The following is a 224,251-nucleotide window of genomic DNA, read 5'->3' as shown; positions in this document are numbered from 1 at the left end:
GGCTTCCCATGCGGCTGAGGCTTGCGTGGCGATGTCATGCGCGCCGTCGTCGAGACCGGCAGCGTTGTCGGGAAGTACCAGGTCAAGGTCGGGGACGTCGACATGTGACTCATCCCAGTCGATCAATGCGACCCGATCTGCGGTCATGCGGACGTTGGCAGGGCTGTTCGGGTTGCCGTGGACAACGCATGTCTGACGTCCGATGAGCCGCGCCCATGCTGCTCGACATCGAACAACACCCTCGGGCGGCATCGCGGAAAGGTTGATCCTCGTTCGGGTTCCGGCGTGCAGGAGATCGGTCGACGATCGCCAGCCCGGGCGCTGCGGCCAGACCTGTGTCAACCGATGCAGCTCGCGGAGCGTGTCGGCCACGCGACGCCAGTCGGACTTGGTCTCGGGCGGTCCGCCCTCCATGTATTTCATCACCACCAGACCGTCCACGAACAGCCGGCCGTCAGTCGTCGGGATCGGCACTGGAACGTGCATGCCTTCACTGTCGAGGAATTGGATCAGCTCGGTTTCCCATGCGAGATCGGCGTCAGTCCTGCGGCCGAGGCGACCGACCGCGATCTGACCGTGGACGCGAACGCTCCACACGTCGTTGGCAACGCCGCCAGTAAGTCGTTCGATACGGACCGCGTCTTCACCCCAATGCCTGAGTGCGTTCCATCCCATTGGCAATATCCCCATCGAGCGACGAAGGTCGCAAGCATGTTTGACTAGTTTCGCGGCAGACACACAAGGCCGTGCCTTGAACGCGGCGAGATGTTCGTGGTGCCAATGCTCGAGCAGATTCGGTGATCGATGCTCTATTTACGGGCGGCGCCTATGCGGTCGGCCGTTTGTTCCGCCGGATAGGTGACCTTGTTTCGGCCGGCTCCTTTGGCTTGGTACAGAGCACGGTCCGCCTGGTGAAGCAGGCTCTCAGAGTCATCCGGATCGGTCCACCCGAGTGAGATTGCACCGATGCTCACCGTAACTCTCCTGAATGCGCTGCCACCGTGCTCGATCCCCAGCTCGAGGACAGCCTCACGGATCTGCTCAGCAACCATCATCGCTCCGGCAGCGTCGGTGTCGGGAAGGAGGACCACGAATTCTTCCCCGCCATACCGAGCCGCGAGATCATGAGGCCGTCTGGCAGCTTCCTTGATCACCGCGCCGACCCTTTTCAGGCATTCGTCGCCTGTTGGGTGACCGTAGAGATCGTTGAACGGCTTGAACCAGTCCACGTCGATCATCAGAAGGGCGAGAGGCCTTTTGTCCCGTCTGGCATGGGCGTGCTCACGCACCAGAACCGCGTCGAAGCATCGCCGGTTGGACAGGCCCGTCAGACCATCTTGTTCCGCCAGAGCCTGCAGGCGGGCATTTGCCTGGTGGAGCTGGTCTTCGATCGCTTTTCGCGAGGACACGTCTCTCAACGTTCCGATGATGCCCTCGGGTTCTCCCGATCGGTCGTTGCGCAGTGCCTTTAACTGGGCTTCTACCCATATCCAATGGCCGTCCCGATGCCGGATCCGGTTCGTGATCGATCGACGCTCCAGGCTGCCATCAAGGAGGGATTGAAAAGAGAGGGCGACGAAAGGTTCGTCTTCGGGATGGACCAGCTCCACCGGCGATCTCCCAACAAGGTCGGCAGGTTCATAACCAAGAACTTCCCGACAGGCAGGAGAGACGTACCGGCGCACACGATCTCGATCGAGCTGGAAAACCATGTCGGTGCTGTTGTCGGCCAATAGCCGATAGCGGGCCTCGCTTTCCTTCAGCCGTTCCTCGGCCATGACGCGCTCATGAATGTCGCGGCCGACCGAATGAATGGCTGTCACGTGACCATCAGCGTCTTTGAGGGCGCGATTTGTCCAGGCGAACCAGCGCATCTCGCCATCCGGCATCAGGATCCGGTTCTCGTTCTCGTTCTCGACGCTGTTTCCGTCATTGCAGACGGCGTTCAAGTGCCACGCGACCGCGGCGCGATCTTCGTCGGGCACGAAATCGAACAGGCTTGCGCCCACTATGTCTTCAGGCAGTTTCCCGTGGCGGCGGGCATACGCATGATTGACAAACACCAGCGTGCCGTCCTGGTGGGCCAGCGACACAAGTTCCGACTGGCTTTCCACCAGCTCGCGATAGCGGGTCTCGCTGGCGGTCAGCTGCCGCTTGGCGGCCTTGAGCGCCGTGACATCCGTGATCACGGCCAGCGAGATCGCCTCCTGGGTCGCCTCGTCATGCTCCAAAATCGCCGAGAGCTGGACGTCGACGACTCGGCCGTCCTTGCAGACCATCTGGTATTGCACGTCGTCGCAGCGCCCGGTCCGGAAGAAATCGGGCAGCACATTGCTGACGGCATGCAGGCGTGATTCCGGGGTAAGGAATTCGGACGAGCGCCTCCCAATGACCTCCTCGCGGGAATAGCCCAGTTTGGTGAGCCAGGCGTTGCTGACGGAGATGAGGCGGCCCTGGCCATCAATGGAGTGGAGCATCGCGGGGGTGACCCTCATGCGATGTTCAAGCTCTTCGCGGACGCCGGACGAAATGACGTCGATCTTCTTTTTAAGTGCTTTGGTCACGCGTTTGATCTCTTGAAAACTTGGCTACGATGGTGACAGGGAGGAAGGGCTGGAGCTTACCGAGCGGAGATGCCGATTTTTTCAACCTGCAGCTTTGATTCCAATATGCCACCAGGACAGAATTTAACATTCCCCGGCTTACCATTGTGTTAGCGGATGGCCGCCCGGGACTTAACCGATACGGTGCGCAAGTGGAAAGCCAGCCGCTTGAGCGGCTCGGGGCGCATGGAACACTGGCATAGATATGCCCAGCGAAATCGCCGCCGGAAGGTTCGAGAACCCGGAAGTCTGCCATTCTATAGCTCACCGTTCATGACGTCCTCCGTTCCGTCTTTGGATCGGCTTGACGCCGCTCCGCTGGCTCGGAACAACGCGCTTCCCAGGCGACGTCGACAGCCTTGACTGCAGCCACGTAAGTGCGCTGCAGTCGCCTAGAGGGTCTCGAACGACATTTGACGCAAAAATTCGTGAAGAGCGTCTGCCGACATCGGCGCGCCCAACAGGCGTCCTTGCAGCCGATCACACCGTTTTCTGCGAAGCCAAGAGGCTTGACCGACTGTCTCTACGCCCTCCGCGGTGACGTGCATTCCCAATCCATGAGCGAGGCCGATGATGAAGCGCACGATTGTCTGGCTCTTCGGGTTTGTCTCGACGTCCTTGATGAAGTGCTTATCGATCTTGATCGTGTCGAATGGGAAGTTCTGCAGGTAGCTCAGGGACGAATAGCGGGTACCAAAGTCGTCAAGGGCGATGCGGATGCCCAGGACCTCAAGGGTGTGGAGAGTGTCGAGATTGTCGGCCGTGCGCTCAAGCAGGACGCTCTCCGTTATTTCGTTCCAGTCTTTCAGCCGGAAACCCGATGACATCGAGGGTCTCGGTTATGCGATCGGTGAACCCGGCATTCAGAAACTCCGCAGGCGAAAGATTGACTGCGGCAATGAAATGCAATGGCCATGTCGCCGCCTCACGGCAAGCCTGTTCAAGCACCCATGCTCCAATATCGCCCATCAGCCCATCGGCTTCGGCCATCGGGATGAAAAGACTCGGTGGAACAACGCCAGCATAAGGGTGACGCCAGCGCAGCAGGGCTTCGAACCCTATGATCCCGCCTGCAATCTCGACCAGCGGCTGATACTCGATGAAGAACTGTTGTTCCTGCAGAGCCACCCGCAAACTGCGTCGCAGCATCTCACGCTGCTCCAGCATGATTAGCATCGAGCGGTTGAACGTTCTCGCCCGGCCGCGACCATCGTTCTTCGCCGCGTAGAGCGCAATGTCGGCGGCCTTCATCAACTGTTCGCCGTCGTTGCCATCAATCGGGGCAATGGCTATTCCGACGCTCGCGCCCACGAACACGGCGATCCCGTCGATGGTAAACGGATCCTTGAAAGCACGGACCAAGGCTTCGGCCAGCCGTTCTGCTGCAGCGGGCTGTTCGTCGGAGTATTGAATGACCGCAAATTCATCGACAGCCAGTCTGTAGGCTGTCGCCCCGTCGCCAAGCACGGCTTGGATCCGTTCGGCCGTGATCTTGAGTACGATATCGCCGGCGCCATGACCAAGGGTGTCGTTGACCGGCTTGAAGTCGTCGAGATCAATCTGCATGAGGGCAAGCTTATGTCCACCCGATAGGGGTAGGTTCGCCTCGAGGTCGCTGCTGAACTGGCGACGGTTCGCCAGCCCCGTCAACGCGTCATGCCGTGCCTGATGGAGAAGCAGAGCCCGATCTGAGTCGTCAATCGGCGTCTCCGAAGTGGTCGCCTCAGGCCGCGTCTCGACGACGCCCAATCCCCGTTCTGTGCTGAACAGAAGAAGATAGCGCGCCTGATCGGCCACACTAGATTTGAGTGCAGTGTTGACCGGAATGCCGTCGGCAAGCACGGCCTCGACCAGCAATCTGCCATCGGCCTCCATCAAATCCGGATATATCTGCCACAGGGTCGCATCTGTCGCCGCCACGATCCCGTAGGCCTGGGAAAACATTGCAGTGCATTCCACCAGCTGTAAGCTGTCTCCATAAAACGAAGCAAGTCTGTCGCGTTTACCGTGCATCGACCCAGCCATTGTAGATCGCACATTCCTGCCGCAGGTCGTGAGCCATTGCTAACATATTACGAGAAGCCTCTCAATCAGCTCTCCATATGGTTACCGAAGGACAACTAGGAGGGGTTGCGCGAAAGAAAAGTAATCGGAATCGACATCACGTGGTGAGCCAAGGCGGATCCATGAACGGGTGACTGCAGGCCTCTTTCTGCTGCCGCGCTTTGGCCTACCGCGCGACCGGATATTTCAATACCGCTCGCGGCCTCCTCGCGACACTGACCTCTGCACTTGCCGTCCTAGAGGAAGACTACGCAACGAGATCTGCGGGTGAAGATTACCCAGGCTCGTAGCGACAAGGGAATAGTCACCTTTAGTATCGGCGTGACCACCGTGGCAGCACCCAAAGCCTATTCGGCCCCGGCGGATCTGGTCGATAAGGCCGATGAAGCTCTCTATCTGGCGGGAAGGAGGGTCGAAATCGCGTGGTCCTGGCGACGTTTGCTTTATCGTGCACGAGGGTGGAGTTTGCCTGCTCAGCATTCGCTGCCTGGTCACCCGCTTAATCCATGCGTTGAACTGAGCCCGGTCTTGTTCCGGCCGCCCTCCTAAGGTAAGATTTGCTGTAATTCCTGTCTGTGCTGTTTCAAAAGGGGAAGCAAGACGAGATGTGCCACCCACCGTGGGCGGTGTACAGAATAAATACAGGCGAAGGACGTGACGAAGAAAAAGGCGCCGTTCAATCGGCAGCGTTTTGAAGCGATGTTTCCTGAAGGCACGCCTGAGATGACTGCCGAAGACGCATACCGGCACCAGGTTGCGAGTTGGAACAGGGCGATCTTTGAAGCAAACCGATTAAGCGGCTCGCTTCGCCGTCTCGGGCATGAAACGGCCGCCTTCTTTGTCGAGAAGGCGTGGCGATTGTTGCGCGAGTCTCCTCCTACCCCTCCAAAACCGGCAAAAGTGGAGCGACGTGGCAAGTCACCCGTCAAGCAGTTGATGAGGGCCCAACCGTCCCAGGCTCAAGTCCGCAAAGCGGCAGCCAGACTAAAAGGAGCTCCGCGCCCGTAATGCACGCGGCATCGACAAACCTCTGCGCTGTGGGGGTCGAGCAGGAAACGGGAGGTGTTCGATTGTCCTTGCTGGCGGCACGGGCATTGATGTCTGTGTTGGTAGTGCCGAGCACACTGTCTTGCCCCGTTCCATGCCCGCTTCTGGCGTGCGGTGCTGACCATTGTCGCTGCGAAATGTTCGTGGGCGTTCGGCTACGGCAAGCTGGAAACGCGCAGAGCGCCGGAACTGGATTAGAGTGCCGCCCGCTGGCGTGCACCTGACGCCTTAAATAGCAGCTTCACGTTGTTGGGGCGATGCCGAGCCGGTGCAGCCAGAGCTGGTTCCAGCAGAACCGGTGCCGGTGAACCTGCGCATAAAAAACTTACAACATGACGCTCGTCGTCAGCCCGCCCGCTTGAAAATCTCGATATCCATATGGGTTTTTATTGCCTCCGACAGCGCAATCGGCGATTTCTCCCCGGCAACCACGCGGCCGACTGCGAAGCGCATCGCCTCCCTGCCCAGGTCACATTCCGGCGGGACATGGTGAGCGTTACACCAATCGCGAACGACATTGGTGACCAAGTCGATGCCGTCATCGTCAAGCGTGAAGAGATATTCCGGATACATTCCCGTGGCCTCCAGGTGGCCGCGAGCATGTGTATCTCTCAAGCGGTCGCGGCCGAAAGTCTAGGACTGACGCGGTGTATGATATGCTCATTTCGTCTGTCCACAAAATAAAAATGCATTGGCCGAGACTGGCCTACAATGTGAAACTACCTCGCCGGAGCGACCTTCGCTCAAGGAGATTAAGCAACAACGACCGACAAACTGTCGACTTCCGGATGGTCCCGACGAGATTTAGGGCCGCGGATCGTCATCCGCCGTGTATCGCGGTGGGATCGTGCTTCCGGCGTCGCGATGGACGAATGATCGTATCGAGGTAAGTCTGGCCCACGCTATATTTATCCGTTGATCAATCGATCGTCTCCACGGGGATATAACGGCCAATGCGATGCAGGTAGGCCGCGATATCCGCCGTCAGATGATCGCGTGGCCCGAATCCTCGGAGAAAGTCATGAAGTTTAGCGGATGCCTGTGCTTCTTCCGGGTCAGCGAGAACGTAGAATTTGCCGATGGCGCAGACCTCGTATCCATCTTCAACTAGCCGCTCGACAAAGTCTTTGGCGGCTGATGCTTTCAACATCCGTCAACCTCCCCAGGTTGCCATCTCGCATCTTGCGACCGTAATCTTGAAAAAATCAAACAAGCAAGTTTATTAGAGTTGCGGCTACAGGTTTTGAGTCGCATGGCGACGGTCGGCGAACGCGGCGTCGGCCGAACGCCAAAGCGCTCGTGTATGGACCGAGAAAGAGAGAGGTCGCTTGGAAGCCAAGGCGAGGTACCTATACGACTGCGTGTCGGACAGGGCCATGTTTTCTGAAGCGGGCGAGTATTTGTATCCTCTCGCTTCGTCGGCCGCCGAGTACTGGATCGACGGCGACTACGTCTATTGCATGAAGACCGACGAAATTGCCTTCTGGATTCTCGGAAAACAACTGTACCAACATATCGGGCGAGGTGAACTTACCCGCGAGCCGGTCTACTACTATGGAGACTGACTGTCCCGGCTGAAGTGGCTGGTGGGTTAATTACGAGCAATCGTAGCCCTCAGCCACTTCCTCGTTGTCCGTCGGCGTCGCGCCATCCGGTCTTTTCAGGTATTCACCAAAAATGTCTTGGGTATCGGCAGGCAATGCGAACTCGCGGATCGAGCAAGATCCTCGAAACGGTTGGATAAACCGAGCCACCTCTGTCAGCCGCCACATTAAGCTCGAGTATTTGCGGAATTCTTCTCTGGGGCGCGATCTTGCCCGAGGAGCCGCTCACCGCACTCGCGCTGAAGCTCGGCGCCGATGCCTTGCGCCTAACGTATGATTTGGAGCAGCTCTTGTCCTAGCCCAGCCGGCGTCGAAACTGACGACTCGGGCGGGCGAACTTTCAGCGCCGCGGCGCGTTTTCGCCTGATCTACCAGCGCGTGGTTCGTCATGGCACGTTCATCGATCATTGCAATTGGCGCGTCTGCTGGCGGGGTGAGAGTGCTATGTTCGCTTGCTTCCGACCTGCCGGAAACGATTGGTGTTCCGATTCTGATCGTCTTGCACGTCGGCTCGCAGCAGAGCGTACTGCCCGCGCTACTGAACGCAGCCGGGCCGCTTCCGGCAAAGCACGCCGAAGACGGCGAGCCGATCCTTGCTGACCACATCTATGTCGCGCCGCCGGATCGCCACATGGTCATTGCAAATGGACGATTGCGCCTCTCGCGTGGACCGAAGGAGAACTGCGCGCGCCCAGCTATCGACCCGCTTTTTCGCAGCGTCGCCGAAAGTTATGGTCCCGCTGCTGTGGGTATTGTCCTGACGGGCAACCAGAACGATGGCACGGTCGGTCTCTTCGAAATCGCGCGGCGCGGCGGCATCGCGATCGCTCAGCACCCCGATGATGCGGCTTATCCGGACATGCCAAGAAGCGCTGCCGCGCATGTCCCGCTCGATTATACCGAGCCGCTCGCGGTCATGCCGAATCTGCTCGTTGAATTGGCCAGCGGAAAGGATGGAAAGAATAGAAAGGAGAAAGCCGTGCCAATCACACCTAAGCAACCGGAGATCGAAGAGGATCCGGAAATGATTGAAAGCGTACCGTTCGAACGACCAGTGGCGATTACCTGCCCGGAATGTGGCGGCGCCCTGCACAGCTCCGAAGTCGGCACGATAATCAAATTCGACTGTCACATCGGTCACAGCTATACCGCCGAAACCATGGCCGGTGCACAATTCGACAAAATGGAGCAAATGATGCGCGCTGCGGTGAGATTCCTGAACGAACGAGCTGAATTCTGCCTCCAGATGGCCGAACAAACTTATTCCGTCGAGCCCGCCCTGTGCGCCTCATGGCAGGCGGCCAGCCGGCAGGCGCTCGATCGTGCTTACAAATTGCGGGATTTGGTGGAGCAGGATTGGATCACGCCGGAAGCAACCGGAGCAAGAGCCGCAGACAAGCCGGATCCGCTCAGCTTCTAACCCGCGCGCATGCCTGTGCGATGGCTCGCTCCAGATCCAGAGGATCGTATGGCTTCCGCAATGCGAGTTCGTCGCGGAATTCATCTGCGAGGCCCTCGGTGCCGTAGCCCGTGGCGAATATGAAGGGTATTTTGCGACGGCGTAAAAGCGTTGCCACGGGAAAGGATTTTTCGCCGCCCAGGTTGATGTCGAGAATAGCGAAGTCGATGTCCGGCTGGTCGACGAACTTCATCGCTTCATCCACCCGGGCCACGCAAGCGACCACGTGATGTCCCATCCTCGATAGGAGGTCTTCAAGGAGCATCGCGATGAGAAATTCATCCTCGACGATCAGAATGCGCCTCGGGTCTGTGCCCACCCTGTCCTCCTGCACGCCCAGCGGGCAGCGGCGCGATGATCGTACACTCAAGGCCGGAGGGTTCATAGTCAACGCGCACTTCGCCGCCGAGTTCCGCTGCCAGGGCTCGCTCGATCAGGCGTGAGCCGAAGCCCTTCGTCTTCGGCTCGGCGACCGGCGGTCCGCCGCTTTCCTGCCAACGCAAGACGAGCCGTCGGGCTGGACCGCTACCGTCGATTTTCCAGAGGATCACGACCTGGCCGTTTTTTCGTTAGACAGTGCACCATATTTCGCGGCATTGGTGCTGAGTTCGTGCAGGGCCATGGACATCGCCAGAGCCGCGCTCGGGGAGAGCCGGACGCCGGGGCCCTCGATCTGGAAGCGAGTTTTTCCGTCTGCATGCGGCTTGACCGTATCGGAGACAATTTCGGCCAGATTCGCGCTCTCCCAGCTTTCGCGCGTCAGTAGGTCATGCGCCGTCGCCAGGTTGATCAGCCGTGAGCTAAATGCGGTACGCGCCTCCTCCAGCGTCGATGCGTGGCCAAGCGTCTGGGTAGCGATAGACTGGATGACCGCCATCATATTTTTGACGCGGTGATTGAGTTCGTCCATCAGCGTTTTCCGATGCTCATCAGCCCGCCGGCGCTCGGTCATGTCGCGCGCGATTGTGGACGCACCGATGATCTTTCCCGCCGCATCGCTCAGCGGGGATATGGTCAAGGAAACCCAGACCAGACTTCCGTCCTTGCGCTGGCGGAGCGTTTCGTAATGCTGGATGTGCTGGCCGCGACGAACCCGGTCGAGGATGTCCACCTCCTCGTCGCGGCGATCCGGAGACACCAAGGTCATGATGGACTTGCCGATGATCTCGTCGGTCCCATAGCCGAGCAGCCGTTCGGCCCCTTCGTTCCAACTGATGATAGTACCATCCAGGTTTTTGCTGATGATGGCATCGTCGGAGGATTGGACAATCGCGGCGAGGCGTTCCGCAAGTGCTTCGGCCCGCTTTCGCTCGGTGATGTCCACGAGCATATTGACTGCCCCCGTTACCTTGCCCGAGGCATCGCGAAGTGGCGTGGGATAGGCAAGGAAAGGCACCTTGACACCATCTGACCGTTCGGCAACGGCCTCCGCACCCTGAATCGGCCTTTTCTCTTTTAGCGCGATCGCCATCGGGCATTCATCATGCGGCAACGGAGTGTCGTCTGTTCGGTATAAGCGCCAGGAGCCGCACCATTCATCGGTGCCAAGTTTCGGGTGGCGGCCCCACAACTCAGCGGCAGCGGGGTTATAGGAGGTGAGACGGCCTTCCGCATCGGTGGTGTAGACCGCGCCCGGCAGCGCCGCGATAAGGTCCTTCAGACGCTGCTCGCTGGCTCGGATGGCATTCTCCCACTCCCGGCGTTCGGTGATATCCTCGATGGCGAGCAGGATCAACTCGTCAGGCCCGCCCCCCCCGGTCCAATTTGCGGGCATTGAGCAGCATGCAGCGCCGGCCGATGTTGCGAAATTCGTGCTCGACCTCGTAGTCGGCAACGTCCTGACTGTTCGACAGCACCTTGTCGAGAAGCGTTCGCAGGGCAGGAATATCCCACTGCCCGTTGCCGAGGTCGTAAAGCAGGCTGCGCTCGGTTTCCTTGGCGCTAACCTTAAACAACTCATAGAAGGCGGGATTCGCAGACTGGATTCGCAAGGCGGCGTCGAGGACGAGCAAGGGCTGCCGCACCGTGCTGACAATGGCCTCGGCATAGGTCCTCGCAGCGTTGACCGCTTGGGCGGCGGCTCGTCGGTCGGTGATATCGGTGAAGGTGACGACGACGCCTGCTATGTGGTTGTCGCGCGTGCGATAGGGCAGCATGCGTCGCAGATACCAGCGGCCGGCGTCGCTTCGGACCTCGGCCTCGATGGTGGTAAGTTTCCGCAACACAGTCTCTGCGTCCGAGAGCAGGTTCTCGTCGGAGAATTTCCGCGCGAAATGGGCAATCGGCCGGCCGATGTCCGTGGCCACCAGATCGAAAAGTTCTTTGGTTGCCGGTGCGAACCAGCTAATCGCCAGCTTGTTGTCAAGAAACAGCGTCGCGGTCTCCGCCCCCCGCCAGCAGGTTGTTCAGGTCATTGGTGCTGCGTTCGAGCTCGGAAATCTTCAGCTGAAGCTGGCTGTTGACGGTGTTTAGCTCCTCGTTGAAGGATTGTAACTCCTCCTTGGAGGTCTCCAGTTCTTCGTTGGTTGACTGAAGCTCCTCGTTCATTGAAGTTGCTTCCTCGTTGGAAGCCTTCAACTCCTCGTTAGCCGTCTCCAGATGCTCGATGGTGTTGCGAAGCTCGGCGCGCATCGAAGCCAGTTCCTCCTGAAGCGCGCGCTCGCCGGAGGTCGTTTCCCCCGCATCCTCGCGCACGGCGAGCTGGTCGGTCGTCTGGCCAGCCGGCGTCCCAGGCGCAAAGCTCACGAGAGTGAGTTTGCCGTTTTGGCGGGAGGCGGGGAGCGGCATCACCGTCATCGCCACGGTTCGCGATGCGTCGCCCAGCTGCACGCGACCATGGACGGTGATGCTTTTGTCGTTTTTCGAGGCTTCGCGTAAGGCTCCGCGAAGTTTGAGACCCAGTCCGTCGCGCGCCATGGCCAGCAGCTCCCGGGTTGGCTCGCCCGGCGGCTGCTCAAGATAGTCACGCGTCGTTCCATGGAAATAGACGACGCGGCCCTTCTGGTCGATCAGAACCGAGGCGGGGGCGTAGCGCTCCAGCAGCGCGCGCCGCGCGATATCGGCGATCGGCGCAGCATCTGCATCTGATAACACAGGCAACGACTCACCCGATGCCCGCGGTCCGGCGACCGATCCGCGCGCCGGGCGATAATCAATCAGGTCGTGCCGGGTGGGCCCGGTCCGGCGGTAGATCCGCCATTTCTTCGATATCGTTTCGAAGAGATCGTCATGCCGACCGATCGTCTCCGCATTGCCGAGAAAGAGATGCCCATCCGGGCGCAGGGCGAAATGGGATTGGACGATGACGCGCTGTTGCGCCTCCGGCTCGAGATAGATCAGGAAATTTCGGCATGAGACGATGTCGAGTCGCGAGAACGGCGGATCGCGGAGCAGATTCTGCGCCGCGAACACCACCATGTCGCGAAGCTCTTTGCTGACCTGGAATGAGCCGTCGAGCTTTTCGAAAAAACGCCTCGCGCGCTCGGGCGGAAACCCTGACAGGGCGGCGGCGGGATAGATGCCGTCCCGCGCCTTGCGCAGGTTGTCTTCCTGTGCATCCGTGGCAAAAACCTTGAGATCGAAGCGTTTTCCGATAGTCTCGGCATGGTCCGTCACCAGCATGGCAATGGAATAAGCTTCCTCGCCAGTGGCGCAGGCCGCAACCCAGACCCGAAGCGATCCACCGTTCTCACGCGCGGCAACAAGAGGTGCGATCACGAGTTCCCCAAGCGCCTTCCATGCTTCGGGGTCGCGGAAGAAACCGGTGACGCTGATCATCAGATCGGCGACCAGTGTAGACACCTCTTGCGGATTGGTCCGCAGGTCGTTGAGGTAGTCCGCGAGCGTCTCGATGTTCCTGAGCCCCATGCGACGATGGATGCGCCGCCGCAGCGTGTTGCGCTTATAGCTGCCGAAATCGTGTCCATCACGGGCCCGCAAGACGTCGAGAACCTGTTCGATGGTGACCTCGCCCTTCGGGGAGGCGGGCTCGACCTCGGTGGGGGCTGAGACATAGCCATGGTGGACATAAGCCATCAGGGTCTCAGGCATCTTATCGGGGGCAAGCACGTGGTCCGCAAGACCCCCGGCAATCGCGCTCCTCGGCATTCCGTCGAACTTTGCCGTCTCCGGTGCTTGCACCAGGCTCATACCGCCTTGCGCGCGAATCTCCTTTAAGCCTTCGGTGCCATTGCTGCCCGTTCCGGAAAGCACGATTGCGATCGAACGCTCGCGCTGTTCCATTGCGATCGAGGCAAACAACACATCGACCGGATGCCGCTGACCACGAGGTCCCGACGGTTTCGACACTTTCAAGCCGCCATCCGCAAGCTTGAGGTCGGTGTCGGGCGCGATGACATAGACATGGTCGGGGGCGATCACCATTCCATCCTCGACCTGCGCCACTGACATTTTGGTGCGGCTGCTCAGGATGCGAGCCATCTCGCTTTCGCGCTTTGGATCGAGATGCAGCACCACGACGAAGGCACAGCCGCTATCGGCCGGCATGGCATCGAAGAAGCTGCTTAGCGCTTCGATGCCGCCTGCCGAGGCGCCGATTCCGACGACGGGAATGGCGGTGGCGGCAATGGGATCGGCATCAACCGTCTCGTCGACGTGCTTGCCTCGCGCCCTGGCGGCATGCTCCCTATGGTCATCTGTTATTATTGGTTTCTTCGCCATGGATATGCCTGTTCGATCATGCAAGGCTGCGATCATAGCTTGCGAAACCTCAACGTCGCACAGATACTGTCCGATCGCAATCAAACGACGGTGCTGGAAACCGTGCTCATTCGTTTCGATATGTGCTGGAATTGAGCGGATGGGACCACGAGATTCGCGGACCGCTGGCCGGTCCATCCGGCGGCAGCTTCTTTCGTCCCGACAGGATTTGTCATCTACCTCAGCCCTCGTCCGGATCGCGCTGAATCACAGCAATCTTCGATCGCGATAGGCAAGGGTCTTGCAAATAAGCCTCGATAGACGCAGCCCAGAACGACCGTGATAAATTCGCGAACACCAGCCAAAGCTTGGTGGACATCCCCGACGATCCATCCATCCGGGTTCCTAAAGTGCGCAGTCATCGCCGAGTACTGGGACAGCCTAGGCACGGTGACAAGCTGTATCAGGACGACCTCCTTGACGGACGGCGAGCAAGCGAGAATCGGGTCTTTAGCATCGCGTGAAACTGAAGTTGGTAGGGGTTGTTGATGTCTAAAGGCTGATCGAAGAGTAACTCCGGAATCAGATCTTGCAGCGGAACGCGGGTCGGCCCGGACGGAACGAGGTCCTTAGCGAACATCTGAAACCATCAGTAATCTCAGGCCTGCATCAGCCTGGCAGACAGGAACTCGATGAAGCGCTGGGTCTTGGCCGGCGTCAGGCGCGTTTCGGTGACGGCATAGATGCTGACGGACGACCCTTGCCACCCCGACAAAACACGCCGAAGCCTGCCGGCGGCCAGATCATCAGCAACAATCTTTTCGGGGAGCATCGCTATTCCTTGATCGTTGACCGCAAGAGTGCGGATCATTCCGACACTATTGAGGGTGAACCGGCCGTGGACCCCTACTTCCGACTTGGTGCCGTCTTGATGCAAAATCCACGACGAGACCTTGGGCATGCAAATGCATTCATGCGCTGAAAGGTCCGCCGGAGCGACAGGCTCGCCCGAGGCTTCGATATAGGCCGGAGACGCATAGAGATAGCGCGCATGCTTCCCGATCAGGCGGGCGATCAGACCTGATTCTTCCAGTTGGCCCATGCGGATCGCCACGTCGAACGGCTCGGTCACCAGATCGACCCGGCGCGGCGTCAGGTCAAACTCGAAGGTGATTCCGGGGTACTGCTGCGCGAAGTCGACGACGATCGGCGCGAGATACAGGGTGGCGAAATCGACAGGCAGCGAGACGCGCAAAACTCCGCTCGGCTGCGCCAGCATCTCACCCAGCTGCTCGTGCGCGAGCCGGGCCTCGTCGACGATCCGCTTGCTCCGCGCGTAGTAAAGCTGGCCCGCTTCCGTGAGCTCGATCTTGCGCGTCGTGCGATGCAGGAGCCTCAGACCGATGGCTTTTTCCAACTCACTGATACGGCGTGACAGCGTGGAGTTGGGAATGCCGGCAGCCTCGGCTGCCTTGCGAAAACTCCTGGCTTTCGCGACCTCCACAAACAGCGCCATGTCATTCAGGTGGTTCATCAGATTGCCCCATACATGGAATTCTTATTTCAAGTATGACGGATTTATCCCGAAATCGGAATAGTGGATAGTTCGGGCAACTGAAGGAGAAATCAGATGAACCCACTGTTCACACCCGTCCATGTCGGCCGCTACTCCCTGTCCAACCGTCTCGTCATGGCACCGATGACCCGCAGCCGTGCCGCCTTTGACGGCACGCCCGGCGATTTGGCTGTCGAATATTATGCGCAGCGCGCCAGCGTCGGCCTGATCGTGAGCGAAGGCACCCAGCCGTCCGACGACGGCCAGGGCTATCTGATGACCCCCGGAATCTACACGCCTGCCCACATCGCCGGCTGGCAGAAGATCACGTCGGCCGTCCACGACGAGGGCGGCGCAATCTTCATTCAGCTCATGCATGCCGGTCGCATGAACCATCCGGACAACACGCCGCACCATCGCCAGGGCCTCGCGCCGTCCGCGATCGCGCCGGGGACGGGCATGTTCACGATGACCGGCATGAAGGACATTCCCACGCCGCGCGCACTGACCACCGAAGAGGTGCGCCAGACCGTCGCCGATTTCCGCAAGGCCGCCCGCGCTGCTATTGACGCAGGTGCCGACGGGATCGAAATCCACGGCGCGAACGCCTATCTCGTCCAGCAGTTCTTCGCCCTGAGCGCCAACACCCGCACGGACGAATATGGCGGCTCGATCGAGAACCGCGCTCGCTTTGCCATCGAGGTGGCTTCAGCAATCGCCGACGAAATCGGTGCGGACCGCACTGCGATCCGCCTGTCCCCCGGTACGACAATATGGGGCATCGACGAAGGCGCAGAAGGACCGGATCTCTACCGCTACCTGGTAGCCGAACTCGACAAGCTCGGCCTTGCCTACCTGCACATCATGCATCTGGGCAACGAGGCGTTGGCCGCCGATGTCCGCAAGCTCTGGCATCAGTCCCTGATCATCAATCGTCCGGGTCGCCCGCGCGATCAGATTGGAACCGACGTGGCCTCGGGGCTGGCCGACCTCGAAGCCAATGGTCAGCTGGTGCTGGCCAATCCCGACTTCGTCGAGCGGTTGAAGGCGAATGCCGCGATGAACGAGGCAGACCCGAAGACCTATTATGGTGGCAGCGCAGAGGGCTACACAGATTACCCTGCTCTCGACACTTCAGTCAGTGCCAGTGCGTGAGGGGAGGTTTGATATGACCCAATCACCGACACCAACAAGCCTCGGCCTCGGAAGTGCATCGAAGGGCTCGACCGCGGGGGCGAAACTGAAAATCCTCGTCGTTGGCGCGACCGGCTTTCTCGGAGCCAAGATCCTGCGCAATCTGGCGCAAGACGAGAATGCCACCGTTCTCGCCATGTCACGTAAGGGCGCTCCATCCGGCGACGTTGCCGGCGTCGAATGGGTGCGCGGCGACATGATGGACCCGGCATCGCTGGATCGTGCCTTGCAGGGCGTCGACGTCGTCGTCAGCTCGGCCAACAGCTATATGAAGGGCAGCCTCGACACCGACTTCCAGGGCAACAAGAACCTCATTGAGGCAGCGGCCCGGGCAAAGGTGTCCAGATTTGTCTTCCTCAGCATCGTGAGCTCTGAAGCCGCTTCGAAGGTTCCGCATTTCCACGCCAAGAAGGTCGCCGAAGATCTGATCAAGACGTCGGGCGTTCCCTATGTCATTGTTCGCGCACCCTCGTTTCTCGACCAGAGCACGGACTACATTGCTAAGGCCGTCAAGGGTGGCAAGTTCCAGGGCATGGGCGACAAGACCACACGGTGGTCTTATGTGCTAACGGATGATCTTGCCGCCTATCTTGCGAAGGCGGCAACATATCGAGGTAGCGAGATCGTCAACCAGACCATCGATGTCGGCTGGAGCGATGGACCGAAGAACCAGCAGGAACTGGCAGAGATCATCTCCAGCGTCATCAACAGGCGTCTGAAGATCCAGATCATCCCTTGGTGGATTCTTCGCGTGGCGGCGCGGCCGGTCAAGCTGTTCTCCGAGCTCGGCTACGATCTGATCCAGATGTTCCTGTTCTTCAAGACGGGGCTATATGTCTCGAACACGGCCAGGCAGGAGCGCTTCTTCGGACCGGCTCCGACAGCCCGCGACGCGATCACGCGGTGGGCACGCGGCCAGCAGCTCATTTCCTGAGACGCAGGCAGGATCATTCAATAATGGCGCGATGTCGCGCCATTTTCGAGAAAACAAGATGCGATAGCGGGGCCGCCCACTGCTGCGGTGCCTCGCCAGGAGAATATGGCTATGAACCAAACTGCAACGCCCGAGAGAGGCAATTCCAGCGAACAAACGACCAGTGGCCGTGCCTTGCGGCTGCAAGCCTATGGCGGACCGGAAACCCTCACGGTTGATCAGGTGCCCGCTGCCGATCCCGGTCCGGGTGAGGTGTTGGTATCTGTGAAGGCCGCGGCGGTAAACGGCATCGACTGGAAAATTCGTGAAGGCCATCTGCGCGAGCGCTTCAAGTTGACCCTGCCCGCAACGCTCGGCATCGAGATGGCTGGCATCGTGCTTCAAACCGGCCCCGGCGTTACCCACGTCAAGGCCGGAGATCGGGTCATGGCAGCCCTCGGTGGCGTGGGAGCCTACACCGACTTTCTGGTCATCAATGCCGAGAAGCTCGTCTTGACCCCGGATGGACTATCCGACGTCGAGGCTGCCGCAATCCCTGTAGCCGCAATGACGGCTTGGCATGTTATTCAGGCAGCGGACTTCGAGCTGTCTGGACGCCGGGTGCTGATCCAGGGTGCGGCTGGCGGCGTCGGCGGTTTTGCCGTTCAGTTCGCCAAGGCAGCCGGAGCATTCGTCTATGGCACGGCCTCGACCACAAGTCTTCAGCATGTGCGCGATTTGGGCGCTCACGAGGTCATAGATTACCGCACTCAAACCCTAGAGCATCTCACCGGTCAAATCGACTTGGTCGTCGATACGGTTGGCGGCAAGGCCTTGGACCAGCTCTGGCCGCTTTTGTCCCCTGACGGCCTCCTTTTGAGCATCGCCGCTCCGGACGTGGGGTCGCGCGCACCAGAGGGCCGCCGCGGGGTTTTTCTATCAAACAAGCCGGACACCGCTCGCCTGGCCGCGATTGCTCGCCAGATTTCAGCTGGAAGATTGCGATCAGCCGTCGCTGAAGTCGTCGGCTTCGGCGATCTCCGGGTAGCCATCGAGCGCAATCGCACAGGTCACGCTCCCGGCAAGATCGTTGTGGATCTGACCGGTTGATCACCACGTCTGGCTTTCGAGCGGTGGTAATGACGGCGATTTGGGATCCGGTCAGCACAGGCCGAGCCTATAGGGGCGCCACGCCTCTCGCGGGACCAGAACGCTTCGCGCCCCGCGCGGCTGCGGCTTACGGATCAAAGGCTTAGCGAAATAAAGTCAGTGGCCATCGGTTCGATTTCGTTCAAGAGCCAGGGCGTAACCTTACAGTGTACTGGCCCCGTAAATATCCGTACAGTCAGTCACACTAAGCTGCCGAACCAAATCATATTGCTAATGCAGGACCTTGGCTCTCTCTTGACTGCAAGTCCGTCATAAAATGAAGTTGCTGCGATTATAGATATGCACGAAACCCATTTTCGCTAAATTGGCGTTCGAGATGTTGGCCTTTTCGGCCGATGGCACTTCGGTCTCGACCACGAAAGTCGACACGCCACGGTCTGCGCCTTCTTCTAGGCGAGCTTGAATCAAGGCTTTCTGCGCACCCCGGTTTCGAAAGCTCGGCACGGTCGTTCCACCGCCGAGCCACGCAAAGGATCCTGAAGCGAACATTGCTCCTGTTCCCACTGGCATGTCTCCATCCAACGCGTAGAAACAAGACCATCCGTCGCGTCCCACGATTGCTGCCCATAGAGCAGTGAGGCTTTCCGGAAAGCCAAAACCGGCACACATCATGGCGCCGAATACCTCGGCTTCGTCGGGCCGAACTTTTCGTGTTTTCACGGTGCCGGGCGATGGAAGAGAAACCGGGTCCGTGGATCGCCGAAGCTTCGCCCATGCAGGTCCGTAGGCAACCAACCCCTTCGCCTCGATCCACTGTGTCAGGTCGTCCGATGCAGTGTCGGCATTGACCTGTAAGAACCGGTTCCCCGTCCTTCCCCTCATCCAGCTGTAGGCTTTGTCGAGATCTTCACGTGTGGTGAGGCCAAGGATACGGTTGAGGCCGATCGCAGGCGCGCTCGGTAGTGAGATCGTGCATCCGCCATTCATGGAAACGCATGCGAATCGCTCCTCGTCCGCCACTCGGCCGCGGGCGGCCTTGTGCAGATCAATGAAAGCTTTGGCCTCAATGGCGTCCTCCTGCGTAAGGCAGGGCTGATCAGAAGAACAAGAATCCAAGAGAGTACTCCAAAGGCAGACACTTCGCCGAAAGCAGATAACGGAACTGTCGGATTAAAAATAGAACAATTCCATCGGCGAATCCTGCACGTTCGTCTGGGCGAGAAATGCCGTTGACGAGGATTTTGGCCGACTTTGGCGTTGAGTGATTTTAAGCGAGCTAGACGATCTTCCAATACCATCGAAGATCTGCGAAGAGGCCTGGCAACCTTCATCTTGAGCCAGCCTGCGGTGCAACATGTCTCCATACGCTTTGAAAACTGGCCAGTGCGGTATATCGTTCAATTTTTTATGAATTGTGAGAGCAGGGTGTCACACGATCTCGGGTTCCAGACATTGTCGAAACAGACCGCTTTCCAGTTTGGAAATTTCCGTTTTCTGCCAGAAGCTCAATCCCTCCTGTACAAGGGGCAACCCGTCGGCCTCGGTGGGCGAGGTTTCGACATTCTGACCCTGCTCGTGGCGCGGGCGGGCGAGGTTGTCAGCAAAGCCGATCTGTTTGCGCATGTATGGCCAGATTATATCGTCCACGACCATAACCTGAAGGTCAATGTCGGCAACCTTCGACGCTCGCTGGCCGAACTTGATCCTTCGATGGAGTACATCGCAACCATTGCTGGGCGAGGTTACAAGTTCGTCGCCGCCTTGGAAAGCGATGGCCCGGCGCCAGCCCGGCAAGTGGTTGCCAGCACAAGCCATCATATCGCGGCACCCCAGGTTCGGCCGCTCCTCGGCCGCGACGACGCGACCCGGCAGATCTCGGAAAAGCTCGATCAAGCGGGTTACGTCACCATCGTCGGGCCAGGCGGCGCGGGAAAAACCTCTCTTGCGGTCACGGTTGCTGAGCAATCCTGCGGGGCAAACGAAGCCATCGCCTTTGCGGATCTCTCGACGCTGAGCGACCCGCGATTTGTGGTGCCAGCGATCGCGTCCGCCCTCGGCGTGTCGCTGGGGTTTGACGATCCCATCGCAGGCGTGATCGACGTCCTTCGCAGCAACCGGCTGCTTCTCATCATCGACAATTGCGAGCACGTTATCGCGATGGCCGCGACGATCGTTGAGCGGATATCCGCGGACGTTCCTTCGGCGCGGATCATTGCGACCAGCCGCGAGCCGTTACGGACGCGGCACGAGCAGATTCATTTTCTCTCAGGATTGGCTTATCCGCACCAGACGACGACACTGTCCATCAGCGACGCGCTACAGTTTCCGGCAATCCAGCTGTTCATTTCAAAGGCGTACGGTTCAGGCGATACAAAGCCTACTGATGAATATGTCCGCAGTGTTGTTTCGATCTGCTCACGGCTGGACGGCTTGGCACTTGCCATCGAACTGGCCGCCGGTACGGCCAGTGTTCTTGCACCCTCGGCGCTCGATGACCTCTTCAGGGATGGCTTTGATACGATGAACCGGGGAGCAAGGGATGCACCCTTGCGCCACCAATCCTTAGAAGCGACGCTCGACTGGAGCTATCGACTTCTTCCTGACCGTGAGGCGATCTTGCTCGGTCTGCTTTCGGTATTTTCCGGCCGTTTCAACGCCGACGACGTGGAGGCGATGTATTCCGCCGGCGCCTTGGAGCCGATGACCGGGCGGGACGCACTGTCGCAGCTAGTGGCAAAGTCGCTGGTATCAGCGGAATACGACGGCGGGACTGTGCATTACAGACTTGCCGAAAGCACGGGTGCCTATGCCGCGCGGCGTCTGTCAGGTTCCCTCTACAGAGAGAAGGCAAGACGGCATTTTGCCGTTCGAACAAAGGACAAGCTGCAGATCGCCGAACGGGAATGGTCGTCGCAGACGTCTCGCGAATGGCTCGGCAAATATCGGAGGCAGATCGACGACGTTCGCGCGGCCATCGGCTGGGCGTTTGATCCCGCAGGCGATGCGGCTTTGGGTGTCGAACTGGTGGTCGCTGCCTTGCCGCTGTGGCAAGAACTATCGGCGTTTAGGGAAATGCTGGAGGCCATCGACCTTGCCGGGTCAAACAGCGCTGCCCTCATGGGGCTCGCGCCACTGGGCCGAGCCAAGCTCTCCACGGCGCGGGCCTGGGCCATGACACTGGCGCGCCACATGCACCCGCAAACCGATGATGCTTGGCGCGAAAGCATCTTTCATGCGAACGGGTCGCGCGACGCGGAATTTCAAATACGATCGGTGTGCGGACAGGCCGTTTTTCTGGCCTATTCCGGCCGGCCCCGCACGGCATTGCGCAGCATGAACGAGTTTGCGGCAGCAAAGGCTCTGGACTGGACGACGGCGCCCGACGGCAAACGACTTTTAGCGCATATCAAGATCTATGCAGGCGAGTTTAATTCGGCATCGGCCCACCTGGAGGCGCTGATGGATGATTGGGGTCACCTGGAGGAGGGGCATGGCTTGTCCAGGTTCCAGGTCGATTTGCCTGCCGGTATTCGTTTCTCTCAGGCATTTCTGTCTTGGCTGCAGGGTGATTCGGATCGTGCCTCCCGGCTGGCCGGTCAGGCGATCGATCGTGCCGCCGATCTCGATCACATGATCTCCTTGGGCAATGCGATCTCGCTTGCGGCCCTTCCTATCGCTTTCGTGGAGGGTGATCTCGAAACTGCTTCGCGGCTTCAGCACCAACTGGCCGACGTCAGCCGGCGAGAAAGCGTCGGCATTTACGAGGGGACAGCCAAGTTTTTCGCGGGTGCTATCCAGTCCTCTCGAGGTGAGCAGGCAGGCTTTACCCTGATGCAAGACAGTATCAGCGGATTGCTTCGGGGGAACTGGCGTGTTCGCGTGCCCTTCTACCGGAGCCTGTTGGCGGAGGCATATCTTGCCGCAGGCGAACTGCAGCTTGCTGAGGATAGTCTGCGCGCCGTGCTTTCAGAAACTGGCATACGAGAAGAGCGTTGGTGGCATCCGGATCTTTGGCGCGTTGCGGGAATGATTGCAGCCGGAAACAGGCGGCCCGACAAGGCGATGCGCTATTTCCAGACGTCATTGGATTGCGCCCGCGCAATGGGTGCAGGTGCCGCTACCGAACGGACCCAGCTTGCCATCGATGCAACGGACTTTGGTTGACCTTGCTGCATTCATCCTGGGTTCGTGCTCAATCTTTTCGTCGCAAATCGAGGCGCTCCCGCAGTGACACATTTTCCTGCTCAAGCTGAGCGACCTTGTCCAGAAGATGTCGCGAGGCTGCCAAAAACTCGGCTTCGGTGTAACGCGGCACGATATGCTGCGGACAGTTCCAATCGAACGCCTCGAGCTTCAACCTGAAAATGCGTTCAGCCTTGGCTCCATAAGCACCATCGGTGATGGCCTCGGTAAGTACCGGATCGGCGTCAAGGGCCAGCTTCTCGGCACGGGCATAGATCTTCAGGCGGGTGCGCGCGGGGTAGTCGATCAGAAACAGGCATGTCCGATCGTTCTCTGCCAGATTGCCGGTGGTGATATATTGACGATTGCCGCGGTAATCGACGAAGGCGAGGGTGCGATCGTCGAGGACCTTGAGAAAGCCGGCAGGCCCGCCGCGATGCTGAACGTAAGGCCAGCCGGTTTCCGAAACGGAGGCTATGTAGAAGCTGTCGCGCTGTGCGATGAACGCGGTCTCCTGTGCCGTGAACCGGTCGAATTCGCGGTGTCCCTTGAAGTCGGACCAGAAATGATCCGCTCCCATTTCCACTTGCGCCCTGCGAACTGAAGGCGTGATCGCGATATCCATAAAACCGTAACTCATATCGTATCTCCCTAAAGTGTGGTCAGTTCGCAGGGCGTCGGATGCACAAGGTGCTAGATTGCGCGGCCTGTTGCGCGCGGGCATAGCTCTCGGCCACGGCGGCATAGTTTGGTGCGGCAAGTCCGTAGAGCTTGCCAAGCTCGGCAGCCTCGGGACGCGCCCAGGTGCGGTGAAGCTCAGACAGCAATGCATTGGTCGATGTCGGCTTGACGCCGCCCTGCACGAAGCGGGCGAGTGAAATCCGCGAGGCCATTTCGCTCGGATCCCCCGAGGCATCGAGCACCGCATAGACGTCGTAGCCGGCAGCGCGGGCGTCGAGTGCCGGAAACATCACGCAGACACTGGTCCAGACGCCTGCCATGATGAGAGTTTTGCGGCCGGTTGCGCGAACCGTTGCGACGAAATCGTCATTGTCCCACGCGTTTACTTCCCCCTTGCGTGGCACATAGACGGCGTGTGGAGCCAATTCATGGATTTCTGGCATCAGCGGACCATTGGTGCCGGCAGGTTCCGAAGCGGTGGTGATCACCGGGATGTTCAAGAGAGTGGCGAGCCTGGCGATCATCTCCACATTCCGGCGCAGATCAGACACGGATATGTCCTTGACCGTCTGGAACAATCCCGACTGATGATCGAGAAGCAGGATCAGCGGGTCGGAGGGGTCGATGAGGGCTGCGCCGCCACCGGTCGGAAGGACGCTCGGCTTGGATTTGCTGTTGTACATGGTCATTATCCTCTTTTGGGTTTCAGTTAGCGGGTCAGGTTTCGGGCGAGGAAGTCGCGCATGACAGGGATCATTTCGTCCGCCTTGTCCTCAAGGGCGAAATGTCCGGTATCGAAAAAATGAAGCTCGGCTTCGGGCAGGTCGCGGAGGAAGGCGCGTGCGCCTTCCGGCAGGAAAATGGGATCATTTTCGCCCCACAGGATCAGGGCCGGCGGCCTATGCGCGCGGAAATAGGCGTGGAAGTCGGGGTAGAGCGCGACATTGGTCCTATAGTCGTAGATGATGCCCAGCTGGATGTCCGTGCTGCCCGGGCGGTCGAGGAAGAGCTGATCGTATAACCATGCTGCCGGATCGATCCGCGTCTCATCTTTTGTGCCGGCGAGATATTGGAAACGTGTCCCGTCAAGCGATAGAAAAGGCCGCAGCGCGTCGCGGTTTACCGGGCCGTTGTCGGCCCAATAGGCCGTCACCCATGCCGTCTTCATAGGCATTGCCGTTCTGGACGATCAGGGCGGTCACCCGATCCGGATGCGCGACCGCCAGACGAAACCCGGTTGGCGCGCCATAATCCATGACATAGAGCGCGTAGCGTTCGGCGCCCAGCTGTTCGAGGAGACCGGCGATGACATCCGAGAAAGTGGCAAAGCTGTATTCGAATTCGCTGGAAGACGGCATTGCCGACAGACCGAACCCCGGAAGGTCGGGCGCGATCACATGATAGTGGTCGGCAAGCGCTGGGATGAGGTTGCGGTACATGTGCGAAGAGCTTGGAAAACCGTGCAGCAACACCACGACATGGGCGCCTTTCTCTCCAGCCTCGCGGTAGAATATTTCCACGCCTTCAACGCTGGTGGTTCGGTGATGGGTGACGGGCCGGGTCACCGTCCGGCACCTTCGGTCGGCGTTGCGGCCGAGGCGGCGGCTGCGATGAACGCCGCGACGTCCTGCGGGTGCGACAGCATCGCTGCGTGACTGCTGTCGATCCGGTGATCGCAGCACTCGCACGCTTGGCCATCCGGCGCTGCGCGCTGGGCGGCACCATCCTGTCGGCAGATGCGACGAGATAGAAGCTGGGTTTGGTCTCCCAGGCTGCATGGGTGAGGGGTGCTATGACCGCTGCAAGGCCCCAGGGCAGTTGCGCCGCCGCCATGAAGCGCGTGGTCGCAAGGTCGACATCAGCGGCAAATGCTTCCGGAAAGCGGGCCGGGTCGACAACGAGGTAGCCGTCCTGCGGCGGCAGCAACGGTGCCTTCGTTTCGCCGGGCTCTTCAGGAGCTTCGTTCAGGGCCGCGACGGATTCGCCGGCATCCGGCACAAAAGCCGCGATGTAGGCCAAAGCCTGGACTTTTGGGTTGACGCCAGCCTCGGTGATGACGGCTCCACCGTAGCTGTGGCCCACCAGGAGAACCGGGTGGCGAGCCGCGGCAATCAGGCTCTCGGTCACGGCAACGTCGCCTTCAAGCGAGGTCGTCGGGTGTTGAGCGACGAGAACTTCAAAGCCGCGGTCGACAAGTTCGCCATGGACCTGTTGCCATCCGGAGCCATCGACAAATGCGCCGTGCACGAGGACGATCGAGAGGGACGGGGCACCAGCTGTCTGGGTGCCCGAAACGGGATTGGTCATGATCTTTTCCTTTGACGGGGGAGTTGCGGGGCCGCTGGCCCCGCAGAACGGATTGGCTATCGATCAGTTGCAAACCTTGCGGTCGAGGAAATCCCGGATGAGCGGCGCCATCACATCGAGCTTGTCTTCGAGGGCAAAATGGCCGCTATCGAGAATGTGCATCTCGGCATTCGGGAGATCGCGAAGATAGGGGTGCGCGCCAGGTTCCGGAAAGATCTTGTCGTTCTTGCCCCAGACGATCAGCGTTGGCGGTTGGTTGTCGCGGAAGAAGGCCTGGAATTGCGGGTAAAGCGGTACATTGCTGCCGTAGTCGCCCAGGAGATCGAGCTGGATGTCCTTGTTGCCCGGCCGATCGAGCAAGGCCTGATCGACGACCCAGTTGTCGGGGCTGATATGTGAGACATCGCCCATTCCGTCGGTATACTGGAATTTCGTGGTTTCGAGGGTGACCAGACCGGCGAGCGCTTCCCGGCGTTCCGGCGTCTTCTCGGCCCAATAGGCCTTGATCGGATCCCAGAACGCGGCGAGGCCTTCGGTATAGGCGTTGCCATTCTGCACGATCAGGGTTTCAACCCGCTCGGGATGTTTGAGCGCGAGCCGGTATCCGATCGGTGCGCCGTAATCCATCACATACATGCTGTAGCGATCGGCGCCGACCTTTTCGGTCAGTTTTTCGACGATGTTGGTCAGGTTCTCGAATGTGTAGGAAAACTGGGTGTGGTCGGGGGCGTCACTCTGGCCATAGCCGGGATAGTCAGGCGCGATCACGCGGTAGCGGTCCGCAAGCAGTGGAATGAGGTTGCGGAACATATGGGACGAGGTCGGGAATCCGTGCAGAAGCAGTAGCACCGGTGCGTCCTTGGGGCCGGCTTCACGATAAAAGACTTTTACGCCATCGATCGTCGTGTTTTTGTACTGAATGACGGGAACGGCTTTCGCGGCGATGACTGCGGTGTTCGGCACGCAGCGGGCTTCAGCTGCAACGGGAGAGATGGCCATGAGAAGTGCGACAGTGGCGAGCAGATGCTTTTTCATGATGCTTTCCTTTTTCCAAATTGGGTGCCGATCCACATCAGCGCCTCTGGAAAAAGGACTAGCATCGCCGGTCTTCGGTCCTGGGATAAATAAGGGTAAAAAGTTGAACAGTTGGCCGTCGAAGGACTCACAATGAGCAGCGTGAATGGCTCGATCCAAACGAAAGCCGATCCATTGAAGCAGTCTCATGGGAAGCTCTCCACGTCTGCGGTTCTTTGAACGACCGATAGCTATGACGACCGGGCACTGTTTGCATTCCTCTACAACACTGGCGCACGGGTGTCCGAAGTCATAGATCTTCGTGTCGGTAGCGTCATTCTGGAGACAGCGCCGGTGGTCCACCTGCATGGGAAGGGGCGGAAGCGCCGGAGCGTGCCGCTCTGGAGTGAAACCGCACGAACGTTGAAGCGATGGATGCAGGATCTTCATGATCGCGGGGCGGATGCCTACCTCTTTCCCAACAGTTCAGGTGGGCGCCTATCGCGTTCCAGCGTAAGGCAACGCCTCGACCTCGCCGTCGATGCTGCCGGTAGAAACGTTCCATCGATCAGGGCAAAGGCGATATCGCCGCACACATTCCGGCACATCACGGCGATGCATCTACTGCAGTCCGGCGTCGATCTGACCGTGATCGCGCTTTGGCTCGGACACGAAGATATCAGCACGACGCACGTCTACATGGAGGCTGACCTTGTGATGAAGGAAGATGCCCTCAGTCGGCTTCAGCCCGTCAACGCGACAGGTGTTCGCTACCGGCCGCCCGACAAGCTGATGGCATTCCTTCAGGCGCTGTAGTCCCCTCGCTCCCGGCGTGGCGTCCGGGAGCGCACCAGATTGGGCGGCTCAAGCGCAGCACTTCGACGACGTGCTCGCCGGCCCACAGCAGGATGATTTGCCCTGCTCCTGCGCCAACCAGCGATCCCGCGGCTTGCAGCTTGCTGGTCGAGCGGCAAGGGAGACCTCGAAGGTGCCGGCGACGAGCCGCGGTGCAGACGCGCAGTAGAGGGCCATCGGCCGCTCTCCCTCACTGACCTCGAACGTGAGTTTTGCCGTCGGCTCAAGCTGCACATGGTCGGAGACTTTGCGGATGATCGCCGCGAACTTGCCGGCCGGCATGTGTGTGCGGCCATCCTCGTCGATATCCCAGAGCTGCACGAAGATCTCTGCCCAGGCTTCCGGGTTGGCACCGCAATCGAGCGCCGAAAACTGCCCAGCCTTCACCTCGGTGACGTGGTATCCAGGCCGGACGGGGTTGCCGTCATAGCTGAACACCAGCGGGGCATCGGGCGCCACCGCGAGCACATCGAGGAGGTGGCCGAGACTGATGTCGGTCGAAACGGTCTTGTCGATCGCGTTCATATGCGTTATCCCTCTATCCAATAGTTCAAGGATTATTGAAGTATGGATGAACGTCAAGCCCTTTCCTCGTTCGCGGCGCTCTCTCAGGAGACGCGCCTTGCCATCGTCCGGGCACTAGTCGTCGCCGGACCGGACGGCTTGGCGGCAGGTGTCATCGCCGAGCGGATGGGCGTCTCCGCCACGAATGTCTCCTTCCATCTGAAGGAATTGGAGCGGTCGGGATTGATCTCGCAGCGAAGGGAATCCCGCTCGATCATCTACAACGCCAGCTACGACGCGCTTGCCGATCTCGTCAAATTCCTGATGGAAGACTGCTGCGCCGGCCATCCGACGATCAGGCAGAACGTCCGAGCATGCCGACGACTGCTGCAGCCCGGTGGGCAAGGATGACGTCGTTGCATAGTTCGAAAATCCCGGCTGGGCTCGTCTCGGCCCTCGGCCTGACACAGATCATCGGTTACGGCACGCTCTATTACAGCTTCAGCATCCTGGCCCCCGGCATGGCGGCGGATCTCGGCTTGTCGCTGGCAGAGGTGTTCGGAGTATTCTCCGTGTCCCTGTTCATCGGTGGACTGTCGGCCACCTATATCGGCAGGCAGATGGACCGGATTGGCGCCGCGACGATCATGACAGCGGGCTCGGCCCTCGCAGCGCTGACGCTCGCCCTTTGCGCCTGGTCGCCCTCGGTCGCGGTGTTCGCCATCGCCATCATCTTGCTCGAAGTGTCGTCCGGCATGGTCCAGTATCAGGCGGCGTTCGCAGCGCTGGTCGAGAGCGACCCTCGCACAGCCTCCCGCAGCATCACCTATCTGACACTGATCGGCGGCTTTGCCTCGTCGATCTTCTGGCCGATCTCGGCAACGCTCACCGGCTATCTGTCCTGGCGCGAAATCTATCTCGTCTTTGCGGCGCTGAACCTGTTCCTCTGCATGCCGCTGCACTTCTGGATCCGAAGCCTCGGAAAGAAGGCAGGCGAAGCATCCATCCGGCCGCGCGAGACGGTCATCGGCGCGATCCCGCCGCACGCCCGGCGCCGCGCGATGGTGATCGTCTCCTTTGCCTTCGCGCTCCTCGGCTTCACGCTCGCCGCGATCCTTGCCCATATGGTGCCGATGCTCGGCTCGATCGGGCTGGGCGCTGCAGCCGTTGTGATCGGTTCGTTGTTCGGCCCGGCGCAAGTTCTGAGCCGTCTGATCAACATGGTTTTTGGGAAGAACCTGTCGCCGCCTGGGCTTGCGGTCCTATCGGCCGTGCTCATCGTCTTCGGCGTCCTGATCCTGCTGATGACAGGCAACTGGCTGCCGGGTGCGGTCGCCTTCGCCATTTGCCTCGGGCTCGGTTCCGGCATCAACAGCATCGCCCAGGGAAGCCTGCCGCTCCATCTGTTCGGATCGGACGGATATGGAGCGATCACCGGCAAGATGGCCGCCGCCCGTCTGGCGGTCGGCGCCGGCGCGCCCTTCGTGTTCGCGGCCACCATGGAGAATATCGGGCTGAGCTTCGCTCTCATCGCAAACGCCTGCCTCGGAGCGGTCAGTATTGCGGCATTTGTCGCGGTGGCCGCATCCTGCCGGCAACCTGCCGCCGCGACGGCCTGATCCGTCAGATCGACTTGAGCGAAACCCGCTTCTCCAGCTCGGCCGCCTCTTCCTTCCGCTCGCTATAGCGGTCGGTGAGGTAGGACGAGGCATCGCGGGTGAGGATCGTGAACTTCACCAGTTCCTCGCAGACATCGACGACGCGGTCATAGTAGGACGACGGCTTCATCCGGCCATCGGTGTCGAATTCCTGAAACGCCTTCGCAACGCTGCTCTGGTTGGGAATGGTGATCATCCGCATCCAGCGGCCGAGGATGCGCAGCTGGTTCACAGCGTTGAAGGACTGACTGCCGCCGGACACTTCCATCACCGCAAGCGTCTTGCCCTGGGTCGGGCGGACGGAGCCGAGCGACAGCGGGATCCAGTCGATTTGCAACTTCATGATCCCGGTCATGGCACCGTGGCGCTCCGGGCTGATCCAGACCTGGCCTTCCGACCATTGAGACAGCTCACGGAGTTCCTGCACCTTGGGATGGCTGACGGGTGCCTCGTCCGGGAGCGGTAATCCGGCCGGATCGAATATCCGCACCTCGCATCCGAGGCGTTCGAGCAGCCGACGGACTTCGAAGGCAAGGAGACGGCTATAAGACACTTCCCGAAGCGATCCATAGAGGATCAGGATTCTGGGCTTGTGCGTCGAGAATGCTGGCCGCAGCGATTCTGGCGCAATCGGCTGAAGATGGTCGTCGTGCAGTGCGGGGAATGTCTCAGACAATGGGCTTTCCTTCCTGGTCGATGACCTGTTCACCATCCTCCTTGGTGAAAGATCCTTTGAAGGCATCGGCCGGCAGGATGTCGAGCACGACCTCCGAGGGGCGAGCAAGCCTAGTGCCCAGCGACGTGACGACGAGTGGTCGGTTGATCAAGATCGGGGTGGCGATCATCGCGTTCAGCAACTGATCATCGGTGAGGTCCAGATTGTCGAGGCCCAGTTCCGCATAGGGCGTGCCCTTCTCACGGATCGCCTCGCGGACCGTCAGGCCGGCATCTGCGATCATCTTCGAGAGCTGCTCGCGCGATGGCGGGTTCTGCAGGTACTCGATGACGGTGGGTTCGATCCCAGCGGCGCGGATCAGCGCCAACGTATTGCGAGACGTGCCGCAGGCGGGATTGTGATAGATGGTGGCGTCCATGGTCAGGGCCTTTCGATGATGCTGTTGCGGGAAACGGCGGGCGATGCCTCGTACCAACCCTTCGAGCGGTTCACGATCCAGACGACCGAAAGCATTACGGGCACCTCGATCAGCACACCGACCACGGTGGCGAGCGCCGCGCCCGACTGAAACCCGAACAGGCTGATGGCGGCGGCAACCGCGAGCTCGAAGAAGTTGCTGGCGCCGATGAGGGCGGACGGCCCCGCGACGCAATGGCGCTCGCCTGCCATGCGGTTCAAGAGATAGGCCAACCCGGAGTTTAGATAGACCTGGATCAGGATCGGCACGGCCAGCAACGCTATGATGGCCGGCTGGGCGATGATCTGCTCGCCCTGGAAGGCGAAGAGAAGCACGAGCGTCGCGAGCAGCGCGACGAGCGATACCGGCTGCAGCTTCGCAAGCAAGCGATCGAGCGCGCCTGTTGTGCCATCGGCCGCCAAGTAGCTCCGCAGCACCTGGGCGATGATCACGGGATACACGATGTAGAGCGCGACCGACAGGGCAAGCGTCGCCCACGGCACGGTGATGGCCGAGAGACCGAGCAGGAGGCCGACGATCGGTGCGAATGCAACCACCATGATCGCGTCGTTCAAGGCGACCTGCGACAGGGTGAACAGCGGCTCGCCTCGCGTCAGGTTCGACCAGACAAAGACCATGGCCGTGCAGGGTGCTGCGGCAAGGATGATCAGCCCTGCGATATAAGAGTCGATCTGATCCGCGGGCAGATATGGCCGGAAGAGCCAGCCGACGAACAGCCATCCCAGCAATGCCATGGAAAACGGTTTGATCGCCCAGTTGATGATCAGGGTGACGCCGATCCCGCGCCAGTAGGAGCCGACCTGCGCCAACGACCGGAAATCGATCTTCAGCAGCATCGGGATGATCATCAGCCAAATAAGGATCGCGACCGGGATGTTGACCTTGGCGATCTCGGCGCCCCCGATGATCTGGAAGACGCCGGGCATCATGTGACCGAGCGCAACGCCGACTGCGATGCAGAGGAAGACCCAAACGGTCAGGTATCGTTCAAATGTTGACATCTTACTCGGCCTTTGGGGATTTGACCGATGCGCCTTCGAGTGAACCGATCTGTCGAACGTGCTGTTCGAGGGCCAGGTGGTCGATCGAGGCTAAGGGCAGGTTGATGAAGGCGGTGATCCGGTTCTTCAGAAACCGTGCAGCTTGGGCGAAAGCACGCTGAATCTCAACTTCAGTTCCGACGACGGCCGCGGGATCCTCGACGCCCCAATGGGCGGTCATCGGATGGCCAATCCATACAGGGCAGGCTTCTCCGGCTGCGCTGTCGCAGACGGTGAAGATGAAATCCATATCTGGGCTACCTGCCTCGGCGAACACGTCCCAACTCTTCGATGAGAAACCCGTCGATGGATAGCCGAGCGCATCCAGTTCCTTGAGCGCGTGCGGATTGACTTCGCCCTTCGGCTGGCTGCCGGCGGAATAGGCCTTGAACCGGCCGCCGCCCTCTTTGTTGAGGATGGACTCGGCGAGAATAGAGCGAGCGGAATTGCCCGTGCAGAGGAACAGCACGTTATAGGTCTTGTCAGTCATGGTCGTGGTCCGTTGTTAGGTCGGAGGCCTGTTGAGCTTCATGATGGTCGCCGAAGAGGGGCAAATGGAGGATAGTTGGCGGGTCGCAAGCACCGCGGCCGGCACTTCGGCTCGCGGCACCTCTGAAAACCCGATGATCGAGAAAAACGGCGCGGCGCTCGTCGTAGCGAGGAAGACATCGCCACCGACGCCTCGCAGCGCTGCCTCGACGATTGCCCGGCCGAACCCATGGCCCCGATGTTCCGGGAGCACGACAACAGAACGCAGCAGGTAATCGCCGGCGCATCGTTCGAGGCCGGCATATCCGATCGTTTGGCCGTCGCTGAAGACGGCTTCGAGGAAGGCGCGGCCTTCGTCTTCAATGTCATCGGTCGGGAGATCCGCCGCACGGAGCGCTTCGCGGAGACGAGCGTCGCTACCGGCCACTTCGTGCAATGCGATCGCGCTCAACATGGCTTCGCCGCCGGCGCGCAGCATGGCGTCAGTTCTGCGATCAGGGGAGCGCAAAGCTCCGTCGATCCGCCGCAGCAGTCCTTCAGCAGGAATAGTGTCAGGTCGCGCAGGCCGTCTAGGTCGGCCCGGTAGATGATTGATCGGCTCTGGCGTTCGCTCTTCACCAACCCTGCACGGGACAGCGTCGCAAGATGCGCCGACATCGTGTTCTGCGGGACATCGAGGAGCCGGGCGAGCTCGCCTGCCGGAATTCCATCCGGTTCGTGCCGTACGAGCAACCGAAACGTCTCGAGGCGGGTGTTTTGTGCCAAGGCCGCAAGGGCCGCTATTGCGTTGTTGCTTTCCATATATCCAGAATAATGGATATCTTGGAGAAGTCAACCGCCTCTGACCGGCTGCGGATTATGTGCACCTGAAAGTCGAGGATGCCCTGCAAAGCAGGGCGATCGAACCTGGGGTGACCATAAGTCACCACGGCTCATATTCATGTTTATGCTCACCTCCACATAAGCATGAGTTCTTCCCCTGGCCGGCTCACTGAGCCGGCAGTTGCCGTTCCGAGTGCCGCTGGCGACCTGTCGGCGGCAAGGGAAGCTTCGCCGCGGGCGGTGCAATTTTGCACCTTGTTTCCCGCGCCCTTGCCCCCTCTGCTCTTCGCGGCGGCCGGAAGATGTCCCGCGGTTGCCGGCGCGACGCCATCTTCCAATCCTGCGCGCTTCGCCCCGGATCGGCCGGGTTCACAGATAAAGTTCATTTAGCGCAAAGCCGGTCGTGCTTGCCGTTGATCAACCCCAGGTGATGAGTGCTTTAGGGAAGGGAGGTCAGTAGCCGAGAAGCCGGATGTTACTGAAGCGTTGACACAAGGGAGTCACGTCATGATCAAACCAAAGTTTTCATGCGTTGATTTCACACATTTTCTCGCGTGTAGAGATTGAAGGGCACGATTTTCGTGTAACTGTTATTTGCTTCCTTCGAGCCCGCCGCCTTGATCATCCCGGTGATTGCCTCGCTGGCAAGCTCTGCGAGCGGATGGGAGATCGACAAAGTCAGCGCGCCGTCAAGCAGGGCAGAGCGCACATTGTCCATTAGCTCATATCCGACAACGACAAGGGTTCCGGCTCGGCCTGTCGTACGCAGCGCTGCGAGCACTCCGCTGATGCCGCCACCCGCCACATAAAGACCCGCGAGATCAGGGTGCTCGCTCAAAAACCGCTCAGTCATTTCCTCAGCGACCGCGGAGGATTCGAACGTCGACAATGGTTCCAGCAGGGCGAAGTCGCTGGCGTGCTCTCGAAAATAGGATCGGAAACCGGTTTCGTTCATTTCCTGGTTTCGAAACCGCGGATTGCCCACCAAGAGTGCAATTTTTCCCGGCGATTTGCAGATGTTGTGGAACGCCCACCCAGCGGTCCGTCCTACTTTCCAGTGGTCGAGGCCGATGTAGTGAATCTGGCCTGTGGCGGCTAACTGCGAGATCAGCGCGAAGACGGGGATACGGCGTGCCTGGATCTCCTCGATAGCCTTGGTGACAACCGGGTGTACGGCGGTCGTCATGCATATGGCGTCGCATTCGTTCGCGAGTACCAAGGCGCGCTCCGCCGTGTTTTGTGGGGATAGGTCCTCCAGATGTTCGATTCGCAGTTCTATGTCGAACGCATCCTGCGCCTGCGCCGCTTCCATGAGCGCGCGTGCGACAAGCTGATAGAAAGGGCGGTGCGGTTGAAGCAGTATGACGCCGAAGCGATATCGTGGCCGCGCAGCATTGTTGCGCGCCGCAATCGCACCCAGGCCGTAGAAGCCGATCGCTTCGGCTGCTTCGCGCACCTTCTCGCGGGTCGCTGGCCTGACGCTGTCCGCTCCCGACAACACCCGGTTGGTCGTCGCAACTGAGACGCCGGCCTTTTCAGCAACGTCGCGGATTGTGGGTCTCTTCATCATGCCTCCATGATACACAACGTATCATATGTCGTTGTTGATGAGATGAATGATACGAACGCATTGCCAGAAAGAAATGCGCCTTGATTTAGACTGCGTCAAGTTGGCATTATACCTGTCACAGGAAGCGAGTGAGTTTTACAACGGTACGCTCGCTCTGGGAGGAAATGGTCTCGACAATTGGTTTGGTCGCTTTGGGCTCGTGCCTGAAGGCGGCGGAATATTGCCCAGATGTCAGGTGGCCTTCCCCCATGACGAACATTGGACAAGCGGCGTCCGGGAGGCATGACGATGGATGATCTCAAATATGGAAAGCGCAACAAGCGCGGCGACTGGGCGCCGAGCGCCCGCATCGAGGTAGCCCCCTTCTGGGCATGGCCACCGAAGATCCCGTCCATATTGAAATGGCTGCCGGAATACATCTGGCCATGGAACGCGTTCCACATGGCAACGGCACTCCTTTACTGGTTCTATGTCGTGCCCGACGTCGAAGTGATGAAGACCCTGAGTTGGGGCTGGGCGCTTTGGCTTTATGCCGTCAACGCAACCGCGATCTTCGTCTTCTATGGCTCCGTGGAGCTCTTCTTTTACGTCAAGCGCAAGCAAGGCAACCGGTTCAAGTACAACGCCAAATTTCCCGGCGAGCAGCCATCCGATGTCTTCTGGTTCAAGAGCCAGAACATCGACAATTTCCTGCGCTCATTCTTCCTGTCGATACCGCTCTGGACGGTCGTCGAGGTGACCTTCCTCTGGATTTTCGCCAATGGCTGGGTTCCTTGGCTGACCTGGGCCAACAACCCTTATTATCTCGCGTTTATTGTCGCCATCGCACCTGTGATCCATGAAGTGCATTTCTTCATCATCCACCGGCTGATTCATTGGGGGCCGCTCTATCGCTGTATCCATTCGGTCCACCACAACTCGGTGAATCCGTCGCCGTGGTCTTCTCTCTCTATGCATCCGGTCGAAGGCTTCCTCTATCACGCAGTAGCCTTGTGGCACCTCGTGATCCCGTCGAACCCGATTGTTGCGCTGTTTCAGCTGCACATTGCCGGCTTCGGAGCGGTCAACGGGCATATCGGCTTTGACAAGCTTGAGGTCACCGAGGACACGCCGATCGATACGCATGCCTATGCCCATTACCTGCACCACAAGTATTTCGAGGTGAACTATGGCGGCGACGGCCTGATCCCGCTCGATAAATGGTTCGGCACCTGGCACGACGGCACGAAGGACGGCGACACGCAGATGGAGGCCCGCTTCGAGAAGAAGAAGGCGCGCATGAACGCCAAGGCTGCCCGCGCCAGCTCCTAAGCTTTAGACCATCCCAAGGCGCTCGCGAGGAGGCGGGCACTCGAAGCACACGCATCACATCTTTGAACCCGCCATCCGGCGGAAACTGGGGGAGGAAAACCCGATGACAATACTGAGCAACATGACCAAGGCCCTCGCGACCACGGTCGTTATCTGTCTCACCGCAGGTGCAGCGCTCGCCGCCAATATCGCTGTGGTCGGCGGCAAGACGGACGACGCATTCTGGACCAAGATCAAGAAAGGCGTCGACGACAGCCGGTTCGTGATCGAGGCAAACGGCGGCAAGGTGACATACCTTCAACTGCAGACCTACGACAACCTCGGTCCGGACGCCGCGGGTCTCGTGCGCACCGCGATCAGCCAGGGCGTGACCGGGCTCGTCGTTCCGAACTGGGTTCCGGAGGCCGAGGACGAGGCAATAAAGGCCGCAGCCAGCGCCGGCATCAAGATCATCCTCATGAACGCGGGCTCCCTCGATAAAGCAAAGGAGCTCGGTGCGATCAATTATGTCGGCTCCGACGAGTATCTCGCCGGCGTCGCAGGCGGCGACTACTTTGGCAAGGGAGGACAGAAGAACGTCCTTTGCGTCAACACGCTCCCTGGCAGCGCCAATCAGGAAGCCCGTTGCAAGGGCGTGATCGACGGCATAACCAAGGCGGGTGGCACCGGAAAGCAGCTGCCGCTGCCGGCGACGAGCTTCGGAGACCCGACCGCCATTGCCGAAGCCGTCAAGGCGACGTTGACGCAGGACGGCGCGATCGACGGCGTCATCACCATCGGCGCCGGAGATGCGGATGCTGCCGCCAGCGGCATCCAGCAGGCTGGCAAGGCGGAGAACGTCAAGCTCGGCTCCTTCGACTTCAACGAGGCGGCGCTCGACCGCATCAAGAACAAGGCGCAGTTTTTCGCCATCGATCAGCAGCCGTACCTGCAGTCGCTCCTGTCAGTCACGTTGCTTGCCTCTCACATCGATTTCGGAACCGACCTTCCTGTGAAGCCGGTCCTGACCGGACCGGGCATCGTCGACGCCTCCAACATCGACTCGACGCTGCAGGGCGTATCGAAGGGCGCTCGCTAAGAACGCGCGCTCGTCGGCCGCCCCCTGCACCTCTCCAGGGGGCGGCCTTACGACAACCCGCAAGCCGGGAAGGGGAACCATCATGAGTTTGAAAACCGCAAGCCAACCAATCGCCGTGGCCCAAACACCGAAAGCAACCTCCGCCACCGGCTTCTCCGTTGGCGGCCTGTTCCGCAGGCCGGAGGCGGGGGCTTTCCTCGGTCTCGTCGGCGTCTTCGTATTTTTCCTCGTCTTCGGAAGCATGGACTTCCTAAAGCCGAACGGGGCCGCAAGCTGGCTGAACGTCGCAGCCAATCTCGGCATCGTCGCCTTTCCGATCGGACTGCTGATGATCGCCGGCGAACTCGATATCTCGATCGGTTCGATGATCCCCGCAGGCTCGATGACCGTCGCGATCATCTCGGGCTACTACGGAATGCCCATTTGGCTCGGGATCGCGGCGTCGTTGGGCCTGGGTGTGCTGGTCGGTCTGATCAACGGCTACCTGGTTATTCGCACCAATGTGCCGTCGCTGATCGTCACCCTCGGAACGCTCTTTGCGATCGCAGGCTGCGTGCTGGGTCTCTCCGTCCTGCTGACGGGCACCACGAGCGTTGCGCTCAAGGCGCCCGAATTGGCGAAGCTTGTGTTCGGGTCATTCGTGGGCAACACCTTCCAGGTCATCATCTTCTGGTGGCTCGCGCTCACCGCAATCTACGTGTTCTTCATTCACTTCTCGCCGTTTGGAAACTGGATTTTCGCCATGGGCGGTGACAGGATCAGTGCCCGCAACGCCGGAATACCGACAACCAAGCTTACGATCGCGCTCTTTGTACTGTCTTCCACCAGCGCGGCCTTCGTTGGCATGTGTCAGGCGATCTTGTTCAACTCGGCCCAAGTCTCCGCCGGCATGTCCTTCATCTTCAACTCGATCATCTCGGTTGTCGTAGGCGGCGTGCTTCTGACCGGCGGCTTCGGCTCCATTATCGGTATCTTCTTCGGCACCATAACCTTCGCCGTCGTCAACCAGGGCATCTACTTCACGTCCTTCGACCGCAACTGGTCGAGCCTGATCATCGGCGTGATGCTGCTACTCGCGGTGCTGATGAACAACACCTTCCGCAGCATGGCGCTGTCCTATTCGCCGAAGAAGAAGTGAGATCGATAATGTCCACACCCATTCTGACGCTCAGAAACATCTGCAAGTCCTTCGGCCCAATCGACGTCCTCAACGACATATCTTTAAACATCTGTCCCGGCGAAGTGCTCTGCCTGCTCGGCGACAATGGAGCCGGCAAATCGACTCTGATCAAAGTTCTGTCCGGCGTCTATCGTCCGAACTCCGGCACTATGGAAATAGACGGCAAGCCGATCGAGTTCGGCGGTCCGCGCGACGCGAGCACCCGCGGTATCGCAACGGTCCACCAATTCGGAGGAACGTTTCCGCTGATGTCGATCGGCCGCAGCTTCTTTGTCGGTGTCGAGCCAACCAAGGGCTGGGGACCGTTCAAGATCTTCGACCGCAAGAAAGCCAACGATGTCGCCGTCAAGGCTATCCGAGATTTCGGGATTACTCGTATCGATGACGGCGACCGGCTGGTGGGCGGTCTGTCGGGAGGCGAGCGGCAGTCGCTTGCGATTGCTCGCGCCGTCCATTTCGGCGCCAAGGTGCTGATCCTCGACGAGCCGACAGCGGCGCTCGGCGTCAAGCAGGCAACGCATGTTCTCAGGATCGTCAACGAGGCAAAACGCCGTGGCCTAGCGGTCGTCTTCATCACCCACCAAGTGATGCATGCCATGGCGGTGGGCGATCACTTCGCGGTGCTGATCCGCGGTGCGATCGCGGCGGACTTCCGCAAGGGTGAGAAGACACGCGAGGAGATCACCGACCTGATGGCCGGAGGCGAGACCATGGCCGAACTCGAGGCCCAGATCGACGGCTATCGGAACAACCATGAAGGCCACGCGCCGCAGCTCGCGGCCGGCTGATGTCGAACGTGTAAATTGAAATACCGAAGGATGAGATGATGGGGACCTGGACCCGCGCCTGCGCAACCGATGACGTCGAGCTCGAAGAGCAGATCCGTTTCGATCAGGGAGGGCGCACCTTTCTGGTCATTCGCAGCCCCGAGGACGAGTTCTTCTGCATCGACGGCATCTGCACGCACGAACGTGTGCATCTAGCCGACGGCCTGGTGATGGAGGGCACGATCGAGTGCCCGAAGCATGGGGCCCTTTTCAACTACAAGAATGGCGAGGCTAAGCGCGCGCCCGCCTGCATCAACCTGAAGACTTGGCCGGTAAAGGTCGAGAATGGCGACGTTTTCATAGAGATCTGACCATATGACACAATTTGCATTAGCGGCTTGCGCCGAAATGATATGGCGGGACCGACCCATCGAGTGGCGCGCGTCGCGTCTCAAGGAAATGGGGTTCGGCGTCGGCCTTTGGAACTGGCCCGAGCATGATCTCGCCAAGCTGGAAGCGACCGGCGCCTCTTTCACCATCATGAATGGCTATCTCACGGGGCGGCTGACGGACGATGAAGGAGCCGACGAACTTCTCCGCAGCGCGCGGGAAACCGCTCAGGTCGGCAAGCGGCTTGACGTTCAGCGTCTGAACCTGCACGGAACAGGGCTCGGGGAGGGCGGTCTGCCTGTTCAGCCGATCGAGGTCGTGACAGGCGCGATGTGGCTGAAGGCCAGCGAGACGCTGCGGCGGATCGCCGAGATGGCGGAAGAGGAAGGCGTGACCTTCACGCTCGAAAACCTCAACCTGCCGGTTGATCATCCTGGCGTCCCTTTCGGTCGCGCCGAGGATACGCTGGCGCTCGTTTCAAGCATCGATCACCCGCGCCTGCAGCTCAATCTTGACCTTTATCACGCCCAAATCGGCGAGGGGAACCTCATCGAGCTTTGCCGCAAATCCTTGCCCTGGATTGGCGAAATCCAGGTCGCCGACGTTCCCGGTCGCTGCGAGCCTGGCACGGGCGAGGTGAACTGGCATGGCGTTGCCAAGGCGCTGAACGCAATGGGCTATGCCGGCCCGGTAGGCATGGAGGCCTTCGCGTCCGGTGACCCGGAAGCCGCCCTCACAGCCTTCCGCAATGCATTTACGGTGTAGTCCAATGGTTCACAAGAATACCCGCCCGACTGTCGCCGATATCCGCGCCATGAAAGCGCGAGGCGAAAAGATCTCCATGCTCTACGTGACAACGCCGGAGGAGGCCGAGGCCGCCGATGCGGCGGGCATCCATATGTTGTCGATCGAAGGCCGCTTCTTCTCGCCGGAGATGCGCAAAGCTGCCGGCCGTTGCTTCGTCCAGGTAGGTCTTCCCTATGGCGGCTGGGGCAAGTTCGAGGGGAGGCCGCTGGCGACCGCCGAAGACTACCTGCGCGCCGCCTACCATTTCTCCGCAATGGGTGGAGACTGCTTCTACTGCGCGGCCTCGATCGACATCCAAAAAGTGCTCTGCGACAATCATGTCCCCATTGTCGCGCATGTCGGGCTTATCCCGTCCTACATCACCTGGACCGGCTTTCGTGCCGTCGGCAAGACCGCGCGGGAGGCCCTCGACCTCTTCCGCCACGTCAAGCAACTCGAGGCGATCGGCTGCTTCGGCGCGGAGCTGGAAGTCGTGCCTGATCGCGTCGGCGAATTGATCTCGAAGAACACTTCGATGATCATGCTCGGCATGGGCGCCGGACCGGGCGCCGACGCGCAGTATCTCTTCGCCGAAGACGTGCTTGGCCATACAGACGGCCATCGTCCTCGCCATGCCAAGACCTATCGCAACTTCGCCGCCGAGTTCGAGCGGCTGCAAAAGGAACGCGTCGCCGCTTTCCGCGAGTTTATCGTGGACGTGAACGACGGTGCCTATCCGCAGCCCCAGCACAACATCGCGATCGGCGACAAAGAGTTCGACGCATTCAAGACCGAGCTCGGTCTCCAACGAAAAGGAAAATTCGATGCTTAAAGTTGGCCTTCTCGGCGCCGGCCGTATTGCTGGCGTCCACGCTACTGCGATCTCCGGCAACCCCGGCAGCATGCTTGTCGCCGTCTCCGATATCAATGCGGCTGCCGCAGAAAAAATCGCGGCACAGTATGGTGCCGAAGCGCGCGATACGGCCGCCATCCTCGGCGACAGCACGATCGACGCCGTATTGATCGCGACATCGACGGATACCCATTCCGATCTTATCGAAAAGGCGACGGCCGCCGGCAAGGCGGTCCTGTGCGAAAAGCCGGTCGATCTTAGCCTGGCGAGAGCGCAGGCGTGCCAAAAAGCCGTCGCCGGAACGGGACGCCCCGTCATGATCGGTTTCAACAGGCGATTTGATCCGAATTTCTCCACGCTTAAGAAGGCTGTAGATGCCGGCGAAATCGGAAAGCCCGAATTGCTGTCGATCACCTCTTTCGATCCGGCGCCGCCTCCGGTTGCCTACATCAAGGTTTCGGGCGGTCTGTTCCGGGACATGATGATTCATGATTTCGACATGGCAAATTTCATCATGGGCGCGGCACCAGTCACGGTGACTGCGGTCGGTTCGTCGATCGTCGATCCTGAGATCGGTAACGCTGGCGATGTCGACACCGCCGTCGTGACGCTGACCTATTCTGACGGCTGCATTGCCGTCATTAAGAACAGCCGGCGCGCGGTCTATGGTTATGATCAGCGGCTGGAACTGCTCGGTTCCGATGGATTACTGCAGGCGCAGAACATGCTCGAGAACACCGTGGTGAAATCGACGACGCAGGGCGTGACCGGCGCCAGGCCGACCTACTTCTTCCTTGAGCGCTACATGCCCGCCTATGCAGCCGAATGGGCGGCCTTTGTCGACGCCGTCAATGGCGGCAAATCTTTGCCCGTCACCCTGGAGGATGGCGTTGCCGCGCTCGCCATGGCGGAGGCAGCGACGCTCTCTGTGAAGTCCGGCGCTCCGGCGTCCCTTTCAAGTGTGATTGGCTGACTTAGTCGGTCCTTCCGCACGGTTGGCAAACGGTGCGGAAGGGCCAATATCGCGGCCGGTAGTAGAGGTCCCAATGCTTTCATCTTCCGTCGCCCACCCAAGCGTAAACGATCTTAAACGATTGATCGTCGAAAGGCGTATCACCTACCCAGCCAGTCTGCAGCAAGCGATGCGTTTGCTGCTTGGCAACCCTGGGGTAATCGCGTTCGGTACGCTACGGTCGGTCGCTCAGACATGCAACGTGTCAGAAACTACTATCGCGCGGCTTGCGTCCCACAGCGGCTACTCCAGCTTCAAGGAAATGCAAGGCGCGTTCCGGCAGCACCTCGTTCTGATCGCCACGCCGCATGATCCGCCTTTCGAACAGCAAAGGCCCCTGTGATGATCTCTATCGTTATCATTGGCGCCGGCGAGTGCGGCGGAGGCGCCGCGCTGCAGCTGCGCGAGCGCAACTTCGACGGCACGATCACGCTTGTCGGCTTGGAAACACTTCACCCCTACGAGCGCCCGCCGCTGTCGAAGAACGGGATCCTTGAGGGCGCCGATCCGAAGTTCATCATGGGTGCCGATGGCTACAAGGAGCGAGGCATCGACGTCCGCCTGGGCGCCACCGCGACCGGGATCGACCGTTCAAGCAAGACCGTCGAACTCTCTGATGGGACCAAGCTCGCCTATGACAAGCTGCTGCTTGCAACCGGCGCGCGCCCACGTCCGCTCCCCGGCATCGCCGAACGATCCAAGCGCGTGTTGACGCTTCGCACGCATGCCGATGCGCTGGCGATCAAACGGCATCTGCACGAAGGCAGCCGGTTTGCCATCGTCGGCGGCGGCTTCATCGGCCTCGAACTTGCGGCCATCGCGCGCGGTCTTGGCGCCATTGTCACGTTGATCGAGGGCTTGCCGCGCATCCTGTCGCGCGGCGTGCCCGAGGAGATCGCGCATGCGGTCGCCTCACGCCACAAGGCAGCGGGCGTCGAAATTCTTTGCGAGAGGCGGATCGAGACCTTCGAGATCGCCGCCGATGGCGTTTCGATCGGCTTGGCCGGCGGCCGGACGATCGATGCCGATTTCGCGGTTATCGGCATCGGCTCGATCCCGAACGTCGAGCTCGCGGAAAAGGCCGGGCTTACGATCGAAAACGGCATCATGGTCGATGATCAGCTGCGGACCTCCGATCCCGACATTCTCGCAGCCGGCGACTGCTGCTCCTTCCCCATTCCCGTTTACGGCGGACGGCGCGTTCGGCTTGAATCCTGGCGCAGCGCGCAGGAGCACGCCATGCTCGCGGCGGCCAATCTCATGGGGGCCGAGGACCGGATCAGCGCCGTGCCGTGGTTCTGGTCGGATCAGTACGACCTGACGCTTCAGGTGGCCGGCCTTGCCGAAGGCGCCGTCACCTCGGTCCGGCGCGAGGTCGGCGAGGACGCTTTCATCATCTTCCAGATTGGTGCAGACGGGCGGCTGCTATCAGCGAGCGGCATAGGTCCGGGTAATGGAATTGCCCGCGACATCAGGCTGGCGGAAATGCTGATCGCCTCGGGCAAGACTGTCGATCCCGCCGCGCTTGCGCAAGCCGACGTCAAGCTGAAATCACTGCTGGCGGTCTGATTGCGGCCGGACCTTGTTTCAACCGCCGCCCTCGCGGGTCGGCCCGAATCGGATGTTTCCATGAAATCTCATGTTCTCACTGTCACCTGCCGGTCCACCCGCGGCGTCGTTGCGGCAATCGCGGGGTTCCTCGCCGAAAAGGGCTGCAACATCATCGATTCCTCGCAGTTCGATGACCTTGAGACCGGCCTCTTCTTCATGCGGCTGACCTTCGCGAGCGAGGCGGACACGCCGATCGAAGAGATCGTAACCGGCTTCGAGCCGATCAGGAAGAGCTTCGACATGACCTGCGAATTCCATGACAGCAAGGCCAAGATGAAGGTGCTCCTAATGGTCTCGCGCTTCGGCCATTGTCTCAACGACCTGCTTTATCGCTGGAAGATCGGCGCGCTGCCGATCGATATCGTCGGGGTCGTCTCCAATCATTTCGATTACCAGAAGGTGGTCGTCAATCACGACATCCCCTTCCATTACGTCAACGTGACGAAGGCCAACAAGCCGCAGGCCGAGGCTCGCCTGCTCGAAGTGGTCGAACAGTCCGGCGCGGAACTGATCGTTCTCGCCCGCTACATGCAGGTCCTGTCTGATGCCGTCTGCGAAAAGATGTCGGGGCGGATCATCAACATCCACCACTCCTTCCTACCGAGCTTCAAGGGCGCGAACCCCTACAAGCAGGCCTTCGAGCGCGGCGTGAAGCTGATCGGCGCCACCGCGCACTATGTTACCGCCGATCTCGACGAAGGTCCGATCATCGAACAGGACGTCGCCCGCATCACGCATGCGCAATCAGCATCGGACTATATCTCGATCGGCCGCGACGTCGAGAGCCAGGTTCTTGCCCGAGCTATCCACGCTCACATTCACCATCGGGTGTTCATGAACGGCAACAGGACGATCGTTTTTCCGGCGAGCCCCGGTTCCTACGCATCGGAACGAATGGGCTGAACGATGACCGCCAAGATTATCGATGGGAAGCAGGTCGCCTCTTCCGTGGTTGACGGCGTCAAGTCCGCAACCGAAAAATTGGAAAGGGACACTGGGATCAAGCTCGGTCTTGCCGTCGTGTTCGTCGGCGAGGATCCGGCCAGCCATACTTATGTGGCCGCGAAAAGCCGCATGGCTAAAGAATGTGGTTTCCGGTCCGTGCAGCACACAATGGTTGAGGCAACCACTCAGGAAGAGCTCGCAGCCCTGGTCAAGGCACTGAATGCAGACGACAACATCCATGGAATCCTCGTGCAACTGCCGCTTCCCAAGCACTTGAGCTCCGATCCGATCATTCAATCCATCAATCCTGAAAAGGACGTCGACGGCCTGCATATCGTCAATGCCGGCAAAGTAGCGACGGGCGATCTTCAAAGCGGTCTCCTCTCGTGCACCCCAGCTGGTGCCATGGTCCTTGTGCGTCGTGCCCACGGCGAGGATCTCTCCGGCCTGAGTGCCGTGGTTGTTGGCCGCTCGAACCTCTTCGGTAAGCCAATGTCAGCGCTATTGCTTGCGGCCAATGCGACAGTGACAACAGCGCATTCGCGCACAAAGGATCTCCGTTCGATCTGCCGCGAGGCCGACATCCTCGTAGCGGCCGTTGGCCGTCCAGAAATGGTGAAGGCCGATTGGATCAAACCTGGGGCAACAGTCATAGACGTCGGCATTAACCGCATCGCTTCCCCGGAAGGCAAGCCACGGCTTGTCGGCGATGTCGCCTTTGCCGAAGCGGCGAAGGTTGCCGCTATCATCACACCGGTCCCCGGAGGCGTTGGGCCAATGACGATTGCCATGCTGATGGCCAATACAGTCATCGCAGCCTATCGGAAAGCCGGCGAACACCTGCCGAGCGTTAATTGGCACCCCGAAGTATGAGAAATGAGTGCCTTAGTGCTGAAATGGGAATAACCACGAGCGGAATTGAAAGCAGTTCTCCATGCTAGAAGGGCAGTCTTCAATAAAGCACACGATGTTCTTTCAGTTTCCCAATCAAAGGGCTTCGCGGGCGTTAGTTCCATAAATACCTTTTGCGCCACTGAAACTGAAATAGCGGGTAAACGGGTCTGGCACTGCGAGGGTTTTTGAGGTGTCCGGCTTGTTGCCGTTGTGTTCACGTTCTGGGCGAAGAAGATCGCATAATGGATCGACTAGCGACGAAAACAACGCGTCATCGACATTGGCTCTGGCGATCAGCCCCCGGTCCGACCGGTTGGGGCGGGTTGAAAGCGGCAGCATGGGAAGCCGCCGGGATCGTCTCCGTGTCCATCTTACCAAGGCGGCGGGGCTGTAGTAGAAAGATCCCTCCTTTGCCCCTACAGCTTGGGCAGCGCTTTGAATGGATCGAGCACTCGAGCTCCTAGAGGTTCGAAATGGCGCAAGTTGCGGGTCAAAACGATCAAGCCATGCACCTGGGCTGTGGCGGCTATCGCAATGTCCTCGAAGCCCGGCTGGTGGGCGCGAGCGCCATAGAGAATCTGACCGGCAGCATGCGCGCATCTCAGATCGAACGGCAACAGCTTCTGTGCGTATAGATGTTCGACGCTCTCCCACCATTCTCTCAGCTGCCGCGCTTTCGTGGCTGCGCCTTCGCGCTCAGCCTTGACGATTCCGGATTTAACCTCTGCAGCAGAAATAACGGATAGGAACAGCTGCGGACTGGCTTCGTCAAGCCATTCAATAAGGGATCCATGACTCTGGCGTTTCGATGGAGCAAGTGCAGATATGACGTTCGTATCGATCAGAAACATCAGAGATCGATGGGCCGGCTTGGCTTAGTGCTCCGCGGCGGAATATCGCCTTCGTCGCCAGGAAAGGAAGCCAGCAGTCGTCCGAAACTCGGAACCTGCTTCAGCTTTTCATACTCCTCGAACGAAAGTACCACGGCTTCCTTTCTGCCATGTCGAGTGATGATCGCAGGATTGCCATGAACAGCCTGATCGACAACGGCAGAAAGCGTTGCCTTAGCATCCTTAAGCTGGATCTCTCTCATATAGGCCTCCAAGTCATGACTATAGTAGTCATATAGCGAAGGCTACTCGTTTGAGCAAGAGCCCGGAGAGCTCAGAGAGCTGCAGAAGGAGATCAGCCAAACTACTGGCCAAGGTCGAAAGCATATTCCGTGGAGTCATTGAGGGAGCTCGGCTATCGCGTTTTGGAAGCCAAAGACGGTCCGACGGCACTGCAGGTTCTAGCTGCTAACATGCCAGTGGATCTTATTTTCACCGACGGTCGTCTTGCCGGGAGGGATGAGTGGCGCGGATGTCATAACGAGGGCAAGTGAGCTCCAGCCTTCCGTGAAGGCGTTGTTTACGACAGGCTACTGACGGAAACGCGATCGTGCACCACGGCCGCCTGGACAAGGGAGTTCACTTCCTGCAGAAGCCGTTCTCACTGAAAGATCTTGCCGCTCGTATCAGAAGCGTTCTGGATCACTGAAATCGACGAGCTCCAAGGGTCTTCCGCAGCCGACCGGCTCTTTGTGGGATTTCCGCACATGTCATGCCAGGGCAACCATAGGGGCTCGGCATGGACGCGCTCGTCAACAGCTCTCAATTCTTCCGCACAGATCGATGGCAGGAATGCGCCAACACCGGACTTCCTATCTGTTCGAACGAAATCAGCGACTAAGCCTCCTGCTCCTTCGCATGCGCGAGCAAGTGCTCGATGAAACGGGTTAGCTTTGGGAGGGGCCGTCGATCCTGTCGATACACCACATGAACAGGGCGCGGTTCGGGCACATACGCTTGCAACAATGAAACAAGCGCCCCACTTGCCAGATCCTGGGCGACCAGAATTTCGGGCTGCATCAGCAATCCCGCACTGGCGAGGGCGGCCATGCGTAGGCCGTTACCATCATTGCATGTGAAAAACTGTTCGATCGGGGGCTGCACCTCCTCACAACCTCTGAGTCTCCAGGCATCGCGGCTGTTCCACACGGTGTGAGAAAGTAAGCGGTGATTGGCGAGATCGTGCGGGCTCTGCGGAGTTCCGTGGTGGGCGAGATAGTCCGGCGAGGCACAGATCGCCATACGATAAACCGTCAACGGCTTTGCGATCAGGTCGACGTCACCCAGCTCGCCGATGCGGATGGCCATATCAAATCCCTCGTCAATGAGATCGACAACACGATTACTCAATTCCAGTTCGATACGCACCAGCGGATGGGCCCGCTGGAACGTCGCAACCAGAGGAGCGACGACGCATGAGCCAAACGTGATTGGAGCACTGATACGCAAGGTGCCCGACGGCGATGCTCGCAGTCGCTCGATGGACGTTTCGGCCATGCGTACATATTCGAGTGCGCGCTTGGAATCTTCATAAAAGACGCGGCCGGCATCCGTCAGTCCCTGGCGGCGCGTGGTGCGCTCAAGCAGGCGCGCTCCCAGGAGCTCTTCGAGCTGGCGCACATATTTTCCAACCATGACGGCCGACATTTCAAGCCTCTGCGCTGACTCCGTGAAGTTGCCTGTCTCCACAACGGCAATGAAGGTTTCCATGGCCCTTAATCTATCCATATTGCTAACCGCCAGTTCGCAAACAAAGAAATTCTAGCGCATTTATCACCGTAGTGGTTCGGTGGATAGTAGCGACACTTCAGCCTGAATTGAAAAGGAATGTCCTATGAAGATCGTTGTAATTGGCGCCGGCGGCGATATTGGTCGCTTCGTGGTGGAGGAGCTGACGCGCGATGGGAGGCACAATGTCATTCGTGTCGGTCGCACCAAGGGTGATCATCAGGTCGACATCTCCAGTGATGGCAGCGTGGAGACGCTTTTCAAGAAAATCGGACGGATTGACGCCATAATCGTAGCTGCCGGCAATGTCATTCTGGCGCCAATCACAGAAATGACGGCGGCCAGCTTCCACAAGGGTTTGCAAGACAAGCTGCTTAGTCAGGTGCGCGTTGCTCTCGTTGGTCAGCACTCCCTGAATGATGGAGGGTCGATCACGCTGACGTCCGGCATCGCTGTGGATGATCCAATCGCGCAAGGTTCCAATGCCGCGACCTCCAATGCTGGGATCGAGGGGTTCGTGCGCGCGGCCGCCTGCGATTTTTCCCGAGGCATTCGTATCAATGCAGTCAGCCCGACGATGCTGACTGAATCAATGGACCGCTTTGGCCCGTTCTTCCCCGGTACCGAGAGCGTCGCGGGAACGCGCGTCGCAATGGCCTATAGACGGAGCGTTGAGGGCGTGCAGACCGGGCGTGTATACCGGGTAGGCCATTGAGCTAAGGCCTAAGACGTTCCCCGTCCAGTCAAAAGACCCGAGCTCGCGCGCCGATCTCCGATAATCGGGTCTTTCCTGAACGGTCGGCCAACCACATCGAGATGCTTGGTTGGTTTAGCAGTAGGAAATGTCTGCCCACATCAAGTAGGGCAGAAGTCGCAAACTCCTGAAGTGTTTGCCTTTCGTGCAACATGTTCATTCTACGACTGACGCCGCGCCGAAGCACTTTGACTTGAGCGCGGGGTGACCCGTGACGCCAAAGCTAGAGAACTGATCAAGAGTGTGCTCAGCATGTCCCACTGGGCCGGCCACAACCCGCCACGACCACTTCCACGAGCGACATACCAGACGGACTGGCTGCTGACGGATGAGAACCGCTCCGCTAAGGACGGTGCCGAGCGGAATCCTGCTCACGCCAATTATGGCGCTGGCGCGTGAGGGCTTTCGAGTCATTGCCCAGCATGTTGCTATGTTGTTCACGTTCCGGACGAAGAATATCGCATAAAGTATCGACTGGAAGTGGTTGTGTGCCGACTCTAAAATTGCAGAGTTTAGCCGTACCGTGAATTAAAATCAGCCGGACGCCTACTTTAAATTAGCCGAGAGATCGGTTACTGATAGCCGATGACAGATTCGCCATCGCCGAAAAAGCTGGTTGAACGCAAAGCCCGACCGATCGTGGAAACGGCGCTGGCCGACACGCGAGTCGTGCTCATCGCCGGCCCGCGGCAAGCCGGAAAGACGACCATTGCGCGACAGGTCTCTGGCTCCGATCGTCCATTTATCACCCTCGACGATGTCGGTACGCTGAATGCAGCAAGGACCGATCCAATCGGCTTTATCCGTGGCATCAAACGGGCCGTGATCGATGAGGTGCAACGGGCGCCCGAACTGATACTGGCGATCAAGGAAAGCGTTGATCGCGATGACGAGCCGGGACGGTTCTTGCTCACGGGCTCAGCCAATCTGGCCACCGTTCCGGCGATTGCAGATTCGCTCGCCGGCCGAATGGCCGTCGTCCCGTTATTGCCATTTGCCCAATCTGAAATCCGATCCACCCCCGGACGTCTTCTGGATCGGCTGTTTGCCGGAGATGAGCCTTCCGCCGGGGAAGACACCGTGGTTGGTGACGACCTGTTGTTGACGATACTACAGGGTGGCTATCCCGAAGCCTTGCGTCGGCCGACGCCCGGCCGGCGGACTGCTTGGCTTGAAGATTATGTGAAATTGATCCTCGACCGCGACGTGCGTGATATCGCCAACATCGACCAGTTGGACCGGCTTCCGCGGCTGCTCGAGGTCCTGGCGGAGCACGCCGGACAATTGGTCAATCACAGCAGTTTCGGTGCGGCGCTCGGATTGTCGAGCATCACCGCACAGAAATACGTTGCTATCCTTGAACGCCTTTTTCTGATCAGGACGCTTGTGCCGTGGTCCAACAACCGCTTGAGCCGGCTCGTCAAGACCCCAAAGCTTCACTTTCTGGACACAGGCCTGCTTGCCACCTTGCGAGCGGATGAAGCGGATGCGCTGCGCGACAACAAAGGTCGTTTTGGCGCTCTGCTTGAAAGCTTCGTGGTTTCAGAACTGCTGAAGCTGGCGTCATGGTCAGACCGGCGCTTTTCCTTCTCCCACTACCGGACGAGAGACCAAGATGAAGTCGATGTCATCATCGAGGATCGGCGCGGCCGGGTTGTTGGGATAGAAGTTAAGGCGTCAGCAACGGTGAAGTCTGATGATTTTCGCGGGTTGCGCCAGTTACAAGACGCGATCGGCGATCGTTTCGTGCGAGGACTCGTCTTACACGACCACGACCGCGTGACTCCATTTGGAGAAAAGCTCCAAGCTGCCCCGCTATCTCTTCTATGGACAATGTGAGCCACGGGCGACCAGCCTTGGGCGGTCAGGTGCCCGACTATTCGTACCGCCGCAGAGATGACCGATTGAAAGTCAAGACGTGACCAACTGAAAATTGACATGGCGCCACTGCGTTCGCGGGCGGTGGTGAGGGAGCTGCCTATGCAGCCGCAAACTATCAGTACAACTATCTGAACGATAGAGATCAGAAGGCCGCGATCGAAATAGAAAGCTGCTCGTCGCGTGTCGGAATAATCCGACCTGCACGCGAGAGCAGTTGAACAAGCTCGCTGCCATTAACGACGGCTTTATGAAAAAGTCGCAGCAACACGGTCACTTATCGATACCTGCTCAAATGAGCCGTCGTCCGCTCAATGCCGTGATATGATGAAGGATCTTCAGCAGTTGACCGGATGGCGGCACGAACTGACGATCATCTTCGCAAACGGGGCAGGCAGATGGCGGCTCGGTGCTTTCTTCAAACTGAGTGCCACAGGCGGTGCAGATATGACATGTCATTGCTGAGCTCCTATTGTTACCCGCTCGCCGCGATAGGTTTTCCCAGGTTGGTTGCGGCGGCCAAGAGCGGATCAGACGCCAATTCGTGAACAAAGGACTTGCAGTCGCAAGCACAAACCAAATTCTCATCTACTGAATATTTTCGCGGCAACCGGGGGTGGCACGCTCCCTCGCCAACGACGAGCACTTTTCGCCGCTTGGGACGAAGTTCAGGTCAACTGGGCGCAAGGCCCCCGATTCTGATAACAGCTGCCCGAGCAGTGTCCGTTATGATGGCGCAGACATCTTCAATGGGCCTCGCTCCGGAGAGCATTCGAAACATCCCGCAGCTGGTGAGCGCGAATATGAGGTCCACGGCATCTCGTTTCGCTGCGACTGTTGCCTGTTCCCCTGCTATTCGTGCGACCAGGTCTTCGATCATTTTTCTACGGCGTTCGTTACGCTGGAGCAGCGCCTCCGCGAATTCCTGATCGATCACCATGGCGTCGTGGAGCCGGACCACCGCTGGATCGCCACTCCAGAAGTCACAAAAGATCGAAATCAGAAGGTCGAGCCCCTTCGAGGGGTCAGCCTCGGCCATCGCGCTGTTCAGCCGGAGGAGCTGTCCTCGTCGAGCGATATCGTCGAAGACCGCCTCGAGCAGCCCGCGCCGCGAACCGAACTGATTATAGAGCGTAAGCCGGGTCACATCGGCGGCCTTCGCAATGGCGTCTAGCGAAAAAGCTGTGATGCTGTCCGCTTCGCGGAGGAAGCGGGTGGCCGCCTGAATCACCCGTTCCTTTTTTTCCGCGGCCGCCTCAGCCCGCGCTACGCTGACATAGGAACGCTTTGCCACCATCTTGCCTCTTGATTTAACTTAACGATATGTATAGTTAATTAGCCAGTCAAGAGGATCAATGCCATGCAACTGTCGCTGATTGTAGCCCTGTCGGTCCATATTCTTGCCGCCACCTTCTGGGCCGGATCCACATTCGCATTGGCACGGACGACGGGACGTGGAAGTGAGAAACTCTTCGTTTCGCAACTTTTCGCTGCCGCGATCGCCATAGCCGCCGGCCGTTATCTTTGGCACACGCTGCACGAGGGCTCCTTTGGAACCGCCGAACAACTGCTGGGGCTGGCGCCCTGGCGGCAATTCTTGCGCTTGGCGCCCAGGTGACAGTTGTGGGTGGTGCGCTGCGGCGGTTGAGCAAAGCTGGCAGCGACGATGACGCGAGCGTTCAGCCCGGTGTCGTGCTCGCTCAGCGAGGCGCGGCCATTCTGCTCGCCATCGCCGCTGTGACCATGGCCGCCGCCCGCGACGCATAGAGATGGATATTGCAGCGGCTTTTCTGGAGAAGTCTTCAATGTTGACAACACCTAACGCACCGTTCGAAACCTATGACGTAGTTGTGCTGGGAGCTGGCTACGCAGGATTGATGGCCAGCCTTCGGCTGGGGCGACGTCGGCTTGGACTGCGGGTCGCGTTGATCAACGCCGAGGATCAGTTCGTAGAACGTGTGCGCCTGCAGGAAGCGATGGTCGCTCCTGTTAGGCCGCGGATCGCGTCCCTTTCCGACTATCTAGCGAGGACGCCAATAAAGTTCATCGAGGCGCGTGCGCTTTCGCTGGATCCCGTGCGGTGCCGTATCCTCATCGAAGCCAAGGGATCTACGCGTGAGATCGGCTTTACCCAGCTCATTTATGCGCTTGGGTCACATGTCGATACGAGCAAAGCGCCTGGCGCGTCGCAATACGCTTATCGGCTCGACCTTGGTGGTGGTCTACATTCGACCGCGGCTTTACGAGTCGCCCTGCATCAGTCGCACGACGATCCGCTCGCGTGCTGGCCGTCGGCGGTGGGCCGCTTTCGATTGAGGCGGCGGGTGAGGTAAAATCAACTTGGCCCGAAATGGACGTCACGCTCGTGAGCGCAACGCGTGCCGGGGATTTCACCAGCGATAAGGTCCAAGCCGTACTCAGACGCGATTTGAGGAGACTGGGCGTCGCACTTGTCGACAATGAACGCGTCAGTGAGATCAAAGCGAGCGAGGTGGTCACTGCGAGCGGACGCCACTTTGCGTTCGATGTCTGCATTTGGGCGGCCGGTATGCGCGCGCCCCCGATAGCCAGGGAGGCTGGGCTCACGGTCGATGCGCGGGACCGGGTGGTTGTCGACACGGAGCTCCGATCTGTATCCCATCCTTGCATCCTGGCGGTTGGCGACAGCGCTCATCCCCGCGGTTCAACTGGTGCTCCATTTCGTCCATCTGCACTTACCGCCGCAGTCTCAGGCGTCTACGCCGCCGAGCAGGTTGCCGCTAAAGTTGCCGGGAAGACTATTTCCCCATTTACTTTCTCCACCTTCGCCCAGGCGATTGCGGTCGGCCGGTTCGCGGCCTTGTTTCCACTCGACGCCAACGACCACCCCATTCTGTTCGTGCCGGGCGGACGTACCGCTCGAAGACTGCGCGATATTCTCGTCCGGCTGGTGCTGCATTTCATTACCCTCGAGCGGCTCTTGCCAGGCGTTAAGGCATGGCCAGGCCGCAAGCGTGGGGCGTCCGACCCAGTCGCGGCCGCATGCAGTCACAGCCCGACACGCAAATCGTCCGCGGATATCGACGGCCGAGGGGGTGGCTGAGGTCCGCACGAGTTGGGGATCACATCCGGAGCAATCGTTGCGGCCAACAGTCAGGCAGGCTACCTCGATGTGCGATCCGTCGTCGGCTGCCGCGCTTGCAATTTTCTTCCTGCCCCAGGCGCGCGAGCAAACTCACGCGAGCTCCTGGGGCAAAAATTAGCTTGCTTTAGCTATACATATTGTATATCAAAAATAGGGCCTCACAAAGGAGGACCGGAAAAGGGATGTGATGTCTAAAATGATGATTGTGAACCTGCCTGTCCGTGACCTGTCGGCGTCGACGGCGTTCTACGTGGCCTTAGGCGGCACTGTTAATGCGCAGTTTTCCGGGGAGAACTCCACTTCGCTCATGTTCTCGAACTCGGTCGGGGTGATGCTGCTGACCCATGACCACTATAAAGAATTTACCAAACGCCCGATTGGCGACGCACGGCGCGACAGTCAGGCGATAATCGTCCTCACTGTCGGCGATCGCGACAGCGTCGACGCGACGCTGTCAAGCGCCGTCGCGGCAGGGGGGCGCGCCGACCCCAACCCCGCACAGGATTTGGGGTTCATGTATAATCGCCATGTTGAAGATCCAGATGGTTATGTCTGGGAAATTGTCTGGATGAACATGAAAGGATAGTGCACGCGCGAGACCAAGCGGCGGCATGCTATGTTTGCAAGTAAAGCTGGTCCCGAGAAGCAGCTTGCCGCCGGCGAGTGGGGTGGCAAGCGCCATCTAAACAAGAACGGGCCGGTTGAGAAGGCCCAATCCGACGGATGCTTGATCAGATGCTTTAATCGAAGTCATGCAAATCCCAGCGGTCGACGGCAAGAATGTCGCTATGCCCGAAGCCCAACACTTCTCACCGCTTTGACAAGCATGCTCTTTGCCCTTCGACACCAAGGTTGCCAATCAAAAAACCGGAGAGCCATCATGAATGATACAGCCGGAAATGAGCGGGTCGTCCGTCAGCTTTATGAATACATCCAGCGGAACGACGCCGGCGGCTTCGCGGCAGTCGTTTCGGAGAAACATACGGATCATTCGAACGGCAGGAATGGTCCGGCGGGATTTGCGCAAGCCGTCAATAACATCCACAAAGCGTATTCCGACCTCAAGAGCGAGTTACAGCTGATCGTAGCAAGCGGCGACCTGGTCGTTGCTCAATGGCGCGAGACGGGCGTGCACACGGGCCAGTTCTTCAATCTGACCCCACCAATAAACCGTTCGAGGCGACGGGTCTGAACATGTACCGCGTCGTCGACGGCAAGATCGTGGATTCCTGGATTTCCGTCGATCCCCGGACGATCCGCGCGCAGCAGGCTGCTCAAGCTGCGCTTGAGGGTTGATTCGCGCGCGACGACGCAGCTTGTCGAACAGAGCCCGAAGTTGATGGGCGCGGCGAAGATCGCGGACATGAAGTTGTGGAGTATCGGACGGAACAGGTATTGACCCGCTGCCTGTTCCGGGCCGAGCACCGAACTCGGCCCACCGCGTCAAATCCGTGCCGCGGCTCATCTCCTTTGTTTGCCAAGCCTTATTCGGCAAACTCGTTATCCGCTTTACCTCGTCCCACTCCTCATTCAACTTGATCGAGAACTCCTCCTATGCTCGACCATCTTTTCGCCGACCCGCACCTCGCAGCCGTTTATGATGCCTGGCATCCGAGGTCCGTAGTCCTCGCCCCACTGCGTGCCGGCAGCCTCCGCGTCGACCAGGTCCGGTCGGGTAGCGATTGAGTTGATGATCTATTTTACGAGCGACACGCATGTCGGCGATCCCACGCGTGCTTCGCATCGACCGACGCCCGTTTTCCAAGGGAGCTGGCAAATGCCGGATGATTCTGTTCCGGCGCCCATTCCAGTCTGTCTGGGCAGTTGTCTGTAGCGTCTATCTCGGGGAGGCGCGAATTCGGATTGTCAGCTGGAGCCAGTAAGGATGCCATCCAGCATCTTGGCGTTCTTGATCGCGTAGGCATTTCGGTCGTTGTTGAAGTAGGCCCATACCCGCTTCGCACCGCTTTCATGAATGCGTTCCGCCCAAGCCTGCAGCTCGCGTTGGCTGTAGTCGTGGCGATACCACTGCTCTACTCCGTGAAACCGTATATAAATATCGTCGGCTGTCTTGACGAGCTGGTCGGGCAGGCGCGGTCCGCTCGTGGAGCAGAAGATTGCCCCGGCGCTTTCGAATGCAGCAAAGACCTCGTCATTCCACCAGCTCTTGTGGCGGAATTCAACGACGTTGCGATGGCGTGGCTCCAATTGGCCCAGAATGGTGTCGAGCAGCACCGGATCAAACTTGGCGCTCGGGGGAAGCTGAAAGAGCAGACATCCCATACGCGGGCCCAGGGTGTCGGCGATAAATCCAAAATCTTTGATTAAGTCGGCCGTGCCATCGAACCGCTTGATGTGGGTGATGAGCTCGGAAACCTTCACCGTATAGACAAAGTCTTCGCGCGCCTGTCGGAGCCAGGTCCTGATCGTAGCCACTGTCGGCCAGTTGTAAAAGGGCGCGTTCAACTCGACGGTATCAAACTGGTCCTGGTAAATCGAGAACCACTCACTCCGCTCTGCCCCCTCCGGATAGAATTGGCCTTTCCAATGCCAGTAATACCACCCAGAGCAGCCTATGTTCACCGCCTTTGCCAGTGTCGTAGAGGGCTCTGGTGGCTCGATTGCGGACTTGATACGTACGTCGTGCATTTTCGCGGCCCTGGCAAGGTTTGTTTGCCTCTGCGCCTCGCGGCGTTCCGCGCGTCGAAGCCGCCGCTGTTCGATTTCTTCCGCAGATCTGGGCGTCGCCATGCATTCGCTCGCGCTGTGATACTAGCTGCTTAACCAAACGAGTAATCCTTCATCGTTGAAGGGAGACGAGAAACCGAATAGCCGTTGCCACCAAACCGCCGCTGATGGCCGGAATAGCGGGGGCGTCGCCCCTGCATCAATGTGCCAAGCGAAGAGGCGATTTTAGAGCCATTCCAATGGGACGCAACATTTGCAATCGCGAGATCTCATCGCAATCTCCCAGAACTCGTCCAGCCGCGCAAGGCAGTTGTCCCAATTGTTTCCGGCAATGATCGCCGCGACAATCGCGCCTACGGATGTCCCAGCGATCCGCACAGGACGGATACCACCTCGGTGGAGAACGCTGTAAGCTCCGGCATGGTACGCGCCAAGGGCATTCTCTCCCGAAAGACAAAAACCATATCTCGGCTGGTTCTTCCATTTGCAATCCTTCGTTGCCTGTTCCTACCACGCGCATGCTCGCTACTGTGGCACCGCCTTGAACAAGTCGCGCCCGTCCTTGTTCCGCGTTGAGATGCTTTCCTGTTCGCGGAAAGGACCAGCGCGCGTGATTTCGAAGATGCCTAGGCAGTCACGATTATCAGCTCAATATCGCGGGGTTTCTCTAGCGACCCCGGGGATGCTTGAGCGCTAGTCGGTTCACAGAGGTTCAGAAGCCTCACAGGCGATGAAGTTATACGATCATGGCGGGGCTCGCTCCGCTCCGGTGCCCATCTGCGCTATCATGATGGGCGGCGCTCTTGCGTCGCCTTTATGACAGCTTCGCACCTTCATTTCAGCCATTCGATCAACTCGGTCAGACGCCTGCAAGCAGCCCGTCCGCTTCTTGTGCTTGGACTTGTTATCGCACGGCAAAAGGCAGGTGACCGCGTCTCAATGACTCCCCTCCGCAGGCCAAATCTGGTAGCTTATCAAAAAGGGAGGCGCATGTCGGCAGTTCGTATCCTTTCAAGAGCAACCCGCTGATGCCTTCATGCATCCGGGACCCTCTGGCAGCCTTAACGGCCGGGTTGTTGCGCCGGCCGTGGGGACTCAAGTTGGGATCGTTGAAGCAGGATACTGTCGATCCCCGCAGTCTCTCATGCTCGAACGCGGATGATCGTCTTGCCCGTCCGCCGCTCCGGCGAGTTGAATGCGGCGACGGCATTATCGAGCATTGAGATGTTGCCGATGTTCGTCCGTACGCGTCCGTCACGTACCCGCTGAACGATCTCGCCAAGTTGAGCACGATCGGATTCGACGACGAAATCAATCGCCAGGCCATCGGTGGGACGCGCTTCAACCGGGCCAACGACGGAAACGAGCGTACCCCCGGGTCGGAGTAGCCCCGCCGACCGCTTCTGGATCTCGCCACCGATGACATCGATAACCAGATCAACGTGGCCGATATCTTCTAGTGTGTCGTTTGCGAGGTCAACGAACTCGCTCGCGCCGAATTCGAGCGACTTCTGCCGGTCTGCACTGCGTCCGGTCCCGATGACATAGGCTCCGAATTCGCGGCCCAGCTGTGTCACGATCGAACCGACCGCACCAGCGGCGCCGTGTACGAGCACACTCTGACCCGCTTGAAGACGGCCATGTTGGAACAGTGCCTGCCAGGCGGTCAGGCCGGAGATCGGCAGGCTGGCACCCACTGTGTATTCCACGTCACCCGCGAGCGGCGCAAGGTTGCGCGCCTCTACGGCCAGATATTCCGCTAGGGTGCCGTCGCGGTACCAGTCTGTCAGGCCGAACACACGCTGTCCCAAAGACAAGCCAGTCGTCCCATAGCCGAGAGCCGTAACCACGCCCGCAAACTCGTGGCCCGGGATCGATGGCGTTCTTCTTTGCCCGACGCGATCGGTCCAGGTCGACGGCCAGCTCAGTTCAGTCGGCACAAAGCCCGACGCGTACACTGCAACTATGACGTCGTTTATCGATGCGTGCGGCTGTGGCCGCTCCGTCAGCTTCATGCCGGCTGTGCCGGCGGCTTCGACGGATGCTATAATCGCTTTCATCGATTTGTCTCCCCAGATATTTGGTGGTGTGGTGATACAGCGTGAAAGACCGCTTCGATCTCCCTTGGGTAGCTGTGGGTAGATGCACTTTGTGGTTTGCTCGGTGTCGGCTCCTGAGCTGAACTATTGCAGATGACGGGATGTCCAGTGTAGCAGTGGCAGGACGCTTCATCGCCAAAAGCTCTGTTACATCCTACAGCTCATCTTTGTACGAGACTTGAAGTAACAGTCATTCCCGTCGATCTAGGTCTTTGGGTCATCGTAGGTTCTGGCCAATTGCGGCCGCTAAGAATAACGCCGTTCATCGAATTTCTCACGTTCCGCTCTGCCCATCACGACGATGGCGGAAAACCGCCGATATTCGGGCACCAACGTCGTGAGGGCCTTGGCCTTCTTGAAGCGTACGGACCAACCACGGGTCTTCCCGCCCTAAAGCCAGTCCGGTGTGAACGCTCCAGGGTAGGACGCGTCGATCCAGGCCGCAATTCGGTCCATTGGCCGTATGGCTCCGAGCCCAGCCATTAGCAGATAGTACCGTCATCGGGCGGCGTTGAGTTACCGGTGATCCTGTCACCGATCTTGGGAAGCGTAGACGTAGATAAATCATCTGAAGCCTCATGTTGATAGTCCGGCTGCGCCGGTGGGTTGATGTCAAAGGTTGGAAGCTTTTAGTCCACAGTGTGCGCTTGGCGATGCTCGCCGGGGCGGGGCGAAGTCGACGTGCATCGATCATTGCCGGTTGATCCTGGATTTCGGTCGGGCGCTCCACGGCGTTGAGGTCGAGAGAAGCAAGCTTCGTGTCCCCCGCTTCTACCGCCTGCTCCCAGGCAAGGAAGGCAGTTCTTGAAGCGGGAGAAACTGCCGGCTCTTCAGCCCGATGGCCCGATGGAGCTGAGCGTGACCGACAGATAGTGTGTCAGAAAATCCGGTTGGTGGCGCGCCCGCCGGTGAAGAATCCACCGGAAGCCACGCCGATAAAGACCGGGCGGTCTCGAAGCATTCCGACTTTCTCGGCCGGCGTTGATTTCATTGTTCGACCGACACGCAGGATCTGGTCGATCCAGGCAAGATCGGTGGCTTGTAATCCTTCATGACGGCGCGCAGAACAATCGCGGGGTTCGAAGCCATTCTCTGGCTGAGGAAAGGTTTCGGCTTTACCGGAGATTGGACTGTTAACGATCGGAATGGTCTGCTCGCGCCGCCTTTTCGAACATCAGGTTAACAAAGCTCGAAAATACAATCGCTTACCCGATCGTCCCGACCTGATAGTTTGCGACAGACCCGTGCCAACTAACCCAATCGAGGGCTCTATCCTCCGACTCTGCTCAGAGCACGCCTAATGGCAACAAGGAATAGGTCGACGTCTCCAGACTTGCAGATGAGCGGCGGGCGCACTTTGAGTGTATCTTCATTAGCCCCTGTCGTGCTGATCAGCACGCCATCATCCCGCATCGCATTGACGAGATCCAGAGCCATTGCGCGCCTATCCAGCGTTGGCATCTCCGCGGGTCCGATGTCGATGCCGAAGAAAAGGCCCGCATTACGGATGGCACGAATGCCGCCATGCCTCCTTGCTACCTCCTCCAGCCCGGCTCTCAGCCGCTCGCTCATGGCAAGCGCATTTCGAGGGACTTGGTCGCGTTGCAAGATCGTCAGCACGGCATCTGCAGCCGCAATCCCGACCGTGTTACCGGCGAACGTGTTCGAGTAGCGAGCGGTAGCGCCGAACAGGTCCATCGGCGCTTTGCGACCAACGACCGCGCCAATCGGAAAGCCGTTGCCCATTGGTTTGCCGAGACTTACAAGGTCCGGCAAGATTCCGTGCCGTTCAAAGCCCCACATATGAGCGCCAGTTCGTCCGAAACCCGGTTGAACTTCGTCGGCGATGACGAGGCCGCCTGCGTCCTGCACCGCCGCAACTCCGCCGGCAATGAACCCTGGAGGATCGACCCACACGCCATCGCTTGAAAAGATGCTGTCGATGAGCAGAGCGGCAACGCCTATGCCGCGGCGAGTTAGATCCTGTATTGCTGAACGAACCTGCGCCTCGAAAAAGTCGCGAGCTTGCGTTTCCGGGATGCCTGCCGGTCCGGGCAGCGAAACCATGCGCACAAATGGGCTGAGCTTGACGGCATCTCCCAAGTTCGGCGAAACCGCCGCCACAGCCGCGCTGGTGCCGTGATAGGCATGGGAGGAGACGATTACACCCTCGCCGCCACTCACCAGACGCGCGATCCGTAGGGCAAGATCGTTGGATTCACTGCCCGTGCAGGTGAAGACCACGCGGTCGAGCTCCTCCGGGAACGAATCAACCAGCCGCTCGGCATACTCAACAAGTCTTGGCTCGAGATAACGCGTGTTGGCGCTGATACGCGCCGCCTGTTCAGCCATTGCCGCATTCACCTCGGGGTGGCAATGACCCAGCGAAGGAACGTTGTTGTAGAAGTCAAGGTAAGCCTGGTCGTCGGGATCATAAAGCCACATGCCTTCGCCGCGAACGAATTGCACGGGCCGTCGATATTGCAGTCGATAAGATGCTCCCAGAACTGCATCACGGCGGGCAATTAGCTCGGCCTCGCGCGCTGGAAGGTCACACTCACCGGGTCTGTAGCGATTGGGCATAAGGTCTGTGGACATCTTTGCTGCCTGTCTGAGAGTTAGGGCGAAGGTCGTGCTGTCGCCGCGAGAACTGCCGCCTCGCCTGACGCTGTAGACAGAGGGGCCAAGATTGCCAACCCCCGCTCGGCACGAGCCACATTCTTCTTGATGTATTGCGCGTCGGCTGGAAAGAGAGAGGAGCGCCAGTAATTGATCAGTATCAGGGCACTCTGTCGTGCTCGAATGAGTCCGACTAGCAGCTTTGCTTCCAACGCGGAAAGTGGGGCAACCGCGGCGTAGCCCGAAATGAGGTGATCGGCTCCACCCAAAGGCAGCGTCGGATCTGTCACGACGTGACTTGCCGCGATCGCAAGATCCTGAATCCTCGGGCTGCAGCAGCCATCGCCGAAATCGATGAAGCCCAAGCTCTGGTCAGCAACGATTATGTTGAACGGGCTAGGGTCGTTATGCGTGACTTGCCAATCCAAGCTCTTGATCTGCGGCTCGACGAAACTCATGTATTCCGCCATGGCGGTTTTAACGCATTTGGCAACGCTTCCCGCCGGTAGGTATTCCTCCAGTTCCATCAAGCGCGACCAGCAGCCGACATGCCAGAGAATGGGGCGGTAGGCTGCAGGTGGCTTAACTTGCGCAAGTGCTAAATCCAGCCGGCCGAGCGCAATACCAGTTCGAAAAAGAAGATCGGGAGTGGGTATCTCCTTGTGCAGCGATACGCCCTCAAGTCGGGTCTGCAGGTACCCACTAATACCCTCTTCCTCAAACATTAACGCGCCGCCACTTGTGCGGATCACCTTGGGCGCAGCAAATCCTTGACCCTGTAGTGCCGCCAAAGCCGAGCTCTGGAAGCGGAAGCTGTTGATTGCCTCTCGACGCGCGGACGTCTTCAGGATCAACTGGCGGCCGTCCGACAGAGAAACCGCGGCAGTGCGTTCAACCTCGGAGGATAAGACGACGATTGATCCTTCCAATCCGTAATAGCGCTTGAGCAGCGTCGCCGAAATGTCTGGCTCCGCTGCGTCCGGCGGCGTGGAGAGAATCGCGACCGCGGCACGAAAATAGGCTTCGGTCGACACTTCAGCAAACGGCTGGTTAGATGAGCCCATAGCCGCCGAGCTGTTGTCACGACCTAATTCCCGATCAGAAACAGCATCGATACGATCGCCCAACTTGAGATCCTCGCGGTTCGTGTGCTTTTCGGGCTGCCAAGTTGTATGCTCTGACCTGGTCCGATCCGATTAGAGCAAACAAAGCACTACCTATTTGGCCGCGTTTTTGGCTTACTGCACCGTTGTTGCCGGAATTCAGGTTAAAGTCCGAAAACGCCGGGTAGCTGCGAAATATCGCGGATCTCGGTGTATTCGTAGTAGGGGTTGGCCGGCTCATGGCCACGGTTGACCCACACTTTGCTCTTGATACCAAGGTCATAGGCGGACATCAGGTCGTGACGGAAAGACGACGACACATGCGTAATGTCCTCTGGTCCGCATCCCAGCATGTCGAACATATATTCGAATGCCTGGAAATGTGGCTTATAGGCGCCGGCCTCCTCGGCAGTGTAGACGGCGCGAAACGGCGCACCGAGCTTTGCGACGTTTGACGGGATCTGCGCCACCATAGAATTTGTCAGAATGACCAGCGGGATTTCCTTGGCCAACTTGGCGAGGCCGTCGGCGACATCCGAATGCGGTCCCCAGGTTGGAACGAGGTTGTAGATGGTTTGGGCGTCTTCGGGCTGGAAAGCAACCTTATTGCGGCGGCACGTGCGCTCCAGTGCGTTGTGAACGACGTCGGCGTAGGGCTTCCAATCCTGCATCACCTCATCGATTCGATAAGCTTGGAAGTTCTTGATGAACTCGTTCATGCGCGGCCCATCCAGAAGATGACCGAACAGGTTTCGGGCGGCTTCCGCCATCTGGAAATTGATCAACGTGCCATGGCAATCGAATGTTACGTATTTTGGCTTGAAGAGACCCATGTCCATTACCCTCTTAATCTGAAGTTTGGCTAAGCATAGGCAGATTGTTTTGGCAGCGTGTGCCGTATTGCCGGGTCATTCAGCAGAGAGGTGCCTTCTGAACATCGAATTCGGCACGCGCTTTTCACATTCTGTGCGAAGAAGATCGCATAATGTATCGACTAGAAGTGACTTTATGCCGACGAACAGAAAGATTCCCGATCGCCAAACAAAATAGCTATTGCGAGGGATCTCCGGTTCGATTCCTTTCAACTGCCCGGATGCTGGATATGTAGGTTCGGCGCCTTTCAAGAGTGCTCGCAACAATCAGCGGGGCACGAGCTAATGCGCGTCCCCTTTTGATGGCAGCCCAGTGAGACGACAGAACGTTCTCGAACAAAAACTTGTAGTCTTCTTTTCGATCGTCTGATCGATCTTGAAGGCGCAATAGGTGACGGCCGTCGCGGCTTCTGCGCCGAACAACTCGATCGCAGCTATCGCGGCGCTATCCGGATCACTGATGCTTGCGAACATGCCCTTCATCCACGGTGGCTCCTCAGCTGATAGACCGCAGCATTATCCTGTTTTTCGCGCAGGCCTTTGTATGAGGCGTGCCGACGCTTCCCATCGTGCGTCCAACCCGGTATTCAATTTCAGCGATCGGAGTGTCGGTGAACTCAGATCGGCCCTTTGCGCTGGAGGTCCACGCGCGGCGTCGGTCGCCTGGATACCTGGTGTTTCGGACGCCTAGGGGTCACCATTTACGACTGCAGCACCCGTGTGATCACCGTTCATGCAGCTTGACCAAGCCGTGCATCAACTTCATCGCTGAACGACAGTCAGCGCAGCGATTCCGGCTTCATCGGCCGCACGCAGGAACGCGTCCCAAAATTGCTCCGGAGCGATCTGACCGCTGATCGCATCCACGCAAGCCTTCACAGCAGTGACATATTCTTCGCCGTCATCGGAAGGCCAGTCCTTGAGAAGCATATATGCCGCGTCGCCGAGGGTGCGGACGATCTTGTGAGCTGGCTGACCGCGCAGAGCCAGCCCGACGGGCGTGAATGAAGAGGTTGCGTTCCAGACCATTATCGTCGACCTCAGGGCGGGGATCGAAATCCCCAAGGGGTAATATAGGCGTGTATTCCAAATTCGTAATTGACGATTGGTTACCTGGAGTGACCGGGCGTGAAGGTATGCTCAAGAGAGGAGGGGACGCTCTACGATTTCGTATCGGAGATGGCGGCGATGGTTACTAACGGCGAATATTTGAGCGCTCGCCGGAATCGAATGCTGGCTGACGTACAGAGACCCAGAGGAGTACGGCTCCATTCGTTCTCTGTCACGATGCCGGCCGGATCAGCCGTTCGTTCTCCGAGCCTTTCTTGTCGCGCCCTCGTGTTCAATGTGAGAGGCCGCCAGCACAGGTAAGGGGGTGAATGTCATCTTGTTTCCGCAGGCGTCGAGCCTCATTCGTGCGAGCGACGAACTGGACGCACCCTTCCTGCTAAAGGGCGAAAATCGCCGTAAGGATTGCTCCTTCGTCGCGCCTTGATCAGCGAGACGGGGTTCGAGCGATGCTACATCGACCGCCCCGTCGCTCGCATCGAAGAATTCCGCCAGCGTTCGAGAAACTGATGCTTCTGAATGTCGGACTATTCATGCGGGAGATATGTGAGTTTTTACGAGGTCGTCAAGCAGTGTAACACCCGAGCGCGGCGAGTCAAAAGTGACGTTGTTTCCCGCTAGTCAATACGTGCGCGTGTCGCAGTTTCTTCCTGGGCTCACGTGGTGTCTCCGATCTCATCGGCATCTCGCATCCGGTCGTGCACGTTTTCGGGGCCGGCTATCGACGCGGCGATCGCCGTCGCCTTCTCCCGATCACCATAGCCGGCCACATAGCCCTCCAACAGGACGCTCCTGCCCATCATGCTTACACAGATGGACGAGCCTTCCAGTTCCGGTTCCGCGGATACCGCGGCCTGCACGCTCGCAAGCTGATCGTGGGCGAGGCTTTCCGGCTCAAAGGTCATGGGCAGTCCTCCTTCGCAATACGAAGTAAACAGCGCGAGGCCAATTTGGTTCGGAGTCGGGACTTAGGTCCCAGCAGCCATGACCGGAAGTCGTGCCGACATGAATGGAGGCTCCGACAGCTTCACGCTTGAACAGTCCGCTCGCGGCGCTCCGCTACCGTCATCCAGCCAAGGGCATGCGTCTAACCGAGATCGAGGTGCTGAGGCAGCCTGACGATAAATCGCAGTTCTTTCGATTGTATCGAATATGGTTGTCGCGGCAGGGATCCGAACCCCGCGTCACAGCTCGAAAGCTGGAAGCAACCTCGGACACCCGAGGGATGGGGAAAGCGCTGCGCTCCAATACACTTACGCCCGACTAACGCATTTAACCCGGCTTGCGATTGTTCGTAATGGATATTCTCCTGCAAAGATGATTTTAAGCTTCCCGCCCATATCGCCCCCGAGGACGAACGTACATCATTTGTTACTTCGCACCTGCGGCAATTGTCATACGATTTAAGGCGTTAAATACTTACAAAAATCAGTTGCTTACTTCAGATTTCTCGACTAGGTTTTTTTACACAATAGTTCCGAATATCCGACCCTCGCCGGCAATACTTGGCGGTCGGTTCACCTCGCTTGTGGGAGGATGATGCGTTGTTTGTCCGACTTCGTTTCTTCGCATTATTGCAGCGAATGCGTGACCTCGTCTCGATCCGATACCGACCTGCGACGACAATCTGACGCGTCGTAAACCCTTTGTTCCACATTTCTAAGATGGTGCTCCCATGTGGCGCGCCCGAGGTTTGTTATGCAAAAGCAAGCTGTCGTATTCAATGGTCAGGAAGTCGGGATCGCAGTCCCTGTCGAAAACCGCCTCAAATTCATCGCTGTCCGCTTCAATGTCATCGACCTGGACAACAGGCTCTTCGACACGGTTACCGAAATCCGGCGCGCCATTACAGAGCATCTCGCGTCGAGCGGTCCTGCGATCACCTCGCACTGAACGGGTTCACCGGCGCAGATGATAAAGGTCGACGTGCTTCGGCCCACCAACGGTTCTGGTAGCCTTTATCAGAAGCGTTTGGGTTATACGGACGTACGCCAAGAACTCAAAGGAAGAACATGCCGATGGCGCTCAAGCCCATGACGAGCGCGGTAAAGCCGCTGATATAGACCATCCAACGCGGGGCTTTGAGTTCTCCCATGATGGCCGGGTTTCTCGCCATCATGACCATCATGACGATGATTGGGGTCGCAAGCACACCGTTGACGACCGCGCTCCAAAACAAGGCCCTGACAGGATCGAGACCCAACATCGTGACTGCGACGCTTCCAAGCGTGGCGACGACGATTGTGGCGTAGAAGGCCTTCGCCTCTTTGGGCTTCTTGTCGAGTCCTTCCGACCAGCCAAAGCTCTCGGCAACGGCGTAGGCCGCCGAACCCGCAAGAACCGGAACCGCGAGGAGCCCGGTGCCGATAATTCCAACCGCGAAGACTGCGAAAGCGAACTCACCTGCGACCGGTTTGAGGGCTTCCGCCGCTTGGGCTGAGGTCTCGATCTTGTTGATGCCGCTGACGTGCAATGTCGCCGCGGCCGCGGCCATGATGCAGATTGCCACAAGATTGGAGAAGCCCATGCCGACGAGCGTATCGATACGGATACGGCCGAGTTCGGGCTCGGCCATTTCTGGAATCCGCCGAAGGCGCGTGAGCTTGCGGCGTCTCAATTCTTCGACTTCTTCCCCAGCTTGCCAGAAAAACAGATAGGGGCTGATCGTGGTGCCAAGGATAGCCACGAAGGCGGTGAAGTTGTCTCCGGTGAACTGGAACGTCGGCATGACGATGCCGCCCAGCGCCTGGCCCCAAGGCACGCCGACCACCAGAACGACAGCCACATAGGCGAAGAGCGACAATGTCAGCCATTTGAGGACGGAGACATAGGCGGAATAGGGGACGAAGACCTGAGCGGCCGCGCAAAGAATACCGAAAAGAACAGCGTACCCGACCTCCGGTCCGCCGAGGAGCAGTTTCAGCGCGGCTCCCATCGCGGCGAGATCGGCCCCGATGTTGATGAAGTTCGCAATAAACAGCAAGGCCATGGCAACGTATGCGAAGTGCCGATGGTAGTGGAGCTTCAGGTTCTTGGCGAGGCCTTTGCCCGACACCACGCCGATGCCTGCGCTCAATCCTTGGACCGCCGCCATGAGCGGATAGCTGAAGAGCATGGTCCAGCCAAGGGTGTACCCGAACTGCGCCCCCACTTGGCTGTAGGTCGCGATGCCGCTCGGATCGTCGTCCGCCGCACCCGTCACCAAACCGGGCCCGAGAGCCTTTAGAACGCTGAGGCTTTTCTGCCGCGAAGCCTGGAGACGAGGTGAGGAAGCATCCATTGCCGTTGAGCACTGTTTCGACTGAGACAAGAATGCGTGAGATCGCACTGAGTTCCGAGCGGCCTATACTAAGCCACCGTTAACAAAGGTGAACTCGCTTCTCGACCACCGATACGGCCGGAACACGCCGGATGGAACTCGTCGTCGGCAATGACGTAAATCGTGTTGGGGTCGCCTCTAGAGGAGTCATTTGTCTTCGGGCAAGAAAGGCCCTCCTGCGTAATCGAGCATCATCCCGGGGATTGTGTGTGTCGCCGACGGCGACATCTTGAAGCTATTCGAGGCCGAAGCAGCGCTGCGGACGCTATCGCGTTCATCGTTGTGAATCGTGACAAATCAGCGTAGCGTCGCGGGTAGGTGCGGTCGTCGCGCACTCACACCGGTCTGGACGACGTTCAGCGTGACTATGCCTGCCTCATCGGCCGCACGCAAAAAACTTCCCGGGATTGCTCTGGCGCGTCGACCAGGCTTTCACGGCGGCCGTATAGTCGATCGTTGCGAGGCCCGTCCCGAATAACCCTCATGACTGGGGTTTCTTCTGCCTAGTGTTGTATATCGGTCGAGTAGGGGATTTCGGCTTCCTTCAACGCCAATAAGAACGACCGCCGAGCGCTTTCGTCTGAAACATGTCTTTGATCAACGCCTTCACATGCTTCAAGCGCCGCGATGTAAGCCTTTCCGTCAGAGACTGGCCAACGGGCCGATAGAAGATCGAACGCCTGTTTTGCCGATCTCACGGTGATCGACGTTCGCAGGTGTGAAATAACGACACTTCTCCACAAGACATACGCTCCATCGCCAGCCAACAACCCGACCAACTTCAGTCTACGGCGAAAGTTCCTCACGCTTGTTTTCAGCGATCCTGAGGTCCAGTGCCTGTCGCAACTGGCACGCTGACAGGTCTGTGTTCGCACTCAAAAGATCAACCGCGGCAGCGTATGCGGCTTGCGCGCAATCCCCATCTGCGTCGATGGAGTTCGCGCCGCACCAGTCGGCAATTACCATCGCGAGCATCTCTATGTGCCGCTCGGAGAGCTCCGGAAGATTTAGGAGGTTTAGAGACATTGTCGTGGCTCCGCCTAAGGCAGGAGCACGTCCGATCTCCCAATCGGCCTCGCCCTGCCAAGATCGCCGACTGGAGTATTTTACGCTCTATAAGGGGCGATGGTATGGCGGTCCGCAAGGGGCTGGGTTCTACGGAGTGGCAGCGATCCAAGTGAGTAACACCGGTATCGGTCAGCCGGCTGCGCTCCTGCTGAAAACCAACTTCCCCCGAATATGACCGACAGTTCCCATTCCGCGTCGTCGGAGATCCGCAATTCCCAGTAAATACATCGCTGCGCTCTTCAAGAGGTCAGAATTTCTGAAAGGCTGATTACCGTGTCTGCGGCTTTCCAGAGAGCAGTTCCCAGATGCGACGCATCGTCTGGAGCCGAGATGAAATCCGCTCCGTTGCGGGAGGAACCAACATGCCATTGCGGAAATCGGCCCAGGCTTGGGCTTCCAGCCTCGTTTTTTCTGTCGAACCCTCCCGGTCGACGAGTGGACTGCCCGTCTGATGATCGATGACCGACCACATTCCGTTTTCGAGTGCTTGTATCTCGTAGCGCTGCATGACTGGAGCCATAGATTGGATACTCCACATCAGCCTGAGATCCCTGTGAAATCAACTCGAGAGATGCGTCCCTTTAGATATACTTTGGTGAGATGGTGAACCCTCAGTTACCGCGAGCATGGGACACGGGATACCTTCAGCAAACTTCACGACGGTAGAGCAGCTCCGCTAGCGGCGCCGTCACACGCGGCCTCGGCAGGGAGTACTTATCCGAAAAATGCGGTCCATACCTTCGCGGAGCATTTTTCGACCTCGAAACAACACCATGGAACGGACGATCGGTTTTAGTTGATCCAAGGGTAGTGGCGACAATCGTTCTACCACCGGATGCGGCGTGACAATTCTAAAGCGGCCTCCTCAAACGGCCCTTTTTGTCCGCAGACATTCTTAACCTGGCTGCCATAACATCGCCAAGTCGCCCTTACCCGCGAAAATGCACGATGCAGGTGCGGGCTGGGTCGGGACGGGGCATTGCTGGACTACCAGCGCGAAGGATTTTTCCGTAACTGGCAGAGGTGGCGGCGCAGCCAACGTGGCAGCTGCAGCGCTCGAAACTTCTGAGATTGGTGCTGGCTGAGAACGGATAGTGCGATGTTTACGCTTGCACAAGCGAGATCGAGACACCAGACGCGTGGGCGCATCTCGTCGCCGACCTGGATTTCAAAGCTTTTCCCAAGGACACATGGAAGTCGGTACTTCTTAGCGGGCGGCTGAAGCGCAAAATCCCACAAATTAACGATATGCCGCACGAGGGAAATCGCGTGGTCGATGGTTCTTATCTCTTCAAGAGCGTCAACGGAATCAAGGCGCTCTACCCATGGAGGCGCGCTCAACGTACTCCGTTTCTAAAACTATCTTGCGGGCCGTCCGACCTTTGCCATTTAATCGATCGACTAACAGTTCGGCTGCCTTCGCACCGAGATCGTAGACCGGCTGGCGCACGACGGTAACAGGGGGCGTCGTTACGGACGTCCAGTCCGCATCGTCGAACGAAATCAGCGACACGTCCTCCGGGATGCTGAGTCCCAGTTGACGATGAACCTTGAACACCTCCAGGGCAATTATACTATCCGATGCAATGATTGCCGTCGGACGCTGCGCCGATTGTAGCATTTCGCTGACGATGCGATGCGTCTTTTCCGGCGTCACGGCACCAACGTGGACCCATTTCTCCATGCCGGTCAAGCTAGCCTCGAGGCAGACGCCGAGATAGCCTTCGATGCGCCTCCGCACCGAGCCGGTATTGATGTCTTCTACCGCACGGAAGCTATGATCCGGCGTGTCGCAGGCGGTAAGATAGACGATGCGACGGTGGCCGAGCGCAATAAGCCGACGCGTAATGTTCTCGGCGGCATGCCGGTCGTCGGCAATAACGGTGTCGACATCGAGCGTGTCGCTTCCGCGGTCGAGCAACACGAGGGGCAGTCCGGAGCGGATAGCCTCATGCAGGTGCTCGACATCATGGTCCTTTGCAGGCGAGACGATGAGGCCATCGACACGCTTGGCAAGCAGAGTGCGTATGGCTGCCCTTTCCAGGTCAACGTCCTCACCAGAATTGATGAGAATGACAGTGAATCCCGCGCGTCGGGCGACATCGGAGATGCCGCGCACGGCGAGGCTGAAGAAGGGGTTCTCGATATCACCCACCACCACTCCGATCGTGCCGGAGCGACCCGTCGTCATGCTGCGGGCAAGCTCGTTGGGTCGATAATCGAGTAAGCGAGCCGCGGCTGTAACGGCCTCGCGCACCCGATCGCTGACCGTTCCGTAGCCGCCCAATACGCGTGCAGCCGTTGCCTTCGAGACGCCGGCCTTGAGCGCCACGTCGGCTACTGTGACGGAAACGGATTTTGGTCGGCTTTTGTCCATAACCGGTAGGCTTACAAGAGAACTTGACGAGTGGCAAATGCGAAGATAACAATTGCCAATAACAAAAGAGACCGGTCTCTTGCTGCCTGAGACCGGTCTCAAGATAAATGACCTACCCACATGCGAACTGCGTGGGCCGGGCGGGTGAGATCAAGCCGCCGTCCGGATGGGACCCATGCGCATTGACTTTATCGCAGACCAACACCGCCAGAGGAGACAAATGCAATGCAATTTACCGAAGCCTTCACATCCGCCTTTGCCAAAATTCGCGCGACCTCGATCGCGGTCGCGCTCGCTGTCCTTGCGAGCGCGGCGACGCCGGCACTTGCCGACAATCCGCTTGGCCTCATCGATTCCACCACGATCAGTGTCGGCACCATGGGTGATGCCAAGCCTTATGCCTTCACAACCGCTGACGGAAACTTTACCGGTTTTGACATCGAGCTTTTCCTCGACGTCGCCCAACGCCTCGGCTTTAAGAAGGAGCAGGTGGTCTTCACGGGCCAGGAATTCTCGGCCCTGATGCCCTCTGTCGCCAACGGCCGTTTCGATGTCGCAGCCGCCGCCATTGGCACGACGGCTAAGCGCAAGGAGACAGTCGATTTCTCCGATGGCTATCTCGCAGGTTTCCTGAGTGTCCTTACTTCTGAGGCCGGAATCACCGATGCGTCGGGCCTCAAGGGCAAGCGTCTCGGTGTGGTGCAGGGCACGCTTCAGGAGATTTATGCCGAGAAGAACTTTGCCGGCACCGACCTTGTAAAATTCCCGGACAATAACTCCGCCATTTCGGCGCTCAACAACGGCACCGTCGATGCCCATTTTCTTGATTTCGAGGCAGCGAAGGACTATTCCGCCCGCTATCCGGCGCTGAAGATTGCCGTCAACATTCCAAGCTTCGATGCGCCTGCCGGCTTTGTCATCCGCAAGGGCAACAACGCATTGCGCGAGGCGATTGACAAGGGTCTGAAAGAAGCGATGCAGGACGGCACCTGGAAAAAGCTGCACGAAAAGTGGTTCCCCGGCACACCGATGCCGCAGGCATATCTTCCCAAGCAGTAATGCCGCCTTCCGGTCCGGCCCTCACCGGTCGGATCGGCCTTTCAAGGGATATCCTGATGAACTGGCTTGAAAACCTGCGCCGCAGTTTCCTCGACTGGAATGCCATGGCCGAAGTGCTGCCGACGATGATTACGGTCGGCCTGAAGAATACGCTGATCCTGGCTGCGACGTCGACGGTGCTTGGCGTCGCCATCGGCATGGTGCTGGCGATCATGGGCATTTCCCGCTCGCCCTGGCTGCGCATTCCCGCTCGTCTTTATACCGATATTTTTCGCGGCCTCCCGGCCATTGTCACAATCCTCCTGATAGGCCAAGGCTTTGCCCGCATCGGCCGCGAACTCTTCGGTCCGTCGCCTTATCCGCTCGGCATTCTGGCGCTCAGCCTAATTGCAGGTGCCTATATCGGCGAAATTTTCCGCTCTGGTATCCAGAGCGTCGATCGCGGCCAGATGGAGGCGTGCCGCGCACTTTCAATGAGCTACGGCCAGGGCATGCGGCTTATCGTCGTGCCGCAGGGCGTGCGCCGCGTGCTGCCGGCCCTCGTCAACCAGTTCATCGGCAACGTTAAGGACTCGAGCCTTGTCTATTTTCTTGGGCTTCTGGCCTCCGAGCGTGAGATCTTTCGCGTAGGACAGGACCAGGCGGTGGTGACCGGCAATCTTTCGCCGCTCCTGCTGGCGGGCGTGTTTTATCTGGTTGTTACGGTGCCGCTCACCCATGTCGTCAACGCGATCGACAATCGTCTGAGGATTTGCAAGCCGCGCCCCTTTGTCGTCACCAGTGGGCTGGAGGAAGTCAGTGAACTCGACAGTGCCGCTCGCGCGACTGATGTCTCGTTTAAGGGCGGCAGCCTTGATGTGCGCCAACTCGGTATGGCCTACGGCGATCTTGACGTGCTGAAAGGTGTCGACCTTTCGGTAAAGCCGGGCAGCGTCACCTGCATCATCGGCCCGTCAGGTTCCGGAAAATCGACTTTGCTGCGAGGGCTCAACCGGCTGGTCGAGCCGAAGAGCGGTGATATCCTTATCGACTGTGAGAGCATCCTCTCAATGAAGCCCGAAACACTCCGCCGCCGGGTCGGCATGGTCTTCCAGCATTTCAATCTCTTTCCCGACCACACGGCACTTGAAAACGTCATGCTTTCGCTAACGAAGATCAAGGGCCTGCCGGCAGTCGAGGCCGAGCGCATCGCCAAGGCAAGGCTTGCCGATGTCGGCCTTGCCAGCCGCCTGCACCACCGTCCGGGCGGCCTGTCCGGCGGGCAGCAGCAGCGTGTCGCCATTGCCCGTGCGCTTGCCATGGAACCGGAGGTCATCCTCTTCGATGAGGTGACGAGTGCGCTCGATCCGGAATTGGTCAAGGGCGTGCTCAACCTCATGGCCGAGCTAGGCACGCGCGGCATGACCATGGTCGTGGTCACGCATGAAATGGGATTTGCCCGCCGGGTTGCCGATCAGGTCGTCTTCATGGACGAGGGTCGCGTGGTGGAGGCCGGTACGCCCCAGGAGATATTCGACAACCCGCAGAGCCCGCGTCTCCAGCGCTTCCTCGCGGAAGTGCTCTAAGCGCCCGGGGGAGGAAAAGATGACACAAGCAATACGATGGGGCGTGCTCGGTTGCGCGAGCATCGCTGCCAAAGCGGCCATCCCCGCCATCCAGTCCAGTCGCCTGGGGCGCGTCACGGGGATCGCCTCGCGCGGTGCCGCGAAGGCGAAGGAAATGGCAGGCAGCTTCGGGATCGCCAAGTCCTATGGTAGCTATGAGGATCTGCGCGCCGATCCGGAGATCGATGCGATCTACAACCCTTTGCCCAATCATCTGGGCGCGCCTCTGACGATCAAGGCGTTGGAGCAGGGAAAGGCCGCGTCGGTGGCGGAGGTGAGGAGATCGCCATCGCGCCGGTCGACCAAATTCGCGAACAGGTCGACGCATTTGCCGAGGCCTTCTCTCAGGCAAGCCGGTCGAGACGGGGCTCGCGATGCGATCGCGAACATGAAGGCGATCGACGCGCTTTTCCGCTCCGCTGCCAGCGGCCACTGGGAAGAGCCCTGACCGCTTCACCCCATCCGTAAAACAATTGATTTGAAAGCCAACCCATGACCCACAACACCATCTCTTCGGCCGTCATCATCGGTGCCGGTATCTTTGGCGTTTCGACTGGCGTGCAACTTGCGCGGCGCGGTATCAAGGTCACGATCCTCAATGACGGCCCGCCCGCCAACGGTGCCTCCGGCCGCTCGCTCTCGTGGTTGAACTCGGCGCGCAAGCGTTCTGAGCCGTATCATCGGCTGCGTATGGCCGGCATCGACCGTTATCGGACGCTCGCGGCGCAAAATCTCCATGCGGAATGGCTTCGTTTTGATGGTGGACTGACCTGGGACGCGGACGACGAACGCAACGAGATCGACGCAGCCTATCGCCATGAGGTTTCGCTTGCCTATGACGCGCAGCGGCTTTCGCCAGCTGAAGTCGCCCGTGTGGTGCCAGGTCTCGACGCGGGCCAAATCACCCCGCAGGGCGCAATCTTCAATCCCGGGGAAGGCTGGGTCGATCTGCCGACGCTGATTGGTGTACTTCTTGAGGAGTTTTTCGCGCTCGGGGGCGTCCTGGTGACGGATCAGGGTGCTGCGCGCGCCGTGATCGAGGGTGGTCGTGCGATTGGCGCGGAAACTGGAAACGGATTCCTCCATCAGGCGGATGCTGTCGTGCTCGCGACCGGTCCAGACGTGCCGAAGATGGCTGCGGAAAGCGGGCAGACCATCGGCGACGGGACACCGATCGCCCTTCTCGTGCAGACCAGGCCGCTCGTCCATCCCCTGCGCGCTGTTCTCAACACACCGCGCGTCGCTGTCCGCCCAGCGCCGGGAGGTACCTTCTCGCTTGATGCCGACTGGGCGGCCGACGAGGGTGTGAAAGTGCACGCAGACGGCAGTTATGATATCGACGACGGCGTCATTGCAGAGCTTGTGGCAGAAGCTTCGAAGGTAATGGAAGGCAATCCGCAGCTCGAGGTTGCTTCGATCGGCGTTGGTGGCAAGCCCATCCCAGGGGACGGCGAGCCAGTGGTTGGGGCTATCAAGTCTATCCAGGGATATTACGTGGCCTTCAGCCATAGCGGCGCAACACTCGGTCTCATCGTCGGTGAGTTGCTCGCATTCGAGGTTGTAACGGGTAGCGAGCATCCGATGCTCGCGACCTTTCGGCCTGAGCGCTTCTCCCTGAGTTGAAATTAAAGGCGCACATGAGAAGATCAGCCTGCCATACGGCGGTGGGCGTTCTTCCCCAGGATGGAGAATGCGTCTCTTTCAGTAACCCGTTTCCGGTGCATCTTACTGGATATCGTCCATCGAAGTGCCTGGGCCGGCTAGACTCCCGAGATGATCGGGTCGATCTGATCCAGCTCGTACCATCGATCTCGCAACAGGTGCCCAGAGGCCGCGGGATTGCGGTGCCCTCCGGCTTTATAACGAAGCGGCGCGATAGGTCTTCGTCTCGCCGCCCACCTCCTCAGTTTTGACGGCCGGCTTCACGTCGGGATTTCATACAGTCGCATGGACACCCGATGGACGCCGCGAAAAATCGCACAATGGTTTGCGAGCGCCATGACGATACCGCGTGCACACGATTGACTGAAAATCGCTTCGAATTTCGGCGAGGAGGCCCCGACGAAAAATCGCCCGGCTTGTACGCTTGTATCGACGTTTGTTGTCGGGGCAGGGATTCGAACCCCGCGTCACAGCTCGAAGGCTGGAAGCAACCTCGGATACCCGAGGGATAGGGAGAGCGCCACGCTCCGATTACGCTTACGCCCGACTGAACCATTAACTCGTAGGCCCTTGCGATTGTTCCTGATAGGTGACCTTGGGGATCGCAAACCGCACGTTGGCGAGTGCCTCCACAGATCTCGGACGCTTTCCAACGAACGTCCATGCCCCCGCGCTCGCTTGTGGCGCGGTCAGTGCACTGAGTCGGAAGATGGTGCGTTGATGCGAGTGGCCGCCAGCCCGACATAGGTCCCGATTAAAATCGTCGCCATCTCCTCGACCGATCGGCAGCCGTGGTCATAAAGTTCGATCGCCGCATCGCACAGGAATGACGAAGCCTGATCGTCCCACTCGACCTCGTAGTACCGATACCATTCCCGGACAGCTTTCGACATGATGCGATAGTCGTTTGGAGTGTCCCTTGTCATTGGAAGACCTCAGAAAGGCTCCTGCTTCGACGGGCGAGATAAGAGAGGCCGGGCGATCGGCCTTGAGAGCTGAAATTGGTAGCAGATCAGTGCCGGCCGATTTCCGCTTCAACCTTCTTTCGTGAGTTTCCGGCGCTCTTGACGGCTTTCTTGACGGTATCCTTGGAGACGCCTTCCTTCTTCGCTTCGTATTTCACCTCGTGATCCTGGCCGCCGGCGACGCGGGCGCGATCCTGTGTGCGGCCTCGAGATGTCTGTTTCTTTGCCATCGGGTTTCTCCTTGATGAAGGTCCGCGAGAGAAACTCGCCAAGATTTCTGTGGTTCCCCGGAAACACGCATGTCCGTTATGCTCGGCTTCAAGCGACGGCCGAACCTTCTATGCGTTGCCGGACGAAGGGGATCAGGGGCGATGCGGCACCCATGGACACTGGAGCGCGATGGGTGGGAACCACACGGTGATCTCGATACCGTCGACGCCTTGACCAAGGTCTTCAGCACTGGGGAACTGGGTCATGGCATAGGATTGGGCGGTGACGACGCTTCCGATCGATGAAGACGATGACGGCGTTGCCACTCATTCCCCATCGGGCGGAGGCTCCGCATGAAGCGGTTGGCCAGCTTTGCTCAACCACCAAGACCAGGTCTCCACCAGAATCAATTTCTGAACGTAATTCCGTAAGTTGTTGAAAAATGATTCGTTTCGAGTCGGAACGAATCACCCTGAGACGTCTTTGAGTCGCGACAAGGTGATTCGGAGAAGCGTCATGGCAACAGGGCATCGCGCGCAGTGGAAGGGCTTCATTAAATTCGGTGAAGTCTCCTGCGGAGTAGCGCTTTATACGGCGGCAAGCACGTCAGAGCGCATTACGTTCAACACGATCAACAAGGCATCCGGGAACAGGGTGAACCGCGTCTTCATCGACAGCGAGACTGAGGACCCGGTTCCGAAGGAGCAACAGACAAAGGGCTTCGAGATCGAGAATGGCCAGTACATCATTATCGATCCCGAAGAGGTCGCCGCGACAATCCCGGAAAGCAACAAGACGCTGGAGATCGAAGCCTTCATTCCCTGCTCAGATGTGGACGACGTCTACTTCGACAAGCCGTACTACCTGACCCCCGACAAGATGGGCGGCGACGCCTACGCAGCTCTGCGCGACGCCATGAAGAAGTCGGACGTCGTCGCCATAGCGCACACCGTTCTCTTCCGCCGGATGCGGACCGTGCTGATCAGGCCGCATGGCAAAGGCCTCATCGCGACGACAATGAACTATGACTACGAGGTGCGCTCGTCGAAGAAGGCCTTCGAGGAAATTCCCAAGCTGAAGATCGAGGGGGAGATGCTCGATCTCGCAAAGCACATCATCGGCACCAAGAAGGGAACCTTCGACCCCGCGACCTTCGACGATCGCTATGAAGCCGCTCTCGCCGACCTGGTCAAGGCAAAGATCGAGGGCAAGGCGTTGCCGAAGCCTAAGAAGGTCGAAGTGTCGAAGCCGAACGATCTTCTAGCCGCCCTCCGCGAAAGTGCAGGGCTGATGAAGGCGGCCGTGGACAAGCCGAAACGCACCGCCGCAAATGCCAATCAGGGCACCGGCCGACAGCGTGCCACACGCGGGCCAGCTTCGAAAGCCACCGCTTCTGGAACTGCACCACGTCGCAAGGCAAGCTGAGGAGATTGACCGATGGCACCGCGCTATTATTGGAAAGGCTACCTGAAGCTTTCGTTGGTCACGTGCCCGGTCGCAATGACCCCCGCGACCAGCGAGAGCGAAAAGGTTCGCTTCCACACCCTCAACCGCGACACTGGAAATCGGGTCGTTTCGCAATACGTCGATTCTGTCACCGGCAAGCCCGTGAAAGATGAAAATGAGGCGAAGGGCTACGCCCGCGGCGAGAACGACTACGTGATCTTGACCGAGGACGATCTGGATCGGGTGGCGCTCGACACTGTGAAAACCATCGACATCGAAAAGTTCGTCCCGGCCAATAGTATCGAGTGGATCTACCTCGAGAAACCCCACTATCTGATGCCAGACGACGCGGTCGGGAACGAGGCTTTCGCCGTCATCAGGGACGCAATGAAGGCCGATAAGGTCGTCGGCGTCTCGAAGCTGGTCATGGGCCGGCGCGAGCGTGCCGTCATCCTCGAACCCCGCGACGAAGGCATAGTCCTGTGGTCGCTCCGGTTCGGCGACGAAGTGCGTCCGGAGGAGAACTACTTCGAAGACATCGAGGCGGAAGCCGATCCAGATCTCGTGCCGCTCGTTCAGCAACTCATCAAGCAGAAGTCGGCCCGCTGGTCGACGAACATGGTCAGCGACCCGATCCAGGCCAGCCTGGTGAAGCTGATCGAGGAGAAGAAGAAGCTGCTGAAGCCTAGGAAGACGGCAAAAGGCAAAACAGCGCCAGCGCCCGCTTCGAACGTCGTCAATATCATGGACGCGTTGAAAAAGAGCATCCAGGCCGACCTCAAAGGCCGGAAGGCAGGGTAATCATGCATCTGACCGACACCAAGGTAGCCCATCAACAAACCGGCTGGCGGATCGACTTCGTCGGGGACGACGGAGACGCGGTCACGGTCCACGTTGCCGACGGAGCGTATCTGGACGAAGAAGCCGCGGTCGAGCGCGCTCGGGCGATATTGGTCGAGTTGACGGCGTTCGGGACGCGCGGCGGCGGCAGAAGCCTGAATGCCTACGATGCCGCCAGCAACGGCAACTTCGACGACGACCAGCCACTGATCGACACTCGTCATTAGTCCCGTCTCCGGAACTCGTCACTTGACCAGTTTTCGAACGGCTTCGATGAGACGGCCCATATCTGTTGGTTTTCCCAGGATGACTGCGCCGGCGAGGACTGGATCGTGGGCAGGACTTGCTGTCGCCAGGACGAACGGAACATTCACAGGCTACTCAGTGCATGGTTGGGACTACACAATTCCCGCACCGCCCGCGATTCTTACGATCTGCGCGGTTTCTTGTTCCCGACGGCGACTTTTTTGATAAAAAGAGCCCCGCAGTGCGCGGGGGGCTAAGTAGGGTGCCTGGAAAGGCGGTGCGCCGGTTTGGGAACGGACCTAGCGCATCCTCGCCTCTAACTTGCCCTTAGGATTAGAGTTCCTGGGAGATCAAACTTTTTTGGGGGGATTAGAAAGTAGCCGCAGCAATGCGTCCTCGTCCTTTACCCCGAGTTGGAAGGAGAAGGCAGTGGCCGGCTCAAAGCGCCGGGTTTTATTTCAGCGCGTGCTCGATCCGCTCGATGTTGTTGATCGGCACGTTGTCGCCACGCTCGGCCGCCTCGATTTCGTCGACCGTCAGGCCAGTCGTGATCGCCAGATCTTCCAGGCTGTAGCCCTTGGCGAGTCGACCTTCTTGCAACGCAGTAGTCGCCTCGATATTCCTCGAAAGGTGATCCATCGTCTTCTCCGATTTTTTGAAATTGAATTCTTGCACGAGGATCCATTCCTCGATGGCAGCCGGCGTTCACTTCTGCGGCGTCGCTTCCGAAGATGCAAGCCTGAGCTGACGCAGCCGCTCCCATCAAACGCCTCACTGCCGTCAACCGCTTCCCGGCCTGATGCAATCCGTTTGATGCCTCTCTGAAGCGACCCATGCTTTGAACGCATGGCCGACCTGAGACCTTGTGCCTTATCTATGGGCGTCCAAAGGCCTATATTCCAACCATCGAAACGACGTTGGAACCAAAGCATGGTTGCTGGCGTCAAGAGACCTCACGAAAGGGATCATCATGAACGTAGCACGCTCTTTCAACGCTTGGCGCAAGTATCGTCAGACCGTTACCGAACTCGGCCGCATGAGCTCGCGCGAACTGCAGGATCTCGGCATCAATCACGCCGACATCCACAGCGTTGCCCGCCAGTCGGTCGCTCGCTAAGCGGCTTTTGCTGCCCATCCTGAATGACGACACGCCCGCTGATAACGCGGGCGTTTCTGTATCTGGCCCACAGCGAGGCGCTGAACTGGAGATTTCTTTCATCAGGAAGAGGTCGTGCATCCTCCGCATAACTGCACTGCAGCAAAGTCTATCTCATGTGCGGCGGGAATGGGTATTCTGGTTTTCATCGAAGCGATGCACCTCCTCCCGCAGAGCTTCGATTTCAGACGGCCCACTCCTCCTCCCAAGGGACGTCTGTCGGAACAGCGGCGCTCCTCCTCCAAGTCGCTGTTCGGGTCTTTTTGAAAAGCCTGCCGCACCTCCTCCCGCGGCAGGCTTTTTCGTTTTCAGGAACGGCTGCTTCAAAGTCCGAGATCGAGTTGCGGTTCGCGCCCGCTCTCTTCGGTGTTGAGCGAGGAAAGGGTGACCCCTAAGAGCCGCACCGGACGTTTGAACGGGAATACCGTGGCGAGCAGGGTCTCTGCAATCTCTAGCATCTGGTCGAGGACGGAGACGACTCCCGACACGGTCTGGCTGCGCGTCGCCTGGCTGAAATCCGAATATTTGATTTTGACTGTTACGGTCTTTCCGGTGATGTCGCGCGTCTCGCCGTAGCGGCGGACTTTCTCGGCCAATGGCCGCAGCTCGGCTTTGGCGAGAGCGAAATTGTCAATATCCTCGACGAACTTTTGCGGATTCGGTCGGGCCTGACCTGCCGTTCGTCGATGCCGCGAGCAATGCCGTAGAAATACGGGCCGGACTTGCCAAAATGCTGCTGAAGGAAGGCAAGGGACTTCGATTTCAGATCAAGGCCTGTCCTGATCCCGTATTTGCGCATGCGTTCGGCTGTCGCTGGCCCGACCCCATGAAACTTTTTGACGGGAAGCGCCTTCGACGAAACCCCGGGCCGTTCTTCGGCGTGATGACAGCTTGTCCATTCGGCTTGTTCAAATCGCTCGCCATCTTGGCCAGGAACTTGTTGTAGGGAATGCCGGCCGAGGCATTGAGGCCGGTGACGCCCTTGATCGTCGCACGGATTTCCAGTGCTATCTCGGTGGCAATCTCCATGCCCTTCAGGTTCTCGGTAACATCGAGATAGGCTTCGTCCAGCGACAGCGGTTCGATCAACGGCGTATATTCGGCGAAGATTTCGCGGAATCTGCTGCGAAACCGCTTTGTAGACATCGAAGCGCGGCGGCACAAGGATCAGCTCCGGGCATTTGCGCTTGGCCTTGACCGACGGCATGGCCGAATGCACGCCGAAGGCTCTGGCCTCGTAACTTGCGGCGGCCACCACACCGCGTGCCGCCGATCCGCCAACGGCCAGTGGCAGCCCGCGAAGCGCCGGATTGTCGCGCTGCTCGACTGATGCATAAAATGCGTCCATGTCCACATGGATGATTTTGCGCACACCGCGGGCGCCTTTGGCACTGCGCTTCGGGCGGAGGTCGGCCGCAGGCTCGATCAGATGTTCGGACGCGTCGTCGAACCGATTGACCCCATTCGCACAGCGGACCTGATCGAAGTGGCGCGTTCGTTTTCCGAGCCGATCGGGGCGACCGAGACCATCGCCAACTATATCCGCAAGCTCGTGGTCGAACTCTGCGCTGCGTTGGAGAAGCGCGGGCAGGGCGTTCGCCGCGCCGACCTGATCATCTCCGCGTCGACAACACTCTGCAGTCGCTGCGTGCCGGCACAGCCAAACCGGTGCGCGATATCCAGCGTCTGACAAAGCTTCTCTGTTCCAGCATCGAGCAAATCGATCCCGGTTTCGGTGTCGAGAAACTGTCTCTTGCCGCGACGATGATCGAGCCGTTCGAAGAGAAGCAGTCCATCTCCTCACTGGTCGAGGAAACCGTCGTCGACGTCACGCCGCTGCTCGACAGGTTTGGAAATCGCGGCCAGCCCACATCCGAACCTGATTCGCGTTAATCCGCCACGAACAGTGCCGGAATAGTGCCGCCGTTACCCGTCCCATTTTCCGCCGATAGTATCCGGTAGCCCTCCTGCCTCACCTCTATTGTTGCTTCGCCCATAATTGCCAATTCTCTGATCGGCTCCGTCGTGGAGGCAAGGTGGCGGCTCTGGATGTGAGAAGCGTGCCCGCGTGCCGGGGGCTGTCGATCCCAGATCCCGGCGTTACCGTCGCTTCTCTGATCGGCGGGGTGAGGTCGAGCTCTTTTCGAGCTTTTTCCTGAGCGGGACGAAGCAAGTTCATCGTCCATAGTCGGCCCATTGTAGTCACGGCACGTGCCGCAAAGGCCGACCAGTCTTGCTAAATTCGGCTACTCGGAAAATCAACTCGCGAAGTAGCGGGCCGGTGTTGTTCCCAATGCCTTCTTGAACATAACGAGGCGGTGGCGAATTCGTATCCCAAGTCGCTCGACACCCTCTGGACCGTCGCGCCGCTGGCGAGTTTGCGCAACGCGATGACGAGGTGCAGTTGCCGCCGCCATCGGCCGTTTCCTGGACCATCAGCCGCTTCAAGGATCGCTCACTGATGGCAACGTGTGCCGCCCAAATCGACCAGGGTGCAACGGTCGCTCGGCTCCGCCATCAGGGCAGCAGTGATCGCGGCGATTTTGGGATGGCTGGACGCGGGTAAGTCCAGCCCCTGTATCGGCATTTGCGCGAGTTCATCCAGCAAGACCCGCACCATACGGCCGACATGATCGTCCGGAGCAGAATTGACGGGTACATCCGCCAGTCGGAGGATCATCTCCCGGAGCATCGGCGACACAGACAGAGTGCAGCACTCCTGCGGCAGCTTGGCCGCTTCGGGTTGAACGAACAGATAGGACAGGCGTGCGTTGGACGTGACCTGGTTGCTGTGGGGCACGCCGCCGGGTATCCAGACCCCGCAGTCCGGTGGGACAATCCAGATGAGATCGCAGTCGCGATGTGCGTCTTGACCGTGCCGGGTCCGCCGACCAGAACGATGTTGTTTGCATTGTCTAGGAAGTCGCAGCGATGAAGCTGTTGCACGAGCGCCTCGTTGATCTCGCTGCTGGCGAAGTCGAAGCCATTCAGATCACGATAAGCAGGAAAGCGAGCGGTCTTGAGCTGATAGGCAGTCGAACGAACTTCACGTTCCGCGGTCTCCGCTTTGAGGAGCTGGGACAGGATCGGAATGGCAGCCTCGAACGCCGGTGATCCCTGCTCGGTGAGCTCCCCGACTGCCTGGGCCATGCCGTGCATCTTCAATTGCCGCAGCATGATGACGATCGCACCGCTTGCTGGATTATGACGCATGGCGGGCCTCCGTCTTTCTCAGGGCATCATATCGCTCGACATTGGCCTTGGGCTCGTTGATGAGCGTCAAGGCTTGCGGAGCATCGATGGTCGGCGGCGTGAAGGATTTGCCATCGACAAGGCGATGCAGCAGGTGCAGCACATGCGTTTTGGTCGGAATGCCGGACTTCAGCGCCATGTCGACCGCTGACAGGACGGCCTGTTCATCGTGTTGAAGGACGAGAGCCAGGATATCGACCATCTCCCGATCGCCACCCGGCATCTTCAGCAGGTATTGCTGCAAGGTCCGGAATGCATCGTCCCGGCGTCCTTCGCCAATCGACTGGTAAGCCTCCGGGTTTACCCAGACCGTGTTGTTGTCGCCGCAGAAGGACAGATCGTTTGCGAGCATCGTCGCGTCATTGATCGCTCCCACGACCGGCCGGGCCAGACGATCTACGACTGGCGGCATTATCTGGCGGTCGTGCAGCGCAAGCCAGGTGCGCTTCGCAATGGCGCACCGTTCGCCGAACTGCCACATGGGCAGATGCGTGGCACCATCGCCGACATCTGGGCGGAGGAAGCACCCGCGCTCATGCCCATTACCCGGCCGTTCGATGGGTTTGTCGAATACACCAAGCGTGTTTCACCGACCTGCCTCGTGCATCTGGACCGCAATCGCTACAGCGGCATCCTGAACGTTCTTCTCGACTTGCCCCTTCTCCCAACCGGACGCGGGATTGCAGAACTCGGGCTCGAACAGCTAGTGGCTGGCCATCGCCATGAAGCGGACGTTGACGTCACGCTCCTTGCCTCGACCGGCCTTGTCGATCGCCGTGCGCATATTGTCATAGATGCCGCGGCCGGGGATGCCGCCGAAGACACGGAATGCGTGATTGTGGGCATCGAATAGCATCTCGTGCGTCTGCAGGAGATAGGCCCGCACGACGAAGGCGCGGCTGTAGCTCAGCTTCGTGTGCGCCACCTGCAGCTTGGTTCGCTCATTGCCGATGATGGCCCAGTCTTCCGACCAGTCGAACTGGAAGGCTTCGCCTGGTTCAATCGCCAAGGGCACAAATGTCCCGCGGCACGTCGTCTGCAATTCCCTCTGACGATCATCACGCCATTCCCGAGCGAACGCCGCCACACGATTGTAGGACCATTCATAGCCGAGGCCGACAAGATCAGCGTGTAGCTGCTTCATCGTCCGCTTCTGCTTGCGGCTCTTCTTGGATTCTGTCTTCAGCCAGGCCGACAACCGATCTGCAAACGGATCGAGCTAGCTCGGCCGCTCCGGAACCTTGAACTTCGGCTCCACGCCGTCCAAGCGCAGGTATTTGCGGATGGTATTCCGGGATAGGCCGGTCCTGCGGCAAATCTCCGGGATCGATAGATGCTCTCGAAAATGCCAGCGTCGGATCACGCTCAATAACGCCATGTCGATCACTCCATAGCCCCCGCTGAAAACATGCGAGGGAAGGTTGGAATATGGGTCAATTCTCAATGGAAATATCAGGCCACGCCGGGTCAGTTCCCAGTGGCAATCAACAATACAGAAGGTTTCATACCATGCTGGCGTTCTTTTCTGCTGCTCAGAGGAGGGCGCGCCGTGCGGCTCTCGCTTACTGGCGCCGAGCCAGTGATGTGTCGCTCAGCCATTCCTGGCCCGGCACTTACCTTTCAACAGGCAGCAGAAGCGTCCGCCGGCAGCCCGCTCAAAAGCACGTCAACATGACGTTTGATAAAAGCGTCGTCGGTTTTTGCCTCGTAATCAGCGACCGCGCATACAAAAGGCCCCTTCGCCAGATTCAAAATCATCCCTTCGTCCAAGCCGGCGCGAAGCCGCCTAATTGCCGCAGACTTGCTGCTGCCATGCATCGAGCGTTTGAAAGTCTGCACAACTAGGAGGCGCAAATGCGTCGATTTGAAAACTAAGCGTTGACGCAGCGCTTTTTATCCGGTAGTTCTGCGTCATCGATCTTTTGCTTGCCGAGCTTTGTCTACCGCGCGATTGGCACCGCGCTTTAAGCGAACTTCCCTTTCAAAAATAGTCGGTTTTCATCCGCGTTGCGTCTGCTTCGCGGCTCCTCACTCATGCTTTGAAGGGTTCATCATGACCACTGGCACAGTAAAATGGTTCAATTCCACCAAGGGCTTCGGATTCATCCAGCCTGACAACGGCGGCGCTGACGCCTTCGTTCACATCTCTGCCGTCGAGCGCGCCGGAATGCGCGAAATCGTCGAAGGCCAGAAGATTGGCTATGATCTCGAGCGCGACATGAAGTCGGGCAAGATGTCGGCCTGCAATCTGCAGTCCGCCTAAGCGATATCGGCTTCCCTTTGACCACGGATGTACTGGCACTGCCGGAAGCAATTTATCAGTTTGAGGCCAGGCAGTTCGCCTGGCCTTTTTCGTTTTGGCCTCATAACCAACATCGAGGATAATTCAATGACAGAGACATACAGCAAATCTCGGCAGCAGGCTGAGACCGCCTTCGGCAATCTGCAGACGGAGTTCTTTGCCAAGAACAATGCGGCGGAAGAGCTCGAATCCGTCGTCCAGGCTCGTGATGCCAAGACTCTGAGGCTGCGCGAGGCGCGCCTCGCCAAGGAGCAAGCAGCGCGCATGTCTGTAACATCTGCGCTGCTTGCGAAACGATCCAAGCCTTGCTGATCGACCCCAACTAACATCAGGATAAAATTTTGAGACACGCGAGAAACAACGAGCTCACCGATCGACGCTCCGCTGCTGCGGACGCCAAGGCATCTCTTCTCACGGCTTACAGAGCTGCAAAGAAGGCGGCCGAGCCGTTACAATCCGCCAAGCAGGCTGAGCGCATCTCGCTTGTTGAAGCGCGCGAGGCGCGCCGTGCGGAACGGGAACGACTGCAGAATGAGGAGCGCTCCCGGGTCGAGACCCTTGCGGCTCAAGAGCAGGCGGCCGTCGAGGCAGCAGCGGCAGCAGAGGTCGAGGCGCGAGAGTCGGCCAAAATGCCCGGATCTCGCGGGTTGTTGAAGACGAGGCCGCCCGCAAGGCTGAACGAGACCGACGCTGTGCCGCCCGAAAGGCCCGGCAGGCTTAGCCTCCGGCCGCCTATGCGTGGTCTGTGTGATAGATCAGGGCGTGACACCGCCATACCCGAACTTACTCATTCCCTAGGAGCCTTTCATGGCACCGGATACAAACGAACTACAGGCAATCAACACGTCCTGGCAAATTGCGATCCAGGAAATCCTGCGCATGATCATCAGAGACATGTATCACGCGGGCGGTGAGGCGGCGTTTAACACGCATATCAAGCGGATCGAAGAAGCCGCAGTGGACAGCATCTACACGGATTTGAGGCTTCGCGGCACCGACGAATGGACGGAGGTGCTGGTCAAGGAACGGGCCAGCAACTTCGTGACGACCCTCCTGACGTCCTTTACCTACGATCGAGCGTAACGTCCCACCTGGCCTCCGTCAGCCAGCCTGGCATTCATCCTCGCTGGAGGCGGTCGATAGGCACACGAGGCAGGGGCAGTATCACCGAAGAACAAATCGCGTTCGGCATCCGGTGGAGTCTCACCGTCGAATCTCCCCGTCTTCTCGTCCTGCAGCGCGTCGCGCATGCCCTTCTTGCTTGCTCTTTTAGCTTTTCTCGAGATTCGTCGGCGGTTTTTGGATCCGTTCGAGCCGCATCGCTCCTAGGGTCAGGCTTGTTATCGTTCATCATGGATCTCCTTGCGTGCTGGTGGGCAACATAGGAGACGAGCTAAGGTTCCGATCCTTCGTTCACCCAGTGGCCGCGAACGTCTTATGCACGCCCCAAAGGCGCAACGTCTAATTCCGCGAGCGACTTGAATAACGCGGCGTCTCCGACCGGATTTAGCAAAAACTTGGCGCTTTCGGGGAGCTGTCGGCACTGGGATTAAAGCGGCCGGAGATAACCACAATTTTGCAATCCAACCAGCCCTCGCAAACGCGCCGGGCAAGTTCCAACCCGTCCATCGAGCCGGGCATGTCGATATCGGTCACGAGGGCCGCGTTGACGATATAGTTGCCGCGTCCGCAATCGCGCGCCTCGTCGGATTGTAAGCGATCGAGAACGAGAGTGGTTTCCAAGGACGGTGGCGAGGAACGCTCGCGCCGGCCTCGTATTCAGGAGGGCAACGCCTGACTGGTCGTCCTCGAACGGACGATCCAGTGAATGGTCACCTGATCGTGGAAGGGATCGAACTTAACTCCTTCCGCCACCTGATGTTAGAAGATCGTGTGTGGTTTCAGGCATGGGCGTTGCTTTTTAGAATGTCGTCGATATGGGCCGTCCAGCCAACAATTGTGCCTTTCGCGCGGATCATCGCGATGGCTGCGGTCTTGAACTCGGGAAAATAGCTTTCCGTCGCCTCCTCTGCGAGCAGGCACACTCATAGCAGCGGTCGTGCGCCTCAACTATGCGCGGAGCTATGATCTGGCTGAGGAGAGCAGGCGAACGTCATCTGCCGCTATTCTCGTATCTCGACCACCTTGACCGACACGTCCAAATCCAGGAAATCATCCGGCATTCCCATATATCCGCCGGTAACAGGCATTATCTGTCCATTGTTGCGGGCAAACGCTACGGGAATAAGAAAGGCTTCTCCCACTCGTCGATGGGTGGGATCAAACGCAATCCAGCCGGCTCCCGGAAGATAGACCTCGGCCCAGGCATGTGTCGATCCGCCGTCGCCGACAGATGCCCGCGGGTCGTAGATGTAACCGGAGACAGCACGCGCACCAAACCCTAAGCAGCGAACAGCTTCGATGAAAAGCGCTGCGATGTCCCTGCATGAGCCACTGGCCTGCTCCAGTGTTTGTTGCGGCGACTGTGTGCCTTCCTCATCTCGGATGCGATAGCTGACACTTGTCAGAATGCCAGCATTGATGTCTTTCAGGAGCGAAAGCGTGTCGGTCGGGCGGCTGCCCACAAACGCTCGGGCCCAATCTGCCACATGATTACCAGGAGAGGTCGCGGCGGCAAACGCGCCAAGGTCGGTCGAGTCTTCGGTCGAGTAGGTGAAGGGGTAGGAATGCGCCGAGATGTCTATTTTGAAGACCGGCCACGGGTCGGCGGTCTGCTCGACAACAGCAGCACTGGAGATCGTCAGTTCGGAGGTCCGTTCAGGAAACGTTACCGTCGCGATCGCGTTGCCGAAAACGTCCTTCGCCCAGTCGATCGACCCGCTCGCTGAACAGTCAATGCTGAAAGACAAGGTCCGAAGCTGTTGGTCGGTCCTGGGGGAAAGGATCAGGCGGTGCGCAAGCAGCCCGACGGGCCGCAAGTAACGATAGGTCGTTCGATGCTTGATCTGAAGTTTCATATGATTTCCCGGCAGCCAGATTTCCAGTCTATCTCAGACGGCGCTCGCAAAGTGTTCCCGCCCTACGAACTCCATTGTGGCGAGGAGACTTCTTCTCGATGTTCGGATTCGATGAGCACCTTGAAGCATGTCATTAGGGGCTCGGTAGCGTACGGCTTCCTGACAAATCTAAAGCGGTGCGGTAGCAACGATTGTCGCAGTTTTACGACCCCGGATGTCATAACAATCGCTAGCTTTGGCCATATTGAATGAATGCGCACCGCGAGTTGCACACCATCTATAGCGCCTTTCATATTAACGGAGGTGAACACGAGACTGACGTCGTCTCGGTTTTCCAGGATTTCCAACGCATCTGCGCCACTGGACGCCTCGACTGTCCCGTAGCCAGATCCTTTGCACGCAACGACCGCTTCCGCGCGGAGTATCCGGTTCTCTTCAACAATCAGGATCACGTGTTTTTGAGCATGGCCGTCTAACAACTTGATTACCCAGCAAAGAGTTTAACGACGAGAAGGCATCAAATCATCAATGTTGCGGCGCAGCAACAAGATATTCGCTGTTAGCCACATACGATGTCTCGTTCCAGGCGAAGAGCAGTCGGCTTCGGCCGGATGTATGGCTGGTCTCAGAACGACGTTGAAGCTGCAATTCCTCCAGATGAAGCCATGAGAGAATAGATAGTTTTCATCCCCATTGTTGGGCGGGAAATTGGCTACTCTTTGGGAGTATTCTGAGGAAGCAATGCCTCCGGCGCATAGCTGCACCCGCAGCATGAATTTTGCGGCCGATCGCGGCCGAGTATGATGACCTCATCGAACCAATGCACTTTCTCCCGCAGAGCTTCGAGTCCAGGCGGCCCACTCAATCCGTCATGTGATCCCATTTTCCGGCGACCGCACGTCATTCCTCTGGCGAATCTCTATGCCGGCAATGTCGGCTCATCGTTTCGTCGTTGCCATTCGTCGAGAAGCGAAAGCAAACGTCTTCTATGACTGGCAGGGTTCCCTAGTCTGGATGGAGACAAGCCAAAGGCTCGACCCTCAACTCGTTCGGACGGAAATCGCCAAGGCCGGCGGCGGACACGCTGTTCTGATGAGGACGAGATCGCACTTGGATGGTCGTTTCGATCCTCAGCGCCCGCCTTTGCTGGCGCTCTCCCAACGGAATCCGCGCGCCCTGAAGGAGCTGGCGGCGTTCGGCTATCCGTCGATGGCGTTCTCGTCGAAGAGCTGGGATGTGTTCGCCGAACAAGGCGCGCCGCAGATGGACTTCATCTTCACCGTCTGCGACAGCGCAGCCGGCGAAGCTTGCCCGATCTGGATCGGGCATCCGATGACCGCACATTGGGGCGTCGAGGATCCCGCCGCCGTCGTCGGGACCGAAGTCGAGATCAAGCGTGCCTTCGCCCAGGCTGCCCGCTTCCTCAAGAGCCGGATCATGTCCTTCATCAGCCTGCCGCTGACCTCGCTCGACAAGCTTGCGCTGGAAACACACCTCCGTCAGATCAGCGCCATGGAAGGTGCCAGCATCACGCAGCCGAAGGCAAACTGATGGACGGGTTCGATCTACGGCGGCGGCTGGTTGCCGAGGGACTGGGGACCGCAATGCTGGTCGCGACTGTGGTCGGATCGGGCACAATGGCAACATCGCTGACGCAGGACGTTGACCTGGCGCTACTCGGCAATACGCTGGCGACAGGCGCTATCCTGGTGGTGCTGATCACGATCCTCGGGCCGATCTCTGGCGCTCACTTCAATCCGGCCGTGTCGATGGTCTTTGCGATGTCCCGGTCACTGCCGATGCGCGACATCGGGGGATATGTGCTGGCGCAGATCGCGGGCGGCGTGGTCGGGACAATCGTGGCGCACCTGATGTTCGGTCTGCCGCTGATCGAACTGTCGAGCAAGGTGCGGACGGGTGGCGCCCAGTGGTTCTCCGAGGGCGTTGCAACCTTCGGGCTGGTTGCAGTGATCCTTGCCGGAATCAAGTTCGAGCAGAGAGCAGTGCCGTGGCTCGTCGGGCTCTACATCACCGCAGCCTACTGGTTCACCGCGTCGACGTCCTTCGCCAACCCCGCCGTCGCGTTGGCCCGGTCACTGACAAACACCTTCTCAGGCATTCGCCCTATCGATCTGCCTGGTTTCTGGGTCGCCGAGATTGCCAGTGCGGTTCTCGCACTTGCGCTGTTCACCTGGCTCCTGCAGCCGTCCACCTCATCGACAGTCTCATCGGAGGCAAAACTATGAATGTCACCATCTACCACAATCCGTCCTGCGGGACGTCCCGCAACACGCTGGAGCTGATCCGCGCAGCCGGAATCGAGCCTGTTGTCATTGAGTATTTGCAGAACCCACCGACGCGTGAGCAGCTTGCGACGATGATCGCAGACGCCCACCTGACTGTTCGCGAGGCCATCCGCGACAAAGGCTCGCCATATGCGGATCTCGGTCTCGACAACCCAGACCTGACCGATGACCAGTTGCTCGATGCGATGATCACGACGCCGATCCTGATCAACCGACCGTTCGTCGTGACGCCCCTCGGCACAAGACTCGCTCGCCCGTCCGAAGCTGTGCTCGACATCCTGCCTGACACCTTCAAGGGACCGCTCTTCAAGGAGGATGGCGAGCAGGTCATCGACCAGGAAGGAAAGCGAATTGCCTGATACATTCCCCGCCCTGCACGGCGAGCACCTTCAGTCCGTCGACCTCGATGCCTTGCGGCCGGCATTCTCGACACACAAGCCTCGCATTTTGGTCCTCTATGGATCGCTTCGAGAAGGTGTCGTATAGCCGTCTCCTTGCGTTCGAGGTCCGTCGACTGCTCGAACGGCTCGGATGCGAGGTCCGCATCTTCGATCCGAAGGGCCTGCCGCTTCCCGACGAAGCACCGGCCAGCCATCCGAAGGTGCAGGAACTGCGCGAACTTTCGCAATGGTCGGAAGGACAGGTCTGGGTGAGCCCGGAACGCCATGGCGCGATGACCGGTATCATGAAGTCACAGATCGACTGGATTCCGCTTTCGGTCGGATCGGTCCGGCCAACCCAGGGAAAGACACTCGCCGTCATCGAGGTATCTGGGGTAGCCAGTCCTTCAATGCGGTGAACCAGATGCGGATTCTCGGTCGCTGGATGCGGATGATCACCATTCCTAACCAGTCCTCGGTCGCCAAGGCCTATCAGGAATTCGACGCCGATGGCCGCATGAAGCCCTCGTCCTATTACGACCGAGTCGTGGACGTCTGCGAGGAGCTGGTAAAGTTCACTCTACTGACCCGCGACGCTTCCACCTATCTGACCAACCGCTACAGCGAGCGAAAGGAGCAGGCGGCCGAGCTGGAGAAGCGCGTGTTGCTGGGGTCAATTTGATGGGCTTGGGGCGGCGACGAGAGTTCGCTTCGTCGCCATCGCAACCGCCGCAAATGCGGCAATACCGATGGAGCCGAGAGCTGCGCTCAGGACGAGCGACGCGCCTATGCCGAACTGCTCCATCGTCGCCGCAAAGACAAAGGGGGCCGCAGCACCGGCAGCCAGTCTCGCTGCCGCCATCTTGCCTGTGAGCGCACCGTATCCATCCGAGCCGAACAGGTAGAGGGGCAAGCTGCCCTGCGCGATGCTGTTGATGCCCGATCCGAGACCGAGGCAGATCGAGAAGGCGACCGCGCCGGGGATCCAGTTGCCGGATGACGCCAGAATGACGACGCTGAGGACCATGAAGGTCGCGGAGACGACCGCAAGGCCGGGTGGTGCGAGCCGTGCCCCGAAGATCATGTTGATCAGGCGGCTGAGCACCTGCGCCGGACCGAACAGGGAGCCGATGACGACGGCAGCACTTCCGAAGCCGAGCGTTCCAAGCATCGGCACCATATGCGCCAACATGGCCCCCAAGGTGAAGCCGAGCAGCGCAAATGCGGCCGACACGGCAACTACGGCGCCCCGTCGTCGCTCATGTGGGATTGCCCCGACGACGGGCTCGCGCATCAGTCTTTGCCCGCTTGTGGCGCCATTCTTTCCCTTCCGCATGATCAGATGTGCAACGGCATGCAGATGGCAAGGTTGAGCCCGGCATAAACCAGATAGATCTCGCGCCATGAGAGATCGCCAAGCAGAGCCGTGGCGATCGGCCAGAAGATCGTGGAGGCAAACCCGGCAATCAGCGTGAGATAGGTGATACTCCGCGACGCGGACCGGGGATCGGCCTCCACCAGCGCCGCGAAGGCGGCTTGGTACTGGACCATACCGGAAGAAATTTCCATGAGGACGACGGCAAGGGCGAAGATCGCCACCGACGGTGACCAAGCACAAAGGATCAAGGTCGGCGCCGATAGCGCCGAGCCGACCGCCATAACGGTCGATGCCCCGATGCCGTCCATCTGCCGGCCGATTTACGGCGCTGACAAACCGCCAACGAAGAGCGACGCGGAGAAGATAGCGAAGACGTGCGTGACGGTGATGGCGAGGTCCGCCGCCATGCGGGGTGCCAGGATGCTGAAGCTATAGTAGAGGGTGCCGTAACCGACGATTTGGGTCAGGCCGAGCGCGGCAATGATGCCGACCGGGACATTCGGATTACGCAACGACGTCCCCCTCGCTCCTGGCAGCATCGGTCGTGCAGCAGCCTTCGGACTGCTCGACACTTTCGCGGATGATGGGATGTCCGCCACAGCAGTCCTCCATGAGGAACTTACAGTTCTTCCGACATCACCCTCGGCCATCTCCTCGATGTCTTGGCGGTAGCACCGGATGCCCCGCTCGTATTCGCCTATAATGGCAAGTCCATCCGGTCCGGCTATCATGTCACCGAGGTCAAGGCCGGACAGTTCTCGGCGATGGATTGCGGTACTAATCCGGAGGCTCGGTCCAAGATTTTCGTCCAGCTCTGGGATATCGATGAGGACGACAGAACCAGAACCCACATGCCGGCAGGCAAGTTCTCCGCGATCATTCGCAAGGTTTCTGATCATGTCAACGCGAGCCATCGGCGAAGCTCACATTCGAAGTCAGCGATGGCGTGAAGCCAATGGCTCTCTATTGTGCATCTGTGCCGGAACTCACTTCCGGTGTGTTCGAGGTCGCTCTCGCCGCGAGACCCGCAAGCTGCAAGCTGGGGGATCGCTGGCTGGCCGAGGACAGGGCCAAGACTGGCTGCTGCGGCCCATCGACTAGCACCTCCAAGTGTTGCGCTTGAGGCGAGGCGACAAGGTTGCTCCCGGCCCGTCGTCTTCGCGCTTGCTGCGGCTCGCCCGACTCGCTTTGCAAGCCCTCAGCCCGAGCCGCCTCCTTCGATCCACGCGGCGAGTTTCATTCGCAGCACAGACCCGACTTCGGTTGCTGTCGACGCTCAAAATGTTTCGCAGAGCGAGGAACCCGTTCAAGCCTTTCGAGGTTTAGTGCGGCGCGGTTGGCGAGGCAGGTGAAGCCGGATGTGTTTTCGGAAATTAGTCTCGCTCGAAGCACTGTGATTAGAGGACCAGGGACGATGACCGGTAACGCTGACGAATGGATCGCAACGCGAGCTTATGCCTTGTGGGAACTGGCGGGCCGCCCGTTCGGGGGGGGATGAAGTACACTGGCAGCAGGCCGTGCTGGAGCGGCGACTCCTGGAGGAGACCAAGGCCTCTTGCGATGGGCAGGAAGTGATTGATCGCACGCGGGCCGAACCGTTGAAGGCCCAAAGCGGTTCAAACGTTCTGGTCGTTGAGGACGAACCTATACTTCGCTACGATACGGTCGATATTCTCGAGCGGGCTGGGCACCGGGTTCTCGAGGCTGCGAACGCGGACGAGGCTTTGGTCTTCCTCAGACGGAACGACATCGACACGCTGTTCACTGACATCGATATGCCAGGTTCCATGGATGGCCTAGGCCTTGTCAAGAAAGTCAGGGCGGACTGGCCGTCTACCAAGGTCATTGTCACTTCCGGCCTTATCGCGCTGTCTCATGACGACCTTGAAACGGGCGTCGCCTTTATCTCAAAACCCGCATCGCGGTTGGAGTTGTTGAGGCTTATCGCCTGAGGGACGCTGCTCGATAACTCGTTTGCGGCGTAGAGTAGGCCCGTTTGAAAGGTGTCCAGTCGACTCCGTACGGTGCAAGACCAACAGGAAACCTTATCGGGTATTTGAGGTTCGCTTACCAGGGAATGATCCCTGAGTAAGGAGAAATAGAATGGCAAACCAAAGTGGAAACCAGTCCGGCGGCGATACGTCCAAGCGCGGCTTCGCATCGATGGATGATGAAAAGCAGAAGGAGATTGCCAGCAAAGGCGGTCAAGCATCGGGCGGCAACTTCAAGAACGATCCGGAGCGCGCCTCCGAAGCCGGCAAAAAGGGCGGCGAAAACTCCAGTGGCGGCAATCGCTAATTAGCCTGTTCGTGGATATGCCACGATTCCAGGGCTTTGCCCGGCCCTTTTATAAGCGTCGGTAATGATCGCTCTTACCAATTTCAGTGCGGAGATGACGCAAGCGCCAGCCGAAGATTTTCGATGCATCGAGGGTTGTTGTTAGCGGATGTGGAACTATTGCCGTTTGCTCGGGTTGGCCATGTCGTCAAACACTGGAGCAGCAGGATGCAGAATGGCATTGACGACGAACGCATTTATAAGACGAAGTGAAGGACTGCGTGGTCATTGGAGGTGGTCCGGCTGGCCTCACCGCGGCGATTTATCTGGCCCGCTTCCATCTTTCGGTAACGGTCTTCCACGATCACTCCAGCCGAGCTTCCATGATCCCTATGTCGCACAACCACGCCGGATTCCCGGACGGCATCAGCGGCATCGAGCTGCTGGCGAGAATGAAGGCCCAGGCCAAGCGGTACGGGGCAGCCATTCGAAGCCGGACGATCACGACGCTGCGCAAAGTCGACAACATGTTTGCGGCGGAATTCTATAACGGCAGCATCCGCTCTCGGACAGTTCTTTTGGCTACCGGCGTCGTCAACCGCCGGTCCGCTATGCCAAAGGCAACCCATGATGACGCCGTGGCTCGCGGCCTTATACGTTACTGTCCCGTCTGTGACGGCTTTGAGGTCACCGACAAGTCCGTTGGCGTTATTGGAACTGGAGGAAAAGGGTTCAGGGAGGCCATTTTCCTGCGAAGTTACACAAGGGACCTGACGCTAGTATCGCCCAAGAGCGTACATGATTTGTCCGAAACCGAGGCGCTGTCGCTGGCCGAACATGGAATAATAGTTGTGGCAGGTCCCGTTGCCGCGATCGAGCCGGACAATGATACGATCCGCATTACTACGCCGACGGCAAGCTACTCATTCGCGTCCATATATCCGGCTCTCGGATCCGACACATGTTCGACCTTGGCATCCCGTATCGGAGCGAGGCTCTCAGACGAAGGATGTGTTCGCGTTGATGGTCATCAAGGAACCACGGTGTCTGGATTTTTCGCCGCTGGAGACGTCGTTGCCGGTCTTGACCAGATCAGCCATGCCATGGGGCAGGCAGGGGTTGCTGCCACGACAATTCGTAACGAACTTGGCGAGCGAGCGGTGCGTTGATGACCATCGGAACGTCGCTGCTCTAGCGGATTTAATCAACACAGACGGGACGGCGGCGATTTCGCGCCGCCGTCAGTCCGACTTTTAAATTGATGGGCGATCACTGTCCTGCATACCTGCCTTGAACGCGTCGACCTCAGCGACGACACGATCCTTAACGGCGTCGTGGGCGTCTGACGCGACTTCAGCGGCCTTTTCGTAGAACTCCGTCGCCGTCTCTTTGCCTTGGTCGATAAGGTCCAGCGCGCGAGCGCCGAGTTCGTCCGTGGTCGAATCGGAGACCTCGCCAAGCAACTCATCTTCGACGTCGGTATGCGGCAACGCTGCGCCGATAGCCGCGCCCACGGCAAAAGCCAGGGCACCCCCAACCAGTGGCTGATCGCGGAACTGCGTGAGGATCACCTGGTTGAGCCTGCTCGTTTGGTCTTGGAGACTGGTCGCCGCTGAAGACGATCGGGCAGAGAGCGAATTGGCGGCCGCCGACGCACGTGCACCTATATCGCTTGCCGCGCTTTTTGCCTGCTCCCATCTCTCCGCCGCCCACCCAGTTGCGGAGTCGAACATTGCGCCCGTTTCATCGGCGATTTGATCGACGTGTCTGCCGGTGGCATCCGCAAACCCGCGATAAGTCTTGCCTGCTTCATCGACGAAGTGCCCCGCGCGGTGCCCCGTCTCATTGGTCAGCGCCTTCAGCCTCTTGCCGGAGCTATCTGCAAAAAGACTGTAGCGGCTTCCGTTCTCGATCTCAGGAGGACCGAGACGGCGAACCGGGCCATTGGCGGGATACAGCGGGTATTCAGGTTCGGGCTCGTAGCCGGTAGGCGGGCTTGCCGGGGCTCCTTTGGCCATGAGCCAGGCAAGGCTCACGCCGATCAACGCGACGGGTAGTGGATTTGCCTTCAGTGCTTGGCTAAGGTTGCGGACATACTCTCCCCCGCCGCTGCCCTTAGCGTAAGCAAGGACCTCATCGACCAACTGGCCAGGCGACATCCGTTCCTGAAGAGCGTCGATGCGATCTCCGATGCGCTGGCGATCTTGATCGATCTCTCGCTGAAGGTCGGCGGATGTTTTTTCGGTTGAAGTTCCCATCAGATTTTTTCCTTCACAACGTCGACGTCGCGACGAAGCGAGGTCGCGGTCCGATCGAGTTTCATATTACTTCCACGAAGGGCAGCGAGGCCTCGCGAAACCATCGCCCATGCGATGAGAGCGATGACCACGCCGACGATAAGAGAGGCCAGCGCACCGGCGCCTGCCTCGGTGAACCCCTGAGTCACCAGGAAGGCCGCAAGCCCAGCAACCAGGGCGCTCAACAGGACCGCCACAGCGCCAATCGCGAGGACAAGCCCGAAAATAATTACTTCTACGCCGTTGAGCGCTTGCGAGACCTTTTCGGACACCTCGGTCTTCGCAAGATCAATTTCCTTCCGCAGCAGGCCGGTGACATCAGCCAAGAGACCGCCAACGAGCTCTGAGAGGGGAATGCTATCGGGAGATTTAGCCATTGGTGTAGCCTCCGGTCACAGAGGGCGCCGCAGGGGTAACCGGGAGCGTCCCCCTCGTTGCTTCCATGGGCGATCGCTTGGCTGACGCGGTCAGAAATCTGCTTGCGCTCAATCCTGCAAGTGCTGCAATGCCCAGAAATGCTAGCGGCTCCCGGCGGCCGAATTCCTCAGCCATCGCCGCGATTTGGCCGATGTCTTTGTTCTGCATCTGCTTCGCGACCCTTTGAACGCTCCGTCCGATCTGCCGGGCATAGCGTCCGACTTCCGGTTGGTCGGATGCTTCCAGTTCAGCGCCAACTTTTTCAAGGGCCGTTGCTACGCCCCCGACTTGGCGAGCCGCGAAGTTCGCTTGCTCGGAAACCACCTCGTTGACCTTCTCAAGTGTGGTATCGGCGCCCTCCTTTATGGTGTTCTTGGCGGCGGCCATGTCATCAGCCAGCTTGTCTTTCAAGCCCGCGAGTGACGCGGAAGTTTGGGGCGAGGACCGCGCGCCCGGTGACTGCGATGATGTCTCGGAGGACGGCCTTGCCCCGCCTCCCGTTTCTGCGAATTCGTTTGACATTGAAGCCTCCCATGGCTGAAGCGGCGGTCGCCGCACTCACGAACCTTGACTGGCCGGCTTTGTTCCCAGGTCCCGCGCGCTGTCGCCCCCGCGATGAAATCTCCGCGGCCCGGACGGTCGCATCGACTATCCCTACGGAAGGAGATGTCGTGCGGTTGCAATCTCGCATCAGCAGGCTGACGGCCGCGCAACGAAAGCCATCTTGCGCCTTCAGCCGCGTGATTTGGCCTTTTGTCGAAGCGTATAGAAGGAGCAACAAGCCGGCAGCGGTGAAACGCGTCCCGGCAAACAGCAGGGGCGGCACGGCTTCGATGCCCGCCTTGGTCCCGATCCAGGTGCTTCCCCAGATGGAGCACAGCATGAAAAAACGGAGCTGATTTTTGTTGAGCCCGATGTGCATGGGAGTCTCACTTCTGTAACGGTTAAAAATTGTTTATCCCGTTACAACTCGGCCTTGCCCAAATCGTTCCGCGGAGCGTTTTTCAAGTCATGAGCCCGCAAAAGTCGATCAATGACGTCGGCCTTCCAGGCGGTCACCCGGCGCTTGACTTCGTCAATACGGTCGACAGTCGCGGTGAACGATGGGGGCCGGATTTCCTGAATAGCTATGATGACTTGGTGGCTTGGGCTTGTCGTCTCGGTGTCATCGATGACGAGGAACGCCGCATCCTGCTCGTCAACGCTGGCAGATCGACATCTGACGCGGAACATGAACTTGGCCGGGCAAAGGAACTTCGGGAAGCTCTCTGCCGCTTGTTCCTGGCCGAGGTTGACGAAAGCTCGATCAGCGAGGACGATCTGGAGCTTGTCGCCGACATGGCCCGACATGCGCAGTCACAGCGATCACTGCGCCGCGTTGCAGGCAACATCGAGTGGCGTCGTGCGGACGCCAAAGACTTGGATGCGATCAGCAATCGTGTCGCCCACTTGGCTGCCGAACTGCTGACGTCGCGAGACCGAGGCCGTCCTGTGCGTGCCTGCCAGGGTCCCAATTGTGGCTGGCTTTTCCTGGACCGATCTCGCGGCGGTCACAGGCGATGGTGCTCTGACAAAACCTGCGGATCGCATGCGAGAGTGCGCAAGTTCCGGGCTGTCAAGGCCGACTGAGTTGAGTTGCATCATGGGAAAGCGACATGGTGGCGGCAAGCCGGTCTTCCAGGCGCGCGTTACCCAAGTCGTGGAAGTGTTTCCCACGCGGCGGGATACGAAATGATGTGCTTCGCCCGGGAACGGCGACGAGCAATCCCTGGACCGCGCCGATATTCCGTGGTGCCGGGTGAAAAGCTCACAAAGATGGCAAGGATAGAATCGAGAGGCGGTTGCCCGCCTCAAATCGGCATCATCGCGTCGATAACGTAGAGCCCATCGGCATTTGTCAATGAGAACTTGCAGAGCTTCTCTGCGATCTCGAACAATTCCTCCGGCGCGTTGTCCGGCGTGAGTGCTGAGGGGACGCCGACGAGCTGCCGGATCTTGCCGCCGTCCCACACGCCATCGACGACTTCGAGCTTATCCGGAGGATCACCTGGGCTGCAGCGCTGGCTGGGGACTGAAATGCCTGTCCGTTCGATAAGGAGCTTTCCCTTCATCTCAGGAAAGAAAAAATGACAATTTTATCAGCTCAAAGCCATGCGCCCAAAACCGGAAAGCCCCCTGCCGACCAAGCCGCGAGGATCGAAGCCGAGATCGTCGAGCTCACACCAAGGTTGCGCGCCTTCGCCCGAAGGTTTCTGCGCAGCGATGACGACATCGATGATCTCGTGCAGGAAACCTTGGTGAGGGCGTTGAATTCCCTTCACCTCTATCACCCCGGCACCTCCCTGAAATCCTGGCTGTTCACCATTCTCCGAAACACGTTCTGCACCGATTATCGTAGACGGAAACGGGAGCCGGTTGGAACGGAGGCTGCGATCGAACAGCTCTCGGTCGCGCCGGCCCAGGAGTGGGCGCTCAGGGAGCGCGAGGTACAACGGGCGTTGACGCGGCTTTCCGATGACATGCGCCGCGCCCTGACGCTAGTCGCAGCCGGAACGAGTTACGAAGACGCAGCGAGAATTTGCGGTTGCCGGCTAGGCACCTTGAAAAGCCGCGTCAACCGCGCCCGTCAGTCCTTGAGCTTATTGCTAGAAAACCGGTCGATCGACTGATTGTGCTTCTGGCGGGGCCTTCCATCGGTTCGCGCGAAGTCGCACCCTTCGACCGATAAATCGCGCCGGTTGGGTCGAAATGTTCGATGAACGGCCGCGGTCGGATGTTTCGGTGTTGCGGATCTAGAGCTTCGATTTCCTCAGAGGTCCGATCAGCCGCTCGTATTCCTCCTCGGCCTTTCCGTAGGCATCGGCTGCGAACTCCTCCAGGCCTGCGCGATCTCTGATAATCACCAGGCCGCGGACGGAGCGGATGAAAAGGTTGCCTTCAAGCACATGCAAGGCCGTGGTGACGCTCGGCCGCCTGACTGCAAGCATCACGGAGATGAACTCGTGCGTGAGGGCGAGCTTGTCGCCGTCGATCCTGTCGTGGCACATCAAAATCCAGCGCGCCAGCCGCTCATCAACCTCGTGGACCGCGTTGGAGAGGGCGGTAAATCCCGCTTGGACTGCCAGCACATGCACACTCTTGTGGAGCAGGCCGGCAAAGATAGGCTGAGTTTTCATCAGATCCAGCAATTTCCCTTGCGGCAGCCGGTAGGCGAAACCCGGCACCTGAACAGTGACCTCGGTGATGCTGATACCCGCACCGATCGCCGCCGCGGTCGGTGCAAATCCGTCGCGGCCGAACAATCCGCCCTCGACACGATTGCCCTCCGGCGAAATGTTGATGACCGAACCCACTCCCGAGCACGGAAAATATGCATGATCGATCGGCGCACAAGCCTGGACGATAATAAAGCCGTGAGGGGTTTCGCAGGGTTCAAGATGGGAGGCGACAGCCGCGTACTCGTTCTGCGGCAAGAGGGCCAGCAGATGGTTCTCGCTCGGCTGTATGGTTATCTCTGTCATCTGCACTCCGAACTGGGCGGCATGTCACAGCCCGGCTCATCAGCGCAACTCGCAAAACGCCCTTTGGTTCCCGCGCCCCGTCCGGCAGCAAAAGCGGACAGCTCAGTGAATATCGGGCCGGCCCGGGCCGAACAGTGTTGCCACGATGGGTTTCATATCGGAGGAAAGTCCGCTCAGCACAAAGCCGCCAGGCGCCGCTTGCGACCGTCGATTACGGGCAAAGATGAAAGGGATCCGCCGTGCCTCCAGCCATTCGTTCATCCAGAGCATGGCCTCGTCGGGGATTGTAACGTCGATGATTACGGCGTCGAACAACTGCTCCTCCGTCAAGCGTTGAATCGCGCTGGAGACAACGATTGGCCCGATCACCGCTGCCTTAAGCGCAGCGAGCGCATTTCTCGCGTCCGCGGGAAGGAAGTCAGCCTCACCGACAATTAGGATCGTTTTGCCGGCGATCCGGCTGAGCAAATTCATGAGGGCGCCTAAATAAGACTTGAAGGTGATCATGCTATCCTGGCAATTCGGTCGGGCGGCCCGCGCCTAGGCGGTGGGTATCATGGTTCAGGTACCGCGCGCGAGTGGGTTTCCTGTCGAACTGGAGCACGCTGGGTTGGTTCCCTTATCCATTCGATCGCCATCCTTTTCGGGGTTGGTACGCTTTCGCACCAGCCATTGAAATCGGAAACCCGAGGTTTAGGACCGGGCGCAGTAGGGGAGGAATGCCAATGATCCAGCATTCCGGAATCACGAAACCTGCGATCCGGCCTGTTGAAAAACCAGAGATATTTCATCGTCGTGCTCCCGACGTCTAACCCAACGAAGGAGGACCAGGAGAATTGCCAGCAAGAATCAGCGGCAAAATCAATAGTTCGTCTTCAACCACCAGGACGCATCTCCTGCCTTCGAGATCGATTTCCGCAGGATCGTCCATCTGTTCTCACACCGGGATTTTAATCATGGCTGCCAAACCACCCGGATCGTATTTAAGTCCACCTTTCCGCCGAGATGGGCGGAAGTACCCTCGATCAGCTCGGTGCCATAACCGCGGTACTTGGGCGGCGAGACCGAGAACCCGTTCTTCTCCCGCCAGTAAGACGCCGAACGCCGGGCTCGCTGACCGATTGCCGCAGCAGCATTTCAAAATCGGTGGTCTCGCCTGTGGATGCGATTTCCTGCGCGCGAAGCATGATTTCAAGCCGCGCGAGGAAGATGTCGCGATATTCGGTGGCAGTGCGATCCTCGGTTTTTGTCTGCATAGCGATCGAGCGTTTCACCGCAAACAGGTTCCTCAGGCGATGCCGTGTCTCCGCAATGATGAAGTCTTTCTCGGCGTCGTGGCGCCGGCGCTCCGTGACATCATCGAAGAGGATGAGGATGTTGGTGCTGTTATTATCGGGATGAATGAGACGGCGCGCATCGACAATAAACGTTCGCTGCCCGATCGCGGGAAAGTCATGTGTCACTTCAAAGCCGATGACGGCGGCGGCTTTTTGGGATAACCGACGCGATCAGGTGCCGGAGCTCGGCTATGTCCCATTGACCGTTGCCGAGAGCAAAGAAGCTTTGCCCCAGGATGTCGTCCCGCTCGACCTCAAAGGTCCGGACGAAAGCGTTATTGGCGCTCGTCACGCAGAGGTTATGATCTAGGACGACAGTCGGCTGGGTCATCGTATCGACGATAGTGATCGGATCAGCCGATGCTTTTCTTGACCGCTCATCACAAGCATAAGAGGGGCGAAATCTTCGCTTCCATGCCAATCCACGATACCAACCGTTTGCATTAATAGCCGCCCTTTATGCCCAAGAAGCGCCCGACATGGATCGACAACGCTTCATCAGGGAGGTTCTGACTGGAGTTCAGCAACATGGCTAAAACCTCCCTGATGTCCTTTCAACAAGGATCAGGAGAACCTAAGCCGGATGGCGCCGAAGGAAAGACGGACTTAAGTCGGGCTGGCGGCCTTGAGGCCGCTTCTCATATTAGATTTGAGGTAACATGACGATCCGTGGAGGGACGGAACAGGAGGACGATATGAAGTTCGGTTCCGACGACGCCAACCACGAAGAGCGCTGCTCCCAAGGCCATAGTTCGGCCTCGACCATCGCGACGATCAAAGCGGCGCTTTCCGCTGATCAGGATATCGGCAGCAGTGCCATCGAGATCAGGATGCTCGGCGCGGTGGTCCTGCTCGAAGGCTACATAACAAACGCCGCAGACCGCGAGAAAGCCATCTCGCTTGCAGCGATGATCGTTGGCCACGAGAACGTCCAGGATCGGATGCTGAGCCGCTTCCCCACGCAGTAATATATGCAAATGCGGTTAGGACCAAGGTCGGGCTGAGCCCCGGCATCAAGTCTTAGCTTTGGAACAGTTCCTCTATTCGACGGTTTGGCTCTGCAGCGGAACCAACCGCATCTAAAGAGGAAAACAAATGAATATCAAGGTTGTAGGTATTGCCGTCGGTATCCTGCTGGCATCGACATCTGCCTTTGCACAGTCATCGACGGTGACAGGCGCCGTTGGTGGGGCTGCAACGGGCGCGATCGTCGGCGGCCCGGTCGGTGCGGCTGTCGGCGGCATTGTTGGCGGCGTGGCAGGTAGCGTCATTGATCCGCCGCCTCAGCAGGTTGTGACCTATGTTCAGCAGGCTCCGACCCCGACCGAACGCGTCGTGGTGAAGGAGAAGGTCGTCGTCGGCCAGCCCCTGCCGGAGACCGTCGTCGTGACGCCAATTCCCGATGATCCGAAATATGCATATGCGATCGTCAACGATCAGCGTGTGATCGTCGAACCTTCCTCGCGGAAGGTCATCCAGGTCATCCAGTGACCGACGGGCGGCTCCAGCCGCCTCTTCCAACCATGAGGGCATGCTCGCACCGCATAGATGCGAGGGCGTCGTATGCCTAAACCTCGGAGATCGATCATGAAAAGCAACGAGCTCGCCATGCTCGTGGCAGCACTGTCACTGAGCGTATCCCCACTTGCAACATTGCCGGCGGCGGCCCAGCAGGACACAAAGAGCAGTGGGCAGGCCCAGTCCGGCGCTGACGCCGGCTCGCAGGCGGGCTCTGCCAAAACTGGCGCCGCCTGCACCCCCGACGCTTCGGGAGCCTGCCCAGGCAAGGGCCAGTCATCGCAGCAGAAATCCGGCCAGGGCTCGGACATGAAAAAGAGTGCAGAGCAGCCTTCGACCGATGGCGCGACGAGCGGTGCGTCCGGCAAGACTTCGACAGAAACCAAGCCTGCATCGAAGGACGTCAGCGGTGGCACCACGACAGAACCGAAACCCGCCGCCAAGTCCGGCACCACAGATAACAGCGGCTCGGCCACCACAGGCACGAAGAGCGCTACGGAAAGCGGCGATGCGTCCAAGCAGTCCACCGATCAAAATACGACGACCACAAACAAAAGTTCGTCCGAAACCAACAACAACAGCACGACGAACAACAAGACTAACACCAAGACCAACGTCAACATCTCGGTCGAGCAGCAGACCGAGATTCGAACGGTAGTGAAGGAGGTTCATGTTGCGCCCGTGAAGGAAGTCGACTTCACCGTCTCCGTCGGTACGACGATCCCGAAGAAGGTCCGGCTGGAACGGCTGCCGACGCGCATCGTGAAGATCGTTCCGCAGTATGAAGGCTACCGCTTCTTCATCCTTGCGGATGGCAGGATCGTCATCGTCGATCCCGATGCTCTCACGATTGTCTACATCATCGAGGCCTAACACGCGTTTCCCGGCGGCGTCCTATGCGTCGCCGGGCCGCAGGAGCAATCAATGATCTACCATGAAGATAAGCCGTCCGGCCTCGCCTTTCCCATCATCGTCATCCTGATTGCCATGGTCGCAATTGTCGGCAGCCTGGCACTGTCATCAGGCCATCAGGTATCAGCTCGGGTCTGGCTCCCTGCTACTTCGGCAGGGCCTTGATTCAACGCAGAGATCGCCCAGCTAGCTGGGGACGGGGCTTAGGCCGCGTTCGAAGGTGCTAAAACCGGTTCCTCTTTGCCTTGCTATCACTTTTGGAGATAGCCATGGCGGCACACGCACTTGTCCAAACACGCATTGATGCCGAAGTTCGGGATCGTGCTTCCGCCGTCTTTGAGAGGATGGGCCTGACGGTATCGAACGCGGTCCGCATCCTACTCACCCGGACTGCTAATGAAGGTGCGCTGCCTCTTGAGCTTTTTTCGGGAAGCGAGGCTCACGATGCTTGGTTTCGCACGAAGGTGCTCGAAGCGTCACTCGACCGGACGTTTCAGATGTTGATGTCGAGGCACACTTCGCGCAGCGCCGGGCGACGGCGTGCGTCAAAGCGGGTGCTCTCAAATCGTGAAGTTTACATGGTCTGCGTTTGCGCCGTCGGATCGCGACGCCATATTCACCTATCGAGGCAGATAATCCTTCGGCCGTTGTCGTGATCGACGAGCGGGGACTCGCGAACTGGTGATCAAAGGAACGCCATATATCGCTGCATATGCCGTTACCGAAACAGCAATTCGTGTCCTGCGCGTCCTCATGGCTCGCAAGAGAGTTTCCAGGCTACGCGCATACGCTACGTCTGAGACAATTGCCGGCTTCACCCAAACTGCAGTTGCGATCCAAGGAGACAGCACTGGGTCCGAGCTGGGTAGCCGTAGTCGCTAAGCTGTATTGAAAAATGAAGTTCGATGCTCGGAAAGCGACGGCATGCGATCGCGCAGGGTTGATATCCAACCGGCGATCCCGCTGCCGGACCTATGATAGGCGACGAGACATTTGAGCCTCAGCAACGGATAAACTCCAGGCTCGCGGCTTGCTAATGAGCTAATGCCTCGTGGGCCATTGAAGATACTGATCAGCCATGATATATATAGCCGATATCATATATCGGACCTTAGCTCATGAGAACGTTGGTAGATATCGGCGACCCAGAAATCAAAGCGCTGGACCGGCTGGCACAGCGAGAAAAAATGTCGAGAGCAGCGCTGATCCGAAATGCGATCAATGAGTTTCTGGCCAGGAACAATGCCGATATTGAAGCAGAAGCGTTCGGGCTCTGGGGCGATCGAAAGATCGATGGTTTGATGTATCAAGAAAACATGCGCAGCGAATGGTAAAGTCTCTGTTTGACACCAATGTGTTGATCGACTATCTCAACGCAGTTCCGCAGGCGCGAGACGAACTGAGAAGATATCGCGAAAAGTCGATTAGCATTATCACCTGGATGGAGGTTCTCGTCGGTGCCAAGCCTGAGGTGGCGATCGGAACGCGCGCTTTCCTGGCTGGCTTTGCGGTCATCGCTGTCGATAACGCCATAGCCGAACGAGCAGTATCTCTGCGACAACTCCATCGCATCAAACTTCCTGATGCCATCATCTGGGCAACGGCTAATGTTCACTCGATGTTGCTGATCACCCGAAACACGAAGGATTTCCCTCGCGAAATGCCGGACATACGAGTGCCATACGAAATCTGAAGGCAATGTCTGGGCTATAGCACGTTAGTAGGTAATCCCCAGGAGTTCTATTCCCTTCAAGGCGTGCAGGCCCTTCAATATTTTTTCTTGCGAACGATTTTGTTGCCACGTGGTCCGCTGATGACCGGTGTTCTATCGCGGTTTTCAGCAAGCAGGCTTCGCCAGCGTTCGAGACGGTCGGCAGCCAAGGTGCCGCTTTTGACAGCTGCCTGAACCAAGCAGTCCGGTTCATGCGCGTGGGTACAATCCCGAAATCTGCAAAGCGGTGCCAGTTCCGTGATGTCGGAAAAAAGCATATCGATCCCGTCGGTGACATCGCTGACGTGAAGTGTTCTTATTCCCGGCGTATCTATAACCCAACCGCCACCGGGAATGGCATGAAGCGATCGTGCGGTGGTGGTGTGTCGGCCCTGCGCGTCATATTCGCGGACAGGTCCGGTTTTCTGCGCTGAGCTAGATCGAAGTCCGGTCAGTGTGTTCACCAGCGTCGACTTTCCAACTCCGGAGGATCCCACCAGCGCGACCGTTTGGCCAACGCCGCACCAGGGCCTCAAACAAGAGCTTGCATCGGCAGAGCGCCCGTTCAGCGCAACGACAGGTAGGTCGCGCTGCAAGGCCTCGGCTTGGGCCTGAAATATGCCAATGTCGTCTGCGGTGTCAGCCTTCGTCAAGACGATCACCGCATTGCTGCCTGCTTGGTTGGCCATGATCAGATAACGTTCTAGCCGCTCAGTATTGAAATCGGCGTTGCATGATGTCACGATCAACAAAGTATCGATATTGGCAGCAATAAGTTGCTGGCCACGTCCACCCTCCGGGCGTCGCTGAAACACAGTTTTTCGGTCGAGACGGGTGACAAGCATGTCGGACCGGTGATCGGCAAGCACCTAATCGCCCACCGCGAAGTCAGCCGTATTGGCATTGGCTGGAAGCTCCAGCTTGACCGGGCCTGTGACGTCGATCGCCTCGATGCGTGCGCGGTGAACCGAAGCGACGCGCCTGGGCACGAGGTCCGCTTCGGTCGGCTGTACTTGATCCGCGAAGAAATCGGACCAACCAAGCAATTCTAACCTGGAGTGAAGATGGGAGTTGTTCAAATTTTGCTTCCCATTCGTTGACAGCTTCTGATTTCGAAAGTTTCCTGCCTAGTCGCGCTGATGATCTCGCTTTTGCAACGAGTTTGCGAAAGCAGCGGCTTCGCCAGAGTAAGGGAAATGCTCTCCCACCTGACGGTCGCCGTCGTAAACTATGAAGGCGGGGCCGTCGACTTCGACGATCCTATAACCATTCACATACTCGAACTTTGGCGTTTTCCAACCCATAAAAGCCCTCCAAAAATTTCCAAACTCAGAAGATGATCTCCGAGCGCCATACTCAGCAGCTATATCAGGTGCTTGACGAAAGACGAACTAGCTACCGCGCGCACAGTCTCGACCGAGCTGCAACTCAATGGGCTCGACAAATACCGGCCTGATACGAATCCCGCTGGCACTCTCAACGCAAGACTGCTAAGGTGAGTTATCGGGATTGGCCATTCGGCCGCGACCCCGTTGAGGAACCCCAAAATGATTAATACCATTTTCCGGCCGTTGCACGACCGCGTCGTCGTGCGCCGTATCGAGGCTGAAGCCAAGACCAAGGGCGGGATCATCATTCCCGACACCGCCAAAGAGAAGCCGCAGGAAGGCGAGATCGTCGCCGTCGGCACCGGCGCGCGCGACGAGAGCGGCAAGATCGTTCCCATCGATGTCAAGGCGGGCGATCGCATCCTGTTCGGCAAGTGGTCCGGCACCGAAGTCAAGATCGACGGCGATGACCTGCTGATCATGAAGGAAGCAGACGTCATGGGCGTCCTCGCCTGATCTTCGGCCGCTTCCTTATTTCCTTTTGACGAATACCATGTGGCCCATGGCCCGGGAGTTTTTCCATGTCTGCGAAACAGATCAAATTCGGCCGCGATGCACGCGAGAAGCTGCTGCGGGGCGTCGATATTCTTGCCGATGCAGTGAAGGTCACGCTCGGTCCGAAGGGCCGCAACGTCGTGATCGACAAGTCCTTCGGCGCACCGCGCATTACCAAGGACGGCGTCGCTGTCGCCAAGGAAATCGAACTGGACGACAAGTTCGAAAACATGGGCGCCCAGATGGTCCGCGAAGTCGCTTCGAAGACCAATGACGTCGCCGGCGACGGTACCACCACAGCCACCGTTCTCGCCCAAGCGATCGTTCGCGAAGGCGGCAAAGCCGTTGCAGCCGGCATGAACCCGATGGACCTGAAGCGCGGCATCGATCTCGCCGTTACCGCGGTCGTCAAAGACCTGCTGGCCAAGGCCAAGAAGATCAACACATCGGAAGAGATTGCCCAGGTCGGCACCATCTCCGCCAATGGCGAGAAGGAAATAGGCCAGTATATCGCCGACGCGATGCAGAAGGTCGGCAATGAGGGCGTGATTACCGTCGAAGAAGCCAAGACCGCCGAAACCGAGCTCGAAGTCGTCGAAGGCATGCAGTTCGATCGTGGTTATCTTAGCCCCTATTTTGTCACCAATGCCGAAAAGATGGTGGCTGAGCTAGAGGATGCCTATGTGCTGCTGCACGAAAAGAAGCTCTCCAACCTGCAGGCCATGCTTCCTATCCTGGAAGCAGTCGTTCAGAGTGGCAAGCCGCTGCTGATCATCGCTGAAGACGTCGAGGGCGAAGCTCTTGCGACGCTCGTCGTCAACAAGCTGCGTGGCGGCCTCAAGATCGCCGCCGTCAAGGCTCCAGGCTTCGGCGACCGCCGCAAGGCCATGCTGGAGGATCTGGCGATCCTGACCGGCGGCACTGTCATCTCCGAAGACCTCGGCATCAAGCTCGAAAACGTCACGCTCGAGATGCTCGGCCGCGCCAAAAAGGCTTCTATCACCAAGGAGAATACTACCGTCATTGATGGTGCCGGCACCAAGGCGGATATTGACGGCCGCATCGACCAGATCAAGGCTCTGATCGAGGAAACCACGTCCGACTACGACCGGGAGAAGCTGCAGGAACGTCTTGCCAAGCTCGCCGGCGGCGTTGCCGTGATCCGCGTCGGCGGCTCGACGGAAATCGAAGTCAAGGAAAGGAAGGACCGCATCGACGACGCGCTCAACTCCACACGGGCGGCTGTTGAAGAAGGCATCGTTCCGGGCGGAGGCACAGCCCTGCTGCGCGCCTCTATCCTTCTGGACATCAAGGGCGAGAACCAGGATCAGAATGCCGGAATCAGCATCATCCGCAAGGCGCTTCAGTCGCTGGTTCGCCAGATTGCCGAAAACGCCGGTGACGAAGGTTCGATCGTGGTGGGCAAGATCGTGGATAGCAATACCGACAATTTCGGCTACAACGCCCAGACGTCTGAATATGGCGACATGATCGCCATGGGTATTGTCGATCCGGTAAAGGTTGTGCGCACCGCCTTGCAGAATGCGGCTTCCGTTGCCGGCCTCCTGGTGACGACCGAAGCCATGATTGCTGACCTTCCCAAGAAGGATGCTGCCGGCGGTGGTATGCATGACATGGGTGGTATGGGCGGTATGATGTAACCTTCTTCCTTCGGGAAGCTCGCAAAAGAGTATATGACACAGGCTCCGACCGATCGGAGCCCTTCATGCCCTATGAGACGACACTGAAATTTGTGACCTGGGTTGCCGCGCACCTCAAGCCCATGCCCTTACGCCACACTCCGAACCAAAGAAGATGTCGGTCGATCAGCCTTGCTGTTCGCTGTCCGGCGCGATTCCGAAAGGATCTAAGCGATGATGTCTTATTCCGCCCCATGCCTTCAAACGCTTGTAGCTGGCGGAGCCAACGCATGATGGGTTATTGGTTCTCGTTCACCGCTATCCCGAACAATTCAAGCGCCTGTTCAGGGCGATCAGAACCACTACGCCGTAAACGTTGACAAGAACTCGGACACCGATCTCGAAGCCGAAATCGGAGACTTCCTGTGACCCTCTTCGAACGCAGATATGACTAGAAGCGAAAAGCCCATCTGGTCTGGCAGACGCAAAGCTGCGCGGCATGAAACGCCTGCTGGAGGTGGGGGAATTGAGTCATTTCATCAGTCTCACCGGTCAGAATTTCCGCTGAGGTCTCAAACGCAAAATATGGGGTATCTCGATGCTGATCGCGAATTCATCAAGGTGATGAACCAGGATCAGCATCGACCGGTATGATGTATCGCGGCAGCGAGTACGTCGTCGAACTGGAGGAGAGAATTCAGCGCACAGCACGTGTAAGGCCGTTTCTGACCGACGCCACACCCTATTCGGCAATCAGTGGATGATCGTGACGAGGGCGTTCTGCGAGTTCGTCCGCCATGAAGCGTTGACCGCTACCCCTTCGCCCAGGATGGAGCCGCAGCGTGAGATGAGGGCCATATGTTGATATCGAACGGGCCTCGGCGGGTCGGACCTTATCGCGACAGGGATGTCGTCTGCCAGGAAGCTCTACAGGACTTTCTCGATTTGGCCAAGGGATTGACGCCGAACAATATCGCGCGGGCGGCCGCGGCAATCTGGCGTCGGCCCCGGGGGGCTCGCAAAACGCGCCCAAAGCGTCGGCTGGACACTAGGAAGCAGAGGTCGCAATCAGCAAACTGTCACAGAAACTCCTGGATCAGATGTCGTCGATGTAGATCGGCAATGGCTCGCGGTGGGCCTATTGTTCAGTATTTTGCGTTGGACTAGCCTGCGTTTGTGTGAGCTAGTCCAACCGAGCACGTATCCTGCCACTCATTCGTCACCAAGCTAACAGTCGTTCCCGATAGAAAGCCTGTTGCTTAGAAGCGCTAGCTAACCGGGGGTGGTGGAAATACGCGACGCAAAAGTCTGGTGCTGCCGATCTCGAACCACTCATTTCTGATAGATATACGATCCTTCAATTTCCCGCCAAAGCCGGAGTCACGACGACGTGAAACGCAAAAGGCGAATAGTGGAGATGCGGAAGCGGATTACCTCAATGCGTTCGACAGGTCTCGCACGAAAAATCAGAAGGCGGCGTTCAGGGTCGACGAGCGCAATCGTCGATCCACTTACACGCTGACGGGACGTGATCTCAAATGACGGCTTCCGCATCCCTCTCTCCACCGACATTTCAATCCACAACCCGTTTCGGGCCATGAGGAAAATACGCTATGATCAAGTTCGAAGCCGCGCAGCCACCTTTGAACGGACCCCGAGCAGCCGTCTACGACTTCGCCGGGGAATACCGATTGAGTGACACGGAGGCCGAACGGCTCTTTCTCAAGCTGGGTGCCTCAGCGACGCAGGAGGCGACGCTTGTGGAAGCGCGATTTGCTGCTCCGGAGTTCAAGATTTCCTCTGACAAGAACAAGCAATCATGAAATCCACCGCACTGGAGGGCCCGGTTTTGAAACATATTTCTGAAGGTTCACACGCGGCTGAATCGCCTGTCACGGGCCTCCCCATCAAACCAGCCGAAAACATCTCGACGAATTTGAGAGCGCGCATTGCGGCGACGGTCAGAGAAGCTCGGGTTCAAAGAGAGCTTGAATTGCAAAAAGCATCCGACCGGGCAAAAGCGGAGCGGTGGGAAATACAGCAAAAGGCAAAGAACGCTTTGCTATCGCTTCTGGCGGATGACGTCATTGATTCCATCATCGGCAAGCACGCCGCTCTGGGGAAACTTCATATCGGAACGATAAAGATCATGAGAAACGGTGTCGAACTCACCAGAGACGGCGGAGCCGGGGCATTCCATACGGCCGGCGACCGGCTCGATATCAGATTTGACGGCGCCATTCTGCAGGCCGGCCAGCAATTGAAATCCCTTGAATTTCAGAATCGCGTGTTGGAACTTCAGGCTCAAGGCATCAAGATCGACAGTGTTTACGACACATCGTCGCAAGGCATCCTGATCACCTTCGACTATAGTGGCGCTCTAAACTGAGCGAGGGCCCAGGGTCACGGCAGCAGCCGCGCGGCGCAACGTTTTTGAACTCTTTGCGACGCCCTGCAGCGCGCATGATGTCTCCCTTGTCCTGTTTCTGTTTCGGAACCCTGGACATATCGTCCTCTGTTGGGCGAGGGTTTTCGCCCTCAAAGGCAGTGCCCGCGAGGCGAACTGCTTTCACTGATACATGTCGTAAAAGAACACTCAATTACAAATTGAATTGGGAGGTTGCGGCTTTGCCACCCTCTATGAAACGAGAGATTTGCGTTTCAGGCCCGCAAAGACCGCCAGGCTTTTGCGACTTATCGGAAGTGACGCCGATCCAGGTTAAATTGGCCCTAGGGCTGATGGGACCATTAGAACTTGTAATATTCTGAATTAGGCACATATACAGCTGAGGGGTGAACTAAGCATGCGATAGCGCGATATATCTCAAATCATCAATATAATAAATTGGGAAATTTCGTGTACGTCACCCATCTCAGGCGCGGAAATATTTCTGTTAAAGCCTTGAGGCGCCGCCGCTTCTAGGAAAGGCTACTCCGATCTCAGGTCATCCCGATCTTAGCGGTAAGATCCAGGAGGCCTCCATGACATTCGAGCACGCCGACGTGCGAACATCTTCCAAACCGTGGGGCAGCCACGATCTCAGACCTTGGAGCCGGTGCGGCAACACCGAAACCCCAATTGGCGAACTCAGGTTTGATCGCCCGGAGACCCAGACCCCTGATCCGGCCTTGCTTTTCAAATTGCTCTTCACAAAGCAGAGATTGTCGATTCAGGTTCACCCTCAGGACGCCTTTGCGCATTCTATGGGGATGGCCAACGGCAAGACCGAGGCATGGTATGTGCTGTCGGCGGAAGACAGCGCCCAGGTCGCCATAGGGTTGAAGCGGACGCTGACCCGGCCGGAGTTGCGAGGCGCGATTGCGGACGGATCGATTGCCGACCTTGTCAAATGGCAGACAGTGGCCGCTGGCGATGTGTTTTTCATTCCCGCCGGAACCATCCACGCCATTGGCCCCGGTCTCGTTATGGCCGAAATCCAGCAGAGAAGCGATACGACATTCCGCCTCTTCGACTACGGGCGGTCGCGCGAGCTTCACATAGACCAGGCGGTGGCCGTGGTTGATCTGGGGCCGGCGAAACCAGATAAGATCCCCACGTATCTTACCGTCGAACGGATGAAACTTGTATCCTGCGATTTTTTCGTCCTGGAAAGGATCGATCTTCCGCCAAACGCAAATTGGGAATTGCAGGCGCAGCGGGAGACCTGGGCCCTGGTCACAGCGGGTGACGCAACCATGGGTTCGCTGCGTGCCGGTGTTGGAGATGCATTCTTTGCCGAAGCGGATCGAGCCGTCATCAATGTCGGGCCCAGTGGACTGACGGTTCTGCTAGCCTATGCCGACAGCGCACCTCAGCCCGGACTGCTGCGCGATCTCGATGATCGTAAACCTGATTTTGCGATCCGCGATTCACCGCAGGTGGGCATCTCATCAAGAAAACCCGCCAGCGTGTCGCTCCGCTCCACGGAGGGTCACCTATGACCAGCTTCAAGAATACCCATCTCAAGAATATTGCCTTCATCGGCAATTCATTGCCCCGCCGCTGCGGGATCGCAACCTTCACGATCGACCTGCAGCAGGCCATTTCAAAATCACTTGCCGGTGTGGAGACCGCGATCGTCGCGATGACGGATCATGGTCACGCCTATGACTATCCCGCCAGCGTCTGGCTTCAGATCCCCGACGAAAATCCGCAGGATTATGTCCGTGCGGCGGAAGCTCTGAATGCCGCTCGGTTCGACGTCGTCTGCCTTCAGCATGAGTTCGGAATTTTTGGCGGCGAGGCCGGAAGCCATATCCTCGCGCTGCTTTCGCGGCTGGAGATGCCGATCGTGACCACGCTGCACACTGTGCTAGGGCAGCCCAGTCCGGCTCAACGCCGCGTCCTCACAGAGATCATCGACACATCTGCCAAAATCGTGGTGATGGCGGAAAAGGGCCGGGCGCTGTTGCGCGAGGTGTACGGTGTTCCCAACGACAAAATCGAAGTGATCGCTCATGGGATTCCGGACATTGCCTTCTGCGAGCCCGACCTGGCAAAGATGAAGCTCGGATTCGAGAGCCGGTCCGTCATCCTGACGTTCGGGCTGCTGTCGCCTAACAAAGGCATTGAGATCATGATCGATGCCATGCCGCTGATCCTGAAGAGCCGGCCCGACGCCGTCTACGTGGTGCTGGGCGCAACCCATCCCAATCTCGTCCGCGACGAGGGGGAAGCATACCGTGAAAGCCTAATTGCCCGCGCATTGGATCTCGGAATTGAGAACCACGTGGTATTCCTCGATCAGTTCGTCGACCAGGCAACGCTCCTGGACTTCATTTCCATGTGCGACGTCTACGCCACGCCTTATCTGAACGAGGCCCAAATGACGTCCGGTACTCTGGCCTACAGTTTTGGTCTGGGGAAAGCGGTCGTCTCGACACCCTATTGGCATGCGCGCGAACTTCTGGCGGATGGACGCGGGATCCTCGTTCCCTTTAGTGATGCGGAGACAATTGGCAGTGAGATCGCGACTTTGCTCACCGACAGTGCCCGGCGAAATGCCATGCGCGTGCGGGCCTATGCGAGTAGCCGGTCGATGACATGGCAAAGAACGGCGGAGCGGTATCTCTCGCTGTTGGGGGACGCCACCACCCAGCGCAGATCCCACATCAACGCACTCGTTTCGAGTGGTTTTGCCTCGGTGCGAGAGCCTCCTGCTTCTCCCGAGCCGCAACTGGCCTATCTTCTGTCGATGTGTGACGACACCGGGCTGTTCCAGCATGCCGTCCACTCGGTGCCCGACCGTTCGCACGGTTATTGTGTCGACGACAATGCGCGCGCTTTGCTTCTGGCGGTCGCTCTCAACACACCGGGCGAGAAGCTCCTGCCGGAGCCATTGACGACGCGCTTTGCGTCTTTCGTGCAGCACGCATGGAATCCCGACGAAAAGCATTTTCGCAATTTCATGAGTTTCGATCGTCGCTGGCTCGAAGACAGAGGTTCCGAAGACAGCCATGGCCGAACACTATGGGCTCTGGGAGAGTGCGCCCGCAGCGATATCAATCCCTCCCGGAGACGATGGGCGGCCGGCCTGTTTGCCGAAGCCCTGCCGACCGCGGAAGGCTTTCTTTCGCCGCGGGCCTGGGCCTTCACGCTGCTCGGGCTGGACGGCTATTGCGCGATACGCGGGGAAGACCTCTTCGCCAGACACATGCGACTGTTTTTTGCAGACCGTCTCATCGATCTGCTCGATCGCGTGGAGACCGAGGACTGGGTCTGGTTTGAGGAAAGTCTCTCCTATGACAATGCGCGCCTACCTCAGGCGCTGATCTTGAGCGGGCTTGCCAGTGAAACCCCGGCCTATGTCGCTGCCGGGCTGAAGGCCTTGCGCTGGCTCATGATCTTGCAGACTGGGCCTCTCGGCCATTTCAGGGCAGTCGGAACGGACGGTTTCCTCGACCGGCGAATGCCGCCGAAGAGTTTTGATCAACAGCCCGTCGAAGCCGCGGCCACCATCTCTGCCTGCCTGGCGGCGTGGCGCGCTGACCACGACAGCGAATGGAAAAACGATGCAGCACGCGCATTTGCCTGGTTCTTGGGCAGCAACGATCTGTCGCTGCCGCTTGTCGATCTCGACACAGGCAGCTGCCGAGATGGGCTGCACCGCACACGGGTCAACGAGAACAGAGGTGGTGAATCCGTCGTCTCCTATCTGCTGGGGCTGGTGGAAGTTCGCAAGCTCGCGCGCATAAGCGGTCACCCCGTAACATTCGTTCCGCCTCATGCCTTGAGTGCTTGAAGTTCAATCCAGATAAAATCGAGATCGCTTTGTCACATGCCACTTTTCTGAACCGTCAGGCGCTTTTCCTGCGTCCCGATCCCACGCGCGTCGTCGTGCGCCCGTTCAAGCCAGCGACCGAGCCACGGGATCTCAATCCGACGGATAAGACGCGAGCGAACCATATCGTCGATCGGATTTTGTCGCTCGATCACGAAACGACGGAGAGCCTGCTCGCCGACGTCCTGGAAAATTTCGAGGGTCGCCACCGGAACCTGCTTGCGACATTTGAAAATCGGGCGAGCGACATGGAGGAGGCATTCACGCCTCACGTCGAGTTCACCAAGGTGCAACGTCAGCTCGTCGGCGCCTATTTTCTGAATGAATATTCCTTCGAGGCATCGGCGTTGTTCAATCCAAGCATCGTTGTGCATCCGGATCAGTGTGGAGTCCCGCAGGGCCGTCGGCGGTTCATCCTCAGCCTGCGCGCGGTGGGCGAAGGACATGTGTCCTCGCTGACATTTCGAACCGGATTGATCGCGGCGGATGGAAGCGTGGAAATAGAGCCGACTGCGCGGCTCGCCTCCACTCCGACAGTGCATACACGGATATCGGACCCCCTCGGCGAGCCTGTCGAACTGAGCTTCAGCGCCCAGCAACATATCAGCGAACGAGTGATTTTTCCGATCACGCCAGCACAATCGAACGGCATCGAGGATGCCCGCTTCGTGGCCTTCGAGGATAACGGGCAGACAATGTTCTACGCGACCTATACAGCATATAGCGGCAAGGGCATCCGCTCCGAATTGCTCGAGACCAGCGATTTCATATCCTTTCGCATGACCCGGCTCGGAGGATCGGCGGCAAGAAACAAGGGAATGGCCCTGTTCCCTCGCAAAATAGATGACCGCTATGCGATGATCGGACGACAGGACAACGAGAACCTCTATCTCCTCTATTCCGGCGACCTCTATTCCTGGGATGGAGGGGAATTGATCTTGCAGCCCAAATTCCCGTGGGAGTTCGTTCAGATGGGAAACTGCGGCTCACCGATCGAGCTCGACGAAGGATGGCTCCTACTGACCCATGGTGTCGGCGCCGTCCGCAAATATGCGATTGGCGCAGCGCTGCTCGATAAACAGGATCCGTCGAAGGTCCTCGCCCGCTCGAGCGAACCGCTGGTGCGGCCGGAGCCCTCGGAGCGGGAAGGGTATGTGCCGAACGTCGTTTACACCTGCGGCGCCATGCGCCACAACGACCAGATCGTCCTGCCATACGCGGTATGCGACACGTTCTCGAATTTCTCGACGATCAAGATTGCAGATCTTCTGCGAACGCTCGACGGCTGAGCCATTTGGGTTCCGCCGCTGCGTTGAACTATATTCGTCCGCAGCTTTTTTGCTTTTCGAAGACGCTGAATTGACATATTTGGGTTGTTTTGTCCTCTTTCTGTCAATCGGCGTCCAAAATTGGGTCTGACTCATTCTCGATGATGTTTCGGATTCTACTGGCCTGGTTCTTGAAGGAGAATCAGCGCCATGGGAGCCTATTTTCAGCCTTCCGATTTAATCCCTGCCGAGTTGAACGTGGAGGCAGTGCATCACAGACCCGATGTGATCGTCGTCACCGCACATGGTCAGTCCCGAGGTTGCAGGTGTCCCGAATGCGGCACGACCTCCCATCGTGTTCATAGTCGCTATTCTCGGATTATTACCGATCTGCCGTGTGCGGGCCGAAGGATCAAATTGCACCTGACGGTCCGACGCTTCGTCTGCAATGTCGTCCATTGCCGCCGAAAGATTTTCGCCGAGCGTTTCGGTAATGGCGTGATCCGACCATGGCCCGCCGGACAGCGCGCCTGGAGATCTTGGTTCACCATCTCGCTTTGGCATTGGGTGGTCGGCCAGCAGCACGGTTCGCAGATCGTCTCGGGTTACCGGTTAGCAATGACACGCTGCTTCGAACCGTTCGCCGATATGATCGCCCACCACCGCCGCCGCCAGCCGTCATCGGCATTGATGACTGGGCGTGGCGTCGCAATCACCGATATGGCACTATCATCTGCGATCTGGAACGGCGAAAGACGATCGCGTTGTTGCCCGACCGAGAACCCTCGACCGCAAAGGCTTGGCTGGTCGAGCAGCCGCAGATCGAAATCGTCGCACGAGACCGCGGCGGCGGGTATGCGCAGGCCGCTGCACAAGCCCTGCCACACGCCGAACAGGTCGCCGACCGCTGGCATCTGATGGAAAACGCCAGCCACGCCTTTCTTGACGCCGTTCGCAAGTCGATGCGGCAGGTCCGCATTGCAATCGGCACAGCAACTGTAAATCCAAAGCTTCTGACAGCCGCCGAGCGACTGCAATATGAGGGATATCTGCGGCGTGAAGAGGCAAACGCCGTCATCCGTGGTCTCGTCAGCGAAGGCGTATCCATCAAGGAGATCGTGCGCAGAACCGGGCACAGCCGAAAGCTGGTTCGCAGTGTCGTCCGTGGTCAGCGGACCGACATCTTTCGGATCCGGCAAACTTCCCTGGAACCGCATCTCCCTTGGCTTGAAGCGCAATGGGACGCCGGATTGCGGAACGGCGCTGAACTTTGGCGGCAGCTTCGGTTGGCTGGCTTCGGCGGCGGTCTCCGTGTTGTCACCGAATGGGCAACGCGGCGAAGGCGTGCCGAAAAGGCCGAGAACGGACTCGGACATGCGCCGGCCGCACGCACTATCGTCCGCCTGATGACGCTTGAACGCAACAACCTGACCACGGCTCAAACGATGACAGTCGCCGCCATCGAAGAGAGGCTACCGGATCTTGTCGAGGCCAGGGATGTCGTCGAGAGCTTCCACAAAATGCTGCGCAGCAAGTCTAAAGATAATCTGGAACCTTGGATCGACCGCGCGGCAAGAAGCCTGGTCGCGTCATTCGCCAACGGCGTCATCAGCGACCGGGCAGCGGTCCAGAATGCAATAACTTCGATGTGGTCGAACGGCCAGACTGAGGGCCAGATCACCAAGCTCAAACTCATCAAGCGGCAGATGTACGGCCGCGGAAAGCTGGATCTGCTCGAAGCACGTATTGTCGGAGCGCCCTGATGTCATCGAGATTGCGTCAGACCCCAAAATTCACCCCTTATCGGCATCCAATTTCATATGTAGAACGGCCCGGTTGGCAAGGTTTTTCAGCGCAAATCGCCTCCGGACGGTGCAGTCATATGTCCGGCCTGTGAGCGCGGTCATTGACCGCTGGCCACGATGAGATCCGCGATGTCGATCGCCTAATCAGTTTTGCGCGCTTAAAGGCGCAGTGAGTCAGACGGTCTGATCGACATCGAGGTATCGCCCCTCGGGTTCATCACGCTTTCGTACCTTGCCGCTTTATCCCGACGCAGAAACGCCGGGAATTCTGTTCCTACACCTCTGCCATCGCTGGCGCTTGGTATGTGCCGCCCTTGACCAAAATCGCCCATATCGTGCGGGCCATCTTGTTAGCCAAGGCCACGGCTGCCACTTTGTAGGGGCGTCCTCCCATTATTGAAACGACCCAGCCAGGTAGCTTTGAACCTCTGCGAGCCTGTTTCAGAATCGATGTAGCACCGACAATCAGTAGAGTTCGTAACTGCTTATTGCCGCGCTTCGAGATCTTGCCAAGCCGCTCCTTCCCTCCGCTGGAGTTCGCTCTTGGCGTGATGCCGATCCAGGCGGCCAAATCCCGCCCTGTTCGAAAGGCTGCCGGATCCTGAACCGCGGCACGAACAGTCGCTGCAATAATAGGACCGACGCCGGGGATGGTTGTTAAACGACGTGCGGCATCATCAGCTTTCACTGCTGCGACAATCTTACTGTCGAGCACCTCAACCCTTTCTGTCAGCCGTTCGATCTGATCGGCCATCTCCAAAAGCGCAGCTCTGGCCGAGTTTGGTAGACGGCCGTCACGATCGTCGCGCAAAATGGCGACGAGCTTTGCAATACTGGTCATGCCGGCCGCGGCGACGATCCCGAGCTCGGCCATATGAGCACGCATCGCATTCGCCGTCTGGCTTCGCTGACGCACGAGTAACTCTCGGGTCTTCAAAACCATCCCGGCAGCCTGCTCCTCAGGTGATTTGATAGGCACGAAGCGCATTGTCGGGCGCGTCACCGCCTCGCAGATCGCCTCCGCATCCGCGGCGTCGGTCTTGTTACGTTTGACGTAGGGCTTCACGTACGCTGGCGGCATCAACCGCACCGTATGACCAAATTCGCCGATCGCGTTGGCCCAGTAGTGGGCACTCCCGCATGCTTCCATTTCGACAAGGCATGGTTCGATATGACGAAAGAACTCCAACACCTGTGATCGCCGCAAGGCACGTCGGACAGCGATATGTCCGTCTTCAGTGATGGCGTGGACTTGAAAGACTGACTTGGCCAAATCCAGTCCGATTGTAGTAATCTTCTCCATGGAACGGTTCCTTCTGTCTTGTGGCGATTGGCGTCACCACGATAGGCATCTTGGATGCCGGTGCGAAGGGCCGTTCCACACCATCAGTTTTGATGCTGATGCTGCCTTGCTGGTTTCCACAAAGGAATCAGCATGATGAGCCGCAAGTTTCGCCCCTCTGATTTGGTTCCGGCAGGCTTCATCGCCGAACGCATCACCCACATTGACGATGAAACCTGCATTTTGCTTTCCCCGAGCCGGCGCTACCGCGGCTTGTCCGGCATGCGGACGGATGTCGCGAACGGTTCGAAGTCGCTATTGCCGCCAGGTAGCGGACCTTCCCCTCTCTGGGAAACGCGTCAGGCTGCTCGTGCAGACACGAAGGTTCGCTTGTGATGCCGTGCTTTGCGGGAGGCAGATATTCGCTGAGCGGTTTGGCAATGTGCTACCGCCCTATGCCAGACGAACTGGACGTCTTGAGCATGTCATCCACCATTTGGCGCTTGCGCGTGGAGGACGCCCGGCGGCGCGTTTTGCCCAGCGGCTGATGCTTCCCGTCAGCAACGACACCTTGCTGCGCGTCATCCGCAGGCAAGGACTACCAACGTCGACCCTGCCCTCGGTGATTGGCATCGACGACTGGGCCTGGCGGCGCAATCATCGCTACGGCACGATCGTGTGTGACCTGGAGCGTCGGCGGCCGGTTCGTCTGTTGCCGGACCGTGAGCCGGCGACGGCGGAAGCTTGGCTGCGGCAGAACCCCCAAATCCAAATCATTGCCCGCGACCGCGGCGGTGCTTACGGGCTCGCGGCGGCAAAGGCGCTGCCGGATGCGTTGCAGGTCGCTGATCGACGGCATTTGATGGAGAATGCCAGCCGTGCGTTCCTGGACGCTGTCCGCAAATCGATGCGGCAAATCCGCAAGACACTCGGTGCAACACGCATCAATCCCAAGCTCCTGACCGCGGCCGAACGCCTTCAATACGAAGGCTATCTCCGGCGCGAACAGACGAACGCGACCATCATTGCGCTGGCGAAGGACGGTGTCACGATCAAGGAAATTGTGCGCCGTACCAGTCTTAGTCGCGGCTTGGTCCGCCAGGTGTTCAGAGGGCTACGAAACGATGTCTTTCGGTCCAGAGAAAGCTCGTTGGAGCCCTATCTCGAATGGCTCGACGCGGAATGGGCGGCCGGCAAGCGGAACGGCACTGAGCTATGGCGGCGACTGAGAACACAGGGCTTTCGTGGTTCGCGTCGGGTCGTGAGTGAATGGGCCACACGACGGAAGCGGGCCGACAAGGCGATGCGGACTCGTTGACCCGCATTCCCTCCGCCCGAACGATTGCCCGCCTTTTGACAACCGGCAGAGACAACCTGACGAAATCCGAGACCGTCGTCATCGCCGCTATCGAAAGTGGTGTTCCCTTGCTCGTTACGGCTCGCGATATCATCACCGACTTCCATCTTATGATCCGGTCCAAGGAGGAAAACCAGCTCGCGCCGTGGATCGACCGCGCTCGCAACAGTCTGCTTTCCTCCTTTGGCAATGGCGTGGCGAAAGACATGCAGGCAGTCCGGGCAGCGATCGTCTCACCATGGTCCAATGGACAAACCGAGGGGCAGATCACCAAGCTCAAGCTGGTAAAGCGCCAGATGTACGGACGCGGAAAGCTTGATCTTCTTCAAGCCCGCCTGATTGGCGCGACATGAGAGAAATTGCACCAAATCTGATGGTGTGGAACGGCCCTTCGCACCGGCATCCAAGATGCCTATCGTGGTGACGCCAATCGCCACAAGACAGAAGGAACCGTTCCATGGAGAAGATTACTACAATCGGACTGGATTTGGCCAAGTCAGTCTTTCAAGTCCACGCCATCACTGAAGACGGACATATCGCTGTCCGACGTGCCTTGCGGCGATCACAGGTGTTGGAGTTCTTTCGTCATATCGAACCATGCCTTGTCGGAATGGAAGCATGCGGGAGTGCCCACTACTGGGCCAACGCGATCGGCGAATTTGGTCATACGGTGCGGTTGATGCCGCCAGCGTACGTGAAGCCCTACGTCAAACGTAACAAGACCGACGCCGCGGATGCGGAGGCGATCTGCGAGGCGGTGACGCGCCCGACAATGCGCTTCGTGCCTATCAAATCACCTGAGGAGCAGGCTGCCGGGATGGTTTTGAAGACCCGAGAGTTACTCGTGCGTCAGCGAAGCCAGACGGCGAATGCGATGCGTGCTCATATGGCCGAGCTCGGGATCGTCGCCGCGGCCGGCATGACCAGTATTGCAAAGCTCGTCGCCATTTTGCGCGACGATCGTGACGGCCGTCTACCAAACTCGGCCAGAGCTGCGCTTTTGGAGATGGCCGATCAGATCGAACGGCTGACAGAAAGGGTTGAGGTGCTCGACAGTAAGATTGTCGCAGCAGTGAAAGCTGATGATGCCGCACGTCGTTTAACAACCATCCCCGGCGTCGGTCCTATTATTGCAGCGACTGTTCGTGCCGCGGTTCAGGATCCGGCAGCCTTTCGAACAGGGCGGGATTTGGCCGCCTGGATCGGCATCACGCCAAGAGCGAACTCCAGCGGAGGGAAGGAGCGGCTTGGCAAGATCTCGAAGCGCGGCAATAAGCAGTCACGAACTCTACTGATTGTCGGTGCTACATCGATTCTGAAACAGGCTCGCAGAGGTTCAAAGCTACCTGGCTGGGTCGTTTCAATAATGGGAGGACGCCCCTACAAAGTGGCAGCCGTGGCCTTGGCTAACAAGATGGCCCGCACGATATGGGCGATTTTGGTCAAGGGCGGCACATACCAAGCGCCAGCGATGGCAGAGGTGTAGGAACAGAATTCCCGGCGTTTCTGCGTCGGGATAAAGCGGCAAGGTACGAAAGCGTGATGAACCCGAGGGGCGATACCTCGATGTCGATCAGACCGTCTGACTCACTGCGCCTTTAAGCGCGCAAAACTGATTAGGCGATCGACATCGCGGATCTCATCGTGGCCAGCGGTCAATGACCGCGCTCACAGGCCGGACATATGACTGCACCGTCCGGAGGCGATTTGCGCTGAAAAACCTTGCCAACCGGGCCGTTCCACATATGCGTCAGAGCCAAATTTGCACGCCGAAACACATCTTTCAGCTAAATTACAAAATCGGCTGCGAAATCTCTTTCGTTTCGACCATTTCGGTCCTCGCAATGGAGGCCAATCACCAACATGTGTGGCGCCCGGCCTCCGAATGAAGTCGGTGCAAGGAAAAGCGTCCGTCAGCCTTTTCCCAAGCGGGAGCAACCATTGCCATCAGGATCTGATTTAAGCGTCGATCCGATTGCAGCGCTGAGCCAGCCGCTGCGCACGCGGGGACGATCTACGTGTTTGATCCCTCTTCACTCTCAGGCTTTTTCGTTACCTCCTCGGCACGCCTCCGGCTTCCCGGATGGCGATTCCTACTGTGATCAGTCCGAGCCTGCTCGAGTTCACCCATTGTGGGAAGATCCCGGACAACAGGACGCTTATCATCTGCCTCAGTGTTTCGGCGCTTTGTGACCCGATGCCGCGGGTTCTTTGCTTCATGGAATAGGTCAACTGCGCTCGCTTCCTCAGGCGGCGCGGCGAGGTCGGTGCGTGCTGCGATGGCATAGGCAATTAATTCCTTCGCGGAGGGATTGCCGTGCGGACGTTTGGCGTTGGCGCCGAAGTCGTGGCGGTCACTGCCAGTAGTGAGCTTGGCGTTGTCATGTCTCGACATTTCAAATGCCTCCTTTTTTCCATTATGAAGTCATAAGCCTGCCGTTCGCGGCGAGGCGCGGCAGGGCTCCTACTTGTCGAGCAGGCTAGAATCAAAGCCACTGCGCCGCTGCAAGCTATTTAATGGGTCCTGTGCCTAGCGTCGGTGGTGTATATTTCTGCAAAATCCGATATTGTTACTTGCCTATCTCGTATTTCAGGAGAGTGTCGCAATAAAAAGGCGGATTATACTTTATTGGATGGCCAGTTTAATTATCCGTCGTTAATATTCCAATTTGATCAAATTGAATCCGAATAAAACTTTTATTTCAGGATTTCGTCCCAGCCGTGACGCAATTGGGGCATAAGCGTTCCCTATCAAAGTTTGGCCCTGTGGCTCTCTCGCCGGTGTCAGAGACTTGAGGATCATCAACGCTCCGAATTCCGATCGCCGCGCCATGCCCTGTAGAGATATATTCGCTGAGGTTGGCCGCCTTTAACCGTTGCCATGTCCGACATATCATCCACGCACGACGAACACTATCGTCCACTTCTCCGCCCCTTTCGCGCTTCCCGATCTTGTTGGTAAGATGCATCCCGCCGGCGATTACAAGACAGCGCAAGATGAGGAGCGGATCGAAGGCCTGTCGTGGCTTGCCTACCGCTGCAGAAACCTACATCCATCTGCCGTCGATTGCGCAGCGCAGCCGCTTGCGCAGGATCGTCCGGATGGAGCCGACGGCGCTCGCTGATCTTGGCAGCGGCGAACGCGACGCAGGAGCCGCCCCAATGAACGCCATCGAAAACCGTGAGATAGCGGATACGATGCGGCCGCGCCATGGAGATAGTGCCGTTCTGACTTGCCTCATAAATCCGGCGACAGTTCATTGTGAACCTTGCGCACGCCGTGGGTCCTCAGTGTAATCTCCTCAGCCCGTGACACCTCCGCTTTCAAATGCACCCATCCGGCCAGTGTGATGTCGCGGCCGCGCGCGGTGACGAAGATATAGCTGGGGTCGAGATCGCCGGCATGGGCGAGCGCGCTATAGACGGTCGATTCAAGATCGCCCTGGTCGGGACAGTGGGTCGCCACGCGGCCTGCGACACTGAGATGTTTTCTATCGACTGACATTGGCTCCTGCACTGCCTTTCCGGGTGTAAAGTCTACCGGCGGATATCGTGCACCGTCAGGGTATATCGGTCTTTTCCGCCGCGGCCGTAGGCATGGGTGGCCGCTTCCAGAATGATCTCGCGCGCTGTGTCGAAGGCTCTCAGGCACTCGTTCTCGGAGCGGCCGGGCTGGCTCGCGATCCGCAAGGCATTAGCCTCGACTAGAAACCGCACTTCAAACACGCCGTCATAACCGGAAAAGCGGACCGCATTGCGGCTCTCATCAAAACTGCGGCTTTTATTCGGAAAGGTCAGTGTCACGCATTCTCTCCTGGAGGTTTAGTAATGCCCGACCCATTCTGACTGTCGCGGAACAGCTATTGGGGACGAAGTAGCCGGCTCGTCTGACAGGCTTTGTCGGCTGCCGGTTTGCTACTGATGCGGAAACACTAACATCCGCAAACGGTTGCACCTTCGCAGTTCCGCTCCGAATAGAAATATGGGGGCGCGGCATTCGAATTGCAATGTAGGGCAGAAGGAGACCGCGTGTCGGGTGGCCAGATCCGCCGTCTGCGCTTGGTGGTGACAATGGTCCCCGCTAATCGCGCTACCTAGGCTTAATTCTGTAGGATCGCTGAAGGCGATGATCCGGGGGCTTGACCGTCGCCGACATGCTGGAGATGATTGCATCGAACTTGCCGGCGATAAGCCCGTGGATCATGCCGCCGAGGGGCTGGATGACAGGAAATTTGGTCGTTCTGCGTCTGTAGTTCCTTCCGAGGCGTCTACTCTTTGCTTTCCGAAAGGAAAAAAGTGCAGGCTGAAAACATCATCAGCCGTTTTGAGAGCGAGGGAGGGCGCCGGACAGTGGACTTCTGCTGATCTTTAATCGCTCATGCAGGCACCATTGCGAAGCTGGTACGGACGATTGCAGTCCCAGCCGTTGCCTGTCGAGTTAAGATGTGCGTTTTCGGGAACCTTGACCGGCAGGCATTGATTGCTCGTCGTCTCGAAGCCTCGGTCGCATTTCCATTTCTGCCCGTAGGGCATGTCGACTAAGATGGCATTCTCCGGAACCTGGACGGCGACACATGCCTGATCCTTGTTTTCAAAGCCTCTATCGCACCTCCACTCATTTCCGCCGGTTGTCAGATAGGCGTGGGCGGGGAGTTCAAGCTTGAGGCATGCTTGTTGTGTCGCGCGAAAACCTCTTTCGCATTCCCAGCCGGACCCTGTGGTGGTATCGGACAGGAATGCATTCTCTGGGACTTTGATAAGGTCGCAACCCACATTTGTTTGGCGGTAACGACGGAGGCATCTCCAGCGGTCGCCGGAAGATGGGTCGAGATATGCATTGGTCGGAATTTGGACGGTGAGGCACTGGTCCCCCTTCTCGAGAAAGCCGTAATGGCAATTCCAGCCCTTGCCAAAGGAGGAGTTTGTCAGAAACGCGTTGGCTGGAAGCTTCACCTCGAAGCAGGCATCACCCTGCCTTCGAAAACCCCGATTGCATTCCCAGCCGGAGCCGTAGCGGCTTGCCTGGGCATTTTCAGGCGCCGGCCTTGCCGCCTGGCCGAACGCCGAGGAGCTGAGTCCCGATGAAGATAGCAGGAGGACGGTCATCGTCAGGGCTAGCGCCCTGTAATATGATTGACGCATGAATTGTCTCCAAAGGCCTGCATCTTCGATGCAGGTCCGATTTTCCAGATAAAATGCTGATAGGCAGTAAAGAGGGAAAGCAGATATGTGCGAGCTACCAAGGCCTTGGGTTTTCTCAGCTTTCTGAGTAAAGATGCGCGTCGGCCATATCTCAAGAACGACAGAGTGACGAGAATGAAGCTGCCCCTATGGATTTTTCGATTGCCTCGATGCATGCTTTCGCCGTTGGTGTTCATGAGCATTTCTAGATATAAGCAGGAAGTAAGCATATGAGGATCGGAACGTCATCGCGTCCTCCTCTTGTCGGGGCTAGGGCGCGCTCATGTCCCTCGGGCGGCAGCGCCCTGACCAGTTGCAGCCGACATCGCACCCTGGGCTCCATTTCCGCCTTTGGCAAGCAAGGTTTTTACTGTTCAATGTGGTGCCTTGAAAGAGGCTGAACAAATCTCATATATACTTCACGCTTTAGGCCTTTCGGCTACCTGATCCTCCCGGCTGCATCGGTCGCTTGGTAAACCCCGATTTTGCGAACATTGCGAATTTCGGCGTACTGGCTGGAGCGGTTCGTTCCGAATGTTTTCGTCCGGCAGCCAAGGGTACCTTAGTGACCAATACCACCCGCCGCAAGGATTAGGTTATGACCGTTTTCGACTATAGTGCCGGCGCGGGGCTTTACCCGTGCAAGACAATTAACAGAAAAAGCAGCCTCGGTTACAAAAGGTTTGATTCCGTGGCCGAAGCTCTTCGCTTTGCGATCGAGGACATGCCGGCCTCTCTCCTTCGGGGATCCGTGCTCGAAGTCGAGGAGGCGCGCTTTGATGGTTTGCAGATGCGCAAACTCTATGAAGCCAAGGCATATCCTCTGACGCGGCGGAAGTTGTGAGGCGGTATTTCGGGCCTTTCAAGACATTTTATCTGTGTGTCAACGCTTTAGCGCGTTCCACGGCAGCAGCGCATCGATTCTCTCTGCCTGTGACCGCTCACTAGAGGCGGTGATCGTTGCAATTAGGTGGACGAATGGATCGACGGAGGGGCGATGTCGGGATGAATACGCGGAGGATATAGCTTGACGATGCCGCCAAGCTGACTTTCGAAGTCAGTGACGGAGTGCAGCCGATGCAGCTCTATTGCGCCGCGATGCCAACGCTTCGTGCCAGGGCCGTCCATGTCGAGCTCTCACCGCGGCCCGCCAGCTGCAAGCCGCGCGATCGATGGCTCGCCGAGAGCAGGCATCATCATGCTGTGGTCCGTGACGGGAAAGAGCGGCTGCTGGGGCTAAGGCGCGCTGCGCGCCTCAAGACTTCGATCCCGTCAGCGGCTGCGAGGTCCGAACGGCGGACCCGTTCAGCGCTTCGCGCAAGCCGTCGAGGACATTCAGAGAAACTCGACGCAAGAACGAGCCTGTCCCGCACAGTGTTGACTCCGGAAGGAGAGGGCGATTGCAAAGTCTTCATAGTGCGGATTGCGCTACGCGGCCTCTCCGGCCTTCTCATGACGAAATCCTCGCGAGTCCCATCCAGTGTCTTTAAGGCGGAGAGAATGTCCCGACAGTGGATCGGAGACGCGACGCGGGAGGGTGACGGAGTTCGTGATTGGATTCGACCGCGTGCAGGTCAGACGCCCACGATGCCGAAAAACGGGTGAAGAAAATCTCCAGGTGCCAAAGAGATTGTTTCACTCTTTTCAGCATTCAAGAGGATAAGCGGGCAGCCCTGGCACCGACGCAAAACATAGCGCGATCGCGGTCGGCGCGCAGAGTTTTGGGGTGTCACAACAAACGGCTGAGCGGGGAAAGCCCGGTTTGGGTTCTCGACCAGCTTGCAGTCAGTCCTCAGCGTCGGAATAGTTTTTGTATTGTAGCTTCTCGAGCGACGCATCCAACCTAAGGATGAGCCCTGTCCGCGCGTAATCAACAGCGACTTCTCCGAAGGCTGAGAGACTGGAGGTAATGAGCCGGCACCCGAACCCCTTCTTTCTCGGAGCTTCCACCGCGGGGCCCTCCACCTCCTGCCAGCTGAAGTTCAGGCGCTTGTCGCCCAACTCGTCGCGCACCGACCATTCGATTTTGATAGTGCCGGAATCTTGCGATAGTGCACCATATTTGTTGGCGTTGGTGGCGAGTTCGTGCAGCACAAGGGAGAACGCAAGCGCCGCCTGGGGGCCCAATTCAATCGCAGGACCACTTGCTTTGAAACGTCCTGACGTCTCAAGTCCGAGATTAGTCGCGGTCGCTTCGACAATTGTCGCCAAGGCCGTGCCCAGCCAATTCTGCTGCAGCAAAATGTCGTGTGCTTTCGAATAGGCATTGATGCGGGCCGAGATCGCTTGTTCTGCCTCCTCCAAGGAGCTGGCGTTTCGGAAGGATTGAGTGGTGATGGCCTGAACGACCGCCAGCGTATTCTTGATGCGGTGAGAGAGTTCATGCATCAGAACCCGCTGTCGCTCCTCATTCTCTCTCTGCTCGGTCTGGTCCCTGAGTATCTTTACGAAACCCTCCACATGGCCCTCGTCCGAGGTCAACGCCATCATCTGACCCGAGGCCCAGAATAACGAGCCGTCCTTGCGAACGTGCCAGCGCTCATCGTTGCCATGACCTTCCGCCAAAGCGGCGGCCATCTCCCCTTCAAGGATACCCGCCTGCAGGTCTTCGTGCGTAAAGATTACTGCTGCGGGCCTGCCGATAATCTCAGTCTCATTCCATCCGAGGATCCGGCGCGCGCCCTCGTTCCACGTGGTCACAAGGCCATTCAAATCCGTCGAGATGATCGCATATTCGATCGCGCTTTGGAGGATGGCTTCCAGAAAACGCTCTCGGGAGCGGCTGGAATCGGAAAAGAGTTTCATGATCATGGGATGCGCCTGATCCCTTCAGGATCTGCAAGCCGACAGGGCCCTCATCCTATTTCTATACCAGCGCCGTCGCGTTGGCAAAGGGCTAGCCGTGACAGGCTGTCGGGCAAGCTGGGAGGGGCAGCGCGAAAGTGCAAACGGATAGCCTCTCGGAAACAAAGGGACGCGACCTGCGTTATCGGGCTACCTCATATGAAGCGCGAACATGAAAAGCCATTCAACAAAAAAACTGCACGGGGATTTGCCTTCGGCATCATCGAAGGCGGCGTCCGCCGATCGGAAAGAGTTGGCAGCGATCGCCTTTGAACGCACCAGAATGCCGATTGTCATCACCGACGCGCGTACGCCGGATCTCCCGATCCTGCTTGCAAACAAATCATTCCTCGAACTGTCAGGCTACACCGCCGAAGAGGTGCTTGGCCGCAACTGTCGTTTCCTGCAGGGGCCCGCTACGTCTCCCATTGCCGTCGCGGAAATTCGCGTCGGTATCGCTGCAGAGCGTGAAGTGAATGTCGAGATTCTCAATTACAAGAAAAACGCGGAGCCGTTCTGGAATCGTCTGCACCTAAGTCCGGTCCATGGCGATGACGGACAGATTTTGTATTTCTTTGGATCTCTGATCGACACGACAGAGTACCGTCGCGTCGAAGCACTGGAGGCTTCCGAGCACCGCTTGCTCGGGGAGGTCGATCACCGCGCCAAGAATGTCCTCGCGATCGTAGACAGCATCGTCCGCCTTAGCAATGCTGATGACCCGGCGCTTTATGCCGCCGCTATTCAACATCGCGTGCAGGCGCTTGCCCGTGCCCATGCCTTGCTTGCCGAGCGAAGATGGGCAAGCATTTCCGTTGAGGAGCTCCTTCGCCAACAAGTGACGCCATTTTCAACAGGCCGGGCTTCCTTGGGTGGGCCGGATATCAAGTTGCCGGCGTCAATTGTTCAGCCCCTCGCGCGGCGCTCTTGCCGTTGCGCAAGGCACACTTTCGGTCAGTTGGATGCCCGGACCATCGGGCGGCGGCCTTCACATCCGATGGCATGAAACGGGCGCAGACGCTCCGCCTAAACCGGCAAAACGAGGTTTTGGCACGGTAATTATCGGTTCGATGGTCGAAAAAGCTTAAAGGGCGCCTTGAAAGAAACTGGGAGGATGAAGGGCTAGTTATTGAGATTGAAATCCCGCCTGCTGAATCGACCGCCGTATAGTTGGCAGGGCGAAAGCAACGTCAAGAACTGCGTCGATCGAAGGCTTCGCGTTTCGCTCACGTCGGGCTCCAAAGACGCGATATCGCGCCGCTTAAGATTGCAGACGCCGCGGAACTGCCAATCGAAAAGGTTTGCTGACCCGACCCACACGCGTGGCAAGCGCTCGCTATGATAGATGCTGTCTGATCAGCTTGATCAGGGCCTCAGCGGAGTAGGGTTTCTGCAACCAACCGATCGGCAAGGCTCCCGAGGCTCTTTCGCGGGTTTGGGCATCAGCATGAGCGGAAGCAAAAATCGAACGGATACCAAGCCTGGTAAACAACTCGATCGCCGCCTGGACGCCATCTCCGCGGCCGGCCAGCCGAATGTCCATGACGGCAAGGTCCGGACCGGATGACGTCGCGATGGATATTGCCTCATCGGCCGTTAATGCGATCCCGACCACTTCAAAACCTGCGTCGACAAGACGATTTTCGATCTCGAGCGCTATAAAGTATTCGTCCTCGACAATGAGAATGCGGGCTGGTTTTCCGGTTCCCCCCTCTTGTTTGGCGCTGCCGGCGGATCCGGTAATGGGGTCATCAGTGCTTTTCGTCGGCGGTCCGAACGAGGTCATAACTCAAGGGTGCTTTCTTTCTGAGATTGGCCGGTGAAACGGACGGTGGATCGTGCCCCCGGCCCTGGAGCAACCGAAAACGAGCCTCGCAGCTGCCGGACCAGTCCAGTGACGAGACCGGTTCCGGACGAACGTCGGCCGGTGTCCTTGAAATCGAAGCCAGGCCCCCCGTCGCGCACCGTCAGCACGAAGTCGTCCTCCGACCGCTTGAGCGATATCCATATTTCGCAATTGCCGGCGGCGTTACAGCCGTGCTTCGCCGCATTTGTGAGAAGCTCGTTCAGAATGAGAGCGAGAGGCATTGTGGCGTCATTCGTCAAGTGTCCGACGTCCACGTCGATCTGGAGCGTGACGTTGTCGGAGAACGCTTGCCTGGCGCTGTCGCACACGGCATTGACAAAGTTGGAAGCATCCACCTCGGAGCGGTCATGCTCGGTGTAAAGAGCCTGTTGCGCGGCAGCCATCGCTCCAACACGCTGAGCAGCATCACCGAGAACCTCGCGTGCCTCACGGCTGTTGCTTTCGCGCTCCGCCGAACGAATCAAGGCGTAGAGCATCATCATGTTGTTTTTGACGCGATGATTGAGTTCGTCGAGGAAGACCTTCTGATTGGTCTCGGCCAGCTTGCGGTCGCTGATGTCGACCAACATGTTCACCGCCCCTGTCAGCTCACCGTCGTCATTGCGCATAGGCGTGGGGAAGGGAAGGAACGGAAACATTGAGCCGTCGGGCCGCTGTGCCATGGCTTCCACGCCCCGAACGGGACGATTTTCCTTGAGGGCGATCGCCATCGGGCATTCGTGATGCGGTAGTGCCTGCCCATCGGCTGTAAATAGCCGAAAGGTCACACACCATTCGTCCTCGCCGATGATCGGCTCCCTGCCGGCCAATTCGGCGGCCGCACGGTTGAAGTATGTGATCCTGCCGTCTGCATCCGTGGTGTAGACGGCAGCCGGGAGTGCTTCGAGAACCTGACGCATTTCTTCATCTTTGCGCGCGAGTTGCCGCCTTACCCCCACGATCTCGGTAACATCCATGGTGAAGCAGCGGGTGTGAATGAATTCGCCATTGCGTATCCTCGCACTGGAAGTGGTTTCGACGTGCTTGATCGAGCCGTCCTTGGCTCGCATCCGGGCCGGAAAGCGGACGAGCTTTTCCCCGGCCGCCAGGCGCGGCAGCATCTCGTCGATGATGTCCGCGTCTGCATGAAACTCGGAAATCTTCCGGCCGATATATTCGTCGGCGGTGTAGCCGAGGAGATCCAGCTCCGCCTGATTGGCGCGCAAGATGATGCCGTCCGCCCCAATCAGATGCAGGGCGAGAGCTCCGTTTTCAAAAAAGTCCTCGTAATCTTCAGGGAAAACATCGGTTTGAGAGACAATGGGACTGCCACTCACCAGCTCAACCTTGCCCATCCGCTCTCCTCGACTCCCTCGATTAACCCCAACTTAACTCTGCTAAACCCGCCGAGTGTACGTTTGTTCCGCCGAGGTCATGCCAATCAGCATGATGTGCGAAACTCATCCGACCGATTGCGCAGATTGCCTGGTCTCCAGACCGCGTCAGCTGTCGGATCACGGCCGGTTTGATAAGTTGAGCGAGCGCCGCCGATCACTCGCCGAATAAGTTATCCATGTTTTCATAATCTCGTCCGATATCGGCGCCGGGCGAGTCCGCGAGACCGATGCGCTCTCATGGAGGAAGCAAGCGCCGAGACTATCGTCGAGACATTGGCAGAATTCTCCGGTCTCGATCTCTTCACGAGAAAGGAGATGGCGCGTGCCGTGAGACGCGCGATCGAAGCGTGGATCAGGAGGAGGAGGCATTTGAATCCTATGTCTTGGCCTGTCATGATCGGCTTCGAAATCGGGAGGTGCCAGATGCCCCGCACTCTGGCTTCTAACGCTCTCGCTGGCTCGCAAAGCGTTGTCGCATGTCGACCGGTCCCAGAGCCCGGTCGCGCTAAGGGCTGGACCGATCTAGCTCTGGCAGAGACTCCTCGAGCAGCGAGTTTGATGACGACTGAAATTCCGGTTGACCTCCTCAATTTTGTTCAGCCGGATCCAGGTCCGAATTCGATGACTTCCGGCCGCCCTCCAGCGGACCGGCCCGTTTTCGTATTCGGGATGTTGTGGTGAGCTATTCTCATCTCGAAATGCCTTCGGCTTGTATGCCGCCTATGCACTCCTTTCTCGTTGAGCAGGACAAGAAAAGCCGCAGCGAATTGGCGTTCCTGGCTACGCGCGCGCCGGAGCAGACTGCGTTGACTGGCGAGTCGGTCGCACGGCAATCCGGCGCCGTGTCCACGGAGTTTCCTCCGACGCCTGCGCCGAGGGCAATGAGAAAGTTCGTCCAGCTGTTCGAACACTCCGGCATGCAGCCTCCATCCCGTTGGTGGATGAGTCGACTGAGCTTGACGATAGCTGTTTCAGGCGCCGATAGGCGACGTAACTTGAACGGGACGGATCCCCTGTATCCGCTTTCGGTTTATTTCGAACTCCGCGGATGATTTCGAGGACGGTGGTGTTTTTCCGAAGTGCCGGCCGAGTTCGATAGAGAGGGCGGCGGGCGAGGTCATTCCGTCGTAATAAAGCTTGAACAGCAGTCTGACGGCAATGTTGTAATTTTTCGGATCTGCGAGGCTACTTGTGCAATCGTATCCTGCCTCGTCAAGGACGCCCTGCAATACAGCAAGGTCAGAGGTCCGCACAGACATGTTGAATTTGGAAGACATGCTGTCCTCCTTCATTTGGGGCGAAGGCAACAACCGTCCTCCACGCAGTAGCGCCCTGAGAAACAGCTACTGAAGACCTACCATGCGCCCAATCGATACAGCTAGCAAACTGAATGTTCCGGGATGAGCAAAAAGCGGTCAGGCTTGTGCGTTTCACAGTCATTTTGCAGTCATCGTTTTCCCAGCGCTTCGATAATCGCCAGGGCCAGAAGGATGTCAAACCTTCTACGCGAGATGTCTGTCTTGTTTGTTCGTCGCCTCTTCCAGCCGGCGAAATCGCTGCGATGCGAGGCTACCACCTCATGCCGTCCGGGGACTCTGAATGAAGTCGTGTTGCTCCAGCGCGGGAAAAGCTGATCGAGCGATTTCCGGTGCTGCTGCCCGACAGCATGCGGGCGATCACGCCTGCGATGGCGTGATCGCTGCAGGTCTTCGCAACGAGCCACCGGGCGGAATCTCAGCATCACCAAAGCCTAAGATGCGATGGACTTTCAAGGAGCGAGCCCTGATCGCCAATTCGGCATTCCTTACTCAACTGCCTCGCGGGGTCATCAATTCTTCTTGTCCGCAGGCGCGTCCACAGCTCGCGTGGCGCCCCCTTCGTTTTCCCATGATGCCAAAGCCTCAGGGTCGGCATGCAGTTTCCGCCGTCTCGAAGAGGGGTAGGCGTGCGCGGTAATCGTCGCCGCCTTGATGCGCCTTATCACCATCACCTCTTCGTGTTGGTCGCCATGTTCTGAAGCAACGAGATCTGCTGTCGCGTAGTCCGCGCGCTTGAGGATGGACCGGAGCCGCCAATTTTCGTCGCGTTTCGTCGGAATTCCGGTTGTGATGATTACTACCATAACCAGCCTCTCAAGATTAAACTTATGATGACGGCGAAGCTCGCCAAGATGGACGCCCTGAATAACAAGTCGCCGTAAGCCTCGATATGGGAAGAGCGCTTGAAGGTGGAAGACATCTTGTCCTCCTTTGATTGGGGCGAAGGGAGCCACCCCTTGATCGGCAGCGCCCGTTTCATCGGCTGCCGATATGCAAACATGCGCCTCTATTGCGCTTTATCCAAGGCAAATGCGACGAACGCAAGCCAAGCTACCATATAATTTTGTTGCGGAACCACTCGGTCACGGGACTAGAGGCACGGGCTCTGTCTCGACTTTCAGCGATGACAACCAAAGTGGCGGCCGCGACAGTACCGAGGCGGCCCCGAATTGAATCCTGCTTTCGCCCGCCTGTATGAGATAGTCTCTCATGACCTATTCCCCAAAGGACCAGGAACTCGCGCGCCGGCAAGTGATCATCGGCAGATGATTTGCGATTAGCAGAGCCTGATCGACGGAATGTTGACGCGAGGTCAGCCCGCTAGGCTGGCGCGCGAAAGGCAAAGGATTTGCGCAGCCATTGCTTCCATCAGGATCTGATTCAGGCGTCGATCCAATGGAGCGCTGAGCCTAAGCCGTGGGGCGGTCGAGGGGTTTGGCCCTTGTTCACTCCCCGGCTTTTTCGTCAGGCTCCTCAGCACGCCTCTCAGCTTCCCGGCTGGCGATCTTCCTGCTGTGATCGGTGCGAGCCTGCTCGAGTTCTTTCATTGTAGGTAGATTCCGGACACCCAGACTCTTTTCATCGGCCTCAGTGTTTCGGCGCTTTGTGAACCCATGCCGCGGCTTCTTTGCTTCATGGGGTTCCTCAGTTGCGCGAGCTCCCACAGCCGGCACGGCGATGTGGGTGCGTGCGGCGACGGCATGGGCGACCAATTCCTTGGCCGAGGGATTGCCCTCCGGGCGCTGGCCGTTGGCGCCGAAGTCGTGGCGATCGCGGGCAGCAAAGCGCTTGGCGTTATTTTGGTTCGACATTTGAATGCCTCCCTTATTTTTGGAGTCGCGAGCCTTCTTCGCGCAGCGACGCGCTTCGTGGCCTGCTTGTCGAGCAGGCTGGCCAAGGTGGCATATATTTTCGCAACATCCGATTTTCGAATTGCAGTATCTTGTATTTCAGGAAAATAGCACAATAAAAAGGCGGGAAGGTCTTAATTGACGATCAGTTAAATTTAGTTATTCAGCCAAAATATTATAAATATTCCAGAATTTGTCCAATCGAGTTTGAATAAGACCTTCAGTTTAAATTTCATCCCAGTTGCGACGCAATTGGGGCGTAGGAGTCCTCTATCGTCGTTTGGCCGTGTGGCTCTCGCAGGTGTCAGAGACGTGCCGCTATCATCGCCCCGAATTCCAATCGCCATAGCAATGCCCTGTCGGAAGTATTCAACGGGGCTTTACTGACCGTATTCAACTGGAGCCTGTCACCATGTCCATGGACATCTCATCCGCACGCACGACGGACACCATCGTGCACTTCTCCGCACCTTTCGCGCTGCCCGATATTATTGGCGAGATGCATCCGGCCGGCGACTACAAGATCGCGCAGGATGAGGAACTGATTGAAGGTCTGTCGTGGCTCGCCTACCGCAGTGTCGCAACGTACATCCATCTGCCGTCAATTGCTCAGGGAAACCGCTTGCGCAGGATCGTTCGGATCGAGCCGACAGCGCTCGCTGATCTCTTGGCAGCGACGAATGCGGCTGAGGAGCCGTCTCGATGAACGCCATCGAAGACCGTGAGAAAGCGCTGGAGCAGATCTATTTCCGGAACTCGGAAATGGCCTTCAAGGTGCGATCGCGCCGCGACCGTCTGTTGGCGGTCTGGATCTGCGGCATGACGGGCGCTGCCGAAGCCTTGCGGGAGCGCATGGAGGCTTCGAACGCTGCTGCCACGCAGGATATCGCCCGGCAACCCTCTCCCTGATTGGGAGAGATCCATCTGCGGTAACGGAAACCGGCAGTGTGCAGACTTCTCGCTCCGGTCAGGGCCGGAATAGGGCGCGCAGCCGCGCCGATGGAAATAGTGCCGGACGGGTTTGCCTCATAAGTCCGCCGACAGCTCATTATGAACCTTGTGCACCTCCTTCATTGTCAGCGTAATCTGCTTGGCCAACAACACCTCCGCTTGCTTATGCACCCATCCGGCCAGCGTGATATCGCTGCCGCGCGCGGTGACGAAGATATAGCTGGGGTCGAGATCGCCGGAATGGGCAAGCGCGCTGTAGACGGCCGATTCAAGATCGTCCAGGTCGGGATGGCCGGTTGCTACGCGGCTCGCGACGCTGAGATGTCTGTCGACTGACATCGTTTCGCCTCCAGGCCGGCCCTTCCGGGTATATGGCCTATCGGTGGATATCCTGCGCCGTCAGGGTGTGTCGGTCCTTGCCGCCGCGGCCGTAGGCATGGGTGGCCGCATCCAGAATGGCCTCGCCCGCGATGTCAAAGGCTCTCAAGCACTCGTCCTCGGAGCGGGCGCCCTGACTAACGGTCCGCAAGGCGTTGGTTTCGATCAAAAACCGCACCTCGAACATGCCGTCATATACGGAGAAGCGAACGGCATTCCGGCTCCCGTCGAAACTGCAACTTCTATTGAGAAAGATCAGTGTCACGCATTCTCTCCCGGAGGGGTTGGTCATGCCAAGTCCAACTGGACTGTAGCAAATCATGCCATAGAGGACATTATAGCCGGAATGCCCAGCCTTCCGCCGGCTCGGCTGGGGCGCGGCAGGGCTGCTCAGATTGCCGCTGAGCACGGAGACCTTCTTCCTCCTCTCGGGGTGCCGGAATCCCGGAGCGGACGGCTGCTGCTTCGCCGTTGCGCTCCCATGGAAAATGTGGGCGGGCATTCGAATTGCAATGTAGGGCCAGAAGAGTGGCCATGGTTGACTGGAATCTGTCGTCACTTGTTGGTCGCGATGTGGCCGGCGCCCATTCCCATGCAGCTGGCGTCTCATAGCCACAAAGAAAGCGGTGTCCCCGTTACACCTGGACGGGTATAAGCCGAATTCATTCGCTAAAGCTGGCGATCTGTGGCCAGGTGCTAGTTGCTCGCCGTAGTCGTTTCCGGGGACCGTTCCGACTGCAATCTGAGCTTTTTGGAGCCCGCAAAGCACACACCCTTTGCGGGCTCCATCTGTTGCGGAGGAAGGGGGGCGACTTTCTGCGAATTCTATAAAGCGGAGGCTGTTGATGTCTGCGAAGAAGAGATGTGAACTGCGGAAGGTGGTACTGCGGCAAGGACGCAAATCATTGCGCTCCTCAATCATCTGAGCGATCGAACATTCCGGTTTCCGCCCCAAACGTTGTGTTGATGATCATGATCCGGGCAGAATCCGGATTCGTTGCGGTAGAGCCCGGGTCCGGAGCCGTTCTCCGTCCCCGCTGCAAGATCAATGTCGAGGGAAAGCGCTATCGGCGCAACAATTGCCTCCCGGCAGGATGATCGGAACGGGTGGCGCGTGTCTGCGTTGTTGTCATTCGGCGTCCAAAATTTGCACGCCGAAGCACATGCGTTGGCTCCAGATGCTCGAATCCATTTGCTATGTGACCTGACAGAGAGCATGATTTCTTTCTCGGTAGCCGCTGAACGGGCACTGCCGATTGAGGGCTTTCAGTAGTCCTCGCCCCCAATAGAAGGAGGGCATGATGTCTTCCGAACAGGAAATTTTCTATCTTACGTCAGCCGATTTGCGCCTGCTGCAAGACGTTTTGCACGAAGCGGGGTATTCCGGAAATGTCTTACCACCGCCGCGGCCCCACAACATCGCTGCAAGGCTTCTCATTACCCTCTTTCGGACGGGAACGCGAAATCCTGAGGAACTGAAAAAAGCCCTGGAAATGGCCTTCGGTCGCCCGCAAATGCCGGCTCCGCTTTACTCTCGCCCATTGTTCAACCAGTTCTCGATCCAAGGCATTCCACTCCGGGCACCGTCCCATCCCGCCCCTAACCTTGGATCCGCAGAGCCGGCGGATGTTTCACACTTAGAGGCGGCCACAGAACAGGCTAGTCGCAGCCTCGCGGTATTCAAATCGGATTGGGCTGCGAAGGACCTGGATGACGATCAGCGAACAAGCGCGATATCGAAAGCAATCACCCGCCTGGCCCACACCCATCGAATAATTAAGACCGCCCACCTTAAACGACAGCGAAAAGAACGAGAACAGCATGGTGGGCGTGAGCAGAAACATTGAGACGCTCATCAGATTTGATAACGCACCAACATCGGCTCACGCCGGGCACTTGCTGGCTCGTTGAGAAGGAAGAATTACTGGAGGACGTGTCGTCCTGGCCTATAAGGCTACCGCCGCTCGTATTGAAATTCCTTCCATCGCGACGCAGACACCCTGACGACAGCAGATGCCTTTACCCGAGGCGAGATTGACGACACTCTGTTCAGAGACCGCCGGTTACAGAACGAGCCGGCAGGAGGGCAGGGCAGCGAATGAGCAGTCCAAAATCGATCGGCATGCTACCGCTAAGCAATCGACGCCGCGCGAGGCGTTCGAACCAAGGCAATCTCAGTCACAGGCCTCGTTCGCCTAAAGTGATTACGAATGGAAAGTTGCCCCTGAGGGCCAACCCGCGTATAACACGCTATCGAAGCCAACCTGTCACGGGCGCCTTCGACGGGAAGTGACCCAGCTTCCGCCCCAACCTGAAAGGACGAACCATGTTTGGCTACGTCCGCAAGCGCCATCGAAAACCGTTAGGACTGTCGATCGTCGAAGGGAATTTCGACGGCTCGGTAGCAAAGCGCGATCACGGTCACCAAATCCTGCCCAGCCTTCGCTTCGCGATGTACGGCCAGGGAATTGGAAGCGACCGAGATCTCCTCAAGATAGTTCGTTCCAACTGACAACACGGCGTTAAGCTTTGTCGTGAACGACCAAGTTTCGACGGCGGTCGAAAGCGGCGTGGGCTCTGAGTACAGCTCACGCTGCAGCACCGCTGTTGAATGCACGGCTCATCAATCGCCCAATGTCGGCGCGCCTTGACCTCGTCCGGCCAATGACGATGAGCCTCACGTCGAGACGAAGACGATCGAATCCCATTTATCCGCCGGTTTATTCGGCAACGACCGGCGTGATGGGTTCTGTGGAGGCGCTTGACTGGATTACGCTTAGCGAAGTGATCAATTGGTCGCATCCAAGGCTGGGCCTATCCGCGGACTTTGCGTCCGTACTGGGTGTCAACCGGCGAGATCGGGCGCCCGTTGCTCCTGAGGGCGTTCGCGATGGTCTGCAATTCGCTGAACAGCTGACAGGTGATCCCAACGTTCTGCAAGCCCGTGCGTGCTTCTGGCCTGTACGCCTTCGTTGATGAGGGCATTCAGATAAGGGCCGATATCAGCGGCCCAAAGGCGGTCGAGGCGATGTTTGGTGCCATCGACGACGACAGCTTAAACCAAATAATTCCGTGCGATAACGTACCATTGCTGGCTTAACTCAATGCATTCTATCAGTTCATGTTGCTTGGCGTAGTTTCTGGTCACAGAAACTTCATTTAGAATATTAGCAAATGAAATTATAGATCGGTCGGAGCGAGCTATCAGTATCTTTGGGAGGCGGAATGTGCTGGAACACATCGGCGGCATTCGAACCAGTCGGTCTTGCTTTGCGCGGCTACGCAGCGCGAAAGATCGTACGCACCGTCGGCGATGCAGCATATATCCTGCTCAAGGACTGGCCGTTCGATGACGGGGAGGAATATGTCGCAGCTGTTAGCCTGTGTTGACGCAATCAGCGGTCAAATAGCTCCTGAGCAACCCGAGGAGGACCCGAGAGGGAATGCCGGGGCGGCGGGCGAAGCAGAAGCAACCCCGACGAGCGGGTTGCTGAGGCGGGCCTTCTGTTGCAACTGCGCAAACCGATCCAACAGCCCGGCAACGTTGCCGCCGTCTACCGGATGCTTTGACATCTTCTCGCCGTTGCCCGGCGACAACGAAGTCACCAGCCAGGTCGATCTGCTCAGTTCCAAAGCACAAAAATTGCGCCAAGATCAGTGCGGACAGTGGTCTGCGTTTCTGATTGAACGGGTGCGGTTTCCATAACCTACTCCTTCCGAGCGAGTGCTTTAATGCAGCCTCACTCTGCCAGAGCGCCGGCCGCTGTTCACTCCTCATGCGATCTAAAGCCGAAGGGGAGCGTCATCACCCGTCCCCGCTCCTCCCTTGCGAGCCGGCCCAGCCGCTCGGATCGGGGCTGACGTCAGTGCTAGGACAGCCAGAGCGTCGCATTCTGGCCAGCGGCGGCGCATCTCTAATCAGCTTTGACAAAGTGGGAATACCGTGGATCGATGGTTCAAATCCTTTCAAGGCTTCCAGCGCGTATCTCAACTAGCAGAGGCCGTTGAGCTTTAGGATTTTATGAGCGTCAATCGTCGCCTGAAGAGCCGACTCGGCCGTGCGGTCTCCATCGTTTGCGTCGGGATGGTGCATCTTCAGTCTCTGCTTGTAACGGCTTCTGATTTCGTCCGGCGTAGCGTTTGGCGAAAGATCAAGCGTTTCGAAGGCTTTTGCTTCCAGCACTTTAAGTTTGGGGGATTGAAAGGCAGCTTTGGCTGCTTGGCTTTGTGCAGCGCTTTTTCGCGCATTGAGCGTCTTCGCGGTCCCGGAGCGAATTGAGGAGGGAAGGGGAGTTTCAGAAGAGTGATCGACTCTAACGCCCCAGCTGGGGCGGCTGCCACTTGCCGCTTCCCTCTGATAGCGGGCCGTGACGGGGGTCGACAGTTTCGTCACATAATTGTAGCCTTCGTCGTATTCTTTTGCGTGGTTACGACAAAACAGCAGATACAGCCCCTCGGCATCCGCTCCCACTGGGGCGCGATGGACGCCTTGTTTGTCGCATCCATCCCATTGGCATCTCGGGCCGTTTGTGTCCCGATGTTCGGCCGGCTTGTTTCGCGTTGGTCTCAGGCCAACGAAAATCTTTGAATCAGACGTCATCGCGCCTTATATGGCCATGCTGCCGGCCACGGCAAGATCGCTGTAGCCCGAGCGTCCGTGTATCGGTCATCTGATTTCTACAATCACCATCCCGTTCTATAATCATTCTTAATTGGAGCATGCTTCACTCGTCGAAGGTCGGGGGATAGCATTCATGCCGTCACTTTTTAGAATTTTAATCGCAGCGATGATTTTGCTGCCGACAGCCTTCGTTGCTGCTGCGGACGATTGGCAGGTCGTCAAGGCGACGGATTAAGTGAAGTATACCGTCGACAGGACGAACTGGCAGGACCTGCGCGCTGGCGAAGTGGTGCCCAACCGGGCATGGGTCTCGACAGGCCCGCGTGGGCGAGTTCAGCTTGCAAGGGGTGTGAGAGCATCACCTTCCAGCCAAACACGCTTGCCGCCATCACCACCAATGAATCGGCTGCGATGAAGACGCAGATCTTCCAGCAGGTCGGTTCGCTTGACCTTGAAATCGAAAAGCGGAGCCAGCCGCATACGACGGTGCATGCGGTGCTCGACCCGAGCTTTGGCATGACCCTGCCGCATGTGCAGTTTTATGACCCCGCCCTCTCTTGGCTCGCCACCTTCGTCAACGGCTCTCTTTGGACGATCGAGCAGGAAATCTTCTGCTACGTGATCGTCGCGGGATTAATAGCAATCGGGTGTCTGCGAGCCCCGCTCATGGCACTTGCTCTCGCCGTGGGGGTGGCCTGGCAGCTTTTCTTCGATCATCCGTGGCCAAAGATACGATTTCTGACGGATTTCACTTTTATCGCTCCCTACTTCTTTTGCGGTTCGCTTCTCTGGTTCGTGGCGGAAAAGCGGCAGCCCAATATATTCCTTGCGCTGATGGCGCTCGGTATGCTCTGCCTCGTCTTTTGGCCCGGCTATCTTTACGGACCCATGTTGTTCGCCTATCCGCTTCTATACATCGCGACCTCGCCGGTGATACGCCTGCCGACTCTCGAACGCTTGGGCGACGCCTCCTACGGGACCCATCTCTATGGCTGGCCAGTGGAGCAGATGGTGAATCATGCCCTCGGCCAGTTCAGCACGTGGTGGGCGGTCTTTGCGCTCTCCCTGCCGACAGCGTGGTTGCTCGGCTGGCTTTCGTGGCATCTTCTGGAAAAGCGTGCGCTGCGGTTAAAGCGGATCGCGCTCCTCCGGCGACAGCCCGTCAGTCCTTTAGAAAAGCTGACTTCGACCCACACATCGAAGCGACTGCGAGATGAAAACGTTCCATAAATCAACGATATGCCGCACGAGTTTGTAGCGGCTATTTAGTAATGCGACAGTTGGGCCAGTTAGAGATGCGACAGTCTCGCCTCTCGACGCACTGGTCAAAGCCAATGTTGGGAGCAAGGATGACGACCTTCAGCCTGGTCGAGACCATGAGCGGTCGGAGTCGTCATGTCCTGTTTGATCACCATGTCGCAGAAAGAATTGCATCGCCTCGCACGATGACGCTGAGACGCACAGAGTAGCCGCTCAGCTTGCCATTAGTGCGCGAGGTAGCGCCCAAGATCGGCACATTCAAATCATTCGCCGAACAGGATGGCGCCATAGTCGGTGGCGCCATGCAAGATATGGATGATGACTACCTTCGCGGTTTCGACGCGGTAGAAGATCAGGTAGTTGCCATGAACACGACGACGAATACCGTGGCGCTCGTAGCGAGGAACGAGTGCGAAGCTGTTCGGACTATCCACGAGATCCACACATTTGCTCCGCAGCTCCCGGATAAATGACAGGGCGCGCCGCAAATTGTGCTCGGCGATATAATCGGCGATCTGCTCAAGGTCGTTTTCCGCCTCGCTTGAGAACTCAAGGATCATGCCGATTTTTCGGCCTTGTCAGCCATCGCACGGTATTTGGCGTCGAGACGGTCGAAGACATCGCCCGCCGGCTTCGTCCGACCAGCGTCCGCATCGGCAATGCCGCGCATGATGGAGGCGTCCAGCGCGGCGAGCCGGGTCTCGCGGTCCTGGATCAGTCGCACACCTTCACGCAGGACTTCGCTTTTCGAGCCATAGCGACCAGTATCCACGAGTTGCTGGATATAGCTTTCGAGCTGTTTTCCCAGTTCGGCGCTGATCATGCGGTTCTCCATCTGATTTGTTGTAGGATAGGCTCTTTATCAACTATTATCAACGGTCACTATACCTTTTCCCGCTGTTCAGCGCCGGCCATTCCTGCCTCAGCGATACCATCGCCTTGGCCTGTGCATTACCCAGTTCTGTCGACCGGGATCTTGGCAGCAAGACCAATCTGGTTGACAAAAAGCACAGGATCCTATGCTTGGATGTCCTTCCGATACATAAAGGTAGCGGAACGCTGGGTCGTAGGTTTCCTTCAACTGCAAATACCGTGTGATGGAGCACCAAATTCGGTGATTGGGGCCCCGCTACAGCCGGACGACTTTCATTTGGTCAGCCCGAGCGCGGTCATCCAAGCGTGTACCTGACCGAAAGCATCAGTCTGCCACTGCTCCGGTGTGCGTTCGCCGATGGGGCGTTCCCTCGACGAACTGGCGCACCCATACCGGTCCGATCATATCATCTTTTGTGAATTTCTCCGCGATCCCCATGGCGCTCGCGGCATATTCTTCAGGCCTGCTGTCTCAATATAATCATCCAGGGAGTTTTCGAGCATGTGGTGGCAGGGTGTTTCATCTGATTGCCACCTTTTTCGTTGCAGGCACACCCAGAGACGGCGGTTCTGCTGGTACACATCCTTCACCTCAATGCTCGAAGCGGCGCCAATCCGGGCAAAAGTGTAGGTCATCAGGCCGATCAGCGCAGGATCGCTTTGATAATATTTATTCTCGGCCTTCCCATAGCGTCACACGGTTCGGCTTCGAATCCGTCATGTCTCACGCCGGGAGCCCGCGCAGAAGGAGTTGGAGAAGGAGATGACCATCCCTCTGCGCGGCCCGAACCCCGTGGAGGGGTGGATCGCGAATAGCGCAGGGCAACGCTAGCTAACGATCCGAGGAGTTAACTACCAATGCGAGGCGGTGGTTCCTATACAGTTGCGCACCAGCCGTTTTCACCGCCTTGGGACGGCCGACTGCGGACCGCACAGACGCTGCGAAAGAGTTGCTGGCGCAGCAGTACAAGATACTGAAGCCGTGCGGCCCGTCGTCATTATTTCCCGATCTGGGATCATTTGTTCGGCACCTATTACGAGGGCGATGCAGTCGGTGCAAAACTCGGTCTGGAACGCGCCTACTTCAACCAAACCGAGCCGTTCCGCGAAAGCATCGCCACAGAAATCCGTTTCTTCCAACGCGCGTGGCAAGCTGCCAAGGCCAAGTGCGGCATAAGCGGAAAACCTGCCTCGCAGGGGCTGTCGGGCTCGGAACAGCGCCGTAGCGCGAAGCCGGCATCGCTATGTTATGATGACGTCTCCAAGGTCTGAATCAGCCTACTCTTCGTATTCCAGCTCGGCTGTGTCATCGGCCAAGGTGACTACGTGCTCGCTTAGAAACTCAGCAACATTGTCCAGCAGCTGGGCCAATTCGGGGTCGCTGTCTTGCTTAAGGCCGATTGCAGTAGGTGCATTGTTGCCTTAGCATTTTGATATCTTCTTAATTTGGATTCACCGAGCGATGCCGGAAGTGATCACAACGTGTCGACTCACGCGAGATACCGCTGGGCTGCTTGAGAATATCGCGAAAGAGGTCTTCGACGAGGAAATTAGCCCCCAGCGGCTTGCGACCTTTTTGGAGTCGCCGGGGCACTTGATGATTATTGCGGTTTGCGGAAAGCAGGTTATCGGCCAGGTCGCGGCTTACGTTCACTGCCACCCCGATCAAGCGTCGGATGTCTACATCGACAATCTTGGCGTGGCTCCGCCTTTCCAGCGACGCGGTGTTGCGCGACGCCTCGTCGACGAGGTCTTCGCGTGGGGCAAAACGCTTGGGTGTCACCAGGTGTGGATCATTACTGACACCGAGAACAATGCCGCTCGCGCCCTCTACGAAGGTCGAGACGCCGCAGCGGAGCCGGTTGTGATGTTTTCCTATAAACTTTGACCTGCTCATCATCGCGAGAGCAGTCGGGTGTCGCCAAACGGAATCATGCTGTGGGACTACCAAATCAAGTTGACGTGGGAGAGCCTTAGCAAAGGGTCCCGTTCTGGTGGAGGCAGTAGGCAGGGTAACCGCCTGAAGAACTTGGCCAAGCTTTGCGAGAAATGATCGGCGGATCACCACCATTCGACAGAGTTGCGGACTGACGTCGTCAAAAAGTGTCTTCAGCCTTTGGCAACGGACACAAGAGAAATCTCGATAATCGTTCAATCGGCTGCAGCAGAACCTAGTTTAGAAAGCCAGTTGATCGAGCATGTGCAACGGCTCTCTCGTTGGGAGCAAGTTTTCGGCCCGGCGACCGCGCTGAGGTCGTTCTGTCGTCTGTCTACACTACCATCGCTCGTCGGCCTGGTTGGTTCCCGGCCAGGTGAAGCAGTGCTTCCGCAATGCGACCGCGTTCGCTCTTGTCCGCGATGACGTCACTTATGTGGAAATTGCTACGTGACACTGCAACGTTTAGCGGCGCAGTAGACAAGGCCGGCCACGTCGGCATCGCACTGCAGCAACCAGCGCCGCCGTAGCCAATCCAGGCCGAAGCTCCAATTCGCGACGGTGTGCGGGAAAGGATGAATCCCGGGCACTTCCTTCAGTGTGCCTCGCAGGACCCACGAGTGCTGCGCGAGGCACATTGATCATAATACTGGACGGATTGGCCTTGTGTGCATTCAAATGAACAGACCTTGACTGCACGTAGAGCGCTTGACACAATGCCGAAAATTCTGAACGTGATTGGTATTAGCGTACAAAAAATTGAACAGGAGGGTGACGCACGTGCCGCGCCAAAGAAGCTATTCAAGAGTGACGCGACAAGCCCTCGCCATGCTTGGCAAGCTGATCCGCGTCGGCCGGGCTGAGCGCGGCCTTACCGCCCAGGAGCTGGCCGACCGCGCTGGCATCAGCCGGACAACACTGTCCAGTATCGAAAAAGGGGCTCCGGGGCCCGAGATCGGCACCGTCTTCGAAGTTTGCGCACTCGTCGGTTTGCGCCTGTTCGACTATGAGGAGCGCAGCCTGCAAATGCACAACACCCGCCTTGACGAAAAACTCGCCCTGCTGCCCAAGAGTGTCCGCCACACGATGAAGGAGGTCGATGATGACTTCTAGGGTAGACGCTACAGAGGCCTTTGTCTGGATGTGGCTGCCAGACGCAACGGAACCGGCGGTGGCGGGCCGCCTCGACCAGGATGGCGAGCGCCTGTTCTTCACCTACGGCGCCAGCTACCGGCGCCGCAAGAACGCCATTCCCATCTATGAGCCGGAACTCCCCATTCAGGAAGGCGTCATTGTGCCCATCAACGGCTTGTCCATGGCAAGCTCTATCCGCGACGGCTCACCCGATGCCTGGGGTCGCCGCGTCATCATCAACAGGTTGACAGGCAGAGCGCCCGACGCCGCTGGCGTTCCCGAGATCAGCGAGCTGACCTTCCTGCTCCAATCAGGGTCCGACCGGATTGGCGCCCTCGACTTCCAGGCGTCGGCCACGGAGTACGTTCCCCGCATTGCCGCGCAAGCCTCACTCGACGAACTCCTCGACGCCGCCGCCTTGATCGAAAGAGGCGTTCCCCTAACGCCAGCGCTCGACCAGGCCCTCAATCACGGCACGTCGATCGGCGGCGCGCGCCCCAAGGTGCTGATCGAAGACGGCACTAAGAAGTTCATCGCCAAGTTCGCGGCCAGCAACGACACGTACAGCGTCGTGAAGGCCGAATTCATCGCCATGAAGCTGGCGACAGCCTGCGGCCTCAGCGCCGCAACAGTCTCGATGACCCGCGCCGCCCAGAAGGACGTCCTCCTGATCGATCGCTTCGACCGCACGCACACCAGGGACGGCTGGACGAGACACGCCATGGTCTCCGCCCTCACCATGCTTGGCCTTGATGAGATGATGGCTCGCTACGCTTCCTATGAGGATCTCGCGGAGCTCATTCGCCATCGTTTCACCGATCCGAAGGTCACGCTCAGGGAACTCTACGGCCGGATTTGCTTCAACGTGCTGTCCGGCAACACTGACGACCATGCGCGCAACCATGCAGCGTTCTGGGACGGCAAGATGCTTTCTCTGACGCCGGCCTATGACATCTGCCCGCAGGGCCGTGCTGGCACCGAGGCCACACAGGCTATGCTCATCAAAGGCGAGGGCCGCGCCAGCACGCTCGCCACCTGCCTCGCGGCCGCGGCGGACTATCATCTGAAAGAAGCGGAAGCCGCCGCACTGATCGAACACCAGGTCGCGACCATCGCCGAACGGTGGCACTCCATCTGCGATGAATGCGAACTGAGCCCGGTCGATCGCAAGCTGTTTGCCGGGCGTCAGTTTCTCAACAGTTACGCCCTTGAGGGGCTGAATGGTCAGGCCGCGCTGCACGACACGTTTCGCGCCGCACAGGAGGCGCTGATCGCAAGCGCGGGCGCTTGACCGCGCGGCATCCCATCGACGGCTGGCGCAGAATGGCGTTGACTTTCCGGCAATCCTGGTTCGCGCCTGGGTTATCGGGAGGGGCAGGCATATGCATGTGACTAGGCCCCGAAAATATGTGTTCTTGCGGCATCTGCAGTCTATATCCTGTCAATCGGCGTCCAAAATTCACCTCTTATCGGCATCCAATTTTGGGTCTGACGCAATCTCGATGACATCAGGGCGCTCCGACAATACGTGCTTCGAGCAGATCCAGCTTTCCGCGGCCGTACATCTGCCGCTTGATGAGTTTGAGCTTGGTGATCTGGCCCTCAGTCTGGCCGTTCGACCACATCGAAGCTATTGCATTCTGGACCGCTGCCCGGTCGCGGATGACGCCGTTGGCGAATGACGCGACCAGGCTTCTTGCCGCGCGGTCGATCCAAGCTTCCAGATTATCTTTAGACTTGCTGCGCAGCATTTTGTGGAAGCTCTCGACGACATCCCTGGCCTCGACAAGATCCGGTAGCCTCTCTTCGATGGCGGCGACTGTCATCGTTTGAGCCGTGGTCAGGTTGTTGCGTTCAAGCGTCATCAGGCGGACGATAGTGCGTGCGGCCGGCGCATGTCCGAGTCCGTTCTCGGCCTTTTCGGCACGCCTTCGCCGCGTTGCCCATTCGGTGACAACACGGAGACCGCCGCCGAAGCCAGCCAACCGAAGCTGCCGCCAAAGTTCAGCGCCGTTCCGCAATCCGGCGTCCCATTGCGCTTCAAGCCAAGGGAGATGCGGTTCCAGGGGAAGTTTGCCGGATCCGAAAGATGTCGGTCCGCTGACCACGGACGACACTGCGAACCAGCTTTCGGCTGTGCCCGGTTCTGCGCACGATCTCCTTGATGGATACGCCTTCGCTGACGAGACCACGGATGACGGCGTTTGCCTCTTCACGCCGCAGATATCCCTCATATTGCAGTCGCTCGGCGGCTGTCAGAAGCTTTGGATTTACAGTTGCTGTGCCGATTGCAATGCGGACCTGCCGCATCGACTTGCGAACGGCGTCAAGAAAGGCGTGGCTGGCGTTTTCCATCAGATGCCAGCGGTCGGCGACCTGTTCGGCGTGTGGCAGGGCTTGTGCAGCGGCCTGCGCATACCCGCCGCCGCGGTCTCGTGCGACGATTTCGATCTGCGGCTGCTCGACCAGCCAAGCCTTTGCGGTCGAGGGTTCTCGGTCGGGCAACAACGCGATCGTCTTTCGCCGTTCCAGATCGCAGATGATAGTGCCATATCGGTGATTGCGACGCCACGCCCAGTCATCAATGCCGATGACGGCTGGCGGCGGCGGTGGTGGGCGATCATATCGGCGAACGGTTCGAAGCAGCGTGTCATTGCTAACCGGTAACCCGAGACGATCTGCGAACCGTGCTGCTGGCCGACCACCCAATGCCAAAGCGAGATGGTGAACCAAGGTCTCCAGGCGCGCTGTCCGGCGGGCCATGGGTCGGATCACGCCATTACCGAAACGCTCGGCGAAAATCTTTCGGCGGCAATGGACGACATTGCAGACGAAGCGTCGGACCGTCAGGTGCAATTTGATCCTTCGGCCCGCACACGGCAGATCGGTAATAATCCGAGAATAGCGACTATGAACACGATGGGAGGTCGTGCCGCATTCGGGACACCTGCAACCTCGGGACTGACCATGTGCGGTGACGACGATCACATCGGGTCTGTGATGCACTGCCTCCACGTTCAACTCGGCAGGGATTAAATCGGAAGGCTGAAAATAGGCTCCCATGGCGCTGATTCTCCTTCAAGAACCAGGCCAGTAGAATCCGAAACATCATCGAGAATGAGTCAGACCCCAATTTTGCCCCCCTGATAATGTAGATCAGCGGTGGCCCGCCCGGCGCTGGCCGGGGTTGCAGAGGTAGGCCAGTGCGGCTGATGTCGTTTTGAGAGCGGTCCTTGAAGCGCCAGGACTTGTTTCCGGTTTCGACAATCTGGCAATGATGGGTCAGACGGTCGAGAAGCGCCGTCGTTGCAGCTGCGCGTTTCCGTTTCCAGGCGATTGACCAGATCGAAAGCAAGGGCGGACGCGCCGACTACCTCGATCGGCGCGGCCGCATAATCGGGGTCGAAGTCAAAGCATCAGCTAACGGTCAAATCAGATGACTTCAGCGAACGCTCAAATTCTGATAAGTCTCGACGAGGAGGCGTTAAGGCTCGTCATCGAGGACAACGGGATCGGTATGAGCCACGACGAAATGATCGATGCGCTGGGCACGATTGTGCGATCGGGAACGCTGGCGTTCATGGAACGGCTCGAGGCCGCCAAGGGCGGTGAGAAAGCCGAATTGATCGGCCAGTTTGGTGTCGGGTTCTACTCTTCCTTTATTGTCGCCGAGAAGGTCGACGTCATCTCCCGCCGGGCCGGAAGTGACTCTGCTTGGAAATGGTCCTCAAATGGAAAGGGCAGCTATGAAGTGGTTGCCGTCAATCTTGCCGATGCCCCGGCCCGAGGTACCCGCATCGTTCTGCATCTCATGGACGATGCCAAAAAATATACCAACAAATGGACCGTCGAAAAGATCATCCGCGACCAGTCCGGCCATGTCCCCGTGCCGATCAAGTTGATCGAGACGTCCGGCGCCGATCCGGTTCAGGTGACGGATGGCGCAGCACTCTGGACAAAACCGAAGGCCGAGATATCGAAACAGGATTACGACGATTTCTATCGCAGCGTCTCCGGTCAACATGACGAGCCGCTGACCAATGTGCATTTCCGCGCCGAAGGTCGGCACGAATATACAGCGCTTGTATTTGTGCCGGGCTCAGCCTTTCGATCTCCTCGACGTCGAGCGTCGTGGTCGCATGAAGCTTTATGTAAAGCGGGTCTTCATTACCGATGAAGCTGAATTGCTGCCACGTTATCTGCGGTTCGTGCGTGGCATCGTCGACACATCGGACCTGCCTCTTAACATTTCTCGCGAAATGATCCAGGAAAGTCCGGTTCTTGCCGCGATCCGCAAAGGCGTGACGAGCCGTATCCTTGTAGCGTTGGAAAAGTTGGCGGAAGGCGAACCCGAAACCTTCAAAAAATTCTGGGGGCTATTCGGCGTGATCGTCAAGGAAGGCATCTACGAGGATTACGAGCGCCGAGAACAGTTACTCAAGCTGGCGCGCTTTCGCACGACCGTGTCTGGCGAGGCGACACGCAGCCTTGCCGATTACGTCGGCGACATGAAGGACGGTCAGTCAGCCATTTACTACCTCAGCGGTTCCAGTTCGGAGCAGCTGAATGCGTCTCCGCATCTTGAAGGCTTCCGTGCCAAAGGCATTGAAGTTCTTCTACTGACGGACTCAGTCGACAGCTTCTGGCCGACGAACGCCGCGGAATTTGAAGGCAAGTCCTTCCGGTCCGTGACACAGGGGCAAGCCGATCTTGATGCGATATCGAATGATGAAGGCGCTGGGGAGGACAAGCCCTCAACATCGCCGGACGTGGCAGCCTTCATTGACTTCGCGCGAGGACTGCTTGGAGAAGAGGTGGCTGATGTACGCGTTTCCGGTCGACTGACAGAGAGCGCCGTGTGCCTTGTCGCGTCCGATCACGGGCCTGACCGGCAGCTGGAGAAATTCCTTCAGGGGGCAGGGCGGCTTCAGACGGCGTCCAAGCCGATCCTCGAGATCAACGCCCAGAGCAGGGTGGTGCAGAACATCGCATCGGTTGCTGACGACGCGTTTCGAGAAGACGCGGCCCGTCTGCTGCTCGACGAGGCCCGGATACTCGACGGCGACAGGCCGGCCGACCCCCGTGCGTTTGCCATCAGGCAGGCTAGATTGTTCGAGCGGGCGATCGCGTCGGGGAACTAGCTGGCAATTCCACCGAACTGAACTACCCTACAGCAGTGGCGGCCTGGCGCGAAGCGCGCCGGGTGTGCTCGGCACCGTCTAGGCGGCGGTCAATCGCTCATATGATCTCGAATGCCTGATCCTCCTCCACGAACTGATGGGTCCTTTTGCGGCCATTGTTCGAGGATCGGGCTGCGTGCGCTTCGTTCCAGGTCGTGAAGGTGAACTTATCTCCGCCTCCACCAGGCGCGCCGGCGACCATAGTGGAAGGCTCCATCGGCATTGCCTTCCGCTTGTTCTCTCCCTGGCTCAACTTGCGATCTTCTGCCAGACGGAGACATGTCGTTGGCTGACGCTTGTAAACGGCTCCTTTTTCCAGCCGCCCCATCGGTCTTTAAGTTTCAGGCCGGCCAGCAGCGCCATAAGGTCGAATTCCGCTGGCCATGCATAACGAAACGGGACCGAGAACTGCCTGGAGTTTCCGTCCCGGAGCCGGATGTGATGGGACGTGAAGTTCTGGCTTACCACTACTCGTCGACGCCCCAATGCGTCTCGCTGCGGTCGAACGCCAGGATCGTCTCGCCGAGCGGGAGCCGCTGAAGCGGAGGGACGCCCACCTCGATCAGGAAGCGCCCGCCAGGTTCGAGGTGCGCGGCCGCGTTCAGAAAGCAGGCGACCTGGGCCTCCTGCGACGTCAGATAGTTGATGGTGTCGAAAGCCAGGTAGACGAGGAGAAGCGCCTCTCGACACGGGTTGTCGCCATGTCGCCGATCACCACCGGAATGTCCGCGCCGCCTTCTTTGGCGCGAAGGCGAGACACCATCGCTCGCGACAGCTTGATGCCTTTCTACCTCCACCCCTTTGCGCACGAGAGGAAGCGCCAGGCGCCCGGTCCCGATCGCGAATCCCAGCACGCGCCCGCCGCCTGCGAACTCGGCCAGGAGATTGACCGCCGGATCGACGACCTCAGGGGCCGAGATCCCGTCAGCGTCATCGTAGGTTGCCGCGACCTCGTCGTCAAAAAAACCATCATCATGCATCTTGCTTACCTCTTTGATAGCGGTTGCCTGGGGACCAGTGGTGCCATCACCTTGCCCGCCGCTTCGGGCAACGCGTCAATTGGTCCTAGCGATCGCGCCAGCTCGTGAATCTCATGGCGGGCGACGCCGATGTCTTCCAGATCGCGGTCCGACAGCCACTGCAGTGCCTGTTTCGTTTCGCGCCGTTGCCACCAGCGGAGGAGGGCGGGCGCTGCAAACCGCAAAGCTGCCACCTTCGTCAGAAGGCTGGGAGCAAAACCATCCGAAATTTCAATGTGCCGGAGTTCGAATGTCATAACCTACGTCCAAGTTGTGTTGCGGTGATACCAATCTAGCGAAATGCCATCCGACGTGTTATCGGCAGTCTGTCAAATTATGTCTGTGAGACGCCATGATTGCCCGCGACAACCTGACCAATGTTCATCTGCCGGAAGACGCATTTGGAGATTATCCCCACACCGCCGTCGCTCAGGGTGGAGCAGAGCCCGCCGGGCGGACCTATGCTTTCCACGTTCACCACCGCGCTCAGCTTTTCCAGATCGTGCGCGGCTCGCTGAGGCTGGAGACCGAGCGAGGCTACTTCATCGTTCCGCCTGAACGCGCCGTATTCGTGCCCTCCGGCGTCCTGCACGAAGTGACATACCTGCAGGAGACGGAGCGCAGCTACCTCTTCTTCCGGCCCAACGCGGTCGTGAACCTGCCCTCCCAGGTCTCGGTGATCGGTACGACGCCGCTCCTGCGCGAACTGATCCTAGCCTTCCTGGAAATACCGCGCGCGGATGCCGGCAGTGCCCCTGCCGAACGGCTCGTCGCCGTCATCCTCGACCAGCTTCAGACGAGTACGGTCGCGCCGCTGTCGCTTCCCTCGCCGGCATCCGAACGCCTCCGCAGCATCGCTTCGGACATCCGCAACGAACCGGGTGCCGGTTGGCCACTCGATGAACTTGCCTCGCGTGCGGCAATGTCCCCGCGCAGCTTTCAGCGCCATTTCCAATTTGAGACCGGCATGAGTTTCCGCGCCTGGCGTCAGCAGGCGAAACTCCTCAAAGCAGTGGAGTGGCTAGCCGCCGGCCGAAGCGTCGGCGATATCGCCTTCTCGCTCGGTTACTCGGGCCCCAGCGCCTTCATTGCGGTGTTCAGGGCGGCCTTCGGCGTCTCTCCCGGACAATATTTCGAGGGTCCGTTCCGGGCTATGGTGTCGGGTTCGACGCTCGGCTGACGCAATCAGGCGTCCTATGGTGCAACGGGTCCTGGATCATCCGCATCGACCAAAGTCAGGTACCGACCCATTTGGGTTAACTTAGGAGTTCGCGGGATTCCAATGCTGGGTGTCGTATCGCAGTTGAACGAGGGAGGCGATCAGCGCGGCAGCCAACGGTGCATGAATCCACGACATTTTTTCCGAAGCGACGATCAGAGGAAACGACAACAATGGCGAGGAGCAGGTTCGCCAATGGATCTGTTACCCTTCGCCCGCGACTTCATCAGGGCTAGCGGTATTACGCCGCGCTCGAAGGCCGTACATATGACCGCAGCCTTTCCTAAGGAAAGTTGACGAAGCCCCTTGCGTTGACCCAACGGATAACCACATGCCGGGCAAGCGAAAGCCTTGTCGGACCTTGTCTTCGCATTCGGGGCAAACCGTCATGGCATCTCAATCGTCTCCGCGATTCAACTGTCGGCCCTTTTCATCATCCAACCGTCCGCCGTATGATTGGGCGCAACAGGAAATCGCTCACCTTTTCCCTCTGCCGTCATTTCTTGACGCTTGCCGTACCAAACTTCGAGGCGTTCAATCAGAATGGTGTCCTCGAAAGCACCGGGATCGGGTTAACAAAGCGCAAGATTGACGAGTGTCTCCACATATCTCGGATCCTTTCCAACGAACGTTCATGCCCCGGCGCACGCTTGCGGCGAGGGCAGTGCACTGAGTCGGAAGATGGGGCGTGATGCGAGTAGCGGCGAGCCCGACATACCTCCCGATTTATCGTCGCCATCTCCTCGACCGATTGGCCGCCGTGGTCATAAAGTTCGATCGCCGCATCGCACAGGAATGACGAAGCCTGATCGTCCCACTCGACCTCCTAGTACCGATGCCATTCCCGGACAGCTTTCGACATGATGCGATAGCCGTTTGGAGTGTCCCTTGTCCCGGACATTCCATCTGGTTCCCTATCATCTCTCTGGTTATACCGTTTTTGAAAAACAGTATGATGCCGAAGCCAGGGGCGTCTGCGGTGAATGCAGCCGCAGGGAAACAACTGCTTCTTCGAAGGCTTGATCCGTGGCCGGATATAGGCGTTGGCAGAAAATGTACGGTTCGGGAGATCCATTCTGCCAGTGATAGCCGTTGTCAGAGCTCAGATAATCGTTATCCCAGCTCGCCGCCCGTATCCTCGAATTTCCAAAAGAAGGTTTGGATCCGAACTGACATCGATGCAGTCCACAACGTCAAAGTCGGCTTCGTGAACGCGGTCGCCGAAAAAGATCACGCAGCTGTTCGGATCGCATTGCCGTGAGGTCCAGACGAGGCCATCCACGTCGGGGTATGCGTTGTGGATCGCACTCGCCCACAACACCGTCTTCCTATATGTCGACTTCGGCGTCTCGATCAGATTCACGCGCGAAATGCGCCACGCCTTGAGGTCGGGCGCGTAGAGGCTAACGACCCTCAGGTCCCTCTTCGGCCGGATCCGGCTGGTACTGCGGGCCAGGACGGTCGCCAGCCGAACTGTCTTGAAACGGGCGCTCGGGGCGATGTCGTGAAAAATGCTCTCAAAAGCGGCGGCCTCGCGCGTCGTGGCCGCGTAGAGCGACGGCACGCACAGGCCGGCAGCATCGTCGAACGGTGCAAACCGCGTGGGCTGCCCTCGGCACGGATTGAACTCGCCTGCACGGAATGCGGTCGCATGGGTGCGATGGAGCGTGTCTCCAGCTGCAACTGTTTTGACATTGATCGACGCGAAGGTGGAAGGCGGCGGCGGAACCTTCGTTCCCATCAGCCGACTACCTCCTCATGCTCATGCCTCGCAGCCGTTTCGAGCGCTTCAAGGTCATCGAGCCGGTCGATGGGCTCATCGTCATCCAGCCATCCGTTGGCAGTGACAAACCAAAGCGCCCTTTGCCAATTGGTCATGGATGCAGGAAGTGTCTGAAGCACTCGCTTAATTGCCGGATGCGGTCGACCGTCCTCAAACTGAAAGGCGGGAAACAACTCGCTTCCGCGGTATGAAAGCGAGAATATATCCCCGTTCTTCTTCCAGCGCGCCGCCGTGGCATAGCTGTTCTTTGCGTTGGATCCCGCAAGTTTATTGACGTCGGTGCTGCTTAAGTGAGGGATTTCAGCCACAAACCGATCGCGCAAATCGACGTTGTCGGCGGCCAGGATCCCGCGTGCCCTTTCCAGGTCATCGGGCAGCAGGACTTCCGCCAACTTCCCGATTGCCGCTTCGAGGCGTGCCTCATCGACCGTCTCGGTCACCCGCACTAGTGTTTCCGTGAATGTTCTCACGGATTGACGCTCAGCGTCCGAGAGTTCCGGCTGGAGCCGAAGGACGACGGAGCGGCCAAGCGCGGTCGCAGCCATGGCGTTGGCAAGCTCCGTCAATCTTGGGCCAAGGTCGCCGAAGGGGAGGCGGCCGGCAACCATCGTCGAGGCCATGATGTTGGCAATCTCCTTCGACAACTGGGAAAACAGGGCCTTCTCGTCCTTTTCCGACAAGCCGACGGAGCGCATTTGATCTGGCAGGAGCGACTCTTCAAAGCGGAACAGCATGGAAGCCTCGTGATACAAGTGACAAGGGCAGGTATATAACTAATATCACGTGATGTCGAGTTGAAGCCTAGGCCTAGCCGAATTCCGAATTCCGGTCTCCTCCGAGCCTGTTGGCGGCCTGGGACGGCCGCCCATGTCCGGCGCGGCAGAAATCTGGTCGGCTTCGAAAGGCTGTAAGCCGCTTCCGATTCCTGACCCTAACGCAACGCGGCAACTCGTTTGCTCGCCTCATCGGGTGATACCGATCGAAAGATCGCATGGATGCTATAGCAGCTACTCCTGGCCGACTTGTGTCTCTGGAGGCGGTCTAAGAGAGTTGCTGCGGACAAAATCCACGAAGGCACGCAGCGGCGGCGGCATTTGACGCCGGCTGGGATAATAAAGGTGAAAGCCGGGGAAGGGAGGTGTCCAGTCGTCAAGCATGCTGACCAGCCGGCCCGCGACGAGATATTCCGCCACATGATGATCGAAGAGATAACCGATGCCGATGCCATCAAGTACGGCCCGCAGCATAAGGTCGTTGTCGGTGGTGCTGAGTGGCCCCGAGACGGCCACTTCGAGCTTCTCGTCGCCGCGTTCGAATTCCCAGTGATAGAGGCTGCCATCCGTCGGCCAGCGGGAGGCGACGCAAGAGTGCTCGCGCAGGTCGCGCGGCGTTTGCGGCATGCCGTGGCGCGCGATGTAGTCGGGCGAGGCGATGACGACGAGCCGCATCTCACCGCCGAGCTTTACGCTTACCATGTCTTTTTCCACCATCTCGCCCAGTCGGATGCCGGCATCGAAACGACCGGCGACGATATCGGAAAGTTTGTCATCCACGATAATGTCCATCATGATCTCGGGATAGACTGCATTGAAGGGAGCAATCAAAGGCGCCAACGTGTGGACGATCGCGACCCTAGGTGCGTTGATGCGCAGGAGACCGGCAGGCTTGTCGCGCAGCGCCGACACATCCGCTACCGCTCGGTCGAGATCGGCAAGCGCCGGCAATAGCCGGGAAAGCAACCGCTGCCCAGCCTCGCTCGGCGCCACACTACGCGTCGTGCGGTTGAGCAGCCGGATACCCATCCGTTCTTCGAGCGTGCGGATCGTCTGGCTGAGTGCGGAGGCCGACATGCCGAGCCTTGCGGCCGCGCGGGCAAAATTGCCGTGTTCGGCAACTGCCGCAAAGGCCCTGAGTTCTGCATAGTCGCTGCCGCGCATTATGTTCTCTTTTCTAAATAACCCATGCCGATAATGTAGCATTGTGGTGAATATCGACAAGGCGCATCTTCTGGCTGCAACACAGGAGATCTATCCATGTCAGATAAAACAACCAATACACCGTCTCTTGACCGCTATCGTCTCCTCGGCCGTTCCGGCTTGCGCGTATCGCCGCTTTCGCTCGGCGCAATGACCTTCGGAACCGACTGGGGCTGGGGCGCCGATGAGCAGGAATCGCGTCGCATGTTCGACGCCTATGTCGATCGCGGCGGCAATTTCATCGATACTGCCAACCAGTACACGGGCGGCACGTCGGAAAGACTCGTCGGTCGCTTTGCCGAGGGCCGCCGCGACGAGCTTGTCATCGCCACCAAATATACTATCACCTCGCGCCCGAAGGATCCCAACTCCGGCGGCAATCACCGCCGCAGCATGGTTCGCTCCGTAGAAGACAGCCTGAAGCGGCTGAACACCGATTATATCGATCTCTTCTATCTGCACGCTTGGGATTTCACGACCTCCGTCGAGGAGGTCATGAGGGGGATGGACGATCTCGTCCGTGCCGGCAAGATCGTCTATGCTGGCATTTCCGACACGCCGGCCTGGCAGGTAGCGCGCATGCAGACGCTGGCCGACCTGCGCGGCTGGGCGCCGCTGGTAGCACTGCAGATCGAATACAGCCTGATCGAGCGCACGGTTGAGCGTGAGCTAATCCCGATGGCGCTTGAACTCGGCCTCGGCGTTATCCCCTGGTCACCGCTCGGCATGGGCGTCCTTACAGGGAAATATAGCCGCTCCGATCTTGACATCGGTGCCGGCACAGCAAGTGCGGTAGGCACCCGCAAGAATGTAGCTGCCGGCAACGGCTCGCTGACCGAGCGCAGTCTCGGCATCGCCGATGTCGTGAAGCAGGTTGCGGATGAAATCGGCAAGACGCCGGCGCAGGTGGCGATCGCCTGGACGCTTACCAACCCGGCCGTGATTTCGCCGATCATGGGTGTGAAGACGATAGCCCAGCTCGAAGAAAATCTCGGTGCGCTCGATGTCGTATTGTCTGATGAGCATCGCACTCGCCTCGCCGAGGCCAGCGACATCGTTCTCGGCTTCCCGCATGATTTCCTCGCCAAGCCACTGACGCGCGGTGTCATGTTCGGCGAAGTGATTATCGAGCCCCGACCCTGAGGACAACCAGTCGACGCATCGAGACGCAGCGGCGGTCGAACAATCGAACGCCGCCGCAGTTCCAGTTGAGCATCGACGCGCAAATCGGAGCGGCTCGAGCGGTGGTTTCAAACCATCCCAGGTGCGCGGCGAGCTGCGCACCTGTGAGCCCGAGTGCATCGCTTAACGGGCGCACCCATCCGTTCGGCAGCGCCTTTGATCCGGTCGATTGGCTGGAGGACCCGACGTCTTTCATCGAGCCGCAGCGGCATCTTGTGCGCTGGGCACCTGAATGCCGAGCTGGGGGATTTTGCGCGCAGGCCAAGATCGTGCGCCGACCTTGGTGTCGAAATTCGTTCCCTTTGTTTCAATTCCAGCCACCGGGACTGCCGCTCGAGCGCCAGCCGGTTCGCCGTACGCCTGGACCTCCCTGCTATGGTCAAAAGTGGCATGTCAGGTTGCAGGGTCAGCGAGCTTTGTTTGCAGCTTACCATTGTCCGCAGCGCCTTTAGGGTGTCAGCTCCCTCCATCGTCCTCTGTCACGGTCAGGACGAGCGGTCGGCTAGACGGCGATCGAAGAGTTACTGTTGTCTTCGATCGCGGTGCTCCCACTGGGAAGGTGCAAGGATAGCATGGGATTCTGCACGGTTCAGCGTGTTGACCAATTCTTCGGCTTCATCGACGGTAAGCATGTCCATAACGAAGCCATCGACGAGAGCTTTCCGGTCTGAAACCGTATCGATTACCGTCCAGTAGATGTTGAGGTTCTTCTGCAGGGCGTATCTCTGGTTTTGCATGGATGATTACCTTTCTTCGATCTTTCAGTTACTCGCATTGCGTCAACATCGATGAGCGTCCATCCCATGGTAGGTGCACGGACCCGACGCAGATTCTTGCACCGAGGCGCAACGTCCGTCCTGTCTCTGCATGTTTTTTCAGCTGGGAAGAGGATAAAGCCGGCGGCCCTCGGAACGTATTGCCGAATGAGATACGCGACCAGCCGAATTGGCGCCCCGACTATCCACCCGTGCCAGACGCCCGATACTTTGGTCTAGATGAGCGAGCCTACTTGACCCACGCCGGCTTCGTCGTTAATCCGAGGCTGTCCGCCATCCGGACCAGATCAACGAGGGATCTCGCCTGCATCTTCTGCATGACGTGGCCACGATGAACCTTGACGGTCACCTCGCTCAGGCCAATCTGAGCAGCGATTTGCTTGTTGACGCTGCCCGCGACCACCAGGTTCATGATCTCGCGCTCGCGCGGCGTCAAGGAATCATAGCGCGACTGAAGCTCGGCAATGAGCGCGACTTGCTGCCTGCGAGCGCAATCGCGCTCGATCCCGGCATAGGCGGCATCGAGCAATTCCTGCTCGCGCAGCGGCTTCGTCAAGAATTCGATAGCGCCGGCTTTCATCGCCCGCACAGAGATCGGAATGTCGCTGTGGGCACTGATAAAAATGACCGGAAGCTCAATTCCAAGGGACGTGAGCATGCTCTGAAATTCCAGGCCGCTCCGCCCCGGCAGCCTGACATCGAGAATGATGCAGCCCGGAACGTCAGGGCGCTTGCTATCCAAAAAATCCTGGCTGGAAGCGAATGTCAGTACCTCAAGTCCGACCGAGCGCAGGAGATCGCCGAGGCCTTCGCGGACAGACGCGTCATCATCAATGATGTAGACAATCTCCTTCATCCATGTCCCCAAGTTCTGCGCCGGTCAGGCGGCGCCCCGGACATGGATCCATTATTTCTCCTCGGTTGGTAATGTAAACTGAAAAATGGCACCGTGGGGCGCGTTTGGCGTGGCCCAGAGCTGGCCTTTGTGAGCCTCTATGATCGAACGACTGATCGTCAGTCCCATGCCCATACCCTTGGGCTTGGTACTGTAGAACGCCTCGAATATATCGCCGATCTTCGCCAGGTCGAGGACAGGTCCGCTATCGCGGACTGCCACTAAAACGGTATTGGGTGCTGCCTTTTCAGTGCTTACGATGAGTTCGCGCGTTCCTTTTGGCATCGCCGCCATCGCGTCGTTGGCGTTCATGATAAGGTTCAGGATCACCTGCTGGATTTGCACTTGGTCCCCAACGATCGGGGGCAAGCCGTCGGAGAGGTTCGTACGAAGCGACACCGCACTGCGTTCGAGGTCCGTCGACACCAGCCCAATCGTCTCGGACACGATATCGTTGACGTTCAGCCGGTCCCTGCGTTCGGGTGATTTCTTCGCCATTGCCCGAATCCGGTCGATGACCTCGGATGCGCGAAAGGCGTCGCTGATCATGCGCTCGATGGCGCGACGGGCGGAGACGATGTCACGGGGATCCGCGTAGAGGTAGCGAAGGCAGGCATTGCCGCTGCTGACTAGCCCGGTGAGCGGCTGTCTGACCTCGTGGGCGATGGAAGCTACAAGTTCTCCCATAGTGGTCAGCCTGCTGACATGGGCGAGTTCTGCTCGCGCAAGCTGAATAGCATCCTCGGCTTGCCTGCGGTCGGTGATGTCACGCGCCAGCGAAAGACGAAACCATTGCTCGTCCTGTCGGAATTTACCGACGCGAACCTCGACCGGAAACGTTGTTCCGTTCTTACGCCGGTGGAGCGTTTCGAAAGTCATTGGCTGTCCCGCGTCGACGCGATCCACCAATGTCGCGAGCGCCTTTTCGTCGATCGCTCCGTCAAAGTCGCGCGGGTGCATGCCAATCAATTCCTCCCGGCTGTAACCGAGGCTTTCACAGGCTTGGCGGTTGACGTCTATGACGGTCAGATCGTCGGTATGGAGGAAAAAGGCATCGGTGGCATGGTCGACGAAGGTCCGAAAGCGAGTTTCGCTCGCTCGCTGCCTTTCCTCGGCTCGCTTGCTCTCGGACAGGTCGAGCACGAAGGCCACGGCCTGGCGCCCGGCCCCCTCGAAACTTGCCTGACCGATCATCACCGGTACGTGACCGCCGTCCTTTCGCCGGTACACCTTTTCAAAGGGGCGGACGCTGCCGGTCACTCTCAGCTCGGTCTCGGTTTCGGCGTCACGCTCGCGCCATTCCGGCGGTGTCAGCTCTTTCTCGAGCAACTGACCCGCCAAGAGTTCGTCACGGCTGTAGCCCACCATTTGCAGGAACGCCTCGTTGGCCTCGATAATCCGACCGCCGATATCTCGGATAAAAATTCCGATGATGTTCGCTTCGACAAGCCGGCCTATTCGCGCTTCACGTTCTGCCAGATCGCGGTAAAGTCCGGTAATTTCGAGCGTGCTGGCAGCTTGCGAGGCGATCAACTTCAACACCGGAATGCGCCCCGGCGCGAAGACACGGCCCGCCAGAGTGTTTTCCAGATACAGCGCACCGATCAGCTTGGCGTGATTGATCAGCGGCAAACAAAGAATGGATCTGGCCGCGCGATGGCGGATATAGGGATCGGCCGCAAAGGCGCTTTGAGCCGAGGCATCATCGAGACTGACGATTTCGCGCATACGCAGGACGTAGTTGAGAACTGATTCCGGCATCACGCCGGCGATGGCCTCATTGCGCAACTCTATGTGGACCGCTTCGCCGCGGATCGTCGCCTCAGCGGCAACCCGCGGTTCGCCGCCACGCGACAGGATCAGAAGACCACGTTCGGCTCCGGCCTGCTCGACGGCCATTCGCAGGACCGTATCGATCAGCTTCTCGACGACGATTTCGCTGGAGACTGCTTGCGACACCTTGATGACGGTGGCGAGGTCGAGCTGCTCGATCGGCGCTTCGATCGTGCTTGTTGCAGCCGGTGCCGATTGTCCATCCCGCAGTTGGGGATAGGCTTCTTCGAGCTGCCGCACCTTGCCGTCGGCTCCCCAACTGAGATAACAGCGACGGGCGTTTTGAAGATAGAGGCGAGCAATCTGATCGAAGCCGCGCGCCCGGTAAAAGGCGGAAGCGCGCTCATAGGCGATCGCTTCATCCTGTGGGAGCGCGTGCGCATGCGCCAACTGGATCGCCTGTTCATAGAGGCGCTCGGCATGCAACTCACGGCTTCCCAAGCGGGCGATCTCTGCGCCAAGCAATGTTGCGCGGCTTGCGAAATTCTCCGGGCAGTGCGCGGCCCAAGTGTCGAGCTGCTGGCGGTGAGCGCGTATGGCCTTGCGATAAAGAGCTGTTTCAGGGCTCGATCCCTGCAAAGCAGAGGCCAATGAAAGGCCGGTGTAGAAGTGATATTCCGCCCGCTCGAAAATTGCGGGAGTCATCCAGAGGAGGCCTTCTGCTTTCGCCGCTGCCGAAAGTGCTGTGAGGGTATCCCCGGCAAATACACATGCCTGTAGCTTGCGGATCCAGTACAGGCAACTGCCCGGCTTGCCGTCGGTCTTAAGTTGGAATTGCTGCTCGTCGAACCCTTCATCGTTGAAGCATCCGAAGATTGGCGTCAGCCCGCGAAGCGTTCGGATGAGTTGGAGCTGCCCGCTGATGAAACCGACTGCTACTCCGAAGCCGGCCTGACGCGCGAAGTCCAGGCCGGCCTCCGCATCGCGCTGAACCTGCGAGAGGGGCTCGCCGGCGGCCAGAAGATAAGTCACAAGGTTATTCCGGCTTAAGACGGCGTAAGTGAGATCGCCGACCTGCTGTGCCGTTTCGAAGACGCGCTGCGCAAGCGCACGGCCGGTGCGGACATGACGCGACGACGATTTCGCAAGGTTACCGAAGGCAAGGTAGACACGTGCCTTCAGGCGTTCCATTCCAGGCTGTTCCGTCAGGTCCAGTCCGAGCACGCCGAACCGAAAGCCGGCTTCATAGTCGCCAAAATAGGGCCCGAGCACCGTGCCCACAGCAGTGAAGGCATAAGGCGATGTGTCGCTGTTGCCGTGCTTGAGGCTGATGTTGCCCATTCGCCCGATAACGAGGCAGCGCAGATTCTCGTTGGTAAAAAGGGCGGGAGTAACAAGTGAAGTCAGAACGTCCATGGTCGCGAGCGCGACCGGGTCCGCCATTGGGGGCGAGTTAAGCAACTCTTCGATAGGGCGGCCCCCGAGTTGTCGCCAAAGTCGCGCGTATTCCTGGCGCACCTGGCTCCTGGTCGGGTGGGACGACCACGAAATGCCGACCCGGTGCAGATAGTCGAGGCCGAATATGATGGCCTGATCGCTCCGACCGAGGCTCATGAAAAGGTCGACGCGCAGTCGCGTGACGCGGGCCAGATCGGCGAGGCTGGTGGCTCGGCTTGCCAATTCTGCGAGGCGGGCCTGCGCCTCCGCCGGTGCCCCGGTCAAGAATTCGCATTCGGCCCTGTGGAGTTCGAGGGCGAAAGCGAGTTCGTATCGGCGCTCCCAGGCATCGTTCGGCAGGTAAGCCGAACCCATGCCGGCATAGGCCAACGCCGCTTCGTACGCAGCCGACGCCTTGGCGCGGCGAGTGGCAAGCAGGTTCAAGTCCGCGAGACGCTCGCGCTCTTCGCCGGGCGCGATGAGCGCGCCGCCGCAGTTGAGTTGGCCGACAATCTCGAAAATATTCTGCTCGAGTGCCTCCGGCGGCGTATGCATCAGCAGGAGGCGGCCAATGGAAAGATGGGCTGCCGCCCGCTCATCTTCAGGGATCAGCCCATAGGCGGCCTCCTGGACACGATCGTGCAGGAAGCGGTATGACGACCCTTCTTCAAGCAGCACGAGTCCGGCCCGTGCCGCGGCCCAAAAGGCTGCATGAACCGCGTCGTGATTTTCGCTCCTGATCAGAGCCAGGGTATCAACCGCCGCGTGATTTCCGAGACACGCTAGCATGCTCAGGGCAGCCTGGGTGGTATCGGGCAGTCGCCGCAGCTTGCTTAGCATAAGATCCACGACGTTATCGGTATAGCCTTTGGCTCCGATGCGATCGAGATCCCAATCCCAGTGCGTCTGTTCGCGATTGAATTCGAGCAGGCCTTCGTCCGGCAGCGTGCTCAGGAACTGGAGCGCAAAGAAGGGATTGCCTCCGCTCTTTTTGTGCACTAGCCGCGCAAGCGGCTGGACACGCTTGCTTCCGCAATGAAGAGCGTCGGCCAGCATCCGGGTCAGATCTTCCAGCCTAAGCGGTGTCAGTACGATTTCATGGACTTGGCCACCGGCCTCCCGGATCGCTGTCAGCCGGCGGATCAGCGGATGGGTGGACGATACTTCGTTGTCGCGATAGGCGCCAATGAGCAGCAGGTGATGCATATCCTGCTGAGTGCACAAATCTTCAAGCAGATCGAGCGTTGCTGCGTCCAACCATTGGAGATCGTCCAGAAAGAGCGTGAGCGGATGTTCTGCTGTGGCAAACACTCGAAGTAGGCGCCTGATGTTCAATTGGAAGCGGCGCTTGGCGTCCTGAGGCGGCAGATCCGCAACCGCCGGAAGCCGGCCGATGAGAGATTCAAGTTCCGGAATAAGCGTTACCATCAGCCGACCGCTCGCGCCCAGTTCTTCGGTTAAAGCAGCCCGCCAGGGCGCCAGTTCCGCTTCACTCTTGCCCAGCAGCACTCGGACGAGTCCTTGCAGGGCCTGCGCAACGCTCGCATAAGGAATGTGACGCTGTTTCTGGTCGAATTTGCCGGAGGCAAACAGCCCACGCGGCACGAGCGCGCGGTGGAGCTCATTCACGACCATGGATTTGCCCACGCCGGCATGACCCGAAACCAGCACCAGCGTCGGCCCGGCGCCCGCGACGACCCGGTCGAATGCGGAGGTCAGGGCGGCGATCTCGCGTTCGCGACCGTAGGGCCGCTCGGAAATCACCAGTCTGTCCGGCACATCGCGTGTCCCGAGCGGAAATTCTGCGATCCGCCCATACTTCTCGCTCTCGACGAGGGCACGTCGCAGATCCGCCTCTAGCCCGGCGGCGGTCTGGTAGCGTTCCTCTGCGTTCTTGGCGAGCAGCTTCATCACGATTGCCGAGATAACGCCTGGTAGCTCTTTTACACGCTCGGACGGCGGCACCGGTCGCCTGGCAACGTGGCAGTGCACCCATTCCATCGGCTCCGAAGCAGTGAACGGCAGCTGGCCGGTGATCATTTCGTAGAGCGTGATGCCGACGGCGTAGAGGTCACTGCGCGAATCCACCGATCGGTTCATGCGGCCCGTCTGTTCGGGCGCCATGTATGCGAGGCTGCCAGCAATGACCTCAGGGGGCGCGGCGGCCTGACGCTCGCGAGAAAGATGCGACGCCACTCCGAAGCCCGTGAGACGGACCCGCCCTTCCGCCTCGTCCGCCATTATATTCGCCGGCTTGATGTCCCTGTGAATGAGGCCGCATCCGTGAGCCATGCCGACTGCCGCCGCAATGCCCTTGGCAAGACGCAAAAAGACCTTGAGTTCGGCGGGCGTGCCATGGCTGTGCCGTCCCATCAACTGCGGCAGGGGCACGCCGCCACAATCTTCGAGGACGAGTACGATACGACCATTTTCCGTTGTGAAATCGAGCGGTTTGGCTGCCCACTCCCGGTCGAGTTCGTCTCTCAGGCGATATTCGTGGGCCAGTCTGTCGAGGCTGGTTCGACTGGGATGTTCGGCTGCAAGCTGCACCTTCAGAACGGCTTTTGATGCGCCGTTGCCGCTCCGGATCAGTTCTCGTGTAAAGATGCGATCGCCGTCACTCCAGGACGATTGTGGCTCGTGGTACCGAAGGTCAGTTGAAGTCTGCTGGCCGATCGACGCGAGGGCGCGCTTCCGTCCGAACATGTTCTTCCTGGTCTTCTGCGCATCCTTGACCGTGTCGTCCATGGCACACCGCTCGCTTCGATGCCGCCCGCATATCATCGGAGGTGCAGGCATCGCAGATCCAATCAAGCTTCACCGACTTTCCTCTCATGTCAACGAGCCTATGCTTCGGATTGTTGAGGCGGTCGCATCTCTGCTGATCTTCCCCCGACGCGGGTTCCAGGGATGCTGTTAAGGCAGTTCCGCGAATAGCAAAGCTGCGGCGATGCGGTTGCATGCTTTAAGAGGCGCCGCGCCGGCAAGGGTGAAGGTCTTGCGGTCAAGCAAAACGCCGGCGCGGCAAAGTCGGCCCGTGATGGGAGGGCGTTTCTTTTAGGGCCGCTGCAACATTAACTCTGCCTGGAGCATCCTCGCTATTATGCCGAAGTATATTTTTTTAGCCCTTTCGCCCGATTTCCTAAACCAGCCCGATTCTTCTCTGCCGACCCCCTCGTGCAGAAGTCATGCGATTTGCTGGCGGAGCGCGTCGATCAACGGACCGCTCTCAGCGAACTGGTGCGCACGGTCGACGGCACGCTGCCGAGTAGATGAAGGGCTTTGAGGCAAATCGTCGGGAGCGCCTGCTGCAAAGGTAAAGCGCTTCCGAATTTCTCCGAAACACAGTTCGAAGTAGCCCCTGCAGCGTAGCACTGCGACAGCATCCCGTTCCTCGCGCATACGTAATGCCGAAAGGGATGTTCGAGTATCGCAAATGTAGGACCAAACAACTGGACCTGCCAGTGGCATAGGCCTAGTTTGCGGCCTGTATCGGAGGCCCCTTCATGCTCCAGGGGTCAACACGAAACGAAGCTCTCGCTGACGACATCGGCCTCGCATTAAAAGAAGGTTGAACCCGATCCTGCCGAAACACCGCCTCATCTTTCTGCGCCACGCGAAGTCCGTCTGGCCCGACGGTGTAGCCGACCGTGAACGGCCATTGGCGGATCGCGGGCGCAAGGCAGCCCCCGTCATCGGCGCTTATATGGTGCGCGAAAAGCTTATCCCAGATCTCGCCCTCGTCTCGCCGGCCCGCCGGGCGCAGGAAACCTGGAAGCTCGTCCGCAGGACCCTTTCGAAAAAGGTCTCGGAAGTCGAGGCGGCGGATATCTACGAGGTGTCGGCCGAGCGCATCCTCGATGTGATCCGGGCCGTCGAACCTGGCATCCGCACGCTGCTCATCGTCGGCCACAATCCCGGCATTGAGAATGCGGCCTCGCTTATCGTGGCGGACGGGAATGTCGATGCCATGGGGCGCATGCGGGAGAAATTCCCAACGGCGGGACTCGCCGTTATCGACCTCGATCTCGACGGATGGGACAAGATTGCGGTGCGTACCGGTTATCTCGAGCGGTTCGTAACCCCGCGATCCCTGGGATAATAAGGCCACTCTCCGGTTAGAATTTGGGGACATGGTGTACGGCCCTGGTTCTACCCCGCGCCGGCCGCTCGCGGTTTCACAACGCCGGATTGGCCAAAGAATCTATTCTCGTCAATGAAGCGGTTTTGACCATCGAAGCAACCGCCATATATCACCACAAATTGGCGGCCTTATTTCCAGTGATCCTCTCTCTTCTTTCCACACTTTCCGAAAGGAAGAGCTTCCTCTCTGAGGTTCCTCTCTCGAGCTTCCCAACATTGGTATGGTTTACACGGAACCAACCGGATGACCGGGCGTTTTTGGGTCGCGGGATTGGAGGTCGAAATGGCAAAGAAAAATAGCATTCCGAAGAAAATCGCTGGTTACAAGGTGCCGAAAGCTCTTCGCAAGTCGTCCCTGATTAACGGATTGCTCGGCAGCGATGTTGGAAGAGGCATCCTCGCCAATGCTCTGACGGCAGCTGCGGGTGCCGCCGCGGCGGTATTGGTTGAAGAGCACGACGAAGTTGCAGATGCAGCCGACCGAAACATGAGAAAGGGAAGGCGGGCGCTCGGAACCGCGGGGACCGCAATGAGCCGGGCTGCCGAGGCCGCGATCGAAGCGGTTAGGTCATCCACACGTGATGCGCTCCCCAAGAGCGTGCGAAAGGACATGAAGAACCGCCCTTCGGAAGGCGCGGTGCACTAGCAGCCGCGCCCGAAGATGCGGGTTTTCTGGAACGCTACGCCGTTCAACGCTTCGCGCGCTCCGGGGTCGAAAAGGCCGCGGTGTCGGGTGTCGCACGGATGTTTGTGCGCTTGGTCAAACGACATCCGCTTGTAGCAGCGGAGCTTCTGATCGCAGGGGCTGGCCGCGCAGGCAAGGTCGGTTGGGACGAGCTGGAACAGCGGCTCACTGGCCGACGCAACGGCGATGTCGAGCCGATTACGCACTCCGTCCCACTTATTGGATCATCGAACCAGGGAAGCGATGAGGCAGAATAGTCTCAACCGCGGCGCTCCACGATCGCGCTACCCAGCCGCCATGTCGTGTCGGAGCCAGCAAGGTCACTAGCGGCAAGGCTGATCCCAAGGTGGCGGGTAGTCTCAAACCGAAAGCCGAAGGGGGCGTCATAGCACCAAATGGGCGGAATTCGATTGCCGCGAGTCTTTCTAGCAACACCTATGTGAGAAGTGGAATCATGGAAAGATTTGGCTGGCCTAAATCGTTTTAGTTGCGGTACTCTTAGAACTGCAAAAGCGATTTGCACTGGCGGGACAGCTGGAGAAACCACGTCCCCATCTCCTAGAGCAGGACCTTGATGAACGCGGATATGATAGCCGACTGGGCGGTGGAAAACGGATTCCATGCGATTGATTCGCGGAGTTATCGTCGCCATGATAATGCAGGGGTGATCACGATTGAAATAAAGAGGATGTCATTCCTCCTCATCGATGAGAGGCAAGGACTGCGACCGCGCCTGATATCGCGGTTGTTCAAAGACATTCCCCTTAATGGCGGGCGTGGCCGTTTGCACGGTTTTCTTTGACCGCTATCCAAATCGCTGCGTCCTGACGCGATCTAACAGCCCAGCCAATTTACCAAGGCGGCGGACCGGCAGTATCGAGTTGCCATGTCAATCAGCAAGGCGATAGTGACCCTTCAGGAGGCGTGGGCATTTGCACGATCCGGCCGTATCGAAGATCTGGAGCGAGCACTTACCGGGCCGAAGCGTCATTGTATTGGGATTTTTCGCAATCGGTCGGCGCCATTCTGGTCGCCGGCATCGTCCAAACGTCGACCGTCAATCACGCTTTGCCGCATCCCTCCAGGCGCGCTCGAACGGTAGGCGCCATGCGTGTGGGGCAATGAGTTGGTGGATCGACTTCGGCCCCCAGCCGCCCTGGTCGTAGAGGCGTACGGGCGGCGGGTTATCGAGGAGAGGTTGCGAAATCTCCCAGAGCCGCTCAATACCCTCGGCCCTAGTGAACAGCGTGTGGTCACCGCGCATGGCGTCGAGGATCAGACGCTCATAGGCCTCCAGAACTTCGCCAATCAGGCCAGTTTCGCTCATGGCGAATTGCAACGAGAGCTTGTCGAGCCGGAAGCCCGGTCCAGGGCGCTTGCCATAGAAGGAAAGCGAGACCTTGGAGGCATCAGCAAGGTCGAAGGTGAGGTGGTCTGGGCCCTGTGCCCCCACGCCAGAGCCCGCAGGAAACATCGATTTAGGGGGCTCGCGGAATGCGATCGAAATAATTCGCTGCCCCTCGGCCATCCGCTTGCCGGTACGCAGGTAGAAGGGGACGCCAGCCCAGCGCCAGTTGTCGATGGCGCATTTCAGGGCGATGAAGGTGTCAGTGTCGCTTTCGGGGTCGACGCCAGGCTCATTACGGTAGCCAATGTATTGACCGCGCACCACGTCGCGCGGCTCAATCGGCAACATGGAGCGGAACACCTTGTTCTTCTCTTCCGAGATTGGCGCAGGCTCAAGGGCAGTGGGCGGCTCCATCGCCATGAAGGCGAGGATTTGGAAGAGGTGGGTCACCACCATGTCACGATAGGCGCCGGTGGTCTCGTAAAAGGCGGCGCGGGTGGAAAGGCCAAGCGTCTCCGGAACGTCGATCTGCACATGGTCGATGAAGTTGCGGTTCCAGATTGGTTCGAACAGGCCATTGGCAAATCGGAAGGCCAGGATGTTTTGCGCCGGCTCCTTGCCGAGGAAATGGTCGATGCGGAATATCTGCTTCTCGTCGAACACTTCGTGCAGCTTCTTGTTCAGTGCAACGGCACTGGCAAGGTCCGTGCCGAAGGGCTTTTCCATGATGATACGGGAGCGTTCAGTCAGCTCCGCCTGGGCGAGGAGTTGCACGGCCAGAAGGGCGGCGCTTGGTGGCACGGATAAATAATGCACGCGCCGCGTTTCGGCGCCGAGTGCTTCTTCGGCCCTGTCGACCGCCTCCTTGAGAGCATTGGCGCCAGCAGCGAGCGGGACGTAGTCGAGCGACGCGGCAAACGCTTCCCATTCGGACTGCGAGAACTTGCGTGTCAAGAACTTGTCCAGCGAGTCACGGGCGATGGTGCGGAACGCATCCGCATCGATGTCGTCGAGCGAGACGCCGATAATGCGACATCCTGGGATAAAGCCCGCATTGGTGAGGTGGAACAGCCCGGTCAGTAGCTTGCGCCTTGAGAGATCACCCGTTGCGCCGACAAGAACAACGACCTGTGGATAGCCGGGACCAACCCGAGTTGAATTCTTGCGCAAAACACTCATCCTCAAGTCTTTCGTTGTCCCTTGGGATGGAGGTCGACCCCGCTCCGCGCCGCGAAGCGGCTATCTTCGTGCGGAATGCCATGGCGTTGAAGCTCACCCCTCTAAGGTTGCATAGAGGCATGGATTGCCCAGCGGAGCAAGGGGGCGGCAATATGGTGCCTAAGTGCCGCGTCTTAGAGACTTCGGTCGCCGCATGTCGACTTTCTTTGATAGCAACGTCTTGGCACCGCATGATGACCCAGCTCAGAGGCGCAGGGCGCGTTTATTGACAGCACCGGCTACCGGCGGCGAACCCCAGACGAAGCGCAATGCAAGATAGTCCGGCGGATTGCCCCAGTCAGTTTCCGCGGTGTGGAATTTGTTCGGCTGAACGCGCCGGTTTTTACTTCAGCGCGTGCTCGATCCGCTCGATGTTGTGGGCCGGCACGTTGTCGCCACGCTCGGCCGCCTCGATTTCGTCGACCGTCAGGCCAGTCGTGATCGCCAGATCTTCCAAGCTGTAGCCCTTGGCGAGTCGACCTTCTTGCAATGCAGTAGTCGCCTCGATATTCCTCGAAAGGTGATCCATCGTCTTCTCCGATTTTTTGAAATTGAATTCTTGCACGAGGATCCATTCCTCGATGGCAGCCGGCGTTCACTTCTGCGGCGTCGCTTCCGAAGATGCAAGCCTGAGCTGACGCAGCCGCTCGGTCTTTTCTTCGCGACGCTGGCGTTCTTCGGCGGCTGATTCCTGCGCAATCATGTTCGTCCGCTCGACCGCGGCCGCGCGTTGGCCGACGGTCAAGGTTCTTTTGATCCTCGATACCATGTTATATCCATCTAAGAGAGTTTACCGATATATGGTGGTCAGATCCCAGATCCCCAATACATAGCTGCTCTTCGCTAGGCGCGTGGGTCAGCCTGGTGACTGTCGGGAGCCGTGCTCGTTTATCGGTCGCCGTATCGATGGTCCTTGTCGTAACGGGCGTAACAAAGGCAGCGATGCCAAGCAGGATCGCAAATATGCCCCGCAGCGCCCATGAGGCCAGCATGGCCCGGATGATCAAAATGCATGGCCGAGCGCAACAGATGCGCGGCGCTGATTGTTGCTACGGCACGCTCGGCTGCAGAATTGCTGTCAGTTCCCTTTCTCATGTTCCGACTCCACGAATATAGACCAATGGACTTTGTCGACGCTCCTATGGTCACGCTGCCTGGGCAGGCTGCTTTTCGAGCAGTCCGCGCGCGCCCTGAACCATGGTCTTCAGGTGCTCGGGATTGTGAACACCCTGTCGATAAAGCTCCACCACGATCGCCGCGATGCGTTCGGCTTCTTCAGAATTGCGAGGCACGTCCGCCATCGTACTGAGGTCATCGAAGACGTGCTGGCAGATTTCGAGATCGCGGGAATCGAACGGCACTTGCGACCTCTTGATGATCGTTTGAACCATTTGTTCCTCCACTGCTGGAGGCCCGCCCTTGAAGGAAGGGCGGGCCGGCGTCGATTGCCTTAGAAGTCCATGCCGGCACCGGTGGGGATCGCCGGAGCGGCTTCCTTTTTCGGTTTTTCGGCGATCATGGCTTCCGTCGTCACCAGCAGGCCGGCAACCGATGCTGCATCCTGGAGCGCGGTGCGCACGACCTTGGCCGGGTCAATGACGCCCTGCGTATAAAGGTCGCCATATTCGCCGGTTTGGGCGTTCCAGCCGTAGGAGAAGTCGGACTTCTCGCGCAGCTTGCCGACGATGACGGAGCCTTCGGCGCCGGCGTTTTCGGCGATCTGACGGACAGGGGCCTCTATCGCACGTCGGACGATGTCGACGCCGACACGCTGGTCCTGGTTGGCCGTAGTGAGATTGTCGAGCGCCCTGACGGCCCGCAGCAACGCCACACCGCCGCCAGGGAGAATGCCTTCCTCGACGGCCGCCCGGGTCGCATGCAGCGCGTCGTCGACTCGGTCCTTCTTCTCCTTTACCTCGACTTCAGTCGAGCCGCCGACACGGATGACGGCAACGCCGCCGGCGAGCTTGGCCAGGCGTTCCTGCAGCTTCTCGCGGTCGTAGTCGGATGTCGTTTCCTCGATCTGCGCGCGAATCTGGGCAACGCGGCCATCGATCTCCGATTTAGAGCCGACGCCGTCGATGATCGTCGTGTTTTCTTTCTCGATCGTAAACTTCTTGGCGCGACCGAGCATGTTGAGCGTGACATTCTCCAGCTTGATGCCGAGGTCTTCGGAGATGACCGTGCCGCCTGTGAGGATGGCAATGTCTTCCAGCATCGCCTTACGGCGATCACCGAAGCCCGGAGCCTTGACAGCAGCGATCTTAAGGCCACCGCGCAGCTTGTTGACGACGAGGGTCGCAAGAGCTTCGCCTTCCACATCCTCGGCGATGATGAGGAGCGGCTTGCCGGACTGCACAACAGCTTCGAGGACCGGCAGCATCGACTGTAGGTTGGAAAGCTTCTTCTCGTGGATGAGAATATAAGGATCCTCGAACTCGACGCGCATCTTCTCGGCGTTGGTTACGAAATAGGGGCTGAGATAGCCACGGTCGAACTGCATGCCTTCGACGACTTCAAGCTCGGTTTCGGCCGTCTTGGCTTCCTCGACCGTAATGACCCCCTCATTGCCAACCTTTTCCATTGCCTCGGCAAGATACCGACCGATCTCATCGTCGCCATTGGCTGAAATCATGCCGACCTGGGCGATCTCCGAATTGTTGGAAATCTTGCGCGCGTTGGTCTTCAGTTCCTTGACGAGAGCGTCGACAGCAAGGTCGATGCCGCGCTTCAGGTCCATCGGGTTCATGCCCGACGCCACCGCCTTGGCGCCTTCCTTGACGATCGCCTGTGCGAGAACCGTCGCGGTGGTCGTGCCGTCGCCGGCGACATCATTGGTCTTGGAGGCGACTTCGCGCAGCATCTGGGCGCCCATGTTCTCGAACTTGTCTTCGAGTTCGATTTCCTTGGCGACCGAAACCCCATCCTTCGTTATGCGGGGTGCGCCGAAGGACTTGTCGATAACGACGTTGCGGCCTTTCGGGCCAAGCGTCACCTTCACAGCGTTGGCAAGCACGTCGACCCCACGCAGCATGCGTTCACGGGCATCGGTGTGGAACTTGACTTCTTTCGCAGCCATTTCTTTAACTCCTAATAGGCAGCTAGCTTAACGAATGGGTCGGTCTCAGGCGGCCCGCTTCTGCGCCGCCGGGGCTTCAATGATTCCCATGACATCGCTTTCCTTCATGATCAGCAGGTCCTCGCCGTTGATCTTGATCTCGGTGCCGGACCATTTGCCAAACAGGATGCGATCGCCAGTCTTGACGTCGAGCGCCTGGACCTGGCCGGTGTCGTTGCGTGCACCCGGGCCGACGGCGATGACCTCGCCTTCCTGAGGTTTTTCCTTGGCTGCATCGGGAATGATAATTCCGCCCTTGGTTTTCTCTTCGGACTCAACCCGGCGGACAAGAATGCGATCATGAAGCGGTCGGAACGACATGTTTTCCTCCGATGGACAAACAATGATGACGTTGTTCCCCTGGCCGGACCGGATGACCAATCCGGGCGGGTGCAAAACCTCAGTCGAGCGTCCTGCGCGAGATGATTTGGTTTGGCGGTTTTTTGATTTCAAGACGTCAAAACAAAAAAATTAGCACTCTTCATTGGCGGCTGCTACCGCACTGGAAAGGAAACAATAACGTGGCGTCGAGCATTCGAGAAATCGTTGATGGCTGCAAAAAATTGCGCCACCTTCAGATTGCTACGACACGGAGATCGAGCATGCGATATTCATCGGATCTGGGAGCGTCAGCTCACTGGTTATGGCCTTATCACCGCGCATATTCTCTATTGCATTCCCCTCCAATCCCTCCCGCAGACTCATGTCTGGCAGGATTACGATCTGGCTCCCGATTTCCCCGAGATGCAGAAGCTCCTCAACTACTGGCAGGCCTTGACGGGCCTGGGTTCCGTGCGTTCGCATCTTGATCGGACCGGACGACTGGCGCACGCGTTGAAGGGCGAGTTCAAGCTGCACTGAGACGTGAATCCGGATTTCGCGTCTCTTTTTTTCAAAGAGCGAGTTGGGATCGCGCAAACGAGTTGCTCGCAGTGACGAAAAAAGAGCCTCGACGGGGCGATGGAGGATTTCAATGGCTATGGGTATCCGCGCACCAGAGATGATCTGAAAACCAGATCGCTGATTGTTCCGATTGCACGAACCTCACGTCTTTTTCTGGCATTTCCCTGACGGGGGCTCGCAGACCAGCGGTGCTCACGGTGGCAGGCACATTGCCGGCGAGACCGGCTCCGCCGACCGTGACACCCAGATCGAAAATTTCGCCGGTCTGCCGCATGAAACGCGCGCCCACCGCTGGGCGCGCGGATCCATAGAGGTTAAAGGCGGTAACGACTACGTTCGCGTTCGATCTGTTCCGGGCCATAGGGGTCGAGCGTGTCGTCGAACCTGGTCCAACCCTCTTTGGTGTAGGCGGCACGGCGTGCAGCCGGGTCGACCCAGTTGGAGCGCTTGAGGATTGCTTCTGCTTCTGGGACAAGCGCGTCCTCAACCCTCGCAGTGACCAACGAGCCGCCCCGGCGGACACCTTCAGCATAAACATTTGCATCCTCGTCAGACACACCGGAACTCGTCATTGCGCCGATGATGCCGCCTGTCGCACCGCCGGCGACCGCACCGGCGGCAGCGCCGGCAGCGGTTGCCGCCAGCCAGCCGGCTGCGACGACCGGGCCAACACCAGGAATGGCCATCAGGCCAAGGCCCGTCAGAAGGCCGCCGGCGCCGCCCACAACTGCGCCGATGCCGGCACCTGCGCCCGCACCCTCGCCTGCATTCGAATGCTCGCCGTGGCGGTTGTCGGCATTGTTGGAAACGATGCTGATGTCGCTAGAAGGAACGCCGGCGGCTTCAAGCGCGCTGACTGCAGAACTGGCGTCGGTATAATCATCAAAAAGTCCAGTTACGGTTCTCATGGTTATTCTCCGGAAGGATTTGTTGCGTTACTTGGCGACGATGTTGCCCTGGTAGTCGAGAGCGATCACGACGGCCTTGCCGTCCTTCATGCCCGACGCCATCCAGATGCCCTTGTCATCCTTCTTGAGGTCCTTGACCTCAGTATAGCCGGCCTTTTCAATACGGTCCTTGGCCTGACCCTCGGTGAAGCTGTTGGCGCCTTCCACCGGGGCGGTCGGGTTGTTTGAGTCAGGAGTTGCGACGGCCGGCGTCTTGCCGTCACTTGTCGTTGCGGGCGCCGTCTGGGCCACGGCTGACAATGCCGAAGCGCCCAGAAGCGCTGCGGCGAAAATAAACGTTTTCATGGGATTTCCTCTCGTGCCGAATTATCAGATTCGCGAGTTAGAAACCCCAGATGAGCTTCTTCGTTCCACCGTCCGAAAATAAAGCGCGAATGCTTTTCCTTGCCTGATTTGCAGTGAACTCGAATGTCCGGCGCGCGGACTCGCACAGCAAACGCGACGGGATCGAGGGCGGTGCCAAGATTGCGCAACCAAGTCGCGTTGTGAATGCTGCGGTGGGATGGCGACGAGGGGCAGAGCGAATCCGCCCGATACCGAACGAAGCCCCTTAGGATCGCGCTCTCATCGCAGCTGATCCAATGGCTTGTGCACTAAACTAGCTCTGAGAGTTGGAACAATTTTGATCCTGCAGGCTCTGGAGCGATGCGTCGAGGCTCAGTACCAGGCCCGACGGGGCATAATCAACAGCGACCTTTCCGAAAGCAGACAGGCTGGAATAGATGAGCCGGGAGCCGAAGCCCCTCCTTTTCGGAGCTTCCACAGCCGGGCCGCCGCGCTCTCGCCAACGCACGTCGAGGCGATTGTCGCCCGCTTCTCGACGCAGGGACCACTCGATTTCGACCACCCCGGTATCCGCTGACAGGGCCCCATACTTCGTCGCGTTCGTGACAAGCTCGTGCAGCACAAGAGAAAACGCTAACGCAGCCTGGGGGTTCAGTTCGACGGTGGGACCACGTGCTTTGAAACGTTCCGATCCAAGTCCGAGATTGCTCGCGGTCGCCTCGACAATCGCGTCCATTGTCGCAGACAGCCAGTTCTTCTGCAGCAGAATGTCATGAGCGTGGGCATAGGCGTTGATGCGCGCCAATATCGACTGCTCGGCGTCCTCCATGCTGATGGCGCTTCTGAAGGACTGGCTGATAATAGCCTGAACGACGGACAGAGTATTCTTTATCCGATGCGAGAGCTCGTGCATTAGTACGCGCTGTCGTTGCTCATTTTCTCGCTGCTCGGTTCGATCCCTGAGTATCTTCAGGAAACCTTCGAGTTCGCCGTCATCCGACCTCAGCGCCATCAACTGGCCCGATGCCCAGAATAACGAACCGTCCTTTCGAATGTGCCATCTTTCGTCATCTGCATGGCCCTCGGCCAAAGCCGCGGTCATCTCTCGCAGAGGTACCCCCGTCTCCCGGTCCGCCGGCGTAAAGATTACGCCGATGGGCTCGCCGATGACTTCGGCCTCGTCCCATCCGAGGATCCGGCGCGCACCTTCATTCCATGTGGTCACCCTGTGATCGAGATCGACGGAGATGATCGCATATTCGATGGCACTCTGGAGGATAGCTTCGAGAAAGCGTTCTCGTGCGCGACTGGAATTGAAATAGGGGTTCATGATCATGTTACACGCCTGATCCACCAGGTCACGAGCTGATGACTTTCTCAACACTATACCGGACATCGCCGTATTACCATCGAAGCTGCAATCTTTCCGTACGGAGGCCGATCGATGTGAGCTGAAAAGATGATCAGCCTGGGAAACAAAGCATCGCGCCTGACGTTGTTTGTCGACGTCTTATAAGCGTGGAAGCATCGCGAGCCTTTTAACAAAAAAATTGCAAGGAGAATCAGTTTGGCATCGTCAAAAGCAGCCTTGGATGATCGGAAGGAGCTAGCAGCCATCGCATTTGAACGAACAAGGATGCCGATAGTCATCGCTGAGCACGTTCAGGATCTGCGATCGTGCTGGCAAACAAATCGTCCTAGAGCTGATGGGATACTCCGCAGAAGAGGTGCTGCCGCAATCCGTCTCCTTCATGGGGCAAGCGACATCTCCTATCGCCGTCGCCGAAATTAGAGCGAGCATCGCCGACGAACGCCAGGCCAGCGTGCTTTGCCAATGAAGGAGCAGCTAGAGAAAATTCCACCAACGGCAACACTCTTGTCGACTCGCATTGAATCTCCCGGAACTGCGAAGCCTTGGCAAGGTTGGGGGTGCCGGGTTTTTAAGAGGAAATCAATCGATGACGAACACGCTCGCAGAGCTGGATGCCCTCGTGATTGGGGCCGGGCCGGGTGGGATGTCAGCCGCCCTCTATCTTGGGAGGTTGAACCGCAGCGTTCTCGTCGTCGACTCTGGTCGCAGCCGCGCGCTGCTTATTCCGCTCTCGCGAAATCATCCGGCTTTCCCCGAAGGTATTGAGGGTGCTGAATTGTCGAGACGCATGAGAAGGCAGCTGCAGAACCTCGGTATAGCGATCGTGGCAGAGGCGGTATCGCAGGTGCGAAACGACGCTACTGCGGGCTTCATCGTTGACTACGCAGGCTGCCAAGTACACGCCAAAAATGTGATCGTCGCGACCGGCGTTGAAGATAATCTGCCGCCGATTGAGGACGCGGAGCTTCTCACCCGCTCGGGACATCTGCGCTTCTGCCCGATTTGCGATGGCTACGAAATCGCTGGGCGACCAGTCGTCATCATCGGCACGACAGAGGGTGCCGCTTCGGAGGCCGGGTTTCACCGATCGTTCTCGCGCGAGATAACAATTGTGACGCTCGGCGAAAGAACGGACTTCAGCGCCGCAACCATGTCTCGCCTTATCGCTGACGGTATCGCCCTACGTCGCGAGGAGTTGACAGGCTGCGTACGTCGCGAGAAAGGCACCGTTGACCTCGTCATGAATGCCTCAGCCACCCTAACAGGGGTGGTGCTCTATTCCGCATTGGGAATTCGCCCGCGCTCGGAGTTGGCGAACCAAATGGGGGCTGATCTCGAGGAAGATCGTCGGATAAAAGTTGATGCACATCAGGCAACACGGGTGCCGGGACTATATGCGGTCGGCGACGTCGTCACAGGTCTGAATCAGCTTGGGGTGTCGATGGCCCAAGGCGAAATAGCAGCCGTCGCGGTGCATAACCGCCTCCGGCAAATGCAGGAAAGTTGAGCTCGCATTTCCGAGGAACCGCTCGACCCGCCTCAGGCCCGCTTTTTAGCTGGAGAAGCCTCGATGCGACCATAAATGGGGCCGAGGGGCCGTGGTCCCGGAACTTCCATCATCATCGTTATCGGACTGCTTGTGCAACTATTTACCGCCTTCTTGGCAGGTGGGAGGGCTATGGTTGGCCCCGCAACCGCAAACCTCCATCGCGAGCCGGGGGTGACGAATAGAACCGTTGAAGCGCCGCTGAGGTCCGCGGGCAGATACAGTCAGGGGCGACGTCGGATGGGGCTTCGACCCCGCAGCTGCGCCGCTCGAAACGGACGCCGAGGCCGCCCCCGGACAGCAAGGGTGGCGGACCGCCAACGGAGCGGCGAACACCGGAACGATTGGCGCACGCAGAAGTTAGGCGCTTTTGATCGCGAAGGCCGCAAGCATGAAAATTTTAGTCATCGGCGCAACGGGACTGGTTGGCAGCGCCGTCTGCGCCCGGCTGGCGACAGGTGGGTATGATGTCATCCGCGCGCTTCGCCCTGGAAAGCAGCCGGCTGCAGACCCCGGCGCTTGGGTCGAAGTCGACGTGGCAAGGGCCGGAGGTCCCGCAGACTGGCTGCGTCAGCTCGAAGGCATAGATGCAGTCGTCAACTGTTCGGGCGCAATGCAAGACGGAATGGGTCATGGTATGACGGGCGTCCACGCTCGCGGCCCACGCGCCTTGTTTCGTGCATGCGAGCAATCTGGTGTGCGTCGAATGCTTCATTTCTCGGCGATTGGAGTGGATCGACAGCAGCCGTCGGCATTCTCGCGCACCAAGCTTTCCGGCGACATGGCTTTGATGGAAACCGATCTCGACTGGGTAATACTGCGTCCCGCGGTGATCCTTGGCGACGCGGCCTTTGGCTCGAGTGCATTGTTTCGCGGGCTTGCCGCGCTGCCGTTTCTGCCATTGATGCCGGCCACGGGAAAACTTCAAGTGGTGCAGCTGGAGGACGTCGCCGAAACCGTCCTTCGCCTTATCGACAAAACAGCGCCATCGAAACTCTCGCTCGATATCGTTGGCCCGCAACAGCTTGAGTTTCACGAGATCGTAGCGCGATACCGGAGGTGGCTCGGCTGGCCTCCCGCCAAGCGCTATCTGGTGCCCCGCGCGCTCGCGAGCCTTCTCTATCGAATCGGCGACATTGCCGCGTTGCTGGGATGGAGGCCGCCGGTCGGAACCATTGCCGCAAGGGAAATCGCCCGCGGCGCCGTGGGTGATCCGACGGATTGGATTGGCGCAACGGGCATCCAGCCGTTATCCATGGACGATATGTTGTCGCGTCGCCCCGTTTCGGTCCAGGAGCGCTGGTTTGCTAAACTCTACTTTCTGAAACCCGTCATTTTTGTGCTGCTGCCACTCTTTTGGATATCGACTGGGGTAATTTCCCTCACGTGGGGCTTTGAGAAGGGTGTCGAACTGATGTTGGCGGGCGGCGCAGGTGGTTTCGCAACACCAAGCGTGATCGAGGGAGCTCTCGCAGATATCGTGGTGGGAGGTGCCATCGCTCTGCGCCGCACTGCACGATGGGGCCTCAGCGCAGCGATCCTGCTGTCGCTCTTCTATTCGGCGGCCGGCACGGCAATATTACCGGAGCTATGGAGTGAGCCGCTCGGGCCGCTGACCAAGGTATGGCCGATCCTCGTGCTGCACCTCGTTGCTCTCGCAGTTCTGGAGGAGCGATGATCTATTTCGTGCTCAAGTTCCTGCATATCGTCGGCGCTACCGTTCTTCTCGGTACCGGCGCGGGCATCGCTTTCTTCATGTTGGTCGCGCATCGCACCGGCAATGCCACGACCGTGGCCGCCGTCGCTCGGATCGTAGTGATTGCGGATTTCGTGTTCACCACAACGGCCGTGATCACTCAGCCAATCACCGGCGTAGCGCTTGCTTGGTATGTCGGGTATTCCCTCTGGGATCGGTGGATCGTCTGGTCGATCGTTCTCTATCTTGTGACGGGCGTTTTCTGGTTGCCAGTCGTCTGGATGCAGATGGAAATGCGCAAGATTGCGACCGATGCAGCGGTGAATGATGAGCCGCTCCCGCCGCGATATCACACGCTGTTTTGGACCTGGTTCTATTGCGGCTTTCCGGCCTTCGCTGCTGTGCTAGGAATAATCTGGCTGATGATCACGCGCCCGGTTTGATGAGCGCCGGTCTGGTTGTGCCTTCGTGTGTCGAATTGAGATCCGGTCAGATTGGCTCCCTGCGAGGGTCGAATGCACGAGAAAGCTCAGGTCAGTGGCAGCACCGGTGCGCGGACCAGCGAGTTGGAAGAGGCTGCGCGGGTAAATATTCCGCCGCCTCCAACCATAGGAAGCTGTGACCGGCGGCCAGCAAGGCGGTCACGAAATCCGTGGGGGTGTCGCCGATGCCCGGCCGGATTGCGGTACCAAGCTAGGTGCGACTGACGAGTGCGCCGCCCGCTGTCACTCCGAACCCACCCAATGGTCTGTTCGAGTACATAGTTACGTTTCCGCCCGATTGCCGGAAGAGACGAGTGCAGGTCGCCGGCCTACTAAATCACCGACAAGGAGTATTGGGCGTTCGACTGTGTCCTCGCATGGACCTGCGACAGCTGTTCATTAACCGCCGGCGCCGCCTGATTTTGTCAAGCTACTTGCAGTGCCAGACAGGGCCTGTTGGTCTTCAACTTGTTTTCGTGCCATGCCGCGTGCCGCCTGGAGCCCTTGCGGAAAGCCGCTGCGCTCGCCATAGCTGCGGCCATGACCTTTTTGAACATAACGCCGCGCTGTCGTGGCGCCCGTGGCTATGATGTCGAGAAAGGTGACTCCCGCAACCATGAGCAATGCAAACGCAGCATTGTCCCGCTTGTGATTGTCGGACCGCATTGCCGTTGCCAAAGTGGCGATATCCAGCGCGTCGCCCGCGATGCGACTTGCAAGTCCGGCCCTCTTGTCGACAGACAGCGTCATGAAACCGGACGTGATCTCGCGCACCCCAAAAGCGCGAACGTGATTTTCTTTGCCATGCATGCCAAGAGCACCGGTAATCCTGTCGGCGGCGAATATCTCGACGAGCCCGAGTCCGATGCTGAACCAACCGAGATTGCGCGCCAGCCGATCGGAAGAACTGAGCGAACTTGGTCCAGATGTGATGACTTTCGGATCGCCTTGTGAACGGGTGATGTTGGTGAGAAACGTCATTTCGGAACCTCCTTACGGTTTCAGAACAACCTTGATGCAGCTGTCCTGTTTATCGCGAAATACCTTGTACATTCCGGGGCCCTCTTCGAGCCCGGCTGTATGGGTGATCACAAAGGACGGGTCGATCTGACCTTCTTCGATGCGGCGCAGCAGATCGTCAGTCCACCGACGTACATGGGTCTGCCCCATGCGGAAGGTGAGGCCCTTGTTCATGGCCTGGCCCATTGGGATCTTGTCGACAAGTCCGCTATAGACGCCCGGGATGGAGATGACCCCTCCCGGTCTGCAGACATAGATCATCTCCCGCAGCACATGCGGTCGGTCGTTCTCCAACATAATCATCTGCTTGGCTCGATCTAGCAGCGTGTCCGGTTGCCCCATCGACACGTGGCTCTCAAGACCAACCGCATCGATACACTTTTCCGGTCCCTTGCCATCGGTCAGCTCATTGAGCCGCTCGATGACGCTTTCCTCTTGAAAATTGATTGTGATCGCGCCACCGGCTTCAGCCATGGAAAGACGTTCCGGAATGCAGTCGATGGCGACCACCTGCCTCCCTCCGAGAAGTACAGCACTGCGGATCGTCATCTGGCCCACCGGCCCGCAACCCCACACCGCGACCGTATCGGTCGGCTCGATGTCGCACTGCACAGCCGCTTGCCAGCCGGTCGGGAAGATATCGCCAAGGAAGAGCACCTGCTCGTCAGTAAGACTGTCTGGAACCTTGATGTGGGTTTCGTCCGCGAAGGGGACCCTCAAGTACTCTGCCTGACCACCCGGGTAGCCGCCAGTCAAATGGGTGTAGCCAAATAGGCCTGCCGTAGCGTGGCCAAACGCTTTGTCGGCCATGTCCTTGTTGCGGTTCGTGCGCTCGCAGACGGAGAAGTTGCCGCGATTGCATTGGTCACATTCACCGCAGTTGATGGTGAACGGCACGACAATCCGGTCGCCCTTCTTCAGACGCCCGTTCATCTGCGAGCCGGTTTCGACGACCTCTCCCATCATCTCGTGACCCATCACATCTCCTGGCATCATTGCGGGAATGAAATTGTGGAATAGGTGAAGGTCGGAGCCGCAGATCGCGCAGCTCGTGACCTTGATAATCGCGTCACGGGGATGCTCGATCTCCGGGTCCGATACGGTGTCGCATCGAATGTCTTCCTTGCCATGCCAGACGAGCGCGCGCATCACTGTCTCCTGCCGCTGTTGCATCGATAGCTGGCTGGCTTGCCATGCCCCGTGTCGAGCATGCATTGCCGGCCAGGCCCACGAACAACGGCGTGTTGTGGAAGTTCCCGGCTGCATCTGATTTGAACGAACTGATGCAGGGGATCGGACACCCACCCCCGAACCGCACTGCAGCCCCTTGGGCATGCAAGCAAAGGGAAACAGTGGGCACAATGGACTCGCGAGGTCCATAACCGCCGATCCCGTGAGCGGTTCGTTTCCCGGCGGTGGGAACTTTGAAGGCGCGCAAGGTTCGAGGGCCCAACAGAGACCCTATGCACAAATAAGCTTTTCGAACCGCGTTCTGTCGCAGCCCCCATGGCGACCCTGTCATCGCCAATCCTCGCCGATGCCCAGGGCCATGGAAAGGCTCCACCAATAAGGCGAAGGAGCTTGCGGCGCCGATCGCTGGAAAACGGATGACCGTCTGGAAGGTCGTGACGGTAGACGATCAAGTTACCGTCTCGGAGGATAACCTGATCTTTTGCCGCTTCCCCCGCTGGTGCCTCGCCGCCGACGGTAAAGGCTCGCTTTGGGTTGTCGACCCGGCTGCGCCCGAAAAGACCGTCAATCACTGCGTTTTTGTTCGGCAGCGTACGGGAACGGCAAGAGGACAGTAAGGGTTAATGCATTGGATCGCGGGAGAGAGATAGCACTTCCGGATCGCGCGCCTTTTCACCTAGCGATCCACCCTATCCCTGCGTTGGGTCGTGCGGAGGTTAATTTTCGGTCTGCTCCCAAAGCGACGCTCCGTGCGGCCCGACACCTTGCAGGCGGAACGCCGTGAACTCTGGGATCATGATCATCAGCCCATGCCGGAGCCATGCACACAGCACCGTCGTTTGCCCAGGTGACGACAGCGCCAGTCCTGCAAGAGCGATTGCCCGCCGGTTTTGCGGAATTATCACAGGTCGGCATTCAATTCCGCGTTAAGCTTGCCGAGGGTGGAACCCAGCCATATGGAAAATACCTGCAGCCCGGCGGCGGAAACTTGAGCACTACTGAAAAGAGATTGAAAAGGGTGCTCCGGATCAGGGGCATGCACCCTTTTCGTGCTGAGTTTTGATTATCAGCAAGGAAGAAAAATAACAGACCAATTTCGGCCTGCAATCGGACGGAAGTCTGAGTTGGAGGAGAATGGTCGATTGATTTACACGTGGAAGAGGATATCGCACGATACTCTCTTGCGATTGTGAGAACTGAACGTCGGTCGCTGACCGATATGCCTGCTCCCGCTTCGGCAGGAACAGCTCTTGAGCGCAATCTTATCGCGACCGGCACAGCGGTAGGCGCTCTTCGGCTGCATCTAAAGGGACCGGGCAGGATTGCCGATTCCGAGCGACAATCTCCTACACGCGGAGAACGGCGCTTCTCGCGGCTCTTCAACGGGATAGAGACGATCGCGGCGACTTCCTTCCGGTTACTGGTGCGCGGACCGCCACATCTGAAAGGTAGCTCAAACCTCGATCCTTTCGAGGCGATGGCATCGGCTTGTCCGGCTTGCCGGAAGCTGCGAGAAGGCCAATCCGAGAATGAAGCCGGTCAATAACGACGAAACGACATCATCGCCAACCGGTTTACCTATGGCGAGTGACGACCCCGCAATCTGACGGGACGTGGAATCGGGGCCATATAAGTGAGGTTCGTGAGGCTGTTATCCGGGTTGATGCACACGAAGGCGAGCGTGAGATTGGGGATTGTGCTTGCCACCCAGCGCTGCTGCAAACCTATTTGCCTTTCATCCGGGATCGGAAGCGTTTGATGCGGGCGTGGCTGCCGCAGGTCGCGTCTGAACACCACATTCGTCGTCCGCTTTTGGAATGATCGAGAAATAGCCACCCACAATTGCTGCCCTTGCATTCTCGCACCGCTCGCCGCCAATTCCGCTCCGCCACCAGATCGACCGCCTTGATCGCGAAGAGCTGAGCTAGTTGCGGAAGGTCGTCAAAAGGGAACGCCCACCCATAACCCCCTTCATGTTCTTCGAGGCGCTGACTGGCTCGGCCGCGACGTGCAAGATCCTCCACCAGGCGCAGGTCTTCGATCGGGTAGGGCTGTCCAGCGTCCTCAGAAAGAAAGAGCCGATGGATCGATTCACGCAGCGTAAGAGCGTCCGCATGTGCCGCAGCCGCCAGCGGCGGATCACTTTCCGCCTGGCTGCGAAGCCGCGACACCGCTTGCCGGTCGATGAGGTTTAGTCGGTCTGCCAAGACAAGAAGATCATCGAACGACCGCAGAAGATCTGGCCCCCAACGGCCACGCCTACTGTCGACGGTGTTGGCGAGGTCAAGGGCAGAATGACCGCCGCTCAGGCGCATGTCAGCTGTCGAGGTGGCCATGCCTGGAACAACTCCCGAGGAACAAGGTTGTAACGGGATAAATAGTCTTTAACCGTTACAACCACAAGGTCGCGCCATGTTGTCTCCCCGTAATCTCTTTAAATTTACTGTTTTGTGCTTCGTCTGGGGGCTGACCTGGATTGCCGTAAAGCTTGGCGTTGAATACGTGCCCCCGATGATGTTTGCCGCAACGCGATTCGTGGCGGCAGGTGCTGTGTTCATCGCATGGGCTTGGGCGAGAGGACAGAGAGGTGCCTTCGCCAAGGCGCATAAGACACGCCTTCTCATTGTCAGCCTGCTGATGATCACGCTTTGCTATGGCCCGTTGTTCTGGGGCATGCAGTTCGTACCTTCAGGAACCGCTGCGGTTCTGGAGATGTCGCTGACGCCACTTGCGCTGCTCGCATTCGGCATCGCCCTGGGAGAGGAGCATTGGAACGGCCTGCGTGCTTTCGCGATGCTACTTGGAGCTGGTGGCATTTGCCTTCTTTTCGCGCCCTCCGTAGATCTGGCTGGGCTTGAGGAGACAGGTTTGTCGATGCTCGGGCTAGTCGCCATCGCTTGGGCAGCCATTTCGTCGGCCTGGGGGTCTGTGCTGGCAAAACCACTGATATCGAATTACGGCAGCGCGCGCCTTTGTGGTTTGACGACGCTGATCGGCGGGAGCCTATTGCTGATTGCCTCGCTGGCAATAGAGCCTCGCTCGGCTGCAAGCCTTGCCTCACCCTGGGAGTGGCAGGCGGTCGCAGGGTGGCTGTTTCTGGTCGTCTTCGGTTCGCTGCTCGGGTACAGCATCTATATCCAGCTCCTGCGTGACATCGGCCCCGCAAGAGCAGGCAGCTTTGCTTTCGTGTCTCCGGCCATCGCGGTCTCAGTCGGCGTGGTCTTCGCCAACGAACCCGCTGAACCGCAGAGATTTATCGGAATGGTCCTGATGATCCTCGCCGCGGCGATCTGCCTATCCGCCGACCGCCTTTCACGCTTTTACGAGAGGAGTGCGACGGACCTTCAGCGCCAAATTGTGCCAACCGGGGAGGGCATCCCGGCTAAGGACGGCAACGGCGGCGTCCGTTCGGTAGCGTACAGCAACGAATAGATTGTCAGAAACTTTCCTCTCATCCCAGGAGAGAACAATGACATCGTTGTCTACAATACATCCCGCGCCGAACTGGAAAAAAATAGCAACCAAACAGGAATCTGCGACTGAAGCAGAAATCGTTGCGCTGACGCCCGCTTTGCGGGCCTTCGCCCGCAGGTTCCTGCGCAGCGACGACGACATTGACGATCTTGTACAGGAGACCCTGGTGAAGGCGCTCAACTCCCTTCATCATTATCATCCAGGTACCTCCCTCAAATCATGGCTTTTTACCATTCTTCGAAACACGTTCTGCACCAATTATCGGCGGCAAAAACGCGAGCCGGTCGCAATGGACCTGCTACTGGAACATGCTTCTGTCGCGCCGACGCAGGAGTGGGCCCTGCGCGAGCGCGAGCTGCAAAAGGCGCTGACGCTTCTATCCGACGACAGGCGCCGTGCCCTGGTTCTGGTGGCAGCCGGGACGAGCTACGAGGACGCCGCCAAGATCTGCGGGTGTCGGATCGGAACTTTAAAGAGCCGTGTCAACCGTGCCCGTGAGTCCCTGCTGTTGCTACTCGGCAACCACCTTATAGATTAACGTGTGCCGCCTCGACACACCAAACCAGGACGTCCTGTCCAAGCGCTGGATCACAGGCCCAGTCCAAGCGGGCATTAACCAACCGCCGACTTATCGGGCCAGAGTTGACCAAGCAACGACTGGACAAAGACGACGCTGACGATCGACATCGTTCATCAGGCGAGGTCGGCTGCTACAGCGCTGGCGCCGTCCCCAGTTCCTTTGCGGGCGCAAGGGCGGTCTTGGCTACAGAAATTTGGTGACTCATGTCGACCCTAAACCTTTGCTGTCTCTCCAACTTGACGCAAGGCGAGGAATTTCGACGTCAGGGCCACCACATTGTCGTTGAGCCATTCCGCCATCGCCAGCTCCTCGGCCAGATTTGCCTGGAGGCCGGTCATGGCTGCGACATACCCACCTGCTTCGGCAACCCTCAGTAGCGACTTGTAGGCTGCGGCTTCGAAATTTTCGAAGGCGAAATTGGCGAAGGAATTTTTCAGAATCTCATCATCGGCAACCGTATGGCCAAGTGCTGCCATCGATCCGGTAAACGAGAGCGCCAGGTCCTTTAGCGTCGACTTATCCTCGTTCAAACCGTCCAGAATGTCTTCGAGGCGCACGATCTGCGCATCGGTCTCGCGGATGTGCTGATCGAGCTTTTCGGCCACCTCAGGGTAATTCTCGATCCGCTTCAATTGCGGCTTCATGATGCTAAGAGCCTGGTTTTCCATGGCGTGTGCGTTTCTCAAACCTGTGACGAAGACGTCACGAATTTCGGTCGCGGGCATTTTCGGTCCTCCTTGTTGGCGGGGCCTAACTGCAAACGGCCATCTGGGTTCCCGCAAGTTCAGTCTCGTAATGGGAAACAAACTGACGGATCTCTCCGGGCGACGGGAACCGTCTCGCGGTTTCATTGTTGGGGCGGCGTCTGACGTGCTTGTGGTGTCGGTGCCGACCCCGCGAAGAAAGCTCAATAGGAGAGATCAATGTTTTACACGGACGGAAAGCTGCAATTCCCGGTACGAGTGGAGGCCCCCGATCCCCAGTTTGCTCGTGCGTTGCAACAAGCCATCGGCGGTGTCGAAGGTGAAATCCGCGTTGCCATGCAATATTTCTTTCAAGCCTGCGGGGCCCGCGGCAACCCAAAATTTCGTGACCTGCTGATGAACACGGCCGCGGAGGAACTCGGGCATATCGAGATGCTGGCGACCGCAGTGGCGCTCAATCTCGAAGGCGCGCCCGTCTCGGTCAAGGACGAGGTTGCACGCGATCCAGTGGCGAGCGCCGTCTTTGGCGGGATGAATATGAAAAACCTTCTTTCGGCGGGGCTATCGGCGATGCCGGTGGATTCTGACGGCGTTCCCTTCGACATGTCTCACATCTATGCCAGCGGCAATATCGCAGCCGACATGACTGCCAACGTCGCGGCAGAATCCACTGGACGTGTCCTGGCGACGCGATTGTTCAACCTGACCAACGATCCCGGCATGAAACAGATGCTCTCCTACCTCATCGCCCGCGATACAATGCACCAAAACCAATGGATGGCGGCGCTAGAGGAGCTCGGCGGGCCTTCAAAGGTCTTCCCCATCCCTAACAGTTTTCCGCAGGAGCAGGAGTTGCAGGAATTCAGCTACGCCTATCTCGGATTCCAGCAGGACGGCAGCGAGCCGGCATCCGGACGCTGGTCCGAAGGCCGGTCGATCGACGGCAAGGGGAGTTTCAAGACCATCGTACCCCAGCCCATGGGGCAAAAGCACGTTCTCGCACCCGCAAAGCCCGACAGCGGCGCGCAAGCCGAGCAAATCTGAGCCGATGCCGGCGGACGATACCCTTTCGTCCGCCTTCTACCCTAAGCACCGGGAGAACGACAATGAGGCTGATATTCCATGCTTGCCTGATTTGCAGCATTGCAGCACCCGCCTTGGCTGACGATGGAGCCGCACGTCATAAGGCGACCGATTTCGCAACCCGCGCGGCAACGGCCAACACGTTCGAGCTCAAGGCCGCGGAGATAGAAGTTGCCAAAGGTGCGGCCGAAGATGCAAAGCAGTTCGCCACGGACATGCTGAAAGATCACGGCCGCGCCGGTCCGATGTTAGCAGATGCCGCCAAGGAGGATGGCGTTGAACTGCCGTCGGCTCTTGACGACGAGCATCAAAAGAAGCTCGACGCACTGCAGCAAAGTGATCGGGAAAATTTCGATCAAGCCTATCTCTCGACGCAAGTAACAGCGCACGAGGAGGCCGTCGCCCTCTTCACAGACTATTCGCAGAACGGGCCTGATGGTGCCTTGAAACGAGCCTCACAGAAAATTCTTCCTGATCTCAGAATGCATCTGACGAGGATCCAGGGGCTGACATCGAAATGACAAGGGATGCCAGCAAGAGGGCGACGGGCACAAGGCTGATGTCGCTCACCAGCCATGATCTCCGCGGCGCTCGACGGCTCAACGCGCTCCTTAGTCTCCTTCCTCGGTACCATACCGACCATCGCTGGAATGCCAAAACGGTTCAGGCGCTGGTTCGGGCAGCACAGATGCTAGTTCCTGACCCATCGCCACGCCACACCGAATTTGCCGGGTTCGCCGCCACTGACCGGCGGGTTGGATTGAGATCCATTGTTTCAAATGGCCGCGTGCGTGGCCTTTACGTTCATTTCCATGGCGGTGCCTGGGTGATGGGAAACGCCCGCCTCGATGACGGCATCACCCGCCCGATCGCAAGGCATTGCAGGATGATGGTGGTGAGTGTCGATTTCCACAACGCGGTCGATGACCGGCTTGATATGACCCTTCGGGACTGTACGGCTACGGTCGAGTGGCTGATCGAACATCTGGCGGAGTTGCAGATTAGGCACGTCATCCTCGGCGGCGAGTCGTCCGGCGCGCATCTCGCTGCCGAGGCGCTTCTTCATTTGCGTGAGCGTGGCAAGGCAGCTGCGGTTGCCGGCTTCGTTTCAGTGTGTGGTTGCTTTGATCTGACAGGATCGGAAAGCCTGCATTGTTCGAGCCACAAAAGCCTTGTGATCAGTGGGCCGTCTGCGTTGCGCAATCTTCAGCGGCTGACGCCGAGCCTGTCGGGGCGCTGGGCCAAAGGCCCGCTATTTGCTGATCTCTCAGGGTTACCGCCCGCCCTACTGATCGGCGGAGCGCTTGACCCAATCGTCGACGACAGCATTTCGATGGGCCGGAAATGGCAACAACAAAGCAGCAACGCCGACTGCATCATCTTTCCGGAGGCACCACATGGCTTCAACCGCTTGCCGACAAAGCTCGCGGCAAGGGCAAACGACCTTGTCCGCCAATGGATTTGCGGGACGATGGAGAAGGCCACGTAATCGTGCCAGCGTTCTGGAGGACTCAACGTTTCGCGTTCCGCTTTGCTTCGCACGTGTGCCACTCGGTATCGATTTTGCCCTCTTCCGCCTTATGAAAAAACTGCGAGCAGACCAGCCATCCCTTGAGCGGACGCAGGAGAAGCACGCAGGCAACCCCCGTCAGGGGGAGAGTGATAAGCAGGTGCACCCAAATCGGCGGATCGAAGGTGAGCTGGATCCAAAGCGCAAAGGCGAGGGCAGGCACGGCGGCGATACTCATCGCGAAAAATGCCGGCCCATCGGCCGGATCGGCAAAGCCGTAGTCCAACTCACAGACATCACAGCGGGGGGCAAGCTTCAGATAGGTCTCAAAAAGATGGCCACGCTGGCATCGCGGGCAACGTCCTAGCAAGCCTGTGAGTGCCGGATTTGTCGTTATCTGAAATTTTTCGGTATCGTCATTGGGTTCCATCCAATCAAACCTCGGCCTCGGCATCCGGTTCCAGCGCTTCTGCAGTTTTCTCCGCGCTCCTAGCCAAACTTTTTGCTGTCCTTCCGCGGTATGGATACCGGCGCGGAGACCGTACTTGTGTGTCGTCTTTAACTAGGATCGCTATTCCGCCTCAAGCTGCCTCACAGAGTCGGAAACGGAGGACGTTGTGTTGTCGATCTGCCGCTGCGCCAATGCGAGACGGCTGACGGATAGTAATTTGTCCTCGTCGGTCACCCCGTGACGATAAAGGCTGATGAGCAGCGCCGCGATCTCTTGCGTCGCAGGAGCGCGTAGTGGCTGGCCGGATTCGCGGCAGATCAAATTCAGAACGCCCTGCAGACGGTCGAGGTCGGCTGAATCAAGCGCTTTTAGATGAATGGTCTGAGCATCGAACATGGCATCTTCCCCTGGTCCTGAGGCTTCAATCATGTCTTCCGATAATGTAACTCATTATCGGCGGACACAACTCTGCCACAGCAACTGTACGAAAGCGGACATCTCAGTGGTAAAAGGGCCGCTCCTGGCCAAAAAGCGCAAAGACTATTGCGTCGATATCGGCAGGGCGTCCGCTGAGGACAAAGCCGCCGGAGAGGCCTGCTGACTGCTGGTCACGCGCAAAGATGAAGGGGATCTTTCGTGGCTCCAGCCAATCGTTCATCCAGAGCATGGCATCATCCGAGATAGCGACGTCGATGATCACGGCATCGAACATAAGGCCTTCACTCAAACAAACCATCGCACCTGAGGCGACGATCGGACCGGTGACTGATGCCTCGTATGCAATCAAGGCGCCTCTGGCGTCGTAGGAAAGAAAGTCGGCTTCACCTATGATAAGGATCGTCTTACCAGCTAGGGGGCCGAGCGGTTTCATGCGGACGCCTATGGTTTTGGGGTGATCACGCCGTCGCGGCGATTGCCGGGCGGTCGCGCGCCTATCCCTTCGCGGACCATTCCAAGCTCGCTCGCATTCGACTTCAGTTCGCACCTCCCGCCGAACCGGATTGGGACCGATTAGTTCCTCCAGCACCCAACTCATCGCGCCCTTGACCTATCCGTACGCTTTCGCACGCTTGATTGAAAACGAAAATTTTAAGATTAGGATCCGATCATGTACGCGGAGGGGATGGCAAATGATCCACCATTCTGGAATCACGAAACCGGCGCTGCAGCCTGAGGACGTAGCGATGTTGAAGGCTGTGCTAGAGGGATGGTGTAAGGAGAAATCGTGTGAGATCGCCAGTCCGGCGGCAATGCATGTTGCCACGGAACTGGTATCCTGGTTCGAATGCGGCATCAGGGAGAAACACAGGCTGACTGGTCTGATGCGGCATATGCACCTGGATTTGAAAGGCATGACGATCTCGACGGATGCGGCGCTGCTCGCCGACCCGCGGCCGGGCGGTAACTGGTGACAGCGACGATCGGTAGGGGCCGCAGCTTTCCTTCGATCGCCGCAGATTTGCGGGACCTTACCTTCGCAGATCGCCAGATTGTTCTACACCAGATCGTCGACGAACTTCAGGAGATCTGCGAAGGCGCACGGAGCGGCGTTTTGTTGCACCCGGTCCTCGAATTTCTGCTTCGTACTGTGGGCACTTCGATAGGCCCGATCGCCGGAGCCGACGACGAATGCTGGGAGGGCATTATGAAGGAACTCCTTCGGCTCCGCGCGACGATGCTGGGGCTTAAAACCGGCACGGCCCGTGCCCCACATTAATTGGGCTCCCTCAACAATGTGACTTGCGTCCTTCCAACCGGACGCCGCTGTCAGGAGTTTCGTGGCAGGCGGATCAGAAACCCCGTACCGGGCCGTCGATCCGCGATTTGAAGTTCGGCCTTCAGTTGCTGCACGAGGGCACGGACGATCCTCATTCCGAGGCTCTTTCCGTCACTCTCATAGGGCGACAATTCCCCTTGGAGACCCTTTCCTCGATCGGAGATCTCAAGGCAGATCTCGTCGTCGCCGGTCCGTGCAGTGACGGTAACCGCTCCGGAGATATCCGGATAAGCGTGCTTGAAGGCGTTCGTCACCAGCTCGTTTACAAGCAGCGCAATTTGAATGGCGCGGTCGGCATCCATGACGCATGCATCTGCGTCAACCGATACCGTGTGGCCGGCGGTCGATTGCTGTAGGCGTTGGCAAAGACTAGACAAGAAATCGGCAAGATCCACCGTTTCGATGTGCGGTTGCCGCCATAACTGATCGTGTATCTCGGCGATGGTCCCAACACGTGCTTCGGCATCACGAAGCGCCTGCCCGACCTCCGGCTGTTTGGCCGAGCGGGCCTGCATCGCCAGCATGGCCGCGACGAGCGCGAGACTGTTTTTGACCCGATGGCTCATCTCGCGCAGGATGATTTGCTGATGCTCGTCGGCGAAATGACGCTCTGTATCGTCCCGGAGAACTTTGAGATAACCGGCGCGGGGATGATGAGCCCGCAGCGGCATCGTCAACCCGCTGCCCCAAAATGTCGAGCCGTCTTTGCGTAAGTGGAAGCGCTCGTTTTCGGCGCGGCCGCGCTCCAGCGCTCTCTCCATTTCGCGTTTCGCCCTCTCCTTCGGCACGGTCCTCGGGTACGAACAGGATTCGAGCGTCGCGACCCAGAATGTCGGCTTCCTCATAGCCGAAGATCCGGCAGGCGCCGGTGTTCCAGCTGATGATCCGTCCATCACGATTGAAAGCGAAAATTGCATAATCGATCGCACTTTGAAGAATGAGCTGGAGTCGTTCCTGACTGGCTCGCAGCGCTTCATCGTCATGAAGCGCTTCTGTTCGGTCCGGACGATTTTCGTCAGGCCGTAGACTTTGCCGGCATCATCGCGAAGCGGCATCATCAGCCCCGATGCCCAAAACAGGCTGCCACTTTTCCGGACATGCCACCGGTTGTCGTCGGCGCGGCCGGTAGTCAAGGCAAGCCTGATCTCCTTTAGCGCCGCCCCTGCGAGTTGATCCTCGAAAGAAAAGAGGATCCCACTGTTCTGACCGATTATTTCAGAAGCGGAATATTCGAATAGTTTTTCCGCACCAGCGCTCCACGTCACCACCGTGCCATCTGGGTCCATCGCAAAAATCGCGTAATCCTGGGCGCTCTCGACCATGTGCCGATAGATTTCCGTTTCTTTTCCCGGAACAGAGGACTGATCCATACCAGCGCGCTCCCGAAACAGCTGCCTCGTCCTATATTAGCACATGCGAATGCTATACGCCCCGTACGCTTGCGTACAGACCATGGCAGCAGCCGGTGCGAACGCGGCTCGGTCAGACAGGAAATCGCGATTGCATAGCCTGAGCAGAAATGTGGCTGGCGACCGTACGCCAGTCTCACGCACAATCCCGGTGCATAAGGCGGAGTTGCCACGCCTTGTAAGGCTTCAACATTTGCCCAGGGAACCGCCTTTCGATGGCGCTTTCGACGAGGACAATTTTTGCGAAGTCCTCGTTGGCGGGCGAGCATGAAGCAAAAGTCGGACTTCGGATCTCCAACTCAGCCATCAGTTCGAAAAGCTCTTCATCGGACATCCCCTCGAGAACCGCAGCAAACTTGCGTTCCGAAACGACTGCAGAATTTGTCAATTTCCACCTCCTGTCGACGGCGGCACTGTGCCCTCTACATCGGATAGGGACCGAGGCATTCATGCGTTACTTCCCCGGCAGGTCCTTTTCGGTTGTCGGGGCCGCCGGCAGCCTGTTCTGCGATCCCTCCCTGTCCGACGCGCGGAGAGGTGCCGTCGGTGCGCTGGCGACGTAGAGGCCCAATCCTAATGCTCCAATGGCGACGACGGAGGCACCGGCGATCGCCGCAATTGAGCGCCGACCATCCTGTTTGATCATTCCAAATGCGAGCGCAATTCCTAAAAGCGCTGCTCCGCCTGCCACTACAAAAAACCAGAGGTAATTCATTGTCGTGCTCCCGATATCGAGCTCCAAACCTTGGCGGGCCATGAAGGTTCCGAGGGGCCAGCTGGCGTGCGCAACGATTTGCCCCATGAAATGACCATGCTCCCGTTAATGTGCGGTATCGGACAGAAACCAAAGCATTTCCAGCGCTGTTAGCGGTCAACCTGAGCAACAGTTTCCGTTACGGAAGTGCATCTGCGAAAGGAGCAGAATAATGGACACAGCAACGCAGTGGGCACTTTTTCTCGGTGCGCTGGCTTTGGCGAGTTGGATGGCAGGTGGGCTGGCGGCTGTGCTGGCAAACATGCAGTTCAGCCAACATCGGCAAAGGGCCGCCGAATATCTGACACTCGGATTGAGTGCTGCGGGATTTATCTCGGCAGTCGCCATGGCTGTGATTCTGGTAACCCGATGACGTCGCTCGGCAGGTTGGCCATAGGTCGGAACTTCCCACGAGCATCAGGTATCCTGTTTGGCCTCGGGCTGGGCGGTTTTTTTGATGGCATCGTCTTCCACCAGCTTTTGCAATGGCATCACATGTTCAGCTCGTTCTACCCGATCGCCAGCATCGAGAACCTCGAGTTCAACACGTTCTGGGACGGCGTTTTCCACTCCGCGACATACCTGTTTTTCCTCGCCGGCCTCTTTATTCTATGGCGGGCGGGGCGCCGGCCGCACCTTTCCTGGTCGACGAAGGATTTGATCGGCACAGGGCTCATAGGCTTCGGGAACCTCATCGAAGGACTTATTGATCACCAACTGCTGGGTATTCACCATGTGAGCGAGACAGTCGAACGGTCGGCATGGCCCTATTGGGACGTTGCTTTCTTGGTTTGGGGCGCTGCTATGCTCGCGGGCGGTTGTATCATGGTCAGGAGAAAACATGCCTGATCGATGCCGCCAACTGCTCCAGGAACTCCGGGCCCGCCATTCCCTGGGCTGCCTTCTGTCTCGGACTACTCTTGGCCACGCAACCTGTTTGGGCTTCCGTGCTGTTTGGAGTGCAGCTTTCGGCCGACGATCTCCTGTCCATTCGCTGTTTCAGCTTCCCACCATGAGGCATACCCGCAGCGTCAACATCAACTCCAGATTTGGGAACCCGAGCCACTGCCGGTTGTTCGTAGGCGCTTTCGTTGTTCGATGAGGAAGAGAAGTTGAACGTCAGTAGGCTCCTGTTTGGTCGGCGCCTCGCCAATCGCGAGCACGAAGACAAGAAAATCGGCTGGGTGGAAGCGGTGCCCGCAATGGGCCTGGATGGCCTCGGCTCGTCATCCTATGGACCAGAAGCAGCGCTTACCATTCTCATACCACTCGGCACGCTCGGCCTGGTCTATATAGGCCCGGTGATGGGTTGTATCGTCGCGCTGCTGGCGATCCTCTATTTTTCATACCGGCAGACACTCGCTGCTTATCCGACAAACGGCGGCGCCTACGTCGTGGCGAAAGAGAACCTAGGAGAATATCCGAGCCTGCTTGCCGCCTCGGCTTTGATGATCGATTACGTCCTCAATGTCGCGGTTGGGGTTTCGGCGGGAGTTGGAGCCCTTGTTTCCGCGATACCGAGCCTTTATCCATACATCGTGCCACTGTGCCTTGGTATAGTCCTTCTCGTCATGCTGGCCAACCTGCGGGGCACCGGAGAGGCTGCCTGGCTGTTTGCGCTGCCGACCTACGTCTTCATCATCTGCTTCCTAGGCGCCATCGGCTACGGACTGATCGAGAATTTGGTTGGAGACAATCCGGCTCCGATCATTCCACCGCCACCGCTTGGCCCTGTGGCTCAGGGAGCAACGATTTGGATGCTTATGCATGCATTTGCCAGCGGTTGCACAGCCATGACAGGGGTGGAAGCAGTATCAAACGGTATGGGGTCGTTCAGGCAGCCCGTGATGCGCAACGCCTACATCACCCTCACTGTCATCGTCGTCATTCTCGCTCTGTTGCTCGGTGGTATCGCTGCCATCGTCACCGCCTTTGAGATCGGCGCGATGGATCAGGCGAAAGAAGGCTATCAGAGTGTGTTGTCGCAATTGATTGCTGCCGTCGGCGGCCATGGTGCCTTTTACTATATAGCGATGACGAGCCTTCTCAGCGTCCTTTGCTTGTCCGCCAACACGAGCTTTGTCGGTTTTCCACGCCTTTGCCAGATGGTGGCCGCGGACGGCTATCTGCCCAAAGCCTTTGCCCAGCCAGGCCGCCGGCTGATGTTTACCGTCGGAATTCTATTTCTTTCTGGCTTTGCCGGGCTTCTTCTGATCGTTTTCGGAGGGATCACCGACAATCTCATACCGCTGTTTGCAATCGGCGCCTTTTTGACCTTCACCATATCTCAAGCGGGCATGACCTTGCATTGGCGCCGCCAGTCCAGGCGACACGCGGCTAAGCTGACAATGAACGCAATCGGGGCGATTTCCACAGGGGCGGCGCTCATTATCATTCTGGTGGCAAAATTTGCAGAGGGAGCGTGGATTACCTTGATTACCGTTCCGGTGACGATCGTCATCCTGAAATCGATCAAGCATTACTACACTTCACTCCAGCGCGAACTGCGGAAGCCCGGTCCGATCACTCTAGAAGATATCGAGCCGCCAACGGTTCTCGTCATCATGGAAACGTGGAACAGATTGAGCGAACGCGCGATCAAGTTTGCCCTGACGATCTCGCCGGACGTGGTTGCTGTCCATTTCATTCGCCTGGGCGGACCGGACCGCGACGAACGGGAAAACGCGCTTCGCGAGGAATGGCAGGTCGAGGTGGAGGAGCCGATTGCCGCACGTGGACTGAAGCCACCGAGGCTTATGCTCATCCCAGCTCCTTTCCGACAATTGCATGAGCCGATGTTGCGGCTGATCGAAAAGCTTGACGCCGACAGCCCGGAGAGGCGCGTGGCGGTTCTCATTCCTGAAACGGTCAAAGACAAATGGTGGCAAAAGCTGCTGCACATGAACCGGGCAGGGCGGCTGAGGGCAAAACTGGTCAAGCTTGGCGGTCCTCGTCTGACGGTGGCGACGGTTCCTTGGAGGCTATACAGGGAAGACCAATCGGCGCCATGAGCGATAGCGGCGGCTTTTGATAGTGCCTAAGCCTCGGCATTGAAGGCATGACTGACGATGAGCTCGCGGGACTGCGCGCAGATAACATTCGTTGGTGAAGCGGGCATGGCGCCGAGTTCGGAACATCCGCTACTGCCGATTGTTTGATACGCGGCGCGGGTCGCGCTCTCGAGAAGACCTTTTCGAGGGGCAGTTTAGAGGATGTCATGGACAAAAGAGCAAAAATACAATCCGGCACAATCCAGCCGCCTGAAAATGACGCAAGAGCGGGAAGCGACGCCGGCATCCGCGATGACGGTCGCCGTGTGGCGGATGCCGGAACCACGCGGAAAAAAGCCGCGCCAGCACGCAATCGACACGACGAGCTCAAAGACGAGCTTGATCAGGAGATCAATCTTCCGCAGAGGGGTGCGCCGTCACGGAGGTGAGGAAAGGCGGGCCCTCAAGCTCGGGAACGGGCCATGACAATTCAAAAATGGCGCATCCCGGCGAACCGGACGAAAAAGCACCCATGCCGGCAAAGGAGCAGATCCGATGAGGAAGAGGGATAAAGATCCGATCCAGCGACAATCGTCATCATCTTCAGGAAAGCGCACCAGGCTCAATGCCGGCAGGGTCGCCCTGGTCCTGATCTGTATCGTGGGTGTCGTCGCATTCATTCTTTATGCGACAATTGTCATTTATGGACTCATGAAAGGGACCTAGCGTTCCAATTCGACTGGCCCGCGACACGATCATCCGTCGCTTATGAATTTCATCGGCTTGCGCGGTATATCTCATCAATTGCCGCCGCGACCGCGACGAACTGTTCACACCCGGCATCGAAGCGCTGGCCTTGAGCGAGTTTTCTTGCCCAATCCACCGCGGCCCGTCCACCCCAGTCGTCCGGCGGCAGGGCCAGGGTCTCACGCGATGTGCCGGATAGTCTTGTGGCGGTAAAATCATAGAAGGACGCGTCGACATTCCTGAAGGAGGCGCCTCCTTCAGTTCCGAAGAAGTCAGCGCCGATCACTGCGTCACAGCCAGCCTGAAGTCGCCAGGAACATGTCAACCGCAGGACTTCGCCACCGGAGAGCGTAAGCGTCGCCGTCGCGAAATCCTCGACCTCAGCGTTTTCGCCAAGTCTTTTCCCGCCTGCCCGCAACTCGCTGGACACCGCGACGACGGATGGAAAGTCGAGGCACCATAAGGCTAGATCGATGAGATGGACCCCGAGGTCGATGACGCATCCGCCGCCGGACAAAGTCTTGTCGTAGAACCATGGTTTGTCAGGACCATAGGCGTTATGGAAGGTCAGGTCCGCGGCAAATATTTTCCCAAGGGTGTTCGAGCGCACAAGCTGACGGATCTGCTGCATGGCCTGGGAATGGCGGTAGGAAAAATCGACCCCGAGCAACCTGTCCGCCGCCTTGGAGGCGTCGACAACGGCCCTTACTTCGGATGCGGTTCGACCAAGCGGCTTTTGGCAGAAGACGGCCACCCCGGCTTCTAACGCGTGGATGGACTGCGCGGCATGGCTGGCGCTCGGTGTCGCGATCACGATGCCATCGAGCTCATCGTCGAGCAAATCGTCGAGACCCGCGGCGATCCTCGCATCGGGAGCGAGCGCCTGAGCCTCCCGCACCATCTCCGCCGACGGATCGACGACCGCGATGGCCTGCGCCAGGCCGCTGTCGAGGATGGCTTTCATCCGGTGTCGGCCGATCCATCCCACGCCGAGAAAGCCGAGCCTCAATTGCTTGACGGCAGTGGTCTGATGTAGCGAAATCAACTTGTTCATAAATATTGCACCAAGGCCTTGAGGAAACCGTCAGGACGATCCCGCGTGGTATTCAACGCTTCGTCCAGCCCTTCCAGTGGGTAGACGTGCGTATAGAGGGGCTCCGGATCGATCCGCCCTTGACCTATGGCTTCTATGGCGTCGCGAATGCCCTTCATATAGATGCCAGGGTCGCGCTCATGGGCGTTGATGACATCGAGCCCGCGCCAGTTCCAAAGCTGCATGTTGACCTGGCGGGGGCCATCTTGGTGATAGCCGGCGACGATCAACCGCCCCCGTTCTTTCGTCAGCTCGCCCGCAAGGTCGAGCGGCCATTGTTTTCCGACCGCCTCGATGACGCAGTCGCAGAATTTTCCTTCGGTCAATTCTCTGACGCTCTCGATGATGCGCCAATGATCGTCCATGGCGATGGTCTCGGCCGCCCCCATCCTTCTTGCAACTTCGAGGGAATAGGCCCGCCGGGAAATGGCAATCACGCGCGCGCCCGCTGTTGCTGAAAGCCGGGTGAGGAGGGCGCCGAGAAAACCGATGCCGATGATGGCGATGGTCTGGCCGCGTTCGATATTGCTGCGGCCGAAGATATTCATTGCGCATCCGAGCGGTTCGCCCGGAAACGGCTTGCCATCCAATTCTTCTGGCAACATCGCGACCGTCGAGGCATCGGCTATGTCGTGCGTGGCGTAGGCATGATAGGAAAGAGCCGCAACCCGGTCCCCGACCTCAAGGCCCGCAACGCCGCTGCCCATGGCATCGATGACGCCCCAGCCCTCGTGGCCCAGTCCACCCGGTTCGGTGGGAAACGTCATCCAATCAGGCCCCGCCCAGGGCGTGAGGTTCGAGGCGCAGACGCCGCAGCCTTCCAGTTTCACCCTGACCTGGCCGGGACCAGGGGTCGGCAAAGGCCTCGTCTCGATCGATACGCGTCCGGCACCACGTATGATGACGGCCCTCATCAGTTCGGTTGTGGATGTTGCCGCAGTGTCCATCAGATGTCCTCCAGTGTGGCATCCTCGAACTGCGGGCCCTCCCCAGAGTTCCGAGGGAAGTCAAAGAAGTCATAGATGATGAAGTCAATAAAGATGTCATTGATGAAGGAACTTTTCCATCTACGCTCGGTTCGGCCGCCGTCTCCGAAATGTTTTGTTCAACCGAGCGGATGCAATAATGACAATTTTGATAACAGGCGGGTGCGGCTTCATCGGCCGCCACGTTGCTGAAGAGCTTCTGAAAAACGGCTACGATGTGCGCATTCTCGATGCGATGATCGACCAGGTGCATGCCGACGCCGACGCCAGCGTGCCGGAAGGGGCGCAAGTCGTGCGGGGCGACGTCAGAGACAAGGATGGCGTCCGCGCAGCCCTGAGGGATGTGGCGGGCGTCATTCATCTTGCAGCTGAGGTTGGTGTCGGCCAATCGATGTACGAAATTGCTCGCTATGTCGGCGCCAACGATCTCGGAACGGCTGTTCTGTTGGAAGCCATGATCGGCTTGCCCGTGAGAAAGATCGTCGTCGCTTCTTCGATGAGCGTCTATGGGGAAGGACTTTATTCGACGGCGAGCGGCCTGCGGCTCGGATATGTTCGGCGGCGGGCGGATCACATCAAAGGCGGCCTTTGGGATCCGCTTGGGCCCGACGATCAGCCATTGACACCGGTCGCCACCGACGAGGAGAAACCGGTCGATCTCGCTTCAATCTACGCTTTGACGAAATACGCTCAGGAGAAGCAGGTTCTGATCTATGGTGAAGCCTATGGCCTCGATGCCGTTGCGCTTCGTCTTTTCAATGTCTTCGGCGCCGGCCAGGCGCTTTCCAATCCCTATACCGGCGTGCTTGCAAATTTCGGCTCCCGCCTCGCCAACGGCCAGCCGCCGATGATCTTCGAGGATGGCAGGCAGCGACGTGACTTCGTCCATGTGCGCGATGTGGCTGTTGCCTTTCGTCTGGCTCTGGAAAAGCCGGCAGCCTCCGGCCACGTGATCAATATCGGCAGCGGCCAGGCCTACTCGATTGCCGATGTTGCGATGCTTCTCGCTGACGCCATGGGCACACCCGACATTGGCCCTGAGATCATGCACAAGGCACGCTCGGGAGACATTCGGAATTGCTTTGCCGATATTTCCAAGGCGCGGGAACTCCTCGGCTTCGAACCGAAATATCGCCTGGAAAATGCTCTCGCTCCATTCGCTGAATGGGTCCGTCAGACAGGGGCAGTCGATCGCGGCGCCGAGATGAAGCGGCAACTGGAAGAGCGGGGACTGGTTTCATGAGGAACGCCGGTTCTAGACAAGTCCGCCGACAGGAGAGGCCGTTCGGTTTCGTCGAGTGGTTCCGTCCCGGAGAGCATCAACGCACGGAGGCAGTGCTTCCCGACATTTTGGCAAGTGGTGCAAGCTATCTACGCACGCATTTATCCTGGGCCGAATATCTCGCGCCCGGCGGCGAGGAATGGTTCGACTGGCTGATCCCTCGCGTCGGCAAAGAAATCGACCTCCTTCCGTGTATACATTATACGCCGCCTTCACTGTCGCGGACGGGAAAATCCTCCGGTCCGCCGGTCGACCTCAAAGCATACGCCGATTTCGTCGACCACATCCTCACGCGCTATGGTCGCTATTTCCGATATATCGAGCTCTGGAACGAACCGAACAACCTGCTCGACTGGGACTGGCGCCACGACAGTGATTTCCTGCTCTTCTGCGAGATGGTGGGCGGTGCGGCTTACTGGGCAAAGCAGCGAGGTTATAAGCCGGTGCTCGGCGGCCCATGCCCCTTCGATCCCTACTGGCTCAATCTGATGGGCGCGCGCGGTGTGCTCGGTGTCGTCGATGCTGTCGGTTTTCATGGCTTTCCCGGAACCTGGGACAGCGAGGAAGCCACCTGGGGCGGCTGGGACATGCATCTTGGCGAGATGCGAGGGATTATCGGCCGCTATAATCCAGATGCCGAGATATGGATTACCGAAGCCGGCTACTCGACCTGGCGCAGCGACGAGATCGAACAGGCGCGACGCTTCATCAAGGCACTCAACGTGCCGGCCGACCGCATGTACTGGTATTCCTGGTGCGATGTGCCGCCGGATGTGCCGGTTCAGGAAGGTCTGTGGTTCGATCCGCGGCACTATCACCTCGGGGCAGTGACCCACGACAACAAGCCGAAGCTTCTGGCCCGTCTTCTGATGGAAGGAGGCGTCAACCGACTGCAGGACGTTGCCGCCCTCGCTGCCCCGCATGTCGCCTCGGATGCGGCCCCTGTGGTCGTGACCGGCGGCAGCGGTTTCGTCGGATCCAACCTTGCCGACAGTCTGCTGAACGACGGCGAAGACGTCATTATCCTGGATAATCTCGAACGATCGGGAGTCGATCAAAACCTCTCATGGCTGATCGAACGTCATGGCGCGCGGGTGCATCCGGTGCTTGCCGACGTTCGCGACCTGATGGGTATCGAAGCCGCCTTCAAGGATGCCAAGGCTGTCTACCATTTTGCCGCGCAAACGGCGGTGACCACGAGCATTGCCGATCCGCTTGGCGATTTCGAGACCAATGCGCGCGGCACCCTCAATGTGCTGGAAGCGGTGCGCAAGGCAGGCAGACAGGCGCCGGTCATCTTCGCAAGCACCAACAAGGTTTATGGCGCGCTCGACGATCTCGGGATGGTCGAACTCGATGATCGTTTCATCCCCGAAGACGAGTTCCTGCGGGCACAAGGCATCGCCGAGGATCGGCCACTCGATTTCTGCACGCCTTATGGCTGCTCGAAAGGTGTCGCAGACCAATATGTCCTGGATTACGCCAAGTCCTATGGCATTCCGGCTGCCGTCCTTCGGATGAGCTGCATTTACGGTCCGCGCCAGTTCGGCACCGAAGACCAGGGCTGGGTGGCGCATTTCCTGATCCGAGCGCTCGGCGGCGACGCGATTTCCGTGTACGGCAGCGGCAAGCAGGTGCGGGATATCCTGCATGTGGACGATGCCGTCGCTGCCTACCGGTTGTTGCATGCCAATATGGGCAGGCTCTCTGGACAGGCCTTCAACCTTGGCGGCGGACCGCGCAATGCCGTCAGCGTGCTTTCAGTGCTGTGCGAGATTGAACATCTTGCCGGACGTCCGGTCGAGACGAGTTTTGGCCCGTGGCGGGCCGGCGACCAGTTCTATTTCGTCGCCAATACCCGAAAACTTCAAGGCGAAACCGGCTGGATGGTCGGCATCGGATGGAAGAAGGGGCTCCGGCATCTGGCCGAATGGCTGATCGCCAATCGTTTCGGCGGCCAGCAGCGTCGTAGCGAGAAGCGGAAGGCATCGGCATGACCGGACGGGGACGAAGCAACAGCCGCCGCGTGGTGATGACGGTCGACGCGGTAGGCGGTGTCTGGCGTTACGCCATGGATTTGGCGTCGGCCTTGAAGCCAAGCGGCATCGAGGTCGTCTTCGCGGGCCTTGGTCCGGTCCCGGCCAAGGAGAAGATCGCGGAGGCGAACCGGCTTGGCACGCTCGTCTGGCTGGACGCGCCGCTCGATTGGATGGAGCAGGACGAGAAGGCGGTTGCAGGGGTGCCACGCCTGATCGCCGATCTCGCCCGTCGTGAAGGGGCCGATCTTCTACATCTCAATCTGCCGTCGCAGGCCGCAGGCATTGAAACGGACCTGCCGGTGATGGTGGTTTGCCACTCGTGTGTCGTGACCTGGTTTGCGGCCGTGCGCAGTAGCGATGTGCCGCGGGATTGGCAATGGCAATACCGGCTGAACAGCGCAGGTTTTGCACGTGCGGACAGCGTGATCGCGCCAAGCGGCAGCCATGCCGCAGCGATGGAATTGGCCTATGGGCCGATCCCGAACCTCAATATCGTTTATAATTCGAGCGGGCTCGATCCGTCCAACCAGCCCAAATTGGATATCGTCGTAGCAGCGGGCCGCTGGTGGGACGAGGGGAAAAACGGCGCCGCGCTGGATACGGCGGCAAAGATGACGCGCTGGCCGGTGGTTGCGGCTGGTGCAAACTATGGCCCCAAAGGCCAATATTTGCAGTTTCGCAATGCCGACTATCGCGGTGAGTTGCCGCATGGGCGAATGATGGCCCTGGCGCGGAAGGCGGCCATCGTAGCTTCACCATCCATCTACGAGCCTTTCGGTCTGGCGGCTCTCGAAGCGGCGAGGGCGGGCGCGGCGTTGGTGCTTTCAGATATCCCCACCTATCGGGAGATCTGGGAGGATGCCGCTCTGTTTGCCGATCCTCATCAGCCGAAAGCTTTCGCCGATGCCTTCAACCGCCTTGCCAATGACCCGCAACAGCGCATTGCGCTGGGGCTGAAGGCGCAAGAGCGATCGGCTCGGTTCAGCCTGCAAGCCCAGGCGGCGGCGATGTGCAGGATCTATTCCGGCGCGCCTGGCCACGTCTTTTCAACAGCAGCGGAGTAATCATGAAATTCGTTTTCTATACCCATTCGCTGATTTCCGACTGGAACCATGGCAACGCACATTTTCTCCGCGGAGTCGTGCGCGACCTTCAGCGCCGAGGTCATGAGGCGCTCGCATTGGAACCGCAAGATGCCTGGAGCCGTGCCAACCTTGTGAGGGAGCAGGGATCGGCGGCGATCGAGAGGTTTCACCAGACTTTTCCGCAGCACCGGTCGCAAATCTACGGCAAGGACTTCGATCACGACGCGGCGCTTGCCGATGCTGATGTCGTGATCGTTCACGAGTGGACGCAACCGGATCTGGTTGCGCGCCTCGGCCGTATCAGGCGCGATGGCGCCACATTCACGCTGCTTTTTCACGACACGCATCATCGGGCGGTCTCGGCAGAGGGCGACACTGCGGGACTGGCCCTCGACGATTACGACGGGGTGCTGGCATTCGGCGAGACGTTACGGGAACGTTATCTTCGCGCCGGCTGGGGAAAGTCGGTGTTTACATGGCATGAAGCAGCCGACGACGCTCTGTTTCGACCGATACCGGACGCGGAAAGAACCGGAGATCTCATTTGGATCGGCAATTGGGGCGACGATGAAAGGTCCGCCGAACTTCTCGAGTTCCTCGTCCGACCGGTGAAATCGCTCGGTCTGAACACGACGGTTCGCGGCGTCCGCTATCCCGATCATGCGCTTGACGCCCTGAGCGAGGCCGGTATCGTCTACGGCGGATGGATCGCCAATGCGGATGTTCCCCTCGCCTTCGCCCGACACAAGGTCACGGTGCACATTCCGCGACGACCTTATGTCGAGCGTCTGCCGGGCATTCCAACGATCCGCGTCTTTGAGGCGCTCGCCTGCGGAATACCCTTGATTTCAGCGCCTTGGGACGACGCCGAGAACCTCTTCACGCCAGCCCAGGACTATCTTCTCGCTGGTGATGGCGAGGAGATGAAGCGAAATCTGCGGGACGTGCTCTTGGACCCCGGTTGGGCTGCAAGTCTGGCAGCATCCGGCCTTAAGACGATCAAGGCGCGCCATACCTGCCGGCACCGCGTCGACGAGCTTTTCGCGGTCCTGGCACGGTGCGGCACGAGCCGGGTGACCATGTGCCTTCACTCTCAGGAGGCTGCCGAATGAAGATCGCTTTTTATGGTTCGAGCCTCCTCTCCGCCTATTGGAATGGTGCGGCCACCTATTATCGGGGACTGCTGCGGGCGCTGGCGGAGAAGGGGCATGATATCACCTTCTACGAGCCTGATGTCTACGACCGGCAGAAGAACCGCGACATCGATCCGCCGGACTGGTGTCGGGTCGTTGTCTACGAGGGCACGATCGAGGCATTGAAGGCTGTCTGCAGAAAGGCGGCCGATGCCGATATCGTCGTCAAGGCAAGCGGCGTCGGTTTTGAGGACGACCTGCTGCTCGAACAGCTGCTTGGCAACGCCCGGCCGCGAGCCTTGAAGATCTTCTGGGATGTCGACGCACCTGCCACGCTCGCCGAGCTTCGGGACAATCCCGATCATCCGCTGCGCCGAGCGCTTCCCCGGATAGGCCTGGTACTCACCTACGGTGGCGGCGACCCGGTTGTTAGCGCATATCGCTCCGTCGGAGCGGCGGATTGCGTGCCGGTTTACAATGCCTTGGACCCGCAAACGCATCATCCGGTACCGCTCGACAGCCGTTTCTCCGCCGATCTCGCTTTCCTCGGCAATCGTCTGCCGGATCGGGAGGCGCGCGTCGAGCATTTCTTCCTGGACCCCGCCTCACATCTGCCGGACCGGACGTTTCTGCTGGGAGGCTCGGGCTGGCAGGACAAGCTGATATCGCCAAATATCCGTTATATCGGCCATGTGCCGACCCGGGATCACAACGCCTTCAACGTAACCCCGATGGCAGTTCTCAACATATCGCGCGCCAGCATGGCGGAGAACGGGTTTTCGCCCGCAACGCGGGTCTTCGAAGCCGCCGGCGCCGGTGCCTGTCTCATCACTGACCATTGGGAAGGCATCGAACACTTCCTTGCGCCCGGCAAAGAAGTCCTGGTCGCCCGCGATGGACAGGATGTGGCCGACCTGATCGCAGATCTGTCTCGCCACTCCGCGCGTGAGATTGGGGAGAGGGCGCGCCAGCGCGTGCTGACAGAACACACTTATACCAATCGTGCCGAAGCGGTGGATAGACTTCTCCGCGCTCGCCTTGGGGCGCAGATGGAGGCAGCCGAATGACGCGATCGCTCGACATCGTCTTCCTCGGACTTTCGCTTTCCTCGTCCTGGGGAAACGGCCACGCCACAACCTACCGGGCCCTGATCCAGGGCCTGCGCCAGGATGGCCACCGGGTTCTGTTCCTCGAGCGGGACGTGCCCTGGTATGCCAGCCAACGTGATCTCGCTTCGCCCGATTTCTGTGAACTCGGTTATTATTCTGACATCGACGCCATGCTGCAACTCCATCGAGACAGGCTGCGCCTGGCCGACGCAGTGATCGTCGGATCCTATGTTCCCGATGGTGTGGCCCTTGTCGACAAACTTTGCACGCTCGAGCCAAAAACTCTGTGCTTCTACGATATCGACACGCCCGTCACGCTGGCAAAACTGGACCGCGGTGATGAGGAATATCTGGCGCTGAGGCAGGTTCCGCGCTTCGACGCCTATCTCTCCTTTTCCGGAGGGGAGGTGCTGGCGCTGCTGGAGCGGAGATATGGCGCAAGGAAAGCGGCCGCCCTCTATTGCTCCGTCGACGAGCTCCGCTATGCCAACACCGGCGAGCCTCATTCCTGGGACCTCGGCTATCTCGGAACATACAGCCCCGACCGGCAGCCGACATTGGAGCGGCTTCTTCTGGGGCCTGCCCGTCAACTGCCCTCCATGCGCTTTGTTGTCGCCGGACCGCAATATCCCGCCGAGATCGACTGGCCGGCCAATATCGAGCGTATCGAGCACTTGGCACCTGCTGATCATGCAAGCTTCTACAGCCGGCAACGGTTTACCTTGAATGTGACACGCAGCGACATGATCGTCGCCGGCTGGTCACCGAGCGTGCGCCTGTTCGAAGCCGCGGCCTGCGGAACGCCGGTTATCAGCGATTTTTGGCGAGGGCTCGATGAATTGTTCCCGAACGGCGAGGCAGCGATCATTGCACAAGGACCAGCCGATGTCATGGCGGTGTTGACCGAACTTGACGACACCAGCCGAACCGCCATCGCGACGGCTGCAAGACGACGGGTGTTGAACGGCCACACCGGCGCGGCGCGCGCCGGGCAACTCGCCCAGATCATTTCGGAACTGCCGGCAAGCCGAGCTTATGAGCGTATATCAGCCTGAGGAGAGCACCGATGCTGCAAGTCAATCGTCGCGGAAAAGGCAAGACTGTTCTGGTGGCAGGGGGAGCCGGCTTTGTCGGTTCGCATCTCTGCGATGCGCTCCTCGCCCGTGGGGATTCCGTCATTTGCGTCGACAGCTATATCACCGGCTCGCCCGAAAATGTGCGGCCCTTAACGAACCATCCGAGTTTCCGGCTGATGAAACACGACATTTGTCAGGTCCTGGAAATTGAGGAGCCGCTAGACCAGATCTATAACCTGGCCTGCGCGGCGTCGCCGCCGCAATATCAGGCGGATCCTGTCCACACCATGATGACCTGTGTCGCCGGCACGGGCAATCTGCTTGCGCTTGCTGAACGGCATGGGGCCTCTTTCCTCCAGGCCTCGACGAGTGAGGTTTACGGCGATCCGGCCGAACATCCCCAGCAGGAGGACTATCGCGGCAATGTCAGCTGCACGGGACCGCGCGCCTGCTATGACGAAGGAAAGCGTGCGGCCGAAGCGCTCTGCTTCGACATGCTGCGTGCCGGCCGAGTCGATGCCCGGGTTCCCCGTATTTTCAACACTTATGGACCCCGCATGCAGGCAAATGACGGCCGCATCGTCTCCAACCTGATCGTGCAGGCCCTGTCGGGAAAACCACTCACCATCTATGGAAGCGGAATGCAGACGCGGTCGTTCTGCTTTGTCAGTGATCTGGTCGGTGGTCTAATGGCTCTGATGGACGTAAGACCCAACCCCGGTATGCCGGTCAATCTTGGCAATCCCGGCGAGTTCACCATCAGCGAGCTTGCCTCAATGATCCGCTCGATGGTACCGGTCCGGACTGGGATCGTTTACAAGCCGCTGCCGAAGGATGATCCGCAGCGCCGCCGTCCGGATATCTCCCGCGCGACGGAACTTCTCGATTGGCAGCCGACCGTGCCGCTCGCCGAAGGGCTCGGCTATACCGTCGAATGGTTTACCAACAGTCTCGGAGGCCTTGCACGCCAGCAGTCAACAGCGCCTCGCCGCCCTCGGCGGGAAGTTGAGACGCAGGCCGCCACCGAGCAGGGCTGAGGAAAATCGATGCAAGCGATGATGAACCTGAAACGCCGCGTAACCGAACTTGGTCCATGGTTCCAGAATATCCGGCTTGGAGAAATCGAGACCGCGCCAGACCATTTTCTCGGCGACTATCCCACTTTTAAATGGGAGAGCTTCAAACATGTCGTGCCGGAAGACCTGGGCGGGCGCAGCGTGCTCGATATCGGTTGCAATGCGGGCTTTTATGCGCTGGAGATGAAGCGCCGCAACGCCGGGCGGGTGCTCGGCATCGATACCGATCCACGCTATCTCGAACAGGCCCGCTTCGCCGCCGCTCATTTCAGCCTCGAGGTCGAATTCAGGCAGATGTCGGTTTACGAGGTGCCGACGCTGGGCGAAACCTTCGATCTGGTGCTCTTCATGGGCGTATTTTACCATTTGCGCCATCCTTTGCTGGCGCTCGATCTGCTATACGAACATGCAGTGGGCGACTTGATGTTGTTCCAATGCCTGCAACGCGGCGACGAGCGGACCAATCTGCTGGAGGAGGATTATGATTTTGCGGAATGGGCAGTGTTTGATAAGCCGGACTTTCCGAAATTGTTCTTCGTCGAAAACCGCTATGCTAATGATCCAACCAACTGGTTTATTCCGAATAAGGCGGCGGTCGAAGCGATGTTGCGAAGCTCCGGCTTTACCATGGAGGCCAATCCCGAGCGGGAAGTCTATCTTTGCCGCCGACACCGTCGGCCCTACATGGTAGAGCCGCCGCCGCTATGAGGTGACCGGCTCGACTCTTAACGTTGTCTTGTCCGGCTATTTTCGATCGCTCTCGCACTTGATTGCTGATCAGGGCCGCCCGCGTCTTTCGCCCCTTTTGCTCGCGCGCTGAGGTCGGAGTCCGGGCGTGACCGGCGCCAGGCGCCAGCGAAGCCGGCATGGCAACGGACCTTCCATGCCATCACGTTGCATTGCCCGCTGCTGCGATTGCGGCGTGGAACAGGGCGGTGTCACGAACGTTTCCAACGCAAACAGACAAATGTCACGAGGAAAAGCCGGAATGAATACGGCTTTTGACAGACCCACGCCGAAGTTTGTCCTGGTGATCGAGGACGACTACGCGCTAGCGAGCAATCTCGGTTCAAGTCTGGCCGAGATGGGATTGAAGGTTGTGGGGCCGGCGGCGAGCGTGGAAACGGCGCTGAAATACATTGAAGATTTCCCTCAGATAGAGGTTGCTATCCTGGACATTAACTTGGGCGGCACGATGGTGTTTCCTGTCGCCGACGAGCTCTCGAGGCGCAACGTTCCTTTCTTCTTTGCTACCGGCTACAGTCGAGAGGTTGTTCCTCCGCGCTTTGCGGATAGAATCTTCGTTGATAAGCCCTTGGACAGGGGCGCGATTTCCATTGCGCTTTCCGAGTGCCAACGCCCGGCCGAGAAGGCGCCGGTGCTCCAAAAGAACCTCATTCTTTCCGCACTTTCTGCTCGTGAATCTGATGTCATCCAGCCACATCTGAAACCGGTTCGGCTGGTCCAAGGCGAGGTTCTTGAACGGCAGTTTGGAGAAATAACAGCGCTCTCTTTTATCGAAACAGGAATTGTTTCGCTTGTTGCATTGTCTCTGGATGGCTCACAGGTAGAGGCCGGCCTGATCGGACGTGAAGGCGCAACCGGAACCGGATTATTAGAGGGGGATTGGCACACTTCCTATAAAATGATGGTTCAGATCGAAGGAACTGCTCAGCGCATCGAGATCGATAGTTTCCTCCGTCTTACGAAAAAGGCGCCGCGGTTGCGATCGCTCTTAACATCATTTTCGAGGTCGCTCGCGATTCAGATCAGCTATACGGCCCTGGCTAACGGCCGATATTCAATAGAGCAGAGGCTGGCGCGCTGGTTGCTTATGCTGAATGACCGGGTCGATGTTCAAGCTCTTAGTCTTACTCACGAATACATGGCTTTCATGCTTGGTGTCCGGCGCCCAGGAGTGACCGGGGCGCTTCACGTTCTTGAAGGCGAGAAGCTCATCAGGTCCATACGAGGAAAGGTGATTGTCGTGGATCGGGACGGCCTTATTCGAAAGGCTCATGGCTCTTATGGCATTCCGGAAAAGGAATACGAGCGGTTGATGGGGTTTCCACTAAGGGGCTGTGATAGCGTTGCAAGAAACATCCCCACTCCAGGTGCTATCTCGGCCCAAGAATTGAAAAGATGCCCAGGGAAGCTGAGACCTCGCTAATCCATTTTTGCCGCATACTTTTGAGCTCGCGCGGACGAACTGGATGCGGCGAGTCTGGATATCAACTTACTCGGCGTGACGGTCTGCCGCGTGGCATGGAAGTTTGCCGAACTCCCGATTCCGCTCGTTTTGGTCACCGGCTACGAGTGCGATTCCTTGCCGGTATCGTTCAAAACCACGCGAGATGTCTGACCCAAAAGGACATGCTCTCGTGCCTGCTGCAAATGTCTCTCCACCATACCTCAGCCATATCGACACCTGGTCCCCCACGCGCTCGTTGTCCAGAACAGTGGCGTTGCCGGGCAGCAACAAAGGAAAGAATAATCCTTATTTCGGAACAAGTGGCACTCGATCAAGTTCGAGCCCGTTGTCACTGAAGGAGGATGCCATGGATATTGAACACATCAGGCGCCGCGCGCAGGAGATATGGGAAGCCGAAGGTAAGCCGGAAGGCGAGCACGTGCGACATTGGCTGCAAGCCGAGCGCGAACAAGGAGGAGATGGCGAGCTTCCACAGACGTCGTCTTCTGCTCATCACAGCGCAACCACTATTCCAGACGGTGGAGGAACGAGTTCAAAGGTAATGACTGAGCGGGATCGCGAGCCTGGAAGCTTCAAACCAGGCAATCTTGCCTCCGAAAACAAGTAGTTACCCATCTCACGACGTTCGGCGCGCCGGGCACGGCGCGCCTCCAAGTCAGATGAGACGCTTGCGCGCCTAAGGATTCGAAGGTCATAAGAGTATTCTGCCAATGAGGCCGTAGCTCAGAGCTTCTTGCGCGCTCATGTAGCAATTCGTGCGGGCGCGTTGAAAGAGTTCATCAGACGACATTTTGCATCCCCTCACCAACTCGTCAAAGCCCTCCTTCTCAAGCCACTGAGCTGTTTCCAGCATAGCGAGCTTTTCTTGGACCATTTGGATGCATGCCGTCACCGGACCGGACAGTTCGAAGCTCCCGCTTATTCTCCTTTCGTGGATCAGGAGAAAGGTGTCCGCCGTCAGGTATCGGTTGGATGTGTTGAAAGCGGCCAGGATCGTGACGCCGGCGGAATAGACGTAAGATTTCCCCACGCAGTAGGCTAGCCTTTCGGCATGCCGCGAGAACAGCTTGACCTCAAGCGCGATCCTGCGAGCGGCATCGGCATCGCCTCCGGCCCGTTTATCGAGACATTCGGCTCGAAGAGGAGGCGATTAAGATCGTCCTCCTGCGCGTCTTCCGCATCCATCATTAGGCAATCCTTCCAGGATTTGCTAAAGGCCTCCCAACCACGCTACGCCCGAAGAGTTCCGCTGCCGGACACAAGACAGGTCGACGTCAGATGCGGCAAAGGCTGAAACAGCCTCTGCCTACTCCTGCATTCGACTACAAGACCGTTTTCTTGGCGCGAGTGGGAAACTGTCGGGAGGGAACTCGTTACTTTCCCGGAAGCGGCGACTAAACGAATCTCAGCTGATCGAGAACGCCACACGGACGGTTCTCGCCAACTGGACTCCGGAAAAATCTTCAGCAGGCCTCTACCCAGTTCGTACCGCGAGTCCGGCCCGCTCGGGCGCGGTGTCAACCGAACGCAAATGCCCACCAGCCATGCGCGGACGCCGCTGCGTTCAAAATGAGTGCACCGGCCGCTGCCCAGCGGGTCGGGTGAATGAAGACCAATGCCGCCGATAGCAGCGCTACTGCCGAAATCGCACCATTCATCTTTTCGCTCCATGGTGAGCCGCTAACCGCCCTAGGAAGGTTGAGTTCCTGTCGCCGGTGGAATTGTCTCCGACCCTACCGTCTCCCGCGGAAGGGAACTTCCTATGGAGACCACGGTTGGCCTGCAGAATGACGGAGGTTGTGATGGACGGATCGCACTGGGCGATTCTCCTCGGCACACTTGCTCTCGCATCATGGATGCTAGCTGGTCTAATCGCCGTGCTTGGAACCCGCCAGGAGACCCGGAGCGGTGGAAGCGAGGTTTTTTCGCTCGCGCTGGCCGGCGCGGGCGCCGTCTTAGCGGTCATTATGGCCGCCAGCATAGTGCTTTCGTGACGACCAAAGAACGGAGGACCGGCATGGACAAAGTCATCGATGTCGACTTTCGCGTGATATGGCAGGCACCGGTATGACCGGTACTTGTGTTCGTGAGCGGATCGACGGGCCAGATGCAGCTCTTCAATCGGTGGCGAACCGCTGGCCGGCATCCGACACCGAGCTCTACCGGCAAAAGTGAAATGCCTGCACACGCTTGCGCGGCACGGCAGCGTCGAGGCGGCACGGAGTCGATTCGTAAATGCAGCCGTCGCGGCCGGGATCATTGCCTGAGGCATTTTAAACGTGCGCCGCGGTAGCACCCGCCGCGCTCGCAAGCCCGTTTTGGTGTGGGCGGACCGGCAATTTTAAAGACGCCGATCTGGACCTTTGAGGAACAGGCAGCGGCGAGGGGCACGTCACCATAGGTTACCATGGGCAGTGACTAAGGTAGTGTCGCCCATCATGGAACGGTGGCCTGATAAAACATCGCCGCCTTGTGGAGGTTTTTCCCCTTCCTGACGCCGAAAGCAAAGTCCACGGGAACAACTATCGTCGCACGTGGTTACCTCCCTGCGGATCAGCCCGGGCCTCGCTCGGACTGAGGCAGTATCGCTGATCGGCCTCTGTTCCTTGGCCGGAATGAGACGGCGCTCCGGAGACGGAGCGCCGGCACTTTGGTGAGGGGACAGCCAAAACCACGCGACGGTTGCGTCCACGCAAGCCCATAAGGAGGATTATCCATGGCAACTACCACGACCAAGACACTAGATGACCTTTTCCTTGACACGCTCAAGGATATCTATTTTGCTGAAAAACAGATCCTGAAGGCGCTGCCAAAGATGGCTCGTGCCGCCCAATCGGAAGAAGGTAAGGCGGGGTTCCTGCAGCATCGCGACGAAACTCAGGGGCAGATCGAACGCCTGGAGCAGGTTTTCGAGATTCTCGGCAAGCCCGCGCGAGGGAAGACCTGCGAAGCAATTCAAGGTATCATCGCGGAAGGTGAAGAGATTACGGAAGAATTCAAGGGCTCGCCCGCACTGGATGCCGGTCTCATCTCTTCGGCCCAAGCCGTCGAACACTACGAGATTGCCCGTTACGGCACTCTCATCGCCTGGGCAACCCAGCTCGGTCTCAAGGATGCCGTTCCGCTGCTCCAGGCAAACCTCGCCGAAGAAGTAGCCACCGACAAGAAACTGACCCAGCTTGCGCAGGCATCCGCAAACCCAAAGGGCAAAAGGGCCGCCTAGTCGACGGTTTATGATGGAAGGCCGCCCTCGATGGCGGCCTTCCGCCTGATGTGACGTCACCGGAACAAGCGGGGCGTCGAAACCGGGTCGGTAGCGAGCGGTTGCTACCGTTCCCGCGCGCCGAATATTCCCGAGCAAGCGCCATAAGTTGAAAGAACTTCCTTCATCGATGCCGTTTGGTGCATCCCAGATTAGGCGAAGCCCCGGGTTGGAAGATTCAATGCCTGTCTCTTTGAAACGGCTTGGAACAAAAGCCAACGTCTCAGGTTCTGGGAAGCGGAGGGCCTAGAAATGTCTGCAAATCCGAAATCTCCGCCAAAAATCAAACGCTACTTGGGACCTGCCGGAGGTTGGGGCTCGGCCAAATCGGTTGCCGCAATCCTTAGGCGCGAACACAAAACCCTGGGTGGCGCGGGAGTTCTCTCACAGCAAAACAAACCCGAGGGCTTCATGTGCGTGAGCTGCGCCTGGGCCAAGCCTGCAAAGACGCATCCGCTCGAATTCTGCGAAAATGGCGCGAAGGCAACTGCATGGGAAGTGACAAGCCGGAGAGCCGATAGGCCCTTCTTCGCCAACCACAGCCTAAAGGATTTGGAGCAGTGGCGGGATCACGACTTGGAAGAGCAGGGTCGGTTGACGCATCCGATGCGATGGGATCCGACCACGGACAGGTATGTCCCCGTTTCCTGGCAAGCTGCGTTTGACGAGATTGGCAGAGAACTTCGGTCGCTGAAGCCGCAGGAAGTTGATTTTTATACTTCGGGGCGCGCTTCGCTCGAGACCAGCTACATGTATCAGCTATTCGCGCGCATGTATGGCAGCAACAATCTGCCGGACAGTTCAAACATGTGTCACGAAAGCTCCTCAGTCGCACTTCCTGAAAGTATCGGAGCGTCTGTCGGCACGGCAGTCCTTTCGGATTTCGAGAATACCGACTGCATTTTCTATATCGGACAGAACGTCGGTACATCTTCCCCGCGTCTTCTTCACGACCTTCAAGATGCCGTCGACCGTGGGGTCAGGATCGTCACTTTCAATATGCTGCGCGAGCGGGGGCTTGAGCGTTTTGTCAATCCTCAAAAGCCGTCTCAAATGCTCACCGGATCGGAGACCCTGATCTCGTCTCAGTACTATCAGGTCCGAAACGGCGGCGACATCGCGGCTTTGTTTGGAATTTGCAAGGCACTGATCGAGGCGGATGACGCTATGAAGGCGACTGGCCATTCAAGGGTTGCCGGAAACGATGGCCGCCCTGCCGACCCTTCGAATGCTGCGATGGTCGCCTTTGCGGCATCCATGGCATCGGCCGACAAGACGCATGTGCTCGATCACGACTTCATCAAAGACCATACCGCAGGCTTTGAAACCTTCGCCGCCGCGGCGCGCCAGCACGCGTGGCCGGAGCTTGAACGGATTTCCGGCCTGACGCGCGAGCAGATGGTGCAAGCAGCGGAAATCTATGCCAATTCGAATGCCGTCCTAATGGTTTATGGGATGGGTCTGACCCAACATTTGATGGGCGTGCAGACTGTGCATATGGTGGTCAACCTTGCCCTGCTTCGCGGTAACATCGGAAAGCCCGGCGCAAACATTTGCGCCGTTAGAGGGCACTCGAACGTGCAGGGGCAGCGAACAGTGGGGATCACAGAGAAACCGGGTCTGGCACCGCTCGACAAGTTGTCCGAACTTTACGGTTTCGAACCGCCGCGCTGGACGGGGCGTTCCACGGTCGAGACGTGCAAGGCGATCATGAACGGAGAAGCACGTGCGTTCGTCAGCCTTGGCGGGAATTTTCTCAAGGCCGTCCCGGAAACCGGTGCAATGGAGGCCGCATGGCGGAAGCTACGCTTGACCGTGCACATCGCCACCAAGCTCAATCGCAGCCACGTCATTCATGGCGAGATCGCATATCTATTGCCGTGCCTCGGGCGGATCGAAATCGATCAACAGGCGACTGGGCCGCAGGCGGTTTCGATGGAAAGTTCGATTGCCCACTTCCACGGCTCCAGGGGCAAGGTCAAGCCGGCCAGCGACGAACTGCTCTCCGAGCCGGCGATCGTGGCTGGCATTGCCAAGGCCACCTTAGGTGAGGGCAAGGTGCCATGGGACGAGTGGGTCGGCAATTATGCCAGGATCCGAGATGCGATCGAGGCTACTTATCCGGAAACGTTTAAGGACTTCAACAATCGGATGTTTCAGCCCGGGGGCTTTCCCCGACCGCTGCCAGCACGCGAGCGGAAATGGGCCACCTCGAACGGCAAGGCCAATTTCATCACGCCGGAAAGGCTGTTTCCAGAGCTTCCCACTGCGGCCAGGTCCGATGTCCTTCATCTCGCGACGCTGCGCTCGAACGATCAGTTCAATACGACGATCTACGGATACGGCGACCGATTTCGTGGCGTCGAGGGGACGCGAAAGGTGGTGTTCATGAACGCCGGCGATATCGCGGCTCTTAACCTCGAAAACGGGGCATCCGTCGATCTGACGACGGCTGTTGATGAAGCGACCGTTCGAAAAGTCACCGCGCTGCGGGTCGTGGAATACGATATTCCCAGGGGCTCCTGTGCGGCGTACTATCCCGAAACGAACCCGCTATTTCCACTTGATCACCATGACGCCAAGTCCAAGACGCCTTCATACAAACTATTGCCGGTTGTGGTGACACGATCGGCCGAAAACCCTTGCGACTGACCGCTGATGGGATTGACAATGTTGTTCGATGGTTCTGCAGGAGCATCGGATCGTTGCAAGAGGCTGGCTGCATGGACAGCCTGCCTAACATTGACGGCTTTGTTCGTCTGGAAGGCGACGTCATCTGGATCGGCCGGCCGGTTGGCGCCGACTTCCGCCCACAAGTCCCTTGCTCAGGAATCAAAGGAGGGGCCGTACAAATACAGGGTCCTGGCTTGGGGCTCTCTGCTAGTGGGAGGGGTCATGGTATTGGCGCTGCTTGGCTGGATCGACCAACCGCGAAAATTCAGGGTCGATCCGGCAATCACCGCGGAACTCGATCAAATCCGACTGATGCCCAATGGCATCGGCGGAGCGCCGCCGGAGATCGATTTCGCTCTGGGTCAACCTTATGAAAACGACTCATACAATCTGAGCCAAGGCAAACGTCTCTACACCTGGTTCGGCTGCTCATCCTGTCACGGTGACGGGCGCGGCGCGGCCGGTCCTTCTTTTCTCGATGGATGGTGGCTCTATGGACCCGAGATGGTTTCAATCGTTGCTTCCATTCGGGATGGAAGACCGCATGGCATGCCGGCATTTCAAAACCGCATGACCATAGAACAGATCTGGCAGCTCGCAGGCTACGTGCAAACGATCGGTGCTTACAGCGCCAAGGTATCAGCGCCGAGCCGCAATGATGCAAAACACACGCGCCCTTCCGAAAACCGCGCGCCGGCGGCAATCATTTTCGACGAAGGACCGGTTGGTGTTGATCCTGAGCAGGGACCGAACCCGTGATCGCAAGGCTCATTTTAATGGGGTTGTTTGCGGTTTGCCTGTCCGGATGCACCGGCATCCAGTCGGCGCTCGACGTGCACGGCGCCTCAGCAATCCACCTGAAACACTTGATGCTCTTGGTGATATGGGTTTGCGCACTCGTATGGCTCGCCGTGATGGTAGTGCTCGCATATGCGCTGTTGCGCAAACGTCGCGTTGCGGCCGAGGTGAACGCGGGTGCCGACAATCGAGCGACCGTCATCGTTTCTGCCGCCGTCGGAGCAACAGCTCTAATCATTGCAGGGCTCACCGTCGCAAGCTTTTATACCACCCGGCTGATCGATGGGGACGGTGACGCGGCAATGGCGATTGCCGTCAAGGGCGAACAGTGGTGGTGGCGCGTCACCTATATGCGGGATGGCACACCCGACTTCGAGACGGCAAACGAGATTCATATTCCGGTCGGAAGGACGGTTTTGCTTCGGCTCGAAAGCGCGGATGTCGTCCACTCGTTCTGGGTGCCAAGTCTTGCCGGCAAGCAGGATCTCGTTCCAGGAAGAACGAATACGCTTGCCCTTCGCGCCGAGACGCCGGGCGTCTACCGCGGACAGTGCGCGGAGTTCTGCGGCATCCAGCATAGCCACATGGCGATGTCGGTCATCGCCGACGATGCGGTTTCCTTTGAGCGATGGTTGGCCGATCAAAGGGCGGAAAGTCTCAAACCTGCCGAGCCGGAGGCGACCGCCGGGCAAGCTGTGTTTCTGGGAAAACCCTGTGCCGCCTGTCATAGAGTGCGTGGAACTCCATCCGCTGGTACCACCGGTCCTGACCTTACTCATGTGGGAAGCCGGGACACGATCGGAGCCGGTCTCATGGAGCGAACCAGAGGCTCGTTGGCAGCCTGGATTGCCGATCCTCAGACGATCAAGCCCGGCAACAACATGCCGATGGTGCCGCTCACCAGCGACGAATTGCGTGCAGTCTCCGCATATATGGAAAGCTTGAAATAATGGCGGATGATGCTCCCAGGAAAGACCTTCGCGATACCGCGCTCGACAGAGCCGAGCTGGACCGGCATCTAACGTCGATTTGGCACACTCGCGGCGGTCTATGGGCCGCGGTATCGACCGTCGACCACAAGATCATTGGCCGCCGCTATATTATTACTGCTTTCGTCTTCCTGTTCATGGGCGGCGTGCTCTCGCTGCTCATGCGGCTTCAATTGTCGCAACCGGAGGCCCGGTTCATCGGGCCAGACCGCTACAATCAGATCTTCACCATGCACGGCACGAACATGATGTTCCTTTTTGCCGTTCCTGTCATGGAAGCGATGGCGGTCTATCTCGTGCCATTGATGGTCGGCACTCGCAATATTGCATTCCCCCGCCTCAATGCATTTTCCTACTGGATGTTTCTTGCAGGGGGAATCTTGCTGTGGGTGGCGTTTGCGATCGACACCGGTCCTGATGTTGGCTGGTTCGCCTATGTGCCGCTTGCAGGACCGCAATACGGCACCGGCAAGCGCGCTGATATCTGGGCCCAGATGATCACGTTCACCGAGATATCGGCGCTTTGTGTCGCCGTGGAGCTGGTGGTGACGATCTTCAAGCAGCGTGCGCCCGGCATGTCACTGGACCGCATTCCGCTTTTCGTATGGTCGATGCTGGTGACGTCGTTTATGGTGATTTTGGCAATGCCGGCCATCATGATTGCCAGCTCTTCGCTTATCCTCGACCGGCTGGTCGGAACCCACTTCTTCAATGCGGCCGAGGGCGGTGATGTTTTGTTGTGGCAACACCTCTTCTGGTTCTTCGGCCATCCTGAGGTCTATATCATCTTCTTGCCGGCGGTCGGGATGGCATCGACCATCGTCGCGACATTCACCGGACGGCCGGTGTTCGGCTATCTGGCGATGGTGATGGCCTTGATTTCGACGGGCGTTCTGGCGTTCGGTCTCTGGGTGCATCACATGTTTGTTGCGGGCCTGCCCCGGTTGGGTGAGAGCTTTTTCACCGCGTCCAGCATGGCGATCGCTGTGCCTGCCGGTCTGCAGATCTTCTGCTGGCTGGCAACGCTTTGGATGGGTCGGCCCGTGTTCAAGACGCCCCTTTTGTTCGTCGTCGGGTTCATCATCACATTCGTCGTCGGCGGGATGACGGGGGTAATGGTAGCTTCCGTGCCATTCGATACGCAGGTTCACGATACTTACTTCGTCGTCGCTCATTTTCATTATGTGCTGATCGGTGGCGCCGTATTTCCGTTGCTTGGTGCCATCTATTACTGGTTTCCGAAAATCACTGGCCGAATGATGAGCGAAACGCTCGGACGGTGGGTATTTGCGTTGATCTTCGCAGGTTTTCACCTCACCTTTTTCCCGATGCACATTCTCGGGCTCGCAGGAATGCCGCGCCGCGTCTACACCTACCAGCCCGAGTTGCCCTGGAGTGGTCTGAATATGATGGTCAGCCTGAGCGCACTCGTTCTGGCGTCGGGCTTTCTGCTATTTGCCATCGACATATTTCGAAGCGCGAGAAACGGTCCTGCGGCCGGCTCCAATCCGTGGGGGGCGGCAACGCTCGAATGGGCGACTGCATCGCCGCCGCGTTGTTATAATTTCCGTCGAATGCCCGTTGTGCACTCCGGGGAGCCGCTCTGGACCGAGGATGAACTCCAGGTGGCTTCGGGCCTTCGCGTCGATCGGCGCGAGCTGCTTGTGACCGCTGTTGTCGCAGCGACGCCGCAAGGGCGGGAATCATCGGTCCCGCACTCCATCTGGCCGCTTTGGGCGGCGGTGGCGACGTCCATTGTCCTGATCTGGTCGATCTTTACGCCCTGGGCAGTCGTCTGGGGATCGATCCCTGTTGCCGTCGCCCTGACAGGCTGGTTCTGGCCAAAGGGCGCTCCAGAGGAAGAGTCATGAGAGAACGCGTCGTCCTCGATCTTTCGGACGTGACATCACACGCAAGCGGCAGTGCGAGCCCGACATGGTGGGGAACGCTCGCCTTCATGCTGATCGAAGGCACGGGTTTTGCGCTCGCAATCGTGATCTATCTTTATCTGATGAGCCTTGCGCCCAAATGGCCGATCGCCACCCCAGTCCCGGCACTGACGGCGGGCACGCTGATGACGATCGTGCTTGTCGCGAGCCTCGCTCCAAACATGCTGGTTACGCACTGGGCGAAAAAGCATGACTTGCCAAAGGTTCGCTTCGGGTTGGTTATCATGTCGCTGCTCGGGATCGTGCCGTTGATTATTCGCGTTTTCGAGTTTCCGGCTATGCATGTGAGTTGGGATCGGAACGCTTATGGATCGATCGTCTGGCTGATGTTGGGTCTGCATACGACCCACATTCTGACGGACCTGATCGAAACGCTCGTGCTCACCTGCCTCATGTTCACACGCCACGCCGACAACGCACGCCGATACGGCGATGTTGCGGATAACGCAATGTACTGGAACTTCGTCGTTGCCACGTGGTTGCCTATATACGCCTGCATTTACTGGGTCCCACGCCTATGACAACACAACCCGCTCGATTTGCCGGCTTTGCCATCGCCCCCGTGGCATGGGCCTTGACCACCCAACTCGGGCAGATACTTCCCTACGCTGACTGTAGCGCTCGCACGAACTGGACACTTGCGGTTTGCACCGCTGCTGCCGGTGGCAGCATCGGAGGCGCCCTTTTTGCCGCCAATCGCTGGCGGAGTTGGAGCGATTCCCAAAGAAAATTCGGCCAGACCGCTCTAGCCATCACGGCAGTCTTTGTTTTCGCCCTCTTTTTGCAGGGGGCGGCTCCCCTGCTGCTCAGCCCATGCGCACGCTGATTGCCCTCGTCGTGACGATCACCAATGCGGGCACGGCCTTTGCGCACGGCGCGGAAGCGCATCCGGTCTCTTACGGGTGGACCTTCGATCCGTGGGTCGTTGTCCCTCTGTGCACGCTAGCCGCGATGTTTGCGATAGGCGCTTGCAGATTACTGTGCCGCGTTTCTCCGGGGAGGCCGAAGCCGCTTCTC

Annotated in this window: 205 protein-coding genes and 46 pseudogenes (2 of these 251 cut by a window edge); 128 read left to right on the top strand and 123 right to left on the bottom strand. The window is 58.6% G+C overall.

Going from position 1 to position 224,251, the window contains the following annotated elements:
- From FFM81_RS27215 to FFM81_RS27205, 3 genes and pseudogenes are all read right to left on the bottom strand, one after another.
- Positions 1–675: the 5' portion of a phosphotransferase enzyme family protein gene (locus FFM81_RS27215; RefSeq protein ID WP_138385586.1), read on the bottom strand. 60 nt of this gene lie to the left of the window's left edge; only the first 675 of its 735 coding nucleotides appear in the window; it begins with the start codon at positions 673–675; its stop codon lies off the left edge, out of view.
- Between the two features lie 134 nt (positions 676–809).
- The gene (locus FFM81_RS27210) at positions 810–2,564 is read right to left on the bottom strand and encodes a sensor domain-containing diguanylate cyclase (protein ID WP_138385587.1); all 1,755 of its coding nucleotides are present in this window, start codon (positions 2,562–2,564) and stop codon (positions 810–812) included.
- Positions 2,565–2,995: 431 nt separating this feature from the next.
- Positions 2,996–4,616 (bottom strand): annotated as a pseudogene (locus FFM81_RS27205) (putative bifunctional diguanylate cyclase/phosphodiesterase).
- 705 nt (positions 4,617–5,321) lie between these two features.
- On the opposite strand from FFM81_RS27205, the gene FFM81_RS27200 reads away from it, so the two are divergent.
- Positions 5,322–5,675 carry a hypothetical protein gene (locus tag FFM81_RS27200; RefSeq protein WP_138385588.1) on the top strand — a complete coding sequence of 118 codons (354 nt, stop codon included), beginning with the start codon at positions 5,322–5,324 and terminating at the stop codon, positions 5,673–5,675.
- Between the two features lie 384 nt (positions 5,676–6,059).
- Here FFM81_RS27200 and FFM81_RS27195 read toward each other — a convergent pair whose 3' ends face one another.
- Positions 6,060–6,287 (bottom strand): hypothetical protein, encoded by a 228-nt coding sequence (locus FFM81_RS27195; protein ID WP_138385589.1) that lies wholly within the window; start codon positions 6,285–6,287, stop codon positions 6,060–6,062.
- A 346-nt stretch (positions 6,288–6,633) separates the two neighbouring features.
- The gene (locus FFM81_RS27190; protein WP_138385590.1) at positions 6,634–6,864 is read right to left on the bottom strand and encodes a hypothetical protein; all 231 of its coding nucleotides are present in this window, start codon (positions 6,862–6,864) and stop codon (positions 6,634–6,636) included.
- Between the two features lie 226 nt (positions 6,865–7,090).
- Here FFM81_RS27190 and FFM81_RS27185 point away from each other — a divergent pair, with 226 nt between their 5' ends.
- Positions 7,091–7,279, top strand: a complete 189-nt coding sequence (locus FFM81_RS27185) for a hypothetical protein (protein ID WP_138385591.1) — start codon at positions 7,091–7,093, stop codon at positions 7,277–7,279.
- A gap of 427 nt (positions 7,280–7,706) precedes the next feature.
- On the top strand, positions 7,707–8,738 hold the full coding sequence (locus FFM81_RS27180; RefSeq protein WP_138385592.1) for a chemotaxis protein CheB: 1,032 nt from the start codon (positions 7,707–7,709) through the stop codon (positions 8,736–8,738).
- On the opposite strand, the gene FFM81_RS27175 is transcribed toward FFM81_RS27180, so the two are convergent.
- The 5 genes from FFM81_RS27175 to FFM81_RS27155 form a co-directional block, all read right to left on the bottom strand.
- A complete protein-coding gene (locus FFM81_RS27175; protein ID WP_246401299.1) occupies positions 8,728–9,096 on the bottom strand; it encodes a response regulator in 369 nt (122 codons plus the stop codon). The two genes, FFM81_RS27180 and FFM81_RS27175, sit on opposite strands and share 11 nt — an antisense overlap.
- A 228-nt stretch (positions 9,097–9,324) precedes the next feature.
- Positions 9,325–10,512: a PAS domain S-box protein gene (locus FFM81_RS27170; RefSeq protein ID WP_173883864.1), complete on the bottom strand. Its 1,188-nt coding sequence runs from the start codon at positions 10,510–10,512 to the stop codon at positions 9,325–9,327.
- Positions 10,513–10,516: 4 nt separating this feature from the next.
- Positions 10,517–11,125: a PAS domain-containing protein gene (locus FFM81_RS27165; protein ID WP_246401360.1), complete on the bottom strand. Its 609-nt coding sequence runs from the start codon at positions 11,123–11,125 to the stop codon at positions 10,517–10,519.
- Positions 11,126–11,138: 13 nt separating this feature from the next.
- A complete protein-coding gene (locus FFM81_RS27160) occupies positions 11,139–13,634 on the bottom strand; it encodes a chemotaxis protein CheB (protein ID WP_138385595.1) in 2,496 nt (831 codons plus the stop codon).
- A gap of 460 nt (positions 13,635–14,094) precedes the next feature.
- Positions 14,095–14,970: a LysR family transcriptional regulator gene (locus FFM81_RS27155; RefSeq protein WP_138385596.1), complete on the bottom strand. Its 876-nt coding sequence runs from the start codon at positions 14,968–14,970 to the stop codon at positions 14,095–14,097.
- Between the two features lie 96 nt (positions 14,971–15,066).
- On the opposite strand from FFM81_RS27155, the gene FFM81_RS27150 reads away from it, so the two are divergent.
- From FFM81_RS27150 to FFM81_RS27140, 3 genes are all read left to right on the top strand, one after another.
- A complete protein-coding gene (locus FFM81_RS27150) occupies positions 15,067–16,146 on the top strand; it encodes an alkene reductase (RefSeq protein WP_138385597.1) in 1,080 nt (359 codons plus the stop codon).
- Between the two features lie 13 nt (positions 16,147–16,159).
- On the top strand, positions 16,160–17,119 hold the full coding sequence (locus FFM81_RS27145; protein ID WP_138385598.1) for an SDR family oxidoreductase: 960 nt from the start codon (positions 16,160–16,162) through the stop codon (positions 17,117–17,119).
- Between the two features lie 111 nt (positions 17,120–17,230).
- On the top strand, positions 17,231–18,208 hold the full coding sequence (locus FFM81_RS27140; protein WP_138385599.1) for an NADP-dependent oxidoreductase: 978 nt from the start codon (positions 17,231–17,233) through the stop codon (positions 18,206–18,208).
- A gap of 309 nt (positions 18,209–18,517) precedes the next feature.
- Here the strand turns inward: FFM81_RS27140 and FFM81_RS27135 are convergent, their stop codons facing one another.
- Positions 18,518–19,324, bottom strand: coding sequence for a GNAT family N-acetyltransferase (locus FFM81_RS27135; RefSeq protein ID WP_138385600.1), 807 nt, complete (start codon positions 19,322–19,324; stop codon positions 18,518–18,520).
- 291 nt (positions 19,325–19,615) lie between these two features.
- Between FFM81_RS27135 and FFM81_RS27130 the strand changes: the two genes are divergently transcribed.
- Positions 19,616–22,372 (top strand): ATP-binding protein, encoded by a 2,757-nt coding sequence (locus FFM81_RS27130; protein ID WP_173883886.1) that lies wholly within the window; start codon positions 19,616–19,618, stop codon positions 22,370–22,372.
- Positions 22,373–22,400: 28 nt separating this feature from the next.
- On the opposite strand, the gene FFM81_RS27125 is transcribed toward FFM81_RS27130, so the two are convergent.
- From FFM81_RS27125 to FFM81_RS27105, 5 genes and pseudogenes are all read right to left on the bottom strand, one after another.
- Complete coding sequence (locus FFM81_RS27125; RefSeq protein WP_138385601.1) at positions 22,401–23,030, bottom strand: pyridoxamine 5'-phosphate oxidase family protein; 630 nt, start codon at positions 23,028–23,030, stop codon at positions 22,401–22,403.
- A 22-nt stretch (positions 23,031–23,052) separates the two neighbouring features.
- The gene (locus FFM81_RS27120; protein ID WP_138385602.1) at positions 23,053–23,754 is read right to left on the bottom strand and encodes an isochorismatase family protein; all 702 of its coding nucleotides are present in this window, start codon (positions 23,752–23,754) and stop codon (positions 23,053–23,055) included.
- A 26-nt stretch (positions 23,755–23,780) separates the two neighbouring features.
- A pseudogene (locus tag FFM81_RS27115) lies at positions 23,781–24,636 on the bottom strand (alpha/beta fold hydrolase).
- Positions 24,633–25,378: pseudogene (locus FFM81_RS27110) on the bottom strand (alpha/beta fold hydrolase). The pseudogenes FFM81_RS27115 and FFM81_RS27110 overlap by 4 nt, the downstream one beginning before the upstream one ends.
- A 63-nt stretch (positions 25,379–25,441) precedes the next feature.
- Positions 25,442–26,413: an alpha/beta fold hydrolase gene (locus FFM81_RS27105; protein WP_138385603.1), complete on the bottom strand. Its 972-nt coding sequence runs from the start codon at positions 26,411–26,413 to the stop codon at positions 25,442–25,444.
- A 237-nt stretch (positions 26,414–26,650) separates the two neighbouring features.
- Between FFM81_RS27105 and FFM81_RS27100 the strand changes: the two are divergent.
- Positions 26,651–27,208, top strand: a pseudogene (locus FFM81_RS27100) (tyrosine-type recombinase/integrase); the annotation flags it as partial.
- A gap of 48 nt (positions 27,209–27,256) precedes the next feature.
- On the opposite strand, the gene FFM81_RS27095 reads toward FFM81_RS27100, so the two are convergent.
- Positions 27,257–27,772: a DUF6428 family protein gene (locus FFM81_RS27095; RefSeq protein ID WP_138385605.1), complete on the bottom strand. Its 516-nt coding sequence runs from the start codon at positions 27,770–27,772 to the stop codon at positions 27,257–27,259.
- Positions 27,773–27,814: 42 nt separating this feature from the next.
- Between FFM81_RS27095 and FFM81_RS27090 the strand changes: the two genes are divergently transcribed.
- Positions 27,815–28,162 carry an ArsR/SmtB family transcription factor gene (locus FFM81_RS27090; RefSeq protein WP_138385606.1) on the top strand — a complete coding sequence of 116 codons (348 nt, stop codon included), beginning with the start codon at positions 27,815–27,817 and terminating at the stop codon, positions 28,160–28,162.
- Complete coding sequence (gene arsK, locus FFM81_RS27085; protein ID WP_138385607.1) at positions 28,159–29,370, top strand: arsenite efflux MFS transporter ArsK; 1,212 nt, start codon at positions 28,159–28,161, stop codon at positions 29,368–29,370. The genes FFM81_RS27090 and arsK (FFM81_RS27085) overlap by 4 nt, the downstream gene beginning before the upstream one ends.
- A 4-nt stretch (positions 29,371–29,374) precedes the next feature.
- Here arsK (FFM81_RS27085) and arsH (FFM81_RS27080) read toward each other — a convergent pair whose 3' ends face one another.
- The 7 genes from arsH (FFM81_RS27080) to FFM81_RS27050 all read right to left on the bottom strand — a co-directional run bounded on the left by arsH (FFM81_RS27080) (position 29,375) and on the right by FFM81_RS27050 (position 34,484).
- The gene (gene arsH, locus FFM81_RS27080; RefSeq protein WP_173883863.1) at positions 29,375–30,121 is read right to left on the bottom strand and encodes an arsenical resistance protein ArsH; all 747 of its coding nucleotides are present in this window, start codon (positions 30,119–30,121) and stop codon (positions 29,375–29,377) included.
- A complete protein-coding gene (gene arsC / locus FFM81_RS27075) occupies positions 30,078–30,503 on the bottom strand; it encodes an arsenate reductase (glutaredoxin) (RefSeq protein WP_138385608.1) in 426 nt (141 codons plus the stop codon). Before arsC (FFM81_RS27075) ends, arsH (FFM81_RS27080) begins: the two co-directional genes overlap by 44 nt.
- Positions 30,504–30,505: 2 nt before the next feature.
- Entirely contained in the window at positions 30,506–31,564 is a 1,059-nt protein-coding gene (gene arsB, locus FFM81_RS27070; protein WP_138385609.1) for an ACR3 family arsenite efflux transporter, read from the bottom strand.
- A 1-nt stretch (position 31,565) separates the two neighbouring features.
- Complete coding sequence (locus FFM81_RS27065; RefSeq protein ID WP_138385610.1) at positions 31,566–32,093, bottom strand: arsenate reductase ArsC; 528 nt, start codon at positions 32,091–32,093, stop codon at positions 31,566–31,568.
- Between the two features lie 15 nt (positions 32,094–32,108).
- Positions 32,109–32,546: an arsenic resistance N-acetyltransferase ArsN2 gene (arsN2, locus tag FFM81_RS27060; protein ID WP_138385611.1), complete on the bottom strand. Its 438-nt coding sequence runs from the start codon at positions 32,544–32,546 to the stop codon at positions 32,109–32,111.
- Positions 32,540–32,893 carry an ArsR/SmtB family transcription factor gene (locus FFM81_RS27055; RefSeq protein ID WP_138385612.1) on the bottom strand — a complete coding sequence of 118 codons (354 nt, stop codon included), beginning with the start codon at positions 32,891–32,893 and terminating at the stop codon, positions 32,540–32,542. Before FFM81_RS27055 ends, arsN2 begins: the two co-directional genes overlap by 7 nt.
- Positions 32,894–33,452: 559 nt before the next feature.
- Positions 33,453–34,484 (bottom strand): LacI family DNA-binding transcriptional regulator, encoded by a 1,032-nt coding sequence (locus tag FFM81_RS27050; RefSeq protein ID WP_138385613.1) that lies wholly within the window; start codon positions 34,482–34,484, stop codon positions 33,453–33,455.
- 288 nt (positions 34,485–34,772) lie between these two features.
- Here FFM81_RS27050 and FFM81_RS27045 point away from each other — a divergent pair, with 288 nt between their 5' ends.
- The 12 genes from FFM81_RS27045 (at position 34,773) to folD (ending at position 45,290) form a co-directional block, all read left to right on the top strand.
- Positions 34,773–35,795, top strand: a complete 1,023-nt coding sequence (locus FFM81_RS27045; protein ID WP_138385614.1) for a sterol desaturase family protein — start codon at positions 34,773–34,775, stop codon at positions 35,793–35,795.
- A 103-nt stretch (positions 35,796–35,898) separates the two neighbouring features.
- A complete protein-coding gene (locus tag FFM81_RS27040) occupies positions 35,899–36,873 on the top strand; it encodes a substrate-binding domain-containing protein (protein WP_138385615.1) in 975 nt (324 codons plus the stop codon).
- An 82-nt stretch (positions 36,874–36,955) separates the two neighbouring features.
- Positions 36,956–38,011, top strand: a complete 1,056-nt coding sequence (locus tag FFM81_RS27035; protein ID WP_138385616.1) for an ABC transporter permease — start codon at positions 36,956–36,958, stop codon at positions 38,009–38,011.
- A gap of 8 nt (positions 38,012–38,019) precedes the next feature.
- On the top strand, positions 38,020–38,841 hold the full coding sequence (locus tag FFM81_RS27030; protein ID WP_138385617.1) for an ATP-binding cassette domain-containing protein: 822 nt from the start codon (positions 38,020–38,022) through the stop codon (positions 38,839–38,841).
- A gap of 38 nt (positions 38,842–38,879) precedes the next feature.
- The gene (locus FFM81_RS27025) at positions 38,880–39,191 is read left to right on the top strand and encodes a MocE family 2Fe-2S type ferredoxin (RefSeq protein ID WP_138385686.1); all 312 of its coding nucleotides are present in this window, start codon (positions 38,880–38,882) and stop codon (positions 39,189–39,191) included.
- Positions 39,192–39,195: 4 nt separating this feature from the next.
- Positions 39,196–39,975: a TIM barrel protein gene (locus FFM81_RS27020; protein WP_138385618.1), complete on the top strand. Its 780-nt coding sequence runs from the start codon at positions 39,196–39,198 to the stop codon at positions 39,973–39,975.
- A 4-nt stretch (positions 39,976–39,979) separates the two neighbouring features.
- On the top strand, positions 39,980–40,828 hold the full coding sequence (locus tag FFM81_RS27015) for a 3-methyl-2-oxobutanoate hydroxymethyltransferase (protein ID WP_138385619.1): 849 nt from the start codon (positions 39,980–39,982) through the stop codon (positions 40,826–40,828).
- Positions 40,821–41,822, top strand: a complete 1,002-nt coding sequence (iolG, locus tag FFM81_RS27010) for an inositol 2-dehydrogenase (protein ID WP_138385620.1) — start codon at positions 40,821–40,823, stop codon at positions 41,820–41,822. Before FFM81_RS27015 ends, iolG begins: the two co-directional genes overlap by 8 nt.
- Before the next feature lie 73 nt (positions 41,823–41,895).
- Positions 41,896–42,204 carry a MurR/RpiR family transcriptional regulator gene (locus FFM81_RS27005; protein WP_138385621.1) on the top strand — a complete coding sequence of 103 codons (309 nt, stop codon included), beginning with the start codon at positions 41,896–41,898 and terminating at the stop codon, positions 42,202–42,204.
- Positions 42,204–43,430, top strand: a complete 1,227-nt coding sequence (locus FFM81_RS27000) for an NAD(P)/FAD-dependent oxidoreductase (protein ID WP_138385622.1) — start codon at positions 42,204–42,206, stop codon at positions 43,428–43,430. Before FFM81_RS27005 ends, FFM81_RS27000 begins: the two co-directional genes overlap by 1 nt.
- A 60-nt stretch (positions 43,431–43,490) precedes the next feature.
- Complete coding sequence (purU, locus tag FFM81_RS26995; protein ID WP_138385623.1) at positions 43,491–44,375, top strand: formyltetrahydrofolate deformylase; 885 nt, start codon at positions 43,491–43,493, stop codon at positions 44,373–44,375.
- 3 nt (positions 44,376–44,378) lie between these two features.
- The gene (gene folD / locus FFM81_RS26990; protein ID WP_138385624.1) at positions 44,379–45,290 is read left to right on the top strand and encodes a bifunctional methylenetetrahydrofolate dehydrogenase/methenyltetrahydrofolate cyclohydrolase FolD; all 912 of its coding nucleotides are present in this window, start codon (positions 44,379–44,381) and stop codon (positions 45,288–45,290) included.
- A 114-nt stretch (positions 45,291–45,404) separates the two neighbouring features.
- Here the strand turns inward: folD and FFM81_RS26985 are convergent, their stop codons facing one another.
- The 3 genes from FFM81_RS26985 to FFM81_RS26975 all read right to left on the bottom strand — a co-directional run bounded on the left by FFM81_RS26985 (position 45,405) and on the right by FFM81_RS26975 (position 46,404).
- Positions 45,405–45,650 (bottom strand): hypothetical protein, encoded by a 246-nt coding sequence (locus tag FFM81_RS26985; protein ID WP_138385625.1) that lies wholly within the window; start codon positions 45,648–45,650, stop codon positions 45,405–45,407.
- Between the two features lie 77 nt (positions 45,651–45,727).
- Positions 45,728–46,162, bottom strand: coding sequence for a type II toxin-antitoxin system VapC family toxin (locus FFM81_RS26980; RefSeq protein ID WP_138385626.1), 435 nt, complete (start codon positions 46,160–46,162; stop codon positions 45,728–45,730).
- Positions 46,162–46,404, bottom strand: a complete 243-nt coding sequence (locus FFM81_RS26975; RefSeq protein WP_003567966.1) for a type II toxin-antitoxin system Phd/YefM family antitoxin — start codon at positions 46,402–46,404, stop codon at positions 46,162–46,164. The genes FFM81_RS26980 and FFM81_RS26975 overlap by 1 nt, the downstream gene beginning before the upstream one ends.
- 108 nt (positions 46,405–46,512) lie before the next feature.
- Between FFM81_RS26975 and FFM81_RS32980 the strand changes: the two are divergent.
- Positions 46,513–46,850, top strand: a pseudogene (locus FFM81_RS32980) (response regulator); the annotation flags it as partial.
- Between the two features lie 188 nt (positions 46,851–47,038).
- Here FFM81_RS32980 and FFM81_RS26970 read toward each other — a convergent pair.
- Positions 47,039–47,929 carry a LysR family transcriptional regulator gene (locus tag FFM81_RS26970; protein WP_138385627.1) on the bottom strand — a complete coding sequence of 297 codons (891 nt, stop codon included), beginning with the start codon at positions 47,927–47,929 and terminating at the stop codon, positions 47,039–47,041.
- Between the two features lie 106 nt (positions 47,930–48,035).
- Between FFM81_RS26970 and FFM81_RS26965 the strand changes: the two genes are divergently transcribed.
- Both FFM81_RS26965 and FFM81_RS26960 read left to right on the top strand, forming a co-directional pair.
- Complete coding sequence (locus tag FFM81_RS26965; protein WP_138385628.1) at positions 48,036–48,644, top strand: short chain dehydrogenase; 609 nt, start codon at positions 48,036–48,038, stop codon at positions 48,642–48,644.
- A 624-nt stretch (positions 48,645–49,268) separates the two neighbouring features.
- A complete protein-coding gene (locus FFM81_RS26960; protein WP_138385629.1) occupies positions 49,269–50,522 on the top strand; it encodes an ATP-binding protein in 1,254 nt (417 codons plus the stop codon).
- A gap of 384 nt (positions 50,523–50,906) precedes the next feature.
- Here FFM81_RS26960 and FFM81_RS32975 read toward each other — a convergent pair.
- Both FFM81_RS32975 and FFM81_RS26955 read right to left on the bottom strand, forming a co-directional pair.
- A pseudogene (locus FFM81_RS32975) lies at positions 50,907–51,020 on the bottom strand (MBL fold metallo-hydrolase); the annotation flags it as partial.
- Positions 51,021–51,234: 214 nt separating this feature from the next.
- Positions 51,235–51,858 carry a TetR/AcrR family transcriptional regulator gene (locus FFM81_RS26955; RefSeq protein WP_138385630.1) on the bottom strand — a complete coding sequence of 208 codons (624 nt, stop codon included), beginning with the start codon at positions 51,856–51,858 and terminating at the stop codon, positions 51,235–51,237.
- 63 nt (positions 51,859–51,921) lie between these two features.
- On the opposite strand from FFM81_RS26955, the gene FFM81_RS32970 reads away from it, so the two are divergent.
- The 6 genes and pseudogenes from FFM81_RS32970 (at position 51,922) to FFM81_RS33375 (ending at position 54,981) form a co-directional block, all read left to right on the top strand.
- Positions 51,922–52,179, top strand: coding sequence for a hypothetical protein (locus tag FFM81_RS32970; protein WP_246401290.1), 258 nt, complete (start codon positions 51,922–51,924; stop codon positions 52,177–52,179).
- Entirely contained in the window at positions 52,176–52,328 is a 153-nt protein-coding gene (locus tag FFM81_RS32965; protein ID WP_246401288.1) for a hypothetical protein, read from the top strand. Before FFM81_RS32970 ends, FFM81_RS32965 begins: the two co-directional genes overlap by 4 nt.
- A gap of 2 nt (positions 52,329–52,330) precedes the next feature.
- The gene (locus FFM81_RS33170) at positions 52,331–52,894 is read left to right on the top strand and encodes an FAD-dependent oxidoreductase (RefSeq protein ID WP_138385631.1); all 564 of its coding nucleotides are present in this window, start codon (positions 52,331–52,333) and stop codon (positions 52,892–52,894) included.
- Positions 52,843–53,643: an FAD-dependent oxidoreductase gene (locus FFM81_RS26940; RefSeq protein WP_173883862.1), complete on the top strand. Its 801-nt coding sequence runs from the start codon at positions 52,843–52,845 to the stop codon at positions 53,641–53,643. Before FFM81_RS33170 ends, FFM81_RS26940 begins: the two co-directional genes overlap by 52 nt.
- A 229-nt stretch (positions 53,644–53,872) precedes the next feature.
- Positions 53,873–54,271 carry a VOC family protein gene (locus FFM81_RS26935; protein ID WP_138385633.1) on the top strand — a complete coding sequence of 133 codons (399 nt, stop codon included), beginning with the start codon at positions 53,873–53,875 and terminating at the stop codon, positions 54,269–54,271.
- 30 nt (positions 54,272–54,301) lie between these two features.
- Positions 54,302–54,981 (top strand): annotated as a pseudogene (locus FFM81_RS33375) (ester cyclase).
- Positions 54,982–55,551: 570 nt separating this feature from the next.
- On the opposite strand, the gene FFM81_RS26925 reads toward FFM81_RS33375, so the two are convergent.
- The 5 genes and pseudogenes from FFM81_RS26925 to FFM81_RS32955 form a co-directional block, all read right to left on the bottom strand.
- Entirely contained in the window at positions 55,552–56,436 is an 885-nt protein-coding gene (locus FFM81_RS26925) for a DUF72 domain-containing protein (protein WP_246401281.1), read from the bottom strand.
- Positions 56,437–56,598: 162 nt separating this feature from the next.
- Positions 56,599–56,769 (bottom strand): annotated as a pseudogene (locus FFM81_RS26920) (hypothetical protein); the annotation flags it as partial.
- Between the two features lie 746 nt (positions 56,770–57,515).
- Positions 57,516–58,433, bottom strand: coding sequence for an NADP-dependent oxidoreductase (locus FFM81_RS26915; RefSeq protein WP_138385634.1), 918 nt, complete (start codon positions 58,431–58,433; stop codon positions 57,516–57,518).
- Positions 58,434–58,626: 193 nt separating this feature from the next.
- Positions 58,627–59,011, bottom strand: a pseudogene (locus tag FFM81_RS26910) (DUF3788 family protein).
- Between the two features lie 152 nt (positions 59,012–59,163).
- Positions 59,164–59,499 (bottom strand): annotated as a pseudogene (locus FFM81_RS32955) (NAD(P)H-dependent oxidoreductase); the annotation flags it as partial.
- A gap of 18 nt (positions 59,500–59,517) precedes the next feature.
- Between FFM81_RS32955 and FFM81_RS26905 the strand changes: the two are divergent.
- Positions 59,518–59,662: pseudogene (locus FFM81_RS26905) on the top strand (IS6 family transposase); the annotation flags it as partial.
- A gap of 79 nt (positions 59,663–59,741) precedes the next feature.
- Here FFM81_RS26905 and FFM81_RS26900 read toward each other — a convergent pair.
- From FFM81_RS26900 to FFM81_RS26875, 7 genes and pseudogenes are all read right to left on the bottom strand, one after another.
- Positions 59,742–61,070, bottom strand: a complete 1,329-nt coding sequence (locus tag FFM81_RS26900) for an aspartate aminotransferase family protein (RefSeq protein ID WP_138385635.1) — start codon at positions 61,068–61,070, stop codon at positions 59,742–59,744.
- A gap of 20 nt (positions 61,071–61,090) precedes the next feature.
- Positions 61,091–62,218 carry a phosphotransferase enzyme family protein gene (locus FFM81_RS26895; RefSeq protein WP_343073722.1) on the bottom strand — a complete coding sequence of 376 codons (1,128 nt, stop codon included), beginning with the start codon at positions 62,216–62,218 and terminating at the stop codon, positions 61,091–61,093.
- 140 nt (positions 62,219–62,358) lie between these two features.
- Positions 62,359–63,027 (bottom strand): haloacid dehalogenase type II, encoded by a 669-nt coding sequence (locus tag FFM81_RS26890; protein ID WP_138385636.1) that lies wholly within the window; start codon positions 63,025–63,027, stop codon positions 62,359–62,361.
- A 321-nt stretch (positions 63,028–63,348) separates the two neighbouring features.
- Positions 63,349–63,549, bottom strand: coding sequence for a hypothetical protein (locus tag FFM81_RS26885; RefSeq protein WP_138385637.1), 201 nt, complete (start codon positions 63,547–63,549; stop codon positions 63,349–63,351).
- Positions 63,546–63,673, bottom strand: a pseudogene (locus tag FFM81_RS33370) (non-homologous end-joining DNA ligase); the annotation flags it as partial. The pseudogene FFM81_RS33370 and the gene FFM81_RS26885, both read right to left, overlap by 4 nt.
- Before the next feature lie 155 nt (positions 63,674–63,828).
- Entirely contained in the window at positions 63,829–64,095 is a 267-nt protein-coding gene (locus FFM81_RS26880; protein ID WP_138385638.1) for a DUF982 domain-containing protein, read from the bottom strand.
- A gap of 695 nt (positions 64,096–64,790) precedes the next feature.
- Entirely contained in the window at positions 64,791–65,039 is a 249-nt protein-coding gene (locus FFM81_RS26875; RefSeq protein WP_138385639.1) for a BON domain-containing protein, read from the bottom strand.
- Between the two features lie 793 nt (positions 65,040–65,832).
- Between FFM81_RS26875 and FFM81_RS26870 the strand changes: the two genes are divergently transcribed.
- Complete coding sequence (locus FFM81_RS26870) at positions 65,833–66,027, top strand: hypothetical protein (RefSeq protein WP_025418407.1); 195 nt, start codon at positions 65,833–65,835, stop codon at positions 66,025–66,027.
- Positions 66,028–66,133: 106 nt separating this feature from the next.
- On the opposite strand, the gene FFM81_RS26865 is transcribed toward FFM81_RS26870, so the two are convergent.
- From FFM81_RS26865 to FFM81_RS26850, 5 genes and pseudogenes are all read right to left on the bottom strand, one after another.
- Entirely contained in the window at positions 66,134–67,414 is a 1,281-nt protein-coding gene (locus tag FFM81_RS26865; protein ID WP_138385640.1) for an NRAMP family divalent metal transporter, read from the bottom strand.
- Between the two features lie 336 nt (positions 67,415–67,750).
- Positions 67,751–67,872, bottom strand: a pseudogene (locus FFM81_RS32950) (DUF982 domain-containing protein); the annotation flags it as partial.
- 84 nt (positions 67,873–67,956) lie between these two features.
- Complete coding sequence (locus tag FFM81_RS33365; RefSeq protein ID WP_425504981.1) at positions 67,957–68,259, bottom strand: DUF982 domain-containing protein; 303 nt, start codon at positions 68,257–68,259, stop codon at positions 67,957–67,959.
- Between the two features lie 530 nt (positions 68,260–68,789).
- Positions 68,790–69,029: a hypothetical protein gene (locus tag FFM81_RS26855; protein ID WP_138385642.1), complete on the bottom strand. Its 240-nt coding sequence runs from the start codon at positions 69,027–69,029 to the stop codon at positions 68,790–68,792.
- 801 nt (positions 69,030–69,830) lie between these two features.
- Positions 69,831–70,898, bottom strand: a complete 1,068-nt coding sequence (locus FFM81_RS26850; protein WP_138385643.1) for a LacI family DNA-binding transcriptional regulator — start codon at positions 70,896–70,898, stop codon at positions 69,831–69,833.
- Positions 70,899–71,123: 225 nt separating this feature from the next.
- Here FFM81_RS26850 and FFM81_RS26845 point away from each other — a divergent pair, with 225 nt between their 5' ends.
- From FFM81_RS26845 to FFM81_RS26830, 4 genes are read left to right on the top strand one after another with little or no spacing between them, the layout of a single operon-like run.
- Positions 71,124–71,957 (top strand): ABC transporter substrate-binding protein, encoded by an 834-nt coding sequence (locus FFM81_RS26845; RefSeq protein WP_138385644.1) that lies wholly within the window; start codon positions 71,124–71,126, stop codon positions 71,955–71,957.
- Positions 71,958–72,013: 56 nt separating this feature from the next.
- The gene (locus FFM81_RS33165; RefSeq protein WP_138385645.1) at positions 72,014–73,522 is read left to right on the top strand and encodes an amino acid ABC transporter permease/ATP-binding protein; all 1,509 of its coding nucleotides are present in this window, start codon (positions 72,014–72,016) and stop codon (positions 73,520–73,522) included.
- Positions 73,523–73,541: 19 nt separating this feature from the next.
- Positions 73,542–74,009, top strand: coding sequence for a Gfo/Idh/MocA family oxidoreductase (locus tag FFM81_RS26835; protein WP_246401279.1), 468 nt, complete (start codon positions 73,542–73,544; stop codon positions 74,007–74,009).
- Between the two features lie 44 nt (positions 74,010–74,053).
- On the top strand, positions 74,054–75,184 hold the full coding sequence (locus FFM81_RS26830) for an NAD(P)/FAD-dependent oxidoreductase (protein ID WP_138385646.1): 1,131 nt from the start codon (positions 74,054–74,056) through the stop codon (positions 75,182–75,184).
- 728 nt (positions 75,185–75,912) lie between these two features.
- Here FFM81_RS26830 and FFM81_RS26825 read toward each other — a convergent pair.
- Both FFM81_RS26825 and FFM81_RS26820 read right to left on the bottom strand, forming a co-directional pair.
- Positions 75,913–76,149 carry a hypothetical protein gene (locus FFM81_RS26825; RefSeq protein WP_025418416.1) on the bottom strand — a complete coding sequence of 79 codons (237 nt, stop codon included), beginning with the start codon at positions 76,147–76,149 and terminating at the stop codon, positions 75,913–75,915.
- An 86-nt stretch (positions 76,150–76,235) separates the two neighbouring features.
- Positions 76,236–76,418, bottom strand: a complete 183-nt coding sequence (locus FFM81_RS26820) for a DUF3606 domain-containing protein (RefSeq protein WP_138385647.1) — start codon at positions 76,416–76,418, stop codon at positions 76,236–76,238.
- A 496-nt stretch (positions 76,419–76,914) separates the two neighbouring features.
- Here FFM81_RS26820 and ku (FFM81_RS26815) point away from each other — a divergent pair, with 496 nt between their 5' ends.
- Genes ku (FFM81_RS26815) through FFM81_RS26805 form a run of 3 tightly spaced genes read left to right on the top strand, consistent with a single transcriptional unit; the run spans position 76,915 to position 78,911 of the window.
- Positions 76,915–77,823, top strand: coding sequence for a non-homologous end joining protein Ku (gene ku / locus FFM81_RS26815; protein WP_138385648.1), 909 nt, complete (start codon positions 76,915–76,917; stop codon positions 77,821–77,823).
- Between the two features lie 12 nt (positions 77,824–77,835).
- Positions 77,836–78,645, top strand: a complete 810-nt coding sequence (ku, locus tag FFM81_RS26810; RefSeq protein WP_138385649.1) for a non-homologous end joining protein Ku — start codon at positions 77,836–77,838, stop codon at positions 78,643–78,645.
- Positions 78,646–78,647: 2 nt separating this feature from the next.
- A complete protein-coding gene (locus FFM81_RS26805) occupies positions 78,648–78,911 on the top strand; it encodes a hypothetical protein (RefSeq protein WP_138385650.1) in 264 nt (87 codons plus the stop codon).
- Positions 78,912–79,383: 472 nt separating this feature from the next.
- On the opposite strand, the gene FFM81_RS26800 is transcribed toward FFM81_RS26805, so the two are convergent.
- Entirely contained in the window at positions 79,384–79,569 is a 186-nt protein-coding gene (locus FFM81_RS26800) for a helix-turn-helix domain-containing protein (protein WP_138385651.1), read from the bottom strand.
- Between the two features lie 331 nt (positions 79,570–79,900).
- Here FFM81_RS26800 and FFM81_RS26795 point away from each other — a divergent pair, with 331 nt between their 5' ends.
- Entirely contained in the window at positions 79,901–80,047 is a 147-nt protein-coding gene (locus FFM81_RS26795; RefSeq protein ID WP_138385652.1) for a DUF1127 domain-containing protein, read from the top strand.
- Between the two features lie 362 nt (positions 80,048–80,409).
- On the opposite strand, the pseudogene dinB reads toward FFM81_RS26795, so the two are convergent.
- Positions 80,410–81,434 (bottom strand): annotated as a pseudogene (gene dinB, locus FFM81_RS26790) (DNA polymerase IV).
- 22 nt (positions 81,435–81,456) lie between these two features.
- Here dinB and FFM81_RS26785 point away from each other — a divergent pair.
- Positions 81,457–81,952: pseudogene (locus FFM81_RS26785) on the top strand (DinB/UmuC family translesion DNA polymerase); the annotation flags it as partial.
- 392 nt (positions 81,953–82,344) lie between these two features.
- On the opposite strand, the pseudogene FFM81_RS26780 reads toward FFM81_RS26785, so the two are convergent.
- The 3 pseudogenes from FFM81_RS26780 to FFM81_RS26770 all read right to left on the bottom strand — a co-directional run.
- Positions 82,345–82,937: pseudogene (locus FFM81_RS26780) on the bottom strand (AraC family transcriptional regulator); the annotation flags it as partial.
- Positions 82,934–83,299, bottom strand: a pseudogene (locus FFM81_RS26775) (ATP-binding protein); the annotation flags it as partial. The pseudogenes FFM81_RS26775 and FFM81_RS26780, both read right to left, overlap by 4 nt.
- Positions 83,289–83,597 (bottom strand): annotated as a pseudogene (locus FFM81_RS26770) (IS21 family transposase); the annotation flags it as partial. The pseudogenes FFM81_RS26770 and FFM81_RS26775, both read right to left, overlap by 11 nt.
- Here FFM81_RS26770 and FFM81_RS26765 point away from each other — a divergent pair.
- Positions 83,598–83,840 (top strand): annotated as a pseudogene (locus tag FFM81_RS26765) (Mu transposase domain-containing protein); the annotation flags it as partial. It abuts the pseudogene before it with no gap.
- Positions 83,841–83,959: 119 nt separating this feature from the next.
- Here FFM81_RS26765 and istA read toward each other — a convergent pair.
- Positions 83,960–84,716: pseudogene (istA, locus tag FFM81_RS26760) on the bottom strand (IS21 family transposase); the annotation flags it as partial.
- 242 nt (positions 84,717–84,958) lie between these two features.
- Positions 84,959–85,096: a hypothetical protein gene (locus FFM81_RS26755; RefSeq protein WP_173883860.1), complete on the bottom strand. Its 138-nt coding sequence runs from the start codon at positions 85,094–85,096 to the stop codon at positions 84,959–84,961.
- Between the two features lie 295 nt (positions 85,097–85,391).
- On the opposite strand from FFM81_RS26755, the gene FFM81_RS26750 reads away from it, so the two are divergent.
- The 4 genes and pseudogenes from FFM81_RS26750 to FFM81_RS26740 all read left to right on the top strand — a co-directional run bounded on the left by FFM81_RS26750 (position 85,392) and on the right by FFM81_RS26740 (position 86,723).
- The gene (locus FFM81_RS26750; protein ID WP_003567907.1) at positions 85,392–85,601 is read left to right on the top strand and encodes a cold-shock protein; all 210 of its coding nucleotides are present in this window, start codon (positions 85,392–85,394) and stop codon (positions 85,599–85,601) included.
- Positions 85,602–85,727: 126 nt separating this feature from the next.
- Positions 85,728–85,952: a hypothetical protein gene (locus FFM81_RS26745; protein WP_138385653.1), complete on the top strand. Its 225-nt coding sequence runs from the start codon at positions 85,728–85,730 to the stop codon at positions 85,950–85,952.
- 29 nt (positions 85,953–85,981) lie between these two features.
- Positions 85,982–86,361 (top strand): annotated as a pseudogene (locus tag FFM81_RS32935) (DUF6481 family protein).
- A gap of 86 nt (positions 86,362–86,447) precedes the next feature.
- A complete protein-coding gene (locus FFM81_RS26740; protein ID WP_003567902.1) occupies positions 86,448–86,723 on the top strand; it encodes a hypothetical protein in 276 nt (91 codons plus the stop codon).
- A gap of 423 nt (positions 86,724–87,146) precedes the next feature.
- On the opposite strand, the gene FFM81_RS33360 is transcribed toward FFM81_RS26740, so the two are convergent.
- The 4 genes and pseudogenes from FFM81_RS33360 to FFM81_RS26720 form a co-directional block, all read right to left on the bottom strand.
- Positions 87,147–87,383 (bottom strand): response regulator, encoded by a 237-nt coding sequence (locus FFM81_RS33360; RefSeq protein ID WP_173883859.1) that lies wholly within the window; start codon positions 87,381–87,383, stop codon positions 87,147–87,149.
- Between the two features lie 158 nt (positions 87,384–87,541).
- Positions 87,542–87,708, bottom strand: a pseudogene (locus tag FFM81_RS26730) (cysteine hydrolase); the annotation flags it as partial.
- Positions 87,709–87,763: 55 nt separating this feature from the next.
- Complete coding sequence (locus FFM81_RS26725; RefSeq protein WP_138385654.1) at positions 87,764–88,618, bottom strand: transglutaminase family protein; 855 nt, start codon at positions 88,616–88,618, stop codon at positions 87,764–87,766.
- Positions 88,619–88,680: 62 nt separating this feature from the next.
- Entirely contained in the window at positions 88,681–89,070 is a 390-nt protein-coding gene (locus FFM81_RS26720) for a response regulator (RefSeq protein WP_246401355.1), read from the bottom strand.
- Positions 89,071–89,632: 562 nt separating this feature from the next.
- Between FFM81_RS26720 and FFM81_RS26715 the strand changes: the two genes are divergently transcribed.
- From FFM81_RS26715 to arsH (FFM81_RS26700), 4 genes and pseudogenes are all read left to right on the top strand, one after another.
- The gene (locus FFM81_RS26715) at positions 89,633–90,169 is read left to right on the top strand and encodes a low molecular weight phosphatase family protein (RefSeq protein ID WP_425504985.1); all 537 of its coding nucleotides are present in this window, start codon (positions 89,633–89,635) and stop codon (positions 90,167–90,169) included.
- Positions 90,169–90,864 (top strand): MIP/aquaporin family protein, encoded by a 696-nt coding sequence (locus FFM81_RS26710; RefSeq protein WP_138385656.1) that lies wholly within the window; start codon positions 90,169–90,171, stop codon positions 90,862–90,864. The genes FFM81_RS26715 and FFM81_RS26710 overlap by 1 nt, the downstream gene beginning before the upstream one ends.
- Positions 90,861–91,283: an arsenate reductase (glutaredoxin) gene (gene arsC, locus FFM81_RS26705; protein WP_138385657.1), complete on the top strand. Its 423-nt coding sequence runs from the start codon at positions 90,861–90,863 to the stop codon at positions 91,281–91,283. Before FFM81_RS26710 ends, arsC (FFM81_RS26705) begins: the two co-directional genes overlap by 4 nt.
- Positions 91,240–91,986 (top strand): annotated as a pseudogene (gene arsH, locus FFM81_RS26700) (arsenical resistance protein ArsH). Before arsC (FFM81_RS26705) ends, arsH (FFM81_RS26700) begins: the two are co-directional and overlap by 44 nt.
- On the opposite strand, the pseudogene arsK (FFM81_RS26695) reads toward arsH (FFM81_RS26700), so the two are convergent.
- Positions 91,978–93,221: pseudogene (arsK, locus tag FFM81_RS26695) on the bottom strand (arsenite efflux MFS transporter ArsK). The pseudogenes arsH (FFM81_RS26700) and arsK (FFM81_RS26695) sit on opposite strands and share 9 nt — an antisense overlap.
- A gap of 96 nt (positions 93,222–93,317) precedes the next feature.
- Between arsK (FFM81_RS26695) and FFM81_RS32930 the strand changes: the two are divergent.
- From FFM81_RS32930 to FFM81_RS26680, 5 genes and pseudogenes are all read left to right on the top strand, one after another.
- Positions 93,318–93,805: pseudogene (locus tag FFM81_RS32930) on the top strand (DUF6428 family protein).
- 291 nt (positions 93,806–94,096) lie between these two features.
- Positions 94,097–94,180 carry a DUF2934 domain-containing protein gene (locus tag FFM81_RS32925; protein WP_246401353.1) on the top strand — a complete coding sequence of 28 codons (84 nt, stop codon included), beginning with the start codon at positions 94,097–94,099 and terminating at the stop codon, positions 94,178–94,180.
- 19 nt (positions 94,181–94,199) lie between these two features.
- Entirely contained in the window at positions 94,200–94,634 is a 435-nt protein-coding gene (locus FFM81_RS26690) for a response regulator (RefSeq protein ID WP_246401276.1), read from the top strand.
- Positions 94,635–94,785: 151 nt separating this feature from the next.
- Positions 94,786–94,980, top strand: a complete 195-nt coding sequence (locus FFM81_RS26685) for a con-10 family general stress protein (protein WP_138385658.1) — start codon at positions 94,786–94,788, stop codon at positions 94,978–94,980.
- 248 nt (positions 94,981–95,228) lie between these two features.
- Positions 95,229–96,128 carry an NAD(P)/FAD-dependent oxidoreductase gene (locus tag FFM81_RS26680; protein ID WP_138385659.1) on the top strand — a complete coding sequence of 300 codons (900 nt, stop codon included), beginning with the start codon at positions 95,229–95,231 and terminating at the stop codon, positions 96,126–96,128.
- 84 nt (positions 96,129–96,212) lie between these two features.
- On the opposite strand, the gene FFM81_RS26675 is transcribed toward FFM81_RS26680, so the two are convergent.
- The 4 genes from FFM81_RS26675 to FFM81_RS32920 are packed head-to-tail and all read right to left on the bottom strand — an operon-like array spanning position 96,213 to position 98,595.
- On the bottom strand, positions 96,213–97,217 hold the full coding sequence (locus FFM81_RS26675) for a DUF3618 domain-containing protein (protein WP_138385660.1): 1,005 nt from the start codon (positions 97,215–97,217) through the stop codon (positions 96,213–96,215).
- The gene (locus FFM81_RS26670) at positions 97,217–97,633 is read right to left on the bottom strand and encodes a phage holin family protein (RefSeq protein WP_138385661.1); all 417 of its coding nucleotides are present in this window, start codon (positions 97,631–97,633) and stop codon (positions 97,217–97,219) included. Before FFM81_RS26670 ends, FFM81_RS26675 begins: the two co-directional genes overlap by 1 nt.
- Entirely contained in the window at positions 97,626–98,084 is a 459-nt protein-coding gene (locus FFM81_RS26665) for a nutrient deprivation-induced protein (protein WP_425504980.1), read from the bottom strand. The genes FFM81_RS26670 and FFM81_RS26665 overlap by 8 nt, the downstream gene beginning before the upstream one ends.
- Positions 98,065–98,595, bottom strand: a complete 531-nt coding sequence (locus tag FFM81_RS32920; protein ID WP_246401271.1) for a hypothetical protein — start codon at positions 98,593–98,595, stop codon at positions 98,065–98,067. The genes FFM81_RS26665 and FFM81_RS32920 overlap by 20 nt, the downstream gene beginning before the upstream one ends.
- A gap of 89 nt (positions 98,596–98,684) precedes the next feature.
- Between FFM81_RS32920 and FFM81_RS26655 the strand changes: the two genes are divergently transcribed.
- Positions 98,685–99,302: a CGNR zinc finger domain-containing protein gene (locus FFM81_RS26655; RefSeq protein ID WP_138385663.1), complete on the top strand. Its 618-nt coding sequence runs from the start codon at positions 98,685–98,687 to the stop codon at positions 99,300–99,302.
- 221 nt (positions 99,303–99,523) lie between these two features.
- Here FFM81_RS26655 and FFM81_RS26650 read toward each other — a convergent pair whose 3' ends face one another.
- A complete protein-coding gene (locus tag FFM81_RS26650) occupies positions 99,524–99,784 on the bottom strand; it encodes a hypothetical protein (protein WP_425504979.1) in 261 nt (86 codons plus the stop codon).
- Positions 99,785–99,799: 15 nt separating this feature from the next.
- Here FFM81_RS26650 and FFM81_RS26645 point away from each other — a divergent pair, with 15 nt between their 5' ends.
- Positions 99,800–100,342: a sigma-70 family RNA polymerase sigma factor gene (locus FFM81_RS26645; RefSeq protein ID WP_138385664.1), complete on the top strand. Its 543-nt coding sequence runs from the start codon at positions 99,800–99,802 to the stop codon at positions 100,340–100,342.
- A 123-nt stretch (positions 100,343–100,465) separates the two neighbouring features.
- Here FFM81_RS26645 and FFM81_RS26640 read toward each other — a convergent pair whose 3' ends face one another.
- From FFM81_RS26640 to FFM81_RS32915, 5 genes and pseudogenes are all read right to left on the bottom strand, one after another.
- Positions 100,466–101,194 (bottom strand): Crp/Fnr family transcriptional regulator, encoded by a 729-nt coding sequence (locus FFM81_RS26640; RefSeq protein WP_138385665.1) that lies wholly within the window; start codon positions 101,192–101,194, stop codon positions 100,466–100,468.
- Between the two features lie 102 nt (positions 101,195–101,296).
- On the bottom strand, positions 101,297–101,701 hold the full coding sequence (locus FFM81_RS26635; RefSeq protein ID WP_246401269.1) for a hypothetical protein: 405 nt from the start codon (positions 101,699–101,701) through the stop codon (positions 101,297–101,299).
- 518 nt (positions 101,702–102,219) lie between these two features.
- A complete protein-coding gene (locus tag FFM81_RS33270) occupies positions 102,220–102,450 on the bottom strand; it encodes a hypothetical protein (RefSeq protein WP_343073726.1) in 231 nt (76 codons plus the stop codon).
- A gap of 208 nt (positions 102,451–102,658) precedes the next feature.
- Positions 102,659–102,862 (bottom strand): PAS domain-containing protein, encoded by a 204-nt coding sequence (locus FFM81_RS33265; RefSeq protein WP_343073721.1) that lies wholly within the window; start codon positions 102,860–102,862, stop codon positions 102,659–102,661.
- 2 nt (positions 102,863–102,864) lie between these two features.
- Positions 102,865–102,975: pseudogene (locus FFM81_RS32915) on the bottom strand (DUF982 domain-containing protein); the annotation flags it as partial.
- Positions 102,976–103,226: 251 nt separating this feature from the next.
- Between FFM81_RS32915 and FFM81_RS26625 the strand changes: the two are divergent.
- From FFM81_RS26625 to FFM81_RS26595, 8 genes and pseudogenes are all read left to right on the top strand, one after another.
- Positions 103,227–103,499, top strand: a complete 273-nt coding sequence (locus FFM81_RS26625) for a BON domain-containing protein (protein WP_173883858.1) — start codon at positions 103,227–103,229, stop codon at positions 103,497–103,499.
- A gap of 127 nt (positions 103,500–103,626) precedes the next feature.
- Positions 103,627–104,022 carry a DUF1236 domain-containing protein gene (locus FFM81_RS26620; protein ID WP_173883857.1) on the top strand — a complete coding sequence of 132 codons (396 nt, stop codon included), beginning with the start codon at positions 103,627–103,629 and terminating at the stop codon, positions 104,020–104,022.
- A gap of 96 nt (positions 104,023–104,118) precedes the next feature.
- On the top strand, positions 104,119–104,922 hold the full coding sequence (locus FFM81_RS26615; protein ID WP_138386561.1) for a DUF1236 domain-containing protein: 804 nt from the start codon (positions 104,119–104,121) through the stop codon (positions 104,920–104,922).
- 51 nt (positions 104,923–104,973) lie between these two features.
- Positions 104,974–105,126: a hypothetical protein gene (locus FFM81_RS26610; RefSeq protein WP_173883856.1), complete on the top strand. Its 153-nt coding sequence runs from the start codon at positions 104,974–104,976 to the stop codon at positions 105,124–105,126.
- Positions 105,127–105,230: 104 nt separating this feature from the next.
- Positions 105,231–105,532 (top strand): annotated as a pseudogene (locus tag FFM81_RS26605) (type II toxin-antitoxin system RelB/DinJ family antitoxin).
- Positions 105,529–105,843 (top strand): annotated as a pseudogene (locus FFM81_RS33355) (hypothetical protein). The pseudogenes FFM81_RS26605 and FFM81_RS33355 overlap by 4 nt, the downstream one beginning before the upstream one ends.
- A 236-nt stretch (positions 105,844–106,079) precedes the next feature.
- Complete coding sequence (locus FFM81_RS26600) at positions 106,080–106,295, top strand: ribbon-helix-helix domain-containing protein (protein ID WP_138386560.1); 216 nt, start codon at positions 106,080–106,082, stop codon at positions 106,293–106,295.
- Complete coding sequence (locus FFM81_RS26595; RefSeq protein ID WP_138386559.1) at positions 106,289–106,654, top strand: type II toxin-antitoxin system VapC family toxin; 366 nt, start codon at positions 106,289–106,291, stop codon at positions 106,652–106,654. Before FFM81_RS26600 ends, FFM81_RS26595 begins: the two co-directional genes overlap by 7 nt.
- 74 nt (positions 106,655–106,728) lie before the next feature.
- Here FFM81_RS26595 and rsgA read toward each other — a convergent pair.
- Positions 106,729–107,775: pseudogene (rsgA, locus tag FFM81_RS26590) on the bottom strand (ribosome small subunit-dependent GTPase A).
- A gap of 444 nt (positions 107,776–108,219) precedes the next feature.
- On the opposite strand from rsgA, the gene groES (FFM81_RS26585) reads away from it, so the two are divergent.
- From groES (FFM81_RS26585) to FFM81_RS26550, 8 genes and pseudogenes are all read left to right on the top strand, one after another.
- The gene (gene groES, locus FFM81_RS26585; protein ID WP_138386558.1) at positions 108,220–108,516 is read left to right on the top strand and encodes a co-chaperone GroES; all 297 of its coding nucleotides are present in this window, start codon (positions 108,220–108,222) and stop codon (positions 108,514–108,516) included.
- Between the two features lie 65 nt (positions 108,517–108,581).
- Positions 108,582–110,216 (top strand): chaperonin GroEL, encoded by a 1,635-nt coding sequence (groL, locus tag FFM81_RS26580; protein ID WP_138386557.1) that lies wholly within the window; start codon positions 108,582–108,584, stop codon positions 110,214–110,216.
- A 1,592-nt stretch (positions 110,217–111,808) separates the two neighbouring features.
- Positions 111,809–112,018 (top strand): hypothetical protein, encoded by a 210-nt coding sequence (locus tag FFM81_RS26575; RefSeq protein ID WP_138386556.1) that lies wholly within the window; start codon positions 111,809–111,811, stop codon positions 112,016–112,018.
- Positions 112,015–112,584, top strand: coding sequence for a hypothetical protein (locus FFM81_RS26570; RefSeq protein ID WP_138386555.1), 570 nt, complete (start codon positions 112,015–112,017; stop codon positions 112,582–112,584). Before FFM81_RS26575 ends, FFM81_RS26570 begins: the two co-directional genes overlap by 4 nt.
- 593 nt (positions 112,585–113,177) lie before the next feature.
- Positions 113,178–114,137, top strand: coding sequence for a class I mannose-6-phosphate isomerase (locus tag FFM81_RS26565; RefSeq protein ID WP_138386554.1), 960 nt, complete (start codon positions 113,178–113,180; stop codon positions 114,135–114,137).
- Positions 114,134–116,437 (top strand): glycosyltransferase family 4 protein, encoded by a 2,304-nt coding sequence (locus FFM81_RS26560; RefSeq protein WP_138386553.1) that lies wholly within the window; start codon positions 114,134–114,136, stop codon positions 116,435–116,437. Before FFM81_RS26565 ends, FFM81_RS26560 begins: the two co-directional genes overlap by 4 nt.
- Positions 116,438–116,466: 29 nt before the next feature.
- Positions 116,467–117,765 carry a glycoside hydrolase family 130 protein gene (locus FFM81_RS26555; protein WP_138386552.1) on the top strand — a complete coding sequence of 433 codons (1,299 nt, stop codon included), beginning with the start codon at positions 116,467–116,469 and terminating at the stop codon, positions 117,763–117,765.
- A gap of 189 nt (positions 117,766–117,954) precedes the next feature.
- Positions 117,955–119,507: pseudogene (locus FFM81_RS26550) on the top strand (ISL3 family transposase).
- Between the two features lie 316 nt (positions 119,508–119,823).
- Here the strand turns inward: FFM81_RS26550 and FFM81_RS26545 are convergent.
- Positions 119,824–120,852, bottom strand: a complete 1,029-nt coding sequence (locus FFM81_RS26545; protein WP_173883855.1) for an IS110 family RNA-guided transposase — start codon at positions 120,850–120,852, stop codon at positions 119,824–119,826.
- 135 nt (positions 120,853–120,987) lie between these two features.
- On the opposite strand from FFM81_RS26545, the pseudogene FFM81_RS26540 reads away from it, so the two are divergent.
- Both FFM81_RS26540 and FFM81_RS26535 read left to right on the top strand, forming a co-directional pair.
- A pseudogene (locus tag FFM81_RS26540) lies at positions 120,988–122,541 on the top strand (ISL3 family transposase).
- A 104-nt stretch (positions 122,542–122,645) separates the two neighbouring features.
- Positions 122,646–123,674 (top strand): IS110 family RNA-guided transposase, encoded by a 1,029-nt coding sequence (locus FFM81_RS26535; RefSeq protein ID WP_173883854.1) that lies wholly within the window; start codon positions 122,646–122,648, stop codon positions 123,672–123,674.
- Positions 123,675–124,202: 528 nt separating this feature from the next.
- Here the strand turns inward: FFM81_RS26535 and FFM81_RS26530 are convergent.
- From FFM81_RS26530 to FFM81_RS26515, 4 genes are all read right to left on the bottom strand, one after another.
- Entirely contained in the window at positions 124,203–124,583 is a 381-nt protein-coding gene (locus FFM81_RS26530) for a hypothetical protein (RefSeq protein WP_173883853.1), read from the bottom strand.
- An 843-nt stretch (positions 124,584–125,426) separates the two neighbouring features.
- The gene (locus tag FFM81_RS26525) at positions 125,427–125,693 is read right to left on the bottom strand and encodes a BON domain-containing protein (RefSeq protein WP_138386485.1); all 267 of its coding nucleotides are present in this window, start codon (positions 125,691–125,693) and stop codon (positions 125,427–125,429) included.
- A gap of 32 nt (positions 125,694–125,725) precedes the next feature.
- Positions 125,726–125,992 (bottom strand): DUF1488 family protein, encoded by a 267-nt coding sequence (locus FFM81_RS26520; protein WP_138386486.1) that lies wholly within the window; start codon positions 125,990–125,992, stop codon positions 125,726–125,728.
- 564 nt (positions 125,993–126,556) lie between these two features.
- Positions 126,557–127,330: a hypothetical protein gene (locus FFM81_RS26515; protein WP_138386487.1), complete on the bottom strand. Its 774-nt coding sequence runs from the start codon at positions 127,328–127,330 to the stop codon at positions 126,557–126,559.
- 637 nt (positions 127,331–127,967) lie between these two features.
- Between FFM81_RS26515 and FFM81_RS26510 the strand changes: the two genes are divergently transcribed.
- Positions 127,968–128,213 carry a hypothetical protein gene (locus FFM81_RS26510; RefSeq protein WP_138386488.1) on the top strand — a complete coding sequence of 82 codons (246 nt, stop codon included), beginning with the start codon at positions 127,968–127,970 and terminating at the stop codon, positions 128,211–128,213.
- A gap of 182 nt (positions 128,214–128,395) precedes the next feature.
- Positions 128,396–128,609 (top strand): annotated as a pseudogene (locus FFM81_RS32905) (DUF6428 family protein); the annotation flags it as partial.
- A gap of 545 nt (positions 128,610–129,154) precedes the next feature.
- Here FFM81_RS32905 and FFM81_RS26505 read toward each other — a convergent pair.
- The gene (locus FFM81_RS26505; protein WP_138386489.1) at positions 129,155–130,180 is read right to left on the bottom strand and encodes a sensor histidine kinase; all 1,026 of its coding nucleotides are present in this window, start codon (positions 130,178–130,180) and stop codon (positions 129,155–129,157) included.
- Positions 130,181–130,385: 205 nt separating this feature from the next.
- Here FFM81_RS26505 and lov point away from each other — a divergent pair.
- Positions 130,386–131,383, top strand: a pseudogene (gene lov / locus FFM81_RS26500) (blue-light-activated histidine kinase).
- A 166-nt stretch (positions 131,384–131,549) separates the two neighbouring features.
- Here the strand turns inward: lov and FFM81_RS26495 are convergent.
- From FFM81_RS26495 to FFM81_RS26475, 5 genes are all read right to left on the bottom strand, one after another.
- Complete coding sequence (locus FFM81_RS26495) at positions 131,550–131,999, bottom strand: response regulator (RefSeq protein ID WP_138386490.1); 450 nt, start codon at positions 131,997–131,999, stop codon at positions 131,550–131,552.
- The gene (locus tag FFM81_RS26490) at positions 131,996–133,414 is read right to left on the bottom strand and encodes a sensor histidine kinase (RefSeq protein ID WP_138386491.1); all 1,419 of its coding nucleotides are present in this window, start codon (positions 133,412–133,414) and stop codon (positions 131,996–131,998) included. Before FFM81_RS26490 ends, FFM81_RS26495 begins: the two co-directional genes overlap by 4 nt.
- Positions 133,415–134,427: 1,013 nt before the next feature.
- Positions 134,428–134,733 (bottom strand): hypothetical protein, encoded by a 306-nt coding sequence (locus tag FFM81_RS26485; protein ID WP_138386492.1) that lies wholly within the window; start codon positions 134,731–134,733, stop codon positions 134,428–134,430.
- Positions 134,734–135,284: 551 nt separating this feature from the next.
- Entirely contained in the window at positions 135,285–135,578 is a 294-nt protein-coding gene (locus tag FFM81_RS26480) for a hypothetical protein (protein ID WP_138386493.1), read from the bottom strand.
- Between the two features lie 642 nt (positions 135,579–136,220).
- The gene (locus FFM81_RS26475) at positions 136,221–136,586 is read right to left on the bottom strand and encodes a hypothetical protein (RefSeq protein WP_138386494.1); all 366 of its coding nucleotides are present in this window, start codon (positions 136,584–136,586) and stop codon (positions 136,221–136,223) included.
- Positions 136,587–137,037: 451 nt separating this feature from the next.
- Between FFM81_RS26475 and FFM81_RS26470 the strand changes: the two genes are divergently transcribed.
- Both FFM81_RS26470 and FFM81_RS26465 read left to right on the top strand, forming a co-directional pair.
- Complete coding sequence (locus FFM81_RS26470) at positions 137,038–137,331, top strand: hypothetical protein (RefSeq protein ID WP_138386495.1); 294 nt, start codon at positions 137,038–137,040, stop codon at positions 137,329–137,331.
- Positions 137,328–137,534, top strand: coding sequence for an ATPase inhibitor subunit zeta (locus FFM81_RS26465; protein WP_138386496.1), 207 nt, complete (start codon positions 137,328–137,330; stop codon positions 137,532–137,534). The genes FFM81_RS26470 and FFM81_RS26465 overlap by 4 nt, the downstream gene beginning before the upstream one ends.
- A gap of 117 nt (positions 137,535–137,651) precedes the next feature.
- Here the strand turns inward: FFM81_RS26465 and FFM81_RS26460 are convergent, their stop codons facing one another.
- Both FFM81_RS26460 and FFM81_RS26455 read right to left on the bottom strand, forming a co-directional pair.
- Positions 137,652–137,915 (bottom strand): BON domain-containing protein, encoded by a 264-nt coding sequence (locus tag FFM81_RS26460; RefSeq protein ID WP_138386497.1) that lies wholly within the window; start codon positions 137,913–137,915, stop codon positions 137,652–137,654.
- Positions 137,916–137,952: 37 nt separating this feature from the next.
- The gene (locus FFM81_RS26455; protein ID WP_138386498.1) at positions 137,953–138,219 is read right to left on the bottom strand and encodes a DUF1488 family protein; all 267 of its coding nucleotides are present in this window, start codon (positions 138,217–138,219) and stop codon (positions 137,953–137,955) included.
- A gap of 1,033 nt (positions 138,220–139,252) precedes the next feature.
- Here FFM81_RS26455 and FFM81_RS26450 point away from each other — a divergent pair.
- The 3 genes and pseudogenes from FFM81_RS26450 to FFM81_RS26440 all read left to right on the top strand — a co-directional run.
- Positions 139,253–139,801, top strand: a complete 549-nt coding sequence (locus FFM81_RS26450; protein WP_138386499.1) for a hypothetical protein — start codon at positions 139,253–139,255, stop codon at positions 139,799–139,801.
- A gap of 479 nt (positions 139,802–140,280) precedes the next feature.
- Positions 140,281–140,466 (top strand): hypothetical protein, encoded by a 186-nt coding sequence (locus tag FFM81_RS26445; RefSeq protein WP_138386500.1) that lies wholly within the window; start codon positions 140,281–140,283, stop codon positions 140,464–140,466.
- Positions 140,467–141,179: 713 nt separating this feature from the next.
- A pseudogene (locus tag FFM81_RS26440) lies at positions 141,180–141,420 on the top strand (DUF982 domain-containing protein); the annotation flags it as partial.
- Here FFM81_RS26440 and FFM81_RS26435 read toward each other — a convergent pair.
- Positions 141,417–141,658: pseudogene (locus FFM81_RS26435) on the bottom strand (hypothetical protein); the annotation flags it as partial. The pseudogenes FFM81_RS26440 and FFM81_RS26435 overlap by 4 nt on opposite strands.
- Positions 141,659–141,945: 287 nt before the next feature.
- The gene (locus FFM81_RS26430; RefSeq protein ID WP_138386501.1) at positions 141,946–142,554 is read right to left on the bottom strand and encodes a J domain-containing protein; all 609 of its coding nucleotides are present in this window, start codon (positions 142,552–142,554) and stop codon (positions 141,946–141,948) included.
- A gap of 154 nt (positions 142,555–142,708) precedes the next feature.
- On the opposite strand from FFM81_RS26430, the pseudogene FFM81_RS26420 reads away from it, so the two are divergent.
- Positions 142,709–143,805 (top strand): annotated as a pseudogene (locus tag FFM81_RS26420) (hypothetical protein).
- 293 nt (positions 143,806–144,098) lie between these two features.
- Here FFM81_RS26420 and FFM81_RS26415 read toward each other — a convergent pair.
- The 3 genes from FFM81_RS26415 to FFM81_RS26405 form a co-directional block, all read right to left on the bottom strand.
- Positions 144,099–144,395, bottom strand: a complete 297-nt coding sequence (locus tag FFM81_RS26415; protein ID WP_138386502.1) for a type II toxin-antitoxin system RelE/ParE family toxin — start codon at positions 144,393–144,395, stop codon at positions 144,099–144,101.
- A complete protein-coding gene (locus FFM81_RS26410; RefSeq protein ID WP_138386503.1) occupies positions 144,392–144,658 on the bottom strand; it encodes a type II toxin-antitoxin system ParD family antitoxin in 267 nt (88 codons plus the stop codon). Before FFM81_RS26410 ends, FFM81_RS26415 begins: the two co-directional genes overlap by 4 nt.
- 452 nt (positions 144,659–145,110) lie before the next feature.
- Positions 145,111–145,344, bottom strand: coding sequence for a site-specific integrase (locus tag FFM81_RS26405; protein ID WP_138386504.1), 234 nt, complete (start codon positions 145,342–145,344; stop codon positions 145,111–145,113).
- Between the two features lie 384 nt (positions 145,345–145,728).
- Here FFM81_RS26405 and FFM81_RS26400 point away from each other — a divergent pair, with 384 nt between their 5' ends.
- From FFM81_RS26400 to FFM81_RS26385, 4 genes are all read left to right on the top strand, one after another.
- Positions 145,729–145,980, top strand: a complete 252-nt coding sequence (locus FFM81_RS26400; RefSeq protein WP_246401266.1) for a hypothetical protein — start codon at positions 145,729–145,731, stop codon at positions 145,978–145,980.
- A 190-nt stretch (positions 145,981–146,170) separates the two neighbouring features.
- Positions 146,171–146,596 carry a GNAT family N-acetyltransferase gene (locus FFM81_RS26395; protein WP_138386505.1) on the top strand — a complete coding sequence of 142 codons (426 nt, stop codon included), beginning with the start codon at positions 146,171–146,173 and terminating at the stop codon, positions 146,594–146,596.
- Between the two features lie 876 nt (positions 146,597–147,472).
- Positions 147,473–147,757, top strand: coding sequence for a helix-turn-helix transcriptional regulator (locus tag FFM81_RS26390; protein ID WP_173883852.1), 285 nt, complete (start codon positions 147,473–147,475; stop codon positions 147,755–147,757).
- On the top strand, positions 147,747–149,069 hold the full coding sequence (locus FFM81_RS26385; protein WP_138386507.1) for a type II toxin-antitoxin system HipA family toxin: 1,323 nt from the start codon (positions 147,747–147,749) through the stop codon (positions 149,067–149,069). Before FFM81_RS26390 ends, FFM81_RS26385 begins: the two co-directional genes overlap by 11 nt.
- A gap of 217 nt (positions 149,070–149,286) precedes the next feature.
- Here FFM81_RS26385 and FFM81_RS26380 read toward each other — a convergent pair.
- Together FFM81_RS26380 and FFM81_RS32895 are read right to left on the bottom strand one after the other, a co-directional pair.
- Positions 149,287–150,841, bottom strand: a pseudogene (locus tag FFM81_RS26380) (ISL3 family transposase).
- Between the two features lie 160 nt (positions 150,842–151,001).
- Positions 151,002–151,094, bottom strand: a pseudogene (locus tag FFM81_RS32895) (ATP-binding protein); the annotation flags it as partial.
- Positions 151,095–151,229: 135 nt separating this feature from the next.
- Here FFM81_RS32895 and htpG point away from each other — a divergent pair.
- Positions 151,230–152,919 (top strand): annotated as a pseudogene (gene htpG / locus FFM81_RS26370) (molecular chaperone HtpG); the annotation flags it as partial.
- A 288-nt stretch (positions 152,920–153,207) separates the two neighbouring features.
- Here the strand turns inward: htpG and FFM81_RS26365 are convergent.
- A pseudogene (locus FFM81_RS26365) lies at positions 153,208–153,938 on the bottom strand (class I SAM-dependent DNA methyltransferase).
- 5 nt (positions 153,939–153,943) lie between these two features.
- Positions 153,944–154,234: a DUF1127 domain-containing protein gene (locus FFM81_RS26360; protein ID WP_246401263.1), complete on the bottom strand. Its 291-nt coding sequence runs from the start codon at positions 154,232–154,234 to the stop codon at positions 153,944–153,946.
- Between the two features lie 95 nt (positions 154,235–154,329).
- Between FFM81_RS26360 and FFM81_RS26355 the strand changes: the two genes are divergently transcribed.
- On the top strand, positions 154,330–155,157 hold the full coding sequence (locus tag FFM81_RS26355; RefSeq protein WP_138386248.1) for an AraC family transcriptional regulator: 828 nt from the start codon (positions 154,330–154,332) through the stop codon (positions 155,155–155,157).
- 703 nt (positions 155,158–155,860) lie between these two features.
- Here the strand turns inward: FFM81_RS26355 and FFM81_RS33260 are convergent.
- From FFM81_RS33260 to FFM81_RS26340, 4 genes and pseudogenes are all read right to left on the bottom strand, one after another.
- A pseudogene (locus tag FFM81_RS33260) lies at positions 155,861–156,097 on the bottom strand (hypothetical protein); the annotation flags it as partial.
- A 201-nt stretch (positions 156,098–156,298) separates the two neighbouring features.
- Positions 156,299–156,937 (bottom strand): RES family NAD+ phosphorylase, encoded by a 639-nt coding sequence (locus FFM81_RS26350; protein WP_138386247.1) that lies wholly within the window; start codon positions 156,935–156,937, stop codon positions 156,299–156,301.
- Positions 156,937–157,713 (bottom strand): hypothetical protein, encoded by a 777-nt coding sequence (locus tag FFM81_RS26345; protein WP_138386246.1) that lies wholly within the window; start codon positions 157,711–157,713, stop codon positions 156,937–156,939. Before FFM81_RS26345 ends, FFM81_RS26350 begins: the two co-directional genes overlap by 1 nt.
- A gap of 273 nt (positions 157,714–157,986) precedes the next feature.
- The gene (locus tag FFM81_RS26340; RefSeq protein ID WP_138386245.1) at positions 157,987–158,916 is read right to left on the bottom strand and encodes a LysR family transcriptional regulator; all 930 of its coding nucleotides are present in this window, start codon (positions 158,914–158,916) and stop codon (positions 157,987–157,989) included.
- Between the two features lie 96 nt (positions 158,917–159,012).
- Between FFM81_RS26340 and FFM81_RS26335 the strand changes: the two genes are divergently transcribed.
- Entirely contained in the window at positions 159,013–160,098 is a 1,086-nt protein-coding gene (locus FFM81_RS26335) for an aldo/keto reductase (RefSeq protein ID WP_138386244.1), read from the top strand.
- 560 nt (positions 160,099–160,658) lie between these two features.
- Here FFM81_RS26335 and FFM81_RS26330 read toward each other — a convergent pair.
- The 3 genes from FFM81_RS26330 to FFM81_RS26320 form a co-directional block, all read right to left on the bottom strand.
- The gene (locus FFM81_RS26330; protein WP_138386243.1) at positions 160,659–160,874 is read right to left on the bottom strand and encodes a hypothetical protein; all 216 of its coding nucleotides are present in this window, start codon (positions 160,872–160,874) and stop codon (positions 160,659–160,661) included.
- A 268-nt stretch (positions 160,875–161,142) separates the two neighbouring features.
- Positions 161,143–161,769: a response regulator transcription factor gene (locus tag FFM81_RS26325; protein WP_138386242.1), complete on the bottom strand. Its 627-nt coding sequence runs from the start codon at positions 161,767–161,769 to the stop codon at positions 161,143–161,145.
- A 51-nt stretch (positions 161,770–161,820) separates the two neighbouring features.
- The gene (locus FFM81_RS26320) at positions 161,821–167,766 is read right to left on the bottom strand and encodes an AAA family ATPase (protein WP_138386241.1); all 5,946 of its coding nucleotides are present in this window, start codon (positions 167,764–167,766) and stop codon (positions 161,821–161,823) included.
- Positions 167,767–168,598: 832 nt separating this feature from the next.
- Here FFM81_RS26320 and FFM81_RS26315 point away from each other — a divergent pair.
- The 3 genes and pseudogenes from FFM81_RS26315 to FFM81_RS26305 form a co-directional block, all read left to right on the top strand.
- Positions 168,599–169,120, top strand: a complete 522-nt coding sequence (locus FFM81_RS26315; RefSeq protein ID WP_138386264.1) for a SixA phosphatase family protein — start codon at positions 168,599–168,601, stop codon at positions 169,118–169,120.
- Between the two features lie 324 nt (positions 169,121–169,444).
- A complete protein-coding gene (locus FFM81_RS26310; protein WP_138386240.1) occupies positions 169,445–169,807 on the top strand; it encodes a hypothetical protein in 363 nt (120 codons plus the stop codon).
- Between the two features lie 613 nt (positions 169,808–170,420).
- Positions 170,421–170,664 (top strand): annotated as a pseudogene (locus FFM81_RS26305) (hypothetical protein); the annotation flags it as partial.
- Between the two features lie 239 nt (positions 170,665–170,903).
- Here FFM81_RS26305 and zwf read toward each other — a convergent pair.
- From zwf to groES (FFM81_RS26275), 6 genes are all read right to left on the bottom strand, one after another.
- Entirely contained in the window at positions 170,904–172,373 is a 1,470-nt protein-coding gene (gene zwf, locus FFM81_RS26300) for a glucose-6-phosphate dehydrogenase (protein WP_138386238.1), read from the bottom strand.
- Between the two features lie 382 nt (positions 172,374–172,755).
- A complete protein-coding gene (locus FFM81_RS26295) occupies positions 172,756–172,941 on the bottom strand; it encodes a helix-turn-helix domain-containing protein (RefSeq protein ID WP_138386237.1) in 186 nt (61 codons plus the stop codon).
- Between the two features lie 66 nt (positions 172,942–173,007).
- Positions 173,008–173,181 carry a hypothetical protein gene (locus FFM81_RS26290; protein WP_172644330.1) on the bottom strand — a complete coding sequence of 58 codons (174 nt, stop codon included), beginning with the start codon at positions 173,179–173,181 and terminating at the stop codon, positions 173,008–173,010.
- A gap of 376 nt (positions 173,182–173,557) precedes the next feature.
- Positions 173,558–173,803, bottom strand: a complete 246-nt coding sequence (locus tag FFM81_RS26285; protein WP_138386236.1) for a hypothetical protein — start codon at positions 173,801–173,803, stop codon at positions 173,558–173,560.
- Positions 173,804–173,862: 59 nt separating this feature from the next.
- On the bottom strand, positions 173,863–175,491 hold the full coding sequence (gene groL, locus FFM81_RS26280) for a chaperonin GroEL (RefSeq protein ID WP_138386235.1): 1,629 nt from the start codon (positions 175,489–175,491) through the stop codon (positions 173,863–173,865).
- A 45-nt stretch (positions 175,492–175,536) separates the two neighbouring features.
- The gene (groES, locus tag FFM81_RS26275; protein WP_138386234.1) at positions 175,537–175,851 is read right to left on the bottom strand and encodes a co-chaperone GroES; all 315 of its coding nucleotides are present in this window, start codon (positions 175,849–175,851) and stop codon (positions 175,537–175,539) included.
- Between the two features lie 281 nt (positions 175,852–176,132).
- On the opposite strand from groES (FFM81_RS26275), the pseudogene FFM81_RS26270 reads away from it, so the two are divergent.
- Positions 176,133–176,391 (top strand): annotated as a pseudogene (locus FFM81_RS26270) (aspartate-semialdehyde dehydrogenase).
- Positions 176,392–176,500: 109 nt separating this feature from the next.
- Here the strand turns inward: FFM81_RS26270 and FFM81_RS26265 are convergent.
- The 4 genes from FFM81_RS26265 to FFM81_RS26250 form a co-directional block, all read right to left on the bottom strand.
- Positions 176,501–176,707 (bottom strand): hypothetical protein, encoded by a 207-nt coding sequence (locus tag FFM81_RS26265; RefSeq protein WP_138386233.1) that lies wholly within the window; start codon positions 176,705–176,707, stop codon positions 176,501–176,503.
- A gap of 40 nt (positions 176,708–176,747) precedes the next feature.
- Positions 176,748–177,341, bottom strand: coding sequence for a general stress protein (locus FFM81_RS26260; RefSeq protein ID WP_138386232.1), 594 nt, complete (start codon positions 177,339–177,341; stop codon positions 176,748–176,750).
- A gap of 27 nt (positions 177,342–177,368) precedes the next feature.
- Positions 177,369–177,686, bottom strand: a complete 318-nt coding sequence (locus tag FFM81_RS26255; protein WP_025418464.1) for a hypothetical protein — start codon at positions 177,684–177,686, stop codon at positions 177,369–177,371.
- A 313-nt stretch (positions 177,687–177,999) separates the two neighbouring features.
- Complete coding sequence (locus FFM81_RS26250; RefSeq protein WP_138386231.1) at positions 178,000–179,022, bottom strand: sensor histidine kinase; 1,023 nt, start codon at positions 179,020–179,022, stop codon at positions 178,000–178,002.
- A gap of 300 nt (positions 179,023–179,322) precedes the next feature.
- Here FFM81_RS26250 and FFM81_RS32885 point away from each other — a divergent pair.
- From FFM81_RS32885 to FFM81_RS26235, 4 genes and pseudogenes are all read left to right on the top strand, one after another.
- Positions 179,323–179,512, top strand: a pseudogene (locus FFM81_RS32885) (blue-light-activated histidine kinase); the annotation flags it as partial.
- A gap of 132 nt (positions 179,513–179,644) precedes the next feature.
- The gene (locus FFM81_RS26245; protein ID WP_138386230.1) at positions 179,645–180,565 is read left to right on the top strand and encodes an NAD(P)/FAD-dependent oxidoreductase; all 921 of its coding nucleotides are present in this window, start codon (positions 179,645–179,647) and stop codon (positions 180,563–180,565) included.
- A gap of 430 nt (positions 180,566–180,995) precedes the next feature.
- Positions 180,996–182,282 (top strand): SDR family oxidoreductase, encoded by a 1,287-nt coding sequence (locus tag FFM81_RS26240; protein WP_138386229.1) that lies wholly within the window; start codon positions 180,996–180,998, stop codon positions 182,280–182,282.
- Positions 182,279–182,743, top strand: a complete 465-nt coding sequence (locus tag FFM81_RS26235) for a DUF2269 family protein (protein WP_138386228.1) — start codon at positions 182,279–182,281, stop codon at positions 182,741–182,743. Before FFM81_RS26240 ends, FFM81_RS26235 begins: the two co-directional genes overlap by 4 nt.
- 438 nt (positions 182,744–183,181) lie before the next feature.
- Here FFM81_RS26235 and FFM81_RS26230 read toward each other — a convergent pair whose 3' ends face one another.
- Complete coding sequence (locus FFM81_RS26230) at positions 183,182–183,763, bottom strand: hypothetical protein (RefSeq protein ID WP_138386227.1); 582 nt, start codon at positions 183,761–183,763, stop codon at positions 183,182–183,184.
- Positions 183,764–183,775: 12 nt separating this feature from the next.
- Positions 183,776–184,951, bottom strand: coding sequence for a zinc-dependent alcohol dehydrogenase (locus FFM81_RS26225; RefSeq protein WP_138386226.1), 1,176 nt, complete (start codon positions 184,949–184,951; stop codon positions 183,776–183,778).
- Between the two features lie 458 nt (positions 184,952–185,409).
- Here FFM81_RS26225 and FFM81_RS26220 point away from each other — a divergent pair, with 458 nt between their 5' ends.
- On the top strand, positions 185,410–185,610 hold the full coding sequence (locus FFM81_RS26220) for a hypothetical protein (protein WP_138386225.1): 201 nt from the start codon (positions 185,410–185,412) through the stop codon (positions 185,608–185,610).
- A gap of 1,107 nt (positions 185,611–186,717) precedes the next feature.
- On the opposite strand, the gene FFM81_RS26215 is transcribed toward FFM81_RS26220, so the two are convergent.
- Positions 186,718–187,329 carry a CGNR zinc finger domain-containing protein gene (locus tag FFM81_RS26215; protein ID WP_138386224.1) on the bottom strand — a complete coding sequence of 204 codons (612 nt, stop codon included), beginning with the start codon at positions 187,327–187,329 and terminating at the stop codon, positions 186,718–186,720.
- 76 nt (positions 187,330–187,405) lie between these two features.
- Between FFM81_RS26215 and FFM81_RS26210 the strand changes: the two genes are divergently transcribed.
- Together FFM81_RS26210 and FFM81_RS26205 are read left to right on the top strand one after the other, a co-directional pair.
- Positions 187,406–188,425, top strand: a complete 1,020-nt coding sequence (locus tag FFM81_RS26210; protein WP_138386223.1) for a DMT family transporter — start codon at positions 187,406–187,408, stop codon at positions 188,423–188,425.
- Positions 188,426–188,462: 37 nt separating this feature from the next.
- On the top strand, positions 188,463–189,005 hold the full coding sequence (locus FFM81_RS26205; RefSeq protein ID WP_138386222.1) for a sigma-70 family RNA polymerase sigma factor: 543 nt from the start codon (positions 188,463–188,465) through the stop codon (positions 189,003–189,005).
- A 254-nt stretch (positions 189,006–189,259) separates the two neighbouring features.
- On the opposite strand, the gene FFM81_RS26200 is transcribed toward FFM81_RS26205, so the two are convergent.
- Positions 189,260–189,772, bottom strand: a complete 513-nt coding sequence (locus FFM81_RS26200) for a ferritin-like domain-containing protein (RefSeq protein ID WP_138386221.1) — start codon at positions 189,770–189,772, stop codon at positions 189,260–189,262.
- A 198-nt stretch (positions 189,773–189,970) separates the two neighbouring features.
- Here FFM81_RS26200 and FFM81_RS26195 point away from each other — a divergent pair, with 198 nt between their 5' ends.
- From FFM81_RS26195 to FFM81_RS26185, 3 genes are all read left to right on the top strand, one after another.
- Entirely contained in the window at positions 189,971–190,795 is an 825-nt protein-coding gene (locus FFM81_RS26195) for a manganese catalase family protein (protein WP_138386220.1), read from the top strand.
- A 62-nt stretch (positions 190,796–190,857) separates the two neighbouring features.
- On the top strand, positions 190,858–191,355 hold the full coding sequence (locus FFM81_RS26190) for a DUF4142 domain-containing protein (protein ID WP_138386219.1): 498 nt from the start codon (positions 190,858–190,860) through the stop codon (positions 191,353–191,355).
- 38 nt (positions 191,356–191,393) lie between these two features.
- Positions 191,394–192,323, top strand: a complete 930-nt coding sequence (locus FFM81_RS26185; protein WP_138386218.1) for an alpha/beta hydrolase — start codon at positions 191,394–191,396, stop codon at positions 192,321–192,323.
- 22 nt (positions 192,324–192,345) lie between these two features.
- Here the strand turns inward: FFM81_RS26185 and FFM81_RS26180 are convergent, their stop codons facing one another.
- From FFM81_RS26180 to FFM81_RS26170, 3 genes are all read right to left on the bottom strand, one after another.
- Positions 192,346–192,774, bottom strand: coding sequence for a DUF983 domain-containing protein (locus tag FFM81_RS26180; RefSeq protein ID WP_138386217.1), 429 nt, complete (start codon positions 192,772–192,774; stop codon positions 192,346–192,348).
- A 141-nt stretch (positions 192,775–192,915) separates the two neighbouring features.
- A complete protein-coding gene (locus FFM81_RS26175) occupies positions 192,916–193,191 on the bottom strand; it encodes a hypothetical protein (protein WP_138386216.1) in 276 nt (91 codons plus the stop codon).
- A 103-nt stretch (positions 193,192–193,294) separates the two neighbouring features.
- Positions 193,295–193,666: a hypothetical protein gene (locus FFM81_RS26170; RefSeq protein ID WP_138386215.1), complete on the bottom strand. Its 372-nt coding sequence runs from the start codon at positions 193,664–193,666 to the stop codon at positions 193,295–193,297.
- Positions 193,667–193,925: 259 nt separating this feature from the next.
- Between FFM81_RS26170 and FFM81_RS26165 the strand changes: the two genes are divergently transcribed.
- Both FFM81_RS26165 and FFM81_RS26160 read left to right on the top strand, forming a co-directional pair.
- Positions 193,926–194,207, top strand: coding sequence for a hypothetical protein (locus FFM81_RS26165; protein ID WP_138386214.1), 282 nt, complete (start codon positions 193,926–193,928; stop codon positions 194,205–194,207).
- Positions 194,204–194,512, top strand: a complete 309-nt coding sequence (locus FFM81_RS26160; RefSeq protein WP_246401260.1) for a hypothetical protein — start codon at positions 194,204–194,206, stop codon at positions 194,510–194,512. The genes FFM81_RS26165 and FFM81_RS26160 overlap by 4 nt, the downstream gene beginning before the upstream one ends.
- Before the next feature lie 50 nt (positions 194,513–194,562).
- Here the strand turns inward: FFM81_RS26160 and FFM81_RS26155 are convergent.
- Positions 194,563–195,942 (bottom strand): annotated as a pseudogene (locus FFM81_RS26155) (sensor histidine kinase).
- Positions 195,943–196,117: 175 nt separating this feature from the next.
- Positions 196,118–196,369 (bottom strand): hypothetical protein, encoded by a 252-nt coding sequence (locus FFM81_RS26150; protein WP_138386213.1) that lies wholly within the window; start codon positions 196,367–196,369, stop codon positions 196,118–196,120.
- Positions 196,370–196,907: 538 nt separating this feature from the next.
- Here FFM81_RS26150 and FFM81_RS26145 point away from each other — a divergent pair.
- From FFM81_RS26145 to FFM81_RS26135, 3 genes are all read left to right on the top strand, one after another.
- On the top strand, positions 196,908–197,108 hold the full coding sequence (locus FFM81_RS26145) for a hypothetical protein (protein ID WP_138386212.1): 201 nt from the start codon (positions 196,908–196,910) through the stop codon (positions 197,106–197,108).
- A complete protein-coding gene (locus FFM81_RS26140; protein WP_138386211.1) occupies positions 197,105–197,584 on the top strand; it encodes a DUF2243 domain-containing protein in 480 nt (159 codons plus the stop codon). The genes FFM81_RS26145 and FFM81_RS26140 overlap by 4 nt, the downstream gene beginning before the upstream one ends.
- 242 nt (positions 197,585–197,826) lie before the next feature.
- The gene (locus tag FFM81_RS26135) at positions 197,827–199,746 is read left to right on the top strand and encodes an APC family permease (protein ID WP_246401257.1); all 1,920 of its coding nucleotides are present in this window, start codon (positions 197,827–197,829) and stop codon (positions 199,744–199,746) included.
- 754 nt (positions 199,747–200,500) lie between these two features.
- Here the strand turns inward: FFM81_RS26135 and FFM81_RS26130 are convergent.
- Positions 200,501–201,526, bottom strand: a complete 1,026-nt coding sequence (locus FFM81_RS26130; RefSeq protein ID WP_138386208.1) for a Gfo/Idh/MocA family protein — start codon at positions 201,524–201,526, stop codon at positions 200,501–200,503.
- Positions 201,523–202,512 (bottom strand): MDR/zinc-dependent alcohol dehydrogenase-like family protein, encoded by a 990-nt coding sequence (locus tag FFM81_RS26125; RefSeq protein WP_138386207.1) that lies wholly within the window; start codon positions 202,510–202,512, stop codon positions 201,523–201,525. The genes FFM81_RS26130 and FFM81_RS26125 overlap by 4 nt, the downstream gene beginning before the upstream one ends.
- Before the next feature lie 178 nt (positions 202,513–202,690).
- Between FFM81_RS26125 and FFM81_RS26120 the strand changes: the two genes are divergently transcribed.
- The 10 genes from FFM81_RS26120 (at position 202,691) to FFM81_RS26075 (ending at position 214,170) form a co-directional block, all read left to right on the top strand.
- Positions 202,691–203,794, top strand: a complete 1,104-nt coding sequence (locus FFM81_RS26120; RefSeq protein ID WP_173883850.1) for an NAD-dependent epimerase/dehydratase family protein — start codon at positions 202,691–202,693, stop codon at positions 203,792–203,794.
- A complete protein-coding gene (locus FFM81_RS26115; RefSeq protein WP_138386206.1) occupies positions 203,791–205,830 on the top strand; it encodes an NAD-dependent epimerase/dehydratase family protein in 2,040 nt (679 codons plus the stop codon). Before FFM81_RS26120 ends, FFM81_RS26115 begins: the two co-directional genes overlap by 4 nt.
- 35 nt (positions 205,831–205,865) lie before the next feature.
- A complete protein-coding gene (locus FFM81_RS26110; protein WP_138386259.1) occupies positions 205,866–206,936 on the top strand; it encodes a glycosyltransferase family 4 protein in 1,071 nt (356 codons plus the stop codon).
- A 2-nt stretch (positions 206,937–206,938) separates the two neighbouring features.
- Positions 206,939–208,069 carry a CgeB family protein gene (locus FFM81_RS26105; protein ID WP_138386205.1) on the top strand — a complete coding sequence of 377 codons (1,131 nt, stop codon included), beginning with the start codon at positions 206,939–206,941 and terminating at the stop codon, positions 208,067–208,069.
- Positions 208,066–209,157, top strand: coding sequence for a CgeB family protein (locus FFM81_RS26100; protein ID WP_138386204.1), 1,092 nt, complete (start codon positions 208,066–208,068; stop codon positions 209,155–209,157). The genes FFM81_RS26105 and FFM81_RS26100 overlap by 4 nt, the downstream gene beginning before the upstream one ends.
- The gene (locus FFM81_RS26095) at positions 209,154–210,254 is read left to right on the top strand and encodes a CgeB family protein (RefSeq protein WP_138386203.1); all 1,101 of its coding nucleotides are present in this window, start codon (positions 209,154–209,156) and stop codon (positions 210,252–210,254) included. Before FFM81_RS26100 ends, FFM81_RS26095 begins: the two co-directional genes overlap by 4 nt.
- Before the next feature lie 11 nt (positions 210,255–210,265).
- The gene (locus tag FFM81_RS26090) at positions 210,266–211,312 is read left to right on the top strand and encodes a UDP-glucuronic acid decarboxylase family protein (RefSeq protein ID WP_138386202.1); all 1,047 of its coding nucleotides are present in this window, start codon (positions 210,266–210,268) and stop codon (positions 211,310–211,312) included.
- 18 nt (positions 211,313–211,330) lie between these two features.
- A complete protein-coding gene (locus tag FFM81_RS26085) occupies positions 211,331–212,059 on the top strand; it encodes a TIGR04290 family methyltransferase (protein ID WP_138386258.1) in 729 nt (242 codons plus the stop codon).
- Between the two features lie 280 nt (positions 212,060–212,339).
- Positions 212,340–213,521, top strand: coding sequence for a helix-turn-helix domain-containing protein (locus tag FFM81_RS26080; protein ID WP_138386201.1), 1,182 nt, complete (start codon positions 212,340–212,342; stop codon positions 213,519–213,521).
- A gap of 388 nt (positions 213,522–213,909) precedes the next feature.
- The gene (locus tag FFM81_RS26075) at positions 213,910–214,170 is read left to right on the top strand and encodes a DUF2934 domain-containing protein (RefSeq protein WP_138386200.1); all 261 of its coding nucleotides are present in this window, start codon (positions 213,910–213,912) and stop codon (positions 214,168–214,170) included.
- A gap of 84 nt (positions 214,171–214,254) precedes the next feature.
- On the opposite strand, the pseudogene FFM81_RS26070 reads toward FFM81_RS26075, so the two are convergent.
- Positions 214,255–214,662 (bottom strand): annotated as a pseudogene (locus FFM81_RS26070) (ATP-dependent Clp protease proteolytic subunit); the annotation flags it as partial.
- 1,617 nt (positions 214,663–216,279) lie between these two features.
- On the opposite strand from FFM81_RS26070, the gene FFM81_RS26065 reads away from it, so the two are divergent.
- The 7 genes from FFM81_RS26065 to FFM81_RS26035 all read left to right on the top strand — a co-directional run.
- Entirely contained in the window at positions 216,280–216,786 is a 507-nt protein-coding gene (locus FFM81_RS26065) for a YciE/YciF ferroxidase family protein (RefSeq protein ID WP_138386198.1), read from the top strand.
- Positions 216,787–217,077: 291 nt separating this feature from the next.
- On the top strand, positions 217,078–219,477 hold the full coding sequence (locus FFM81_RS26060; protein ID WP_138386197.1) for an FdhF/YdeP family oxidoreductase: 2,400 nt from the start codon (positions 217,078–217,080) through the stop codon (positions 219,475–219,477).
- A gap of 243 nt (positions 219,478–219,720) precedes the next feature.
- Positions 219,721–220,257, top strand: coding sequence for a c-type cytochrome (locus tag FFM81_RS26055; protein WP_138386196.1), 537 nt, complete (start codon positions 219,721–219,723; stop codon positions 220,255–220,257).
- Positions 220,258–220,274: 17 nt separating this feature from the next.
- A complete protein-coding gene (gene coxB / locus FFM81_RS26050; RefSeq protein WP_173883884.1) occupies positions 220,275–221,246 on the top strand; it encodes a cytochrome c oxidase subunit II in 972 nt (323 codons plus the stop codon).
- Positions 221,246–223,156, top strand: coding sequence for a cytochrome c oxidase subunit I (gene ctaD / locus FFM81_RS26045; RefSeq protein ID WP_138386195.1), 1,911 nt, complete (start codon positions 221,246–221,248; stop codon positions 223,154–223,156). The genes coxB and ctaD overlap by 1 nt, the downstream gene beginning before the upstream one ends.
- Positions 223,153–223,755: a cytochrome c oxidase subunit 3 gene (locus tag FFM81_RS26040; RefSeq protein ID WP_025418472.1), complete on the top strand. Its 603-nt coding sequence runs from the start codon at positions 223,153–223,155 to the stop codon at positions 223,753–223,755. Before ctaD ends, FFM81_RS26040 begins: the two co-directional genes overlap by 4 nt.
- 292 nt (positions 223,756–224,047) lie before the next feature.
- Positions 224,048–224,251, top strand: partial view of a cytochrome c oxidase assembly protein gene (locus FFM81_RS26035; RefSeq protein WP_138386194.1) — the 5' end (the start) only. 678 nt of this gene lie beyond the right edge of the window; 204 of the gene's 882 nt are visible here — the first part of the coding sequence; it begins with the start codon at positions 224,048–224,050; the stop codon falls past the right edge of the window.

It is taken from the genome of Rhizobium hidalgonense, from assembly GCF_005862185.2.
GTDB lineage: Bacteria > Pseudomonadota > Alphaproteobacteria > Rhizobiales > Rhizobiaceae > Rhizobium > Rhizobium hidalgonense.
The sequence above is the reverse complement of the archived record's forward strand: the minus strand, read 5'-3'. Positions and strand labels throughout refer to the sequence as shown.

Excerpts from the sequence above, each read along its gene's own strand:
- FFM81_RS26470 (WP_138386495.1), top strand. The coding sequence starts at position 137,038 with ATGTCCATGGACATCTCATCCGCACGCACGACGGACACCATCGTGCAC.
- purU (WP_138385623.1), top strand. The coding sequence starts at position 43,491 with ATGAAATCTCATGTTCTCACTGTCACCTGCCGGTCCACCCGCGGCGTC.
- FFM81_RS26475 (WP_138386494.1), bottom strand. The coding sequence starts at position 136,586 with ATGTCGAACCAAAATAACGCCAAGCGCTTTGCTGCCCGCGATCGCCAC.
- iolG (WP_138385620.1), top strand. The coding sequence starts at position 40,821 with ATGCTTAAAGTTGGCCTTCTCGGCGCCGGCCGTATTGCTGGCGTCCAC.
- FFM81_RS26410 (WP_138386503.1), bottom strand. The coding sequence starts at position 144,658 with ATGATCAGCGCCGAACTGGGAAAACAGCTCGAAAGCTATATCCAGCAA.
- FFM81_RS26655 (WP_138385663.1), top strand. The coding sequence starts at position 98,685 with ATGAGCCCGCAAAAGTCGATCAATGACGTCGGCCTTCCAGGCGGTCAC.
- FFM81_RS26385 (WP_138386507.1), top strand. The coding sequence starts at position 147,747 with ATGACTTCTAGGGTAGACGCTACAGAGGCCTTTGTCTGGATGTGGCTG.
- FFM81_RS26295 (WP_138386237.1), bottom strand. The coding sequence starts at position 172,941 with ATGGATCACCTTTCGAGGAATATCGAGGCGACTACTGCATTGCAAGAA.
- FFM81_RS26715 (WP_425504985.1), top strand. The coding sequence starts at position 89,633 with ATGGAGACAAGCCAAAGGCTCGACCCTCAACTCGTTCGGACGGAAATC.
- FFM81_RS27180 (WP_138385592.1), top strand. The coding sequence starts at position 7,707 with ATGGCACGTTCATCGATCATTGCAATTGGCGCGTCTGCTGGCGGGGTG.
- FFM81_RS26490 (WP_138386491.1), bottom strand. The coding sequence starts at position 133,414 with ATGGGCAAGGTTGAGCTGGTGAGTGGCAGTCCCATTGTCTCTCAAACC.
- FFM81_RS26865 (WP_138385640.1), bottom strand. The coding sequence starts at position 67,414 with ATGGATGCTTCCTCACCTCGTCTCCAGGCTTCGCGGCAGAAAAGCCTC.
- arsC (WP_138385657.1), top strand. The coding sequence starts at position 90,861 with ATGAATGTCACCATCTACCACAATCCGTCCTGCGGGACGTCCCGCAAC.
- FFM81_RS26245 (WP_138386230.1), top strand. The coding sequence starts at position 179,645 with ATGACGAACACGCTCGCAGAGCTGGATGCCCTCGTGATTGGGGCCGGG.
- FFM81_RS26285 (WP_138386236.1), bottom strand. The coding sequence starts at position 173,803 with ATGGTTCAAACGATCATCAAGAGGTCGCAAGTGCCGTTCGATTCCCGC.
- FFM81_RS26625 (WP_173883858.1), top strand. The coding sequence starts at position 103,227 with ATGAAGTTCGGTTCCGACGACGCCAACCACGAAGAGCGCTGCTCCCAA.
- FFM81_RS26600 (WP_138386560.1), top strand. The coding sequence starts at position 106,080 with ATGAGAACGTTGGTAGATATCGGCGACCCAGAAATCAAAGCGCTGGAC.
- FFM81_RS26395 (WP_138386505.1), top strand. The coding sequence starts at position 146,171 with ATGCCGGAAGTGATCACAACGTGTCGACTCACGCGAGATACCGCTGGG.
- FFM81_RS26870 (WP_025418407.1), top strand. The coding sequence starts at position 65,833 with ATGCAAAAGCAAGCTGTCGTATTCAATGGTCAGGAAGTCGGGATCGCA.
- FFM81_RS26575 (WP_138386556.1), top strand. The coding sequence starts at position 111,809 with ATGATCAAGTTCGAAGCCGCGCAGCCACCTTTGAACGGACCCCGAGCA.
- FFM81_RS26670 (WP_138385661.1), bottom strand. The coding sequence starts at position 97,633 with ATGGCTAAATCTCCCGATAGCATTCCCCTCTCAGAGCTCGTTGGCGGT.
- FFM81_RS26495 (WP_138386490.1), bottom strand. The coding sequence starts at position 131,999 with ATGACCTCGTTCGGACCGCCGACGAAAAGCACTGATGACCCCATTACC.
- FFM81_RS26065 (WP_138386198.1), top strand. The coding sequence starts at position 216,280 with ATGGCAACTACCACGACCAAGACACTAGATGACCTTTTCCTTGACACG.
- arsB (WP_138385609.1), bottom strand. The coding sequence starts at position 31,564 with ATGTCAACATTTGAACGATACCTGACCGTTTGGGTCTTCCTCTGCATC.
- FFM81_RS27045 (WP_138385614.1), top strand. The coding sequence starts at position 34,773 with ATGGATGATCTCAAATATGGAAAGCGCAACAAGCGCGGCGACTGGGCG.
- FFM81_RS26120 (WP_173883850.1), top strand. The coding sequence starts at position 202,691 with ATGACAATTTTGATAACAGGCGGGTGCGGCTTCATCGGCCGCCACGTT.
- FFM81_RS27130 (WP_173883886.1), top strand. The coding sequence starts at position 19,616 with ATGAATTGTGAGAGCAGGGTGTCACACGATCTCGGGTTCCAGACATTG.
- FFM81_RS26535 (WP_173883854.1), top strand. The coding sequence starts at position 122,646 with ATGGAGAAGATTACTACAATCGGACTGGATTTGGCCAAGTCAGTCTTT.
- FFM81_RS26040 (WP_025418472.1), top strand. The coding sequence starts at position 223,153 with ATGAGAGAACGCGTCGTCCTCGATCTTTCGGACGTGACATCACACGCA.
- FFM81_RS26240 (WP_138386229.1), top strand. The coding sequence starts at position 180,996 with ATGAAAATTTTAGTCATCGGCGCAACGGGACTGGTTGGCAGCGCCGTC.
- FFM81_RS27005 (WP_138385621.1), top strand. The coding sequence starts at position 41,896 with ATGCTTTCATCTTCCGTCGCCCACCCAAGCGTAAACGATCTTAAACGA.
- FFM81_RS26130 (WP_138386208.1), bottom strand. The coding sequence starts at position 201,526 with ATGAACAAGTTGATTTCGCTACATCAGACCACTGCCGTCAAGCAATTG.
- FFM81_RS26675 (WP_138385660.1), bottom strand. The coding sequence starts at position 97,217 with ATGGGAACTTCAACCGAAAAAACATCCGCCGACCTTCAGCGAGAGATC.
- FFM81_RS26115 (WP_138386206.1), top strand. The coding sequence starts at position 203,791 with ATGAGGAACGCCGGTTCTAGACAAGTCCGCCGACAGGAGAGGCCGTTC.
- FFM81_RS26835 (WP_246401279.1), top strand. The coding sequence starts at position 73,542 with ATGACACAAGCAATACGATGGGGCGTGCTCGGTTGCGCGAGCATCGCT.
- FFM81_RS27190 (WP_138385590.1), bottom strand. The coding sequence starts at position 6,864 with ATGTTGAAAGCATCAGCCGCCAAAGACTTTGTCGAGCGGCTAGTTGAA.
- FFM81_RS26100 (WP_138386204.1), top strand. The coding sequence starts at position 208,066 with ATGAAGATCGCTTTTTATGGTTCGAGCCTCCTCTCCGCCTATTGGAAT.
- FFM81_RS26460 (WP_138386497.1), bottom strand. The coding sequence starts at position 137,915 with ATGTCAGTCGACAGACATCTCAGCGTCGCGAGCCGCGTAGCAACCGGC.
- FFM81_RS26875 (WP_138385639.1), bottom strand. The coding sequence starts at position 65,039 with ATGACCTTTGAGCCGGAAAGCCTCGCCCACGATCAGCTTGCGAGCGTG.
- FFM81_RS26085 (WP_138386258.1), top strand. The coding sequence starts at position 211,331 with ATGATGAACCTGAAACGCCGCGTAACCGAACTTGGTCCATGGTTCCAG.
- FFM81_RS26060 (WP_138386197.1), top strand. The coding sequence starts at position 217,078 with ATGTCTGCAAATCCGAAATCTCCGCCAAAAATCAAACGCTACTTGGGA.
- FFM81_RS26640 (WP_138385665.1), bottom strand. The coding sequence starts at position 101,194 with ATGACAGAGATAACCATACAGCCGAGCGAGAACCATCTGCTGGCCCTC.
- FFM81_RS27025 (WP_138385686.1), top strand. The coding sequence starts at position 38,880 with ATGGGGACCTGGACCCGCGCCTGCGCAACCGATGACGTCGAGCTCGAA.
- FFM81_RS26210 (WP_138386223.1), top strand. The coding sequence starts at position 187,406 with ATGTTGTCTCCCCGTAATCTCTTTAAATTTACTGTTTTGTGCTTCGTC.
- FFM81_RS26805 (WP_138385650.1), top strand. The coding sequence starts at position 78,648 with ATGCATCTGACCGACACCAAGGTAGCCCATCAACAAACCGGCTGGCGG.
- FFM81_RS26320 (WP_138386241.1), bottom strand. The coding sequence starts at position 167,766 with ATGGACGACACGGTCAAGGATGCGCAGAAGACCAGGAAGAACATGTTC.
- FFM81_RS32920 (WP_246401271.1), bottom strand. The coding sequence starts at position 98,595 with ATGCACATCGGGCTCAACAAAAATCAGCTCCGTTTTTTCATGCTGTGC.
- FFM81_RS26055 (WP_138386196.1), top strand. The coding sequence starts at position 219,721 with ATGGTATTGGCGCTGCTTGGCTGGATCGACCAACCGCGAAAATTCAGG.
- FFM81_RS26820 (WP_138385647.1), bottom strand. The coding sequence starts at position 76,418 with ATGGCAAAGAAACAGACATCTCGAGGCCGCACACAGGATCGCGCCCGC.
- FFM81_RS26175 (WP_138386216.1), bottom strand. The coding sequence starts at position 193,191 with ATGTTCGATGCTCAGACCATTCATCTAAAAGCGCTTGATTCAGCCGAC.
- FFM81_RS26255 (WP_025418464.1), bottom strand. The coding sequence starts at position 177,686 with ATGAAAACGTTTATTTTCGCCGCAGCGCTTCTGGGCGCTTCGGCATTG.
- zwf (WP_138386238.1), bottom strand. The coding sequence starts at position 172,373 with ATGAGTGTTTTGCGCAAGAATTCAACTCGGGTTGGTCCCGGCTATCCA.
- FFM81_RS26290 (WP_172644330.1), bottom strand. The coding sequence starts at position 173,181 with ATGGTATCGAGGATCAAAAGAACCTTGACCGTCGGCCAACGCGCGGCC.
- FFM81_RS26615 (WP_138386561.1), top strand. The coding sequence starts at position 104,119 with ATGAAAAGCAACGAGCTCGCCATGCTCGTGGCAGCACTGTCACTGAGC.
- FFM81_RS26955 (WP_138385630.1), bottom strand. The coding sequence starts at position 51,858 with ATGGTGGCAAAGCGTTCCTATGTCAGCGTAGCGCGGGCTGAGGCGGCC.
- ku (WP_138385648.1), top strand. The coding sequence starts at position 76,915 with ATGGCAACAGGGCATCGCGCGCAGTGGAAGGGCTTCATTAAATTCGGT.
- FFM81_RS26330 (WP_138386243.1), bottom strand. The coding sequence starts at position 160,874 with ATGCAAAACCAGAGATACGCCCTGCAGAAGAACCTCAACATCTACTGG.
- FFM81_RS26985 (WP_138385625.1), bottom strand. The coding sequence starts at position 45,650 with ATGCTGCCGCTTTCAACCCGCCCCAACCGGTCGGACCGGGGGCTGATC.
- FFM81_RS33270 (WP_343073726.1), bottom strand. The coding sequence starts at position 102,450 with ATGCAGACAAAAACCGAGGATCGCACTGCCACCGAATATCGCGACATC.
- FFM81_RS27015 (WP_138385619.1), top strand. The coding sequence starts at position 39,980 with ATGGTTCACAAGAATACCCGCCCGACTGTCGCCGATATCCGCGCCATG.
- FFM81_RS26710 (WP_138385656.1), top strand. The coding sequence starts at position 90,169 with ATGGACGGGTTCGATCTACGGCGGCGGCTGGTTGCCGAGGGACTGGGG.
- FFM81_RS26975 (WP_003567966.1), bottom strand. The coding sequence starts at position 46,404 with ATGAGAGAGATCCAGCTTAAGGATGCTAAGGCAACGCTTTCTGCCGTT.
- FFM81_RS26845 (WP_138385644.1), top strand. The coding sequence starts at position 71,124 with ATGCAATTTACCGAAGCCTTCACATCCGCCTTTGCCAAAATTCGCGCG.
- FFM81_RS27195 (WP_138385589.1), bottom strand. The coding sequence starts at position 6,287 with ATGTATCCGGAATATCTCTTCACGCTTGACGATGACGGCATCGACTTG.
- FFM81_RS26405 (WP_138386504.1), bottom strand. The coding sequence starts at position 145,344 with ATGACCTACACTTTTGCCCGGATTGGCGCCGCTTCGAGCATTGAGGTG.
- FFM81_RS26855 (WP_138385642.1), bottom strand. The coding sequence starts at position 69,029 with ATGCAGCGCTACGAGATACAAGCACTCGAAAACGGAATGTGGTCGGTC.
- FFM81_RS26850 (WP_138385643.1), bottom strand. The coding sequence starts at position 70,898 with ATGGACAAAAGCCGACCAAAATCCGTTTCCGTCACAGTAGCCGACGTG.
- FFM81_RS26080 (WP_138386201.1), top strand. The coding sequence starts at position 212,340 with ATGAATACGGCTTTTGACAGACCCACGCCGAAGTTTGTCCTGGTGATC.
- FFM81_RS27185 (WP_138385591.1), top strand. The coding sequence starts at position 7,091 with ATGTTTTCTGAAGCGGGCGAGTATTTGTATCCTCTCGCTTCGTCGGCC.
- arsC (WP_138385608.1), bottom strand. The coding sequence starts at position 30,503 with ATGGACGCCACCATCTATCACAATCCCGCCTGCGGCACGTCTCGCAAT.
- ctaD (WP_138386195.1), top strand. The coding sequence starts at position 221,246 with ATGGCGGATGATGCTCCCAGGAAAGACCTTCGCGATACCGCGCTCGAC.
- FFM81_RS26635 (WP_246401269.1), bottom strand. The coding sequence starts at position 101,701 with ATGATCACCTTCAAGTCTTATTTAGGCGCCCTCATGAATTTGCTCAGC.
- FFM81_RS26265 (WP_138386233.1), bottom strand. The coding sequence starts at position 176,707 with ATGCGGCAGACCGGCGAAATTTTCGATCTGGGTGTCACGGTCGGCGGA.
- FFM81_RS26335 (WP_138386244.1), top strand. The coding sequence starts at position 159,013 with ATGTCAGATAAAACAACCAATACACCGTCTCTTGACCGCTATCGTCTC.
- FFM81_RS26140 (WP_138386211.1), top strand. The coding sequence starts at position 197,105 with ATGACGTCGCTCGGCAGGTTGGCCATAGGTCGGAACTTCCCACGAGCA.
- FFM81_RS26170 (WP_138386215.1), bottom strand. The coding sequence starts at position 193,666 with ATGAAACCGCTCGGCCCCCTAGCTGGTAAGACGATCCTTATCATAGGT.
- FFM81_RS26530 (WP_173883853.1), bottom strand. The coding sequence starts at position 124,583 with ATGTCGAGACATGACAACGCCAAGCTCACTACTGGCAGTGACCGCCAC.
- FFM81_RS26485 (WP_138386492.1), bottom strand. The coding sequence starts at position 134,733 with ATGTCTTCCAAATTCAACATGTCTGTGCGGACCTCTGACCTTGCTGTA.
- FFM81_RS26190 (WP_138386219.1), top strand. The coding sequence starts at position 190,858 with ATGAGGCTGATATTCCATGCTTGCCTGATTTGCAGCATTGCAGCACCC.
- FFM81_RS26340 (WP_138386245.1), bottom strand. The coding sequence starts at position 158,916 with ATGCGCGGCAGCGACTATGCAGAACTCAGGGCCTTTGCGGCAGTTGCC.
- FFM81_RS26345 (WP_138386246.1), bottom strand. The coding sequence starts at position 157,713 with ATGCTGTTCCGCTTTGAAGAGTCGCTCCTGCCAGATCAAATGCGCTCC.
- FFM81_RS27160 (WP_138385595.1), bottom strand. The coding sequence starts at position 13,634 with ATGGACCGGCCAGCGGTCCGCGAATCTCGTGGTCCCATCCGCTCAATT.
- FFM81_RS26755 (WP_173883860.1), bottom strand. The coding sequence starts at position 85,096 with ATGATTTTGAATCTGGCGAAGGGGCCTTTTGTATGCGCGGTCGCTGAT.
- arsK (WP_138385607.1), top strand. The coding sequence starts at position 28,159 with ATGACGTCGTTGCATAGTTCGAAAATCCCGGCTGGGCTCGTCTCGGCC.
- folD (WP_138385624.1), top strand. The coding sequence starts at position 44,379 with ATGACCGCCAAGATTATCGATGGGAAGCAGGTCGCCTCTTCCGTGGTT.
- FFM81_RS26645 (WP_138385664.1), top strand. The coding sequence starts at position 99,800 with ATGACAATTTTATCAGCTCAAAGCCATGCGCCCAAAACCGGAAAGCCC.
- FFM81_RS26415 (WP_138386502.1), bottom strand. The coding sequence starts at position 144,395 with ATGATCCTTGAGTTCTCAAGCGAGGCGGAAAACGACCTTGAGCAGATC.
- FFM81_RS26355 (WP_138386248.1), top strand. The coding sequence starts at position 154,330 with ATGATTGCCCGCGACAACCTGACCAATGTTCATCTGCCGGAAGACGCA.
- arsH (WP_173883863.1), bottom strand. The coding sequence starts at position 30,121 with ATGGTGAACAGGTCATCGACCAGGAAGGAAAGCCCATTGTCTGAGACA.
- FFM81_RS26915 (WP_138385634.1), bottom strand. The coding sequence starts at position 58,433 with ATGAAAGCGATTATAGCATCCGTCGAAGCCGCCGGCACAGCCGGCATG.
- FFM81_RS26685 (WP_138385658.1), top strand. The coding sequence starts at position 94,786 with ATGGCAAACCAAAGTGGAAACCAGTCCGGCGGCGATACGTCCAAGCGC.
- FFM81_RS26980 (WP_138385626.1), bottom strand. The coding sequence starts at position 46,162 with ATGTTTCTGATCGATACGAACGTCATATCTGCACTTGCTCCATCGAAA.
- FFM81_RS33265 (WP_343073721.1), bottom strand. The coding sequence starts at position 102,862 with ATGACCCAGCCGACTGTCGTCCTAGATCATAACCTCTGCGTGACGAGC.
- FFM81_RS26900 (WP_138385635.1), bottom strand. The coding sequence starts at position 61,070 with ATGTCCACAGACCTTATGCCCAATCGCTACAGACCCGGTGAGTGTGAC.
- FFM81_RS26465 (WP_138386496.1), top strand. The coding sequence starts at position 137,328 with ATGAACGCCATCGAAGACCGTGAGAAAGCGCTGGAGCAGATCTATTTC.
- FFM81_RS26795 (WP_138385652.1), top strand. The coding sequence starts at position 79,901 with ATGAACGTAGCACGCTCTTTCAACGCTTGGCGCAAGTATCGTCAGACC.
- FFM81_RS26890 (WP_138385636.1), bottom strand. The coding sequence starts at position 63,027 with ATGGGTCTCTTCAAGCCAAAATACGTAACATTCGATTGCCATGGCACG.
- arsN2 (WP_138385611.1), bottom strand. The coding sequence starts at position 32,546 with ATGTTGAGCGCGATCGCATTGCACGAAGTGGCCGGTAGCGACGCTCGT.
- FFM81_RS33170 (WP_138385631.1), top strand. The coding sequence starts at position 52,331 with ATGGATATTGCAGCGGCTTTTCTGGAGAAGTCTTCAATGTTGACAACA.
- FFM81_RS26180 (WP_138386217.1), bottom strand. The coding sequence starts at position 192,774 with ATGGAACCCAATGACGATACCGAAAAATTTCAGATAACGACAAATCCG.
- FFM81_RS26880 (WP_138385638.1), bottom strand. The coding sequence starts at position 64,095 with ATGGTCTGGAACGCAACCTCTTCATTCACGCCCGTCGGGCTGGCTCTG.
- FFM81_RS26430 (WP_138386501.1), bottom strand. The coding sequence starts at position 142,554 with ATGACGTCTGATTCAAAGATTTTCGTTGGCCTGAGACCAACGCGAAAC.
- FFM81_RS26360 (WP_246401263.1), bottom strand. The coding sequence starts at position 154,234 with ATGACATTCGAACTCCGGCACATTGAAATTTCGGATGGTTTTGCTCCC.
- FFM81_RS26885 (WP_138385637.1), bottom strand. The coding sequence starts at position 63,549 with ATGAAGGGCATGTTCGCAAGCATCAGTGATCCGGATAGCGCCGCGATA.
- FFM81_RS26445 (WP_138386500.1), top strand. The coding sequence starts at position 140,281 with ATGTTTGGCTACGTCCGCAAGCGCCATCGAAAACCGTTAGGACTGTCG.
- FFM81_RS26220 (WP_138386225.1), top strand. The coding sequence starts at position 185,410 with ATGACCGTCTGGAAGGTCGTGACGGTAGACGATCAAGTTACCGTCTCG.
- FFM81_RS26480 (WP_138386493.1), bottom strand. The coding sequence starts at position 135,578 with ATGGTAGTAATCATCACAACCGGAATTCCGACGAAACGCGACGAAAAT.
- FFM81_RS26200 (WP_138386221.1), bottom strand. The coding sequence starts at position 189,772 with ATGCCCGCGACCGAAATTCGTGACGTCTTCGTCACAGGTTTGAGAAAC.
- FFM81_RS26970 (WP_138385627.1), bottom strand. The coding sequence starts at position 47,929 with ATGGATAGATTAAGGGCCATGGAAACCTTCATTGCCGTTGTGGAGACA.
- FFM81_RS27155 (WP_138385596.1), bottom strand. The coding sequence starts at position 14,970 with ATGAACCACCTGAATGACATGGCGCTGTTTGTGGAGGTCGCGAAAGCC.
- FFM81_RS26225 (WP_138386226.1), bottom strand. The coding sequence starts at position 184,951 with ATGCGCGCGCTCGTCTGGCATGGCAAGGAAGACATTCGATGCGACACC.
- FFM81_RS26570 (WP_138386555.1), top strand. The coding sequence starts at position 112,015 with ATGAAATCCACCGCACTGGAGGGCCCGGTTTTGAAACATATTTCTGAA.
- FFM81_RS26145 (WP_138386212.1), top strand. The coding sequence starts at position 196,908 with ATGGACACAGCAACGCAGTGGGCACTTTTTCTCGGTGCGCTGGCTTTG.
- FFM81_RS26830 (WP_138385646.1), top strand. The coding sequence starts at position 74,054 with ATGACCCACAACACCATCTCTTCGGCCGTCATCATCGGTGCCGGTATC.
- FFM81_RS26565 (WP_138386554.1), top strand. The coding sequence starts at position 113,178 with ATGACATTCGAGCACGCCGACGTGCGAACATCTTCCAAACCGTGGGGC.
- FFM81_RS27020 (WP_138385618.1), top strand. The coding sequence starts at position 39,196 with ATGACACAATTTGCATTAGCGGCTTGCGCCGAAATGATATGGCGGGAC.
- FFM81_RS26510 (WP_138386488.1), top strand. The coding sequence starts at position 127,968 with ATGACCGTTTTCGACTATAGTGCCGGCGCGGGGCTTTACCCGTGCAAG.
- FFM81_RS27035 (WP_138385616.1), top strand. The coding sequence starts at position 36,956 with ATGAGTTTGAAAACCGCAAGCCAACCAATCGCCGTGGCCCAAACACCG.
- FFM81_RS26525 (WP_138386485.1), bottom strand. The coding sequence starts at position 125,693 with ATGTCAGTCGATAGAAAACATCTCAGTGTCGCAGGCCGCGTGGCGACC.
- groES (WP_138386558.1), top strand. The coding sequence starts at position 108,220 with ATGATTAATACCATTTTCCGGCCGTTGCACGACCGCGTCGTCGTGCGC.
- FFM81_RS26250 (WP_138386231.1), bottom strand. The coding sequence starts at position 179,022 with ATGATCATGAACCCCTATTTCAATTCCAGTCGCGCACGAGAACGCTTT.
- coxB (WP_173883884.1), top strand. The coding sequence starts at position 220,275 with ATGGGGTTGTTTGCGGTTTGCCTGTCCGGATGCACCGGCATCCAGTCG.
- FFM81_RS27105 (WP_138385603.1), bottom strand. The coding sequence starts at position 26,413 with ATGAAAAAGCATCTGCTCGCCACTGTCGCACTTCTCATGGCCATCTCT.
- FFM81_RS27030 (WP_138385617.1), top strand. The coding sequence starts at position 38,020 with ATGTCCACACCCATTCTGACGCTCAGAAACATCTGCAAGTCCTTCGGC.
- FFM81_RS26925 (WP_246401281.1), bottom strand. The coding sequence starts at position 56,436 with ATGGCGACGCCCAGATCTGCGGAAGAAATCGAACAGCGGCGGCTTCGA.
- FFM81_RS26515 (WP_138386487.1), bottom strand. The coding sequence starts at position 127,330 with ATGCGTCAATCATATTACAGGGCGCTAGCCCTGACGATGACCGTCCTC.
- FFM81_RS26260 (WP_138386232.1), bottom strand. The coding sequence starts at position 177,341 with ATGAGAACCGTAACTGGACTTTTTGATGATTATACCGACGCCAGTTCT.
- FFM81_RS26230 (WP_138386227.1), bottom strand. The coding sequence starts at position 183,763 with ATGACGTTTCTCACCAACATCACCCGTTCACAAGGCGATCCGAAAGTC.
- FFM81_RS27065 (WP_138385610.1), bottom strand. The coding sequence starts at position 32,093 with ATGACTGACAAGACCTATAACGTGCTGTTCCTCTGCACGGGCAATTCC.
- FFM81_RS26935 (WP_138385633.1), top strand. The coding sequence starts at position 53,873 with ATGTCTAAAATGATGATTGTGAACCTGCCTGTCCGTGACCTGTCGGCG.
- FFM81_RS26800 (WP_138385651.1), bottom strand. The coding sequence starts at position 79,569 with ATGGATCACCTTTCGAGGAATATCGAGGCGACTACTGCGTTGCAAGAA.
- FFM81_RS27120 (WP_138385602.1), bottom strand. The coding sequence starts at position 23,754 with ATGTACAACAGCAAATCCAAGCCGAGCGTCCTTCCGACCGGTGGCGGC.
- FFM81_RS27055 (WP_138385612.1), bottom strand. The coding sequence starts at position 32,893 with ATGGAAAGCAACAACGCAATAGCGGCCCTTGCGGCCTTGGCACAAAAC.
- FFM81_RS26350 (WP_138386247.1), bottom strand. The coding sequence starts at position 156,937 with ATGGGAACGAAGGTTCCGCCGCCGCCTTCCACCTTCGCGTCGATCAAT.
- FFM81_RS26650 (WP_425504979.1), bottom strand. The coding sequence starts at position 99,784 with ATGAAGGGAAAGCTCCTTATCGAACGGACAGGCATTTCAGTCCCCAGC.
- FFM81_RS26095 (WP_138386203.1), top strand. The coding sequence starts at position 209,154 with ATGACGCGATCGCTCGACATCGTCTTCCTCGGACTTTCGCTTTCCTCG.
- FFM81_RS26825 (WP_025418416.1), bottom strand. The coding sequence starts at position 76,149 with ATGACAAGGGACACTCCAAACGACTATCGCATCATGTCGAAAGCTGTC.
- FFM81_RS27095 (WP_138385605.1), bottom strand. The coding sequence starts at position 27,772 with ATGAACGCGATCGACAAGACCGTTTCGACCGACATCAGTCTCGGCCAC.
- FFM81_RS26505 (WP_138386489.1), bottom strand. The coding sequence starts at position 130,180 with ATGATCATGAAACTCTTTTCCGATTCCAGCCGCTCCCGAGAGCGTTTT.
- groES (WP_138386234.1), bottom strand. The coding sequence starts at position 175,851 with ATGTCGTTCCGACCGCTTCATGATCGCATTCTTGTCCGCCGGGTTGAG.
- FFM81_RS26390 (WP_173883852.1), top strand. The coding sequence starts at position 147,473 with ATGCTTGGCAAGCTGATCCGCGTCGGCCGGGCTGAGCGCGGCCTTACC.
- FFM81_RS26090 (WP_138386202.1), top strand. The coding sequence starts at position 210,266 with ATGCTGCAAGTCAATCGTCGCGGAAAAGGCAAGACTGTTCTGGTGGCA.
- FFM81_RS26610 (WP_173883856.1), top strand. The coding sequence starts at position 104,974 with ATGATCTACCATGAAGATAAGCCGTCCGGCCTCGCCTTTCCCATCATC.
- FFM81_RS26185 (WP_138386218.1), top strand. The coding sequence starts at position 191,394 with ATGTCGCTCACCAGCCATGATCTCCGCGGCGCTCGACGGCTCAACGCG.
- FFM81_RS26235 (WP_138386228.1), top strand. The coding sequence starts at position 182,279 with ATGATCTATTTCGTGCTCAAGTTCCTGCATATCGTCGGCGCTACCGTT.
- FFM81_RS32970 (WP_246401290.1), top strand. The coding sequence starts at position 51,922 with ATGCAACTGTCGCTGATTGTAGCCCTGTCGGTCCATATTCTTGCCGCC.
- FFM81_RS26125 (WP_138386207.1), bottom strand. The coding sequence starts at position 202,512 with ATGGACACTGCGGCAACATCCACAACCGAACTGATGAGGGCCGTCATC.
- FFM81_RS26965 (WP_138385628.1), top strand. The coding sequence starts at position 48,036 with ATGAAGATCGTTGTAATTGGCGCCGGCGGCGATATTGGTCGCTTCGTG.
- FFM81_RS27140 (WP_138385599.1), top strand. The coding sequence starts at position 17,231 with ATGAACCAAACTGCAACGCCCGAGAGAGGCAATTCCAGCGAACAAACG.
- FFM81_RS26075 (WP_138386200.1), top strand. The coding sequence starts at position 213,910 with ATGGATATTGAACACATCAGGCGCCGCGCGCAGGAGATATGGGAAGCC.
- FFM81_RS27000 (WP_138385622.1), top strand. The coding sequence starts at position 42,204 with ATGATCTCTATCGTTATCATTGGCGCCGGCGAGTGCGGCGGAGGCGCC.
- FFM81_RS27145 (WP_138385598.1), top strand. The coding sequence starts at position 16,160 with ATGACCCAATCACCGACACCAACAAGCCTCGGCCTCGGAAGTGCATCG.
- FFM81_RS27090 (WP_138385606.1), top strand. The coding sequence starts at position 27,815 with ATGGATGAACGTCAAGCCCTTTCCTCGTTCGCGGCGCTCTCTCAGGAG.
- FFM81_RS26750 (WP_003567907.1), top strand. The coding sequence starts at position 85,392 with ATGACCACTGGCACAGTAAAATGGTTCAATTCCACCAAGGGCTTCGGA.
- ku (WP_138385649.1), top strand. The coding sequence starts at position 77,836 with ATGGCACCGCGCTATTATTGGAAAGGCTACCTGAAGCTTTCGTTGGTC.
- FFM81_RS26205 (WP_138386222.1), top strand. The coding sequence starts at position 188,463 with ATGACATCGTTGTCTACAATACATCCCGCGCCGAACTGGAAAAAAATA.
- FFM81_RS26725 (WP_138385654.1), bottom strand. The coding sequence starts at position 88,618 with ATGAAACTTCAGATCAAGCATCGAACGACCTATCGTTACTTGCGGCCC.
- FFM81_RS27050 (WP_138385613.1), bottom strand. The coding sequence starts at position 34,484 with ATGATGAAGAGACCCACAATCCGCGACGTTGCTGAAAAGGCCGGCGTC.
- FFM81_RS32925 (WP_246401353.1), top strand. The coding sequence starts at position 94,097 with ATGACCGGTAACGCTGACGAATGGATCGCAACGCGAGCTTATGCCTTG.
- FFM81_RS33165 (WP_138385645.1), top strand. The coding sequence starts at position 72,014 with ATGAACTGGCTTGAAAACCTGCGCCGCAGTTTCCTCGACTGGAATGCC.
- FFM81_RS26110 (WP_138386259.1), top strand. The coding sequence starts at position 205,866 with ATGACGGTCGACGCGGTAGGCGGTGTCTGGCGTTACGCCATGGATTTG.
- FFM81_RS26195 (WP_138386220.1), top strand. The coding sequence starts at position 189,971 with ATGTTTTACACGGACGGAAAGCTGCAATTCCCGGTACGAGTGGAGGCC.
- FFM81_RS26620 (WP_173883857.1), top strand. The coding sequence starts at position 103,627 with ATGAATATCAAGGTTGTAGGTATTGCCGTCGGTATCCTGCTGGCATCG.
- FFM81_RS26595 (WP_138386559.1), top strand. The coding sequence starts at position 106,289 with ATGGTAAAGTCTCTGTTTGACACCAATGTGTTGATCGACTATCTCAAC.
- FFM81_RS26165 (WP_138386214.1), top strand. The coding sequence starts at position 193,926 with ATGATCCACCATTCTGGAATCACGAAACCGGCGCTGCAGCCTGAGGAC.
- FFM81_RS26215 (WP_138386224.1), bottom strand. The coding sequence starts at position 187,329 with ATGGCCACCTCGACAGCTGACATGCGCCTGAGCGGCGGTCATTCTGCC.
- FFM81_RS26545 (WP_173883855.1), bottom strand. The coding sequence starts at position 120,852 with ATGGAGAAGATTACTACAATCGGACTGGATTTGGCCAAGTCAGTCTTT.
- FFM81_RS26740 (WP_003567902.1), top strand. The coding sequence starts at position 86,448 with ATGGCACCGGATACAAACGAACTACAGGCAATCAACACGTCCTGGCAA.
- groL (WP_138386235.1), bottom strand. The coding sequence starts at position 175,491 with ATGGCTGCGAAAGAAGTCAAGTTCCACACCGATGCCCGTGAACGCATG.
- FFM81_RS26450 (WP_138386499.1), top strand. The coding sequence starts at position 139,253 with ATGATGTCTTCCGAACAGGAAATTTTCTATCTTACGTCAGCCGATTTG.
- FFM81_RS26960 (WP_138385629.1), top strand. The coding sequence starts at position 49,269 with ATGACAGATTCGCCATCGCCGAAAAAGCTGGTTGAACGCAAAGCCCGA.
- FFM81_RS26325 (WP_138386242.1), bottom strand. The coding sequence starts at position 161,769 with ATGAAGGAGATTGTCTACATCATTGATGATGACGCGTCTGTCCGCGAA.
- FFM81_RS27150 (WP_138385597.1), top strand. The coding sequence starts at position 15,067 with ATGAACCCACTGTTCACACCCGTCCATGTCGGCCGCTACTCCCTGTCC.
- FFM81_RS27125 (WP_138385601.1), bottom strand. The coding sequence starts at position 23,030 with ATGAGTTACGGTTTTATGGATATCGCGATCACGCCTTCAGTTCGCAGG.
- groL (WP_138386557.1), top strand. The coding sequence starts at position 108,582 with ATGTCTGCGAAACAGATCAAATTCGGCCGCGATGCACGCGAGAAGCTG.
- FFM81_RS26310 (WP_138386240.1), top strand. The coding sequence starts at position 169,445 with ATGGCAAAGAAAAATAGCATTCCGAAGAAAATCGCTGGTTACAAGGTG.
- FFM81_RS26560 (WP_138386553.1), top strand. The coding sequence starts at position 114,134 with ATGACCAGCTTCAAGAATACCCATCTCAAGAATATTGCCTTCATCGGC.
- FFM81_RS26745 (WP_138385653.1), top strand. The coding sequence starts at position 85,728 with ATGACAGAGACATACAGCAAATCTCGGCAGCAGGCTGAGACCGCCTTC.
- FFM81_RS26105 (WP_138386205.1), top strand. The coding sequence starts at position 206,939 with ATGAAATTCGTTTTCTATACCCATTCGCTGATTTCCGACTGGAACCAT.
- FFM81_RS27040 (WP_138385615.1), top strand. The coding sequence starts at position 35,899 with ATGACAATACTGAGCAACATGACCAAGGCCCTCGCGACCACGGTCGTT.